This window comes from Desulfosporosinus acididurans (assembly GCF_001029285.1).
Classification (GTDB): Bacteria; Bacillota; Desulfitobacteriia; order Desulfitobacteriales; family Desulfitobacteriaceae; genus Desulfosporosinus; species Desulfosporosinus acididurans.
The window spans coordinates 57,672-284,232 of the sequence record NZ_LDZY01000007.1; the positions used below are offsets into that span (position 1 = coordinate 57,672).

243 protein-coding genes, 5 pseudogenes and 1 riboswitch (1 of these 249 running past the window's edge) are annotated in these 226,561 nt (G+C 41.3%); of the genes and pseudogenes, 214 read left to right on the top strand and 34 right to left on the bottom strand.

Annotation, left to right across the window (positions count from 1 at the left end; translation table 11 throughout):
• From DEAC_RS10970 to hypD, 7 genes are all read left to right on the top strand, one after another.
• Positions 1-497, top strand: the 3' portion of a protein-coding gene (locus DEAC_RS10970; RefSeq protein WP_047810117.1) for a branched-chain amino acid ABC transporter substrate-binding protein. The gene continues 664 nt to the left of window position 1, outside the view; only the last 497 of its 1,161 coding nucleotides appear in the window; its start codon lies off the left edge, out of view; it ends in the stop codon at positions 495-497.
• 104 nt (positions 498-601) lie between these two features.
• Positions 602-1,522, top strand: coding sequence for a branched-chain amino acid ABC transporter permease (locus DEAC_RS10975; protein WP_047810118.1), 921 nt, complete (start codon positions 602-604; stop codon positions 1,520-1,522).
• Between the two features lie 3 nt (positions 1,523-1,525).
• Positions 1,526-2,482, top strand: coding sequence for a branched-chain amino acid ABC transporter permease (locus DEAC_RS10980; protein ID WP_047810119.1), 957 nt, complete (start codon positions 1,526-1,528; stop codon positions 2,480-2,482).
• Between the two features lie 112 nt (positions 2,483-2,594).
• Complete coding sequence (locus tag DEAC_RS10985) at positions 2,595-3,365, top strand: ABC transporter ATP-binding protein (protein WP_047810306.1); 771 nt, start codon at positions 2,595-2,597, stop codon at positions 3,363-3,365.
• Entirely contained in the window at positions 3,362-4,078 is a 717-nt protein-coding gene (locus DEAC_RS10990; RefSeq protein WP_047810120.1) for an ABC transporter ATP-binding protein, read from the top strand. Before DEAC_RS10985 ends, DEAC_RS10990 begins: the two co-directional genes overlap by 4 nt.
• 173 nt (positions 4,079-4,251) lie before the next feature.
• Positions 4,252-5,157: a glycyl-radical enzyme activating protein gene (locus DEAC_RS10995; RefSeq protein WP_200903121.1), complete on the top strand. Its 906-nt coding sequence runs from the start codon at positions 4,252-4,254 to the stop codon at positions 5,155-5,157.
• 100 nt (positions 5,158-5,257) lie between these two features.
• Entirely contained in the window at positions 5,258-7,615 is a 2,358-nt protein-coding gene (hypD, locus tag DEAC_RS11000; protein WP_047810121.1) for a trans-4-hydroxy-L-proline dehydratase, read from the top strand.
• Between the two features lie 217 nt (positions 7,616-7,832).
• On the opposite strand, the gene DEAC_RS11005 is transcribed toward hypD, so the two are convergent.
• Positions 7,833-8,690, bottom strand: coding sequence for a methyl-accepting chemotaxis protein (locus DEAC_RS11005; RefSeq protein ID WP_047810122.1), 858 nt, complete (start codon positions 8,688-8,690; stop codon positions 7,833-7,835).
• A gap of 546 nt (positions 8,691-9,236) precedes the next feature.
• Between DEAC_RS11005 and DEAC_RS11010 the strand changes: the two genes are divergently transcribed.
• The 6 genes from DEAC_RS11010 to pruA all read left to right on the top strand — a co-directional run bounded on the left by DEAC_RS11010 (position 9,237) and on the right by pruA (position 14,329).
• The gene (locus DEAC_RS11010; protein ID WP_047810123.1) at positions 9,237-9,542 is read left to right on the top strand and encodes a (2Fe-2S)-binding protein; all 306 of its coding nucleotides are present in this window, start codon (positions 9,237-9,239) and stop codon (positions 9,540-9,542) included.
• Entirely contained in the window at positions 9,539-10,633 is a 1,095-nt protein-coding gene (locus tag DEAC_RS11015; RefSeq protein WP_047810124.1) for an NAD(P)/FAD-dependent oxidoreductase, read from the top strand. The genes DEAC_RS11010 and DEAC_RS11015 overlap by 4 nt, the downstream gene beginning before the upstream one ends.
• The gene (locus DEAC_RS11020; protein ID WP_047810125.1) at positions 10,627-11,130 is read left to right on the top strand and encodes a 4Fe-4S dicluster domain-containing protein; all 504 of its coding nucleotides are present in this window, start codon (positions 10,627-10,629) and stop codon (positions 11,128-11,130) included. Before DEAC_RS11015 ends, DEAC_RS11020 begins: the two co-directional genes overlap by 7 nt.
• Entirely contained in the window at positions 11,120-11,407 is a 288-nt protein-coding gene (locus DEAC_RS11025) for a (2Fe-2S)-binding protein (RefSeq protein WP_047810126.1), read from the top strand. Before DEAC_RS11020 ends, DEAC_RS11025 begins: the two co-directional genes overlap by 11 nt.
• Complete coding sequence (locus tag DEAC_RS11030) at positions 11,391-12,539, top strand: NAD(P)/FAD-dependent oxidoreductase (protein WP_047810127.1); 1,149 nt, start codon at positions 11,391-11,393, stop codon at positions 12,537-12,539. The genes DEAC_RS11025 and DEAC_RS11030 overlap by 17 nt, the downstream gene beginning before the upstream one ends.
• A 158-nt stretch (positions 12,540-12,697) precedes the next feature.
• Positions 12,698-14,329 (top strand): L-glutamate gamma-semialdehyde dehydrogenase, encoded by a 1,632-nt coding sequence (gene pruA / locus DEAC_RS11035; protein WP_047810128.1) that lies wholly within the window; start codon positions 12,698-12,700, stop codon positions 14,327-14,329.
• 199 nt (positions 14,330-14,528) lie between these two features.
• Here the strand turns inward: pruA and DEAC_RS11040 are convergent, their stop codons facing one another.
• A complete protein-coding gene (locus tag DEAC_RS11040) occupies positions 14,529-14,882 on the bottom strand; it encodes a CGGC domain-containing protein (protein ID WP_047810129.1) in 354 nt (117 codons plus the stop codon).
• 381 nt (positions 14,883-15,263) lie between these two features.
• Here DEAC_RS11040 and polC point away from each other — a divergent pair, with 381 nt between their 5' ends.
• Positions 15,264-19,607 (top strand): DNA polymerase III subunit alpha, encoded by a 4,344-nt coding sequence (gene polC / locus DEAC_RS11045; protein WP_047810130.1) that lies wholly within the window; start codon positions 15,264-15,266, stop codon positions 19,605-19,607.
• A 171-nt stretch (positions 19,608-19,778) separates the two neighbouring features.
• Here polC and DEAC_RS11050 read toward each other — a convergent pair whose 3' ends face one another.
• The gene (locus DEAC_RS11050) at positions 19,779-21,506 is read right to left on the bottom strand and encodes a sigma-54 interaction domain-containing protein (protein ID WP_047810131.1); all 1,728 of its coding nucleotides are present in this window, start codon (positions 21,504-21,506) and stop codon (positions 19,779-19,781) included.
• Between DEAC_RS11050 and DEAC_RS11055 the strand changes: the two genes are divergently transcribed.
• The 3 genes from DEAC_RS11055 to DEAC_RS11065 are packed head-to-tail and all read left to right on the top strand — an operon-like array spanning position 21,507 to position 23,339.
• A complete protein-coding gene (locus DEAC_RS11055; protein ID WP_047810132.1) occupies positions 21,507-21,728 on the top strand; it encodes a hypothetical protein in 222 nt (73 codons plus the stop codon). It abuts the gene before it with no gap.
• Positions 21,729-21,765: 37 nt separating this feature from the next.
• A complete protein-coding gene (locus DEAC_RS11060) occupies positions 21,766-22,836 on the top strand; it encodes a DUF2157 domain-containing protein (RefSeq protein ID WP_047810133.1) in 1,071 nt (356 codons plus the stop codon).
• Complete coding sequence (locus DEAC_RS11065; protein WP_047810134.1) at positions 22,833-23,339, top strand: GDYXXLXY domain-containing protein; 507 nt, start codon at positions 22,833-22,835, stop codon at positions 23,337-23,339. The genes DEAC_RS11060 and DEAC_RS11065 overlap by 4 nt, the downstream gene beginning before the upstream one ends.
• 212 nt (positions 23,340-23,551) lie before the next feature.
• Here the strand turns inward: DEAC_RS11065 and DEAC_RS11070 are convergent, their stop codons facing one another.
• The 3 genes from DEAC_RS11070 to DEAC_RS11080 form a co-directional block, all read right to left on the bottom strand.
• Entirely contained in the window at positions 23,552-25,165 is a 1,614-nt protein-coding gene (locus DEAC_RS11070; protein ID WP_047810135.1) for an ABC-F family ATP-binding cassette domain-containing protein, read from the bottom strand.
• 52 nt (positions 25,166-25,217) lie between these two features.
• Positions 25,218-25,487, bottom strand: a complete 270-nt coding sequence (locus DEAC_RS11075) for a hypothetical protein (RefSeq protein ID WP_047810136.1) — start codon at positions 25,485-25,487, stop codon at positions 25,218-25,220.
• Between the two features lie 74 nt (positions 25,488-25,561).
• Positions 25,562-26,947 (bottom strand): ATP-binding protein, encoded by a 1,386-nt coding sequence (locus DEAC_RS11080; RefSeq protein WP_047810137.1) that lies wholly within the window; start codon positions 26,945-26,947, stop codon positions 25,562-25,564.
• A gap of 239 nt (positions 26,948-27,186) precedes the next feature.
• On the opposite strand from DEAC_RS11080, the gene DEAC_RS11085 reads away from it, so the two are divergent.
• From DEAC_RS11085 to DEAC_RS11320, 50 genes are all read left to right on the top strand, one after another.
• Positions 27,187-29,007, top strand: coding sequence for a MutS family DNA mismatch repair protein (locus DEAC_RS11085; protein WP_242847131.1), 1,821 nt, complete (start codon positions 27,187-27,189; stop codon positions 29,005-29,007).
• Positions 29,008-29,187: 180 nt separating this feature from the next.
• Positions 29,188-31,236 (top strand): methyl-accepting chemotaxis protein, encoded by a 2,049-nt coding sequence (locus tag DEAC_RS11090; protein WP_047810308.1) that lies wholly within the window; start codon positions 29,188-29,190, stop codon positions 31,234-31,236.
• Between the two features lie 100 nt (positions 31,237-31,336).
• Positions 31,337-32,728, top strand: a complete 1,392-nt coding sequence (gene asnS / locus DEAC_RS11095; protein WP_047810139.1) for an asparagine--tRNA ligase — start codon at positions 31,337-31,339, stop codon at positions 32,726-32,728.
• Positions 32,729-32,870: 142 nt separating this feature from the next.
• On the top strand, positions 32,871-33,638 hold the full coding sequence (locus DEAC_RS11100) for a GntR family transcriptional regulator (RefSeq protein WP_427846263.1): 768 nt from the start codon (positions 32,871-32,873) through the stop codon (positions 33,636-33,638).
• Between the two features lie 19 nt (positions 33,639-33,657).
• Positions 33,658-34,311 carry a cobalamin B12-binding domain-containing protein gene (locus DEAC_RS11105; protein ID WP_047810140.1) on the top strand — a complete coding sequence of 218 codons (654 nt, stop codon included), beginning with the start codon at positions 33,658-33,660 and terminating at the stop codon, positions 34,309-34,311.
• Positions 34,312-34,669: 358 nt separating this feature from the next.
• Positions 34,670-35,842: a uroporphyrinogen decarboxylase family protein gene (locus DEAC_RS11110; protein ID WP_047810141.1), complete on the top strand. Its 1,173-nt coding sequence runs from the start codon at positions 34,670-34,672 to the stop codon at positions 35,840-35,842.
• Between the two features lie 62 nt (positions 35,843-35,904).
• On the top strand, positions 35,905-36,030 hold the full coding sequence (locus DEAC_RS24540; RefSeq protein WP_282434447.1) for a hypothetical protein: 126 nt from the start codon (positions 35,905-35,907) through the stop codon (positions 36,028-36,030).
• Positions 36,031-36,065: 35 nt separating this feature from the next.
• A complete protein-coding gene (locus DEAC_RS11115; protein ID WP_047810142.1) occupies positions 36,066-37,898 on the top strand; it encodes an ASKHA domain-containing protein in 1,833 nt (610 codons plus the stop codon).
• A gap of 436 nt (positions 37,899-38,334) precedes the next feature.
• Positions 38,335-40,596 carry a DNA helicase PcrA gene (gene pcrA / locus DEAC_RS11125; protein ID WP_047810144.1) on the top strand — a complete coding sequence of 754 codons (2,262 nt, stop codon included), beginning with the start codon at positions 38,335-38,337 and terminating at the stop codon, positions 40,594-40,596.
• 40 nt (positions 40,597-40,636) lie between these two features.
• Positions 40,637-41,569: a putative manganese-dependent inorganic diphosphatase gene (locus DEAC_RS11130; RefSeq protein ID WP_242847132.1), complete on the top strand. Its 933-nt coding sequence runs from the start codon at positions 40,637-40,639 to the stop codon at positions 41,567-41,569.
• A 176-nt stretch (positions 41,570-41,745) separates the two neighbouring features.
• On the top strand, positions 41,746-43,713 hold the full coding sequence (gene ligA / locus DEAC_RS11135; RefSeq protein WP_427846265.1) for an NAD-dependent DNA ligase LigA: 1,968 nt from the start codon (positions 41,746-41,748) through the stop codon (positions 43,711-43,713).
• A gap of 175 nt (positions 43,714-43,888) precedes the next feature.
• On the top strand, positions 43,889-44,179 hold the full coding sequence (gene gatC / locus DEAC_RS11140; RefSeq protein WP_047810147.1) for an Asp-tRNA(Asn)/Glu-tRNA(Gln) amidotransferase subunit GatC: 291 nt from the start codon (positions 43,889-43,891) through the stop codon (positions 44,177-44,179).
• Between the two features lie 19 nt (positions 44,180-44,198).
• Positions 44,199-45,677: an Asp-tRNA(Asn)/Glu-tRNA(Gln) amidotransferase subunit GatA gene (gene gatA, locus DEAC_RS11145; RefSeq protein ID WP_047810148.1), complete on the top strand. Its 1,479-nt coding sequence runs from the start codon at positions 44,199-44,201 to the stop codon at positions 45,675-45,677.
• Positions 45,664-47,115, top strand: a complete 1,452-nt coding sequence (gatB, locus tag DEAC_RS11150) for an Asp-tRNA(Asn)/Glu-tRNA(Gln) amidotransferase subunit GatB (protein WP_047810149.1) — start codon at positions 45,664-45,666, stop codon at positions 47,113-47,115. Before gatA ends, gatB begins: the two co-directional genes overlap by 14 nt.
• Before the next feature lie 556 nt (positions 47,116-47,671).
• Complete coding sequence (gene nifV, locus DEAC_RS11155; RefSeq protein WP_047810150.1) at positions 47,672-48,802, top strand: homocitrate synthase; 1,131 nt, start codon at positions 47,672-47,674, stop codon at positions 48,800-48,802.
• 82 nt (positions 48,803-48,884) lie between these two features.
• Positions 48,885-49,889, top strand: a complete 1,005-nt coding sequence (locus DEAC_RS11160; protein ID WP_047810151.1) for an isocitrate/isopropylmalate dehydrogenase family protein — start codon at positions 48,885-48,887, stop codon at positions 49,887-49,889.
• Positions 49,890-50,352: 463 nt separating this feature from the next.
• Positions 50,353-51,690 (top strand): acetyl-CoA hydrolase/transferase family protein, encoded by a 1,338-nt coding sequence (locus tag DEAC_RS11165; protein WP_047810152.1) that lies wholly within the window; start codon positions 50,353-50,355, stop codon positions 51,688-51,690.
• A 198-nt stretch (positions 51,691-51,888) separates the two neighbouring features.
• Positions 51,889-52,605, top strand: coding sequence for a CPBP family intramembrane glutamic endopeptidase (locus DEAC_RS11170; RefSeq protein WP_047810153.1), 717 nt, complete (start codon positions 51,889-51,891; stop codon positions 52,603-52,605).
• An 89-nt stretch (positions 52,606-52,694) separates the two neighbouring features.
• Complete coding sequence (locus DEAC_RS11175) at positions 52,695-53,468, top strand: ABC transporter ATP-binding protein (protein ID WP_047810154.1); 774 nt, start codon at positions 52,695-52,697, stop codon at positions 53,466-53,468.
• Between the two features lie 4 nt (positions 53,469-53,472).
• Positions 53,473-55,320, top strand: coding sequence for a putative ABC transporter permease subunit (locus DEAC_RS11180; RefSeq protein WP_047810155.1), 1,848 nt, complete (start codon positions 53,473-53,475; stop codon positions 55,318-55,320).
• Between the two features lie 20 nt (positions 55,321-55,340).
• On the top strand, positions 55,341-55,508 hold the full coding sequence (locus DEAC_RS23550; protein ID WP_161796440.1) for a hypothetical protein: 168 nt from the start codon (positions 55,341-55,343) through the stop codon (positions 55,506-55,508).
• Positions 55,505-56,887: a 23S rRNA (uracil(1939)-C(5))-methyltransferase RlmD gene (gene rlmD / locus DEAC_RS11185; protein ID WP_047810156.1), complete on the top strand. Its 1,383-nt coding sequence runs from the start codon at positions 55,505-55,507 to the stop codon at positions 56,885-56,887. Before DEAC_RS23550 ends, rlmD begins: the two co-directional genes overlap by 4 nt.
• Positions 56,888-56,919: 32 nt before the next feature.
• Positions 56,920-57,813 (top strand): RluA family pseudouridine synthase, encoded by an 894-nt coding sequence (locus DEAC_RS11190; RefSeq protein WP_242847133.1) that lies wholly within the window; start codon positions 56,920-56,922, stop codon positions 57,811-57,813.
• Between the two features lie 777 nt (positions 57,814-58,590).
• Entirely contained in the window at positions 58,591-59,475 is an 885-nt protein-coding gene (locus DEAC_RS11200) for a VOC family protein (protein WP_047810159.1), read from the top strand.
• Between the two features lie 301 nt (positions 59,476-59,776).
• Complete coding sequence (locus DEAC_RS11205; protein ID WP_083996126.1) at positions 59,777-60,880, top strand: recombinase family protein; 1,104 nt, start codon at positions 59,777-59,779, stop codon at positions 60,878-60,880.
• Between the two features lie 343 nt (positions 60,881-61,223).
• Positions 61,224-61,610 carry a MerR family transcriptional regulator gene (locus DEAC_RS11210; RefSeq protein WP_047810160.1) on the top strand — a complete coding sequence of 129 codons (387 nt, stop codon included), beginning with the start codon at positions 61,224-61,226 and terminating at the stop codon, positions 61,608-61,610.
• Between the two features lie 4 nt (positions 61,611-61,614).
• Entirely contained in the window at positions 61,615-62,151 is a 537-nt protein-coding gene (locus DEAC_RS11215) for a flavodoxin family protein (protein WP_047810161.1), read from the top strand.
• A 25-nt stretch (positions 62,152-62,176) separates the two neighbouring features.
• Positions 62,177-62,809 carry a flavodoxin family protein gene (locus tag DEAC_RS11220; RefSeq protein WP_047810311.1) on the top strand — a complete coding sequence of 211 codons (633 nt, stop codon included), beginning with the start codon at positions 62,177-62,179 and terminating at the stop codon, positions 62,807-62,809.
• A gap of 66 nt (positions 62,810-62,875) precedes the next feature.
• Positions 62,876-63,625 (top strand): carboxymuconolactone decarboxylase family protein, encoded by a 750-nt coding sequence (locus tag DEAC_RS11225; protein WP_047810162.1) that lies wholly within the window; start codon positions 62,876-62,878, stop codon positions 63,623-63,625.
• Positions 63,626-63,639: 14 nt separating this feature from the next.
• A complete protein-coding gene (locus DEAC_RS11230; protein ID WP_047810163.1) occupies positions 63,640-64,041 on the top strand; it encodes a cupin domain-containing protein in 402 nt (133 codons plus the stop codon).
• Positions 64,042-64,101: 60 nt separating this feature from the next.
• Positions 64,102-64,956, top strand: coding sequence for an SDR family oxidoreductase (locus tag DEAC_RS11235; RefSeq protein WP_047810164.1), 855 nt, complete (start codon positions 64,102-64,104; stop codon positions 64,954-64,956).
• A 125-nt stretch (positions 64,957-65,081) separates the two neighbouring features.
• Positions 65,082-66,185, top strand: a complete 1,104-nt coding sequence (locus tag DEAC_RS11240; RefSeq protein WP_047810165.1) for a DUF362 domain-containing protein — start codon at positions 65,082-65,084, stop codon at positions 66,183-66,185.
• A gap of 250 nt (positions 66,186-66,435) precedes the next feature.
• Entirely contained in the window at positions 66,436-67,698 is a 1,263-nt protein-coding gene (gene larC / locus DEAC_RS11245) for a nickel pincer cofactor biosynthesis protein LarC (RefSeq protein WP_047810166.1), read from the top strand.
• 44 nt (positions 67,699-67,742) lie between these two features.
• On the top strand, positions 67,743-68,489 hold the full coding sequence (larB, locus tag DEAC_RS11250) for a nickel pincer cofactor biosynthesis protein LarB (RefSeq protein ID WP_047810167.1): 747 nt from the start codon (positions 67,743-67,745) through the stop codon (positions 68,487-68,489).
• Between the two features lie 900 nt (positions 68,490-69,389).
• Entirely contained in the window at positions 69,390-71,210 is a 1,821-nt protein-coding gene (locus DEAC_RS11255) for a DUF6119 family protein (protein WP_047810168.1), read from the top strand.
• Positions 71,211-71,274: 64 nt separating this feature from the next.
• Entirely contained in the window at positions 71,275-72,063 is a 789-nt protein-coding gene (locus tag DEAC_RS11260) for a Shedu anti-phage system protein SduA domain-containing protein (protein ID WP_053006384.1), read from the top strand.
• A gap of 90 nt (positions 72,064-72,153) precedes the next feature.
• Positions 72,154-73,116: a restriction endonuclease gene (locus DEAC_RS11265; RefSeq protein WP_047810170.1), complete on the top strand. Its 963-nt coding sequence runs from the start codon at positions 72,154-72,156 to the stop codon at positions 73,114-73,116.
• Positions 73,106-73,264: a hypothetical protein gene (locus tag DEAC_RS23555; RefSeq protein WP_161796441.1), complete on the top strand. Its 159-nt coding sequence runs from the start codon at positions 73,106-73,108 to the stop codon at positions 73,262-73,264. Before DEAC_RS11265 ends, DEAC_RS23555 begins: the two co-directional genes overlap by 11 nt.
• A gap of 37 nt (positions 73,265-73,301) precedes the next feature.
• Entirely contained in the window at positions 73,302-73,715 is a 414-nt protein-coding gene (locus tag DEAC_RS11270; protein ID WP_047810171.1) for a GNAT family N-acetyltransferase, read from the top strand.
• 200 nt (positions 73,716-73,915) lie between these two features.
• Positions 73,916-74,218, top strand: coding sequence for a hypothetical protein (locus tag DEAC_RS24175; protein ID WP_242847134.1), 303 nt, complete (start codon positions 73,916-73,918; stop codon positions 74,216-74,218).
• Between the two features lie 39 nt (positions 74,219-74,257).
• Complete coding sequence (locus DEAC_RS24180; RefSeq protein ID WP_242847135.1) at positions 74,258-74,551, top strand: hypothetical protein; 294 nt, start codon at positions 74,258-74,260, stop codon at positions 74,549-74,551.
• A gap of 212 nt (positions 74,552-74,763) precedes the next feature.
• Entirely contained in the window at positions 74,764-75,279 is a 516-nt protein-coding gene (locus tag DEAC_RS11280) for a DUF1648 domain-containing protein (protein ID WP_047810172.1), read from the top strand.
• Between the two features lie 165 nt (positions 75,280-75,444).
• Complete coding sequence (locus DEAC_RS11285) at positions 75,445-76,161, top strand: MBL fold metallo-hydrolase (RefSeq protein ID WP_047810173.1); 717 nt, start codon at positions 75,445-75,447, stop codon at positions 76,159-76,161.
• A 382-nt stretch (positions 76,162-76,543) separates the two neighbouring features.
• Positions 76,544-77,746: a hypothetical protein gene (locus DEAC_RS11290; RefSeq protein ID WP_047810174.1), complete on the top strand. Its 1,203-nt coding sequence runs from the start codon at positions 76,544-76,546 to the stop codon at positions 77,744-77,746.
• Positions 77,747-78,055: 309 nt separating this feature from the next.
• On the top strand, positions 78,056-78,703 hold the full coding sequence (locus tag DEAC_RS11295; RefSeq protein WP_047810175.1) for an HNH endonuclease: 648 nt from the start codon (positions 78,056-78,058) through the stop codon (positions 78,701-78,703).
• Positions 78,704-78,813: 110 nt separating this feature from the next.
• Positions 78,814-80,472: a DNA methyltransferase gene (locus DEAC_RS11300; protein ID WP_047810176.1), complete on the top strand. Its 1,659-nt coding sequence runs from the start codon at positions 78,814-78,816 to the stop codon at positions 80,470-80,472.
• A gap of 421 nt (positions 80,473-80,893) precedes the next feature.
• The gene (locus DEAC_RS11305) at positions 80,894-81,262 is read left to right on the top strand and encodes a TfoX/Sxy family protein (protein ID WP_047810177.1); all 369 of its coding nucleotides are present in this window, start codon (positions 80,894-80,896) and stop codon (positions 81,260-81,262) included.
• Between the two features lie 122 nt (positions 81,263-81,384).
• Positions 81,385-81,846, top strand: a complete 462-nt coding sequence (locus tag DEAC_RS11310; protein WP_053006385.1) for a MarR family winged helix-turn-helix transcriptional regulator — start codon at positions 81,385-81,387, stop codon at positions 81,844-81,846.
• A 78-nt stretch (positions 81,847-81,924) separates the two neighbouring features.
• Positions 81,925-82,731 carry a methyl-accepting chemotaxis protein gene (locus tag DEAC_RS24545; protein WP_047810178.1) on the top strand — a complete coding sequence of 269 codons (807 nt, stop codon included), beginning with the start codon at positions 81,925-81,927 and terminating at the stop codon, positions 82,729-82,731.
• 171 nt (positions 82,732-82,902) lie between these two features.
• A riboswitch (cyclic di-GMP riboswitch) is annotated at positions 82,903-82,992 on the top strand.
• A 123-nt stretch (positions 82,993-83,115) separates the two neighbouring features.
• On the top strand, positions 83,116-83,451 hold the full coding sequence (locus tag DEAC_RS11320; protein WP_083996080.1) for an Hsp20/alpha crystallin family protein: 336 nt from the start codon (positions 83,116-83,118) through the stop codon (positions 83,449-83,451).
• Between the two features lie 309 nt (positions 83,452-83,760).
• On the opposite strand, the gene DEAC_RS11325 is transcribed toward DEAC_RS11320, so the two are convergent.
• Positions 83,761-84,105, bottom strand: coding sequence for a response regulator (locus DEAC_RS11325; RefSeq protein WP_242847136.1), 345 nt, complete (start codon positions 84,103-84,105; stop codon positions 83,761-83,763).
• A gap of 404 nt (positions 84,106-84,509) precedes the next feature.
• On the opposite strand from DEAC_RS11325, the gene DEAC_RS22695 reads away from it, so the two are divergent.
• Together DEAC_RS22695 and DEAC_RS23860 are read left to right on the top strand one after the other, a co-directional pair.
• Positions 84,510-84,668 carry an aspartyl-phosphate phosphatase Spo0E family protein gene (locus DEAC_RS22695; protein WP_083996082.1) on the top strand — a complete coding sequence of 53 codons (159 nt, stop codon included), beginning with the start codon at positions 84,510-84,512 and terminating at the stop codon, positions 84,666-84,668.
• Positions 84,669-84,735: 67 nt separating this feature from the next.
• Positions 84,736-84,876 carry a hypothetical protein gene (locus tag DEAC_RS23860; protein ID WP_200903122.1) on the top strand — a complete coding sequence of 47 codons (141 nt, stop codon included), beginning with the start codon at positions 84,736-84,738 and terminating at the stop codon, positions 84,874-84,876.
• Positions 84,877-85,088: 212 nt separating this feature from the next.
• Here DEAC_RS23860 and DEAC_RS11330 read toward each other — a convergent pair whose 3' ends face one another.
• The 3 genes from DEAC_RS11330 to DEAC_RS22210 form a co-directional block, all read right to left on the bottom strand.
• The gene (locus DEAC_RS11330) at positions 85,089-85,313 is read right to left on the bottom strand and encodes a hypothetical protein (protein ID WP_047810181.1); all 225 of its coding nucleotides are present in this window, start codon (positions 85,311-85,313) and stop codon (positions 85,089-85,091) included.
• Between the two features lie 170 nt (positions 85,314-85,483).
• Positions 85,484-85,924, bottom strand: a complete 441-nt coding sequence (locus DEAC_RS11335) for a hypothetical protein (RefSeq protein WP_047810182.1) — start codon at positions 85,922-85,924, stop codon at positions 85,484-85,486.
• Positions 85,925-85,930: 6 nt separating this feature from the next.
• A complete protein-coding gene (locus DEAC_RS22210; RefSeq protein WP_053006386.1) occupies positions 85,931-86,344 on the bottom strand; it encodes a helix-turn-helix domain-containing protein in 414 nt (137 codons plus the stop codon).
• A 275-nt stretch (positions 86,345-86,619) separates the two neighbouring features.
• On the opposite strand from DEAC_RS22210, the gene DEAC_RS11345 reads away from it, so the two are divergent.
• The 55 genes and pseudogenes from DEAC_RS11345 to DEAC_RS11600 all read left to right on the top strand — a co-directional run bounded on the left by DEAC_RS11345 (position 86,620) and on the right by DEAC_RS11600 (position 128,114).
• A complete protein-coding gene (locus tag DEAC_RS11345; protein WP_053006387.1) occupies positions 86,620-86,910 on the top strand; it encodes a DUF7768 domain-containing protein in 291 nt (96 codons plus the stop codon).
• Positions 86,911-86,949: 39 nt separating this feature from the next.
• The gene (locus DEAC_RS11350) at positions 86,950-87,180 is read left to right on the top strand and encodes a helix-turn-helix domain-containing protein (protein ID WP_047810183.1); all 231 of its coding nucleotides are present in this window, start codon (positions 86,950-86,952) and stop codon (positions 87,178-87,180) included.
• Positions 87,177-88,892: pseudogene (locus DEAC_RS11355) on the top strand (vitamin B12-dependent ribonucleotide reductase); the annotation flags it as partial. The gene DEAC_RS11350 and the pseudogene DEAC_RS11355, both read left to right, overlap by 4 nt.
• A gap of 185 nt (positions 88,893-89,077) precedes the next feature.
• A complete protein-coding gene (locus DEAC_RS11360; RefSeq protein ID WP_152671390.1) occupies positions 89,078-89,422 on the top strand; it encodes a hypothetical protein in 345 nt (114 codons plus the stop codon).
• The gene (locus DEAC_RS11365) at positions 89,422-90,558 is read left to right on the top strand and encodes a DUF2800 domain-containing protein (protein ID WP_047810185.1); all 1,137 of its coding nucleotides are present in this window, start codon (positions 89,422-89,424) and stop codon (positions 90,556-90,558) included. Before DEAC_RS11360 ends, DEAC_RS11365 begins: the two co-directional genes overlap by 1 nt.
• A 17-nt stretch (positions 90,559-90,575) precedes the next feature.
• A complete protein-coding gene (locus tag DEAC_RS11370; RefSeq protein WP_047810186.1) occupies positions 90,576-91,118 on the top strand; it encodes a DUF2815 family protein in 543 nt (180 codons plus the stop codon).
• A gap of 5 nt (positions 91,119-91,123) precedes the next feature.
• Positions 91,124-93,061, top strand: coding sequence for a DNA polymerase (locus DEAC_RS11375; protein WP_345788164.1), 1,938 nt, complete (start codon positions 91,124-91,126; stop codon positions 93,059-93,061).
• A 131-nt stretch (positions 93,062-93,192) separates the two neighbouring features.
• Positions 93,193-93,330: a hypothetical protein gene (locus tag DEAC_RS23560; protein ID WP_161796442.1), complete on the top strand. Its 138-nt coding sequence runs from the start codon at positions 93,193-93,195 to the stop codon at positions 93,328-93,330.
• Positions 93,331-93,343: 13 nt separating this feature from the next.
• Positions 93,344-94,096: a Rha family transcriptional regulator gene (locus DEAC_RS22215; RefSeq protein WP_053006388.1), complete on the top strand. Its 753-nt coding sequence runs from the start codon at positions 93,344-93,346 to the stop codon at positions 94,094-94,096.
• The gene (locus DEAC_RS11385) at positions 94,093-96,447 is read left to right on the top strand and encodes a virulence-associated E family protein (RefSeq protein WP_047810188.1); all 2,355 of its coding nucleotides are present in this window, start codon (positions 94,093-94,095) and stop codon (positions 96,445-96,447) included. Before DEAC_RS22215 ends, DEAC_RS11385 begins: the two co-directional genes overlap by 4 nt.
• A gap of 239 nt (positions 96,448-96,686) precedes the next feature.
• Positions 96,687-96,959: a VRR-NUC domain-containing protein gene (locus DEAC_RS11390; RefSeq protein ID WP_047810189.1), complete on the top strand. Its 273-nt coding sequence runs from the start codon at positions 96,687-96,689 to the stop codon at positions 96,957-96,959.
• On the top strand, positions 96,949-98,292 hold the full coding sequence (locus tag DEAC_RS11395) for a DEAD/DEAH box helicase (RefSeq protein ID WP_047810190.1): 1,344 nt from the start codon (positions 96,949-96,951) through the stop codon (positions 98,290-98,292). The genes DEAC_RS11390 and DEAC_RS11395 overlap by 11 nt, the downstream gene beginning before the upstream one ends.
• Before the next feature lie 171 nt (positions 98,293-98,463).
• Complete coding sequence (locus DEAC_RS11400; RefSeq protein WP_047810191.1) at positions 98,464-98,829, top strand: hypothetical protein; 366 nt, start codon at positions 98,464-98,466, stop codon at positions 98,827-98,829.
• A gap of 4 nt (positions 98,830-98,833) precedes the next feature.
• The gene (thyX, locus tag DEAC_RS11405; protein WP_047810192.1) at positions 98,834-99,487 is read left to right on the top strand and encodes an FAD-dependent thymidylate synthase; all 654 of its coding nucleotides are present in this window, start codon (positions 98,834-98,836) and stop codon (positions 99,485-99,487) included.
• Positions 99,484-99,774: a nucleotide modification associated domain-containing protein gene (locus DEAC_RS11410; protein WP_047810193.1), complete on the top strand. Its 291-nt coding sequence runs from the start codon at positions 99,484-99,486 to the stop codon at positions 99,772-99,774. The genes thyX and DEAC_RS11410 overlap by 4 nt, the downstream gene beginning before the upstream one ends.
• The gene (locus DEAC_RS11415) at positions 99,767-100,336 is read left to right on the top strand and encodes a hypothetical protein (protein WP_053006389.1); all 570 of its coding nucleotides are present in this window, start codon (positions 99,767-99,769) and stop codon (positions 100,334-100,336) included. The genes DEAC_RS11410 and DEAC_RS11415 overlap by 8 nt, the downstream gene beginning before the upstream one ends.
• A 157-nt stretch (positions 100,337-100,493) precedes the next feature.
• A complete protein-coding gene (locus DEAC_RS11420) occupies positions 100,494-100,682 on the top strand; it encodes a hypothetical protein (RefSeq protein WP_047810194.1) in 189 nt (62 codons plus the stop codon).
• Positions 100,683-100,782: 100 nt separating this feature from the next.
• Positions 100,783-101,262 (top strand): hypothetical protein, encoded by a 480-nt coding sequence (locus DEAC_RS11425; protein ID WP_053006390.1) that lies wholly within the window; start codon positions 100,783-100,785, stop codon positions 101,260-101,262.
• The gene (locus DEAC_RS11430; protein WP_242847137.1) at positions 101,228-102,481 is read left to right on the top strand and encodes a DNA modification methylase; all 1,254 of its coding nucleotides are present in this window, start codon (positions 101,228-101,230) and stop codon (positions 102,479-102,481) included. Before DEAC_RS11425 ends, DEAC_RS11430 begins: the two co-directional genes overlap by 35 nt.
• A 284-nt stretch (positions 102,482-102,765) precedes the next feature.
• Positions 102,766-103,290 (top strand): HNH endonuclease, encoded by a 525-nt coding sequence (locus DEAC_RS11435; protein ID WP_053006391.1) that lies wholly within the window; start codon positions 102,766-102,768, stop codon positions 103,288-103,290.
• A 23-nt stretch (positions 103,291-103,313) separates the two neighbouring features.
• A complete protein-coding gene (locus tag DEAC_RS11440; RefSeq protein ID WP_207642583.1) occupies positions 103,314-104,174 on the top strand; it encodes a hypothetical protein in 861 nt (286 codons plus the stop codon).
• A complete protein-coding gene (locus tag DEAC_RS11445) occupies positions 104,171-104,542 on the top strand; it encodes a zinc ribbon domain-containing protein (protein WP_047810196.1) in 372 nt (123 codons plus the stop codon). Before DEAC_RS11440 ends, DEAC_RS11445 begins: the two co-directional genes overlap by 4 nt.
• A 292-nt stretch (positions 104,543-104,834) precedes the next feature.
• Positions 104,835-105,062 carry a hypothetical protein gene (locus DEAC_RS11450; RefSeq protein WP_047810197.1) on the top strand — a complete coding sequence of 76 codons (228 nt, stop codon included), beginning with the start codon at positions 104,835-104,837 and terminating at the stop codon, positions 105,060-105,062.
• A 76-nt stretch (positions 105,063-105,138) separates the two neighbouring features.
• Positions 105,139-105,444: an HNH endonuclease gene (locus tag DEAC_RS11455; protein WP_047810320.1), complete on the top strand. Its 306-nt coding sequence runs from the start codon at positions 105,139-105,141 to the stop codon at positions 105,442-105,444.
• Positions 105,437-105,772, top strand: coding sequence for a hypothetical protein (locus tag DEAC_RS11460; protein WP_047810198.1), 336 nt, complete (start codon positions 105,437-105,439; stop codon positions 105,770-105,772). The genes DEAC_RS11455 and DEAC_RS11460 overlap by 8 nt, the downstream gene beginning before the upstream one ends.
• Before the next feature lie 8 nt (positions 105,773-105,780).
• A complete protein-coding gene (locus tag DEAC_RS11465; RefSeq protein ID WP_047810199.1) occupies positions 105,781-107,421 on the top strand; it encodes a terminase large subunit in 1,641 nt (546 codons plus the stop codon).
• A 16-nt stretch (positions 107,422-107,437) separates the two neighbouring features.
• Positions 107,438-108,748, top strand: coding sequence for a phage portal protein (locus DEAC_RS11470; RefSeq protein ID WP_161796444.1), 1,311 nt, complete (start codon positions 107,438-107,440; stop codon positions 108,746-108,748).
• A 76-nt stretch (positions 108,749-108,824) separates the two neighbouring features.
• Complete coding sequence (locus DEAC_RS11475; protein ID WP_053006394.1) at positions 108,825-109,607, top strand: HK97 family phage prohead protease; 783 nt, start codon at positions 108,825-108,827, stop codon at positions 109,605-109,607.
• Between the two features lie 41 nt (positions 109,608-109,648).
• A complete protein-coding gene (locus DEAC_RS11480; protein WP_047810201.1) occupies positions 109,649-110,938 on the top strand; it encodes a phage major capsid protein in 1,290 nt (429 codons plus the stop codon).
• Between the two features lie 15 nt (positions 110,939-110,953).
• Complete coding sequence (locus tag DEAC_RS11485) at positions 110,954-111,544, top strand: hypothetical protein (protein ID WP_047810202.1); 591 nt, start codon at positions 110,954-110,956, stop codon at positions 111,542-111,544.
• A 14-nt stretch (positions 111,545-111,558) separates the two neighbouring features.
• On the top strand, positions 111,559-111,855 hold the full coding sequence (locus DEAC_RS11490; protein ID WP_047810203.1) for a phage head-tail connector protein: 297 nt from the start codon (positions 111,559-111,561) through the stop codon (positions 111,853-111,855).
• Between the two features lie 8 nt (positions 111,856-111,863).
• On the top strand, positions 111,864-112,163 hold the full coding sequence (locus tag DEAC_RS11495) for a phage head closure protein (protein WP_161796445.1): 300 nt from the start codon (positions 111,864-111,866) through the stop codon (positions 112,161-112,163).
• 9 nt (positions 112,164-112,172) lie between these two features.
• Positions 112,173-112,613: an HK97-gp10 family putative phage morphogenesis protein gene (locus tag DEAC_RS22220; RefSeq protein WP_053006395.1), complete on the top strand. Its 441-nt coding sequence runs from the start codon at positions 112,173-112,175 to the stop codon at positions 112,611-112,613.
• 171 nt (positions 112,614-112,784) lie between these two features.
• Positions 112,785-113,168 (top strand): hypothetical protein, encoded by a 384-nt coding sequence (locus DEAC_RS11505; protein ID WP_047810205.1) that lies wholly within the window; start codon positions 112,785-112,787, stop codon positions 113,166-113,168.
• A gap of 15 nt (positions 113,169-113,183) precedes the next feature.
• Positions 113,184-113,909 (top strand): phage tail protein, encoded by a 726-nt coding sequence (locus DEAC_RS11510; RefSeq protein ID WP_047810206.1) that lies wholly within the window; start codon positions 113,184-113,186, stop codon positions 113,907-113,909.
• A gap of 51 nt (positions 113,910-113,960) precedes the next feature.
• Positions 113,961-114,293: a hypothetical protein gene (locus DEAC_RS11515; protein ID WP_047810207.1), complete on the top strand. Its 333-nt coding sequence runs from the start codon at positions 113,961-113,963 to the stop codon at positions 114,291-114,293.
• 95 nt (positions 114,294-114,388) lie between these two features.
• Positions 114,389-114,850, top strand: coding sequence for a hypothetical protein (locus tag DEAC_RS11520; protein ID WP_047810208.1), 462 nt, complete (start codon positions 114,389-114,391; stop codon positions 114,848-114,850).
• A 4-nt stretch (positions 114,851-114,854) separates the two neighbouring features.
• Positions 114,855-117,749: a hypothetical protein gene (locus DEAC_RS11525; RefSeq protein WP_047810209.1), complete on the top strand. Its 2,895-nt coding sequence runs from the start codon at positions 114,855-114,857 to the stop codon at positions 117,747-117,749.
• 11 nt (positions 117,750-117,760) lie between these two features.
• Entirely contained in the window at positions 117,761-118,126 is a 366-nt protein-coding gene (locus DEAC_RS11530) for a DUF6711 family protein (protein WP_047810210.1), read from the top strand.
• 96 nt (positions 118,127-118,222) lie between these two features.
• Positions 118,223-119,953 carry a hypothetical protein gene (locus DEAC_RS11535; protein WP_152671391.1) on the top strand — a complete coding sequence of 577 codons (1,731 nt, stop codon included), beginning with the start codon at positions 118,223-118,225 and terminating at the stop codon, positions 119,951-119,953.
• Between the two features lie 103 nt (positions 119,954-120,056).
• Positions 120,057-121,124, top strand: coding sequence for a hypothetical protein (locus DEAC_RS11540; RefSeq protein ID WP_152671392.1), 1,068 nt, complete (start codon positions 120,057-120,059; stop codon positions 121,122-121,124).
• A gap of 25 nt (positions 121,125-121,149) precedes the next feature.
• The gene (locus tag DEAC_RS11545) at positions 121,150-121,569 is read left to right on the top strand and encodes a phage tail fiber protein (RefSeq protein ID WP_047810213.1); all 420 of its coding nucleotides are present in this window, start codon (positions 121,150-121,152) and stop codon (positions 121,567-121,569) included.
• Between the two features lie 14 nt (positions 121,570-121,583).
• Positions 121,584-121,997, top strand: coding sequence for a hypothetical protein (locus DEAC_RS11550; RefSeq protein WP_047810214.1), 414 nt, complete (start codon positions 121,584-121,586; stop codon positions 121,995-121,997).
• A 19-nt stretch (positions 121,998-122,016) separates the two neighbouring features.
• The gene (locus DEAC_RS11555; RefSeq protein WP_047810215.1) at positions 122,017-122,619 is read left to right on the top strand and encodes a pyocin knob domain-containing protein; all 603 of its coding nucleotides are present in this window, start codon (positions 122,017-122,019) and stop codon (positions 122,617-122,619) included.
• A 20-nt stretch (positions 122,620-122,639) separates the two neighbouring features.
• A complete protein-coding gene (locus tag DEAC_RS11560) occupies positions 122,640-123,188 on the top strand; it encodes a hypothetical protein (RefSeq protein WP_047810216.1) in 549 nt (182 codons plus the stop codon).
• A gap of 1 nt (position 123,189) precedes the next feature.
• Positions 123,190-123,414, top strand: a complete 225-nt coding sequence (locus tag DEAC_RS11565; RefSeq protein WP_047810217.1) for a hypothetical protein — start codon at positions 123,190-123,192, stop codon at positions 123,412-123,414.
• Entirely contained in the window at positions 123,407-123,547 is a 141-nt protein-coding gene (locus DEAC_RS23565) for a hypothetical protein (protein WP_161796446.1), read from the top strand. Before DEAC_RS11565 ends, DEAC_RS23565 begins: the two co-directional genes overlap by 8 nt.
• A gap of 62 nt (positions 123,548-123,609) precedes the next feature.
• Positions 123,610-124,434, top strand: a complete 825-nt coding sequence (locus DEAC_RS11570; protein ID WP_053006396.1) for a radical SAM protein — start codon at positions 123,610-123,612, stop codon at positions 124,432-124,434.
• An 18-nt stretch (positions 124,435-124,452) separates the two neighbouring features.
• Positions 124,453-125,550 (top strand): hypothetical protein, encoded by a 1,098-nt coding sequence (locus DEAC_RS11575; protein ID WP_047810218.1) that lies wholly within the window; start codon positions 124,453-124,455, stop codon positions 125,548-125,550.
• A 40-nt stretch (positions 125,551-125,590) separates the two neighbouring features.
• Positions 125,591-125,836, top strand: a complete 246-nt coding sequence (locus tag DEAC_RS11580; RefSeq protein WP_047810219.1) for a hypothetical protein — start codon at positions 125,591-125,593, stop codon at positions 125,834-125,836.
• Between the two features lie 10 nt (positions 125,837-125,846).
• Positions 125,847-126,317: a hypothetical protein gene (locus DEAC_RS11585; RefSeq protein ID WP_047810220.1), complete on the top strand. Its 471-nt coding sequence runs from the start codon at positions 125,847-125,849 to the stop codon at positions 126,315-126,317.
• A 3-nt stretch (positions 126,318-126,320) separates the two neighbouring features.
• Complete coding sequence (locus DEAC_RS11590; RefSeq protein ID WP_053006397.1) at positions 126,321-127,100, top strand: peptidoglycan recognition protein family protein; 780 nt, start codon at positions 126,321-126,323, stop codon at positions 127,098-127,100.
• 18 nt (positions 127,101-127,118) lie between these two features.
• Positions 127,119-127,541: a hypothetical protein gene (locus tag DEAC_RS11595; RefSeq protein WP_047810221.1), complete on the top strand. Its 423-nt coding sequence runs from the start codon at positions 127,119-127,121 to the stop codon at positions 127,539-127,541.
• 161 nt (positions 127,542-127,702) lie between these two features.
• Positions 127,703-127,864, top strand: a complete 162-nt coding sequence (locus DEAC_RS23865) for a hypothetical protein (RefSeq protein WP_200903123.1) — start codon at positions 127,703-127,705, stop codon at positions 127,862-127,864.
• A gap of 1 nt (position 127,865) precedes the next feature.
• Positions 127,866-128,114, top strand: a complete 249-nt coding sequence (locus DEAC_RS11600; RefSeq protein ID WP_047810324.1) for a hypothetical protein — start codon at positions 127,866-127,868, stop codon at positions 128,112-128,114.
• A gap of 118 nt (positions 128,115-128,232) precedes the next feature.
• Here DEAC_RS11600 and DEAC_RS11605 read toward each other — a convergent pair whose 3' ends face one another.
• On the bottom strand, positions 128,233-128,673 hold the full coding sequence (locus DEAC_RS11605) for a hypothetical protein (RefSeq protein ID WP_047810222.1): 441 nt from the start codon (positions 128,671-128,673) through the stop codon (positions 128,233-128,235).
• 267 nt (positions 128,674-128,940) lie between these two features.
• Here DEAC_RS11605 and DEAC_RS11610 point away from each other — a divergent pair, with 267 nt between their 5' ends.
• Together DEAC_RS11610 and DEAC_RS11615 are read left to right on the top strand one after the other, a co-directional pair.
• A complete protein-coding gene (locus DEAC_RS11610; protein WP_047810223.1) occupies positions 128,941-130,551 on the top strand; it encodes a recombinase family protein in 1,611 nt (536 codons plus the stop codon).
• A gap of 13 nt (positions 130,552-130,564) precedes the next feature.
• Complete coding sequence (locus DEAC_RS11615; RefSeq protein ID WP_047810224.1) at positions 130,565-132,106, top strand: recombinase family protein; 1,542 nt, start codon at positions 130,565-130,567, stop codon at positions 132,104-132,106.
• Between the two features lie 22 nt (positions 132,107-132,128).
• On the opposite strand, the gene DEAC_RS11620 is transcribed toward DEAC_RS11615, so the two are convergent.
• Positions 132,129-133,016, bottom strand: coding sequence for a LysR family transcriptional regulator (locus DEAC_RS11620; protein ID WP_047810225.1), 888 nt, complete (start codon positions 133,014-133,016; stop codon positions 132,129-132,131).
• 97 nt (positions 133,017-133,113) lie between these two features.
• On the opposite strand from DEAC_RS11620, the gene selD reads away from it, so the two are divergent.
• The 20 genes and pseudogenes from selD (at position 133,114) to DEAC_RS22245 (ending at position 151,943) form a co-directional block, all read left to right on the top strand.
• Positions 133,114-134,142 (top strand): selenide, water dikinase SelD, encoded by a 1,029-nt coding sequence (gene selD, locus DEAC_RS11625; protein ID WP_083996092.1) that lies wholly within the window; start codon positions 133,114-133,116, stop codon positions 134,140-134,142.
• A 134-nt stretch (positions 134,143-134,276) separates the two neighbouring features.
• On the top strand, positions 134,277-134,474 hold the full coding sequence (locus DEAC_RS23570; RefSeq protein WP_161796447.1) for a hypothetical protein: 198 nt from the start codon (positions 134,277-134,279) through the stop codon (positions 134,472-134,474).
• 956 nt (positions 134,475-135,430) lie between these two features.
• A complete protein-coding gene (locus DEAC_RS11640) occupies positions 135,431-136,387 on the top strand; it encodes a sulfite exporter TauE/SafE family protein (RefSeq protein WP_047810228.1) in 957 nt (318 codons plus the stop codon).
• A gap of 381 nt (positions 136,388-136,768) precedes the next feature.
• Positions 136,769-137,020, top strand: a complete 252-nt coding sequence (locus tag DEAC_RS11645) for a hypothetical protein (protein ID WP_047810229.1) — start codon at positions 136,769-136,771, stop codon at positions 137,018-137,020.
• Between the two features lie 302 nt (positions 137,021-137,322).
• Positions 137,323-137,631: a J domain-containing protein gene (locus DEAC_RS22225; RefSeq protein ID WP_053006399.1), complete on the top strand. Its 309-nt coding sequence runs from the start codon at positions 137,323-137,325 to the stop codon at positions 137,629-137,631.
• Between the two features lie 348 nt (positions 137,632-137,979).
• Positions 137,980-139,164, top strand: coding sequence for a metal-binding double selenoprotein MbdU (gene mbdU, locus DEAC_RS24185; RefSeq protein ID WP_486598910.1), 1,185 nt, complete (start codon positions 137,980-137,982; stop codon positions 139,162-139,164).
• Positions 139,165-139,179: 15 nt separating this feature from the next.
• Entirely contained in the window at positions 139,180-139,353 is a 174-nt protein-coding gene (locus tag DEAC_RS24930) for a DUF2284 domain-containing protein (RefSeq protein ID WP_083996094.1), read from the top strand.
• A gap of 81 nt (positions 139,354-139,434) precedes the next feature.
• Positions 139,435-140,496, top strand: a complete 1,062-nt coding sequence (locus tag DEAC_RS11660) for a uroporphyrinogen decarboxylase/cobalamine-independent methonine synthase family protein (RefSeq protein ID WP_053006400.1) — start codon at positions 139,435-139,437, stop codon at positions 140,494-140,496.
• A gap of 181 nt (positions 140,497-140,677) precedes the next feature.
• Entirely contained in the window at positions 140,678-141,073 is a 396-nt protein-coding gene (locus DEAC_RS11665; protein WP_047810231.1) for a MerR family transcriptional regulator, read from the top strand.
• 33 nt (positions 141,074-141,106) lie between these two features.
• Positions 141,107-141,505 (top strand): annotated as a pseudogene (locus DEAC_RS11670) ((2Fe-2S)-binding protein); the annotation flags it as partial.
• A gap of 261 nt (positions 141,506-141,766) precedes the next feature.
• Positions 141,767-142,000 (top strand): CooT family nickel-binding protein, encoded by a 234-nt coding sequence (locus DEAC_RS11675; RefSeq protein ID WP_047810233.1) that lies wholly within the window; start codon positions 141,767-141,769, stop codon positions 141,998-142,000.
• Positions 142,001-142,014: 14 nt separating this feature from the next.
• The gene (locus DEAC_RS11680; RefSeq protein WP_047810234.1) at positions 142,015-143,034 is read left to right on the top strand and encodes a HoxN/HupN/NixA family nickel/cobalt transporter; all 1,020 of its coding nucleotides are present in this window, start codon (positions 142,015-142,017) and stop codon (positions 143,032-143,034) included.
• A gap of 1,812 nt (positions 143,035-144,846) precedes the next feature.
• The gene (locus tag DEAC_RS22230; protein ID WP_053006401.1) at positions 144,847-145,275 is read left to right on the top strand and encodes an HTH domain-containing protein; all 429 of its coding nucleotides are present in this window, start codon (positions 144,847-144,849) and stop codon (positions 145,273-145,275) included.
• A 369-nt stretch (positions 145,276-145,644) separates the two neighbouring features.
• A complete protein-coding gene (locus tag DEAC_RS11700; RefSeq protein WP_047810237.1) occupies positions 145,645-145,980 on the top strand; it encodes a DUF6054 family protein in 336 nt (111 codons plus the stop codon).
• A 682-nt stretch (positions 145,981-146,662) separates the two neighbouring features.
• Positions 146,663-147,277, top strand: a complete 615-nt coding sequence (locus DEAC_RS11705) for an SGNH/GDSL hydrolase family protein (RefSeq protein ID WP_047810238.1) — start codon at positions 146,663-146,665, stop codon at positions 147,275-147,277.
• Positions 147,278-147,572: 295 nt separating this feature from the next.
• Positions 147,573-148,127, top strand: a complete 555-nt coding sequence (locus DEAC_RS11710; protein ID WP_047810239.1) for a GNAT family N-acetyltransferase — start codon at positions 147,573-147,575, stop codon at positions 148,125-148,127.
• Between the two features lie 450 nt (positions 148,128-148,577).
• Positions 148,578-149,552, top strand: a complete 975-nt coding sequence (locus tag DEAC_RS22235; protein ID WP_053006402.1) for an ABC-three component system protein — start codon at positions 148,578-148,580, stop codon at positions 149,550-149,552.
• Complete coding sequence (locus DEAC_RS11725) at positions 149,549-150,040, top strand: ABC-three component system middle component 2 (protein ID WP_047810241.1); 492 nt, start codon at positions 149,549-149,551, stop codon at positions 150,038-150,040. The genes DEAC_RS22235 and DEAC_RS11725 overlap by 4 nt, the downstream gene beginning before the upstream one ends.
• Before the next feature lie 2 nt (positions 150,041-150,042).
• A complete protein-coding gene (locus DEAC_RS22240) occupies positions 150,043-150,369 on the top strand; it encodes an AAA family ATPase (protein ID WP_053006403.1) in 327 nt (108 codons plus the stop codon).
• Positions 150,327-151,943 (top strand): DNA recombination protein RecN, encoded by a 1,617-nt coding sequence (locus DEAC_RS22245; RefSeq protein WP_152671393.1) that lies wholly within the window; start codon positions 150,327-150,329, stop codon positions 151,941-151,943. Before DEAC_RS22240 ends, DEAC_RS22245 begins: the two co-directional genes overlap by 43 nt.
• A gap of 620 nt (positions 151,944-152,563) precedes the next feature.
• Here DEAC_RS22245 and DEAC_RS11740 read toward each other — a convergent pair.
• Positions 152,564-152,857 (bottom strand): transposase, encoded by a 294-nt coding sequence (locus DEAC_RS11740; protein WP_047810331.1) that lies wholly within the window; start codon positions 152,855-152,857, stop codon positions 152,564-152,566.
• Between the two features lie 178 nt (positions 152,858-153,035).
• On the opposite strand from DEAC_RS11740, the gene DEAC_RS11745 reads away from it, so the two are divergent.
• Both DEAC_RS11745 and DEAC_RS11750 read left to right on the top strand, forming a co-directional pair.
• Positions 153,036-154,427: a hypothetical protein gene (locus DEAC_RS11745; protein WP_047810242.1), complete on the top strand. Its 1,392-nt coding sequence runs from the start codon at positions 153,036-153,038 to the stop codon at positions 154,425-154,427.
• A 673-nt stretch (positions 154,428-155,100) separates the two neighbouring features.
• Positions 155,101-156,501: a DNA integrity scanning protein DisA nucleotide-binding domain protein gene (locus tag DEAC_RS11750; RefSeq protein ID WP_047810243.1), complete on the top strand. Its 1,401-nt coding sequence runs from the start codon at positions 155,101-155,103 to the stop codon at positions 156,499-156,501.
• Positions 156,502-157,180: 679 nt separating this feature from the next.
• On the opposite strand, the gene DEAC_RS23870 is transcribed toward DEAC_RS11750, so the two are convergent.
• Positions 157,181-158,011, bottom strand: coding sequence for a restriction endonuclease subunit S (locus tag DEAC_RS23870; protein ID WP_200903124.1), 831 nt, complete (start codon positions 158,009-158,011; stop codon positions 157,181-157,183).
• 110 nt (positions 158,012-158,121) lie between these two features.
• On the opposite strand from DEAC_RS23870, the gene DEAC_RS11760 reads away from it, so the two are divergent.
• From DEAC_RS11760 to DEAC_RS11800, 9 genes are all read left to right on the top strand, one after another.
• Complete coding sequence (locus DEAC_RS11760; RefSeq protein ID WP_047810244.1) at positions 158,122-159,339, top strand: transposase; 1,218 nt, start codon at positions 158,122-158,124, stop codon at positions 159,337-159,339.
• A gap of 952 nt (positions 159,340-160,291) precedes the next feature.
• Positions 160,292-160,903, top strand: coding sequence for a Crp/Fnr family transcriptional regulator (locus DEAC_RS11765; RefSeq protein WP_047810245.1), 612 nt, complete (start codon positions 160,292-160,294; stop codon positions 160,901-160,903).
• Between the two features lie 74 nt (positions 160,904-160,977).
• Positions 160,978-161,751: an SDR family NAD(P)-dependent oxidoreductase gene (locus DEAC_RS11770; protein ID WP_047810246.1), complete on the top strand. Its 774-nt coding sequence runs from the start codon at positions 160,978-160,980 to the stop codon at positions 161,749-161,751.
• 115 nt (positions 161,752-161,866) lie between these two features.
• Positions 161,867-162,232 (top strand): VOC family protein, encoded by a 366-nt coding sequence (locus tag DEAC_RS11775; RefSeq protein ID WP_047810247.1) that lies wholly within the window; start codon positions 161,867-161,869, stop codon positions 162,230-162,232.
• 317 nt (positions 162,233-162,549) lie between these two features.
• On the top strand, positions 162,550-164,169 hold the full coding sequence (locus DEAC_RS11780; RefSeq protein ID WP_161796449.1) for a recombinase family protein: 1,620 nt from the start codon (positions 162,550-162,552) through the stop codon (positions 164,167-164,169).
• Between the two features lie 13 nt (positions 164,170-164,182).
• Positions 164,183-165,739, top strand: coding sequence for a recombinase family protein (locus DEAC_RS11785; protein WP_047810248.1), 1,557 nt, complete (start codon positions 164,183-164,185; stop codon positions 165,737-165,739).
• 105 nt (positions 165,740-165,844) lie between these two features.
• Complete coding sequence (locus DEAC_RS11790) at positions 165,845-167,539, top strand: DUF262 domain-containing protein (protein WP_047810249.1); 1,695 nt, start codon at positions 165,845-165,847, stop codon at positions 167,537-167,539.
• 181 nt (positions 167,540-167,720) lie between these two features.
• On the top strand, positions 167,721-168,977 hold the full coding sequence (locus DEAC_RS11795) for a hypothetical protein (protein ID WP_047810250.1): 1,257 nt from the start codon (positions 167,721-167,723) through the stop codon (positions 168,975-168,977).
• Positions 168,978-169,365: 388 nt separating this feature from the next.
• Entirely contained in the window at positions 169,366-169,674 is a 309-nt protein-coding gene (locus tag DEAC_RS11800) for a hypothetical protein (RefSeq protein WP_200903125.1), read from the top strand.
• Positions 169,675-169,965: 291 nt separating this feature from the next.
• Here DEAC_RS11800 and DEAC_RS11805 read toward each other — a convergent pair whose 3' ends face one another.
• Entirely contained in the window at positions 169,966-171,144 is a 1,179-nt protein-coding gene (locus DEAC_RS11805; RefSeq protein ID WP_047810252.1) for a sensor histidine kinase, read from the bottom strand.
• Positions 171,145-171,420: 276 nt separating this feature from the next.
• Between DEAC_RS11805 and DEAC_RS11810 the strand changes: the two genes are divergently transcribed.
• The 4 genes and pseudogenes from DEAC_RS11810 (at position 171,421) to DEAC_RS22705 (ending at position 178,879) form a co-directional block, all read left to right on the top strand.
• The gene (locus tag DEAC_RS11810) at positions 171,421-172,128 is read left to right on the top strand and encodes a LytR/AlgR family response regulator transcription factor (protein WP_047810253.1); all 708 of its coding nucleotides are present in this window, start codon (positions 171,421-171,423) and stop codon (positions 172,126-172,128) included.
• A 353-nt stretch (positions 172,129-172,481) separates the two neighbouring features.
• Positions 172,482-174,098 carry an Ig-like domain-containing protein gene (locus tag DEAC_RS11815; protein ID WP_047810254.1) on the top strand — a complete coding sequence of 539 codons (1,617 nt, stop codon included), beginning with the start codon at positions 172,482-172,484 and terminating at the stop codon, positions 174,096-174,098.
• A 113-nt stretch (positions 174,099-174,211) separates the two neighbouring features.
• A pseudogene (locus DEAC_RS11820) lies at positions 174,212-175,150 on the top strand (cell wall-binding repeat-containing protein); the annotation flags it as partial.
• A 156-nt stretch (positions 175,151-175,306) separates the two neighbouring features.
• Positions 175,307-178,879: a cell wall-binding repeat-containing protein gene (locus DEAC_RS22705; RefSeq protein ID WP_083996106.1), complete on the top strand. Its 3,573-nt coding sequence runs from the start codon at positions 175,307-175,309 to the stop codon at positions 178,877-178,879.
• A 533-nt stretch (positions 178,880-179,412) separates the two neighbouring features.
• On the opposite strand, the gene DEAC_RS11835 is transcribed toward DEAC_RS22705, so the two are convergent.
• Complete coding sequence (locus tag DEAC_RS11835) at positions 179,413-179,967, bottom strand: helix-turn-helix domain-containing protein (protein ID WP_047810256.1); 555 nt, start codon at positions 179,965-179,967, stop codon at positions 179,413-179,415.
• A gap of 119 nt (positions 179,968-180,086) precedes the next feature.
• On the opposite strand from DEAC_RS11835, the gene DEAC_RS11840 reads away from it, so the two are divergent.
• The 5 genes and pseudogenes from DEAC_RS11840 to DEAC_RS24935 all read left to right on the top strand — a co-directional run.
• Positions 180,087-180,689 carry a LysE family transporter gene (locus DEAC_RS11840; protein ID WP_047810257.1) on the top strand — a complete coding sequence of 201 codons (603 nt, stop codon included), beginning with the start codon at positions 180,087-180,089 and terminating at the stop codon, positions 180,687-180,689.
• A gap of 202 nt (positions 180,690-180,891) precedes the next feature.
• On the top strand, positions 180,892-181,365 hold the full coding sequence (locus DEAC_RS11845; RefSeq protein WP_152671395.1) for a DUF2284 domain-containing protein: 474 nt from the start codon (positions 180,892-180,894) through the stop codon (positions 181,363-181,365).
• Positions 181,366-181,513: 148 nt separating this feature from the next.
• Entirely contained in the window at positions 181,514-181,690 is a 177-nt protein-coding gene (locus DEAC_RS23880) for a hypothetical protein (protein ID WP_200903126.1), read from the top strand.
• Between the two features lie 105 nt (positions 181,691-181,795).
• Complete coding sequence (locus tag DEAC_RS11850) at positions 181,796-182,683, top strand: recombinase family protein (RefSeq protein WP_047810258.1); 888 nt, start codon at positions 181,796-181,798, stop codon at positions 182,681-182,683.
• Between the two features lie 117 nt (positions 182,684-182,800).
• Positions 182,801-182,947, top strand: a pseudogene (locus tag DEAC_RS24935) (recombinase family protein); the annotation flags it as partial.
• 322 nt (positions 182,948-183,269) lie between these two features.
• On the opposite strand, the gene DEAC_RS11860 reads toward DEAC_RS24935, so the two are convergent.
• Complete coding sequence (locus tag DEAC_RS11860) at positions 183,270-183,875, bottom strand: TetR/AcrR family transcriptional regulator (RefSeq protein ID WP_047810260.1); 606 nt, start codon at positions 183,873-183,875, stop codon at positions 183,270-183,272.
• Positions 183,876-184,010: 135 nt separating this feature from the next.
• Here DEAC_RS11860 and DEAC_RS11865 point away from each other — a divergent pair, with 135 nt between their 5' ends.
• The 14 genes from DEAC_RS11865 (at position 184,011) to DEAC_RS23885 (ending at position 193,897) form a co-directional block, all read left to right on the top strand.
• Positions 184,011-184,985 (top strand): SDR family NAD(P)-dependent oxidoreductase, encoded by a 975-nt coding sequence (locus tag DEAC_RS11865; RefSeq protein ID WP_053006406.1) that lies wholly within the window; start codon positions 184,011-184,013, stop codon positions 184,983-184,985.
• Between the two features lie 654 nt (positions 184,986-185,639).
• On the top strand, positions 185,640-185,813 hold the full coding sequence (locus DEAC_RS23575; RefSeq protein ID WP_161796450.1) for a hypothetical protein: 174 nt from the start codon (positions 185,640-185,642) through the stop codon (positions 185,811-185,813).
• A 65-nt stretch (positions 185,814-185,878) separates the two neighbouring features.
• Positions 185,879-186,046 carry a nuclear transport factor 2 family protein gene (locus tag DEAC_RS24940; protein ID WP_486598911.1) on the top strand — a complete coding sequence of 56 codons (168 nt, stop codon included), beginning with the start codon at positions 185,879-185,881 and terminating at the stop codon, positions 186,044-186,046.
• 925 nt (positions 186,047-186,971) lie between these two features.
• Positions 186,972-187,136, top strand: coding sequence for a hypothetical protein (locus DEAC_RS23580; RefSeq protein WP_161796451.1), 165 nt, complete (start codon positions 186,972-186,974; stop codon positions 187,134-187,136).
• Positions 187,123-187,467 carry a TIGR04076 family protein gene (locus tag DEAC_RS11875; RefSeq protein WP_242847140.1) on the top strand — a complete coding sequence of 115 codons (345 nt, stop codon included), beginning with the start codon at positions 187,123-187,125 and terminating at the stop codon, positions 187,465-187,467. The genes DEAC_RS23580 and DEAC_RS11875 overlap by 14 nt, the downstream gene beginning before the upstream one ends.
• A 230-nt stretch (positions 187,468-187,697) precedes the next feature.
• Positions 187,698-188,027 (top strand): hypothetical protein, encoded by a 330-nt coding sequence (locus tag DEAC_RS11880; protein WP_047810263.1) that lies wholly within the window; start codon positions 187,698-187,700, stop codon positions 188,025-188,027.
• A 385-nt stretch (positions 188,028-188,412) separates the two neighbouring features.
• Positions 188,413-188,691, top strand: coding sequence for a hypothetical protein (locus DEAC_RS11885; protein WP_047810264.1), 279 nt, complete (start codon positions 188,413-188,415; stop codon positions 188,689-188,691).
• 1,197 nt (positions 188,692-189,888) lie between these two features.
• Positions 189,889-190,515, top strand: a complete 627-nt coding sequence (locus DEAC_RS11895) for a hypothetical protein (protein ID WP_242847141.1) — start codon at positions 189,889-189,891, stop codon at positions 190,513-190,515.
• Between the two features lie 546 nt (positions 190,516-191,061).
• Positions 191,062-191,328: a hypothetical protein gene (locus tag DEAC_RS24190; protein ID WP_242847142.1), complete on the top strand. Its 267-nt coding sequence runs from the start codon at positions 191,062-191,064 to the stop codon at positions 191,326-191,328.
• A gap of 27 nt (positions 191,329-191,355) precedes the next feature.
• Positions 191,356-191,616: a hypothetical protein gene (locus DEAC_RS11905; RefSeq protein WP_047810266.1), complete on the top strand. Its 261-nt coding sequence runs from the start codon at positions 191,356-191,358 to the stop codon at positions 191,614-191,616.
• A gap of 30 nt (positions 191,617-191,646) precedes the next feature.
• Positions 191,647-191,910 (top strand): hypothetical protein, encoded by a 264-nt coding sequence (locus tag DEAC_RS11910; protein ID WP_047810267.1) that lies wholly within the window; start codon positions 191,647-191,649, stop codon positions 191,908-191,910.
• Positions 191,911-192,366: 456 nt separating this feature from the next.
• On the top strand, positions 192,367-192,771 hold the full coding sequence (locus tag DEAC_RS11915) for a PaaI family thioesterase (RefSeq protein WP_047810268.1): 405 nt from the start codon (positions 192,367-192,369) through the stop codon (positions 192,769-192,771).
• A 151-nt stretch (positions 192,772-192,922) separates the two neighbouring features.
• Positions 192,923-193,252, top strand: a complete 330-nt coding sequence (locus DEAC_RS11920; RefSeq protein ID WP_047810269.1) for a TfoX/Sxy family protein — start codon at positions 192,923-192,925, stop codon at positions 193,250-193,252.
• 321 nt (positions 193,253-193,573) lie between these two features.
• Positions 193,574-193,897, top strand: a complete 324-nt coding sequence (locus DEAC_RS23885) for a hypothetical protein (RefSeq protein WP_053006407.1) — start codon at positions 193,574-193,576, stop codon at positions 193,895-193,897.
• A 269-nt stretch (positions 193,898-194,166) separates the two neighbouring features.
• Here the strand turns inward: DEAC_RS23885 and DEAC_RS11930 are convergent, their stop codons facing one another.
• Positions 194,167-194,400 carry a hypothetical protein gene (locus DEAC_RS11930; RefSeq protein WP_047810270.1) on the bottom strand — a complete coding sequence of 78 codons (234 nt, stop codon included), beginning with the start codon at positions 194,398-194,400 and terminating at the stop codon, positions 194,167-194,169.
• A 582-nt stretch (positions 194,401-194,982) separates the two neighbouring features.
• On the bottom strand, positions 194,983-195,378 hold the full coding sequence (locus DEAC_RS11935; protein WP_047810271.1) for a response regulator: 396 nt from the start codon (positions 195,376-195,378) through the stop codon (positions 194,983-194,985).
• A gap of 381 nt (positions 195,379-195,759) precedes the next feature.
• On the opposite strand from DEAC_RS11935, the gene DEAC_RS22720 reads away from it, so the two are divergent.
• The 9 genes from DEAC_RS22720 to DEAC_RS11970 all read left to right on the top strand — a co-directional run bounded on the left by DEAC_RS22720 (position 195,760) and on the right by DEAC_RS11970 (position 200,082).
• Complete coding sequence (locus tag DEAC_RS22720) at positions 195,760-195,918, top strand: aspartyl-phosphate phosphatase Spo0E family protein (protein WP_083996110.1); 159 nt, start codon at positions 195,760-195,762, stop codon at positions 195,916-195,918.
• Between the two features lie 66 nt (positions 195,919-195,984).
• Positions 195,985-196,125 (top strand): hypothetical protein, encoded by a 141-nt coding sequence (locus DEAC_RS23890; RefSeq protein WP_200903127.1) that lies wholly within the window; start codon positions 195,985-195,987, stop codon positions 196,123-196,125.
• A 266-nt stretch (positions 196,126-196,391) separates the two neighbouring features.
• Positions 196,392-196,979 carry an RNA polymerase sigma factor gene (locus DEAC_RS11940; protein ID WP_047810272.1) on the top strand — a complete coding sequence of 196 codons (588 nt, stop codon included), beginning with the start codon at positions 196,392-196,394 and terminating at the stop codon, positions 196,977-196,979.
• A gap of 24 nt (positions 196,980-197,003) precedes the next feature.
• Positions 197,004-197,222: a DUF1858 domain-containing protein gene (locus DEAC_RS11945; protein WP_047810273.1), complete on the top strand. Its 219-nt coding sequence runs from the start codon at positions 197,004-197,006 to the stop codon at positions 197,220-197,222.
• Between the two features lie 15 nt (positions 197,223-197,237).
• Positions 197,238-198,008 carry a 4,5-DOPA-extradiol-dioxygenase gene (gene ygiD, locus DEAC_RS11950; RefSeq protein ID WP_047810274.1) on the top strand — a complete coding sequence of 257 codons (771 nt, stop codon included), beginning with the start codon at positions 197,238-197,240 and terminating at the stop codon, positions 198,006-198,008.
• Between the two features lie 378 nt (positions 198,009-198,386).
• A complete protein-coding gene (locus DEAC_RS11955; RefSeq protein WP_014826371.1) occupies positions 198,387-198,824 on the top strand; it encodes a DoxX family protein in 438 nt (145 codons plus the stop codon).
• A gap of 12 nt (positions 198,825-198,836) precedes the next feature.
• Positions 198,837-199,229 (top strand): (2Fe-2S)-binding protein, encoded by a 393-nt coding sequence (locus tag DEAC_RS11960; protein ID WP_047810275.1) that lies wholly within the window; start codon positions 198,837-198,839, stop codon positions 199,227-199,229.
• Between the two features lie 57 nt (positions 199,230-199,286).
• The gene (locus tag DEAC_RS24680) at positions 199,287-199,796 is read left to right on the top strand and encodes a recombinase family protein (RefSeq protein ID WP_345788166.1); all 510 of its coding nucleotides are present in this window, start codon (positions 199,287-199,289) and stop codon (positions 199,794-199,796) included.
• A gap of 28 nt (positions 199,797-199,824) precedes the next feature.
• The gene (locus DEAC_RS11970; protein WP_152671396.1) at positions 199,825-200,082 is read left to right on the top strand and encodes a hypothetical protein; all 258 of its coding nucleotides are present in this window, start codon (positions 199,825-199,827) and stop codon (positions 200,080-200,082) included.
• 63 nt (positions 200,083-200,145) lie between these two features.
• On the opposite strand, the gene DEAC_RS11975 is transcribed toward DEAC_RS11970, so the two are convergent.
• Positions 200,146-200,715: a ferritin-like domain-containing protein gene (locus DEAC_RS11975; RefSeq protein ID WP_047810278.1), complete on the bottom strand. Its 570-nt coding sequence runs from the start codon at positions 200,713-200,715 to the stop codon at positions 200,146-200,148.
• 149 nt (positions 200,716-200,864) lie between these two features.
• Between DEAC_RS11975 and DEAC_RS24945 the strand changes: the two genes are divergently transcribed.
• From DEAC_RS24945 to DEAC_RS24955, 3 genes are read left to right on the top strand one after another with little or no spacing between them, the layout of a single operon-like run.
• Positions 200,865-200,993 carry a hypothetical protein gene (locus DEAC_RS24945; RefSeq protein WP_282434448.1) on the top strand — a complete coding sequence of 43 codons (129 nt, stop codon included), beginning with the start codon at positions 200,865-200,867 and terminating at the stop codon, positions 200,991-200,993.
• 30 nt (positions 200,994-201,023) lie between these two features.
• Entirely contained in the window at positions 201,024-201,344 is a 321-nt protein-coding gene (locus tag DEAC_RS24950) for a recombinase family protein (RefSeq protein WP_345788167.1), read from the top strand.
• The gene (locus DEAC_RS24955) at positions 201,341-202,150 is read left to right on the top strand and encodes a recombinase zinc beta ribbon domain-containing protein (protein ID WP_053006408.1); all 810 of its coding nucleotides are present in this window, start codon (positions 201,341-201,343) and stop codon (positions 202,148-202,150) included. The genes DEAC_RS24950 and DEAC_RS24955 overlap by 4 nt, the downstream gene beginning before the upstream one ends.
• A 338-nt stretch (positions 202,151-202,488) precedes the next feature.
• Here the strand turns inward: DEAC_RS24955 and DEAC_RS11985 are convergent, their stop codons facing one another.
• The 5 genes from DEAC_RS11985 to DEAC_RS12005 all read right to left on the bottom strand — a co-directional run bounded on the left by DEAC_RS11985 (position 202,489) and on the right by DEAC_RS12005 (position 206,588).
• Positions 202,489-203,565 carry a sensor histidine kinase gene (locus tag DEAC_RS11985; protein ID WP_083996114.1) on the bottom strand — a complete coding sequence of 359 codons (1,077 nt, stop codon included), beginning with the start codon at positions 203,563-203,565 and terminating at the stop codon, positions 202,489-202,491.
• Positions 203,558-204,250, bottom strand: coding sequence for a response regulator transcription factor (locus tag DEAC_RS11990; RefSeq protein ID WP_427846266.1), 693 nt, complete (start codon positions 204,248-204,250; stop codon positions 203,558-203,560). The genes DEAC_RS11985 and DEAC_RS11990 overlap by 8 nt, the downstream gene beginning before the upstream one ends.
• Positions 204,251-204,272: 22 nt before the next feature.
• Entirely contained in the window at positions 204,273-204,875 is a 603-nt protein-coding gene (locus DEAC_RS11995) for a DedA family protein (RefSeq protein WP_047810280.1), read from the bottom strand.
• 11 nt (positions 204,876-204,886) lie between these two features.
• Positions 204,887-205,468 (bottom strand): class I SAM-dependent methyltransferase, encoded by a 582-nt coding sequence (locus DEAC_RS12000; protein WP_047810281.1) that lies wholly within the window; start codon positions 205,466-205,468, stop codon positions 204,887-204,889.
• A gap of 490 nt (positions 205,469-205,958) precedes the next feature.
• The gene (locus DEAC_RS12005; RefSeq protein ID WP_053006409.1) at positions 205,959-206,588 is read right to left on the bottom strand and encodes a DDE-type integrase/transposase/recombinase; all 630 of its coding nucleotides are present in this window, start codon (positions 206,586-206,588) and stop codon (positions 205,959-205,961) included.
• A gap of 65 nt (positions 206,589-206,653) precedes the next feature.
• On the opposite strand from DEAC_RS12005, the gene DEAC_RS24555 reads away from it, so the two are divergent.
• Together DEAC_RS24555 and DEAC_RS12015 are read left to right on the top strand one after the other, a co-directional pair.
• Positions 206,654-206,875 (top strand): transglycosylase domain-containing protein, encoded by a 222-nt coding sequence (locus DEAC_RS24555; RefSeq protein ID WP_282434449.1) that lies wholly within the window; start codon positions 206,654-206,656, stop codon positions 206,873-206,875.
• Between the two features lie 448 nt (positions 206,876-207,323).
• On the top strand, positions 207,324-207,470 hold the full coding sequence (locus tag DEAC_RS12015) for an aspartyl-phosphate phosphatase Spo0E family protein (RefSeq protein ID WP_047810282.1): 147 nt from the start codon (positions 207,324-207,326) through the stop codon (positions 207,468-207,470).
• Positions 207,471-207,889: 419 nt separating this feature from the next.
• Here the strand turns inward: DEAC_RS12015 and DEAC_RS12020 are convergent, their stop codons facing one another.
• Together DEAC_RS12020 and DEAC_RS12025 are read right to left on the bottom strand one after the other, a co-directional pair.
• Positions 207,890-209,035, bottom strand: a complete 1,146-nt coding sequence (locus DEAC_RS12020) for a polysaccharide deacetylase family protein (RefSeq protein ID WP_242847143.1) — start codon at positions 209,033-209,035, stop codon at positions 207,890-207,892.
• 261 nt (positions 209,036-209,296) lie between these two features.
• On the bottom strand, positions 209,297-209,800 hold the full coding sequence (locus tag DEAC_RS12025) for a hypothetical protein (protein ID WP_047810284.1): 504 nt from the start codon (positions 209,798-209,800) through the stop codon (positions 209,297-209,299).
• 430 nt (positions 209,801-210,230) lie between these two features.
• Between DEAC_RS12025 and DEAC_RS12030 the strand changes: the two genes are divergently transcribed.
• The 4 genes from DEAC_RS12030 to DEAC_RS24210 all read left to right on the top strand — a co-directional run bounded on the left by DEAC_RS12030 (position 210,231) and on the right by DEAC_RS24210 (position 212,798).
• A complete protein-coding gene (locus DEAC_RS12030) occupies positions 210,231-210,455 on the top strand; it encodes a hypothetical protein (protein ID WP_047810285.1) in 225 nt (74 codons plus the stop codon).
• 70 nt (positions 210,456-210,525) lie between these two features.
• Positions 210,526-211,086 carry a DNA-3-methyladenine glycosylase I gene (locus tag DEAC_RS12035; RefSeq protein ID WP_047810286.1) on the top strand — a complete coding sequence of 187 codons (561 nt, stop codon included), beginning with the start codon at positions 210,526-210,528 and terminating at the stop codon, positions 211,084-211,086.
• 33 nt (positions 211,087-211,119) lie between these two features.
• Positions 211,120-211,446, top strand: coding sequence for a MazG-like protein (locus DEAC_RS12040; RefSeq protein WP_047810287.1), 327 nt, complete (start codon positions 211,120-211,122; stop codon positions 211,444-211,446).
• 179 nt (positions 211,447-211,625) lie between these two features.
• Entirely contained in the window at positions 211,626-212,798 is a 1,173-nt protein-coding gene (locus tag DEAC_RS24210) for a transposase (protein WP_242847144.1), read from the top strand.
• A gap of 226 nt (positions 212,799-213,024) precedes the next feature.
• Here the strand turns inward: DEAC_RS24210 and DEAC_RS12050 are convergent, their stop codons facing one another.
• Positions 213,025-213,555 (bottom strand): GNAT family N-acetyltransferase, encoded by a 531-nt coding sequence (locus DEAC_RS12050; protein WP_047810288.1) that lies wholly within the window; start codon positions 213,553-213,555, stop codon positions 213,025-213,027.
• A 156-nt stretch (positions 213,556-213,711) separates the two neighbouring features.
• Between DEAC_RS12050 and DEAC_RS23895 the strand changes: the two genes are divergently transcribed.
• On the top strand, positions 213,712-213,873 hold the full coding sequence (locus DEAC_RS23895; RefSeq protein WP_200903129.1) for a hypothetical protein: 162 nt from the start codon (positions 213,712-213,714) through the stop codon (positions 213,871-213,873).
• Positions 213,864-214,124 carry a hypothetical protein gene (locus tag DEAC_RS12055; RefSeq protein ID WP_345788165.1) on the top strand — a complete coding sequence of 87 codons (261 nt, stop codon included), beginning with the start codon at positions 213,864-213,866 and terminating at the stop codon, positions 214,122-214,124. The genes DEAC_RS23895 and DEAC_RS12055 overlap by 10 nt, the downstream gene beginning before the upstream one ends.
• A 106-nt stretch (positions 214,125-214,230) precedes the next feature.
• On the opposite strand, the gene DEAC_RS12060 is transcribed toward DEAC_RS12055, so the two are convergent.
• Positions 214,231-214,707: a hypothetical protein gene (locus tag DEAC_RS12060; RefSeq protein ID WP_047810289.1), complete on the bottom strand. Its 477-nt coding sequence runs from the start codon at positions 214,705-214,707 to the stop codon at positions 214,231-214,233.
• Between the two features lie 314 nt (positions 214,708-215,021).
• Positions 215,022-215,153 (bottom strand): hypothetical protein, encoded by a 132-nt coding sequence (locus tag DEAC_RS24560; RefSeq protein ID WP_282434450.1) that lies wholly within the window; start codon positions 215,151-215,153, stop codon positions 215,022-215,024.
• Positions 215,154-215,612: 459 nt separating this feature from the next.
• Here DEAC_RS24560 and DEAC_RS12065 point away from each other — a divergent pair, with 459 nt between their 5' ends.
• The 7 genes and pseudogenes from DEAC_RS12065 to DEAC_RS24570 all read left to right on the top strand — a co-directional run bounded on the left by DEAC_RS12065 (position 215,613) and on the right by DEAC_RS24570 (position 218,247).
• Positions 215,613-215,978: a hypothetical protein gene (locus DEAC_RS12065; protein WP_047810290.1), complete on the top strand. Its 366-nt coding sequence runs from the start codon at positions 215,613-215,615 to the stop codon at positions 215,976-215,978.
• 26 nt (positions 215,979-216,004) lie between these two features.
• The gene (locus DEAC_RS12070) at positions 216,005-216,421 is read left to right on the top strand and encodes a hypothetical protein (RefSeq protein ID WP_047810291.1); all 417 of its coding nucleotides are present in this window, start codon (positions 216,005-216,007) and stop codon (positions 216,419-216,421) included.
• Between the two features lie 44 nt (positions 216,422-216,465).
• On the top strand, positions 216,466-216,756 hold the full coding sequence (locus DEAC_RS12075; RefSeq protein ID WP_047810292.1) for a hypothetical protein: 291 nt from the start codon (positions 216,466-216,468) through the stop codon (positions 216,754-216,756).
• Between the two features lie 68 nt (positions 216,757-216,824).
• On the top strand, positions 216,825-217,274 hold the full coding sequence (locus DEAC_RS12080) for a hypothetical protein (protein WP_152671397.1): 450 nt from the start codon (positions 216,825-216,827) through the stop codon (positions 217,272-217,274).
• Positions 217,274-217,660: pseudogene (locus DEAC_RS23745) on the top strand (recombinase family protein); the annotation flags it as partial. The gene DEAC_RS12080 and the pseudogene DEAC_RS23745, both read left to right, overlap by 1 nt.
• Before the next feature lie 21 nt (positions 217,661-217,681).
• The gene (locus DEAC_RS24565; protein ID WP_282434452.1) at positions 217,682-217,858 is read left to right on the top strand and encodes a sulfatase-like hydrolase/transferase; all 177 of its coding nucleotides are present in this window, start codon (positions 217,682-217,684) and stop codon (positions 217,856-217,858) included.
• A 26-nt stretch (positions 217,859-217,884) separates the two neighbouring features.
• Complete coding sequence (locus tag DEAC_RS24570; RefSeq protein ID WP_282434453.1) at positions 217,885-218,247, top strand: sulfatase-like hydrolase/transferase; 363 nt, start codon at positions 217,885-217,887, stop codon at positions 218,245-218,247.
• A 49-nt stretch (positions 218,248-218,296) separates the two neighbouring features.
• On the opposite strand, the gene DEAC_RS22745 is transcribed toward DEAC_RS24570, so the two are convergent.
• A complete protein-coding gene (locus DEAC_RS22745; protein ID WP_083996118.1) occupies positions 218,297-218,671 on the bottom strand; it encodes a peptidoglycan-binding domain-containing protein in 375 nt (124 codons plus the stop codon).
• Positions 218,672-219,085: 414 nt separating this feature from the next.
• Here DEAC_RS22745 and DEAC_RS12100 point away from each other — a divergent pair, with 414 nt between their 5' ends.
• The 4 genes from DEAC_RS12100 (at position 219,086) to DEAC_RS22750 (ending at position 222,779) form a co-directional block, all read left to right on the top strand.
• A complete protein-coding gene (locus DEAC_RS12100) occupies positions 219,086-220,318 on the top strand; it encodes an efflux RND transporter periplasmic adaptor subunit (RefSeq protein ID WP_047810295.1) in 1,233 nt (410 codons plus the stop codon).
• 15 nt (positions 220,319-220,333) lie between these two features.
• Positions 220,334-221,077 (top strand): ABC transporter ATP-binding protein, encoded by a 744-nt coding sequence (locus DEAC_RS12105; RefSeq protein WP_047810296.1) that lies wholly within the window; start codon positions 220,334-220,336, stop codon positions 221,075-221,077.
• Positions 221,077-222,297, top strand: a complete 1,221-nt coding sequence (locus DEAC_RS12110) for an ABC transporter permease (protein ID WP_047810297.1) — start codon at positions 221,077-221,079, stop codon at positions 222,295-222,297. The genes DEAC_RS12105 and DEAC_RS12110 overlap by 1 nt, the downstream gene beginning before the upstream one ends.
• A 332-nt stretch (positions 222,298-222,629) precedes the next feature.
• Positions 222,630-222,779, top strand: a complete 150-nt coding sequence (locus DEAC_RS22750) for a transposase (RefSeq protein WP_282434454.1) — start codon at positions 222,630-222,632, stop codon at positions 222,777-222,779.
• 84 nt (positions 222,780-222,863) lie between these two features.
• Here the strand turns inward: DEAC_RS22750 and DEAC_RS12115 are convergent, their stop codons facing one another.
• A complete protein-coding gene (locus DEAC_RS12115; protein ID WP_047810298.1) occupies positions 222,864-223,619 on the bottom strand; it encodes a sulfite exporter TauE/SafE family protein in 756 nt (251 codons plus the stop codon).
• A gap of 238 nt (positions 223,620-223,857) precedes the next feature.
• Between DEAC_RS12115 and DEAC_RS12120 the strand changes: the two genes are divergently transcribed.
• Positions 223,858-224,154, top strand: a complete 297-nt coding sequence (locus tag DEAC_RS12120) for a hypothetical protein (protein WP_053006412.1) — start codon at positions 223,858-223,860, stop codon at positions 224,152-224,154.
• A gap of 168 nt (positions 224,155-224,322) precedes the next feature.
• On the opposite strand, the gene DEAC_RS12125 is transcribed toward DEAC_RS12120, so the two are convergent.
• Complete coding sequence (locus DEAC_RS12125) at positions 224,323-224,826, bottom strand: RrF2 family transcriptional regulator (RefSeq protein WP_047810299.1); 504 nt, start codon at positions 224,824-224,826, stop codon at positions 224,323-224,325.
• Between the two features lie 185 nt (positions 224,827-225,011).
• On the opposite strand from DEAC_RS12125, the gene DEAC_RS12130 reads away from it, so the two are divergent.
• Both DEAC_RS12130 and DEAC_RS22755 read left to right on the top strand, forming a co-directional pair.
• Entirely contained in the window at positions 225,012-225,383 is a 372-nt protein-coding gene (locus DEAC_RS12130) for a pyridoxamine 5'-phosphate oxidase family protein (protein ID WP_047810300.1), read from the top strand.
• Positions 225,384-225,405: 22 nt separating this feature from the next.
• The gene (locus DEAC_RS22755) at positions 225,406-225,582 is read left to right on the top strand and encodes a 4Fe-4S binding protein (RefSeq protein WP_083996120.1); all 177 of its coding nucleotides are present in this window, start codon (positions 225,406-225,408) and stop codon (positions 225,580-225,582) included.
• Positions 225,583-226,118: 536 nt separating this feature from the next.
• Here the strand turns inward: DEAC_RS22755 and DEAC_RS12135 are convergent.
• Positions 226,119-226,307 carry a hypothetical protein gene (locus DEAC_RS12135; RefSeq protein WP_047810301.1) on the bottom strand — a complete coding sequence of 63 codons (189 nt, stop codon included), beginning with the start codon at positions 226,305-226,307 and terminating at the stop codon, positions 226,119-226,121.
• Positions 226,308-226,561: the final 254 nt, after the last annotated feature.

Sequence of the window (226,561 nt, forward strand, 5' to 3'; positions counted from 1 at the left end):
ATTTTTCATCCTTAGTAACAAGTTTGAAATCTAAAAATACGGATTTGGTATTTTGGACTGCCTACTATGCAGACGGTGCCCTCTTAATTAAGCAATTGCGTCAAGGCGGTTATAAAGGAGCTATTGTTGTTGGTGACGGCAGCAGCGATCCTAAACTTATCCAGATGGCCGGAGCTGCCGGAGAAGGCACCTATGTACTGTCGCCTCCCGTTGCCGAATTCCTCCCGACGGCAAAACAGTTTGCCGATGCTTATAAAGCGAAATATGGTCAGACCCCCGGAGCTTATGCCCCGTTGGCTTATGACGGGATAAACTTGCTGGCAGATGCTATGAAACGAGCTGGAAATACTGATGGCAAGGCGATCATTAAGGCCTTGATCGAAACCAAGGATTTCCAGGGCTTGGCCGGCAAAGTAACCTTTGCTCCCAATAAGACGTTACAAGAGAGTAACTTTATCGTCTTGCAAATCAAGAACGGACAATTTGTTCTGCAATAAAAAAGTATAAAAATAACTGATGCTAAGGACGACCGGGTACTTTTTCCCAGTCGTCCTTAGACAATCTTTGTCTTTAGTTCAAAGAGGGTGAAGGGGTGCACGTTATGACAGATTTTTATATTATTATTCAACAACTTGTGAATGGATTAATTTTAGGTTCTTTTTATAGCCTTGTAGCTCTCGGTTATTCCATGGTTTACGGCATTATAAAACTTCTTAATTTTGCCCACGGGGATATTTATATGGTAGGGGCCTTTGTGGGATTTGGGGCTCTCGGTCTTTTTGGAAGTGTTTTGGGGATCGGTTGGTTAGGAATTACTGCCGCTTTGGTGATCAGTATGGTTCTTGTGGGATTCCTAGGAATAGTAATACATAGGGTTGCCTACCAGCCCCTCTTAAATAAAAATGCCCCACGTATGTCTCTCTTAATTACGGCGGTAGGTGTATCCTTTACCTTATTCAACGCCGTCATGGTTATGACGAGCGGGGAATATAAAGCCTTCACAACCAGTCTGAGCTATGACGGAATCAGTGTTGGGCCTCTGAATATAACCTATACTCAGATAATTATGGTGGTTGCGACGGCTGTTCTGATGCTTGGCTTATATTGGTTTATCAATCGCACTATGTATGGCAAAGCCATGCGCGCCATAGCCCTTGATCAGGATGCCTGCCGCCTGATGGGAATTAATGTCACTAAGACCATCAGCTTAACCTTTTTCGTCGGCTCAGCCTTGGCTGCTGCTGCCGGTGTCATGGCAGGAGTTTATTATGGAAGCATTCATTTTTACATGGGTTTTATCATTGGCTTAAAGGCATTTACCGCAGCAGTTATCGGCGGAATCGGCAGTATACCGGGAGCAATGCTCGGGGGCCTTATTTTAGGCCTTTTGGAAACGGCCGGAACGCAGCTTCCTTTTGTAGGATCTGCTTGGAAAGACGTTTTTACGTTTGGCATCTTAATCCTATTGCTGGTTACAAAACCGACCGGAATTTTGGGTAAAAGCGAGATTGAGAGGATGTAGCAGATGGTTAATTCTGTTGGTTTTAAAGATCGTGTGACTGAAACGATAAAGGGCAAAAAAACGCGTGTTTTATTCCTGTCCCTATTGGTTATAATCGTTGCCTTACTGCCTCTGGGTGTCAATAACTATATAGAAGAAGTTATGACGAATACGTTTTTCTATATTATTCTGGCTCTGGGATTAAACATCGTTATTGGTTATGCCGGCTTAGTTGACCTTGGCTATGCAGCCTTTTTTGCTGTAGGAGCCTATACAACGGGAATCCTTATGAGATACGGCCTGAACTTTTGGCTTACCATACCTATCGCCGTTATCTTTTGTGTTATAGCCGGGATTATCATCGGGGGACCGACCTTAAGACTGCGCAGCGATTACTTAGCTATCGTAACCTTGGGATTCGGGGAAATTACCCGTATCACCGCCCGCAACTTAAAGGTTACAGGCGGGGCAAGTGGTTTGGTAGGTATTCAACGGCCGACTATCTTTGGCCATAAGCTGTATCAAATTACTGATTTTTATTATACATTTTTCATCTTAGTAATTTTGGCGATTATCGTGTCTCTGCGCATCTATCATTCTCGTCTGGGACGAGCTTGGCAATATATTCGCGAAGATGAAGATGCTGCTGAAGCAATGGGCATTGATCCCGTAAAAACAAAACTCTATGCTTATATGATTGGAGCTGCTTTTGGCGGTGTGGCGGGTGCGTTTTTTGCAGTTAAGATGACCGCTATTTCACCGGAGACCTTTGCCTTTACTCAATCGGCGATGATTCTTCTGGCTGTAATCTTAGGAGGAATGGGTAAGATTCCCGGTGCGATTCTGGGAGCCGTATTCCTGGTTTTCTTCCCGGAGATATTTCGGGAAATTGGTCAGATGCGGATGCTCTTATTTGGTATTCTCCTGGTTATTATTATGGTATTTCGCCCACAAGGTCTTTGGCCGGAACGAAAAAGCTAGAGAGGCATTTGGGTTTCAATGAACTTAGAAGTTTAATGTTTTTTACCTTCCTTATAGAAACGTTGAGAAAGCGACTTGCATGTCCGGAACTTTAAAAAAAAGGATGAGTATAATGCCTATCTTAGAAGTGAAAAAGTTAACTCTTCGTTTTGGCGGGTTAACAGCAGTAAATAACCTTAGTTTCGATATGGATGAGAATTCAATTGTAAGTCTGATAGGACCCAATGGTGCAGGAAAAACGTCAGCGTTTAATTGTCTGACGGGTTTTTATAAAGGCAGTGAAGGCGATATCTTATTTCAAGGCCAAAGTATCTTTCGGCAGAAGCCGTATAAAATTACAAAATTGGGTATGGCGAGAACTTTTCAGAATTTGCGTTTATTCAAAGATATGACGGTTTTGGAAAATGTCATGTCCGGCATGCACAGCCGAACGTCTGCCGGTGTCCTGGGAGCTGTTTTAAGACTTCCCAGTCAGCGTCAGGAAGAAAAGAAAATTCGGCAGGTCAGTGAAGAGTGTCTTGACTTTGTAGGTATTTTAGATAAACAAGACCGTTTGGCCCGTAATTTGGCCTATGGTGACCAACGTCGTGTAGAGTGGGCCAGAGCTTTGGCTACTCATCCAAAACTTATTTTATTGGATGAACCGGCTGCCGGTCTCAACCATGATGAAAAAGACCAGTTAGTAGACTTAATACGACGCATTCAGAAGGATTTAGGTATCACAGTACTGTTGATAGAACATGATATGGGGCTGGTCATGAAAGTTTCGGAAAAAATTGTGGTCATTGACTATGGCCAGAAAATAGCTGAAGGATCTTCTGAAGAAGTCAAGAACAATCCCAAAGTTATCGAAGCCTACTTGGGTAAGGAGGATGAGGAATGAACGACTTAGCACTCGTCCTGCAAAATGTTGAAACGTTTTATGGGAAAATTCATGCTCTTAAAGGAGTAAGTCTGGAAGTGCCCAAGGGTAAGATCGTGACCCTGCTTGGCTCCAATGGTGCCGGAAAGACAACAACGTTAAAGACGATTTCCGGATTGATTCAAGCATCTGCAGGCAAAATCGAGTTTTATGGCCGGGATATAAGTAAAGAGAAAGCCCACAAGATTGTCAGCATGGGTTTAATCCATGTTCCCGAAGGACGGCGTATTTTCAAGGATTTAGCGGTTAAGGAAAATCTTGAACTAGGGGGATTTACCCTTAAAGATGAATCCTTGCGCCGTAAGCGAATTGAACACGTTTTTGAAATGTTTCCCCGTTTAAAAGATCGGCAAAAACAAATCGGAGGAACTCTCTCTGGTGGGGAACAGCAAATGTTAGCCATAGGCCGCGCTATGATGACTGACCCCAAGCTTCTTTTGTTAGACGAGCCTTCCATGGGATTGGCTCCTTTGATTGTTCAAGATATTATGCGGATTATTAAGCAGCTGAATTCTGAAGGAACTACAATCTTGCTTGTCGAGCAAAATGCTAAGATAGCCCTAAAATTAGCGGATTATGGCTATGTCTTAGAGACCGGTGAGCTGGTCATGGAAGGGGACAGTACCGAGCTCAGGCAAGATGAGAGAATAACAAAGGCTTATCTGGGAGAATAGAAGGATTATGGATGAAATCTCCTTTTTTTATTCGGGCGGCGGTGTTACTATTAGTGGGGGAGAGCAGCTTTCCTGCCTCCTTTGAGCGTATTTTGGAAGTTGTGCCTTGGATCATTCTTTGCAAGATGTGCTGCTGCCGGTGAGTTAATAGCAAGACAGACGGAGTGTTGAAGGTGACAGATGGTAAGATCATCAATATTATGAAATATTCTATTCATGATGGCCCAGGTATTCGAACGGCAGTTTTCTTTAAGGGCTGCCCTCTCAATTGTCTTTGGTGTCATAATCCGGAAAGTCAAAAGTATGACCAAGAGCTGTTCTATTGGCCGGATCGCTGTATCGGCTGCGGTCGGTGCCTGGAAAGTTGTTCCAGAGACGCAATTAGGCTGACGTCCGGTAAGCTGGAATATAAGCGCGCTCAGTGCAAGGTGTGCGGGGATTGCTGTAAAGTCTGTCATGCCGGAGCGAGAGAACTGGTGGCAAAAACTATGTCTGTTGGCCAGGTTATGGCTGAGATTGAAAAAGATTTGGTCTTTTATGATGAATCGGGAGGAGGGGCTACTTTTTCAGGAGGAGAAGCCTTGATGCAGCCTACCTTTCTAACAGAACTGCTTCAAGACTGTCAAAAGAAGGAGATAAACACAGCGGTAGAGACTTGCGGCTATGTTAAGTCTGAAATCCTCCAAACGATCAGCCCCTATGTTAATCTCTTTTTATACGATTTAAAACTCATGGATTCCCAGAGACACCAATACTACACCGGGGTGCCTAATGAACTTATTCTGGACAATCTGCGCTGGCTGACAGAGCACCATCCTAAGGTTCTTGTTCGTGTACCGATCACTCCCGGCTGTAATGATGATAAAGAAAACCTTCACCAACTTGGAGAATTCGTTGCCTCCTTGAAAAGAGTTCAAGAACTTCATTTGCTGCCCTATCACCGGGCTGGTGTGGATAAATACAAACGGTTGGGCCTGGAATATCAGCTGCCGGATATCCAGGCTCCTGAGAGTGAGCAGATGGAGCGGATCAAGGGCGAGCTGGAACAGTATGGCTTAAAGGTTAAAATCGGTGGTTAGTATTGCTGCTTATTCATCTAAAACATTATATTTAGTATTGATATATTGAGCATTAAATTAATAAAGTATCAAGAAGTTTCCGAGGGGAGGAGAGGCCGAAATGAATGAACGAGTAACCATGCTCAGGCAGCAGAGTTTAGAAACTGAAGCCTATATTTCTGCGGAAAGGGCGGAATTGATGACGGAATTTTATCGTCAAGCCGGCAATACCTCCGTGCCTGTCCGCAGAGCGTTGGCCTTTAAATACGTGCTGGAACGCAAAGAGATATGTCTCAATCCAGGAGAATTGATCGTAGGGGAGCGAGGACCTGCGCCTAAGGCGACTTATACGTATCCTGAACTTTGCTGTCACTCCCTTGAGGATTTGGATATTCTTGACTCACGACCCAAGATTTCTTTTAAAGTAAGTCAGGTGGTTCGTGATGCTTACGAACAGGAAATTATTCCTTACTGGCAAGGAAATTCCATGCGCGATCTAATTTTTCAGGAGATGTCCGAGAAATGGAAAGCGGCTTATGATTCGGGTATTTTCACGGAGTTTATGGAGCAGAGGGCACCGGGCCATACCGTTCTTGATGATAAAATCTATCGCTTCGGCTTTTTGGATTTTATTCAGAAAATTGACGATCACTTGGCAAGGCTGGATTATTTAAACGATGCAGAAGCGTATCAGAAGCAGGAAGAACTAAAAGCCATGAGGATCTGCGCTGAAGCAATCATTACATTTGCTGAGCGGTATGCCCAAAAGGCTAAGGAAATCGCTCAAACTGAAAAAGACCCGCTGCGCAAGGCGGAACTGGAAATCATTTCCGAAGTATGCTCCCATGTTCCTGCCCATGCCCCGGAAAATTTCTGGGAGGCTCTGCAGGCTTACTGGTTTGTGCATCTCGGTGTTATCCTGGAACTTAACACTTGGGATGCCTTTAATCCTGGAAGGCTGGATCAGCATTTATATCCTTTTTATAAGCAAGGGTTAGCTGATGGGACCTTGACCGAAGAAAAAGCTAAGGAACTTTTGCAGTGTTTTTGGGTTAAATTTAACAACCAGCCGGCACCGCCTAAAGTAGGGGTAACTGCAGCGGAAAGCGGAACGTATACGGATTTTGCCAATATCAACAGTGGCGGACTAAAAGCGGATGGCTCGGATGGGGTTAATGACGTCACTTACCTCGTTTTAGATGTCATCGATGAAATGCGCCTTTTGCAGCCCAGCTCTAATATTCAGCTAAGCAAAAAGAATCCTGATCGTTTTATCAGGAGAGCGGCTCGCATCATCCGCAAAGGCTGGGGTCAGCCTTCCGTCTTTAATGCCGACTCTGTGGTTGAAGAATTGCTGCGCCAGGGTAAATCCATTGAGGATGCCCGCCAGGGCGGTACCAGCGGCTGCGTTGAGACAGGAGCCTTTGGCAAAGAAAGTTATATCCTTACAGGCTATTTCAACTTGCCGAAAATTTTTGAACTGACTTTGAACAACGGGATTGATCTGCGGACAGGTCGGCAATTAGGTCTGGAAACCGGCGATCCAAATAACTTTAGCTCCTATGAAGAACTTTTTGAGGCCTTTAAAAAGCAGCTTCATTATTTTATTGACATTAAGGTTAAGGGAAGTAATATCATCGAGCGTCTTTATGCCGCCTACATGCCCTCGCCTTTTCTGTCTATACTCATCGACGATTGCATTCTTAAAGGCAAGGATTACAACGACGGTGGTGCTCGCTATAATACGAACTATATTCAGGGCGTTGGTCTGGGCAGCCTTACTGATACCTTGTCAGGCATTCGTTATCATGTTTATGAGCAAAAGGACTTGACCATGGAACAACTGCTGAAGGCTTTAGAGCAAAATTTTACGGGATACGAAGGAGTTCGTCAGCTGCTGCTGAACAAAACTCCCCATTTTGGCAATGACGATGACTATGCCGATGAAATAATGGTTGACATTTTCAACGCCTATTATAATGAAGTCAATGGGCGGCCAACGACGAAAGGCGGGGTTTATCGCATTAACATGCTGCCGACCACCTGTCACGTGTATTTCGGCTCGGTCATTGGTGCGACGGCTGATGGCCGCAGGGCTTGGGAACCGCTTTCTGAAGGGATTTCGCCCGTTCAAGGGTCTGATCGTTTAGGACCGACGGCGGTTATCAAATCCGCTTCGAAAATGGATCATGCCCGCACAGGAGGTACTTTGCTGAATCTGAAGTTTACTCCCCAGGTTGTCGAGGGGGATGAAGGACTTGAAAAATTAGTCCAGCTCGTTCGCTCCTACTTCAAATTAAGCGGTCACCACATTCAGTTTAATGTTGTCAGCGCTAAAACCCTGCGGGCAGCTCAGAAGGAACCGGAAAAGTACCGTGATCTCATCGTCCGTGTTGCCGGATACAGCGATTATTTCTGCGATCTCAGCGAAGCTCTGCAGGAGGAAATTATTGCCCGAACAGAGCATACAGCCTTATAAGATAAAAGGAAAAAAGCCCTTCCATTGATTCGATGAACTGAATCGAATTAATGGTAAGGGCTTTTGTTATCAACCACCGTTCTCTGCTTCGGTGGAGGGGAAGTTCATCCTTCAGCGCGATAGTATTTGTTAGGGGCTAGGCGCTTTCGGCGAAAGTGTCCACAGGACACTCTCGTCACCGAAGCCTTGATGTTCAGCTAAAGCTGGAACGAGTTTGCTATTTTTGAGCTAATTCTTCTTCAAACGTTGAAATCTGTGTAATCTGGGCAAGCCGCTTTGTAGTTGTGACTATCTCATCAGAGGTGGCTGCTATTTCCTCTGTTGCAGAAGCCTGGTTTTCAGCGGTAAGGCTTGTTTTACTGATTTGTTTGGCAATGGTGTCAATAGCGTTCTTTATTTCTTGGAGTGATCTTGATACCAATTCTGTGGATTCTTTACTTAGACCTGATAAAACTCCCATTTCTTTCGCTACCACGCTAAAACCTTTTCCTGCCTCACCTGCTCTGGCGGCCTCTATTGAGGCATTCAAGGCCAATAAATTAGATTGTGACGAGATAGTTTTGATTTTTTGGGTAATCCCATCTATTTCTGAAATTTTTTGCTGAGTTTTTTCGCTGAACTCCATGGTTTCCTTGATAAAAACAGCAAGTTCTTGAGATCCCGATGCAACTTCTCCCACACCCACATTTAGTTGTTCGAAAGATTCTAAGAGAAAGGTAACAATCTCCTCGATTTGGGTTTCAATTTCCATACTCTTGGAAACGGAGACTACGGCAACAACGTTTCCCTTTTCATCAAAAACTGGTGTGAGACATCCTTTGGCCGGAACCCCGAAATAACCTTTTGGCACTATTGAACGAACTTGTCTTTTGCTTTCTTTAAGATATTTGAAAGAGCCCCGGCTATCATTAAATGAATCTCCCGCCTTTAAGTTTGTTTTAAGGTTCTTGCCTTCTAAAACTGCTTTGAAAGTCATGGTTTCTAAATCATATACTAAAATTGTCATGTCATCTTGCATTACATCTAATAAGCTAGGCAAGGTTTCGATAAATGAATTAAGATCTTTTACATTCATGCTTAAAGACTCCCTATTCAATCTAGTATCGGATTCTCCTATAAATGAAATATAAAGCCTTAAGAATTACATTATTGATAGCGTGGGACTGTTGGTTGCTATTTCTCAGATTTCTCCTTTTCTAAATATCCCGAATTTTAAGTACAAATATATAATAGCATTATAAGATATCACATATTAGTTTACAATAACAAAATTTATTAGCTTTTTCGACTTTTTCTTGTCTTTATTTTGCGATGGCCAATTTTTTTCTTTCGTTTTCCAATGACGGTAAAGGCAAAGACAACTTTAACGAAACGGAACGATTATTAAACAATAGTGTTCAAGGTGTTTAAACATTTTGAACACTATTGAACAGAATATAAGATACGCGGAGTGTTATACATCAAATATAGGGGGCTTAGAACTAACTCTTTAGTTTAATTTCCATTCCAATCGAGACCGGTTTTTCCAAGATATACAGGTTCAACATTTGGCACAGAAATTGCAATTTAAAAACAAGTTCGATTTAAGTTCGTCAATTAGGAACTGAGGAGAGTGACGTCTGTGCGAATTAATGAGCATCCAATTTTGGATTTCCAGCGAGGAGATGAGATAACCTTTTTCTTCGACGGCCAGGAAATTAAAAGTTATGAAGGAGAAACCATAGCCGCTGCCCTCCATGCTGCAGGGGTTAGGGTCTTAGGTCATAGTCCGGAAAAGCATAGGCCAAGGGGCCTTTTCTGTGCCATCGGCAATTGTTCATCCTGCCTTATGATCGTTGATGGGGAACCGAATGTCAGGATTTGTGTAGAAAAGGTTAAACCGGGCATGCAGGTGGAGACGCAGCAAGGAAAGGGGTGCCTGCGTTGAAAGAGATAGAAGTTCTCATTATTGGCGGCGGACCGGCCGGTTTATGTGCTGCTGCAGCGGCTGCTGATTTAGGGGCAGGAATTCTGATTATTGAAAGAGACGACAAACTTGGCGGCCAATTAGTTAAACAGACCCATAAGTTCTTTGGCTCCCGCAAACAGTATGCCGGTGAGCGGGGCTATCAGATCGGAAATTTGCTGATTGAGCAGTGTTCCACTAAGGCAAAGGTTGAAGTTTGGTCAGGAACCACGGCTTTAGGAATTTATGAAGATGGTGTGGTTACCGCCGAAAAAGACGGTCAACACCTAAAAATAAAGCCGCAAAAGATTATCATTGCGACAGGCGCTTCGGAGAAAATGATAACCTTCCCCAATAACGATATGCCGGGAATTTACGGAGCCGGGGCGGTTCAAACGCTTATGAATGTCCATGGCATTGTCCCGGGGCAACGTGTACTTATGATCGGTGCCGGAAATATCGGACTTATTGTTTCTTATCAATTGCTGCAAGCTGGTGTCGATGTTGCCGCCATTATCGAGGCTGCACCAACGATTGGCGGATACTTAGTTCATGCTGCGAAGATCCGGCGCGCCGGTGTTCCGATTCTGACATCTCATACGATAAAAGAAGCCTACGGAGAAGAAAGTGTTGAGGGTGCAATCATCTGTCGATTGGATGAGAATTGGCGGCCTATTTCAGGGAGCGAACAAGACTTAAAAGTTGATGTAATATGTCTGGCGGTCGGTTTGAGCCCCTTAACCGAACTCTGTTTCCAAGCAGACTGTCAGATGCACTATGTTGCGGAACTTTCCGGACACGTGCCCTTAAGAAATGAATATTTGGAAACGACCCGTCCCGGTCTCTATGTAGCTGGGGATGTCAGCGGAGTCGAAGAAGCCAGCTCTGCTATGGTGGAAGGACGCTTGGCAGGAATAAGTGCTGCCTATAGCTTAGGTTACGGCAAAGATGCGGCTCTGAAACTTCAAGCTGAGGCATTGGTAGAGTTAAGTGAACTGCGGGCGGGACCGGCAGGCCAAAAGACGATGCAAGGACTTAAAAAACTGATGGGAAAGGGGGGAGCAGGGTGTTAAACAAAACTGGAATTCCCTCAACTGAAGATGTGAAGACTGTCACTCCATCTCAGGAGCGCTTGAAGAAAGGGCCGGTCGCCATTATCGAATGCTTTCAAAAGATTCCCTGCAATCCCTGTGCAGAAGCCTGTAAGCAGGGTGCCATCCTGCCGCTGCAGGATATTAACGACTTACCGAAGATGGACTTCGACAAATGCAACGGCTGTGGAGTCTGCCTCAGCCGTTGTCCGGGATTAGCCATTTTTGTAGTTGATGGTTCCTATAGTGCGGAGGAAGCTGTGGTGAGAATTCCCTATGAATATCTCCCGCTCCCTCAGGAAGAGGAGGAAGTCGTTGGGGTTGACCGGGCCGGAAAAGAACTGGGTACCTTTAAGGTGAAAAAGATTCAGTCCGGCGGCTCGAAAAATAAAACCTACACAGTGTGGCTGGCCGTGCCCCAAGAACTGGCCATGGAAGTGCGCGGTATTCGCAGGGGAGGGATTAGACATGCTGGATAAAGAGACCATCGTCTGTCGCTGTGAAGATATTACTTTAGAGGAAATACAAGCCTTGATTAAGCAAGGTTACCGGACTATTGATGAAATAAAGCGGGTCCTCCGTGCCGGAATGGGACCTTGTCAAGGACGGACTTGCCGGATGTTAATTGCTCAAGAACTGTCTAAGGCCTATGGAATTCCTGTTGCAGAAGTTCTGATGCCAACCTTTCGGCCGACTGTAAAACCTGTAAAACTGGGAACCTTTGCGGGGGGTGAATCACTTGCAGAAAACAGCTAACGTTGTCATTATCGGCGGCGGAATTACAGGCTGCGCCTTAGCTTATGAAATGGCCCTGCGGGGTGTCCAAGACATTGTCGTTATTGAAAAACAATACCTTGCTTCGGGAGCAACAGGACGCTGCGGTGCCGGAGTGCGGCAGCAATGGGGGACAGAAACCAATGCTATTCTTGCCCGGGACAGCGTAAAACGTTTCGAATCCATGAATGAAGAACTTGATTATGACATGGATATTGAATTTAAACAGGGCGGCTATCTAATGGTTGCCTATACTGAAAGTGAATGGGAACAGTATAAAAAAAATGTGGCTGTCCAGCATAGTCTGGGGATTTCCACTAAAATGATTACGCCTCAAGAAGCTCAGGAAATTGTACCTCATTTGAATATCAACAGTTTGGTCGGTGCGACCTTCTGTCAATCAGACGGTCATGCTAATCCTTTTCATGTGGTTGATGCCTATTATAAAGCAGGGCGGCGGCTCGGGGTCAACTATGAAACCTATACGACGGTTACTGGCATCAAACGGGAGAAGGGTAAAGTCACCGCCGTTCAGACGACGAAAGGGGAAATTAACACTTCCATCGTCATTAACGCCTGCGGATTTGCCGCCGGTACAATTTGTAAGATGGTCGGCTTTGATCTCCCGCTTTATCCGCAGCGGCACCAAGCACTGGTAACTGAGGCTGTCGAACCCTGCCAAGGTCCTATGGTCATTTCCTTACACCATCGTCTGTACTGTCAGCAGACGCCTCACGGCAGTTTTATTATGGGGGTGGGCGATCCCAACGAACCGAAAGATTTTAATATTCATTCCAGTTGGGAGTTCCTTGAGGACGTTGCCCGTCAAGCTATCACTGTTTTGCCTCTTTTAAAGAATCTCCGTGTCGTCCGGCAATGGTCGGGGCTTTATGATATGAGTCCGGATGCCAATCCGATTTTCGCTGAAATTCCTGACGCCCAAGGAATGTGGGTAGCCGCAGGATTCAGCGGCCATGGCTTCATGGTCGGTCCCCAGACAGCCGTTCTTTTGGCGCAGAAAATTCTCGGTCAAGAATGTTTTATGCCCATTGAAAAATTTGGTCTAGACCGTTTCCGCCGGGGAGAGTTATTGCTTGAGCCAGCCGTCGTCTAAAGTGGCCAGGATATAGTGCGATCCTCAAACAAGTGAAATCGTTCAGCTAAAGCCGAATATTGGGGCTTCAGATACCCACCCCCACTTATAGAAAAGGGGGTCTTAAAAACCGGATAAATTTATGACTTAAATGATTAATAACGAGGAGGAAAATCCAAATGAATAATGCTTATTTTGAACTCAAATTTCCTGAAAATGAACCTGTAAAAGGGTATATGCCGGGGTCCCCGGAACGTGCCGCTATCAAGGCAGAGCTTGAGCGGCAATTGGCAAACCCTGTTGAAGTGCCGATAATTATTGGCGGCAAGGAAATACGGACTGGAAATAAAGCCCCAATGATCTGCCCTCATGATCACCAAAAGGTCCTCGGTGAGTACCATGTTGCCGGAGAAAAAGAATTGCTCCTGGCTATTGAAGCTGCTGAGGCTGCGAGAGAAGAATGGGAAAATATGCCCTGGGAGCACAGAGCAACGATATTCTTAAAAGCTGCGGATCTGTTAACAGGAAAATATCGAGCTAAAGTGGCTGCTTCTTGCATGCTTGGCCAAAGCAAAAACCCCTTCCAAGCTGAAATTGATGCGATTTGCGAACTGGCAGATTTCCTGCGTTTTAATACCTACTACGCTCAAGAAATCTACAAGCAGCAGCCAATGAATACACCCGGTGTCTGGAATCGCGTTGAATATCGCGCTCTGGACGGCTTTGTAGCAGCAATTACTCCGTTTAATTTCACCTCAATTGGCGGCAATCTCTCGACTGCACCGACGATTGTTGGCAACACTGTTTTGTGGAAACCGTCATCAACGGCGGTTCTTTCCAACTATTACTTTATGCAAATCTTGATGGAAGCCGGTCTGCCTGCCGGGGTTATCAATTTTGTGCCTTGCAGGGGCACCGACTTTGGCAGGGTGGTGGTAAGTCATCCTAAGATGGCGGGCTTTCACTTTACCGGCTCTACCGCAGTATTCAACGGGATCTGGAACCAAGTTGGCAGTAATATCGCCAAGTATGTTTCTTATCCTCGTCTTGTTGGTGAAACGGGCGGCAAGGACTTTATCTTTGCGCATGAATCGGCGGATATCGAAGCTCTCACCTGTGCCATGGTTCTTGGGGCTTATGAATATCAAGGGCAGAAGTGCTCGGCAGCCTCTCGCGCTTACATTCCGGAGAGCCTTTGGAGCCAATTAAAAGGGCGACTTGAAGAGGAAATCGGCAAGATTAAGATGGGCGATGTCCGGGACTTTACCAATCTCATGAATGCGGTCATTGATCGTAGTTCCTTCTTGAATATTAAAAACTATCTTGATTATGCCAGAGAATCTCAGGATGCAGAGATCATCTTTGGCGGCGGCTGTGATGACAGCGTTGGTTACTTTGTTGAGCCGACGGTCATTTTAGCCAAGACTCCCAACTTTAAGACTATGGTGGAAGAAATCTTTGGACCGGTTATGACCGTTTATGTCTATCCCAATGACAAATTGGAAGAAACCCTGAAAGCCTGCGATACGGCAACGATCTATGGCTTGACGGGCGCTGTATTTGCTCAGGACAGAGCTGCGGTTATCAAGATTGCTAAAGCTTTGGACCATGCGGCCGGAAATTTCTATATTAATGACAAGCCGACTGGTGCTGTTGTCGGGCAGCAGCCCTTTGGCGGAAGCCGCGCCTCAGGCACGAATGATAAGGCGGGCAGCGCTATTAACTTATATCGCTGGATAAGCCAACGGGCTATCAAAGAGGCGATGGTTCCCCGTACCGTTGTTAATTATCCATATATGATGGAGGAATAAGATATTGTTCTTAGGCCTAATCTGACCATTCCTGAAGTTTTCGACGCTCACTCTCGAAGAGGAATGGGCTTTACGTATAACTAGCAAGATAGTAGTGTAGGGCTGGTAATGTGAGCAATGATGCTGACAGGAGTATAATAATACCTTTACTGATTTACGTGTAAGTATAAAAGACCCCGGCAAAGCCGGGGTCTAAGTATTAATAATTATGAGTGCCTAAGACGACAGGTTTACCAAATTTTGCTTCTAGTTTTGCTTTAATTCCGTCAAGATCGATTGGACAGCCGGCAGTAGTCTTTGCTTTTACAACACAGGTAGCAATATGAATGGCATCAATTTCGCGATCTAAATAATCTGACATTTCCATGACTAAACCAACTTTAGGCATCACTAGGCCGGGACAATCGCCGCAGCTGCTGTTGCCCACGATCTGAACCGAGTCATACTTGGCAAATTCACCCTCTTTTAGCTGAGCAGCTTTAAAACATTTTAAACAAGCTACACAACTAATATCACGAATTTTTGCACATGAAACAATTAAGATATTAGCCATTGATCTAATTCCTCCTTTCAAATAATGAGTAAGTATTCGGCAATAGGCCAAGTTATCCTTTATTTCCTCAAAATGTAATTTGCAATGTTTACCATAACTAAAGCGAAGGTTAAAGGCTACACCGGGGCTAATTCGTTGCTCTGGGAGCTTGGAGGACTACGGTCGTGGATTAGATAAGTTTTGGGCAGATCAGTTTTCGCAAGATAAAGAGGGCTTTGATAATGAAAAGAACAGTAAGAGCTGGTATAATAATTTGAAGTTAATAAAATTGCTTTATCAAAAATTCATCTATAAGTTCTTCGCTTAACTTTTTTAAAGAATATCTATGACCCATGTCATCTATTTCTTATTTTAAAACGTAGGAGAGATATAGGGAGTAGCATGAAAAGAATTAATGAAATTTTTAGCGATTATGAAGCAGAAGGCAACATAACTACTGCAGTTGTTGAAGCTGTTGTTTTAAACAAAAACTCAAAAATCCTGGAAATGAAACTCTGCTCCGATAAATATATCGACATTCGAGAGATTGAAGGAATTAATAAGTTTATCAAGAACAGATTGGCTTTAAATGATTCCATCATCACCATCGAGTATACGGAGGGAGCTGACAGAAAGCCCTTAGAAGAGGAGCTTAAAAATATTGTCTTGTCGTTGGCGGGCAAAAATCCGGTCTTAAAATCGGCTCTCAATAATAGCGATTATGAAATAACCCAAAACACGATCAATTTTAAGTTTAAAATTGGAATATCTTACTTATTAAAAGCCAAAGGTTACGATAAATTAATTCAGGACGCCGTAAAAAGCCTTTACGGCACTTCCTATCAAATAAATTTCCTTGATGACGTAAGCCTTGATGAATCAATGAGAGTGCAAGAAGATGCTTATGTTGAGGAAATGCTGCTGCTGCAGAAGGAAACTATGGCTGCGCCAAGCAATAATGCTCCGGTACCCCCTAAGGAAGGTCAAGGAAACAAGCGGGAAATAAAAACTGAGAGCGATGGAAAAAAAGAAAATTCTTCTTTGATATTAGGAAGAAACGCTAATATCAAGGAGTCGGTTATTAAAATCACTGATATTACACCTGATGAGGGAAAGATCGCTTTGGAGGGCGAACTGTCCAATATAGAGGCCAAGGAGTTAAGAAGCGGAAAAACTTTAATTTCTTTTGATTTGTATGACGGCTCAAGTTCCATGACCTGTAAAACCTTTCTTAAACCCGGCGAAGACGGCGAGGTATTATCCAGGCTTAAAAAGTCTAAGGGTGTCCGCTTATCCGGAAATGCCGGTTACAGCAAGTTTTCCGGGGAAGTCGAGCTTATTGCCAATACCATTGTTGAAACAGCGGGCAGGAAAAAGGCTAAGCGGCAGGACATGGCTGAGGTAAAGCGGGTCGAACTGCATATGCATACTCAGATGAGTCAAATGGATGCGATGACCAGTGCCACGGATTTAATTAAGCGAGCGATGAGCTGGGGCATGAAGTCCATCGCCATAACGGATCATGGAGTAGTTCAGTCTTTTCCTGAAGCGTATAAGCTCGTAGGCAGAGATAATCCTGATATGAAGATTATCTACGGAGTGGAGGCTTATCTGGCACCGGACAAAAGGCCTTCTGTCACTAATCCAAGGGGACAAAGCATTGATACAACGTATTGCGTGCTGGATCTGGAAACAACGGGTTTTTCGCCTGTGACGGAAAAAATTACCGAATTGGGGATTATGAAACTTCAGGCGGGAAAGGTTATCGATCAATTCAGCTGTTTTGTCAATCCTCAAAAGCCTATTCCGGCAAGAGTTGTCGAGGTTACCAACATAACCGATGATATGGTAAGGAATGCGGAAACTATTGAACAGGTTTTCCCCAAAATGTTGGAGTTTATTAAGGACAGCGTTTTGGTTGCTCATAATGCGGAATTTGATCTTGGCTTCTTAAAGCACAATGCGAACATTTTGGGCTATGAGTTCGATTACACCTATTTGGACACTTTGTCCTTGGCCAAAGAGGTTTTCCCTGATTTCAAAACGTATAAACTAGGGAGAATAGCTAAAAATCTGGGTATTAAGGTAGAGGTCGCTCATAGAGCCTTAGATGATGTAGATACTACTGTTAAGGTCTTTATGGTCATGCTGGAAAAGCTTAAGCAAAGGGGAGCGGAAACCCTAGAAGATATAGACCGGTATAGTCACGATGAAACAGCTGCCAAGGAAGCCTATAAGAAGCTTAAAACGTATCATGCCATAATCTTGGCTAAAGACTATGTTGGCCTAAAGAATTTATATAAGCTGGTCTCTTATTCGCATTTGGATTATTTTTACAAAAAACCCCGCATCCTCAAGAGCCTTTATAAACAATACTCCGAAGGTTTAATCCTTGGCAGTGCCTGCAGTGAAGGGGAGCTTTACCAGGCCATTTTGCTGGGGAAATCCGACGAAGAAATTGAAGCTATTGCTGAAGAGTACGATTATTTAGAGATTCAGCCTCTGGGCAATAATGATTATCTCGTCAGAACAGAACAGGTGCCGGACAAAGACTATTTAAAGGATATTAACAGAAGAATTGTGGCTTTGGGTGAAAAATTAAACAAGCCCGTCGTTGCGACAGGTGATGTTCACTTCATGGACCCCGAAGATGAGATATACCGGCGCATCTTGGAAGCAGGACAGGGCTTTAAGGATGCAGATAATCAGGCACCCTTATATTTAAAAACGACTGAGGAGATGCTTGAGGAATTTTCCTATTTAGGAACTGAAAAGGCCTATGAAGTGGTGGTTACCAACACCAATCTGATTTCTGAGATGTGTCAGCCCATCAGTCCGATTTCAGCGGAAAAATGCCCGCCGCATATTGAAGGCTGCGAGCAGACAATTAAGGATATTGCCTTTAGTAAGGCTCATGAGCTTTATGGCGATCCTTTGCCGGAGCTCGTCCAGATGCGGCTTGACAGGGAACTGGATTCTATTATCAAAAACGGGTTCTCAGTGATGTATATCATCGCGCAAAAGCTGGTGTGGAAATCAAATGAAGACGGCTATCTGGTTGGTTCCAGGGGTTCTGTTGGTTCGTCTGTGGTAGCCTATATGACCGGTATAACCGAGGTCAATGCCCTGCCGGCTCATTACAGGTGCCCTAAGTGCAAGTACTCGGACTTTTCCGATTATGGCTGCAAAATTGGTTTTGACTTGCCGGACAAGGTTTGTCCCAATTGCGGAGAGCCCTTGGCAAAGGATGGCATCGATATTCCCTTTGAAACCTTTTTGGGTTTTAATGGCGATAAGGAGCCGGATATTGATTTGAACTTCTCCGGAGAATATCAAGCCAAAGCTCACAAATATACGGAGGTTATTTTTGGTAAGGGTACAACATTTAAGGCCGGAACAATAGGTACGATTGCCGATAAGACGGCTTTTGGCTATGTGAAAAAATATTATGAGGAAAAGAGCCGCACTGTCAATAAAGCTGAAATTATCAGAATCTCCAAAGGATGTACGGGGATAAAAAGAACTACCGGACAGCACCCGGGCGGAATTATCGTTGTCCCCAAGGGGAGAGAAATTTTTGAGTTTTGCCCGGTACAGCATCCTGCAGACGATTCGAATTCGGACATCATCACAACCCATTTTGATTACCATTCTATTGACCAGAACCTGCTTAAGCTTGATATTTTGGGCCATGATGATCCGACGGTCATAAGAATGCTTCAAGACATCACCGGTGTCGATCCTCAAAGGATTCCTATGGATGATAAAGAAACCATGTCTATATACTCATCAACGGACGTTTTAGGGGTCACTCCGGAGCAGATCAATTCTAAGGTAGGAACCTTTGGGATCCCTGAATTTGGTACGAAGTTTGTAAGGGGAATGCTTTTAGATACAAGGCCAACTACCTTTGCGGATTTAATCTGTATATCAGGACTTTCCCATGGCACCGATGTCTGGCTGGGCAATGCCAAAGACTTAATTGATGCAGGAACGGTTACCTTAAGTGAAGCAGTGTGTACCAGAGATGATATTATGACTTACCTCATTAAGAAGGGGCTCCCGCCTAATACAGCCTTTAAAATCATGGAGCTGGTTCGAAAAGGTAAGGCACTCAAGGATCCTGAAAAATGGGCTGAATATGAAGCGTTGATGAGGGAACACGAAGTGCCGGAATGGTATATTGATTCCTGCCGCAAAATCAAATATATGTTTCCGAAAGCTCATGCTGCGGCTTATGTTATGATGGCCTTTAGGATTGCCTGGTTCAAAGTGCACATACCCAAGGCTTATTATGCAGCTTACTTTACCATTAGGGCAAAGGCCTTTGACGCTGAATTTATGATCTTTGGCAAAGAAAAGGTTAAGGCAAAGATGAAGGAAATTGAGATGCTGGGCAATCAGGCGACTCCTAAAGACAAAGATATGTACGATGATCTGGAACTGGTTTTGGAAATGTACGAAAGAGGTTTTAATTTCCTGCCTATTGATTTATATAAATCCCATGCTACGAAATTTCTGGTCGAGGAAGAGGGCTTAAGACCGCCCCTTAACAGTATATCCGGTATGGGAACTGTGGCGGCCGAAGGTATTTGTAACGCTGTTCAAGAAAAAGTTCTCAACTCTGTTGAGGACCTGAAAAAACGTGCTAAGATCGGGAATGCCGCTATTGATTTGCTCAGAGGATTTGGCTGTTTGCAAGGCCTTCCGGAAAGTGACCAATTAAGTCTTTTTGATGTCATCTGATAAAAACAGCCGATTTTTAGCATTGTAAAAATCGGCTGTTTTTAAAATTTCGTGGTTTGGAATGCTACCAATAATTTTAAGTTATGGGAACTGACTCTGAATTAGTAGAAGGCGTAAAAGTCTGACAATATTCTCGTCAGCATGAGAAAGCAAAGGGGATTTGGGAATTCATTACCCCAAATTGTACTGTTTTAGTTTATAATAAAGAGTTCCGCGAGAAATGCCGAGAAGTTTTGCCGCGGCTGTTTTGTTGCCACGGGTTCTCTCAAGCATGCTGCAGATAGTTTCTATTTCCTTAGCTCCATTATCTTGTTTATAATTGCTGAAGCTGATTGGAGAACGTATTGAGCCTGAGCCTATTGAGCCGGACAAGTGAAGGGGCTCAAGTTGAGACCGTTTAAGGGCCAAAGGCAAGTATTTTGTTTCAATGATGCCTTCATCAGCTAAAACTGCTAAGCGCTCGGCGACATTGTGAAGTTCTCGAACGTTGCCGGGCCAGTGATAGTTGAGAAAGGCGACGATGACGGCGGGATCGAGGGATGGCATCGGTCGGTTGTATTTGAGAGCGGATTCGTGCAGAAAGGTTTGAGCCAATTCAGGAATATCTTCAGTACGTTCTCTGAGGGGCGGCACTTCCAAGGTAATAACATTCAAACGATAATATAGGTCTTCGCGAAATTCACCCATTTGCATCATTTTTTCTAAATTACGGTTTGTGGCAGCAATAATGCGAGTATTGACAGTGATGGGCTCCGTTCCTCCTAAGCGATAAAAACAGCGATCCTGGAGAACACGCAGGAGTTTAACTTGGAGTCCCAGAGGCAATTCCCCAACTTCATCAAGAAAAAGAGTCCCTCCGTGAGCCAGCTCCAATTTGCCGGGTTTTCCTTTTCTTTCCGCTCCTGTAAAAGCTCCGCCGTGGTAGCCGAAAAGCTCGCTTTCGAAGAGTGCTGCGGGTATAGCACCACAATTAAGGGTTATTAAAGGTTTTTTAGAGCGGGGGCTGGACATATGAATTGCCTGGGCGAAAAGTTCTTTGCCGACACCGCTTTCCCCAGTGATCAGAACAGTTGCCTCACTTGAGGATATTTTGCGGGCAACAGATATTGTATGATGAATGGACCGCCCCTTGCCAATGATCCTGCTAAAAGGATCTTCAGGAGAGGGGATTTTTTTCTGAAGATCCCGCAGTTCGGAGCTTGTATTCGACAGTTTTTCGTTCAGCCGGACGATTTGAGTAACGTCCTGCTCGCATGATATGGCGCCAAGGATTGTTCCGTTATAGATGACAGGAGAAGCATTGATGAGCACATGGGTTCCCGGACGGGGACTATGGTAAGATTGGCGGACGGGGCGGCCCTCGTCTAAGATTTTTAAGGTTGCCAAGGTTTCTAGTTCGAAGAAGTCAGTAATATGTTTTCCCAGGATGTTTTCCTGGGGGATTGAATAGGTGTCTTGAGCCACTGAGTTCCAATGGCTTACGGTGCCCTCTTTGGTAACAACGGTGACCGCTTCATTGACAGTATCGAGCAGCGTTTCAAAAAATGAGTTTGTAATTTCACAATGTTTCAAAAGATTATGTATTAACTGGGCAGCTGAAATGACCCCTATAACACTTCCTGAGGGACCAAGCGTAACCACCGGACGCAAATCTTCAAGATGTTCGTCAAAGAAGGGAAGTGCTTTAGTTTCTAAGGCAGCAATGAGAGGCTTTTTCCAAGAAGAAGCATCTATATTGAGAGATCTTGAATCTCTAACAAGGACTTCAAAGGGTTGGCCGTTTTGTAGCAGAACAAGATGATGGGAATTAAGCAATTCGGAGGCCTGAGCAAGGGTTGGTTTAGAGTTGAGTATCTTAACATTTCGATCCATTAAGTCGGCAAGGAATAATGAGTTCAAATGTATCACTCCCTTGCTCTTAAACTATCATATAGAAAAGCCGTTGTCACTAAGGAGTATTTTCGTGTCAAACCATACGGAAAGTTTATGGGACAAAGAAAGGAAATTTTCCGTCAATTAAGAATAGGTATAGGTAACCAAAGTTTGAATAGAGAAATCAACGCTGAAACAGCCGCACTTGTTTTAAACGAGAAAATTAATCCTTTGCTAAAAAATGATTAACTTATTTTAAGAAGTAAGGGGGCTGAAAACGGTAACTATGAAGAGAGCGATTAATAAAACCAAGTTCTCCTTAATCAGCACTGAGTTAGACTATTATGGAAAGAACGGGTTGATCAGTGATCAGCAAAAGAAAGACATCCTGGAACTTTATGAAATTAAAGAAGGGCTTAATTTGATACGGACTGTAGTAACCATTGGCGCAATTCTGGTGGGACTAGGAATTTTAAGTTTCATTGCCAGTAACTGGGATGGACTCAATAACATAGCAAAGCTCAGTATTATATTCGGAACCTATTGCGCAGCAAATGCTGCGGGATATGCTGTAACAGATCATTATCCCAAGACAGGACGGAGTTTAATTTATCTGGGTACATTAGTCTACGGTGCCGGAATTTTCCTTATCGGTCAAATGTATAACTTTGGGGGGGATTTCTCCGGGGCCTTTCTCCTTTGGGCCGTAGGAGTTGTTCCCATGGCATTTCAGCTTAAGGATAAGTATTTAATGCTGTTTGCTAATCTGCTCTTCGGAATTTACTTAGCAGGGACGATTCAGCAGGGCGTTCCCTATATAGCCGTGATTGGTGTTCCTCTCTTGTATTTTGCCTTCAACTACCTTGGCAGATCAAAACTTCTTGTATTCTTTGCCAATGCAGTCACCTTGGAACTGATTTTGGTTCTTTCCTTGAGATTTAAACTGGAAGGGCTTTATATTGTTGCGATCTTCTTTGTGCTTGGCCTTTTAATGTATGGAGTTAACCATAGGCTGGAGCGGGGAATATTTAAAATGCAGGGCAATATTTTGCTGGGGATAAGCGGTGTTTGCTTGACAATTCCGGAGTTTTGGCGAGCTCTGATCCCTATGCAGTCAACCCGATTAGTAAGTATCATTTTTGCTCTGGCTTTTCTCGCCTTGCTCTTTGCGCAAATAAGAAAAGGCAGTTTAATAAGTTTGATTTTTGTCTGCGTTACAATTTTTAGGTATTACATCGATACCTTCGCTTATTTACCGAAATCCTTGTTTTTTATTGTCGGCGGTTTATTGCTTCTGGGGTTCGGCTATTACTTTGAACGAATGATGAAACGATCACAAGGGGGTATATTAGTATGACTAAAAAAAGAACCTTTCTTTTAGCAGCAGCAATCCCTCTCTTGATCCTTGCAGCAATGACGATAAGGCCAGAGGCAACGGTAGTTTTGGGAAAGGAAATTTTACTGCAAACTAAAGCAGTTGATCCGACGGATTTATTCCGAGGGGATTACGTCTCGATAAACTTGGCAATTTCAGAAATTCCAGAGTCCATGGCTCCCCACGCCTTGATGAACCTCAGAAAAAAGACCCTATATGTGAGCCTGAAGCCTGCAGGCAAGTTCTATGAAGTTGAGCGAGTCAGCGAAACAAAGCCTAAAGAAGGACTTTATCTGGCAGGAAAAATTAGAAATGATGTCTATACGCCCTCGGGTACATTTTATGTAGACTATTCTTTGGACAAGTATTTTGTGGAGCAAGGCAGCGGTAAAGATCTTCAGCAACGCTCCTATCAGGGAGGTTTAATAGGAAGGGTTAAGGTCTTCGGAGGATACGGAGTCTTGGTTGGACTGACTCCAAGTTAGCAGATTATCCCGCTGTATAGTTTTTTGATTAATCATGACTAACTTCCCTCCGATTTGCTCAAATTAACTATAGTTTGCTCAGAAGGAATTAATTTAATTTGCAGGTTATGGAATAAAAGAAAGGATGTTCAGATTTTGCTGAACAAGTTCACTAGAAAAAAGCCGTTGCTTTAGAAACTTCAGTTCATAAAGCAACGGCTCTCTTGATTATTTTAGTGATACATTGTTTCTAAAAGGGCTCGAACATCTTCATTTTCTAAATACTCATCAAAGGTCATTCTGCGATCGACAATTCCTTTGGGAGTTATTTCTATGATACGATTGGCTATCGTTTGCACAAACTGATGGTCTTGGGAGACAAAAAGAATGTTTCCGTCCAGATTTGTAAGGGAATTATTTAGAGCTGTTATCGATTCCATATCCAGGTGATTGGTCGGTTCGTCAAAGAGAAGAACGTTAGCGCCGCTAAGCATCATCTTGGCGAACATACAGCGGACCTTTTCTCCCCCGGAAAGAACCCGGGCTGATTTCAAAGACTCATCACCGGAGAAAAGCATTCTCCCTAAAAACCCGCGCACAAAGGATTCATCCTGATCGCGGGAAAATTGACGAAGCCAATCAACCAAATTAAGATCTGTATCAAAGTAAGCAGAGTTATCCTGAGGGAAATAGGCTTGAGTGGTTGTAATTCCCCAACTGAATTCACCGTTATCGGGAATTATTTCTCCCATTAACACCCTAAATAAGGCTGTTTTAGCTTGGCTGTTAGGGCCAACCAAAGCAATTTTATCGCCCTTGTTTATGATAAAAGAGAGGTTGTTAAGGACCTTTTCCCCGTCAATACTGACAGTTAAGTTATTCACGGACAAGATGTTGTTCCCTGCTTCGCGGTCAGGCGTAAAAGCAATGTAAGGATATTTGCGGGAGGAGGGTCTGATGTCTTCGAGAGTCAGTTTTTCAAGTTGCTTTTTACGCGAGGTGGCTTGTTTGGCTTTAGAGGCATTGGAACTAAAGCGTTGGATAAACTTTTGCAGTTCCTCAATCTTATCTTCTTTCTTTTTATTGGCCTCTTTCATTAACCGTAATGCTAATTGACTTGACTCGTACCAAAAATCATAATTCCCGACATAGAGCTGGATTTTCCCAAAATCAATGTCGGCAATATGAGTACAAACTTTGTTTAAGAAATGGCGGTCGTGGGAGACAACAATAACGGTATTTTCATAGTTATATAAGAAGTTTTCCAGCCAAGAAATTGACTGAAGATCTAAATGGTTTGTGGGCTCATCCAATAAGAGAATATTAGGATTGCCAAAGAGGGCTTGAGCGAGTAGAACGCGAACTTTTTCATTACCGCTCAGATCCTTCATTTTTTTGCTTTGCAGGTCTTTGGGAATTCCCAATCCCATCAGGAGTTCAGAAGCTTCAGACTCTGCCTGCCAGCCGTTAAGCTCAGCAAATTCCCCTTCTAAAACAGAAGCCCTTAATCCATCTTCTTCAGAAAAATCGGGTTTGGCATAGAGGGTATCTTTTTCTTCCATAATTTCGTAAAGTTTGGCATGTCCCATGATTACTGTCTTCAGCACGTCATACTCTTCGAATTGAAAGTGGTCCTGTTTTAAAACTCCAATTCGCTCGCCTGGGGTTAGGATAACTTCACCGCTCGAAGAGTCAAGTTCCCCGGAAAGTATTTTTAAAAAGGTAGATTTACCGGCTCCGTTGGCTCCGATCAAGCCGTAACAGTTTCCTGGCAAGAATTTAACATTCACATCTTCGAATAAGGCGCGTTTTCCGAATCTCAGGGTAATTCCGCTGGTACTAATCATTAAAAAATCGTTCCTTTATAAAGAATTTTGCTTAAAAACATATTATAACATGCTATTTTAATAAAATATAGCTAATAGCAATCTCCTTTAAGCCTAGGAATTTTGTTTTCAGCCGCAAGGGGATTGGGGAAAGCCCAGTTTCCTCCAATATTTTTCTTAAAATGAGAACGCCGGTCATCGTTTTGGGAAATCCGGCAGGATATTGACATCCTGTGGATACGGCGTTTCTTATTAATTGGCAGGCTTTATAAAATCCTCGCTGCTGTGTAAAATAACTTAAATTGGGGGTGGTATCAGCAAAGTTATTAAAATAGTCATCCATAAGTGACAGCTCCTTTATCGATTTATTACATTGTTTGTCACAGTACGAATGACTATGCATATATCGACATCGACTTAATGGCCGGCAAGTTCTCCTTCAATCCAGTCGACAAACTGTCTTGCGGTGCGCGCTGAACGTCCGTTATACCAAAGAGCCCATTGCAGAGCTTCTTTGTGTAATGTTGTCTGATCAATGGCCAAGTTTCGGTGGGAGGCAATTCCCTCGACAATCTTGAGGTATTGCTTTTGGTCCGGAGATGAGAACACAACATTGATGCCAAATCGATCAGCAAGGGATAACTTTTCCTGCATACTATCACCGGCGTGAACTTCTTCCTCACGATTACTGGATTGTAAGCCAGCTCTTTCGCTGAAATATTCTTTCACTAGATGGCGGCGGTTGGACGTTGCATAGATGAGGATATTGGAGGTTTTGCTTTCTAAGCCTCCTTCGAGAACAGCTTTGAGAGAGGTATAGTTTTCTTCGTTGTCTCCAAAAACCAGATCATCGACGAAAAGAATGAATTTTTGCGATCGGTTATGCAGAAGTCGAAGAATTTGGGGGAAATCAGCCAAAAAGGCTTTGGGGATTTCAATCATGCGCAGTCCCAGAGGATGATATTCATTGAGGATTGCTTTGACTGTTGAGGATTTGCCGGTTCCCCGGTCTCCATAGAGAAGCACGTTGTTGGCTGGATAGCCTTTAAGAAATTGCCTCGTGTTTTCCAGAACCCGGGAACGTTCATCATGGTAATCGACTAAGTCACGCAGGGTAATGGGGTCGGGTCTTTCAACGCATTTAAGGCTGCCGCGGCCTTCAGTTCTCTCCCAAATAAAGGCGATACTGCGGGCAAAGATACCGCACCCATACTGACGATGAAACTCTTTGAGGTCTTGCAGGCAATCGCCCCAGCAGGTGCTTGTAAGAAATTTTTCTTTTAAGGTACGTAAATGTTCGGGTTCGCGATTGACTAATAGGGTCGGAGAAAACTCCCAATCAGGCAGGATTTGCAGGAGCGATTCCGGGAAAGTGCCTGCGTCGTCTGGATAATTTCCTGTGTTGTTATTTTTATAGAGTTTTGCTATTTCGGCTTTTAAGGTTGTTGAATCAAGCTTGGCTATGGTTTCAAGGTTTTTCAAGTCACTGACAACTGCTTGATCAAGGGTATTTTCCGGCATTGACGGGTGCATCGCCTGGGCATTAAAGGAAAAAGAGTTTTCTGCAAAAATGAGTTGGTTAAGGATATGGTGAGAGAGGGAAAGCCCAGGGCACTTAGCAAGCTCGAAGTAAAAATCATTGTAATAATTAATAATGTCCCGTAATTGAAGATCCATCTTCTCCAAACCTGCAAGTAACTCTCTGAGTTTTCCAAGTACGGAGTCTTCCAAAAGGTTACGGTAAACGGAAAGGGAATCAAGGGCTAATAAAAATAAATTAGTGCTGCTGCAGCTTCTATTCATTGATGACTCCTCCAATAATGGCACCCTTAATCAATTACCCCCTTAGCCCGGGCAGGGATAAGGGGGCGAAGGGCAAATAATCACATTTAGTATAGCACTCCCCAAAAGAGAAAGAAAGAATGAGTGGATGAAGCAAAAGACAATCCTTCTTCCCAAAATGTGGTTATAAAGGGTGCAGTAGTGTATAATGCACTTAAATTGTTTCTGTAAATGGATAACGTAGTATGGGGGATTGCATTTTGAAAGAGGTCAAAAATCGATTAACTCCCGAAGTTAAGTATCAAAAACGAATAGCCTTTTATGGTCAAAGGCTGGAAATAATAACTCAACACGTCAATCGCCTCAGCAATTTTCGCCTTTTTACCTTTTTAGCCGGAGTGGTTTTAGCTCTAATCTTGTACCTCAATCAAAAACCGTTCTGGGCAAAGGGCATTGTTTTTATTACCTTAGCATGCTTCATAGCCTTGGTCATTTGGCATCAATCCTGGAAAAGGAAACAAAGGTATCTTCAAGTACTCCGCGAAAATTATGATCAAGCTTTAAAACGTATAACGGGGGAATGGAAATCGTTTACTGACCAAGGGCAAGACTTTGAAGATCCTGAGCACCCTTATGCCGATGATTTGGATATCTTTGGGACCAGCTCGCTGTATCAATGGATTTCAACAGCCAAGACTTACAGAGGCAGGGAAAAACTTAAGCTGGCTTTGACAGAGCTTCCGGAAAGCTGCGCGGCAATTCGCCAAAAGCAGGCTGCTATCCTGGAACTGGCTGGAACGATGGCTTGGAGACAGAGGTTTACGGCTGAAGCAATGTTGGCGAAGCGTCCGTTGACTTCACCTGGAACAATTATTAATTGGGCTAAAACCTATGATTCGACCTATCTTCGCCGGGAGATTCTCCTGGCAGCTCGGGCCCTCCCCTTAATAACCCTGACGTTTTTAATGTTATATTTCTGGAAGCAGACGGTATCCTTTTGGTACCCATTAATAGGGCTTATGTTTCAAGCAGGTATTCTTCTGCTGGGTAAGCAACGGGGAAAATCTCTGAATGCGGTTTATACCTTTAAAGAGGGCATTCGGATTTATGAGAAAATGTTAGAACGGTTTGAGAAGAGGTCCTTTAAGGCGGATTATCTGCAAAACCTGAAGAAGAGCTTACTTGATCGGGATGGACGGGCAGCTTTTGAACAGATCAGAGAACTTTCGCGTTTAGCTGATTTGATCGCCAATCGCGGAAATGCTATGTTCTTAGTCGTTAATGTTCTTACCCTCTGGGATCTGCAGTGTATGATTTCCTTGGAAGCATGGAAGGAAAAGTCAGGCCGTTCTTTTGAGGTATGGGTGGACACAATTGGAGAATTGGAAGCCCTCTGCAGCCTGGCTATAGCTGCCGCTGACCATCCGGAGTGGTGTTTGCCGGTATTAACTTCCGAAAAAACAGGCGTCAGGGCCTTAAAGATAGGTCACCCGCTTTTGGAGAATCCTGTCTGCAATGATTTGAGCATTAGCAATGAATCCGGGATTTTACTCATAACCGGCTCAAATATGTCGGGAAAAAGCACGTTGCTTAGAACGATAGGTATTAACTTGGTTATGGCTTATGCCGGAGTTCCCGTCTGTGCTCAGGAATTTGGCTGTTCTCTTTTTAGGCTGTTCAGTTGTATGCGAGTCCGTGACAATTTAGGGGAGAATGTCTCTTCTTTTTATGCGGAGTTGTTAAGAATAAAACAAATTGTTGAGGCCTCAAAACAGGATGCAGAAGTTTTCTTCCTCTTAGATGAGATCTTTAAAGGTACAAACTCTGAAGACCGTCACGCCGGGGCTAAAATCCTGATTCGGCAGCTAAGCAAAGCCGGGGCTATGGGGTTGGTATCTACTCATGATTTGGAATTGGGTGATTTAGAGCGTGAAAACCACCGAAAAATCCGCAATTATCATTTCCGGGAGTATTATAAAGATAATCAAATCCTTTTTGACTATAAGCTTCGGCCCGGAGTTTCAACGACCCGCAATGCCATGTATTTAATCAAAATGGCGGGAATTGATGGGGATGAATAAATCATAAATGAAATCCAGATGACATTTTTTATGTCATCTGGATTTCATTTATTTTAGCGAAAATATAGTAAAATTGTTCGACAATATCTGCGTTTATTTACATTAAAAATGCTTCTCCATCGCTAAACAACTCGAAACGATTATCTTTGAATTACAGGAGGAGGTTTATAAGTGGACATCATGAGCGAAAAAAGTGTTCAAAATGAGAAAAGAAAAGTAAGATTTCAACCTTCGATGTCAATCAAAACACGTGTAACTCTTTTAATAGGTGTCGTTATTGTTTTTGTTGTGGTCGTATTATCCGCGGCGAGTCTTTGGAACGCAGAGAAGATGCTTAATACGAGTGAGCTGCAAACAGAGAAACTGGCGGAACAGGGAATCCAGGAAGAATTCAGCAATCGCCTGGACCGCGCTAAATCCTCAGTGTTGTCACTGACTATGAACCCGGACGTAGCTAAGGCCTTGGCCGAGCGAGACAGGACTGCCCTCGCACAGTTGGTTCAGCCTGTTTTTCAAGAGGTGAAGAAGGAGGGTTTTAGTCAGCTTCAATTTCATCTTGCTCCGGCCATTTCCTTCTATCGAGCGCATTCTCCTAATAAATTCGGTGATGACCTTTCGAAAATTCGGCCGACAGTTGTGGCCGCCAATACAGATCATAAGCTTGTCGAAGGCCTGGAAGAAGGTGTTGAAGGCTACGGCTTTCGGGTAGTAGTTCCTGTAAAGTACCAGGATCAATGGGTGGGCAGTGCGGAATATGGCATGGATTTTGGCGATGATTTTTTAAAAACCCTGCAGACGAAGAACCCCGGAGAGTATTTCATTTACCTGCTTGATCCCTCGGCATCGTTAGTCAAAAGTGTGAAAACAAATGGAGGATTGCTGGCGGGTATTGGTAAAGACAATTACCCAGTCCCTGAGGATCGAGTCAAACAACTTGTTAATGGGCAATCTCAATTTGTGGTGAGTGAGGATGGACAGTCTAATATCCTGCTCATTCCGTTTAAGGATTATCAAGGTCAGGTGAAAGGATACATTAAAGCTGTTCTCTCGCGGGGAGCGGTGCTTCAACAATTAAAGGCTTTAATCCAGTGGGCTGTCTTCATCGGATTGCTGGTTCTTATCTTAGGCTTGGTTTCAGGTTACATATTTTCACGAAGTTTCACACGTCCGCTGATTGAATTAGCTCAAAATGCGGAAACCTTAGCGACCGGTGATTTAAGAACTGTTATTAAAGACGACTGGTTCGGAGAGTTAGGGACTCTGGCTCAGGCTATGAAAAAAATGGTTGGAAACACGAAGGATACGTGTCTTTCAATCAATAAAGCCTTAAGCCGTGTTGAAGAGTCGACTAAAGAAATTTCAGCGGCAACAGATCAAACATCTTCCGGAGTGGAACAAGTGGCCGAGAGTATCAATCAGGTTGCTGTTGGAGCTCAAAAGATTGCCCAAAGTACAAGCGAAATAGGAGAACAAAGTTTAGGAATTAATCAAAGTGTCGGATCATTGGCCGAACATATGGAGCGTATCTCACGCAGTAATGGTGTTGTAACAGAGCGTACACAGCGGGGAGAGGTAATGATGAAGGACTTAGCTGCAAAGATGAGTGTTTCAGCCTCTAAAGTGGAAGAAATTCAAACTGTAAGTCATAGTCTCAAAGATCAGACAGGGCAAATTCGCGGAATTACACAAATTATCTCCGGAATTTCTGATCAAACCAATCTCCTTGCTCTCAACGCTGCGATTGAGGCCGCTCGTGCCGGGGAAGCCGGGCGGGGATTCGCCGTTGTGGCTGAGGAGGTCCGAAAACTGGCAGAAGGATCACGGCAAAGTGCTGCCCAGATTGCAGAATTAATCGATCAAGTGACTGGAAACGTTGAGGTTTCAGCCCTCTCAACAGAAGAAGCATTCTCCCTGATCCAGGAACAAGTCGGTATTGGTAATCAGGCCTTACAACAGTTCATGGATATCTTTCAGGGGATGCGAGATGTTTCCGGCTTATTAGAGATCATGTCACAAGAGGTTCAGCAGGTTGTTCGAATGGGTGAAACAATAACACGCTCGATACAAGTGATTAGTGACATGTCTCAAGAAGATGCCGGAGCAGCAGAGGAAATTGCAGCTTCAACTGAAGAAATGAGTGCAACGGTTACTTCAATTCGTGATAGTGTTGAACAGTTGATTCGATTGATGGAAGACCTGAAAACTCAAAGCATGAGATTTGTTTATTAACGGTAATCCTATACGGCCATTTGAAGTTGGAATATCAATAAGGTATAATTGAGACTTAGGAAATTCGTAACTCTCACTGGGATTTTTGAGGAGGAAGACTATGCAAGCCGTTACCGTCAAACAAATTTTTCGAGAGACAGAAACGTTTCTCAATCAAAAGCTAGAGATCTCCGGATGGGTTCGAACAATTCGCACCTCCAAGGCATTCGGGTTCATTGAAATTAATGATGGTAGTTTTTTTGAAAATATTCAAGTTGTCTTTGACGAGAGCTTAGACAACTTTTTGGAAATTGGTAAGCAAACGATTAGTTCAGCGCTTCGTGTCCAGGGGACACTCGTTCCATCGCCGGGAGCAAAACAGCCTTTTGAATTAAAAGCCGAACATGTAGAGATTCTGGCTCTTGCGGGAGGGGATTATCCCTTACAAAAGAAGCGTCATTCTTTCGAATACTTGCGGACAATTGCTCACTTGCGTCCTAGAACAAATACTTTTGCTGCAGTTTTTCGAGTTCGTTCTGTGGTAGCTTATGCAATTCATAAGTTCTTTCAGGAGAAGGGCTTTGTTTATGTGCATACCCCTATCATTACGGGGAGCGATGCCGAAGGTGCCGGAGAAATGTTCAAGGTCACGGTTTTAGATCCGGCGAACCCTCCAAGGAATGACGCGGGAACTGTTAACTATGGTGAGGACTTTTTTGGGAAGGAAACGAGCTTAACAGTCAGCGGCCAGCTCAATGTGGAGACCTATTGTATGGCTTTTCGCAACGTCTATACTTTTGGCCCTACGTTTCGTGCTGAAAACTCTAATACGGCCAGACATGCCGCAGAGTTCTGGATGATTGAACCGGAGATTGCCTTTGCGGAACTCGCTGATAATATGAAACTGGCTGAAGAGATGATGAAATATATTATCCGCTATGCCTTAGATAATGCTCCTGAGGAAATGGCCTTTTTTAACAAATTTGTGGACAAAACACTCTTTGAACGTTTGGAAAATATCTTGAACTCCGATTTCGGCCATATTACCTATACTGAAGCTGTCAAACTCCTGGAAAAGGTAAATACTGAGTTTGAATATCCGGTGCACTGGGGAATAGACCTGCAAACAGAGCACGAACGTTACCTGACAGAAAAGATCTTCAAAAAACCTGTTTTTGTCTCTGATTATCCTAAGGACATTAAAGCGTTCTACATGCGTCTCAATGATGATAATAAGACTGTTGCGGCTATGGATCTCCTTGTTCCTGGAGTTGGAGAGATTATTGGCGGAAGCCAGCGGGAAGAGCGCCTCGAGGTTTTGGAAAACAGAATGAAAGAGTTTGGTTTAAAGGAAGAGGATTATTACTGGTACCTTGATCTGCGCAGGTATGGCGGTGTCAAACATGCGGGTTATGGTCTGGGTTTTGAACGGGTTATTATGTATTTATCGGGAATGTCAAATATTCGCGATGTCATTTCGTTCCCAAGAACTGCCAACATGTGTGAGTTTTAAGCCTTTTCGACGCTGCTAAATAGAGCAGCCGGCTAGGGTGAAGGAGGTTTCCTTCACCCTTTTATGATGATTGACACCCATATTTTAGCATGTTAAACTTAAAAAAATTCGCAATATAGCAGACAATTATAAGCAGGAATAGGTGTTTTGGGTGAGTCAAGAAGAAACAGTCATCGATAAAAATTCAGTTATCCCCATATACTACCAGCTTTTTAAGCTGCTTGAGGGACAGATTCGCCGAGGAGATTTAAAACCGGGAGAGTCATTACCGACAGAAAACGATATCGCTATGCGCTACGAAATAAGTCGAATGACAGTACGGAGGGCAATTTCTGAGCTGGTGGCAGCGGGCATGGTTTATGCTCAGCAGGGAAAAGGTACGTTTGTAGCGACTCCCAAACTGGATAATATCGTTTTTGAATTAAATGATTTTAGTCAAGAAGTGAAAAAAAGAGGCCTTAATTATAAAACAACTCTCTTGGAAGCTAAAATTGTCAGGGCAGACGAAACCCTTAAGGCAAGGTTTGAGATTCAGGGGGATGATAAAAGGTTTTTGTTTTTTCGGACGGTCCTTGCTGCTGAAAATGAACGGCTGTCTTATGAGGTAAAATACACAATCTATAGTAAAAGTAAACCGATCCTTGAATCAGAACTGAAAGACCCCAGTTTGCCGGGCCTAATAGCAGCGCATACGGAATATGTACCGATGAGTTCGAAGAAGGTTTTACAGGTTGCGTCTTGTACCCAAGAAGAAGCCTTAATTCTTGGAATCCCTCCTCAGGCCCCGGTTTTTCTGATTGAGCAGACAATTTATAATTCAGACCTTAAACCAGTGGGGTGGAGTAAAGCTGTTTACAGAGGAGATCGCTATAAACTAACCAGCTATGATGGCTGGTACAAAAAAGACTAGCTAATTGGGGGTCCATAAGGTGGAAGACGAACTACAAATAGCGATGGCAAATCTTGATGAAGAAAAGACGTTAAGGTTGGTAAACGAAAGAATTCAGGCCGGCTGCAGCGCTGTTGATATCATTGAGAGCTGCCGGCAGGGTGTGGAAATAGTCGGGGAAAAGTACAGTGACAGCGATTACTTTTTATCGGATCTTATCATGTCCGAAGAGATTCTTAAAGAAGTTATGAGAATTTTGGAACCGCATATCCCCGCCAAGGGCTCCAATAAGGGATTGCAACCGATCGTCATGGGTACCATTGAAGGCGATATTCATGATTTGGGTAAGAATATAATTATTTATCTTTTGCGTTCTTCCGGTTATGAAGTGACCGACTTGGGTGTTGATGTGACGCCCGAGAGATTTGTTCAGGCAGTGAGCGAAACAAAGGCCGCTATCTTAGGAATCAGTGTTTTGCTATCCTTTTGCGTAGGATCGATCAAAAAAGTTGTGGATCTGCTCATTGATGCAGGACTCAGAGATCAAGTGAAAGTTGTGGTCGGTGGATATCCGGTTAATCAGCAGGTCAAAGAATACACGGGGGCAGATTTTTACGCTAACGATGTAACAGAAGCCTTAAAGATCTACCGTAATGTTTTAGGAGTCGAAAAGGGTTCGGCCTCGCAATCATGAGACCGACCCCTTTTCTGTGTAATTCTTCCAAACGCTTAGTTGACCCTGTGAATGAGTTGTGATAATATTTCAACAAACTAACTGTTCTATACATTCCGAACAAAAATGATTACTCTGAAAATTGCCGAAAGGGTTAACTATAGGAGTATGTTATGAAACCATTAATATCCCTACTACAATGGTGCCAATACCGTTTTGTATGTAGGGTTAATCTATTTTGAACTAAATTTTGTATCTTCAACGGCAAAGCAGTCTTAAGGTCAATCGAGCGATTGGTGTTCAGCCGCTATTTCTTAAAGTATTTTAGGGCTTCTGATATGGACTCGGCTGTTTTTAAGAGGAAGGGGGATAAGAGACGATGAACGATAAGGGAACCCTTTATCAACAACGCTTAGATCGTTACATTACTGCTATGGATTGCGGACAACCGGATATGGTTCCCGTTGCCTTCGGTGTCGGGGAGTGGGTTGTCAAATATAAAGGAACGACCTTCGAGGAAATTTATTATGATCTTGATAAAAGTAACTCAATCGTCTCGGAAATGCTGCCGGGCTTAGATTTTGACATTTTTAAGGGCGGGCCATGTTTGTGGTGGCCGCCGATGTTTGATGCTATGGGTTCGAAATTGTATAAATTCCCTGGTATCGGTGTCGATGAAAACTCAACCTTTCAATACAATGAAGAAGAATATATGAAGGCCGATGATTATGATGAATTTACCGCCAGCCCGACGGAATGGCTGGTTAATCATTTTTTGCCTAACATAAGTACTGAACTAGCCAATCCGGGATCATATCGCTCAACGATCGCTCTCATCAAAGGGGCAGCCGCTTTTGCGATGTCCGGAAGCATAACGGCAGCTGCTTACGAAAAATGGACCAAAGAACAGGGAATCGTTGGGCAGGGAACCGGATTTACGAAAGCCCCTTTCGATACTCTGGGGGATGCTCTGAGAGGTATGAAAGGAATTCTTTTGGACCTGCACCGCCGTCCGGAGAAGGTATTAGCCGCTTGTGAGGCCATAATTCCCCATAACGTTAATTGTGGTTTGGCCGGTGCCGGAGCAGATACCCGGTTCCCCTGCTTTGCCCCTTTGCATCGCGGCGCATATCCTTTCCTTAATCCCCATCAATGGAAAACATTCTACTGGCCTTCCTTGAAGGCGACGATTGAAGGTTTGTGGGCCAAAGGCAAACGGATGTTATTTTATGCCGAAGGTGATTGGACTCCGTATCTAGAGAAAATTGCTGAATTACCTGAGCGAAGTATTATCTTTCAAATTGATACGACAGATGCCAAGAAAGCCAAAGAAATTTTGGGCGGCAGGTTCTGTCTGCAGGGTGGAGTCCCTACGACCCTGTTAACCTATGGAACTCCGGAAAAGGTTCGGGAGCAGGTAAAAAGATCTATGGACGAATTAGGCTGTGACGGTGGGTTTATTTTAGATTCCGGCGGGATCATCATGGGAGATGCTAAACAGGAAAATCTCATCGCCATGATCGAAGCTGCCCGGGAATTCGGCGTTTATTAGAAGATAGGAGGAAAATCCATGATAAGGACAAAACACTTATTAACCCCAAGCCGGGCGTTTGTGTGCCTTGGGAATTAAAACTTGAAGAACTTGGAGATTTTCCTGGAAATGAGGAAATTGTAAAAAAAGAATGGGAGAAATTAGATGATTTTGCCTACAATTTTATTTGGTTTTGGGTCCAACGTTAATCTAGATAAAAATAGTTCCTGAAGGAGTGACAGAGATGCTTGACATCAAGTTTTCGAACAAAGTTGTCCAAGTTGAGGCTGGAACAACCATTTTACAAGCAATTGGCTTAGCCGGGAGACAAGTTGAGAGCAACTGCGGAGGTAAAGGAACCTGCGGGAAATGTAAAGTTCAAGTCAAGACCGATACCCCTTATTCTCCCACGTTGGCTGAAAAGAAGTTTTTAACTGTTTCAGAATTGGAGGCCGGCTGGGTCCTGGCCTGCCAACATACTCTTACACAGAACGCAGTGCTTCATCTTGAAGAACAGAAAGACGTTTATCAGCGGAAGACGGATTTTGCCGAGCTGCAGCAAATTGCTTTGGGTCCCAGTATAACGAAGCATCCCCTTAAACTTTCGCGGCCGACGGTTGAGGATCAAATGTCCGATTGGGATCGCTTGGTTTCTTCTTTACCAGGAACGAAATCCATCTGTTTTAGCCGTTTCGCTGCGGCAACCTTGGCAAAAGTATTGCGCGATAGTGGCTTTCAGATTACCGCAGTGATGGATGGCAACAGACTGATAGCTGTAGAACCCCATGATACCTCAAGCCTAGGCTATGGTATCGCTGTTGACATCGGCACCACGACGGTAGTCGTCTACCTTTTGGATATAATTCAGGGTGTTGTCGTGGACAGCGCTGCCATGACAAATCCGCAGCAGATTTACGGAGCCGATGTTATCTCGCGTATAACCTACGCGGCGGGTGGTACTGAGAAATTGCAAGAAGTTCAAAGGAAAGTGATGGACGGACTTAATAAAATCATTGCTAAGCTGTGTCAGGAAAACAAAATTCCCCCAGAAGAAATCTATCAGGCTGTGGTTGTTGGCAACACAACAATGGCCCATCTGTTTTTAGGTATTGATCCCACCTATTTAGCTCCCGCCCCTTTTATCCCAGTTTTTCAGCAAATGGTTGATGTTGAAGCTCAAGAGCTAGGTCTTGATATCCTTGCTGCCGGGCGAGTCGTAGTCTTGCCGAATGTGGCTGGTTATGTGGGATCGGATACTGTGGGAGTTATGTTAGCGGCAGGAGCTGATCGTTTAGAGGGGGTCAGCCTCATTGTTGATATTGGAACAAGCGGCGAGATGGTCCTCAGCGGTAAGGGCAGGATTCTGACCTGTTCAACGGCAGCCGGGCCGGCCTTCGAAGGAGCGGAAATCCGCTATGGAATGCGGGCTGCAGAAGGTGCGATCGAAGGTGTAAACATAACTGCGGATGTGGAATTAAAGATTATCGGGGAAGGAAAAGCTCGGGGTATCTGCGGATCCGGTCTGATTGATGCCATCGCCGAAATGTTTAAGGCCGGGGTTATTACTTCTTCGGGACGTTATGCCAGTGAACCGGAAGAACTGGAACAATTGCCTCCGCGGGTACGCGAGAGATTGCGAAAAGGTGAACGGACGAACGAGTTTGTACTTGCTTGGGGATGCGATACGGCCAGCGGTGAGGATATTGTTCTTTCCCAAAAGGATATTCGAGCACTGCAATTGGCTAAAGGGGCAATCAGCGCGGGGATCACGCTTCTTGTCAGAGAAATGGGAATTACTCCTTTAGAGATTGACCGGGTGCTCCTGGCAGGGGCTTTTGGCAATTATATCAAGAAAGAAAGTGCTCTGGGAATCGGGTTATTGCCGCCATTGCCCTTGGAAAAAATTCATGCTATTGGCAATGCTGCCGGCGATGGAGCCAAAATGGCCTTGCTTTCCCTTGAGGAGCGAATACGGGCTGAGACAATGGCTAAACAGGCAGAGCATATTGAGCTTTCCAATAAGAAGGAATTCCAGGACGAATTTTTGAAAGGTCTCGCTTTTGAGGGGATTTTTTGATCGCAGCTTCAAAAGCTTGGTTCTTCTACATGCGGGGGTGGTTCCCATACCTTGCTTCAGCTGGAGTGGAGTCCATCCTTCAGTCCGATCTATCTCGAGAGAATCGAAAAAACTAGTAAGGTTAATGGAACAAAGTATGTCTCCATTAACCTTATTTATGTTACTTTGAGGGAATTTGCATGTAAGAATAGAGGGGATGAGCAATATATGGCTAAAAGACAGGAATATTCCAGTCAATTTTTCCAGCAAGGGACAATATGCTGCAAAATACTGGAATAAACGGTCCGCGATGAGGGTTTCATTATAACAATCATTACTGCTTGATATAGAAAAAAATTATAATGAGTCCTCTTAAGGAAACTGCCCTTTTGAAATCAAGCAACAGTCAGGAGAACAGTATGTTATAATATGTACAAGAAGTGAGGTGGAGTGGTTAATGTATCGGTTAGACGATTTGAATTCAGTACAAAGAGAAGCTGCTGAGCATCAGGAAGGGCCGCTTCTTATTCTGGCCGGTGCAGGATCAGGGAAGACTCGGGTGCTTACTTACCGAATTGCTCACTTAATTGCCCGGGGCATTGAACCGGGTGATATCTTAGCGATTACGTTTACGAATAAAGCAGCTAAAGAGATGCGGGATCGAGTGACTGCCCTCGTGGGCAGTGAGGGTCGGGGACTTTGGGTCAGCACCTTCCACTCAGCTTGTGTACGCATTCTGCGGCGGGATATTGAGCATATGCCCGGCTATACCCGGAATTTTGTCATCTATGATGCGGGGGATCAATTGGCCTTGATCAAAGGATGCTTGAAGGAAAAGAATCTGGATGAAAAGAAATTTTCTCCGCGCAGTGTCGCTGCAGTGATCAGCGATGCCAAAAATAAACTCCTCGACCCTGAAGGATTTGCCAGCCAGGCCAGTGATTATTTCCAGAGTAAAGTCGTTGATCTGTACCGGGATTATCAGAAAAAACTGCGGACGAATAATGCCCTTGATTTTGATGATATTATTATGCTTACCGTTAAGCTGTTCCGAGAAAATGAGAGGGTTTTGGACTATTATCAGGAGAAATTCCGCTATATTATGGTTGATGAATATCAGGATACGAATCATGCCCAATATGTGCTGGTAAAGCTGCTGGCCAGTCGCTATCGCAATCTCTGTGTGGTAGGGGATGATGACCAGTCCGTTTACCGATGGCGCGGGGCTGATATTCAAAATATCCTTGATTTTGAGCGGGATTATCCCGAAGCTAAAGTCATTAAGCTCGAACAGAATTATCGGTCTACTCAAAAAATTCTTGATGCTGCTAATGCTGTTGTCAGGAATAATGAAGGACGTAAGGAAAAATCTCTCTGGACAGAGAATTCGGAAGGGCAGCCTATCGTTTGTTATGTCAGCAATGATGAACGGGATGAAGCAAGATATGTGGTGGAACGGATTCAGCGTTTGCATGAACTGGAAGGTCGTCCCTACAGTGATTTTACAATTCTTTACCGTACGAATGCTCAATCTCGGATCTTGGAAGAACAGCTGATGAAAGCGGCTTTGCCCTACCGGATTTTTTCAGGCTTGAAATTTTATCAGCGCTTAGAGATTAAAGATATGCTGGCCTATTTGAGGGTTATCTATAACCCTTCAGACCAAGTCAGCTTTGCCCGGGTACTCAATGTTCCCAAAAGGGGCTTGGGAGAAAGTACCTTGGAGAAAATTTTGGAATATGCCACTGAGCAAGGGATGCCCATTCTTGATGCAATTCTGGAAGCAGATTATATTCCCGAATTAACGGCTCGGGCCAAGAAACCCTTACTGGCTTTTGCCCATTTAATGCAAGGGTTAGTTGAGTTTTCTAAAAATGCCACGGTGACTGACTTAGTTAAGGAAATTTTGAACAAGACTGGCTACCAAAGCATTCTTGAAGCAGATAATTCACCGGAGGCCGAAGCTCGTTTGGAAAACTTGTTGGAGCTTCTGTCCGTTACGACGGAGTTTGATGCCTTGGCTGCTCAAGCTGAGGCCGACGGAGAAGCAGAGCAGAGCCTCGGCGGAGTCAGCGGCTTTTTAGAACAAGTGTCTTTGGTTGCGGATATTGATGAGCTGGATCCAACGGAAGAATCCATTGCCCTAATGACGATGCACAGTGCCAAAGGTCTGGAATATCCTGTCGTTTTCGTCGTCGGTATGGAAGAGGGAATTTTTCCCAGCGGCCGGTCCTTTCTTGATCCCTCTGAATTGGAGGAAGAGAGGAGACTCTGTTATGTAGCTATCACACGGGCACGTGAAAAACTTTACTTGTGTAATTCAGAGATGCGTATGCTTTATGGCAAAACCCAATATAATCCACCTTCGCGGTTTTTAGAGGAGATTCCGTCAGAACTAATGACGGATATCGATCCACTCGATCCGCCTAAACTGCGTTCAAATACTTCACCCAAAGCATTTCAGAGACAGGAGGGCAAGCCGGATCGGAGAACCCCTTTGGGGTCTGGCACCTGGGAGAAGGATTTTGGCAGCCCGGTCGTCATTAAAGGAGGTGAGGCTCATCACGTAGGAGAAAAGGTTGAGCATGCAAAATTCGGACGAGGAATTATTGTCTCAATCAAGGGTGAAGGAAATCAAGCAGAATTGACAATTGTATTTGACGGTGGAATTGGAATTAGAAAACTCCTGGCGGAATATGCCAAACTAACGAAGCTCTAAATGCATTTGAAATTTTAATGAGAAAGGTTTAGGTGTTATAATGGATAAGATTTATATTGTTGGTCATAAAAACCCAGATACAGATTCAGTTTGCTCCGCAATTGCTTTAGCTCGTTTAAATGAACTTACCGGCGCTGAAAATTGTGTTCCTGCTACAGCAGGCAAAATCAATAAAGAGACTGAGTTTGTTCTCAACTATTATGGAGTTGCAGTTCCTGAAGTTTTAGGGTCTGTTGAAGCTAAACAAAAACTTATCCTTGTAGACCACAATGAATATGGTCAAGCTGTTGCAGGTGCAGATCAAGCTCAGCTTGTACAAATCGTTGACCACCACAAAGTTGGCGGATTCCAAACCGCTGAGCCTCTTTATGTACGGATCGAACCAGTTGGCTCTACCTGCTCCATTGTTGCTCAAGCCTACAAGGAAAAAGGTTTAGTGCCTGAAAAAGCTATCGCTGGTATCTTACTGTCTGCAATTCTTTCCGATACAGTTATTTTCAAATCCCCAACCTGCACTGAGTCGGATAAAGTTATTGCTGCTGAACTGGCAGCTATTGCCGGCGTTGATCCCAAAACCTTTGGTGTTGAAATGTTCAAAGCCGGTTCCAATATCGCTGAGCGTACCCCGCAAAGCATGATTGAAGAAGACTTCAAAGCCTTCACCATGGGATCCAACAAGATTGGTGTCGGTCAAGTCAGCTTAATGGGCATGGATGGATTTGAAGACGTACGGGCAAACTTAAATAAAGGACTTGAAGACTATCGTGTTGCTCAAGGCCTGCGTTATATCTGCTTAATGGTTACCGATATTTTAAGTGACTATACCGAATTGATCGTTAAAGGGGATAAGCCGGAAGAAGTTGCTAAAGCTTTCGGCAAAGAACTCGTAAATGGCAGCGTTGAGCTTCCAGGTGTTCTGTCCCGTAAAAAACAAGTTGTTCCGCCAATGACAACTTATTTTTCAGCGAACTAGTGAACTCGTTCAGCTAAAGCTGAACTTCGGGGCTTCAGATGGGGATTCTACCCCACCTGAAGTTTACGAAGGACCTACCCCCACTTATAGAAGTGGGGGCCTTAAAAATAGGATAAATATAAAGCAACATAATAAGGAGACGGGAGGAAATTTTGGTGCAGGATGAATTCGAGCGTATGAGATGGCTGAGGGAAGAGATAGAGGCTGCGAATAAGCAGTACTACCTGCTGGATCAACCCACCATGACTGATGCGGACTACGATGCCCTCATGCGCGAATTGCTGAGCCTAGAAGCGATACATCCGGACTGGGTTACTCCCGATTCTCCAACTATACGAGTCGGGGGAGAGGTTGCCAAAGAGTACTCTAAAGTACGTCATTTGGAACCTCTCCTTAGTTTAGATAATGCCTTTTCCGCAGAAGACCTGAGGGAGTTTGACCGCAGGGTGCGTCAAGTGACATCGTCTGTTGACTATGTGGTGGAACTTAAGATTGATGGTTTAACTGTTGCTCTTACCTACGAGAACGGTCTGCTGGCGGTGGGGGCAACTCGCGGTGATGGTGAAGTGGGTGAGGATATTACCGCCAATGTGAAGACGGTTAAATCTATCCCCTTGCGCTTAAAAGACGAGGTGCCAGGGCTAAGTGTCCGGGGAGAAGGATATATGCCTAAGGCCTCTTTTGCCCGTCTGAATCAGGAACGGGAGGAGGAAGGGCTGTCAACGTTCGCCAATCCCCGTAATGCAGCTGCTGGATCTCTGCGCCAATTAAACTCCAAAATAACGGCTCAGCGGAAGCTGGACTACTTTGCCTATCAGGTGTTAGGAGCAAATGAGCTAGGCTTACATAACCAAAGGGAAGTCCTTGCGTTTTTAAAAGAACAAGGGTTTGTTGTTAATCCGGAATATAAAATTTTTCAGACCATCGAAGAAGTTATTGCTTATTGTGAAAAAATGTCCTCGGAACGTCACGGGTTCTCTTATGATATCGATGGACTTGTTATTAAAGTAAATGACTTTGCTGTTCAACAAGAATTGGGCTTTACGGCCAAAAGTCCTCGTTCGGCAATTGCTTATAAATTTCCTGCCGAACAAGTAGAAACGGTTGTCGAAGATATTCTCATTCGTGTCGGCCGAACGGGAGTTTTAACGCCTACGGCAGTCCTGAGACCTGTTTTAGTAGCAGGGTCTACGGTGAGCCGGGCGACTCTTCATAATCTTGATAACATTCGCCAGAAAGATATTCGCATTGGTGATCATGTTCTGCTGCAAAAGGCCGGTGATGTCATCCCTGAAGTCGTAAGGATGCTGCCGGAGAAACGAACGGGAGAAGAAAGAATTTTTGTCATGCCGGAATATTGTCCGGAATGTCAGAGCCCTGTCCGCCAAGATGAAGGTGAAGTAGCCTATCGCTGTCAAAGTATCACCTGTCCGGCAAGGCAACGGGAGGGAATTATTCACTTTGTCTCTCGTGATGCCATGGCCATCGATGGTCTGGGGCCTGCGGTGATTCAACAGCTGCTCGACGCCAATCTGATATCCGATGCGGCAGATCTATATTCCTTAACCTTCGAAGAGCTCATCCCGCTTGAACGGATGGGCAAGAAATCGGCTGAAAACCTCTTAAAGGCCATTCAGGAAAGCAAGACCAGGGGCTTGGGGCCTTTGCTTTTCGCCCTGGGAATTCGTCATACGGGAGAAAAGGCAGGCAAAGTTCTGGCTCAGAGATTCGGGTCAATGGAGCAGCTTATGCATGCGTCTCTGGAAGAATTACAAGAAATCCCTGACATCGGTCCGACTATGGCAGAAAACCTCGTTTATTTTTTCAGTTTGGAGAGTACTAAACTCTTTATTGAAAAATTGAGCCGGGCCGGAGTTGATATGACGGCTGAAAAGGCATCAAAACCGCAAATTTTTGCCGGCAAAAGTATTGTTGTCACGGGTTCTTTAGAACGCTGGGACCGACGGGAGATTGAAAAAGTTATTGAAGATCACGGCGGTAAAGCAGCGAGCTCGGTGAGTAAAAAGACAGCTTTTGTTATAGCCGGGGAGAAAGCCGGTTCCAAGCTGACCAAAGCCCAAGAACTCGGAGTACAAGTATTATCAGAAGATCAGTTTGAGGTCTTGCTGAAACAGCAGGACTAGGGGATAAAAACGTTGAAGAAGAATGGAAAAGGAACCAGGGACGGTTCTTTGGGGCATCCTGGTGGGATGTCCCAAAGAACCGTCCTATTTGCATGTTTTGCATATGTTGCCCCAATCTTCCAGATTTGCTATTATAAATAGATAGCGAAAAAATAGTCAAAGGAAGGTGAATTTGATGGCAATTTCACGTGAAGACGTTATATATGTCGCCGGATTGGCACGTTTAGAGTTAAACGAACAAGAGATTCAAGACTATACCCAGCAGCTGAACTCAATTTTAGATTATGCTGCAATGCTGGAACACTTGGACACCGAAGGTGTTGTCCCTACGGCTCACGCTGTTCCTCTGCATAATGTGCTGCGGGAGGACGAAGTAAAACCTTCAATCAGCCACGATAAAACCTTAAGAAATGCCCCGGATGCCGAAGAAGGATTTTTTAGAGTTCCCAGAATTAGTCTCACATAGAAAGGAGGGGCTGGCATTCATGATATTTGAGAAATCCATAAGTGAGCTCCATGAGCTTCTTGCTCATAAAGAAGTTAGCGCTGCTGAATTAACGAACGCTTACCTAGAGCGAATTCGGGACTTAGATCAAGATTTGCAGGCGTATTTAACCGTCTTGGAAGAAGACGCTCAAAAGCTAGCCTCAGAGATTGACCAAAAGATCGCTCGGGGAGAAGAACTGGGGGCTTTAGAAGGAATCCCCATGGCTATGAAAGACAATATGTGTACGGAAGGCGTACGTACAACTTGTGCTTCCCAAATACTCCGAGAATTTTATCCGCCCTATGATGCTACGGTAACAACGCGCTTAAGGGATGCTGGAAGCATTCTTTTAGGTAAATTAAATATGGATGAGTTTGCCATGGGTTCTTCGACCGAGAATTCAGCCTATATGAAAACGCGCAATCCCTGGAATTTAGACTGCGTTCCTGGAGGTTCTTCCGGCGGCGCAGCGGTTTCCGTAGCAGCTGACTTAGCTGCCTTTTCCCTGGGGTCCGATACCGGGGGATCGATCCGTCAACCGGCAGCTTTTTGCGGCGTCGTTGGCTTGAAGCCAACCTACGGAGCCGTCTCCCGCTTTGGACTTATCGCCTATGCTTCCTCCCTTGATCAGATAGGACCTTTAACCAAAACCGTTCGGGATAATGCTTTGGTAATGAATGCGATTGCCGGGTATGATGCCATGGATTCCACGTCAGTTCGCTATGATAAGCCTGATTATACGAAATTCCTGATCAATGATATTAAAGGCCTGAAAATCGGCCTTCCCCGTGAATATTTCGGGGAAGGAATTGACCCGGAGGTCGCTAAAGGGATCCAAAAATGCGTCGAAACCCTGCGCGGTTTAGGGGCTGAAGTGAGCGAATGTTCTTTGCCCCACACAGAATATGCTATCCCGGCCTATTATTTGATCGCAACTGCCGAGGCCAGTTCCAACCTTGCCCGTTATGATGGAGTTCGCTATGGTTATCGGGCTGAAGCCAGTGATGTTTTAGGTATGTTCCGGAAGACTCGGGCGGAAGGATTCGGGCAGGAGGTTAAGCGCAGAATTATGCTGGGAACCTATGCCTTGAGTTCGGGTTATTATGATGCTTATTATCTCAAAGCCCAAAAAGTCCGGACCTTAATCAAACAAGACTTTGATCAGGCCTTTGAAAAATTTGATGTTTTGCTGGGCCCTGCGGCACCGACACCGGCCTTTAAATTTGGCGAAAAGTCCAATCCTTTAACTATGTATCTTTCGGACATTACAACGGTTCCAATTAATCTGGCAGGGATTCCGGCCATCTCAATTCCCGCAGGCTTCGTTAATGGCTTGCCGATCGGCATGCAATTGATGGGCAAACCCTTTAATGAAGGAACACTGTATCGTGTGGCTTATACTTTCGAGCAAACTACAAATTATCACACGTTAAAACCGAATCTTTCCGGGGAGGTGCTTGCGCGTGGTAGTCGCTGATCGCTATGAAATGGTATGTGGCTTAGAAGTTCACGTGGAACTTCAAACAAAAACGAAAATATTCTGCGGTTGTACAACGGAGTTTGGGGGAGAACAAAATACCCATGTCTGCCCTGTTTGTTTAGGGATGCCGGGGACGCTTCCGGTCTTAAACCGAGAAGTTGTCAATTATGCTATTCGAGCAGGCTTAGCTTTAAACTGTGAGATTGCCGATTTTTCCAAGTTTGACCGCAAGAATTACTATTATCCGGATTTGACAAAAAACTACCAGACATCCCAATTTGATCTGCCGATTTGTAAAAATGGCGGTTTGGAAATTGAAGTTGACGGAGTGAAAAAGTGGATAGGAATTACCCGCGCTCATATGGAAGAAGACGCCGGGAAACTTGTCCACAGCGGGGAAACCATCACAACTTCAGATGCCTCTTCCGTCGATTATAACCGTGCAGGAGTTCCTCTTTTGGAGATCGTTTCTGAACCTGACTTGCGCTCTATTCCGGAAGTTTTGGCCTATCTGGAACAATTGGTTCAGATTCTGGAGTACACAGGCGTTTCCGACTGCCGTATGGAACAAGGTTCGATCCGTTTCGATGTCAATGTTTCCTTAAGGCCCATTGGTTCAGAGGCCTTTGGAACCAGAACTGAGACTAAAAACCTTAATTCTTTCAGTTCCGTTCGACGCTGTATGGAATATGAAGTCGCTCGTCAGGCACGTGCCCTTGATGATGGAGAAGAAGTGATTCAGGAAACTCGGACTTGGGACGAAGGACGGGGAATTACCTTAGCTCTGCGTTCCAAAGAAGAGGCTCATGATTACCGCTATTTCCCCGAGCCTGATCTCGTGCCTATAGTCATAGACCGGCAATGGGTGGAAGAGATTCGCAAAACTTTGCCGGAACTCCCGCGGGAACGTCGGAACCGCTTGCAAGAGTTAGGGTTATCAGCTTATGATGCGGCAGTAGTCACTCAAACTAAAGCCATGGCCGATTATTTTGACCAGGGTTTAGCCCAAGGTGCAGAGGCCAAGAGCTTAGCGAATTGGGTTATGGGGGATTTGACACGATTGCTGAACAGCAATCAATGCCAAATTGTGGATTCGCCTGTTTCGGCCCAACAGTTGGTGGAATTGATTAAGCTCATTGATAAGGGAACCCTGAGCGGCAAAATTGCTAAATCCGTCTTAGAAGAAATGTATGCTTCCGGGAAGGATGCCGAACAGATCGTTAAGGAGAAAGGGCTTGCCCAAATTAGCGATGAAGGCGCGCTGCAGGGAATTATCGACGGGGTAATCGCTGCTAATCCCCAATCCGTCGAAGATTATCATGCAGGAAAAGAGCGGGCTATTGGTTTTTTAGTCGGTCAGATTATGAAAGCGACAAAAGGACAAGCGAATCCGGGCCTTGTCAATCAGCTGCTTAAAAAGAAACTGTCAGATTAATATGCATTAAAATAATATATTGATATCGGTTTATTGTGTTCTGCATACGATATCAAAAGGAGTTGGCCTATCATAATTTATAGTAGGTCAACTCCTTTTAACTTAACGATGAAGTGAACTCGTTCAGCTAAAGCTGAACATCGGGGCTTCAGATACAATAATGTCCAGTGGACATTATTGCCGAGCCGCCTTTCCCAATAGGAATACTTAGCGGCGAAGGAGGACTCTACCTCACCTGAAGTTAACAAGGGACCCACCTCCACTCATAGAAGTGGGGGTTTTAAAAACTGGATAAATCTTAAAAATTAAATCTCAAAAATTATGTCATATTTTATCTTAGATAAGATAATGATAAGGAAATAAGAAAAATAGGTAATTAAAAATAAAAAATATTGCAAAAAGTTAAATCTAAATTCTCTATCAATTAATTTGTAAAGTATACAATATACGCATTTTCTTCTTCTTCAAAGTTAAGAGGTATTATGCTAGTATAGAGAATAAATATTGATTACGTAATATAGCATATTTATAAGTTGAAGAAGAGGAGTGTGTCCAATTGAGACATTTAACGATTGTAGATACAACGTTACGGGATGGGGAGCAAACGGCGGGAGTCGTTTTTTCCAATCAAGAGAAATTGCGCATTGCTCGTTTACTCGATGAGGTTGGTGTGCATCAGATCGAAGCAGGGGTCGCTGTCATGGGAGGGGATGAAAAAAAAGCTATCAGTGAGATAACCAAACTTGGCTTGAAAGCAAGTATTATGGGTTGGAATCGAGCGGTGATCTCAGATATTGAAGCATCTCTTGCCTGCGGTGTTGATGCAGTGGCCATTTCAATTTCTACTTCGGATATTCACATTGAACATAAACTTAAGACGACTCGCGAAGATGTTCTCGAGCGTATGATTAAGGCGACAGAATTTGCCAAACGAGAAGGGGTGTATATTTCTGTCAATGCTGAAGATGCTTCTCGTTCCAGTATGGATTTCCTTGTCCAATTTGCTAAAGAAGCTAAAAAAGCGGGTGCAGATCGCCTGCGTTATTGCGATACTGTCGGAATCCTTGATCCCTTCACTACCTACGATAATATAAAAACGTTAATCGAAAAAACAGGAATCAATGTCGAAATGCATACTCACGATGATTTCGGTATGGCTACAGCCAATGCTTTAGCAGGCGTTAAGGCTGGCGCTTCTCATGTTGGAGTAACTGTCAACGGTTTAGGTGAACGAGCCGGTAATGCGGCTTTAGAGGAAGTGGTTATGGCACTTAAGTTCTTGCTGGACACCGATTTAAGCTTTGTTACCGAACGATTTGTTGAACTTTCTGAATATGTTGCCCGTGCTTCAGGCCGCATGCTTCCTCCTTGGAAATCTATCGTGGGAAGCAACATGTTTGCCCATGAATCAGGAATCCACGCTGATGGTGCCTTAAAGAATCCTAGAACTTACGAAGCGTTCAGTCCGGAAGATGTCGGTCTGGAACGTCAAATTGTTATTGGCAAACACTCCGGAACTGCTTCGATTAAAGCTAAATTTAAAGAATATGGCAAAGAAATTACTGAAGAAGAAGCCGTCGTAATGCTTGAAAAAGTACGTGCACTGGCAGTTGATATGAAACGTTCCTTGTTCGACAAAGAGCTGGTTTATATTTATGGGGATATGTTAAAACAAACAAAACAATAATCCTTAGACCAAGTTCAAAAGGCGGCAAGTAAGCCGCCTCTTTAGACGCTGGTTTTTCTTCAACAGAAGGGAGTATTATTCAATGACAGTTAAGGTAACATTGATTCCTGGTGATGGGATAGGACCTGAGGTTAGTGCGGCTACCCAGAAAGTTATTACGGCGAGTCAGGCACCCTTGGAATGGGAAGTCGTTGAAGCAGGAGAGGCTTGTATTGCCAAATATGGCACCCCTTTGCCGGAGCAAGTATTGGAGACAATTCGCCGCAATAAAGTTGCCATCAAGGGACCGATCACTACTCCCGTTGGCAAGGGATTTCGCAGTGTCAATGTATCCCTGCGGCAGCAGTTACAGCTTTTTGCCAATGTACGCCATTTGCGCAATCTGCCGAATGTAGCCTCAAAGTATCAAGATGTTGATATCGTAGTTGTCCGTGAAAATACTGAGGACCTCTATGCCGGAATTGAACATAAAGTTGGCAATCATGCCGCAGAGTCAATCAAAGTAATCACCCGCGAAGCATCTGAACGAATTGGCAGGTATGCCTTTGAACTTGCCCGGCGGGAAGGACGAAAACGGGTGACAATTGTCCATAAAGCCAATATCATGAAGTTAAGTGATGGACTTTTCCTGGAAAGTGTCCGGAATGTGGCTCGGGATTTTCCTGACATTGAATGTGAAGATCGGATTGTTGATGCTTTGTGCATGAACTTGGTACAAGTTCCTGAACAGTTCGATGTGCTGGTCCTGCCGAATTTGTACGGTGATATTGTATCTGACCTCGTCGCAGGCTTGGTTGGAGGTTTAGGAGTTGCTCCGGGAGCAAACATTGGAGAAATGGGAGCTGTTTTTGAAGCTGTTCATGGCAGTGCTCCTCAGATTGCCGGGCAAAATATTGCGAACCCTCTGGCGATGATTCTCTCAGGGGTTGAAATGCTCAAGTATCTGGGATTTGTTAAGGAAGCTCAGAGAGTTGAGAAAGGCATATACAATGTTTTAACCCATCGAGAGTATATTACTCCTGATTTAGGAGGAATGTCTGGAACTCAAGAAATGGCTCTGGCAATTGTTGAGAGTATGGAAGCATAAAAAGTATAATTATATGTCTGAATTTCTAAAATAGCGACCTAAAACGCCTTAATTTTAATATATAGTCTAAAGCATGACAAAATTCAACTTATTTAAAAGCAGGTTAAGCATTAAAAACTTTAACCTGCTTTTTAAATGAATGTCAATATTTCTACACATGTATCTATACGTAGACATTGCGTAAAAATGAAAGCTAGGTCGGCCTACAACAAGATATTAAAATATTTGCTGTCCACGAAAGTGGACAGCATTATCTGATAAATCGGAACTTTCAACTTGATATTTCCTGTTTAAAGGCTTGTTGTATACTAAACAAAAGATTCGGAATCCATTGAATAGTCATTGGCATGGAAATTGCAAAGATAATTCATTACTCTCCGAATTAACTAATTCTTGGACAGGTATATGCGGTACTTAGGGCTTTGTTCTGGGAGCGAGAGATTCATGGAATTAAGTAAGGGGGATGCAGCATTTGATTAGGGAAGAGTATCAGAAAAAATGTGTTTCAGCTGATGAAGCAGTAAAAGTGGTTCGAAGTGGAGATTGGGTGGAATTTGGGTGGGCTGCCAGCATGCCGACTCTGTTAGATGAAGCATTGGCACGACGCAAAGATGAACTTCATGACGTAAATATGCGTGGAGGTGTCATTTTAACTCCAATAGCTTGTGTTGAGAGTGACCCTACTGGAGAACATTTTACCTGGAATAGCTGGCATCTTGGCGGACGTGAACGAAAATGGGCTCAGAAAGGTTTAGCTTATTATATACCGCTTAAATATTCAGAAATGCCTCGCTGGATACGCGAAAACTTACAAACAGATGTTGTGGCTATTCAAGTAGCCCCGATGGATGAACATGGTTATTTCAGTTTTGGCGTGTCAATTTCACACTATGCTGCGGCGATTGAAAAAGCCCGTAATGTTATCGTTGAAGTAAACGAAGATATGCCTAAGGTTCATGGCGGTTATGATCACATGGTACATATTTCTAAAGTGGATTATGTTGTTGAAGGCGGCCACAGAGGTCTTCCGATCCTGCCCTCAGCTCCTGCCTCGGATATTGACCGACAGATCGCTTCTTATGTCCTGCCAGAAATTCATGATGGTGCATGCATCCAACTTGGTATTGGCGGAATGCCGAATGCTTTAGGCCAAATGATTGCCGAGTCAGATCTAAAGGATCTGGGGATTCACACGGAAATGCTGGTTGACGGTTTTGTAGATATGGTGAATGCGGGTAAGGTCACGGGAAAGTGTAAAAACTTAGACCGCGGCAGAATTGTTTATTCCTTTGCTGCGGGTACTCAGAAACTCTATGACTTCATGCGGGATAACCCGTCTTTAGCGGGCTACCCGGTTGACTATTCCAACATGCCTTTTATAGCCTCTCAGATCGATCGATTTGTTTCAATCAACAGTGCTTTGGAAATCGATCTTACTGGTCAAGTTTGTTCTGAATCCGCCGGATCAAGTATGATCAGCGGAGCTGGCGGACAGCTGGATTTTGTGGAAGCAGCTTACCATTCTAAAGGTGGCAAAAGCTTCATTTGCTTGCCTTCTACCTACAAAGATAAAGAAGGTAACATTCACTCCAGAATCAAAGGTACTATGACTTTGGGTTCTGTAATCACGGATACGAGACCAACGGTCCAATACGTCGTTACTGAGTATGGAAAGGTTAACTTGAAAGGACTATCTACTTGGCAGCGGGCAGAAGCACTGATTTCAATTGCACATCCTGATTTCAGAGAGGAACTTATAGAAGAGGCCAAGAAACTTAAAATTTGGCGAAAAAAAGCTTAGAATCACTAAGTGACCACTTATACTTTTAACCTTTGATTTACTTAAGGTTTACTATACAGAAACAGTACTGAAACATAAGAAGGGGGAGTTTCCTAATTTAGGACCCCTTCTTTTCTCATCTCTGGACATTAGAGCTGGGAACCCTTAGAATTGAAAAAGGTAGGGTTCAAGTATCATGAGATTGAGGTTGACAGCACTATGGCTAATAAAGTTAAAAAGAAAGACTCTCGAATACCTCCAAGACACCCAGTCTGGAACATCTGGCAAGGATTATTTTTGATAGCTCTAGTCACGCTTCTTGAATTTCCTCTTGGCTGGCTGGAGACCCCTAAGGATCTCGTTTCGCTACCTGGAGTGTTAAGATTCCTGGGAGTTGGCTTAGGAGATGTCTTTTTATACGTTACTGTTATTTTGGTCTTTATGCGCCTCATTCGTCGCCCCATTTCAGATTTGGGTTTTGTGAGAGCCAAGAAACGTTTTTTGCTTTTAGGATTAGGGGCGGGATTCTTTTTGTTTATCAGTATTGGTTTGTTGGGGAACGAATTGACCAAAATTTTAGGTATTCCTGCCCCACAGAGTTTTGCCATTGCTGTTAAGGGGGCGAGCCATCCTTGGGAATTCGCTCTCCTCATCTTATTGGGAGGAGTCATAGCACCAATTAAAGAAGAAATGCTCTTTCGTGGTTTAATTTTCCCGCCGCTGCGGGAAGCTCATGGTAAGGGCAGAGGAATAGTTCTCACAGGAATATTTTTTGCGATGTTACATTTTGACTTAATTCGGTTTTTACCTTTATTTCTTGGCGGGATTGTTCTTACATGGCTTTATGAACGCTCCTCTAGTATATGGCCATCTGTTGTAGCTCACGGGACATGGAATATTCTGATGGCTCTTGCCCTCTGGATTCAGCGTTATTAGCGATCATTCATTTTTGGGGATTAATTCCTTGGACAAATGTATAATACTAACTAGGGAGTTTTAGGCTTTTAAGAAGGAGAGCTGTAATTGTGGAATCTGTTTTAATTAAGACTCATGGATTGACGAAACGCTATGGGTCGGTATCTGTGGTAAAGGGGCTTGATTTAGAAGTTAAGAGCGGTGAAATATTCGGTTTCTTGGGGCCAAATGGGGCTGGGAAAACCACGACAATTAAAATGTTAACCGGTTTGCTGGATCCTAGTGAAGGAGAGGCCTTGATCTGTAACTATGATATTAGCAAACAGCCTGCTCAAGCTAAGTCATTAATGGCCTATGTGCCTGATCAGCCCAAATTATATGGTAAGCTTTCAGCGCGAGAATTCTTGCACCTCATTTCTGCCCTTTACAGAGTACCAAAGGATGTCGTGAAAGAGAGAGCAGAACAGCTGCTGAATTTGTTCGGACTTCAAGAACGAGCGGATGAGTTGCTGGAAGGTTATTCTCATAGCATGCGCCAAAAGGTGGTCTTGGCGTCAGCTCTTATCCATCAGCCAAAGGTAATTCTTCTCGATGAGCCTACTGTTGGTCTTGATCCGGGAAGTGCTCGTTTGCTCAAAGATGTTTTGCAGGAAATGGCTCGACAAGGAGCTGCTGTCTTTGTATCCACACATATACTGGAGATTGCCGAAAGAATGTGCCATCGCGTAGGCATTCTTAAAGATGGCTTACTGATTGCTCAGGGCAGCCCTGAAGAGCTGCGGCAGAAAGTAGGACGTGAAGGAGAAAGCCTGGAAGATATCTTCTTAGAGCTTACAGGCAGTCATGAAAATGCTGAATTGATTAAGAGTCTGGAGGAGGGCTAAAACAATGAAAATCCTATTGCCTCCGCCTTTGGAGAGTCCGCCGCAGGAACAATCATTTTGGCAAAATTTTATACTGCTGCTTAGAAATCAACTGCAAGTTAGTTGGAATAAACTGCGTCATAGGCCGGCAAGAGCCCTTATCGGCATGGGAGGGCTTTTAATAGGGGTAATTGCGATTGTCGTTTCCCTGGGAATTTACGCTTATGGGTCTTTAAGAACTCTGTCACCCGATACGGTCCAGGGTTTCCTCTCGATGTTATTTATGGTCGGCTTAGGGGGACAGATCTTTTTTGGTATTACAGGAGCCTTTGTTGCCCTTTATATGTCAGACGATCTTGAGCTTTTGTTTATGGCACCGGTACCTATCAAAGCTGTGTTTGCTGTTAAATCGGTAGTGATTATTGGCAGCAATTTTTTAACAGCTGTTTTGTTTGCCTTCTTACCCGGACTGTTTTACGGTTTGCTTTTTCAAGCAGGAGCCTCATTTTATATTCTGGTTTTGTTGGTCGGACTTGGTTTATGGGCAATGGGAACGGCGATCGCCGAATTGATTAATCTGTTGGTTATGCGTGTTATTCCGCCCCATCGCAGTAAGGAAGCAATCGGCTTCATAGGGGCTTTGGGAGGAATTATCATTGCCCTTAGTTTTCAGCTCCCCAATATGCTAATGAACAGTCGAAACAAATTCGATCTTGGCTCTTGGTTGGAACAGCAAAAACAAATGCTTAGTGTCATGAAATTTTTCCCCTGGGGTTGGGGTTCGTCGGCACTGGTTGCGGGTGTATCACAAAATTTCCTAGGAGGCTTAGGCTGGAGTCTGTTAATACTGTTGGTCGGAGTATTACTCTTCTTAATTGCCTTTAATCTCGTTGAGAAAGGATTCCGCAGAGGATTCATTTCCCTAAGTCAAGGGGAAAGGGGAAAACGGCGCAAGGCTCAGACAGAAGAGAGGGGGGTAAAACTGCAGAAGGCCCCTTCCCTTGCTATGCTTAAGCAAGACGTTGCAGCTCCAGCATCTCCCTGGTTAGGAATGTGGGCCGTAGCCAAAAAGGATCTGCTCTCTATGAAGCGTGATACCCGGGAGTGGTTCGGCTACTTAGTTCCTTTGATTATTATGCTTTTCTTTATTGGACAGTTTTTATTTTCGTCCGTCAAGACTTCACACAGCACATTAATGACCGTGCTAATCATGTATACCATTATGTTCAGTGGAAATATGGCGTTACAATCGTTTGGCCGTGAGGGAGAATCAGACTGGCTCTTAAACAGTGTACCTCTTGCCGGATGGCCGGTCGTATGGGGCAAGTTACTGGCTGCCATTTTACCTACTTTGGTGTTAATGGAAGTACTGTTAGTTGGGACTGCACTGGCTATAGGGGTTTCTAAGACCCTCATTGTTGCTTTGGCCGTGGGAGCGGTATTCCTCTCTTTAGGATCAAGTTCTATTGGGCTGTTTTATTCAATTAATAACTGCCGTTACAATCCCGATACCCCTCAACAAAGGATCGCCCCAGGCGCTTCCTTGTTTATGTACCTGATAAACTTATTCTTCATACTTTTATTAGCTGTGGGTTTAACCTATCTTTTTTTGCCGAGTGAGTTGGTTTCTGCTCTTAGAGACCTTCCGGCTGTAACCTATAAAGGAGGTTTACTGTCAGGGCTGATTTATGGGATCTATCTTCTTAGCCGCCCCCTCTTGTGGTCAACCGCTTGGCGGGTTTTTCTGGGAGTTATCGTTACGGGCGGAATATGGGCGGCCATGTTTTTTGGATTTATGGCGGCGACCGTTCGGCAGAGCCGGAAAGGTTTTCGAGTGGAAATTATTGCAGGCAGAAAGAAAAGAAGTCGATAGGATGAAGCAACCATCCATAGATGAATTCGCTCTTGCGGGCGAATCAACCTCCCTCTGGAATACCAACTCCAGTTTATGATTATGCGAAAGAGGAACGAGATATAGTTTTTGCAGAGAAAAGGTTATTGGACAGAATGGATACCTGGATTTACAATGAGCTGGAATACATTGGGGAGGAAGAAAGGTGAAATCAAAGTATCCGGTTAATGGGAAAGCCAATGCCATCGGTGTAATTGAATTGGAATGCCTTCGTCTTTCCTCGGACGGAATGGCTGTGGGATATTATGAGGGCAAAACTACCTTTGTGCCTGGCCTGCTGCCCGGGGAAATAGGCCAGGTTCAGATTGCGGAAGCAAAGAAAAACTGGCAGCGTGGAAAATTGCTAAAGATTTTAAAGAAATCTGTAGACCGGGTCAACCCTCCTTGCAGTGTTTACTCTGTTTGCGGCGGCTGCCAAGTGCAGCACCTTAAGTATGAGCAAACTTTAGTCTGGAAGAGACAGTGGGTGGCCGATGCTCTTGCCAGAATCGGTAAAATACAACTGGATAATGCTAAGATTCATCCTACTATTGGGATGGATTATCCCTGGCGCTATCGCAACAAAGCCCGGCTCCATTGGGGAGAACCGGGCATCATTGGTTATTATCAGGGAAAAAGTAAAGCGACGGTTCGGTTTAGTGACTGCCTTTTGATCAGTGAAAAAATGAATCGCTGGGTAGAGGAAGTGGAAAGGCTTCTGAGCAAACAGAACGAGAAATCCCTTTCCCGGCTGACCTCGCTTACCTTCAGGGAAAATTCTCAAGGAGAAGGAATGCTGATTTTGGATTCCATGGAAAATGTTTCTCTGAGGGAAAGGGATGATTTTTTATCAGATGCACAGAAGTCTGGGGTATCGTCCGAGCCCGACGAAGAAAGGAAAGGGACAGTACATAATGAAATTGGCTTAGGACTCCGCTGGATCTGGAGCATCAACAGTTCAGGAGAACCGGTGCGCATCGCAGGTCGGGGGAATTTCACCGAGAGCGTGTTGGAAGCTGAGTTCAAGATCTCTCCCTTGGCCTTCCTGCAAATCAATCCTGCTCAGACCCGCAGACTTTATCAAACGGTGTTGGATTGGGCAGAGCTTTCAGTTGAGAAAGTAGTCTGGGATCTTTACTGCGGAATCGGGACTATCACCTTGGCTTTAGCTGCAAAAGCCAAAAAGGTCTGGGGAATTGAAGAAAACCCCTACGCTGTGAAAGATGCCAAGGAAAATGCTAAGCATAACCGAATTGATAATGTAGAGTTCATTGCTGGAAAAGTGGAGGATACCTTCCGTCAAATCATCGACCAACCGGATATTGTAGTTCTCGATCCTCCCCGGGCCGGAGCCCACAAGAGCGTGTTAGAACGATTGTTGGAATTGAAGCCGGAGCAGATCATCTATGTCTCCTGTGATCCAGGGACATTGGCGCGGGATCTTGGGATATTGCAGAACGGGGGATACCAGGTGGCTGAGGTGCAACCAGTGGATATGTTTCCGTGGACGGTGCACGTTGAGAGCATCGTTCGCCTCTTGCTTTTTTGAGAAGAAAGTTGGTAAGCTAATTGGCACAAAGTGTGGATAACAAGAAAAGCAAAACAATAGCTGATAGAGTATTTGTGGTAACAGAGTGCAGCGGTTTATTGGATTTTTTAACACTTAAGTTAACTAATCAATCAAGAAATAACATAAAGTCTTTGCTCACACACAGACAGGTTAATGTGGATGGGCGTGTCGTTACGCAGCACGACTTTCCTCTGAAAGAGGAACAGACGGTACGGATAGTCCGTTCGGTAATTCGGGGGCAAAAAGAGAAAGATGTGCTGCAAATTTTATATGAGGATGCTGATTTGATCGTAATCAATAAGCCGGCTGGCTTGTTGGCTATAACTGATAATAAAAATGGGGTTTCCGCTTATCATTTGCTGACGGATTATGTGCGCCGGGCTAACCCGAAAGCCCGTATCTTTATTGTTCATCGTCTGGACCGGGATACCTCCGGGGTGCTGATGTTTGCCAAAAATGAAAAGTTGAAACTAGCGTTGCAAGATAATTGGGGCGGCCTTGTAACGCAACGGGGTTATGTGGCGATTGTGGAGGGACGACTAAAAGAAAAAAGCGGTAGAATTCGCTCCTGGCTTAAGGAAACAAAGACGCTGCTTGTGTATTCCAGCCCAAAGGTGGGGGACGGTTTGGAGGCCATTACGAATTATCAAGTGATCAATGAAACCCAAGACTATTCGCTGTTGAATATTCAACTGGAAACAGGTCGCAAGAATCAAATTCGAGTGCATATGAAAGAATTAGGGCATTCTGTCGTGGGCGATACCAAATATGGTGCTAGAACTAATCCTTTAAAGCGATTAGGGTTGCATGCGCACAAACTGGAATTTAGGCATCCTTTTGCTAATCAGTTGTTGTGCTTTGAAACAGAAGTACCGGAGAATTTTAAAGCGTTAATAAAGCTCTGACGAAATTGTGGCAGCATGCCAAGAATTACATACTGCCTTGGATAGATATCAAGGAATACTTACGAGGATAAAAGAGGAAAAATGATTAGATAAAATGGCCTCGGGTATTGTGCTGTAGGCTAAGAGAAACAAATTTTTCGAACATGTACCCGCGAACACACACCATGTTGAGAGCATCGTTCGCCTCGAAAGAAAACACAACGACTAAATATGGAAAAAGTCCAGTGGTGTAACCACTATATATAGCGGTTTTGGTAAAAAATTATGTGTTTCTCTGTACTGCAAGAGTAGTGTGGGGAAACATTTTTTTACAGTTTTGCGTCAGAATTATGAAACTCCGTTACTTTGAACCTTAGGAGTATGTCGGAAAATGCGAATTGAATTAAGAAATTATTTGGATAATAGATTAGAAGAACAATGGTAAAAGGAGGTTTGATGTTAATGAGTATATTTACAGAGCTAATAATCAGAGGGGTCCTCGTTATTGCGTTAAATGATAGTATTATACTTTACGTGGTTAAAAAGCGTTCTTCTCCAATAACTATTCCTTTAATTTTAGAAATAACTATAGTAACTAGTGTCGCATTAGTAATTAACATTTGGTATTGTCTTAAAAAGAATGGAATAATTTGAAATAAAACATTTAGAAATCATGGCAAGGCGCATTCTTCTGATAAACGTAACAAGTTGAGTTCCACTTGCCACATTTGTTACCAGTAGTTCCCATGCAATGAACTCCATAAAATCCAGTTAAGTAGTGTTAAGGAGGAGCTTGTTATGCAAAAAATTGTTCCGCATTTATGGTACGACACGGAGGCCAAAGAAGCGGCCCTGTTTTATACCAGTTTATTTGACCAATCGAAACTATTGGATGTAACAGTTATAGAAAACACCCCATCAGGTGACGCAGAAAGTGTAAGTTTTGAGTTAGCCGGACAGCAATTTAAGGCGATCAGTGCTGGCCCTTTCTTCAAATTCAACCCTTCTATTTCCTTGATGGTCGCTTGCTACTCAATAGAAGAGGTGAATACCAAGTGGAGAGCATTATCTGAAGGGGGAACGGAATTAATGCCATTGGGTGAATACCCCTTTAGTAAGCGGTATAGCTGGGTCCAGGACCGGTACGGTTTATCCTGGCAGTTGATGCTTACCGACCATGGCCAAAGTGTTCAAAAGATTACCTCCAACTTGCTTTTCTCAGATGAATCATGCGGGAAAGCTGAAGAAGCTGTAAGGTACTACACTGGGGTCTTTGGAAAATCGGAAATAGGGACAATCAGCAGATATAAAGAAGGAGAAGCAGAGTTACCAAAGGCAAAAATAAACTATGCTGCATTCAAACTGAACGGTATCGCTTTTTCTGCGATGGACAACGGCTTTGATGTGGATTATGGTTTTAATGAAGCATTTTCACTCATGATAAATTGTGAGGACCAGAAGGAGATTGATTACTTCTGGGACAAGCTCTCTGCCGTACCTGAAGCTGAACAATGCGGTTGGGTCAAGGACAAGTTTGGAGTATCGTGGCAAATTGTACCTGCGATAATGGATGAAATGATGAAATCTGGTGACAGAAAACGATTACAGCGGGTGACAGAGGCGTTCCTGAAAATGAAGAAATTTGATGTGGACGCTTTGCAAAAAGCTTATGAAGGGATTTAAGGTGTAACACTAAGACAACAGTTAGAATACCGGTTGACGTGTAAAATCAAAGGATTAACAATCGATAAGGAAAATGCAACTGGCCAATAGGTCAGTTGCAATTTAGTTTAGTAGAGATGTTCATTTTTGATTCAATCGTCTCTTTTCTAACTGATCCTAAACTGTAGCAGCATCCACGAATTACATACCGCCTTAGAACAAGGCCTCCGAAATTGTGGTTGGGTCTAGAAAACAGCATTTTTGGAACATGTACCCATGAACACACCAAGAAGAAAGTTCGAACTTGTCACAGATCACTAAGATGGGAATAAGTTACAGGTTTCAAGAGGGTAAGGTATTAGTTAACCACAATAAATTCCTCGGCTATACCAAGGATGATCAGGGTCAGTTAGTTATTGTGCCGGAAGAAGCTGAAGTGGTACGCCGGATATATCGAGAGTTTTTGAATGGTAAAAGCCCTTATAAAATTGCTGCAGATTTACAAAGGGATGGGATAATCACAGGGTCAGGTGGTTCGCGTTGGTATGATAGTACTGTGATTGGTATCCTTAAAAACGAAAAATATCAAGGCGATGCTCTACTTCAAAAAACCTATACGGTTGACTTTTTAAGTAAAAAGCGTGTAAATAACAATGGCCATGCTGCCCAATATTATGTTGAAGAGAGCCATCCGGCGATCATTTCCAAAGAAGAATTCGCTGCAGCGCAAGCAGAATTTCAAAGACGTTCAAATATGCGCGGGTACTCAAGAACAGGGAAAAGTGCTTATACCAGTGAGTATGCCTTTTCAGGGAAACTTTATTGCCAAAAGTGTGGCTCTAAGTTTAGAAGATCAGCCTGGGGCACGGGGAAAAATAAAAAGTACGTTTGGATATGCATAAACCATCAGATAAACGGAAACTCTGCATGTGATCAAAAGTCGGTCAAGGAGAAAGATTTGGAGAAGGCGTTTGTTAGAGCGATGAACTGGGTTATTAATAGAAAAGAAATCTATTTGGAAGAACTTTCAAGAGACATATACCATGGTCTTGAGCCGATAGCTGAAGAATATACAATGGAAGAGCTTTACGCCCGCCTGGAGAACTTGCAAGAGAAAATGAAGGGATTGGTAAAGCGGAGTATAAAGGCTGGAAATGTTGATGAGAATGGACATTCAGTTCTTGGCGCAGAAATAGAAAAAGTGCAAAACAGGATGAAAAAGCTTAAAGAACAAATAACTGAACGGTCAATGCGGCAAAAAAGGGTGGAAGAGTTCAGGGAATTTCTAGTGTTGCAGGAGGGTGGAATTGATAGGTTCGACGATGTATTATTTCGGAGGTTCGTTGATAGTGTGGAAGTGCAATCTATGGTTGAGGTAGCGTTTTTGTTTAAGGTTGGCGTTGAAGTGAGGGAGGTCCTTGGATAAATGAAAATACAGATCGAGTTATAGTAATTTTGATTAGCTTGCTTATTGGATATTAGTATTATAACAGATGAATAAATACTCATTAATCAAGTTAAATATTGAATAGTCCTTTTCTAATAGGAGTACGGTTAAATTTAATTGTATTCCTATAAAAAAATGCTTGACCTGGTGTTAACTCCAGATGATAGACTATGACACGTAGTCAATCTCTGTTTGACGTAACACCCCAGTTTCCCACTAGATAGGAAAAATAAATATAAGGTGAAAATGACTATGAGAATAATTGCTCGACCTGGTGTTAAATTCAGGTGATATGGTTGTAAAAACGAGGAGGTAGTCTCATATGACAATTACAGAAGTTAGTGAAAAATTCGATCTTACGCAGGATACACTTCGCTATTATGAACGCATCGGATTGATTCCTCATGTTAATCGAAACAAAAGCGGAATCAGAGATTATACGGAAGAAGATTGCAAGTGGGTCGAATTTATCAAATGTATGAGAAATGCCGGCCTTCCGATAGAAGCATTAATTGAGTATGTTGCGCTGTTTCAACAGGGAGATGAAACGATTGGGAGCAGAAAGGAACTTTTAACTGAACAGCGTAAGCAGCTAATTCGACGAATGGAGGATATGCAGAAAACACTGGAACGCTTGAATTACAAAATCGAGAGCTATGAACAGTCAGTGGTTAAAAAGGAAAAAGAGCTAAAAAGAGCGGAGGATTAGTTTAATGGCTAAAAAAGTATTGGTGCTTTCTGCCAGCCCGAGAAAAGGTGGAAATTCTGATCTGCTATGTGACCAGTTTATACTCGGTGCAAATGAAGCAGGACATCAGACAGAAAAGATTTTCTTGCGAGATAAAAAGATTGGTTACTGTACCGGCTGCGAGTCATGCTATGCCAGCCATAAGTGTATTCAGAATGATGACATGGCGGAAATTTTGGACAAAATGATTGACGCTGAAGTGATTGTGATGGCCACACCGGTTTACTTCTATACAATGAACGCTCAGATGAAAACTTTGATTGATAGAACGGTCCCTAAATATCAAGAAATTACTGGGAAGGAGTTCTATTTCATTGTAGCGGCCGCAGACAACAGTAAGCAGGCCATGGAACGGACGATTGATGGTTTTCGCGGGTTTACATTCTGTCTGAACGACGCTCAAGAAAAGGGTGTTATCTTCGGCATCGGAGCATGGCACAAGGGGGACATTAAGGGCAGCGAAGCTATGAAGCAGGCCTTTGAGATGGGAAAGAATGTATAAAATTCAAAACACAACGGAGGTAAATATGAAAGTATTATTAGTGAATGGAAGTCCCCATGAAAAAGGGTGTACCTTTACTGCCTTGGAAGAAGTGGCTAAGACGTTAAATGTAGAAGGGATTGAAACTGAAATTTTTCAGATCGGAACTAAGCCAATATCTGGATGTATTGCTTGTAAAACATGCGGGAAAACGGGGCATTGCGTATTTTCTGACAGAGTCAATGAGTTTCTCGCTATTGCGGGAGACGCCGACGGGTTTGTATTCGGTTCACCAGTACATTACGCCTCTGCAGGTGGTGCAATTACTTCATTTTTGGACCGTGCTTTTTATACTGATTTGCAATCTGGGAAACAAATTTTTTACCTGAAACCGGCAGCTGCTGTTGTTTCAGCCAGAAGGGCTGGGACGACCGCGACATTTGACCAGCTCAATAAATATTTCACTCTATCAGAAATGCCTGTAGTGTCATCAAGGTATTGGAACATGGTACATGGGCATACACCAGAGGACGTCAAAAAAGATTTAGAAGGCTTACAGATCATGCGCATATTAGGAAGGAATATGGCCTGGTTCTTAAAATGCAAAGAGGCGGGCATCAAAGCAGGTGTTCCGTTCCCCGAACGTGAAGAAAGGATCGCCACTAACTTTATTCGTTAATACACACTCCCTTATGAAATCCATTCGTTGAATTGTTAGAAAAGTAAGAGAGGGGAAGTGCGTTGTATGTCAATCACTGAAAAGGCAAATAAATATCACGAAAAAATGTTTCCCAGTTATGTGTCCAAATTTCTGGAGACCGACCCTGAATTCATTGAACGCTTCGACAACTTCGCTTTCGACGAGGTGGTAAACAACGACGATCTGGATGACCGTGCCCGGATGATGGCGATTCTAGCAACGCTTATGGGCTGCCAGGGAATTGACGAATACCAGACTATGCTGCCCGCAGCGCTGAATTTTGGTGTTACTCCCGTCGAAGCAAAAGAAATTGTCTATCAGGCAGTAGCCTACCTGGGAATTGGAAGGGTATTTCCTTTCCTGCACGCAACGAACGATGTGCTGACGGCGCGCGGTGTGGAGCTGCCGTTGCCGGGCCAAGCCACTACGACGGCAGAGAACCGTCTCGAAGCAGGGGTACAGGCCCAAGTGGACATCTTTGGCGAAGGTATGAAGGAATTTTGGAAGTCCGGTCCGGAAGAAAGCCGACATATCAATTATTGGCTGGCTGATAACTGTTTTGGCGACTATTACACACGCGGCGGCTTGAATTATCAGCAACGTGAAATGATTACCTTCTGTTTCCTCGCAGCGCAGGGTGGCTGTGAGCCGCAGCTTGTCAGCCATGCCGCCGCCAACATGAGGATTGGCAATAATAAGGCATTTCTCATCAAGGTTATTTCTCAATGTTTGCCGTATATCGGCTATCCCCGAAGCTTAAATGCACTAAGGTGTGTCAATGACGCCTGTAAATAAAGGAGGATCTTGCAATGAACAACGAAAGAAATGAGCTATTTAAGACGGGCGCTCCGCTGCCCGAAAGGTTTTCTAAATACTTTATCGGTCAGGCATATTTACAGCCGCTGACCGAAAAGGGCGGCCCTATTGCTAATGTGACCTTCGAGCCGGGCTGCCGTAATAACTGGCATATTCACCATAAAGGCGGACAGATTTTGCTCTGCACTGAGGGGCGAGGCTGGTATCAGGCATGGGGAGAAGAACCACAAGAACTGCATCCCGGCGACGTGGTTAACATCCCACCCGAGATCAAGCACTGGCACGGTGCGGCTAAAAACAGCTGGTTTGCCCATCTTGCTGTCGAAGTTCCGGCAGAGGGAGCTTCCAACGAATGGCTCGAAGCTGTATCTGATGAAGAATACAACAAACTTTAATGACTGATAAGAGAAACCTTTATTATCTTTGAAGAGTGCATTTAAAGGAGAATAAGTCGAATGAAAGAGGTTATGATTTGGACCGGTGCCGGTCAGATTGGTATGACTATTGCCCGAAGAATGGGCTTTGGTAAAAAGCTTGTTGTTGGCGATAAGAAGCTGGAGAATGCGCAAACTATTGCTAAAATTATGATCGATGCGGGATTTGACGTGGTTCCGATGGAGATGGATCTCTCATCCAGAGATTCCATTCGAAGCTTGATTGCGGAAGCACAGAAATATGGTGAAATCTCCATGTTAGTTAATGCTGCTGGTGTTTCCCCTAGCCAGGCACCGATTGAAGCGATTTTGAAGGTGGATTTGTACGGCACTGCTGTTCTGCTGGAGGAAGTAGGGAGGGTTATTAAAGACGGTGGTACTGGTGTAACGATTTCCAGCCAGTCCGGTCATAGGATGCCTGCACTTAGTGCGGAAATTGATGAACAACTGGCTTGCACTCCGACGGAAGATCTTCTGAAACTGGAAATACTTCAGCCGGAGAATATCAAAGATACCTTGCACGCCTATCAGATGGCGAAACGCTGCAACGAAAAGAGGGTTATGGCGGAATCTATTAAGTGGGGAGCCAGAGGTGCGCGAATCAATTCCATCTCTCCGGGGATCATCGTTACCCCGCTGGCCATTGATGAGTTTAATGGTCCCAGAGGTGATTTCTATAAAAATATGTTTGCAAAATGCCCGGCAGGCCGTCCGGGAACAGCGGATGAGGTAGCTAATGTGGCAGAACTACTGATGAGTCCCCAGGGAGCATTTATAACTGGGGCGGACTTCTTAATTGATGGCGGTGCAACAGCCTCCTATTTCTATGGCCCCTTAAAGCCACAAGCATCACAGACAAATGAGAGTCACATATGAGTGAAAATATCCCATCTCGCTGCTGATGTACCGGAGAAGGACCATCCGATGAGTGATTGGAAACAGCAAACGATGAAGATTTATTAAAATTTGAAAATATGAATCTATGTGAGAGGAGATAAAAAATGGCTAACAAAGTATATTTTGTAAATCTGAGGGCAAGATCCGACAAGGAAAATAAAATTAGCAAAATTAGAACTTTATTTGATCGTGCGGGTTTTAATGAGCTCATTCAAAAGAATGACCTTACAGCTATTAAATTGCATTTTGGTGAACGTGGTAGTGATGGCTTTATTAGTCCTCTTTTTGTGCGTCAAGTGGCGGATAAAATTAAGGAGAAGGGTGCAAAACCCTTTCTAACGGATACTAATACTCTCTACGGCGGAAGCCGACATAATTCGGTTGATCATTTAATGACTGCTCTGGAACATGGTTTTGATTATACGGTTACAGGTGCCCCAATTATTATAGCGGATGGACTACGCAGTGATAGCATTACCGAAGTAGAGATTAATAAAAAACATTTTAAGACAGTGAAGCTAGCTAAAGATATTGTTAATGCCGACAGCGTAATTGTATTAACTCACTTTAAGGGTCATGAAATGGGCGGCTATGGAGGAGCTATTAAAAATCTTGCCATGGGTGGTGCACCAGCGGTTGGTAAAAAGGAGCAGCATGGTACTAAGATTATAGTCGATGAAGATAAATGTATCGGCTGTGGTGAATGCAGTGAAGTTTGTCCTGAGCATGCAATTACTGTGAGTGAAAAAGCACAAGTCGACTGGGATAAATGCATCGGCTGCGGTGAGTGTCTAACTGTTTGTCCAGTAAAGGCCAACGGAATCGATTGGCAGACAGACTTAGAAGCTTTTCTTGAACGGATGGCTGAATACGGATATGGCCTTGCTAAAACACATGAAAACCGTATTGGTTATATAAACTTTCTCATTAATATCACTCCTGATTGTGATTGCGCATCCTGGAGTGACGCACCTATTGTACCCGATATCGGTTTTTTGGCCTCTACTGATCCTGTAGCTCTTGACCAGGCCAGCTATGATCTGGTTAATAAACAGCTTGGATTCTCTGACTCTCACCTTTCCTGCAATCATGAATCCGGTGCGGATAAGTTCAAAGGTTTGCGCTCCTATATAGATGGTACTATTCAAATGCGTCATGGTGAAGAAATCGGTATGGGCAGCCGAGATTATGAATTAATCGTCCTGTAGTTTGTTCTCAATCTAAGCAATCCCAAGGGCTCCTGCCGTAGAATTGTGGGAATAGGGTAGTCTCAAAAGTCATTATCCACAAAGTGTAAGGATTTAAAGATTCTCAAAGAACTGTTTAAATAAACACAAAAAAAACAGACATATTAGGGTGATATTCTAATATGTCTGTGGCTATTAAATAGATAAGAATTAGTCGTTATAGCCTAAAACTAAATGTTTAAGAGAATGAAAACTAGAACAGGAGAAGTAGATGAAAAAGGTATTATATTATGATTGTTTTTGTGGAATTAGTGGAGATATGAATTTAGGTGCCTTGCTGGATTTGGGAGTGAAGGAAGATTACTTAAGACACGAGTTATCTAAACTAAATTTGGATGATGAATACGAGCTGCAGGTGAAAAATGATAATAAAAAAGGGATAGCTGGAACTAGAGTGGATGTTGTATTGAAAAATGCTGCACATATTCAAAAAAATGAGCACCATCATCATAGCCATCAACATCAAGAAGCACCTACCTCCCATGAGTCTGACAATTACCATACTCATCATGCCCATAGAAATCTAAAGGATATTGAAAATATAATCATAAACAGCAGTCTGAATAATAGGGTAAAAGAGTTAAGCTTGGCCATCTTTATGAAGGTTGCAGAGGCTGAGGCAAAGGTTCACGGAAAGTCTTTACATGAAGTGCATTTCCATGAGGTTGGGGCTGTTGACTCTATTATTGATATTGTTGGAGCTGCAGTGTGTTTAGATTACCTGAACGTTGATAAAATTATAGCCTCGTCAGTTCAAGTAGGTGGAGGTTTTGTCAAATGTGCTCATGGAATTATTCCTGTTCCTGCTCCGGCAACTGTTGAGATTTTAAAGGATATTCCTGTGAAATCTGGCATAGTTCCTTTTGAAACAACGACGCCGACCGGGGCAGCTATACTGGCGGCAAATGTGGCTGCGTTTACAGATCATATGGACTTTTCAATAGAAAAGACCGGTTACGGGATAGGCCATAGTGAACTTGAGATTCCAAATGTTTTAAGGATATATCTCGGCTACGAAGATAAAGACGTAAAGCGAGTAGATCAATATATATTGGAAACCAATATTGATGATATGAACCCGGAACTCTATGGTTATATTGAAGAAAAACTTTTTGCACAAGGGGCTTTAGATGTATTTAAGACTGCAATTACCATGAAAAAGGGCAGGGCCGCCACAAAACTCAGTGTATTGGTTAATGAGGAGAAAGAGAAAAACGTTCTCGACATAATTTTTCGGGAAACCACTTCTATTGGTGTGAGAAAATATAAGGTCGAAAAAATTATGCTACCAAGGGATTTCGAAAAGGTCAGCACGCAGTACGGAAATGTAACTGTAAAAAATGCTTATTATCAAGGGGAAAAGGTTAAATATAAGCCAGAGTATGAGGACTGCAAAAGAATAGCAATTGAAAAAAATATACCCATTACCAGGGTATATCGAGAAGTATCTAAAATGATGGAAGATAATAATTAAGATAAATAATTAAATTGTCTCTCTAATATTTTAAGGAGGAAATGATGAATAAGGCCGATATAAGAAAACTTCTGCAAGAAGTGAAGAACAATGAAATAGAAGTCGAAGCAGCCTTGGAAAAAATTGAAGATTTACCTTATAAGGAATTGGGGTTTGCTAAGATCGATAATCATAGGGAAATAAGGGTCGGATATCCGGAAGTCATCTATTGTGAAGGAAAAACAGTTGAACAAGTAAAAAATATCATCGAATTTATGCTTACTAAGGAAAATAATATATTAGCGACTCGGGCTAATGAAAAGATGTACGAAGCTGTAAAAAATGTCTGTCCAGAGGCTAGATATAACCCTCTCGGAAGGACAATCACCATCAGGAAGAGAGAAGAACAGCTCACCGACAGTTATATTGCCATTGTTGCGGCAGGAACTTCTGATATGCCCGTAGTGGAGGAAGCAGCAGAAACAGCAATCCTTCTGGGCAATCGCGTGGAAAAAATAATGGATGTAGGAGTTGCTGGCATTCATAGACTTTTCTCTAAAATAGACATCATTCGGGGTGCAAAGGTCGTTATTGTAGTTGCAGGCATGGAAGGAGCTCTTGCCAGCGTTATCGGAGGACTTGTAGATAAACCCGTCATTGCCGTCCCCACGAGTGTTGGTTATGGGGCAAACTTTGGTGGCCTTGCGGCTTTGTTATCTATGCTGAATAGTTGTGCAAGCGGTGTTAGTGTCGTTAACATTGATAACGGCTTTGGTGCAGCTTATAGTGCAAGTATAATTAATAAATTATAAGAGAAATATGGCAATTTACATCTGTCGAATAGTATCCGGAGAGTGGTTTTGGAAAGTAGGAAGTGGCTCAACTGGATAGGTTTTGGGAATGTAGTTGCTGCATGTGATTGGTATTGTATGTTTGATCTCTTCAACAGCCAGTTTAACACTTTTGGGCGCTTTGGCTTTTTTGAATACACACTGGACTACGGCATGCTAAAACTATATTAAAAAAATTGTCAATAGATTTCTAAACCGACATTCCTCAGTCTCAATGTGTTTTCTATCGAGACACTTTACGACATTGTGCCCAGACGAGGCACGTTGAGTGCGTGGTAAGTTTGAAAACACTAACATTTTGAGAGTCGCTTGTACCAAGGGTTTCAGGGTTGGGAAATATATGTAATAGGCTAAAAATGTTAAGAATGTTTTAAGTCTGCGTGCATGGGAACATATTTAATGTAAAATGGCGATTTTACCTCATAATACTATCACAGTTCTGTCCCATAAACTCTTTACTCTTTGGCCTCTGCCTTAAGCTGGCGGGGGTCTTTTTTGTGTGCGATGGGAGACTGTCATGCACGGTGTGGAGCAGGGGAAAAGGTGGAGATAATATCAAAGCCTTACCTATTGCTATTGTCGTTCTTATTGATACACCTTGGAAAGGTTAAGAGTGTAAAATCGTCAATTAAGTTGATTTTGCATTCTTATTATTTTGGATATAAAGAAGCCCTCATTTCATGATGTCGGTTTAGTTTTATGTCATTATGGTACAGTTCACCATTTTTGTGTTAGCTATTTACAGGAAAGATGTTACCATTTGTTAGAAATTTATATTAAAACATTGTAGTAATGTGGAGGATTCCGCACTCCTTGGAAGAATTAAGTATAAAATGAGATTCTTTTTGGGAGGGCTGAAAAATGTCACCTAGCCAAAGAATACAGATAGCAGTATATAGAATTGAAAATACTTTATTTGATGGTATGAGTAATGGACAAATAGTAGAAATAATTGTTAGTACTTATAATAGTAAAGTCCCAGAGTATGAGTCTTTTTTAGAACAAGAATTGCGAGAGGGACTGGACCTTCAAGGTTTTAGTATGAAGGTCTATTATTCGGAAAAGAATAGAGTGCCTAAATGGCAGGGTTTTTTAAGACCAATTCTAAATGAAGATGTAGATCTACTTAGTGGTAGGAATAAAGATGTTTCTTTTGTGGCTTTTGTTTTTGATGAGAATAATCTATTTGCAGTAAGCGGCGGGCAAGGGAATTTTATAGTTCAAGATTATATAAATCAAAATTTTGGTATTGAAATTATTTCTCGAATTATTTCCGAAAACGCTAAAGTAATTAGGTCTTTGAATGAGAGAGGATTAACGGGCGCGGTATTGGCAAGTACGAAATACTTTCGATTTGACTACAAACTCGCGGATGACGACGAGTTTGGAAAGTTATATAAACAGATCCGTGCCGAACTAGACAATGAGATGAGCGAAAGGCTTGGCTTTTCTGCTGACGAGATTCGGAAACATGTGGGGTGTATTGCAAAGTCTACGTTCCAGATTAGTAAATCTATAGACTTTTCATCACTAATCAGAGTTTTAAAGAATATAGCAAGTTTATTAGAGCAAGAACCAAATTTTATTCTTAATAAAGTTAAAATTATTGCTCGAAGGGGTGAGATTAATAAGGCTTTGATTGAACAACTTGAAAATAGACTTTACGATATAGTCGTAAATAATTGGTACAATAGGAATCCTGAACTGGATTTTGATATTTGTCATCCCGAATATGAAGCGTTTTTTAATGCATCTGACTATAATTTGCTTCTTACAAACACAAAGACGCTATTGTGTGAAGAACCGTATGATGAACTGACGGACTTTAGTTTTGTTTTTGATGCGCTTGATAAACAGGGGTTCGATATAACCCAAGTAGTGGAAATTAGGGGTTTTTTGAAAAGGCTCAGGGTCAGAAGCTACGATTCTGAAGGAAATGTACTTACTGAAGCAACTTTAATCAAGCATCTACATGGAGAACTTCATCTTCATGATAAGATTTACTTCTTGATTGATGGCGAATGGTATGAGGTTGAAAACGATTTTATTGATAGACTTAACCGGGAATGTGAACAAGTTATTAATGAAAGCTTAGAAGGATTTTCCCTTGAACCTTGGTTAAACAATTATGGGGATGAAGATCAGTATAATCAGCAATATGTGGGGGAACCTGACTTTCTAGTTATGCACAAAATTTATCCTGACGGGTTTGAAATAGCAGATATCGTAAAATCTGAGGGAATTAATACATATCTAATACATGTGAAGAAAGGATTCAACAATTCAATGAGGGAGCTAGCTTCTCAGTTGGCTATATCTGCTAGGATAGTGCAAGAAGCTCAAATTAGTGGCGACTTTCAACAAATAATAAAAGTGTACGAAGGATTAGAGGAGAAGGTAAGAAGCGATGATCACTATTTTTCCCTGATTGGTAACCAAACTGAAAAGATTTCTAAGGACCAGTTTCTTAACCTATTTAAAGGTAAAAATATTATTTTCTGTCTTGCGTTTTATGATATTGCAAAAGTTGAAAGGGATATTGTTAACATAGATAGGTTTGATTCCAACATTGCAAAATTCTCTTTGATTGAGTTATACCGGCGGCTCAAATCGGCTGGTATAAAATTAAGAGTGATCCAAATCAGAAGAGAGAACCCATTGAAACAGGCAGCAAATTTATAAAATATAACGGGGAAGAGTTACTGTTTAATATTTTTCGTTTAATGTGTTTACGAGGTGAATGATAATGATGATTACAGATGCTGTGTTTCAAGAATTAACGGAAGAGGAATTAGAACTATATGAGGAATATAAGGTAAAAAGCTCAAAAATTCATCGTGCTGGATTAATATATAATTATCCTGATAAGGTCAGATTTTGTACTGAACTATTTCCCGGTAATTATCTGGATGAGAAGGTGTTAAAAAGAAGAGATGAATTAACCGAGATGTGCAATCAGTTTCTTTCATTATTGAACAATACACAAACAGGTGAAAGAGATATCTTGAACTTTATAAGAGATAGAAGAGCTTATCATTTGATAGGCTCAATTCAGAAGAAGAATTATAATTTTGGGCATCACGGCACTTGTGTTTTTCCCGAATTTCAGCTGGGTAGTTCGTATCAGGCAGATTATCTTATTCTAGGAAAAAATTCTGACGGATACCACTTTGTTTTTATTGAATTAGAAAGCCCTTATGGGAAAATTTCAATTGGTAGTGGGCATGAGGGAGAAGTCATTAGGAAAGGGATTAATCAAATTGATGATTGGGATAGATGGCTAGATGGAAACTTTTCGTCATTAGCGGAAATATTTGAAAAAAACAAACATCCACATTTTGATCTCCCAAAAGAATTTTATAAATTTGACAAAACTAGAGTTGAATTTGTTGTTATTGCTGGAAGACGTAAGGATTTTAATGAAAATTTGAGGTGGAAAAAAAGAAAACTTGCAGAGGATAAAAAGATAGTCTTGATGCACTATGATAATTTGTACGATTATGCTATTGAAGCAATTGGTGCAAATACATATTAATAGATATTGTGTTTAAAACAGCCTATCGAATTCCCCAAAAATTTTTTTATTAAGGTAAGCGAAATAAATTATCTTTTAGGAGTGAACGGGATGGGGGTACAGGAAATATTTCACTATCCACCGGAGCTAACAGCTTTACTTATAGATACTATCCCTCTATTATGTAGGTCGAAAAAAGATGTTTTACTTTTTTTTAAAGGGGCTGGTGTGCCAGACTTATTAATGAAAGATTATATTCAACTGGTTAACAACGACCGGGATAAAATATTTAAACATGAGATTGTAAGAGGAACATTAACCCGTTTAAATGAAAATAGGGATAAATTCATAAGGGAAAGAAGAGAAGTATTAAAACGCGTAGTTGAATTTGAGAATTATTCAGCTTGTTGGGAAGCTGATGTTTTAAAAGCTAAGGGTCTAGTCTCTGAGATCAGTAAACTTATCAATGTTAAGGATTCTTTCACAAGAATGAAAGATGTTGCTGAAAATGAAAGGATTGAAAGACAGAAGGAACATCAAAAGAAACTTATTGAAATTCAAAAACGAAAGCAAGAATTCGAAAAACTAAAAAGTAATTTTTATACATTATTTGGCGAAAAAAATCCTCATATTCGGGGAAAGAAATTGGAAAGTGCTTTAAATGAGTTATTCAGATATTATCAAATTCTTATAAAAGAAGCATTCACATTAAATGGAGAAAATAGTGAGGGAATCGTTGAACAAGTCGATGGAGTTATTGATATCGATGGACAAATTTATCTAGTAGAAATGAAATGGCTAAGCACTAATGTTGATATAAATGATGTTTCCAGACATTTGGTTAGATTATTCGGTCGTTCAAATACTAGTGGAATTTTTATTTCTGCAAGCGGATATACAGAAGCAGCTATCACTACTTGTGCTGACATATTAAACCAAAAGACAATAGTTTTATGTAAGCTCGAAGAAATAGTTAATATACTTGAAAATGAAGGTAACCTAAAAGATTTCTTCAAAGAAAAAATACGGGGAACTGTATTGTATAAAAAACCTTTGTATTCATGTGGGCAATAACCGCCTAGATAAAGCCAAGACAGCAGTTAAGTGCCGGGTGTTGCGTGTAGAGTTAGCGGAGGTTGTTGTTTTAGCCGAGCAAAGGGTAAAATTCCTCCGGCCCTGCAAGGTCAATTATTTACATGAAGTAATTGCTTTTGATGAATGAACTTAAGCATGTCAACTAAGGAGGTGATAGAATTAAAATGAAAATTGAGATTACTGATGAAATTAAAAAACAAGATGAAGATATTATTCTTCAAGGATTGTTAGAATATAACTTAGCGAGAATTGAAGATAAAAACCCAAAGGATTTGGGTTTTTATTTACAAGATGAAACAGGTAAAAAAATTGCTGGTCTAATTGGAAATACACATGGTAATTGGTTGTTTATAAAGTTTCTGTGGGTAAGTGAAGAATTAAGGAGACATAACATTGGAAGTAATATTTTAAATCAGGCGGAAAAAACAGCAGAAGAGCGTGGTTGCAAGTATTCATTTTTAGATACTTTTAGTTTTCAAGCACCTGAATTTTATAAAAAGCATGGATACAAGGAGGTGTTTGCATTAGAAAACTATCCTGTCACAGGAAAACGCTATTATTTTACTAAAACTCTTTAACAATAAAGATAAATTCCAAATTTGTAGAGTTGAAGCATTATAATTTTAACTTTAGTTGTGTCATATCTTTCTTATATTGTAGATTAAGGATTGATCTATCCATTGGGGTATTTTATGTATCTTAAAATAGATGATTTATCCGGGTCACAAGTTTCTGAATTAGTAAGATACAAATTTGTGAAAGGAAGAGGGTAATTAGGTTGAAAACATCGCCAATGCGAATTTCATTTCATACTCCAACCGATCATTACTGCGAGGATTTGATTCTTGTTGATGAGCAAATTTGTGAATTGTTAGCTAAGCGTAAAGAATTATCAAATAATAATCCAGGATTTCCGCATCAAGATTTGATCCCAGAATGGAGCCAAAAGTTCGGTCTTAATGAGGCTTGGCTACAAAGAATCTTTTCGGCATATATGATAGGCGAGGAACATTTTCTCCCCCCCCATAGAACCAACGAATTTCTTAAAATTTGTTCCAATATTGAAGTGTGTCGAAATTGAGGGTATGTCTTATGCAGTAACATATATGAAACAATATATATGAAACAATATACCAATGCAAGCATAGTGTGCGTTGAAACTGAAGTCAACACATCTGAACCATTTGTCAGGCTAGGCCATGCAAGCTTTGAATTGTTCATTTCTCCAGAATATCATAGTAGGCAAGATGGTGGGTGTGGGTCAAGAAGGGGTATGCAGCATTCTTTTGTAGTAACACCACCTTTACCTGATGATATTAGAGGTGTGGAATTTCAATTAACGGTTAAACCTTTTCATGAGAACCCCGAATATCAAGTGGTACATTTTAAAGAAACGACCGTAACGGTTAAGTAAGGAACACCATTACTGGCTCTCACTTCTCACCCCTTACCCACAAATCCCCATAAACCCCTGTCAACCTACCGAACTCATTCAATCCTGCAGGATGGATGTGCTAGGCTAGCGGATACGGGAAGGTGGGGGGGATGCGTCACATTATTGGGAGTTGAAAATATTTGTAAGTTCGGGCTATAGCCAAATAGTTTGCTTTAATAAAGGAGCAAGTTATGAATGAGAGTTCTTCGAAGGAAAAACGTCCGCGAATACAAATGCATCGTTCCTTACTGGAAAACATATTCGATATTGGAGCTATAATTGGAGTAGTAGCTTCATTAATTTATCCTGTAATTATATGGTCCTCATTACCAAGTAAAATTCCGGCTCATTACAATATTCAGGGTCAAGTTGATCGATGGGGGTCGAAAGGGGAAATATTCCTATTAGTTCCAGTGATCATTCTAATGTACATATTCCTAACAATAATTAATCGTTATCCACATAAGTTTAATTATCCATTTGCTATTACCGAGCAAAACGCAGAAATACAATATCAGATAGCCAGGTTAATGGTCCAATCTCTGAAGGCGGAAGTTATTTGGAATTTCGCTTATATTCAATGGAGAACTATTGAGGGTGCAATGGGTAAGGAGCTAGGTCTTGGAATAGGTTTCATCTTAATATCTATATTGCTACCGTTAGTTACTCTGATTTTCTACATTTGGCAGGCATTTAAGGCAAAATAGTGTGAGAACCCTAACACCTGATGCTGCGTGATGTCCTTACCTATCCAAAGGCGCTCAACGAACCAGAAAGCTGGAGCGATGCAAGTAGAGTATAATGTTGGAATTAGAATGAAAACGTAACACCGAATTTGCGTTCATAAGCTTTTACATAAGGAGGGTTTTTTTATGGAGTTAAGACAGCTTACTGATAGAGTGTTTTATAGTTTGCATAATAAAGAGGTTGATAGGCCTGTATTAGGATATATAAATGGGCGGAAATATTCATTAATGGTGGATTCGGGTAATTCAAAAAGGCATGTTCAATTATTCAATGAAGCTATAATTAATGAAGGTTTAAGAAAACCAGACTTTATCGCTATTACTCATTGGCACTGGGATCATAGTTTTGGTATGAATGCAATCGAAGGGATCACATTTGCTAACAAAAAAACGAATGAGAAATTAGCAGAAATAGCAAAGTGGAAATGGACCGATTCGGAAATGAAGAAGAGGTTAGAAACAAAGCTTGAGATTGAATTTGCGGATAGTAGTATTCGAAAAGAGTATCCAGTACTTTCGGAGATACTAGTAACGACTTCCGATATCTCTTACAATGGGACTATGGAAATTGATCTAGGAGGTATAGTTGCTGAATTACACCCTATTGTATCTCCACATAGTGAAGATTGTACTTGTATTTTTGTGCCTCAAGAAAGAGTGCTATTTATAGGCGATGCTGTGGGAGTGGATTATTACAATAATTGCTATTTGGATAAAAGTAAATTAAATTCTTTACTTATAGCAATAGAAGGGATCGACTTCGATATTTGCGTAATGGGACACGCTGATCCAGCAAGCAAATTGGATATTCTTAATATCATAGGTTCTCTACTGGACCGTTAGAAAATAATCTTAAGCAACCATATTTTCAGCACACACGAAAAATCCCACGCACAATCACCACCCCACTAACCTCAAGAATAAATAGCTACCCACTTAACATTGTTATAATGAACTTCCTTCAAACCTGCGAGAGCGGGGTTAAAAACTAAATAATCTAAACGGCTTTGCGAGGAATGTAATCCGGAGCGATAAAGTGCTTCGGATTTTTACTTATATTACTTATATAGGAAAAACGGTAGACGTTGATGCCTTTTCGTAACAATTTGTTCAGTTACAGTGATATAATAAATTTTGATGAGATATTAGACATGGATAGCTAATATGTTGGCTAGGACTTGCTGTCAAGAATGTAACCTTTAAACTATAGTAAGTGAGGTGTTATATGGAGACCAGAACCTATGAGCGTGAAAAACTTTACAAAGAAATTTGGGCTGAGCCCATGACTAAAGTTGCTAAACGATACGGGATTTCTGATGTAGCACTTCGAAAGAATTGTAAGAAGCTTAATATACCTACGCCTCCAAATGGATATTGGGCGAAGGTACAAGCCGGCCAAAAAACCAAGATACCACCTCTTCCTAAGTCAAAAGGTCCAGATAAAATTATTGTAGAAGAAAAACCCAATATTTCATCTAAGATAAAAAGATCTGAAATACTATTATTTTTATCTGAGGAACAAAAACAAACCGTTATGGAATTTGTATCAATTGTTACTGTTCCGGACATATTAACCAATCCGCATGAATTAATTAAAGATACGATACAGTATTTTAAATCGCGTAAGGAATCCACAAAACCTTCAACAAGCAGGGTTATGAATTTTTGTATTTCCAATGAGCAAAAAGATAGAGCATATAGAATCTTAAATACTCTGTTTGTTTCTCTTGAACATTTGGGCTATTCAGTTGAAATTAAAGCTCCGAATGCTCAACATTATCGGAATTACGAGCCGCGTTTATGTGACAATATAACGTATATTAATTTGGAACGAGATAGTGTTCCAATAAAATTCAGAGAGAAACAGTTAAAGATACAGCACGAGCCAACAAAAGAAGAAATAGCTAAGCAAAGGAAGGGTCCGTTCTATATTCCACCATATGATTATGTAAGTACAGGTATTTTTACATTTGAGATTGATGAGTATCATTGTAGACGAAAACGGTGGCATGATACTGATAATCGTAAAATTGAAAATCAAATAGGTGAAATAATAATTTGGCTAATGGAAGCTGTTCAGGTAGTTAAGACAAAGAGAGAAGAACATGAATTGGAAGCAAAAAGAAGGCTGGAAGAGGAACTCGAACGGAAAAAGTTAGAGAAGATTAGAAAACATGAGACAGAACTCGTTGAATTGTTGGAAAAACTCTCTTCTGATTCGGATAAGGCTGAGAAAATTCGAGGGTTTACCAAGCGAATCGAGTTAAAATGTCAGGAAATAACTGATCTGGAGAAGAGAAAGCAAGTTCAAAGCTTTATTAGATGGGCACGTGACAAAGCAGATTGGATTGATCCATTGATAGCGAAGGAAGACGAGATATTAGGGGGAGGAGAGTACTTATTTGACTTAATAGAATGGGAGGATTGAATTGTTTATGGCAGTAGGTCTCATTAGGTAATACATAAGTTCTTTTGATTCGCTATTTCTCAAGATTGAATGTAATTTAATAGTTTTTCCCCGTTTTCCAAAAGAAGGCCTTTTTCAGAGGTTGCAAAGTATACCACTGCCGGGATCGAAGAAGGCGTGTGTGTTGATACCGGTAGGGGCGTCATGGACCAAAATTCTTGCTAAACATGAAAATGAATTATCTTTCCCCCTAAAAGTCTAGATGAAGAATGACGATAGGTTGTATAAAATGTAAGCCTTTAGTATAATAAAGTACTAGAGGTGAAAATTGTGGAACATTTGGAATATGCTTCAATCAAAAAAGAACTTTATAATCAAAAGTCGATCAAAAAAAGAATAGAAGCCTTGTTTTTGAATAACATTGGGAAAATTATCACAAATAATCAATTAGTAGAGGTTGCAAAAGACCCAATAACAGGAAAGGAACCTGAGAATTGGCACCAACGATTATCCGAATTACGAACCGATGACGGTTATACTATATTGAGTCAAAGAGATAGAAATGATTTAAAGCTTGGGGAATATTTAATGTTATCGACCGAGAAAAGAGCAAAGATAAATAAAAGGGTCTACCCCTCAAAGGAGTGCTGGAAGAAGGTTTTACAAAGAGCAAATAATAGTTGTGAATGGTCAGAAGGTGGACAAATATGTGGCTTAAAAGATGGTGATGTGGATCCTATTGGTGGTGGAAAAGTTAAGCTAACGGCTGACCATCTACAACCGCATTCTTTTGGACAGAAGGTAGATGTCAATAATCCCGATGATTGGCAGGCACTTTGTGGTCGACACCAAGTAGTTAAGAAGAATTTTTGGGATAGTAAGACTGGTAAGCTAAATATTAAGGCTATTCTTCAGGCAATCCCAACAGAAGAAAAAGAAATTGCATATGAATTTTTAAGAGACTATTTTAACAAATAAAAACTTGTTGAAATGAGTTAAACAAAATCAAAATATAGTATATACTATGACGAGGAAAAACCTCGTCTTTTTTTTGGGGGGGGATTTACAATGATAAGGAGTGTAAATGAATGAAACCTATTGACTTACCTATAAGTCATATAATTGAGCCAGATACTTGGCCCAAAAGATATGATGTACATAAATATTGGGGTAAGAAGCCCTCCAATGTAATTTCCGAATATATTAATTACTTCACTGATGAAAATGATACTGTTTTAGATGTGTTTTCCGGATTTGGAGTTACGGTTATAGAAGCTGTGATTAATAATAGAGTCGGTATTGGCGTTGATATTAATCCAATATCGAAATATATTTGTAAATCGATGCTTAATCACATTGATTTACAGGAATTTAAAAATGAATATAAAAGGATGGAGATAGCTCTAAATAATGAGATGAAATGGTTGTATAGCACCACTTGCCCAAATTGCAATGAAGCTAGTAAAATAGTTTCAACTGTATGGGAAAATGATAAACCAGTTGAAATAAAATACTTGTGCGAACATTGTAAAACTAAAGGTATAAAATCCGTGGATAATTTAGATCTAATCACTATTGAGGAAATCAATAATACTAGAATAAAATACTGGTATCCGAATGACAAGATTTTTAAAGGCTGGGAAACAAAAAAGCTTGAGAGAGCGGGTATAGTGGATTTTAGTGATATATATACTAAAAGAAATCTTCATGCTTTGAGTGCCATATTCCATTATATTGCTAACATTGAGAATGAATCAATTAGAGAGGCATTTGTTGTTGTATTTACTTCAATGATAGCACAGGCATCAAAAATGATTGCTAACTATAAAGGAAACTCAGGAGGGCCATCGTGGAAAATTAATACTTACTGGTTACCAAAGAATTGGCAGGAATTAAATGCTTGGCATTACTTTGAGAATCGATATAAAAAAATGTTGAAAGGAAAAATTGAAACAAATGAGTTAGTCGGAGATAAAAAACATTATAACTTCATCTTAAAATCGTCTTGTAACCTTACAAATGAGATTAAGGATAATTCAATAGACTACATTTTTACTGACCCTCCTTACGGTGGTGAGGGAATTCAATACTTAGAGCTTAGTTTTATATGGAATTCCTGGTTAAGATATTTTGGGGAGAGGATTGACTGGGAAAATGAGGTTGTCTTTAATCCATATCGAGAAGGTAATTTTGATGAAATACATTATGAGACAAAGCTTACAGAAGTATTTAAGGAAGCATATAGAGTTCTAAAAGATGGGGCTTGGATGACAGTAACTTTCGCTAACAAAGATTTAAAGATCTGGAATTCAATAATAAGAGCTTTTAAAAATTCAGGGTTTAGACTTGTTAATATCATTCCTATGGAAGCTTCTGCCCCGAATATAACACAAATGTTACTAAAAGAAACACCGAAGACAGATTTGATAATTAACGTAAGGAAGACTAGCGAACCTACAGAAAAATCAAACATGGACTTTGATATTGCTCATAAAATAGAAGAAATAGCAGATGATTTCATTAACATGAATAATAAAGTGAGTTTAAATGTGCTTTTTGATAACTTGTTAATTAGGTGGTTTAGTATTAAATACTCTCATGAAAACAATGATGAGCAATTAATTGAATTTGATAAGAAAACAATAGAAAATTATATGAATTCTAACGAGAAATATGTACTTTACAATTGCAATGAAACGAATGAGTTAAGAAAAAAAGCTGACGTAGAATGGACGTTTAATAAATAACACTGAAACTGAATTGGTTTTTGTTATTTTTAAGAGAAGTGGAATTAATGAGATGCCCAGTCGCACTTCTTGACGTTGCCTTATCCTGCTGTAATTTTATTGATTTTTTTATACCCAGGATCCTTTAAATCGAGGTTAAAATACCTGATCTTGCTATGCCCAGCTTATTCTCTATAATTTGGGCGTACTCATCTGACATATTTCAGAGTACGGCTTTCCTATGGTTTTTAGCGAACCCCAGTAGTTCCCGACCCAGCCATTGGGCCAAATAATTAAATCATCTTCAGCTACAATCTCAGAAAAGCCCCGGAAATATAAATATGGTCTTTGAGGGGTTGCTCTCGATCTCGGATCTGTTATCTGAAACTCCTACACTAAAACATGGTGAGGGTCTGTTTAACTATAATACCGGAGGAACTCTATGCCAGTCAGCGAAAGCTTCAAAGATTATGCAGTAGACCAACTCGGAAAGTTGGGTTTTGTAACGGTCAAAAAGATGTTTGGCGGAGCGAGTATTTACTATGACGGTTTGATTTTCGGTTTACTTGCCGATGACGTCCTTTATTTTAAGGTGGATGACTCTAATAAGTCAGATTATATAATGGCAGGAATGAAACCATTCAAACCGTTTGATGACAAGCCCATGTTAATGCCATATTATGAGGTTCCTGTTGATATTTTGGAAAACAGAGAACAGTTAGCGGAATGGGCGATGAAATCTTTATTGGTGACTAGAAATAATCCCACAAAGCCTAAGAAGCGAAGACTTGCAAGTAATGGTAATAGCTAATATTCATAGGTGTGATCGCTAAATCCATTAAGACAAAATATTAAAAATATGTGACAAAATAGAGGAATTATTAAAATATTGTCGAAACATTTATGAGTCAAAAGATTTTTAAGGAGATCGAAATGTCTAGTGATCAGGAAAAATTAATATATGCATTTGAATTTTATCGTTTAATCAAACAAATAACACGCCAAATGGAAATCTATAGAGAGAAAGTAGCAAAGCTTGTTGGTTTATCAGGAGCGCAGCTTTACATTTTGTGGGAATTGCTTATTGATGGTTCATTAAGTTATTCTGACTTAGCTTATAGAAGTGGACTTGCCAAAAACACTCTTTCTTCCCTTGCTAAAACCTTATTGAAAAAGAAGCTTATAAGCCAAACCTCAAATCCTGACGATGGTAGAGTCACATATCTGGCCTTGACAGAAGCGGGTAAACAAATAATGGAACAAGTAATAGATTTTTCATTATCTATATCCCCGGAAGGTCTTAACTATCTTGAGAAGATTCTAAGCATTGATCATCAAGAAAACAAAGATATTCTTTCATATTTGAGACCTATTATCAGGAACGACTGGGGTTAATTTTTTAGTTTCATAGTTCGAAATGGATATAATTCAGAATGGAATCATTTTATATTAAGACTTTCGGGAGGGAGTTAATTGAAACTTGATTCGTATTTGGAAATTGCAGGAGAATTACAGGATCTCTTTGATGCCGAAACGGCTATAACACTGCTAGATTCAGAGAAGGTACTTGCGGCTTATCACGGACCGCGACTAAATTTAAAGCTAAATGCTGGCGATCGAATACCAGAAAATACTGTTTCAGAAGAAGCACTCCGTACAGGTAGTCGTGTAGTTAAGCGAATTTCCAAAGAGGTCTTAGGCATACCTTACGTAGGAATAGCTAATCCCATACGACAAAATGGAGTGATTGTTGGATGTATCACCGTTAGTATATCAACGGAGCATTATGATAACTTAGTTCAGGCAGGTCAGGAAATTCTTACAGCAGTAGAAGAAATTTCTTCAATTTCCGAAAACCTCACAGCTACTTCGGAAGAACTTGCAGCAACTACAAAAGCAATGAGCAATGAGACCGATCAAGTTACACACGAAGTAGAGCATACCAATAAAGTAACAGCTCAAATTAACAAAATTTCAGCTCAGAGTAACATTCTTGGTATCAACTCGTCGATTGAAGCGGCTCGTGCTGGAGAACATGGTAGAGGGTTTGCTGTGGTTGCAAATGAGATAAGGAAGTTATCTGAAACTACGAAAATTTCAACTCTCGAAATTGAATCAGATCTTACTAGAGTTCGGGTATCGGTTAATAATTTGATAGAATCAGTTAAGCAACTCAGTGAAGTTACAGAATCTCAGGCCAGCGCGGCAACAGAACTATCAAATGCTTTATCGCAAATTACGCAAATGGCTGAGAAGTTAGTCATGATGGGTAATGTCTAGCATAATTTTGTTAATCATTTTATGATCGACAGAGAGATTTTTCAAAATGGTAGGACAGTTATATACTTATCACAGAAAACCACCTTGAACGTCTTGACCTTTCCAGCTTAGGAAAATAAATGACAATTACTATTTAGTCCTAGCGCGCTCCTAAGATGATTCACTTCACCAACCGTAAATGGGCAAACCGCTTGAAAGAGTGGGATGCATAGCCATAGGGTCTAAATTTCTTAAATGGAACATGATAGCCTGGTTGCTATAGTATTAAGTCATAAATCGTATTAATAGGCACAATAACAAGTTTCGTAGAAACCAGAATAGTAAACTCTTCGGGAGTAAATTTATCATGGCAAAAATTTTATCAACGAGCCTTTCTTTTCCAGGATGACACAATACGACAACAATCTAAAGGTTGATATCAGAGACAACATCAACGAGTATATTCTGGAAGCAGACCTTCCTAACGTGAATAAGGAAAATTTAAATGTTTCGTTTGAAGATAATGTGTTAACAATCTCGGTAGAACAAGATAAACAAGTCAAGGAAGAGAAAGAAAACTATATCCGCCGAGAACGCTATCCGCAATCAATCTCTCGCAAATTCGTGTTTGATGGTATTAAAAGTGATGGTATCCAAGCCAAATATGAAAATGGTGTTTTGGTGGTGACTTTGCCTAAGAGAGTAGTTCAAGATACTAACCGAAAAATCGAAATTCAATAAAATAACAAGGATGAGTGCCCTTATGTAATGGGCGCTCGTCCTGATACATAAACGTTTAACTCCCGCTAAAAGCGGTTAACATAAATTCTTTTATGGCATTGCTTCTCCTCCATTTACCCTCCAAGTGAGGGGATATTTTTTTAGATCGTGTTAGAAGGAAGTTACGAAGCTCAGATTAACTATGTTCTGGAACCTCTGCCAATACCCCCAATAAATTGAAGAGCCACCCCACAGCAAGGGCGGCATAATAAGGATACATAAAAAGGTTCCGTTAATATGTGTTTTGTCAAAATGCTATCGGTAATCGTGTCATTTCAATAGGTCATCAACAACATCACTTAAATGTTCCAAATCAAACGGTTTATCCAACATGTAATCGATCTTGTGTTTACACGCTAGTTTATCCATTTCTTGCTTGTCAGCGTATGCAGACATTAAGATGACCTTCATCTTAGGATTGGAACTAAGTAATCTCGCCCGAAGCTCGATGCCGCTAATTCCCGGCATTCTGAGGTCCGATATTATTAGATCTGGTAACTGTTTTCTTGCCAATTCTAAGGCTTCAAGTCCCGAAGCAGCTGTGCCTACTTTGTAACCTTTAGAGGAAAAGAGGTCTTCTAAAAGTATTCGAATTCCCGGATTGTCATCAACCACTAGTAAAGAACACTGTTTCAAAAGGCATCCATCTCTCTTTCAAAAGATTTCTTAGATAGTCCTTATTGGGTGAGTTGTTTCTTTTCTAATCGGTACTATGATTTAGGGAATAAGTGGTGCATTTTACATAATGTTAAGAATATTCTTCGTAAGATTCTGAAATCCTTTCTCTTGAGAGAGGAAAAGATTCGGATTTGGGCTTTACAGAGATCTTTCGCATCAAAGGTTTCATGGGATGACATCAGTACAAAAACAATAAAATATTAATATTGCTTCATAATTTTTCCTAAATATGATAAGATGACAGATATTGTCGGATTCATTGATTCTAGTCAATACTTGGAATATAATAGCAATCGTGTTGAGATAATGTCCAAAAAATACCATTGGGAGTGAGACGATGAATGAGTGCTGTAGAAATACTGAAGTCTATTGAGATTTTAAGAGGAAAATTAAATACTTTGGGGTCAAATAAACCACTCGTCGACCCTGAAGTTGTTCAACTTAGCCAGAGGCTCGATTTATTATTAAATGTGTACTATAGCATGAGAGATGTTGCTTAAGTTGAGAATAGTTTTATAAAAGTTATCATACATACTTAATATGAACATGTTTTAGGGGGGGAGACTTATGGACGCACCTGAGCGAATAATCTTACTTCGTGATGCCGATAAATGCGAAATTAACCCTGAATTAATGGATGCAAGAAATAAGTTTACCGTAGGACAGTTAGAAAATGAATATTTTAAATGGTTGGATGAATTAATATAAAAGTGTGAACGGCGGCTTTAGTTAAAAACTAAGGTCGCTTTTTTGATGCAAACAATTTCCATAATTTTTAAGGTGCGATCTGTGATCATTGGAGGTTTTTGATTTTACATCATCGGGTGCATATCTGTTCTTTGCCTTCATGGCGTCAGTTAGATAGGCAGAAGATTACTGTATTTGGTAGTTAAAATATATTGGTAAATTGCTAGAGAAATCTAGGTTCTTTCTTTCCCCAATCGTTCTTGAACTATTCGCTCGGTAAGTGCTTTGAGTTCTTTTTTATGATCTTTCCAATATTTTCGTTTCCACACTACCTGATTACCATTTTCATCATAGCCAAGTCGTTTATAGGTGTCATAGAACATCCATGCCAGCCATAAAAAACAGATAAACCCCAGCAAAATAATTATGTTGTATATAAAGTCAAATACCGTTATCAAAGCTAATACCTTCTTTACATTTTGATAATTCTATTATTTACAGTAATACGAGTCCTTATATAGAGCAATAATTGTGCTGGTGTAAATTGATCTGCAAACTAAGGCAAGAGATTGCTCCCCGCTATATTGCTGTCAGCCGATATAAGCATCTACTGTTCGTCTTCAAGACATTAATAAACACTCCTTAATTTGCCATAGGGAAGGGTCACTATATCAGCGGTAATGATTCCTACTAGAGTAAAAACAATGAGAAGGAAAATGATCAGGTAAATAATATTTCTTGCAAATTTAGGATACTTTGGACGATTTCTTCTGTGGGGGAATAATTTGAGGTAAATAATACCGATATTTGAATCGAGTAACTCCGAATGTGTATGGGGGTTAGTAAATGTTTTATCCCCAATTTTCATCGCAGATAAGCCGCTGATCGTTTCATCATTATGATGTTGGAAAAAGAACCAGTAGTTAATGAAATTCATGATGATCATTCCTGCAAAAAAGAAACTTAAGGCCCCAATCCATTCTTTAGCCCTTAAAACTTCATGATACCCGTACATTTCTTCTAAGTAATGCCATCCCTGGTGAACTAAATTAGTAAAATTGGTCCACATTAAAAATCACTCCTCCCCGCGAATCTCCTCGATGTGTTTTTTATAAACGGTTGTTATTTCACGAAGGAGTTTATCGGACTGCTCATCGGTTATTTTTCCTTTCTTCCTTAATCGTCTTAATTCTGCCAAAGTATCTTGAAGATAAGGATGTTCCCGCATCTCTTGCCTAACGATCACTGGTATTTTACCGTATCTTTGGAACAAATCATTATCATTAACACCATAATAATTAGCAAATTCTTCTATAAGTTCGTCCGAAGGCATTCGAACGCCTTTTTCAATTTCCGATAGGTATGAAGAGCTTATACCTAACGCCTTACCCACAACTGGCTGAGTCAACCCCTTTTCGGTTCGAAGGGAAAGAAGATATTGACCAGTATCATATTGTCTAATGAGCTGCTGATGTTTCTCGTCCTCCAAGTTTTAAACTTCCCTTCTTTGGAAACTACTAAGTTGGAATCCATATTAACCACTATATACCTGCTGACATGTAAATAACTGTCTGCTATATTAATTCATGTCAGACGACTTAACAAGTTTGTTAATATAACCAACAACAGTATGAATTTTATTAACAAACTAGATAACCAATGGTATCCTACAAAGTTAGCGTTTCCAGTCTTAGACGATTTATGCAAATAGTCTCCTTGGCTTCACCGAGGGGACTATTTTGCTTCCTAAGGAGGTGAATATTTATGAAAATCGTCTATATTTGCTCAGCATGTAAAGGAGACAAAAATAAGAACCTTGCGAAGGTCCGAGGGTATAGTCTATTCGCAATAAAGCAGAACTGCATACCTATAGCGCCACATGTTTTTGATACTCCGCTTAATCCTGACACCCCCAAGGAGCAAAGCGTAAGGGACATCGAACTGATGAGTCTATGCCAAGAACTTTGGGCCTTTGGGAATGAATTGTCAGATGGCATGAAGACTGAGATTAAGGCTGCAGAACATTTAGGTATTCCAGTTATGTATTTTCACTAGCTAGTAAAAAAAGCAATTACAAAAGGGGGTGAACAAATAATGAATCTAAGCAAAGAAAAAATAACAGATCTCATTCAGCAAAAGGGAATCTCCCAAAATGAACTTGCACGTCTTATGAATGTCGCTCAGGGTTCTTTGTCCAATGCACTATCTGGGCGTCGATCAGCTGGCCGCAAGATTTTATCTGGACTATTGAGCATTTTCCCTAAGGAGACTGCCGCAAGTTTGACCATCATGGAGAGAATTAACAAAAGGAGAGAACCTATTTGAACGTAAAATTAACCCCCAATTCAAGACTCGTTCTTGAAAAGCGTTATCTGAAAAAGGACCAGGACAAGCTATTGGAAACTCCGGAAGACATGTTTTATCGAGTAGCCCAAGTGGTTGCTGGCGTTGAAGAAAGGTATGGGAAACGAAACACAGAAATTCAGTCACTCACTAAAGCGTTCTATAACCTCATGGCCAATCTGGAGTTCATGCCGAATTCGCCAACACTCATGAATGCTGGACGCGATCTGGGTCAACTCAGTGCATGTTTCGTATTACCCGTTGAAGACAGTATGGAAGGCATCTTTGATGCCATAAAAAATGCCGCCATCATTCATAAATCTGGCGGCGGGACAGGATTTAGTTTCTCTAGGCTTCGACCTAAAAACAGCACGGTTCGGTCCACAGGTGGTGTTGCATCAGGCCCTGTTTCTTTTATGAAAGTCTTTAATGCAGCAACCGAAGCCGTCAAGCAAGGTGGTACACGGCGCGGAGCCAATTTAGGGTTACTCAGAGTAGATCACCCAGATATCTTAGAGTTTATAGCCTGCAAAGAAAACAATCACGAAATGACTAATTTCAATATATCCGTAGGAATCACAAGGGAGTTTATGCGGGCACTTCAAGAGGACAAGCCCTACCATCTCCGAGAACCGCACACCGGGTCCGTTGTAGCACAGCTATCAGCATCAGAGGTCTTTGACAAAATGATGGAACATGCTTGGCTCAACGGAGAACCCGGTGTTGTTTTTTTAGATGCTATGAACGATGGTAATCCAACCCCCAATGTCGGTGAAATCGAGACCTGTAATCCATGCGGCGAGCAGCCGTTATTACCCAATGAAGCCTGTAATCTTGGTTCTATCAACTTAAAGCTTATGGTCACGAAAGAGGGCGATGGGGTTGGCATTGATTGGGAGCGACTTCGTCGTGTCACGAGATTAGCGGTTCACTTCCTAGATAATGTTATTGATGCAAACCAATATCCTTTACCGGATATTGAAAAAACAACCAAGGCTAATCGCAAGATTGGACTCGGTGTCATGGGGTTTGCAGATATGCTCACAATCCTTAAACTATCCTATGCATCCGAAGAAGCCGTACAGGTAGCCAAGAAAATCATGAGTTTTATTCAAGAAGAAGCACGCAAGGAATCGGAACGACTCGCGGCTGAACGAGGAGTGTTCCCAAATTATGTAGGTTCCATTTACGAGGGAGTACGGAAGCTGCGCAATGCTACGTTGACCACGATTGCCCCAACCGGAACCATTTCCATGATCTGCGGCGTTTCCAGCGGAGTGGAACCCTTGTTTGCCGTAGCTTATACCAAGACGGTGATGGATGGGACAAGCCTTATTGAAGTCAATCCAACGTTTGAAAATTTAGCGAAGGACTATGGCTTTTACTCTGAGGAGTTAATGCAAAACGTCGTAAAGCAGGGTACTGTGCGTGGGTTGAATGACGTTCCTAATTGGGTACAGAAAATCTTTATCACTGCTCAGGAAATCGATCCGGAGTGGCATGTCAAGATTCAGGCAGCGTTTCAAACGTTCACAGATAATGCCGTTTCCAAGACGATTAACTTCCCGCACACAGCGACGAAAGAAGAAATTGCCAAAGCTTACCTTCTGGCCTATGAACTTGGCTGCAAAGGACTGACGGTTTACCGGGACGGCAGCCGAGAGGAACAAGTGGTTACGACAGGAACCACAAAAGCCAAGTTGACCCATTGCCCCGAGTGCGGTGCAGAGTTAAACCACGAAAGTGGCTGTGTAAATTGCCCCAACTGTGCCTATTCCCTTTGCCATATTTCATGAAGTGATGAAAGCCTTGAAAGGGGTGATGCCGGATGTAAAAAAGTGGGTGTTTTATCCAAATTGATGTATGCGAAGGGAAGGAGATGCCATTGACGTCACTGCTTGAACCAGTAATCAAAGAACTAAGCACTGTGATCCAAGAGCTAACCATAGTGCTTAGGAGAGTCACAGAGAGTTTAGACCATAAAAAAAGTGAGGTTGTTGCAAAACAAACCCCACACATTGAAAAATTAAGCAACCCAATTATACCACCCCAGTCTCAAAAAGTCACCGCTGAACAAGTTCGTGAGCTTTTAACGACTAAACGGGCTGAGGGCAAAATGGAACCCATGCTAAAACTGATGCAGACAAAGTACAGTGCTACCAAGTTTTCAGAGCTGGATAAGGAAAAGTATGCCGAATTTTTAAGGGATGCGGAGGATATTTAATGCCTAGTACTCACGCTCTTTTATCGGCGTCAAGCTCTCACCGCTGGCTTAACTGCACGCCTTCAGCAAGGATTGAAGAAGCCTTAGAAAATAGGAGCAGTTTTTATGCGAATGAAGGAACGGCGGCTCATGCTCTCAGTGAGCATAAGCTCCGGGAATTTCTCAAACTCCCCACTCAAAGACCCACCAGTGACTTTGATTCAACGGAACTAAATTATTATACAGACCGGTATGTTGAGCATGTTTGTGAGCTTATATCGGAGGCCTACACTCGGTGTAACGATCCACGGGTGCTGATCGAACAGCGCTTGGACTATTCCCACGTTGTCCCCCAGGGCTTCGGTACCGGTGACACGGTGATTGTCTCGGATCAAATCCTGGATGTCCTTGATCTGAAGTATGGGATGGTTCGGGTGTCCGCTGAGGATAACCCTCAACTTAAACTATACGCCCTGGGTGCTTTGGACATGTACGGGTTTTTCTATGACGTTCAAACCGTAAGACTGACGATTTGCCAGCCCCGACTCGACTCAATTTCCGTCTTTGAGCTTAGTGTCGCCGAACTGACCCAGTGGGCCGAAATCGAACTGAAACCAAAAGCCGATCTCGCCTTTCGGGGAGAAGGGGAGTTTGCCGCAGGAGGGCACTGCCGGTTTTGCCGGGCCAGGGCTACCTGTCGGGCTAGGGCAGAGAAGAACTTGGAACTGGCGAAAATGGATTTCAAAGCACCGGCCATGCTGAGTGATGAAGAGATCGCTGAGATCTTGACTAAGGCGGAAGACCTAGCAGCCTGGGCGAAAGATGTCTGGGTCTATGCTGAAAAAGAAGCGATCAGCCATGACAAGCAGTGGACAGGCTATAAGCTCGTCGAAGGCACCCGTAAACGGAAGTACACCAACGAGGGAAAAATTGCTGAAGTGGTACTCGCGACCGGCCAGTATAACGAGTCACAGATTTATACCAAAAACCTCATCAGTCTGACGGCCATGGAACAACTTCTTGGCAAAAAGACGTTTGCAGAAGTGCTGGATGGCCTATGGGAAAAGCCGCCGGGAAAGCCCAAACTGGTGCCGAAGAGTCATAAGAAACCGGAGTGGAACCGTAACCAACAAGCGAAAAAAGACTTTGAAGATTGATGGAGGAGATGTTTATAATGGCGAATACCACAACGAGTATATGTACAGGAAAAGTACGGATGTCCTATGTTCATGTTTGGCAGCCCAAGAGCATCAATGGCAGTGATGCCAAGTATTCAGTGAGCCTGATTATCCCTAAAACGGATAAGGAAACCTTAAATAAAATTAAAGCCGCCATCGATGCAGCCAAGCAAGAAGGACTCTCTAAGTTTGGCGGCAAGATCCCCGCTAACTTAAAAACACCGCTGCGTGATGGGGATATGGATCGCCCGGATGATGAAGCCTATGTCAACAGCTATTTTATCAATGCCAATAGTGCGACCAAACCGGGAGTTGTCGATCGGAACCGTCAACCCATCTTTGATACAACCGAGTTTTACAGCGGCTGCTATGGCCGGGTCACTCTGAATTTCTATGCGTATAACAGCAACGGCAACCGTGGGATTGCCTGTGGTCTGCAAAACATTCAAAAGCTGGCGGACGGAGAGCCGCTCGGTGGTCGCCGACGAGCTGAAGATGACTTCGATGTCTGGGAAGACGACGACGATTTCCTGAGCTAATGATGATGAACGTTTTATCAATCGATCTAGAAACTTACTCCAGTGTGGATCTGAAGAAAGCAGGGGTGTACGCCTACACCTCTGCCCCCGACTTCGAAATTCTGCTCTTTGCCTATGCCTGGAATGATGAACCGGTGCAGCTTGCGGACTTAGCCAGCAGGGAAGAGCTTCCTCCGAAAATCCTATCAGCCTTAACCGATGACGGCATCATCAAAAGCGCCTTTAATGCAGCGTTCGAACGCACCTGTTTATCGGTCTATCTAAAACAGGCACTTTCACCCAAATCTTGGCGCTGTACGGCAGTGCAATCGGCGATGTTGGCTCTGCCTCTTCACCTCGCAGGAGTCGCGCAAGTGCTGGGACTTCCTGAACAAAAGATGGATGAAGGCAAGCGACTGATTAAATATTTTTGTACGCCCTGTAAACCTACCAAAACCAACGGAGGGAGAACCCGAAACTTATCCTGTCATGCACCGGACAAATGGGCCACCTTCAAAGAGTACTGCAAACAAGATGTTGAGGTTGAACGGGCGATCCGCCGAAAGATTGAGAACTACCCAATCTCTGACAGCGAGCAGACACTATGGATGCTCGATCAAGCCATTAACGACCGGGGGATTTTGATCGATATTACGCTCGTCAATCACTGTATTCAATGTGACCGACAGTACCGGAGCAGCCTGTTTGCGGAAGCGAAAGCCTTAACGGGTCTGGAGAATCCCAACAGTGTGGCCCAGCTTAAAGACTGGTTTCTGGGCAATGGATTGGAGATTGAGAGTTTATCCCAAAAAGTAGTCAAGGAAATGGCCGGAACCACGGACGGAGATATTCAAAGGCTCCTTGAGCTTCGTCAAGAAATGTCTAAAACCTCGATTAAAAAATACCTGGCCATGAAACGGGCGCTCTGTCCAGATCATCGAGTTCGAGGCTTACTGCAGTTTTATGGGGCTAATCGGACCGGGCGCTGGGCAGGAAGGCTCGTGCAAATCCACAATTTACCGCAAAACCACTTGCCGGATTTAGAGGCTGCGCGAGAGATTGTAAAAGAGGGAGACTTTGAGTTTCTTGAATGGCTTTATGAATCCGTACCCGGTGTTTTATCGGAGCTCATTCGGACCGCCTTTATCCCAGCACCCGGTCATCGATTTCTCGTGGCGGACTTCTCGGCTATTGAAGCAAGGGTCATCGCCTGGCTGGCGGGAGAAACCTGGCGGCTGGACGTCTTTAAAACCCATGGGAAAATTTATGAAGCCTCAGCCAGTCAGATGTTTAAAGTGCCCATCGAGAGTATTACCAAAACCTCACCGCTTCGGCAGAAAGGGAAGATCGCAGAACTGGCCCTTGGCTATGGCGGCGGGGTCGGGGCGCTCACCAATATGGGAGCGCTGGAGATGGGCTTAAGCGAAGAGGAGCTAAAACCCCTCGTTGATGCCTGGAGAGCCGCTAACCCGAAGATTGTAAACCTATGGTGGGAGATTGACCGCGCAGCGATGAAAGCCGTAAGGGACCGTGTACCTCAGAGTGTCGGAAAACTTAAATTCCTGTATAGCAAAGGAATGCTGTTTATAACCTTGCCGTCAGGCCGCAGATTAGCTTATGTCAAACCAAGGATGGCAACGAACCAATTTGGCCGTGATGGGCTGACGTATGAAGGTATCGGAACCAATAAGCAGTGGTGCCGCATTGACACCTACGGCCCGAAGCTCGTTGAAAATATTGTTCAGGCAACGTCTCGTGATTGCTTAGCCGAAGCCATGCTCAGGGTCGAAAAGAAAGGATATAAGATCGTCGCACACGTTCATGACGAGCTGATTATCGAAGCTCCCGAGGATTTTGGCTCCCTTAAAGAGGTATGTGACATCATGGGTGAGTCGATAAGCTGGGCTGAAGGACTCCCGCTCAGGGCTGATGGTTTTGAAACGAAGTTTTACAAGAAAGAATAATACCTCTCAGGGGTACTGACAAATTCCATGGGGGTATATGAAAAAGTTTATAGAGAGTCAACCGGTATGATGTTAGCCCTGCTATTTCCGTGCCCGGTGTCTTTGCTATGCCCAAAAACAGGAGGTAAAGAATGCGCAGCCGACAAAAGCAAAGAGAACTCAAGAAAGAGGAAAAGCTTGAAGCCAAGAATGTCTACGGTCATCGTGATTTAACACCGTTTAATGCGGTTACAAGATTAAGGGGCGAAACAAAATTACTACTGAAATAAAGGAGAATAAATTATGAGTCATCTTACAGTGACCAACCAAGATGGCGTATTGGTGGTTGACAGCCGAGATGCAGCTCAGATGCTCGTGAAAAGGCACTCTGATTTGCTGGAAAAGATCGATGGTTATATTCGATATTTGGAGAACGGAGAACTCCGTTCTCAAGATTTCTTTATTGAAAGCGCCTACTCAACCAGCGGAAATAACCGACGATATAAGCATTATTTTCTGACTCGCAAGGGCTGTGAACTTGTGGCCAACAAAATGACCGGCGAAAAAGGGGTCCTGTTTACAGCCGCCTATGTGACCAAGTTTAATGACATGGAAAAAGCTCTCTTGAATTCTCATCAACAAATCCTTAATGAAGCCAAACGAATGCGCTCAGAGGCCATGCTCCTGAACGCCAAAACTAAGCAAACCAGAATTATTACAGATTTGGCCATCAAGTTTCAGGAGCATTTATCACCTGAGTCCGTTCAATCTCTGTTAGCCGGTGTGTCGGCCTATCTTTTTGGTTCACCTCTTCTGCCCATGCCGGAAATAGAGAAAACCTATACAGCTTCCCAGATTGCTGAAGATGCGGGAGTGAGCCGGTTTATCATTGGTAAATTGGCGCATACGCATGGACTGAAAAAGCGGGAATTTGGCTTATGGGTGCTCAATACGATTCCCTCTCTTGGGAAACAATTGCCGCATTTTCGGTATAACGAAAAAGGCAAGTCGAAGCTCTTAGAACTGATGGAACAAGAGGGAGCTGTTAAACCATGAATCTAAGGTACGATGGTGCGTTCACCTTAGCCACAGGAAACAGCCGTAAAGAGCAAGAGTGGAAAAACCGGGAAATGACCTGGTCGGATTTTTTAAGGAAGGTCAGCAGCACCTATCGGACGAGTGAAACGATGGCAGAATACTTCAAAATGCCGAAAGCCAAGCAAGATGATCTGAAAGATGTGGGAGGTTTTGTCGGGGGATCACTACGGGAGGGCAGGCGTAAGAGCGAGTTTGTTGAGTATCGGAGTCTGCTGACCTTAGACACGGACTATGCTTCCGTCAATTTCTGGGAAGCTTTAACGGTCCTTGACGATTATGCTTGCTGCATTTATAGTACCCGCAAACATCGGCCTGAAGCCCCAAGGCTTCGGCTTGTGATTCCCCTGAAGCGAAACGTTTCTCCGGAAGAGTATCAGGCGGTTGCCCGAAAAATAGCCGAAAGTATTGGCATCGAAATGTTCGATGATACAACCTATGAACCGGCCCGGCTGATGTATTGGCCGAGCACCAGCAGTGATGGAGAGTTCGTATTCAAACATCAAGACGGGCCTTGGCTTAATCCAGACGACATTTTAGCCAGTTACACCGATTGGCGGAACACCACTTCTTGGCCAGTATCATCTCGCAAGAAGGAAGCGATCACTAAAACAGTTGCTAAGAAACAGGTGGACCCCACGACGAAAGAAGGCATCGTGGGGTCCTTTTGCCGGGCCTATTCCATGGCCGAGGCCATCGAGGAATTCCTACCGGATGTCTATACTCCTTGCGATGGAAGTGACCGCTACACTTTCACAGGTGGCTCCACCTTTGGAGGATTGGTTACCTATGATGATTTATTCGCCTACAGTCATCATGCCACCGACCCGGCGGGCGGTAAATTATGTAACGCCTTTGATTTAGTGCGTTTGCATAGGTTTGGTGAGCTGGACCAAGAGGCAGAGGATGGAACACCGGTCGCTAAGCTACCTTCCTTCAAAGCCATGCAGACTCTTGCCATCAATGATAAGACGGTTAAACGGCAGCTGATGGATGAGAAACTGGCGGCGGCGAGTGAAGAGTTTAAGGCTGCCGAAGAGAACTGGGCTGAGCAGCTGGACTATAAAAAGGATGGAACCTTAAAAACAACCATCGATAATATTGTCTTAATTATGGAAAATGATCCAGGGCTTCGTAAGACAGCAGGTTACAACGAATTTGCCCACCGCAATGAACTATTAAAGGATTTACCCTGGCGCGAGATCAAACATGGAGCGTTATGGTCGGACAAAGATGACGCTGCGTTAAGGTATTACCTGGAGCATGTCTATGATGTAAGCCATGTGAGTAAGACTATGGATGCCTTATCGGTGGTGGTTGAGCACAACCGGTTTCATCCCGTGAAGGAATATCTGAGCGGACTCGTTTGGGATGGCGTGAAGCGTCTGGATACATTGCTGATTAAGTATTTTAATGCCGAAAACAGCGAATACACGCGAGCCGTCACCCGAAAAGCGATGACGGCTGCCGTGGCTCGGATCTTTACTCCAGGCTGCAAGTTTGATTATATGCTGCTTTTGGTTGGGAAGCAGGGCCTTGGCAAAAGCTATTTTTTAAAAACACTGGGTGGAAAATGGTTTTCGGACAGCCTGACGACTGTCGTTGGGAAGGAAGCCTATGAACAATTGCAGGGTGTCTGGCTAATTGAAGTGGGAGAATTATCGGCGGCAAAGAAAGCGGATATCGATGCCCTGAAGCACTTTATTTCCAAGCAGGAAGATATCTTCCGGGAAGCTTATGGCCGCCGGACAGGAATCTACCCGCGCCAATGCATCTTCGTAGGGACAACGAATGATATCGAGCCTTTGCGTGATAAAACAGGAGGCCGACGTTTCTGGCCCGTTAATGTCGGTAAGGGAAATCAGAGTTTGTGGGAGGGAATTCCTGTTGACCAGATCTGGGCAGAAGCCGTTGAGTGTTTTAAGGCAGGAGAGAAATTATTCCTTCCCCCTGAACTTGAGAAAATGGCCATGCAGATTCAGTCCGAGTATACCGAGGAAAGTGATAAAGCAGGAATGGTCTATCAATACCTGGATACACTTCTGCCTGAGAGTTGGGAGGCTATGGATTTAAGCACAAGACGGCTCTTCCTTTCCGGTGATTTTACCTCGGGTGAAGGAACGCTCAGACGAACGAAAGTGTGTGCTATGGCAGTCTGGTGTGAATGCTTTGGCGGCGATCCCAAGCAGCTTTCCTATGCGCAGGCACGGGAGATACGCAGTATTTTGGAAAATGCTGAAGGTTGGAAACGATATCCTGGTAAATTAAACTTCTCAATTTTTGGCCGGCAGCGAGCCTTTCATAGAGATTAGTTCCTACGATGGGGAACAGATCTTTGTTTTGTTCCCCAATCCTGTTCCTCCCTCAAATCAGCCACAGATAAGGAGTTAAGGGTAATTGGTACAGAGGGAACAGGTTATTTTATATAGAGTTAAAACAATAATTATGTAATACGCGCGAGGCGCGTATACGCATACACGTATATAGAGTATATAGAAAAACCTGTCTGTCCCGTTCCCCTGTTCCCTCACGAACAGAATTGAGGTCAATCATGTTAGAAAAGACCATAGAAATGACCTTATGTAAATTAGTCAGAGCTAAAGGAGGTCTGGCTTTAAAATTTGTTTCGCCAGGTACTGTTGGAGTGCCGGACAGACTCATCCTTTTGCCCGATGGCAGAATTAATTTTGTTGAATTGAAAGCTCCTGGCAAAAAGCCTTCAGCCAAGCAGGTCAAAATGGCAGAAGTTCTAGCCAGACTCGGACATCCGGTGAGAATCATTGACAGCATGGAAGGTGTTAAGGAGTTTATAAATGAGATATAGTCCCCATGACTATCAGGCATTTGCCCTACAACAGATTCTTGATAAACCTGCCTGTGCTCTTTTTCTTGATCTCGGTATGGGTAAGACGGTAATTACTCTAAGTGCCATCAATCAGCTTAAACCTCAAAAGGCTCTAGTCATTGCACCACTGCGGGTGGCCGAAGATACTTGGAGCAAGGAATGTGAAAAATGGGATCATTTAAAGTCTTTAAGAATCGCTAAAGTCTTAGGTTCAGAGAAGAAGAGACTAGCAGCTCTTAAATCGATCGCTGAACTGTATGTTATTAATCGGGAGAATGTGTCGTGGCTTGTAACCTATTATGGTCGAAAATGGCCCTTTGATATGGTGGTCATTGATGAGTTGTCGAGCTTCAAATCCGCCAGGGCCAACCGCTTTAAAGCCCTGCGTAAAGTTCGTCCCCTGATTAAACGCATAGTTGGGTTAACAGGCACACCAAGCCCTAACGGACTCCTTGACCTCTGGCCTCAGATCTATTTGCTGGATCGGGGTGAACGATTGGGTAAAACGCTGGGTGGCTATAGGGACCGATACTTTATCCCGGATAAGCGAAATCAGGAGGTTATCTTTTCCTGGAAACTAAGGCCGCGAGCCGAAGAGGCGATCTACGAAAAGCTCTCGGATATTTGTGTCAGTATGAAGGCCCAGGATTATTTAACCATGCCGGAGAGAATTGACAATATTGTACAGGTTGAGATGTCCGCCCAAGAGATGGCTCTTTACAAAAGGCTTGAAAAAGATATGCTTTTACCCTTTGCAGAGGGTGATATTGATGCTGCGAACGCAGCCGCCTTATCTAATAAACTCCTGCAATTGGCGGGCGGCGCTGTTTATGATGAAAATGGTGGGGTGAGACTGATCCATCGGCGTAAACTGGATGCCCTGGAGGATCTGTGGGAAGGTGCGAACGGGAAACCAATTCTGGTGTTTTATTCCTATAAGCATGATAAAACAAGGCTCATAGACTTCTTTAAAACGGTAAAGCCAAGAGAGTTAAAAACCTCTCAAGACATCACCGATTGGAATGAGGGCAAGATTGAGGTTGCCCTTGCCCATCCCGCTTCTGCCGGTCATGGTCTTAATCTTCAAGCCGGAGGGCATATCATCATATGGTTTGGGCTTACCTGGAGCTTAGAACTTTACCAACAAGCCAACGGTCGGCTTTATCGGCAGGGGCAGCAGGAAACTGTGGTTATTCACCACATTATTACTGCTGGAACCGTTGATGAGCAAGTAGTTGCTGCATTAAACCGTAAGGAAACTGGACAAACGGCCCTGTTGGATGCGGTGAAAGCGCGGCTTGGTGCGATCTGAATTAATAACCCGATATGAGTCTAATGGTTGATCCCATCATGATGGGCAAGAAAAGCATCCAACCAACAATTTGATCTAAATCCATACAAAGCTAATCCTCCTTACCTGAATTTAGCTTTGTATGACCAGACCTGAGGAAACTATTTCTAGTTTAAGAGGAGGCAGTAAGGGATGAAAAAGACATCATTCTTATTTGTTGAAGAATTGCAGAGAGCCAACAGGATCTATGGGCCAAGCTTTGCTTCCCCGCACGAAGGGTATGCAATTATGCGTGAGGAGTTAGAGGAACTATGGGAGGAGATTAAGAAGAAACGTCCGGACAAGCTACGGATGATGGAGGAAGCCATTCAAGTTGGAGCCATGGCCATGAAGTTCATTCAATCCCTAGACCATTGGTCTTGGTTGGGGCTCAAGATGAGTGCTCAAGAACTTAAATGCCTACAGTGCAGGTATCGAGTGATCACCTCAGATATCCTCGCAGATTTGGAAAGTGATCCCTGTTTGACTTGTAATAAACTAAACCAGTGGAAGGAATAACACGATGAAACTTATTAAACCAGAAGCTCATATTGAAAATCAAGATTGGACAAGCCTCCTACAACGTCTTGAAACAAAAGGTCGTGTGTGCTATAAGAGCGAGTGGCGAATGACCGATGACTCAGCAGAGCCATTTATAAAATTCCTCATCCAAAGAGGCCATCTCTCTGTACTGGAGCATGCTTCAGTATCGGTGAAGTTCACGGTAGATCGTGGGGTATCTCATGAGATTGTTCGACACAGAATCGGGGCTTACTCTCAGGAAAGTACCCGTTTTTGCAACTACGAAGAGGATGATATCACCCTTATTGAACCGTTTTTCTTTGCGGGTGGTTATCTAAAATGGAGCGCCTGGGAAAGGGCTTGTTCTGAGGCTGAGTCCATGTATCAACGACTTCTAGACTCCGGTGCAACGGCTCAGGAAGCTCGCTCGGTTTTGCCAAACAGTCTGAAGACGGAGTTATGGGCCACTTATAACCTTAGAGTGTGGCGACATTTCTTGGAACTACGTGCTGCTAAAACAGCACATCCGCAAATGCGGCAAGTAGCAATTCCGCTACTTTTGAAATTTAAAGAATTAATGCCGGTCATATTTGACGGAATTCCTTATGACACAGCATTTCCAATTAAACATTATGCTGAGGTGATTATCGTATGAATGAGTTTCTGGAAATTCTCACACCCGTAGCAGAACTTCTGAAGAGAAAGAATACCGACTATGGCAACAATTATTGCGAAACTCGAAGAGAGTTTGGCCCAACAGCTCTTCTGCTCAGATTAAATGACAAGTTTGGGAGACTTAAGACTCTAACAAAGCAACAGGCTCAAGTCAAGGATGAATCCATTGAGGACACGTTAAAGGACATTATAGGGTATTGCACCTTGGAACTAAGATATCTTCGAGACGAGAAAACCTGTGGATTAACTTGTGGATGGTATGTGTAAAAGCTGTGGAAAAGTTGTGGAAAAGTGTGTCGAAGCCTTATTACCAGTAAGGACAGCGAAGGGCGTGGCAGGAATGGAAACAAGGAAAAAAGTAGAAAGACTCTTCAAGTACTATCCCGAAGCTAAGCAAAACTTGGAAATACTGAAGTTTCAAATCGGAAGTTACGCTGGGGCCGATGAAGACGAGGTGATCGAATCGTTGACTTACACAGTCCCAGAAGGAGAACGGGTTTCTAACAGTAATATTTCCGATAAGTCTTCAAGGATCGCGCTGATCTATAAAGATATAGCTGATCATGAAAGCCAGGAACAATTGCAGGATATGCTAAAAAGGTATTATCTACAAAAAAATGAACTGGATGTATTCGAGTATAGCATTAAACTATTGGAACCGAGACTTTCAAGGATCATTACCGATATTGTCATTAACAAAATGACCTGGATGGAAGTCTCTGAAAAGTATTATGTCTCGGTAAATACCGTTGCGGAATGGCGAAAAAAGGCTATAAGACAACTAACAAAGATGCTCGAATCAAGTTTATTGTTCAATAGGGTTGTATAAACATCACTGAAAGTACACTGAAATACCTGAGTAATATGGTATTAACCCTTGATTGTGGATCGTTTGTCAAGGTTGTAAAATTCTATTGTGGGAAAAAAGATAAGATATTAAAGCTCTTGGGTAAAAACCCAGGGGCTTTTTTGTTGAGGTGAAACGATTGAAACGATGTCAATTTTATAAACCCATCGAGCAAAATGCTGCGGAAAAATGTCCGAACTGCAAACGGTGGGATGGTAAGCGATGTAAGGATGAACAACAAATCAGGGAAGCTTATCTTGATTCTGAAGAATATAAGTATTTTGATCGTATGATGCGTGGAAACAGAGGTATCAGCGGCCCCTTGTAAAATGTGCTCTCCTCTCTATTTATATAAAAAGATGCGGCATTCATGGTGTCGCATCTTATTTTTTACTTATTTTTCCGAGCCTATAAGAAAGGTGATTGTTATGGTTAAGAGTCGATGGCCAGAAGTTAAAGCCAGATTGTCTGAAATCGAGCAATGGATTAAAGATGGTTTAACAGAGGAACAGGTATGTACTAATTTAGGTATTGGTGTCAGTACATTTTCAGAGTACAAAGTACGCCATGAGGAGCTGAGAGAGCTCTTAAAAAAGAGCAGACAAGTTTTGGTAACTCAAATAGAGAATGCCCTGGTAAAAAGAGCTCTTGGTTTTTCTTATGAGGAAACCAAAATTTCGATCCGGCAAATGGATGGCCGAGAGGTTAAATTTACAGAAAAAACAACGAAGTATCAGCCACCCGATGTTGCAGCCTGTTCACTGCTCTTGAAAAACAAGGCCAGAGATCAGGGATGGAGTGATAATCCTCAGAAGTTAGCCCTTGAACGAGAAATCTTTGAGCACAGAAAACGGATTGAGGAGGCTCAAGTCTTTGGCGATAGCGACGATGAAGTACCAAATCCATGAAATGAATGTGACGGATATTATTCCGTACAAAAATAATCCTAGAAATAATGAGCTCGCTGTGAAAAGAGTTGCTGAATCCATTCGAGAATTTGGGTTTAAAGTTCCGATTGTCTTGGATAAAAACTATGAAATCGTAGCTGGTCATACTAGACTAAAAGCTGCTCTTGAGTTGGGTCTAAAGACAGTACCTTGTATTATCGCAAATGATCTGACGGATGCGCAGATCAAAGCGTTTCGACTGGCGGATAATAAGACCGCAGAATTGGCTGAATGGAATCTGGAAATGTTGAACATTGAATTGGAGGAACTCAACAAGCTAGAGCTTAATTTTTCAATGGCCGACTTTGGGTTTGATTTAGAAAGCATGGACGAACAGGAAACGAAAGAAACAACAGAGGATGATTTTGATGCCGATAAAGCCGTGGCAGAGATTGAAACTCCGATCAGTCAGCGGGGAGATGTTTGGCAGTTGGGAAAGCATCGACTGATGTGCGGTGATTCAACATCAAGTGAAGATATGGCTAAACTGATGGACGGGCAGGAGTGTGACCTGGTTTTGACCGATCCTCCCTATAACGTTGACTACCAAGGGGCTACCAAAGACAAGTTAAAAATCCAAAATGACAAGATGGATGACGATAAGTTCCTTGCATTTCTAACCGATGCGTTTACCCGTATGTATGAGCATTCGAAAAAGGGTGCAGCTATTTATGTGTTCCATGCGGATAGTGAGGGCTACAATTTCAGAGCTGCTTTCAAACACGCGGGCTATACTTTGCGTCAATGCTTGGTTTGGGCAAAGAATTCTATGGTGCTAGGGCGACAAGATTACCAATGGAAGCACGAGCCCGTTCTCTATGGTTGGAAAGACGGAGCAAGCCATCATTGGTATTCCGATCGTAAACAAACAACGGTCGTAGAATTTGATAAACCGCATAGAAATAGTACTCATCCGACAATTAAGCCGCTCGGTTTGGTTGGATATTTTATCGGTAATTCCAGCAAGACAGGAGATATTGTCTTAGATCCCTTTGGGGGTAGTGGTAGCACAATCATTTCATGTGAGCAAACAGGGCGAATTGGTTACTCTGCGGAGCTTGATCCAAAATATGTTGATGTTATTGTCAAGAGATATATCGAGCATAAAGGCGGGAGCGATGATGTTTATCTGATTCGTAATGGTGAGAAGGAGGTCTGGAAAGATATAAAACAAGCATAACTTAGGAGAGCGCAAACCGGATATGTCCGGCTGAACGCTTTTTTTTTTATTTCATAATAAATGTAGGAAGTGATCATCTGCGAGATTTAAGAGATCAAAAATTTGGAAACCTGACAGTAAAAGCGGAGGTTGGTCGCGATAAAGGTGGTCGTGTTCTTTGGTTATGTCTATGTGACTGTGGCAGAGATCATATTGCCAGAGGAACTGCGTTAACGTCGGAAAATACAAAGACATGTGGTAAATGTAACTCGGTAACTTATAGATTATCAGAAGACGGTGACCACATGGTGATGACATTTTCGAATGGAACAGAGCTTCTGATTGATTCTGAGGATGAGAAAAAAGTAAGATCGTACAACTGGTTTCTAAATGAGAAAGGTTATGCATGGGCTAAGATCAATGGACAGCGAATTAGACTCCATCGGTTCCTCATAAATGCTCCAGCCGATCGCCAGGTGGATCATATCAATAATATAAAACTTGATAATCGAAAATCTAATCTAAGGCTTGCAACCAATAAAGAAAATAGACGAAACGAAGGACTTCGGAAAAATAACAGTACTGGGGCTAAAGGTGTAAATTTTGATAAGCGTCGTAAAAAATATAGGGCGTATATTACAGTTGATGGTAGACATATTCATCTTGGATACTATTCGACAATAGAAGAAGCATCCATTGCATACGATCACTCCGCAGAGCAATATTTCGGCGAATTCGCTCGCCCAAATAATCTAACACCAAAGACACCTGATTCGGTGTCATTTTTAGTTTCCGGCAAAGAAAAAGAACTTGCATTATCGGCCCGGTAGAGTGATGAATGTACACAACTTAATTGAAAGGTTGTGTACGCGTTATGCAAAAAGATTGTTTCACATACTCGTTTAAGGGCACAGGATTAGAACGCAAACAAATCATTACAGTGATTGCGAACGAATTTATCGAGGATGTTGAGTATCAAGGAGCTCCAACCTTCGCTTATCGGACAACCAGTGGTTGGACGATTGACCGTGATAGCGTTATTACTTCGCCAGAACTACTCCTTGATTATAAGGACAACCTACGGAAAGTGCTCACTGCCTTGAAAACTGCAGGAGCAACAGCCGAAGGAGACGGAACGGTTACACTATCACTCGACGGATACAATGGAAATACCCTGAGAAACGCAATAAATCTTATTTGGTGTAAGCAAAGTTTACTGAAGAAATCCTTTGATCGCCGGTCAGATATTGTTCCAGAAAGTCTTGTCAGCGCAATCAACGCAGTGCCTATTGAAACGCTTGAGGAGTTTGCCGAGGTTGTTAACAACGGTATTGACCAAGGAACCATTGTTGGCGACAGCAACATGGACTTTGACTTGGCAGACCAAACGGTGAGTTTTAGCTTTATGAATGCCACCTTGGAGTTTGAAGCTCTAGCCTTCATAACCTTTTGTCAAAAACTCAGTGAGCAAGCGAAACAACAGAAGTTTAGCTCAACAAAGCAAAAGGAAGCCGTCAATGGCAAATATGCCATGCGCTGCTTCCTTTTAAAATTGGGATTTATCGGTGGTCAATATGCAAAAGAGAGAAAATGCCTTCTTGATCGACTGGACGGTAACGCCGCCTTTCGAACGATTGAGGCTCAACAGGCAGCCGAAGCAAAACGCAGAGCGAAGTCTTCCAACGCTCCCGTTGAAGGGAGTGAGAACGCATGAAACGAACGGATATTGCCGGATACGCTTGCCCGGTCTGTGATACCGCCAATCCAATCTCCGTAAACTATTGTTCGCATTGCGGTCACTGGTTATTGGATACGGTTGAAGAACCCATTCCTTTGAACAAGAAGGAATTTAAGAAGCGAACGAAACACCATGCCAATATCTTCTTCAGACTTGGTCTGGCACAGGTATGGATTGCACTGTTACTACTCTTTGAACTGCTCATGAAATCTCAGGCATGGTTTGATGGCTTAGTGATTGTCTACTTTATCTTTACGGCGATAACCAACTTGAAGGCAGGCAAACTCGTTAAGCAGCAACAAGCGCATCCGAGTAGCAGCGAAACAAAGACCAATCTTAGTTGAGTTAAACATTTGATCATCAAAAAGAGGAACTTCTTTCAAGAGAGGTTCCTTTTTTGCTGCTTAAGCAACCCCCCCGGTCTTACTTTTTGCCGCCAGCCGTGCTGCCGTGTGCCTGACAAGCGTAGAACCCAGCGGCATTTTTTGAGTAAAAAAAGGCCAATGTTTTAGAAAAAATACAAACTACTTTCTTAACAGTCAAGGTTAAAAAAGTAAATATAAGGTTAAAATCCACTTGCTATTTTATCCGCTCTGAGCAATGAATGTAGTACCCCAAACGAAAGGAGGCAAACGCATGGTAGAGGATAAGTTTCTGACCCAGGAGAGATGTTCACGTTGCGGTAGCCCATTGAACATCCGCACCATGAGCCGAATGAACGAAGACATTTTATGTCTAGACTGCGCGGAAGCTGAAAAAGACCATCCACGCTATCGGGAAGCTGCCGAAGCTGAACTCGAACAAGTCAAAGCCGGTAACTACAATTACCCTGGTTTGTTTGTCGATAAGAAATATCCGTTTTGAGGATAACTTATTATTGCTTATCTAATATCATCATGCAGGAACTTCGCAAGAGGTTCCTTTTTCGTTGGGGGGCCTTATGAGCACAGGTATCTTAAGAACGTTTTACGCCAGCACCGCATGGAAGAAATGCCGCGATGCTTTTTTTAATGCCAAATTTGGTCTCTGCGAAGACTGCGCTTCACCCGGTCAAATCGTTCACCACATCAAACCGATTACCGCCAGCGATGTTAGAAATAATCCTGCTCAGTGTTATGGCTGGGACAATCTGAAACTATTATGCCGGGTCTGTCATGAAAAGCACCACAACAAACGGAGCGACGGACTGAGCTTTGATGCCAATGGGGATATCGTCTTTGCAAAGGGGGCAGACCAGCATGGATAAAGAAGCTCGATCCGGTCAAATTCAAGCAGAACTCTTAGAAATGTTTAAGAACCTGCCCGCCGAACCAATGAAATTCGTTTATCCATTGATCCAGCGATTAGCCTTTATGCAGACAACATTGGAAGAATTAGAAGACGACATTAAGGCCAAGGGCACGTTTGAACTGACAAAAACTAGACCTCGCAAGTTTCGCGAGAGACCCGTGGTAAAAACCTACAATGCCATGATTAAAAACTATACGACCACCATGAAACAATTGCTCGACCGTCTTCCGGGTGAGAAAGCCGATGAGGCTGAAGATGAACTGCTGGCGTTCCTTCGGAAATAGGGTGGGGCATGGAAAATTATATCTTAGACTACTACACCAAGATCCAATCCGGTGAGGTTGTGGTCTGCCATAACATCCGGAAATTGTATGAGAAAATCGTCCACGATCTTAACACCCCCGGTGAGTATCACTTCGATCTTGACAAAGCGACACGACCCATTGAGTTTGTGGAGCGTTTCTGTAAACAAAGTAAAGGCAAGTGGATTGGGAAAATTTTTGTACTGGACCTTTGGCAGAAGGCGATGCTCCAGGTCATCTTTGGGTTTGTTGATCATGAGGGAAACCGGAAATACAACGAGGTCTTTACCCTTGTAGGTCGTAAGAATGGGAAGAGCTCCCTGCTTGCGGCTATTGGTTTATATATGCTCATTGCTGACAATGAGGGTGGCAGCGAAGTCTATTCAGTCGCTTCCAAGAGAGATCAGGCTAAAATTATCTTTTCTGAAACGCTCAACATGGTAGGGCAATCGAACAAGCTGGGCCGTCATCTAAAAAAACGCCGCACAGACATTTATTTCCCGGCAGCCTTCGGTAAGTTTGAACCGCTCTCCAGTGATAGTAACAGCTTGGATGGACTCAACACCCACTTTTGTATTGTTGACGAAATCCATGCCATCAAAGACCGAAACCTTTATGACGTGATGAAGCAGAGCATGGCAGCCAGACGGCAACCGTTGCTCTGGTGCATTACCACCGCCGGTTTTGTCCGGGAGAATATCTTTGACGCCCAGTATAAATACGCCAAAGACGTTGTCGATGGAACGGTTAACGACAAACGTTTTGTGGCGTTTTTATATGAGCTTGACCCACAGGATGATTTCAGGGATGAGTCGACTTGGCAGAAAGCCAACCCAGGACTCGGAACCATCAAAGACCTGAATTTTTTAAGCGATAATGTTAAGCGTTCGAAGTCCGACCCGGCCTTTAAGGCCACGGTGATTACTAAGGATTTTAATATTGTTGGGACAACCTCTGAAGCCTTTCTGGATTATAGCGAGATCCGTAATGAGGAAACGTTTAGCCTGGAGGAGATCAGAGATTCTTACTGCATTGGTGGAGTCGACTTATCCAGCACAACAGACTTAACTTCGGCGACCATTTTGGTTCCGAAGCCCGGTGGGAAGTTCCTTTGCCACCAAAGGTATTGGATGCCGCAAGCGACGTTTGACAAAGCGGACCATTCCAAGCAGGTTGTATATCGAGCGTGGGTGGAACGAGGGTTACTGGAATTGACACCGGGAAACCGGATTGACTACACCTATATTACTCAGTGGTTCTGCCGAATGAAGGATGATTACAGACTGTACTTTCAATCCATTGGGTTCGATAATTGGAATTCAACGTACTGGGTCAAGGAAATGGAACAAAATGGATTTAATGGATTAATGGAGGTCGTCATCCAAGGAGCTAGGACGTTAAGTCATCCCTTAAAAAACTTAGGCGCGGATCTGGCGATGAAAAAGATCAACTATAACAAGAATCCCATCTTGGAATATTGCCTCTGCAATCTTGGAGTTATCTATGATAGGAACAATAACATCACGCCGGTTAAAACGGCTTCACGTGGATTTATAGACGGCGCGATGAGTCTTTTAGATAGTTTCGTTGTGTATGAAAACCATAAAGAATTACTGGATAGCTTAATCTAGAAGGTGGTGATGAGACTTGCCCAGTTTCCGGTCCATGTTCGGTTCTATTTTTGGAAAGGCAAAGAAGAACCCACAGAACTTAAAGTTCTTTAAACTCTTAAATGGGTATATCCCAACGGTTTCCAATACGACCAATAGTGAGGCCTATTATAATTATTTGTTTCGTGCTTGTCTCCGGGCCATCGCTACCCACGTAGCCAAGGCGGATATAAAACACATTCGGTATGTGGGCGGCGACACCATTCCTCAAGACAGCGATATTGCCAATATACTCAGTGGCCAGCCGAATCCGTTCATGAACTCTACGGAGTTCATTTTTAAATTGGCCACGAATTTACTCATCCATAATAACGCGTTTGTTTATATAAAACAGGATGAAAAGGGTAATATCCAAGGCTTCTATCCCCTCAATTCCAGCTTTGTAACGTATATGGAATCCAGCGAAACCGGGATGGATGACACAGGGAACCTCTTTGTGAAGTTTAATTTCCGGGGAGGTCAAGAAGTTATCGCTCCGTTTGAACAAATCATTCATGTAAAACGCGATTATTTTGAGTCCGATCTTATGGGAAGTTACAACGATAATGCCCTATATCCCCTTCTCCAACTGACCAACACGGTACACAACGGGATCATCAACGCCGTGGCAAATGGACCAGCCAATATTCGTGGAGCCCTTCATTTTCAGGGTACATTAAAAACCGCTGACTTAATCGCCAAGCGGGATGAAATCTTGGGTAAGTTTTTTGACCTGCAGAATAATTCAGGAATCATATTCACGGATTCGCAAACGGGTGAATTCAAGCCTTTCGAAAACAAAGCGATTCTTCTGGATGCTGCGCAGATGGAAATCATTGAAGAGCAGGTCTTTGGGTATTTCAATTTAAACAAAAATATTGTGTTCTCAAATTATACCGAAGTGCAGTTTGATGGTTTCTATAATAGCGTTGTTGCTCCAATTCTTAAACAGTTTTCGGAAGCGTTCACCTATAAAGTTTTTACAGCCCGCGAAAGAGGGTACGGCAACCGGATTATATTTACCTCTAACAAACTGGCCCATGTGAGTGATGCCACCAAAAGCCAGATGTGTCAGTATGCTGCTCCACTTGGAATTTTCACCCAGAATGAACTACGGGAGTTGTTCGGTTTAGCGCCTATGCCCGGAGGAGAACGGCGCGTGGAAAGTCTCAACTTTGTCAATGTGGATGTCAAAGATGAGTACCAGTTAACCATGGCTAAGGGCACGACACAACCTAGCAACAACGAAACCCAACCGAAGGAGGCTGTGCCTAGTGAGGCATCACCGGGAAACAGTGAGCAGGCCTAAAGAACAGTTCCGATCCCGCTGGCCTCGGCCTCCCAATAACATCATTAACTCAACCAAAACACGGGAGGTGATAGGAATGAAAAAGAGCACAATGGATGAATCGGAGAGTACTGACATGATGCTCGAAGAAAATCAACGTTTCCGGAAAGGCGATGTTGAATATCGCTCAATGGAACTGCGGGCCAGCCTTATTGATCCACCCGAAGGTCAGTCGGTCCTGAAAGTATTGGAAGGCAGAGCGATTGTCTTTAATAAAGCAACACCACTCTTTCAGGATGACGATGGGACCACGTATTATGAGCAAATCCATCAGGATGCTTTAAAGGGTGTCGACCTATCCAATGTTGTACTGAAGTACAATCACTCCGAACATGTCCCGCCTTTAGCCAGTACCAAAGCCGGAACCTTAGATTTGAGAGTGGATAACCAAGGGCTTAACGTGACAGCCAGAATGGCCAACACCACTCAAGCCAACGATATTCACGAATTGGTACGATCGGGGCATCTAGATAAGATGTCCTTTGCTTTTACAGTGGCTAATGATGCTTACGATACCAAAACCAGAACTCGAACTATTTTCAAGTTTGATAAGATGTATGACGTTTCGGTCGTCGATTTCCCAGCCTATGAAGAAACATCGGTCTCCGCCCGTAATTATGTTCAGGCTCAGCAAGAATTAAGGCGTAGAGAACAAGAACAATTAGAACAAACGAGACTGGAACAAGAGCGACAGGAGCAGGAGCGCAGAGCACAGGAAGCCGAACTTCAGCGCCAACAGCAAGTGGAGGAACGGAAAAAGCAGGAGCAAGAAGCCTACGAAAAACAATTGAAACGGTTACGTTTAAAGACACTCCTTTAAAGGGTGTCTTTTTATTTTCCCCAATAGAAAGGATGAACTAAATGTACAAACGCCTCAAAGAAATTGAAAGCCGTAAAGCCGAGATCCGGGGACTCATCGAATCCGGTGACGATTTGGATGCTCAAGCGATCTCCGAGGAATTGGAAAGCTTAAGTCAAGAAGAGAGAGGAATCCTGGATAAAATAGAACTCCTGCAAAAAGCCCAGTCCGGCCAAATTCCAGACTTAAAGCCCGTTGAGGAGCGAACCTTCAGTGGTCATGGCGGTCTGTCTCCGGCAGAATACCAGATGTATGAAGCCAGAAAGTCCAGAGATTATCGTCACGCCTTCTTCAAAATGCTGCAATGCGGTAAAGGTTCCTTATCAACGGAGGAGCGCGGCATCCTACAATCCGGGAATGCCATCGGTAACGGCAGGAATCTTGCCGAACTTCGTTTTACTTCGGATACCTCCAGTGCCGGGGCAGCGATTCCTCAAATCACCTTAGATACCGTCATCCAAAAGATGCTTATCACGTCGGCCGTCTATCCGTTTATCTCTAAGTACAACCTGAAGGGCAATCTCAAAGTGCCCGTTGAAAACGTCTTTGGTGATGCGGCCTGGACGGCAGAGGGAACGGTGGCTGATCCCGGCAATGATAGCCTGGGTGGATTGCTTTTGTCGGCTTATGACTTGATAAAGACGGTAAAAGTATCGCGCGTGGTAGAGCAGCTTTCGGTAGATGCTTTCGAAGCCTATATTGTGGACAAGCTGTTCCGAAAAATTATGGTGTCAATTGAAAACGCGGTCTTAAACGGCATCGGACCCACCGCCAATCAGCCTACAGGAATTCTTAACGCTGTTACCTGGGGAGCAAACAATAGCCTCGCCTATGGCAAAGATCTAACCAAACTGACCTATGATACCTTTACAGCCTTAAAAGCGAAGCTGGTTGCCCCTTATCATCCGGGTGCTTACTGGGTCATGAACACCAACACGTTGTATTCAGGGGTTTGCGCCATCAAAGATGCCCTGGGACGACCCATCTTCCTGGAGAATCCGCAGTGGGGACTGACCACTGACAGTAACGGCGGAAACCAAACGGATTACAGCAAATCGGCCATTGTCGGACGAATCCTGGGCAACCCAGTGATTATGTCTCCCTATATCCCTGATGGGAGTATTCTTTTTGGAGACCTCCGGTTTTATCACTTTAACTTGTCGGTTGACGTTTTGATCGAGAAATCCTATGAATATGGCTTTGCCTCAAACGATGTTTGGTATAAAGGCTGGTTGTTGGCAGATGGCGGGATCTCCCAGCAGGAAGCTTTCGTACTCGGTAAACTCGGTTAATAGGGGAGGTAACACATGTCGATAGCAGCTATGAATCCTTTTATGGGTGAACTGATTCAAACCTCGGCACCTGGGATTACTTGTTCCTGGGGCCAAACTGCAGTCTATAAGCAGTCCCCGGCAGCTCCAAGTAATACAGCGGTGCTTGCTTTAACAACGCTGACCGCACAGATTCAGACGATCACATCAGGAATCACTAATCCGGATGTGGCGCGCAATCTTATCGTTAAGGGTGCCATCTCCGCATCCACCGGGAATGTCGTAATCAAAGGCACAGACCTTGGGGGAAATAGTATCACGGAAACCATCGCCTTGAGTGGGACCTCAGCGGTTGCTGGGCTGAAAGCGTTTGCTGCGGTAACAGAGATTGACCTACCGGTCTCCGCCGGTTCCGGAGATGGAGTGAGTGTTGGAGTGGGCTCAAGTTTAGGGCTGCCCTATTTATTAACAGAAAATACCGTGCTGATGGCCTTTAACAATGGGGTTAAGGAAGCAACTGCCCCGACGGTTATTCCCGATCCGGTGAATATCTGCAATAATACCATAACGTTAGCAAGTCCATTGGCAGGAAACCCTGTTTCAGTTTATATCATCATTCCGGGGTAAGGGAGGACTATCCCATGGCTATCTTGGATGATGTTCGTTCCTACCTGAGAATCGATGCCACGGATACGTCCTTCGATGGGGAAATAGAGGATCTGATCAGTGCCGTTCAAAGCGAACTTACCGACCTGGGAATTAATCCTGCGTTGGTAAGTTCGGCTACTGATCCGCTGATCAAAAAGGCCATTACCACCTATTGCAAGGCTAACTTTGGTTATGACACAGATAATGCTGAAGCCTTTCAAAGTGCTTATGAAAAGCTAAAAATCTACCTCATGAATTCCGGGACGTATCAGGCGGTGAGCAGTGTATGAACTTTGATATGCGCAGTTCCATTACACTCCAGGCTCGACCGACTGGTCAGAATCCGATTGGTGGTACACTTCCGTTGGTGGACGTCGCCACCTTTCGGGCGGCCTATGTGCCGAACAATGGTCGAATGTATCCCGGAGCAGGTCAGATTCATACAGAAACAGACTGTGAATTTCGGATGCGGTATAGTCCACTTCCCCAACCGGGGATGTATGTACGGTTTAACAACAACACCTATTATATCCAAACCGTCGATGATGAAGGCGGCCTGCATCGGGAGCTTCGGATCATCTGCAAGTTAGAAAAGTAGGTGGCGGAAATGTCAGAATCAACGATTGAAGGCCTTGATGAACTGATGGCTAAATTTAAGCAACTGGAGGATGTCCCGCAGACTGTTGTAACGAGTGCCGCTAAAACTGGGGCAACCATGGCCCTGAAGTTTGCCCAAGCGAATCTTCAGCCCAGAAACGGATCCTTTTTAGGCCGCCAGGGCAAAACCGAACAGCACCAAGGCGGAGATCTCATGAAGGCTCTGAAACTAAAGGCAGAGCGATCGTCCAAAGGCAAAAAGGTCTACAAAATCACCACAACATGGTACGCGCAATTTGCCGACTTAGGTTTTACAACAAGAAATGGTAAGAAGATTGAAGGCAGTCACTTTCTTAAGTATGCGTTGACAGAGCATTACGACGAAATAAAGAATGCCATCCTTGAAGAACTCTCCAAAGGCATTGATAAGGCAGTTCTAAATAAGATCTAAAAAATGGTGGAAGAAGTCTCCTATTGCCGCGGGTATGTATTCCCTAAACACCATATCTCTTTGGTGCCACATAAGAACTTCTTCCTTAGATAATAGTATTCCTTGATTGAACATTTGTGATAAACCATTAGCGTGGTGATTAATATCCTTGAAGACGGTTTGTACTCTCTCATGAAAGCGAGTATCCCAGACTTTCAGTCCGGCAGTGATTATAACATGTACTATATTGCTGTCCTTGATCCCGTTCCAACACCGTATTGCGTCTTTCGCCGCTATAAGCGTGAGCCGGAGATGGATTTAAGTTCAAGCTATAAAATGCTTATCAGCAGTTACATGGTTGAACTTTATCACGATGATTCCTGGGCGCTCCTCGATTTACAAAAACGCATGCGCCATCTCCTAGAAACCTTGCCACTGTCGACAGTAGGCGGTGTTTTTGTTCAGAGTTTAGAAGTCCAGGACGATTTTCACACCATGCCGCCTCTGCTGCAGGAAGTAAGAACTCGAGTGTTCCAGGGAGTCTTAGATTTCGAAATCACTCACCAGCCCGAGTAAGAAAGGAGCGATGTCATGAGCAATGTCGCGAGTGGTATCGGTGCCAAATTAACGGTTGGAGCCACGGCTATCGGCACGATTACCAAGATCACCAGTCCCCAGATGAAACGAACATCCATTGACGTAACCACGTTGTCCAGTCCGAATGGTTTTAAACAATTCATTGCCGGACTCGCTGATCCCGGAAAGTTCACGGTAGAAGGCTTCTTTGACACCTCAGATTCCGGCCAAAATTTACTCTACAACAAGTTCGTAAGCAGCACCATCGACACCTATACGATCACCTTTCCTTCGATTACCGGAGCGAGTTGGACGGCCAGTTGCTTTATTGACGAGCTAGACCTGGCTGCCAACGTTGACATGACGAAACCGTTAGATTTTAAAGCATCATTTCAGGTCTCCGGTCAGCCGAGTATTGGAACCACGATGACTTCCGGGCTGACTGGTTTAACCCTAACCGGAACCAGTGGCACCCTGTCACCGACCTTTGCGAATGGGACAACTTCCTATGCCTATACGTTTACAACATCAACCGCTATTACAGTCACACCGAATGGTTCCACCCAACAGCAATATACCTTGTATGTTGATGGGGTAAGCCAAGGAACGTTCAACACTGGCTCTGTTTCACCGACAATTGCCTATGCAACGGCAGGAACAACTCATAAACTTGATTTGGTCGTTTCAAACTCAGGATTTACTCCTGTAACGTATAGCATTATTGCGGTTCGAACGTCGTAGTTTAATTAATTTTTTCTTCCTATTATATAGGGCATTAATGGAGGTAAAAGAATGTTACCTGTTATCTATAAATTAGACCAAGACCGAACCCTTAAACTGGGGTTCCGAGGGATAGCTCGCTTAGAAAAAGTCTTTGGAGCCAACGTGGACAAATGGAATCTCAAAGAACTTTCTTTTGAACAAATTGCAGAAATTCTGGCCGAGGCACTGCGCCGTGAGATACCAGATATTACTGCCGATAAGGTAATGGACCTGGTTGATGACTACAGCGACATTAATACGGCGATAAAAAAGACCTTTGAATGTATTAATGAGACTTTCGGAAAAAACGAGGAAACGGCGGTGGAGAAATCTCAGACAACACCGCCGGAGGTCGTGAACTAGAGTGGGATTGGGATGAGGTTTATAAAGATGCCATCCGGGCTGGGATTCGTTCGAGTGAGTTCTGGGAGTTAACACCTGCCGAGTACAACCTCATCATGGAAGGCTATAAGGAACAACAACAAGAAACTATGTATCATGATTTGAGAAACGCTTATTATACCGGTTGTTTTGCCCAGGTTGAAAAACCGAAGGAACTCTACGATAAAATTATTGAAAGCATCGAGTCCAAGCCGCAAAGTGGGGAAGAGATGTTTCATTTTCTTAAATCCATGGTATCTGGGAATGGGAATACCCAAGCATATCCTTTTGATTCTCAGTTTACGATACCACTGAAGCTCACGCCAGCCTTTGACGTGGGTGTTTTTAGTTATATATATTCCATGGATGAGGATAGTTTGGAGCTTTGTCTTCCCGATGTTTCATTATCTTTGAACGGTGAATTATTAAAGCCAGCCAATGGTATCTATCATCTTAAGCCAGGACTAGTAAAAATCAACTATGGCGGCCAAGTCTACACCATCATGCTCGTAAAAACCAGTAGCCGGGGAGGGAGGTAGAAAAATGGGAAACACTGTTGGTAACATTATTGCCCGTATTGGAGCCGACTCCTCTCAACTTTCTGAGGAATGTAAAAAGGCGAGCAATACGATTCTCACCTTCAAGGACGAATCCCTGGCTGCACTCAAATCTTTCGGCCTTCCGCATATCAGCAGCACAAATCTGGTGGAAGCGATTCAGTCGGGTCAACGGGTTGTCGTTAACTTTTCCCAAGAAGCCGGAGAATCCTTGGCCCAGTTCCAACAACGTGTTCGAACCGTCTTTGAAGAGGCGGGCATCGATATTACCGAGTACGAGAGGGTTCTGGAAAACGCCAATCAAGTTCATGCAGAATTTGCCAAAGGAGCCGTCAAGAACTTTCAGGCTGTAGCCAATGCAGCCGAAGAAGTGAACAATAAAGCCGAGGAAATCAGGGAATCCCTGGGCCAATCGTTTACCGGAATCACAGCGAATATTGGTGCCTTTAAAGATTCTGTCGTTAAGGCTTTTCAGACGCTGGGTGATGACAGCGCAACGGCTGGGGAGAAGTTCGGAGCCGTAAGTAATGCTGTGGTCGATGGCTTTGGTTTAATGACCGGAGCCGTTGAAGTCTTTCTGGCGGTAGAGCTTATTAAAAAAATCGGCGAATGGATTGATGAGTTAAAAGATCTTGCTGCCGAAACTCAGGATGTCGAGCAGCGCTTTGCTGCTTCCTTAGGACCAATGGAAGATAAAGCTAACGAGTTTGCTGAAAGCTTAAGTAAATCCTATGGCATTTTGGATACCACGATCAAAGATCAAATGTCTAAGGAATATATGAACACCCGGATGTTGGGCTTTGATCCCAATCAAGCCGAAGAGATGTCTGAGCATCTGACGCAATTATCCTATGATCTAGGCAAACTGCGTGGGGAAGATCCCTCCCAAGTGTTTCAAAGTTTGCAGACAGGCATGGAAGGACAAACCAGAGGGTTACAGTCCCTGGGCATTCGCATCACAACAACGGATCTAAAGAACCGGGCCTTGAGTGAAGGACTCATTAAACAAGGTCAGACGATGACCGATGCCCAAACGTCTTTGATGGCCTACCAGGAAATCATGGAAAAAACCCAGGGTATCATGGGCTATTACAAAACTACCGCCGATGATATTTCCACCCAACAAACGAAGCTCAATGCCGGTTGGCAGGCCATGAAGGAAAAGCTGGCTGAGGATTTGACGCCCGCCTTCACCGGTTTGCTCCGAGTCCTTAATTTTGTAGCTTCCGGTTTTGAAGACTTCGTCGGGTTAATGGGTACAGCGATTCAGTATATTTCCCTGTTTGCTGAGGATGCTTATTCTGCGGTTCACGACATCCTCTCATTAAATTTTGGACAAATAAATGCTGATTGGACTAATAATTATAATTCTATTTTTAACAGTACCGAAGCCGCCAAGCAGTATGGTGATGCCTTAAACGATGCCATGAATGCGACGAATGGTCAGGACCAGGCTCAGAAGAATTTAAACAAATCGGTGAATGCAAATACGATGAGCTTTGACCAGCTCCACAATATCACCAATGCCGGAACCGGTGCGGCTTTAGCTCAGGCCGATGCTGTGAACAACCTGGCGAATGCCTTGGGCAATCTTAAGAACAACACGGATCTCAGTAATGTAACCAACAACTCATCAAAAGGTGTTGTTATTCCTGTTTCCTTTAAGGTTCCACCGTTTCCGCCCATAGCACCACCTCCTGCGGTGAATGTTCAGCTCGGCCTAATCAATAATTTAGAGCCAGCTCTTTCTCAGGCCGAGAATGCCGTTAAAACCTTTAATCCAGCGACGGTCCTGATTCCCCTCGGCATCAAAAATAATTTAGAACCGTCTTATTCTCAGGCGGAATCAAAACTCCGGGGATTTTCACCGGCTTATGTCAATGTTCCGATTTCAGTCATAGGCCAGGCCGCCTTTGTTTCAGCTCTGGACTATCTGGAGAATCAACTGAATGTTTGGCGATTGCAAACCTCGACGCTGTTCACCCAGGTCCAGAACATTATATCCTCCTGGGAGGTCAATGCCGCGACAACCTTTGCAAAGGCTCAGACGGTCATTTCTACCTGGACAACCCAGACAGACAACAGAATCACTCAGTGGGCTTCTGCACTATCGAGTAAGTTTTCCGGAGCCTATAACGATGTCATATCTGTGACCAATCAATGGGCCAGATTGGTTGGTGATGGGGTATCGTCAATGGTGGCAACGGCTGGAACGGCAATAAGCACATTTGCTAATAACCTCCATAACGATATGAACAATGCGTTTAATGCAACGGAGCAGATGGCGGTGTCTTGGGCTAACGCATTGGGACAAACTATAACGGCTGCGGTGAATCAGGCCGTAGGAGAAATGAGTCAATTGTCAGCCATGGCGGGACAGGCAATACCCAATCTACGAATGACAGCCTGGCAAAATGTGTCCGGGGCCTATCAAGCGGTGGCTAGTTGGGCAGAAGATAACAAATCATGGCTCGTACCTTTGGGTGCTGCAGCAGCCGGTGTCGGTTTGACCATCGCTACAGGCGGGACCGATTTGGTTGCCGGTGGAATGGCTGCAGCAGGTTCAGCTTTGGCAGGTATTGGGGCCGCCATTCCGGCGATGGCTTCTGGGGGGATTGTTACAGCACCACAATTGGCCATGATTGGGGAAGCCGGACCGGAGGCGGTCATTCCGTTAGAAAAATTGGGGAGCTTGATGGGTTCCAGTAACTCAGGAAGTGCCGGAGGGAATGGCCAAAACAGTGGAGCTCAACCCATTCAGGTTACTATTCAGTTAGATGGTCGTACTCTGGCGAGGACACTTTATTCTTATAACGTTAATGAGAATGACCGAATTGGCACCATGATTGGCTATAATTCCAGTTACAATCTTCCCAAGTAGGAAGTGAAACTATGGCGAATACATTAACTGTCAATGGGACGGCGTTGCCGGAACCGCAAAAAATCACCAATAATCTCTATATGATTGGAGATTCAAAACGAAATGCAGCCGGGACCATGAACCTCCAATATATTGCCAATAAACGAAAATATAACATTCAGTGGGGGACCATGAGCGCATCCCAATTAACCACGGTCATTTCCCAACTTAAATCATCGACCCCTCAGTTTTCTCTCACGGTTCTGGATCCTGGTTTAGCGGGTGGCAGCTATACCGGGACTTTTTATGCCGGTGATTTGGCCTATGATGATGTGAAGATTGATTCGTTCGGTAACGTGGTGTTTAACAATATTAAGATTGATTTAATCGAGTGTTAAAAGGGGAGGGCTTTACCCATGCTGAACGTCAGCCAGAAGTTCCATGATCATATAACGAAATTTCCGAGGGCCATTTCATCGATGGTGGAATTTGATATGGTGGACGTGACGGCACAGGGTAATTGCACAGCAAGCTCAAACTCTGTTGAGGCCGTGGGGGCGGTTTCACAGGTCGCCGATGGGATGACTCAACCGGTCAGAAAATACATGAGCGAGGAGCAGAATTATTTGCGCCTCGACGGTAGTTTCTTTACACCGCCAAAGAACACTGATTTGGACACTAGTGATTCGATAGGTTGGTGGAGTTCGATGGTATCGGATGCTTCGGCTAAGTTTCCTGCGTCAAGGCCACAGCTCACGCTCACGTTTTCGGAACCCTTCACAAGTCCTGGGTTGACCTTCATTTTTTCACCGTTGACCGGGGACTATTGCGCGGAGGTTCATATCGTTACAACCGACGACGGAAATAATGTCAATAGTTACTTTGCTTTTCCCGATGCTCCGTCATACTTTTGGAGTCAACAGTTGAATAATATTACTCAGCTCGATATAACATTTTATTCCACGAATTATCCTTACCGAAGGGTGAGGGTTGCCGAGATTCTTTTTGGTGAACAGTTCCTATGGTCCGGTGACAATATTTTCGATTTAGATGTTCTGGAGGAATTTGACCCTCTGGTTAATAGTGCGCCCCCCAAAGAGGCTAGGGCTACTGTTGCCAACAACCTAAATAATTTTAATATCTATTTTCATAACCTGCAGAAAAAACAGGTCATGAAACCCTATCTTACGCTCTATTATGATGACGGTTCTTTTGAGACGGTCCCTTTGGGAACCTACTATCTTTATAACTGGCGAAACGATCAGAACTTCATCTCATCCACACTTTATGCTCGAGACCTTCTAGACCTACTCTCCGGAACCATCTTTTATAAGTACACGTATTCCGGGGACCCGGTTTCCCTTTATGATTTGGCGATTTCAATCATTGAAGATTTCAAGTCTCAAACGAGATTAAATGTCGAGTATGTGATGGATACTGCGTTGCAATCCATTACCACCACCGGGGTTCTTTCGGCCTTGAATCATCACGATGCTTTGATGTATGTCGCTCAGGCCGGTTTGGCTGTTCTCTATGTGGACAGATACAATGTGATGCGGATTACCCAATCCAAAAGTCAGGCACCGCTCACCCCAATGCCGTACACCGGCGAGCTAGCGTTGGACATGCAGGAAACTTATCCAAAAGTAGCCATACAAGACCCCTATAATTACTTCACCATCAATGTTTACTCCAATTCCCTGAGTACAAATACAGACACACTCTACACCGGGGCCGTGGCTGTTGATGGCGATTTAAGTATTTGGGTTAAGTATGCAAACCCTGCGAGTTCATCCTCATGTTCATGTTCGGTGGAAGGGGCCACCTTATTAAGCGTGGATTATTACACCGATTCAGCGTATGTGACGATCAATGGCTCCGAGAATGCCACAATAACCATCACGGGCAATTCTGTGAGCAGCTCGGTTCTGCAATCGGTCCTGAATATTTCGGGTTCTCAACCCTTGAATGAGGTCGATTTGGATAACCCCTTGATTACTTCTCCGGCGATGGCCGCTGCCGTATTAAATTGGTACGCGTCCGAGTGTGGAAACGTCTATTTATATGAAGTGGAAAGCTGGATGGACCCCAGCATGGAGTGTGGGGACGTTATCTTTTGGGATTCTCAATACGCCACAGAAACGAAACAGGCCAAGATTATCCGTCAGGAATTTCGCTTTGATGGCACCTTATCCGGTACGATCAATGGTAAGGGGTGGCCCTAGTGGATTGTCGGTCCACTATAATTCCGGTTTTCTTTTATCAAATAGTTCCTTTAGGAGCACCAGTTCATCTATCGGACTCATGGCATCTGGCTTAATCGGTTCCATGAGTGATTTAAGTAATTATGGATTTAATCTTTTCATCAGTGTTTCCGGCCTGCTTTCCTCCGAGAGTCATCTTTTAAACTCCAGTGTAACGCTTACTTTGTATAAGTTGGGTAATTTGCACTCATCAAGCTCAGTCACCAATCTTGGTTATAATCTCAAGGTCAATGTTGCCGGTGGGGTCCAGTCCTCATCATCCTTACTGAATTCTGGCGCGGTTCTTTATGTTCATACTTCCGGTTATCTTGATTCCTCTAGTTCCTTGAGCGATAACGGTTTATATTTGTACGAAGATAAGACCGGGTCCTTTGACTCTTATTCCTTTGTTTCAAATAATGGGTTGACGTTATTCGTAGATAAGAGTGGTAACATTGGCTCGACGAGTTCACTTTCGGATTCCGGCGAAACCATGACCTTATTTAAATCCGGCGCGATCAGCGCCCAGGGTTTGCTCACGAATGCTGGTTTATCTCTTACTGTTTATAAATCCAGCTCAGTCCTGTCAACCGGTGCTTTGACTAACAGTGGTTTGTCGCTGCTACTCAACGCAGCAAGTTCTGTTTCTTCAGCCGGCATTGTTTCAAGTAATGGACTCCATTTATATCTCTATAAATCGGGCGTTATCTCATCGGGCAGCTCTGCTTTCGTTAATGGGTTAACGCTTTATTTATATAACTATGGTTCAGTTATGTCCAGGAGTTCACTTTCCAATAATGGCTTAACTAGTTACGTTCATGGTTTAAGTTCCATTAGCTCACGGAGTGGATTATCCAATACTGGCTTGACAGTTATGGCTCATGTTTCCGGTTTAATTGGCTCTCAAGGAACGGTTTCTAATCATGGCCTTAAGAAGATCGATCACGTTTCCGGCCCAGTTCTTTCGGTGAGCATTATGTCTAATAATTCAATGAGAGTTATCCTTCATAAATCCGGGACCATTAGTGATATAAGCTCATTGACGAACTCTGGAGTCACGATCATCATTCCCGTGGTCCTCACGAACGCCGACGAAGAGCTTTATGTCGGTCAGAACTTCAACGTTGCCGGTATGACCTGGTGGCGGAACTAATGATCAGAAGGAAGGAAGATTCTTAATGCCATTCACCTATTATGTTGACAATGCCCTGATTCAGCTCTTATTTAATGGTACGACGTTCACCGCATTGTCGAATGTTTACATCGGGCTTTCTACGACCACGCCTTCCCAAACCAAAGGCTCCACGACGCCTTATTGGAACTTCACCGAACCTTCCGGGAACGCTTATGCTCGGGTCCAGGTCGGAGCAACCACGGCCAATTTTCCGGCTCCGACAACTGGTTCGACTTCAAATAATGTAACCATTAGCTTTCCCCAGGCCACCGGTTCTTGGGGAACCGTTACCTACTTTGGAATCTTCGATGCGTCAACCGGGGGCAACCTTTTGGGTTACGGTGCTCTCAATACTTCCCAAACCATCATATCGGGAAACGTATTGACCTTCTCTGCAAATCAAATCACACTTTCTAATAACTAAGGTGGTGGGATTGGATGTCTTGGCAAACTCCAAAAACTGATTGGAAACCCACGGATTATTTTAACTATACGGATTTTAATCGAATTGAGGGAAACGTCGAGGAGATTGCTTCTCTTCTTTTCATTTGTGGGTTCAGTCTTTCCCTGGTCATCGTGACCACTCGTGACTATTCGACGATTGATTTTTATGACTCTCTTAATCGGATTGAGTCTAATGTTCAGGCTCTTGTTGATTGTTACGGTGTGGCTCCGGCCAATTGGATAGAACCAAAGACGGACTGGACTTTTGATGTTCCTTTTTCCAATGTTGACACCAATCGTATGGAATCCAATCTTAACGGTCTTTACCAACTGGTGAAGTCATCCGTTATTGAATACCCTATGTGCGGTCAATCCCTGAGTATATGCGGATTGGGCTGGTACAACTGATGGAGGAGATTGAGGTAATATGGCTTTAAGTTATACCAAGACGGGGTGGCAGGACCGGTTATCTTCTAACCCTGGACAATTCACAGCCACCGGCACAGTTCCGGGAACCATCACCCTTCAATTAAACGATAACCCGACTCAAACTGGGACACCGGTTACGGCGGCGGCCATGAATAATATTGAAAATGGTGTTTCTCAAGTTACAACCGAAGTAAACAACCATGAAGCAAACCATTCTAATCCCCACGCCGTGACACCGGGACAGATTGGTGCGGCTCCGAGTGGGTATGGCTTTGGAGATGCTGACACACCATCAATTTCTGATATGAACAGTCCTAAATCAAATTCAGTCCAGTGGTTCGGTAATACAACACCGAATATTCCCGAGGCGACCTGGGGGCATGTTTCATCCTTTAGTCCGGACGGTGGGAGTAATATCACTCAGATGGTTTTGACGACCACGACGAACCGTGTCTGGATGAGAACAAAAGTGAACGGAACATGGGGTGGCTGGATTGCGGTTCAAACGGCAAACACTCCACCTGTTCTGACGAACTCAACCAGTGGTGTTCAATATTATCTTAAATACGACAGTGGCGGTTTGTATTTGCAACAAGTTTGATCGTTGGGAGGTATGAATACGTGGCAAGTGGGGATATCATCAGACTCGGCGGGACAAAATGGAATCCACTTCGAGCATCGGGGCAGGGCATAACACCGACTTCAAGTTCAGTCAGTCTGCAGCAAATTCTTAGCGTTACCGGAGCCGGGTATGTTGATTATATTCAATTCAATAATGGCGGCACTCAGTACCAAGTGATCGTTGACGGCAGCATCATTTATTGGGCTTCAGCCTATCCAACAGTGCTTACAACCACAAATCATATTGTAAATTACGAAACGGTGTATTCCAGTCCTAATACCTATTATTATATCGATACGGTTTCTTGGACTGGCGGGCAACGAATACAAACCGGCGAAACCACAAGTTATGGATACAGCTCGTCGTTTGCTAGTGCTACGTTCTCGAGCTCTTACCAAAGTTCAGGGGGGCCAATCGCTTATTTGACACAGCCTATTTATTTTAATTCAAGTCTGGTCATAAATGGTCAAGGGTATTATAAGGTGGGCAGATGTTGCCCGTCTAAAGCATATCCCGCGCTTGCCTATGTAGAGGGAGGGTTATATTAACATGAACGGATATAAAGAAACCCAAGACGGTGATTATATCGTCAGAACCTATGACAATGGAGCACAGATTCGCAGTTTAGCTCCGGACGGCAAGGAACCAGGAATTATACAAATCCCTGATACGATCCCGAAGAACAACACGTCGGATGATTTGACAACGTTAATGACTGCGGTTGCTGATTTATATTCCGCTTTAGTCGCTGCGGGGGTGATAAAGAATGGTTGATTTGTTTGTCAGACTGATCATCTTACAAATTAAAACATTTGCTGAGGTGCCGTCCATTTTGCAAACCGATGTTCACAATGAGCTTCAAAAGCAAGGTTACGGTGATGATGGAAACCTTCTTAAAAAAGCGTAACTATACCGAGGACGGGGTTATTCTTAGAACTTCGCCTTTTATTTTTGGGGAGGATAAAATTGATGGCCTTTGATACCTTCACAATTATCCTGAGTAATTATTGTAATCTTCGTTGCCCATTTTGCCTTCAGGCAGCTTCCGTCGCTGATGACGAGGTTTCCGCAGTAGACCTGATTAAATTTCTTTCTAAGTATCCGCTTCGGACATTGAAATTAACAGGCGGGGAGACTTTATCTGGGCCGGTTTTTCCTAAAACAAAATTGCTCTATGATTATGGGATTTCCAGAGGTGCAAGTATTCAGGTGAATACAAATGGGACCTTTGCGTTTAACGATAACCCCGACAAAGATTTACTAATGTTTCAGGTGAGCCTGGATGGTTTAAAGACCAAGCATGATTCTATTCGTGGCAAAGGGGTATTTGATAAGGCCATTAAGTTCATAAAAACCCAGCAAAAGCGCGGTTACAAACTAAAAATAATGAACGTCATAACGCCGGAAACAACAACCGGTGAATTAGGGGAGTTCGTAGATTATTGCCTGAGTACATTGAACATCCGGCCACACTTTCAGTTTGCCGCTCCTGTGGGGAGAGCAGTCGGTTTGAGACATGCTTTCGATCTAGAACGGATAAATTCCACGGTTGAATTTCTAATCGATAAAGGCTGCGATGAAACCACACGGCGTATTGCCTTTGTCGGTGATTGCTCGATTCCCCAGGGAAGGTCGAGTAATTTAGGAATTGATCATCACGGCAATCTCATTTCATGCCCCATCCTTCAAGACTACAAAATCGGAACCATTTACGAGGACTTGTCCGATTCAAAAATTCGCCAGAGGTTTGCTCGCTCCAAGGTCTCAAGATGCACATGCACATTCCCCCAATAAAAGGAGAGATTAGACGTTATGACCTTTGCGAGTTTTGGCTTGAATCTGGATCTGTTTTCTGCTTTGTTTTTTAATGTGCTTGTCATGCTTTCCTTAACTACAATGATATTAGGGCTTCAAAAAACCGGAGGGTTGGTCTATTTAACCAAACCGTTTGATAGGTTCAAAACGTCGCGTTCTCAAGCCATCGCCTGGTTCGTTTTATCGGTGGTTTTTTCCGGCCTCACGACGAACTTGATTTTAGCCAATATCCTTATTCCAATGGCTGTTGTTTATGCCAAAGAGCGAACTATGGATCCGGTGGAGTTGAACCTCGCGGTCCTATTAGGAATCCTGGCGGGTACAGAATTTTTTCCTTATGGCGGCGGGGATACGATCATCGAGAACACGTTAATCAGTCATGATCTCCATCGACCTTTAGGACTTCTTACCTGGGGCCAGATGATGTGGGTACCGACCATTTTGGCCTGTTTGATAACCGGCTTGTGGCTGGCCTATAAGGTTGTTAACAATAAAACACTCACGGAATTCAAGACCGAGGTTCGCGGATCCGCAGCGATGTTGATGGAATTCATGTTATTGATTGCCGGTGTTTATTTAACGTTTCGCACGAAGCTTCAGGGATATGTGGTTCTCGTCGCGTTCCTTTCGGCCCTTGTATCCAGGCTCCCCGCAGCCAAACTTAAAACACTGCCATTCAAAGCAATTATTTATTGGTCCTTGAGTTTGATCCTGGGGAAGATCCTGAGTGTTCTTTTAAAAACCCATGTTCATTTCACAATTCCAAGCAATGTTTACTCCTTCGGGGGTATTTTCTTATTTATAGCGGTTGTCTTCATGATTTCTAATTTCCTGACGAGAAGTGCTTTATCGTCAATGATCATGCCTTTGGTTTTGGCGAGTGCGGTCCCGGATAAACTTTGGTTATCGGCTTTGGCGATTAAAAGTTTTTCTCTGGGGTATCTGTTGATATTCTCTGACTCAGCCAATGTCGTTTCAGTCGGTTATGGGCTAAGGCAATCAAAACTATTGAGAATCGGTTTGCCGATTGCCCTGATGCAGATGGCGGCCTATATCCTATATTTCTATTTTACAAAGACAGTTTTGACACCTTAATCCAGGGTGCCATTTTTTTAGCCGGGGGGAGGGCCTAAAAATGCAAGAGCAAGATTTTGCGGATTTAGCCACCAGAATCGCAATATTGGAAACGAAAGGAGAGGCGCAAGAATCAAGGCTGAATTCTTTGGAGATTGACGTTGGCAAAAAGTTTGACCGGCTCGAGGCCAAATTGGACCAGCTCATCGACTCAAGCCAGGGGAGACCGACCTGGACGATTACCTTATCTCTTTCCGCTTTAATGACTATAGCAACGAGCCTTATTGTCTATCTTGTTTCGCGTTAGGAGGTTTTTTATGGTAACTGCTCACGAAATTAAACGAACCCTGACCGAGGTCGTCATTGACCCATCTCATGCAGAAAGAACTGAATCGGCAGAGTTCCGAAGGTCGAAAGCCCGTCTGAAAGAAGACGGGCATTTTAAATGCTTTATTTGCGGAACTTCGGAGGATATTCAGGTCCACCATCTTGCTGAATACTGTTTCGCGACCCTTGTGGATTTCGACAAGTTGAAACAATTTTGTGAGGAATTTGACCCCTATGGGTATGGAAAATTGCTCAAAAATAAGCCTATGAGTGATATCGGAGACGTCCGGAACTGCCTGGCGATCTGCCGTCAACATCACATTGAAAAAGGGACTGGGGTGCATGAAACAACGTTTCCGATCTGGTTAATTCAAAAGTTAGCAAAGACGAATGAAGACCCGGTGCCTCAGGATGGTAAGAAGCCTGAAGTTGTGCTCAAAGAACTTGAAGAAAGGAGTTAACTTATGAGCTATCCAATCGAACAAAACTTTATCCCTGGTCTACCGAAAGAGCCCTACAATGACGGCGTTGGAAACTATGTTGGTGTTATTGGTCATTCGACGGCCAATAATGGAGACTCCGCTGATGGTGAGCGAAACTATGAGGTAACTACTTGGCAGAACGCGTTCGTTCACGCCTTTGTAGATGACCGGAAAATCCTCCAAGTCGCTGACTTCAACTATCTCTGTTATGGTGCTGGGCATTCTGCAAACCATTTAGGGTATGTCCAAGTAGAATTGTGCCAAACTACTGATCCGGTTAAGTTCCAAGCTGCTTACGAGAAGTATGTTTGGTTGCTGGCAAAGCTCCTATATAATAGGAAGCTTTCTGTTGTGGATGGGATAACTTTGATGTCTCATGCTCAAGTTTCAGCTAAGTGGCATGAGACAACACACCAAGACCCAATAGAATATCTGGCAAGCCACGGAAAAACATGGGCTGATTTGGTCGCTGATGTTACGGCTCAATACAAATTGATGGAGGAGGAAGATAGCGTGTTAAACGTTGCAGTTTTATTATTTACGAAGGACGATTTCTGGAGTGGGAATGATGTGGCGGTGAAGAATGGAAACTGCGCCTTGTTTATTAGAACAGCTAACCAGTCTGTTCCGGCTGAGGCCAAAAGTGCCAAACAATTAATCGTTGTGGGAGGCCCGAGTACGGGGCATCCGAACGAAGTGCTCTTGTCAGGTAAGGATAAATATGCCACAGCTGCGGCGGTTGCCAAGTATTTAGGACAATAAAAAAGGGGGGCATTATTAATGTTAAGCTTTATCCTTGCGTCAAAAGTTCTCGTTACCCTTGAAACTGTACTCAGTCTAATTCTGGCGGATTTCATTTTTGGAGTGTTGCTTTCGCTTAGAAACAGCAATTTTAGTTTCAGTAAGCTGCCTCAATTTGTTGAAACGAGCTTGGTGCCCTATATTGGTGGCCTTTTGGTGTTAGCTATCTTTTCCAATGTGAACGCTGAACTTGGGACGTTATTTTTTACTATTGCCGCCACAATTAGTGCGAAGTTCTTGGCTGATATTCTGACTAAAGCAGGGCAATTGTTTAATGGGCTTCAGATTCAAAGTCCGATCACAGTTGGCCAGCCACAGAAAAGTTTATCTATAAATACTGCGACAGATAAGCCTGGAGATGGTGCTTCAACTTCCGCGACGGAAACTACTTCAACCATATAAGTTACGCAATGATTCATTGTACATCAACCCTCATCAATTTTTTGTCGGTGAGGGTTGATATAATTTTATGTAAGAAATTATTGATCTAAGAAAAGAGAATTGATATAATTGGAACATAAGTTCGATAATAAACCAAATATATGTACTAAGAGGCGATAAAAATGAGAGATGTCTGTGCCGAGTGTAATAGGAAATCCTATTGTACGGAACCCTGTGAAGAATGGTTAATTGCCCATGATCAATGTCCTGTGTGCCGGAACAAACTGTTACATATCGGAGGATGCACCGAATGTATTACGGGTGATTGGGCGAAGTGTGGTTAACATGAAAGTCGTTATGGCTCCTATAGAAATGATTGCATGGTTCGATATCCCCGGTACACCGCGTCCGATACGCTTTCGACATGATGGCAATGTGGTTAAGGTTGAGATGATTAAAAGAATATCTGAAGAGAAACTTGCTGGAAATCGTACGAAAATTTATGAGTGCCAAAGCGAGATTCATGGGCAAATGAGAGTTTTTGAACTCAAATATGAGCTGAATACCTGTAAGTGGTTCTTGTGGAAGATATAATGGATCTAAGATTTGATGTTCGATAAGTGGGAGTTTAGCGAAACACTTTGCAATGACATTGAATACTTCTGTATCAATAGCTACTATTTTTTAGTTTAAAACACCATTTTATATTAAATTAAGAATTTGGTTTTCCGAATAGATATCGCTTAATCAGATAGCCTCTAACAAGACCCGCAATTGCTGCAGCTGATGCTTGTGAATAGTTTCCAGATGCATTTTGAATCATATATTCATTTCTCATAAAGGTTCCGAAAACAATAAAAAGTATAGCCTCAGCAAACATGCTAATAAAAACTGCTTTAATTAAGTAATGATCGATTCCGACGAATTTAGGGGTGTAATACAAGAACAGTCCTAATATTGCGCTGTATCCTATGTGAGATAAAACTCCTAGTGCAAGGCTACCTTCCCTTATAAACATCATGCTTGTTGCCTTTGGAGCAGATATTGTAGTGAAACGAAAGTAAATCATTATTTCAGAGAATATTCCCGCAGGTATAGCACCGATTATTGATAGGAACATAGCAATCAAAGGTTTGTCAAATTTTACTTCCACCACATTAACTCCTTCATCGTTTTTGCTATTATCATTTCTCCTCAAGTATTTTCTATACACAAATTGAAAATAGTTCGGTTAAAGACTAGAGTAAGAATAACTATTAAATTACCTTCGCAAAAGACCCATTTAACAAAACTCTTATTAAATATTGACTTGCAATACCCACCATACAAGAGCTAACATGTCCTACGACTAGCAATCGCAGGACATTTTTTTACCACCAATATGTTCCCACAACCCTTGCTGAGGAAGGAGACGAGCCACATGAAAAAAATACGCACCATTGAGAAAGCCCCAATCTTCAATAAACCTCTCCAAAAACTCAGAGTTTGCGCTTACGTTCGCGTTTCGACCAATCAAGCTGAGCAGCAAGAAAGCTTTTTTGCTCAAGTCCAGCATTACACTTCTTATATAAATAGCAATCCAGAATGGAGCTTTACAGGCATTTATAGTGATCAAGGTATATCCGGTAAGAACGCAGCAAAACGACCAGAGTTTATGAGGATGGTTCAGGATGCCGAGAATAAGAAGTTTGACCTGATTATTACTAAATCAATTAGTCGCTTCGCTAGGAATACGACCGATTGTTTGGAAACCGTCCGTAAACTTAAACTACTTGGGATTGCCGTTCACTTCGAGAAGGAGGCTATTAACACTTTAACTGCCGAAAGTGAGCTTATGTTATCCATTCTAAGCTCAGTCGCCGAGGAAGAATTAGCTTCCATCTCACAAAACATGCATTGGAGTAACCAACGGCGTTTTAAGAAAGGGAAGTTCTCGGTCACCACCAAACGGTTTCTAGGTTATGACAAACACAAAAATGGACAACTCGTGATTAATGAAGAGCAAGCCGCCATAGTGAGACGAATTTTCAAAGACTATCTTTCAGGTCTGGGTGCTTTTCGAATCGCCAGAGGTCTTGAAGCCGACGAGATCATAAATATCTCAGGAAATGTTAAATGGGCTGAATCAAGCATTCTAGATATCCTGAAGAACGAGAAGTACTGCGGTGACGCTCGCCTTCAAAAAACCATTACAACGGCCTTATATAATAGGAAGAGAAATTACGGCGAAGCCCCAATGTACTATGTGAAGGATAGTCACCCAGCCATAATTAGCAGAGATGATTTTGAAAAAGTTCAGGAATTGATGGGGGCACGGGCTAAAGCGAAGGGGAATAAAGAGGGCGACCGCGAGAAATACACAAATCGATATGCTTTAACTGGAACCATTGTTTGCGGCAATTGTGGGAATACATTTAAAAGGCATATAGATAATTGTGGTACGGTTGCGGAGTCGGTTTGTTGGATTTGCAACACCTATATAATAGGAAGAAAAAATTCTTGTGGGGTCGGGAGGATTAAAGAAGAGACCATTAAAGGCTTGTTTGTGAAAGTGTTTAACCAGCTTTATAGTAATCAGGCCAAGTTGCTAGGGGATTATAAAGCAAGGTTGGAAATGGAAAAGTTAACTGAGTTAGATAATGAGCGCATCGCGAAGTTAGATGAGGAAATTGAGAAACTCATCAAACAAGAACGGGCGCTCTTTTTAATTGAAGAAAAGGGATATGCAGACCATAATGTAGTTAAAACTGAACACGAGGAATTAGTTAAAACATTGACCCAGCTTCAAACGGAACGATCGGATAGGATGGCTGAAATTAATAAGCGAGATAATCGAATGGTAAGAACTCTAGAACTTGAAGCTGTGCTTGAGGCGCAGGGAGGAAACCTCACAGAATTCAGCGACGATTTGTACCGGAATATGGTTGAAAAAATAGTAGTCAAGGAACGAACTAAATTAATATTTCACTTAAAAAATGGCCTTGTTTTCGAGGAAACTTACGCCTTGAAGCGAGGTCACGATATTTTCTAAGGAGGTTTTATTAATGGCAACAGTAACAGTCATTCCAGCAAAACCGATGCAAGAATTGAAAGGTTTAGAGGCTACAGCAAAACTAAGAGTTTGCGCTTACGCACGGGTTTCCACGGATAATGAAGAGCAATTATCCAGTTATCAGGCGCAGGTTGAGCATTACACCTCATATATTCAGAACAATCCAGCTTGGGAATTTGTTGAGATTTTCTCGGATGAAGGAATTAGCGGCACGAACACTAAGAAACGTGAGGGCTTCAACCGCATGATTGATGAGTGTATGGCAGGTAAGATTGACATGGTCATTACCAAGTCAATTAGCAGATTTGCTCGGAACACTCTGGATACATTGAAGTATGTACGTCAGTTAAAAGAAAAGGGAGTCGCTATTTTCTTTGAAAATGAGGTCGTTAATACGTTAGATTCCAAGGGAGAATTTCTAATAACTTTGCTCGGAAGCCTGGCACAAGAAGAGAGTTCCAATTTGTCTCAGATTACGAAGATGGGAATTAGTTACAGGTTCCAAGAGGGTAAGGTTTTAGTTAACCACAATAAATTCCTTGGGTACACCAAGGATGAACAGGGCCAGTTAGTTATTGTTCCAGAAGAAGCCGAGGTAGTGCAGCGGATTTATCGGGAGTTCTTGGATGGCAAAAGTCCATATAAAATTGCCAGCAATCTTCAAAAGGATGGGTTAATCACTGGGGCAGGCGGTACAAAGTGGTATGACAGTACGGTCATTGGAATACTCAAGAATGTGAAATATATGGGCGATGCACTGCTCCAGAAAACCTACACGACAGATTTTTTAACAAAAAAGCGTGTGAAAAATACTGGACATGCTGCCCAGTATTATGTCGAGGATAGCCATGAAGCTATTATTTCTAAGGAAGAGTTTGCTGCTGTTCAGATGGAATTTGAAAGACGAACGAATATGCGTGGGTATTCCAAGAGTGGGAAGAGCAAGTTCACAAGTGATTATGCTTTTTCCGGGAAGTTGTTCTGTGAGAATTGTGGTTCTAAATTTAGGCGTACCAAATGGGGAAAGGGTAAGAATGAGCAGATTGTCTGGATATGTATTAATCATCAAACGGGTGGAAATGAAGCTTGTGATATGAAGACTATCAAAGAAAAAGCTTTGGAACAGGCTTTTGTTCGGGTTATGAACAGAATCATAATTAAGAGAGAAGCTTATTTAGTAGAAGAGATTAGTTGTGAGGAGAGTGATTATGAGGATATCGATGCCAAGATAGCGGAACTTCAACAAGAGTTGATGAATGTGGTGCGGAATAATCAGGAATATTCATGTTTAACTAATGAGATTGAAAGGTTGCAGGTGCATAGGCAGAGGTTGAAAAGTGATGAGACCGAGAAGGCGTGGAGGGATAGGATGAGAGAAGAGTTCAAGGCCTATCTGGATGCTAGGGACGGCAGTCTGCTGGATAAGTTTGATGGGGATTTGTTCCGAAAGCTGGTGGAGAAGGTTAGAGTAGAGTCGATGGTGGAGGTGGAGTTTGTATTGAAGGCTGGGATAGAGGTTAGAGAAGTGCTGTGACAAATGCAAGACTTATTCGAGATTACTGGTATTTCCTAATAAAGTTCATAAAGGCAAGCAAGGTAGGACAGTAGTGTTGATCTTTGGCTGTTATTAGATAAACCCAGCAGGGCAAAGTAGTTTCATCACCCTTAACTTTCTGTAGCATCTTGAATGCTAGTTCTTCTTCAACAACTCGTGAGGGCAGAAATGCTATCCCGATACCAGACATAACAAACCGCTTGATCACTTCAGCATCGGGAATTTCCATAAACAACTTTGTGGTAATGCCCTGTCCTGAAAGATGTTCTTTGATGTTATGATCGGACGAACATTTTTCCCATATGATCAAAGGGTACTTAGAAAACAAAGTATTCATGGGGAGACCATCATCACTGGTAGGGCAGACTAGAATAAGATCGTCTTGGGCGAATCTTTCTATGTGGACGTTATCGGCTTCCACAGGGCCAAGCAATAGGGCCAGATCCAGTTCTCCTTCTTCAACGGAGCGAGCTATCTGTAAATCGTTATCTATTGTTAGAGACACTTTAATGTTGGGAAAGCGGGAGTAAAACTCTTTAAGAATAGAAGGCAGCAAATAGCTTCCCACAATTGAGCTAGCTCCCAGGCGTACTTCCCCGCGCTCTAAATCATGGAATTGGTCCATCGCTCTACTTGCCTGTTGAGCAAGGATCATAATTCGATCGGCATAGTCATAAAGAGAACGGCCGGCATCAGTGAGAATCACCTGGCGGCCTCGCTGGGAAAATAAATCGAGTCCTAGACTCTTCTCCAAGGAGGCTATTTGCCTTGATACTGCAGGTTGGCTTAAATTAAGCTCTTCCCCGGCCTTGGAATAACTTAAATGCCTGGCAACGGAGTGAAAGAACCTAAGTTGGTTAAGAATTAAATCGGTCAGCTGAACCACCACCTATAATGAATATGCATACAACATATGCAAACTATTCATTTGTATTATAATACTTGTCATGATAATCTGTAAATACAAAGGAGGCAATGACACTAATATGCCAAAAGTAAGCCTTACATCGTATTCTCCCGGTTCCGGCTGAGCTTGTAAAATAGGTCCGGCGGACCTAATGGAAGTGTTGTCGAGTTTACCCAAGGTGGTTGATCCCAAGGTTTTGGCAGGTCGAGACGAAAATGCTGCGGTTTATAAAATAAGCGATGAACTGGCTGTTGTTCAGACTGTCGATTATATTACACCAGTGGTTGACGATCCGTACCAATTTGGAATGATTGCAGCTGCTAATTCTATCAGCGATATTTATGCCATGGGAGTCAAACCTGCCTTTGCCTTAAATATAGTGGGTTATCCCAATCAGACACTGCCCTTAAGTATTTTAGAACAAATTTTAAAGGGTGGAGCTGATAAATCTTCAGAAGCGGGAATATCGATTATCGGTGGTCATTCTGTGACCGACCATGCTCCAAAATATGGACTGGTGGTAACTGGTTTCGCTCATCCCGAAAAGCTCATTACTAAGAAGGGTGCGAAGCCGGGGGATGCCTTGGTGTTGACCAAACCACTGGGTATTGGTGTCATCACCACTGGTATTGACCGCCGCCTAACCACGCCTGCGATGGAAATAGCTGTTATAGAGGAGATGTACCGCCTGAACAGGGATGCTTCAGAAGCTATGGTTGAAGTTGGTGTCTCGGCCTGTACCGACGTAACTGGCTTTGGTTTATTAGGTCATTTGTCCGAGATGCTCTCCTCAAGTGGTGTCGGAGCGAAGATTTACAACTCTGATGTCCCTTTGATCACCGGTGCTATAGAAATGGCCGAAGCTGGGGCCTTTTCTGGAGGGGCGCATAACAACTTTCGCTATATGAGGGACAAGGTGACATGGGAGAATTCAATTTCGAAAGAAATGCGAATGATTCTTTGCGATCCACAAACTTCTGGCGGGCTCTTAATAGCTGTTGATCCTCAAAAGTTAGATACATTCTTGAACACACTTGGGCAGAAAAATGTAGATGCTCGTGAGATCGGAACGATAACAAAGGAAAAAACGTTTCGAGTGTTAGAGTAGAGAAGAACATTACGAAAAGAAAAAAACCAATGAAATTATATATCTTATGAATGTAAACGGGGGAATTATAAATGGTTATCATTAAAGTGTACTCAAACAGTCCCGCAGGCCTTCGCTGAAGCCGTCTCTTGCAAATGGCCCGTGCGGTCAGCGAAAAGTTTGAGCCTGATGTGAAAGTCGATGTCATTTACAAAGGCACCGTGGACATTGTCCTTAATAACGAGGAGGTTATCAGCCCTCCCAACCTTTATGTTGATGATGTAGAACTTGGAAAAGAGGCTACCCAGGATCAACTGGAAACGGTTGTCGCACGGAAGCTGGGGAAAAAATAAGCGTTTTTGTTGCACCGCCATTTTTTATAGACAGGGGGGCTCTATGAATTGAAATTATGAATGGGATGAGTATAGTGGGTATCAAATAATAGCTAGAAATATTCTTGGAGCTCCAGATAAAGCTGATATGAAAATGATTCGGTATACCTATGCTCCAAATGTTAATGTAGAGATTATTTATTAAAGTGATTTGCCTGACATACCTACTCTACCAAATATAGCAGTGGATGACAGGGTACTAGGTAAAGAAGTTACAGCGGAAAAATTAGAAGAAGCCATTAAAGATTTATTACTTGAATCAATTTCATAAATGGTTTTTTTGATGAAGCAACTACTATATATAGTGGTGGTGATTTTATTTTCAGCTATATATGGTACTGTCAAGTCGGTTTTTAGGCATTATGAAATTGATTCACTTGACTGAGAATTATATATTTGAAAAGTTCCAAATCATTTTGTTATGGAATTTGCTCTCAAAGAATGAATGAAATTTATCCTGATAGTGGGGAATTTATATGGTCACTTGGTTTGAAATTTTCGATAAGTTATTACACCCTCACCGTAAAAAACAGGAAAAATTAATGTCCAGAATGATAGAATACAGGGAATTATCGTCTATAGCGTTGGAAAATGAAAACCAGGGCATGTACTCTTTGTTACAGAGGGAATTGAACGAGATGTTCTGCGAATATCTAACCTGGTCTTTTTTGGACGGAATCGGTTTTCTAATTCCTCACGTCCTAATCATGGGATTAATTAGTATCTGGTGGCCGTACTTTGCTCTGCCATTTAAACTTCCCGTAATTGACAATCACGCTTACGTGATTGTCTGGTATCCACTTATAATAATCATTTATTATGTAGGTCACCGGTTACTGCGTAGAAATACTGGGTCAATGTTCAAGCTTACCTGATGACAAGTTAAGATCGGATGAGATTATTGGAGGTGTACACGTATGTTCTTTCATGTAGCGGGAGTTACCGTCAATCCTATTGTTATTATCATCTGGATGGCTTTTGTCGGTTTTGTATTTTCTACCATTGGTGCCGCCGGCGGAATTTTGGCGGGGGTAGGTCACATCACTATCTTCGGAATGAAAAAAGCCAATACTATTAAACCTATGAACCAGATTCTAACTTTAATCAGCCCAATCATTTCTACGCCCTTATATTTACGTGAAAGACGATTGGTGGTCCCGGCAGCTGTAAGTTTAGGTTTAGGCGGCATCATTGGGGCGTTGCTTGGTTCTTGGTTTTCTACCAATTTCCTGAAAGAGATGTCAGCCTATCAACCGATCTTTGGCTTAATTACGTTTGTAATTGCCGGGCGTATGTGGTATGAAATGACCCCAGGATTCCGGGAAAAACAACAGAAAGTAAAAAAAGCAACCAAAGCTTTTGAAGAAAAGGTCAAAGAACTAAAGGCTGCCGGCAAAATGAATGAGATCAAGGAAATCGGCGTTCAATTTAGTGAAATGGGAATAAACAACACCTTTACATTTGCCGGAGAATCCTTTCGTTACAATGTCTTTGCCCCCTTTATTGCCGGAGTGGTTGTTGCAATTATCTCAGCAGCTCTGGGTGTGGGCGGCGGCTTCCTTTTGGTGCCGTTCCTGAGCAGTGCTCTTGGTTTCCCAATGTTCATCGTTGCAGGTACTTCTACTATGTCTATCGTAATTTCTTCTCTGACAAGTATCAGTAACTATCTACGCATGGGAAGTCAATTAGATTTACCTATGGTGGGTTTCGAACTAGTTGGCATTCTGATTGGTTCTTACTTGGGACCAGTCCTTTCCAAACATATTAAAGGCATTTACCTGAAAGGCTTTCTGGCCGTGGTGCTTACTTATATTGGAATTGGCTATGTCTTTGGCCCGATGATTCAGCATGCTTTTGGGTTTTGGATTATTTAATGACGGATATACTAAGAATCTTGTCCAAGTATCATTAGTCAAATGATATTTAAATTTAAAAGGGAGGGCTATTTATGGTAACTATCAAGGTTTTTTCTAATCGTCCTTCTGGAAAAACCTGAACTCGGCTTATCAGTCTAGCCGGTACGGTTAGGGATGCCTACGCTCCAAATGTTAATGTAGAGATTATTTGTAAAGGTGATTTATCTGACATGCCTACTCCACCTAATATATCGGTGAATGACAAGGTGCTAGGTAAAGAAGTTACAACGGAAAAATTAGAGGAAGCCGTTAGAGATTTATTATTTGATTGAAATTATATATTTGAAAGTTCCAAACTATTTTGTTATATAATTTGCTCATAAAGAAGGGAGGACTTCTGTGGGGTTCAGCATAGCAGAACAGTTTAACCTACTGGATTCATTAACTCCTATGAGAATAGACATTTTAATAAGAATATCCTTAAATCCTGGGTTATCTAATGATATAAGACTAATTGCTCTAAGTTTGTTAATTTACAATAATGCTGTAGATTTCTCCCTTTTAGAAGATATCCTATTACAAATGAAGATGACAGAGGATTTAGATACACTTTATGAGCAACTTAAGCTAACTATGGATGCTCATATCTAACTTTTTTATTCGCTCGCGGAGTTTTTTTAATGGTCTCCACAATAACAATACTCATATAGTCTCAGCTCACCAGCATATGGATGGATAGCGGTTTTGTGTAACTGACGTGATGCATGAAGCTACCGCAAAAAACCTTTCTCAGAGATGTGGAGGGTTTTGGCCTAAGGTTATTCAGGCTTCTTGTCAATTCCGAAAGACGGAATGATGCCAAAATAAAGCTAGTTACTTAAGCACATGACAGGGGTGAAGTTGGTATCATATCAGGTGCTGAAAAGTGTTATTTTGGAAGTTGGAGTTTTAGTATGAGTACAGAGTCTATTGAGAAAAAGGCACGAAAAATACTGGGGGTGCCAGATGACGCTGATGTGAAAATGATCCGGCAAGCGTACAGGGAATTGGCTAAAAAGTACCACCCCGATATCAATCCGAATGATAGAAGTTTACCAAAAAGATTTATTCTAATTACAGAGGCTTATGAAATTCTCAGCAGTGGAAAGAATGCCGGGAGACATAGTGGCTTGTCCGCAACAGATGATATTGAAAATAGACCACCTTTTGGTGAGAAACTTTACTGGGATTGGTGGAAGGAAAGATTTGGGAATTTATTCTAACAAAACCTTGTTGTCTGTATTTTTACAAGTTTGAGTGACATTGTAAAACTAACTTTTGTTTTTGTTAAAGTTCAGCTTTGTATAAAAGATGAAATTTGTCAATGGCAAATAGGGATCACTTTGAAATCGAAAATCTCTCAATTTTACATATCAAGCACTAAGGGCAAAACAATCAATTCGTCCCAAATTACCCGAATGGGTAGGTATGATCGAAGTGGAATGGGCTTAAAGAGCGAATCTTTAAAAGTGCAATCAAGGATTTAAGTTAGAAAAGGGCAGAATGTATTAGAAATCAGCTCGTGTTAATAAAGATTACGCTAACTTAAATAATGGGAGAGGATTTTTATTATGTCAGATCTTAATAATGTAACTATTTCTAGTTCCAGTGATTGCTGAGGCAGTTCATCAGGTGCTGGTCAGCACAATGAATCTCAAACGGAGAACTGCCAAATTTGCGGAGGTTCATTAGAATACTTCAATTCGGGTCGGGAACTAGTTTGCGTTCAATGTGGCAAAACCGAAATCGCCAACATTTTCTGTCCTAATGGGCACTATGTATGCGATGAATGTCATGGGAAAGGCCTCTTTGGTGGTGTCAAAGAATATGTTTTGACCAGTAACTCGGCAAACCCTTTTGAAATAGCCGAGTATCTAATGGCTCAAAATAACATACCCATGCTTGGTTGTGAAAATGCTTGGATAGCAGCAGGAGCTTTGATGGCAGCACTCAAGAACGAAGGAACGATTGGGGTAACCAATGAACAAATTGTTGAAGCCTTGAATCGAGCCAAGAGACAAGCCATCGGAGGTTATTGCGGGCTGACAGGGGTATGTGGAATTGTTCCAGCTATTGGGGCCTGTTTTAGTGTTATTTTAGGTGCGGCTTGTCCTAAAGATCAAGAAACGGCAATGACCATGAAAGTCGCCGCAAGAATTGTTGACAAGATTGCTGACGAAACCGGTCCCTGTTGCTGTAAGAACTTTGTGAGAAACGCTTTGAGTGAAGCTGTTATTTTTGTTAAAGAGTATTTTAATGTTTCTTTGCCTTCACCCAGTAAATCAATGATATGTACTTACAGTTCACGTCACCCTCATGGATGCAGAGAGTCTAAATGTTCCTATTTCGAGAGGAACGAGACACCTCAAAATCTTAAGATGGAGATGTCGGAGAAGGCTATTTTGAACTTAAGTCTAAATAAATATGATGATCTTGTACGTAAAGCTGCTGAACTAGGAATTGAAGAAGCAAAGATAATAGATACCAGCACTATATCGGTGGCCGAATGGGCACAATGGAAATGTCAATATGGCTGTGCTTTTTACGATAAAGGTGCTTTTCATCCACCCCTGGCACCAAAAGCTGAAGAGACAAAACGGGTCCTTCAAGAATACGAGAAGGCGTTCCTATTAACGGGTCCTAACGGACCTGAGCTTTCCAGACAGGCCATTAAACTTGAGCATGCAGCCTATTCGCTGGGATATTATAAGGCATTTTCGTTACTCGCCCTTCCTTTTGGTGGGGCTCCTACATGACAAAAGGATAGTAATGTGACTCAGGCTGAGTCACCCGTTTCACCAAAAAAGGATCAAGAGGTTAGACCTTTGATGGAAGCCTGCGGAATAGATGTGTTTAAGACGGCCAGAAATAATGGTTTTAACATTGATACTAAAAAGGAAACGTACGGCAAGTGGAATTACTTTGCCCTCGTGTTACTTGAATAATCACAGGAAACAAGGTAGTTTAACTGGGGCATCCTAATGGGGTGCTCTTCTTAATAAACAAAGTTGGGAAGGTGGAAACACTTGATACCTCCGTTTATCGCAACAGGCATTGGCAGCTTACCAAATACCGACCCAGTTGAGGCAGTTCAAATGGTGAAACAGTTCTTCCCAGACATGCCTCATTGGCCACAGCTACCGAGTAATAATCCTGCCGAAGGGTTAATAGGCCAATATATTGCTCCACTAGTCCGTCTCGGTTTGGTGGATAAAGAATCCGGCAGTGTACCCTTCTTCACTCGGCAATCCGATTGGTTAGATCGTCTCACGGAGTTTTACGACTTGTATCTGAGAATTTCCGAAGGTGACCACGAAGCATTAGATTTCTTTGGCTTTCCTCGTGAATATGCCAAAGGATTTTGGACATTCATCGATGAGTTGTCTAACGGTGATTTTACTCAAGCTAAATTTATTAAAGGTCAGGTTACATGGCCAATCACTCTGGGCCTACAACTCACCGACCAAAATAGAAGGTCGTCGTACTATGATGAGGAACTCCGGGATATCGTTGTGAAAACCATAGCCTTGCAAGCTGAGTGGCAAGTTAAAACCTTAAGCAAATTCAGCAAACCGGTCGTAATTTTCATCGATGAACCAGGACTTTATGGTTACGGGCAATCTACCCATATAACTCTCAATAAACAGGAAATCGTTGATGAACTTAACACTATTGCAGATATGATTCATTCAGCCGGTGGTACTGCAGGGATACATGTATGTGCCAGTACCGATTGGGGAATGCTGCTTGAATCTAGGATTGATATCCTAAACTTCGATGCTTTTGAGTACTTCTCAACCTTATCCCTGTATCCCGATCAAATACAGCATTTCCTGCAAAGAGAGGGAGTTTTGGCCTGGGGAATCGTTCCGACGTCCGAAAAGGTTTTGGCTTATGATGTGGATCAATTGACCCAATTGCTTAACAGTCAGATTGAGACGTTGGTTGGCAAGGGGGTAGACAGGGATGCTCTGCGTAAACAGATTATGATTACTCCAAGCTGTGGAGTGGGTACTCTCACCCCAGATACCGCTGAAAAAGTTTACAGTGTGACTAAAGAATTATCTGTCAAATATCATCTGGTTTGAGTGTAAGAATGATAAATCGTTTCGGGGTACTAACTATCAGTGAAATGCCGGTCGAAGTTGTGGTCTTCGACCGGTCCTTTTTATTATTACGCTCTTTAATTTTTTAACTTAAAAAGAGGTAAAATAGATCTTGACTCTGTACCTAACTATAGACTTTATAATAGTCCTAGGGAGGTGACCAATGAAGGGCTTGAAAATAGGTCAAGTGGCAAAAGAAGCCTGTGTCAATATAGAAACGATTAGATACTATGAAAGATTAAAATTAATTTCTGAACCGGAACGAACAGAATCCGGTTATCGGTTTTTTTCTCCTGAGGTAGTTCAGCGAATTAGGTTCATTAAACGCTCGAAGGATTTGGGTTTTACTCTTGCAGAAATTCAAAAATTACTTGCTTTGACTGAGAGCGTAGGAAACACATGTGATGAAGTTAAGGAATTTGCAACCCTGAAACTGAATGAGATAGAGCTTAAAATACGGGACTTGCAAAAAATCCAAAGCGTTATGCAAGACTTGTTGGGCAAATGCGCCGAAGGACAAAACAGTGTTTGTCCAATCATAAAAAGGTTACAGGAATAAGTGACTAATTCCTGGGTTAAAAGGAGTGTTATCATGCTAATTGGGCTATCAAATAATTCAAAAGTTATTCCCTCATGTCCTGTTTGTGGCGGGATCGGCCAAAAAGTGCGTCAAGTAACAGTTGAACATCAGGTAAAACCGGATGTAGAGGTTGAAGAAGAACAATTATTCCTGTGTAGAACCTCTGAATGTGAAGTTGCCTATTATTCTGAAGATGGAAAGAAAACAATTCTTCAAGATCAATTGATCAACAAGATCTGGTTTAAGAATGTCCCACCCCCGGTTCCCATTTGCTACTGTGCCAATGTTACCGAGGAGGAAATTCTGCATCATGTGGCAGTCGCACAATGTTGCTCTACGTTAGAAGATATAAAGAGACATACTGGGGCCAATACCGGATGTGAATGCGCCACGAAAAACCCTGCCGGTGCCTGATGTTCAGCTGTTGTGCAATCGGTGATTGCCAAAGGTCTTGAGATGAGAAGAACAATCTAAAGCTGTGTATTTTAAAAAATTAAGAAAATTGTTTTTTATTAAAGGTATTTTAAAATTAATGTCGAATATTTGAACATATAGAAATACGTAAAGGAATTTAAGGAAAATTTAATTTTAAATAACATTAGACCATGGAGGTCAGCCTGGGTAAAACAGGAACGATTCTCCACGGTCTTTTTACGTTAGGAGGGAAAAAGGATGTGTGAAACCAATGTCTATATCAGAACAGGGGACGACCAAGAAGAATTGTTTCTTGAACAAGTCGACATAATTGAACCTTCTGAAGCAGGGCTACGGTTAGTCGATATCTTTGGCAAGCAAAGATTTATTAACGCAAGAATTAAGGATATGAATCTACTTAACCACCGAATTGTTTTGGAGAAATTACAGACCATCGCTGCTAAAAAGTGTATAAATGGTTCAAAGGTTTGAGGGGGAGTAAGTATATGAAAAATACAACTGCAACAACTGTCATTAACCGTCCAAAATGGCTACGTTACGGTGGAGCTGTTCTTGGAATACACCTTTTAGGCCTGTCTCTTTTATTCCCGGCAATAAGAGACTATCCGCAATTGATAGGGATTGCCTTGTTAGCTTATACATTAGGATTACGTCATGCTTTTGATGCTGACCATATAGCGGCTATTGATAACACTGTGCGAAAAATGATGCAGCAGAAGCAAGAACCAACGGGGGTAGGCTTCTTTTTCTCGATCGGTCACTCTTCAGTCGTTTTTATAATGGCATTGGTGACTGCTTTTTCAATGGCTTGGGCCAAGGACAATATCCCACAGCTTCAAACCATTGGTGGCCTAATTGGAACAGCAGTCTCAGGAGGGTTCCTTCTATTGATTGGACTATTTAACCTATATATCTGGTTTGATATTTATCGATTGTTCATAAAAATGCATAGAGGGGAAATGGATGAAGGGAATTTGGAGCAACTCCTTTTAAACCGTGGCTTTATATCTCGGTTTTTTGGACCTCTGTACCGATTTATTAGTAAAAGTTGGCATGTATATCCGCTTGGATTTCTCTTTGGCTTAGGATTTGATACAGCATCGGAAGTAGCTTTGCTGGCCATTTCTGCTAATGCCGCTAGTCAAGCAATGCCTTTCACCACGATTTTATCGTTACCGATTTTATTTGCTGCCGGCATGAGCCTAATGGATACCGTCGACGGGGTTTTTATGACGACTGCCTATAACTGGGCCTTCTCTACACCGCTTAGAAAGGTTTATTACAATTTATCTGTGACCGGTATATCGGTTGTAGCTGCCTTGCTTATTGGGTTAATCGAATTAGCCCAAATTATGATTCCGAAACTAGGACTTACAGGTGGAATCTGGAGATGGATACAGAATCTTAATTTTGGTGGGATTGGTTATATACTGGTTGGGCTTTTCGTATTAGCGTGGGGAGTCTCGTTCCTATTTTGGAAGGTATTAAGGTTGGAGAATGCCTAAAAGAGCACTGATTTTAAAGGAGCTTCGGTTTGTGACGGATTAGGCGCGGAAGAAAATATCTTTGCTTATCAAATATACATTGGCTGTTAACTACTTTCGAAGACGTCGTTATAGGACTTCATGTGTTTTCAAAGCCGACAAATCGCACACCCGAGGCACGTCGAGACCGTGTCGGTTCTGAAAACACTAACATTTTGAAAGTCGCTTGTAGCAAGGGTTTCGTGGATGGGATATTTTTGAAATAGGCCAAAAATGTTAAGAATGTGTTAAGGGTGCGTTCATGGGAACATGTTAGAAGTAAAAATAGAGTTAACTTAGTAAAATATTCCAATAAAAGCTGGGCACATCTTTGAAATGGCAAATCCCTCTTCACAATAGTGGAAAGGGATTTTCGTGTTTTATTACAAATTTCCCCTTACTTCTCAGGGGAGGTGTGAGATATTTAGATTGCTTGTATTAAAGAGAAGAAATGATCTAAGGGGTATAGAAAATTGGTTAAGACAACTAACGCAATAAGAGATTTTGTTTCATCGTTGTTTTTAGTTATTATATGTACATCCTTACTATCACCATTTATTTTGGTCTCGTATACATTAATTAAGTTTATTTCCGGGTTATTATTTAAAAATATTTTAGCTGCAAATTATATTTCTTTATTAATTTCTTTGATCATTTTTGCGAATATACCCAATAACACCATTGGTAAATTATCACCGATAATTGAACGGTACGTAGAAACCAATTCCAGTTACTATTCGCCTAAGCATAAAGGTTCTGTTACTATTCTTCTTATGATTTTATTCAAGGTAGCACGTTTAAAATCACGCTTAAAGATAAGTATCTATGCTATTTCTCTTATTTTGGTTTTGATCACGAATCTTCAAGAATGTGGCGTGTATTTAATATCAAGAAGGAGTGAAATGAATGGTTCTAAATAATATAAAAGCTTTTTTACTGCATTTAGGCTTAGACGTCATGGTACTGTTCTTTTTTTCCCCTATAATGGGCAAGTTTTTTTCTTCGTCCACAGTGGTACCAAGATTATTTGGGCTATTATCCGTAGTGTTATGTATTTGCCTAGGATTGTTATTAACTCCAAAAGGTACAAAATATAAGAACTTTTTATCCTGTATATTACCAGCTATTATTGGGTTTTTGGTATGGCTTTATTGTTATGTCAATTGGCCGGACAGTTTTAATAGCAACGATCCATCAGGATGGCGACTGGTGTATGCTTACTACACATGTGACTCAAATTGGATGGTTGGTTTCTTGGACAATACCGGCCGCCTATTTTATAATGCAAACTTAGCACCCCTTTTCTCATTTATACCGTCTTTCTTGTTATTTATTGGTTTAGAATTAAAGGCTAGAATTATCAAAAGGTGATGTAATTTATGATAATTCGGTTGTCTACTTTACGGAACCTTTTTTATAAGACTCTAATCGCACGGATCTTCGCTATGACCCATTTTCCGAACTTCGCCAAAGGCTAATAATGTGGATCGCCGATAAATCTGCGTTAAGGCGTAAAAAAGAATATAGTGCATTAAGATCACCCCTAGCCTTTGTATCCAGCATTATCAACCTGGGTACTACAAATCTTTCTCGCCACCATTACTTAGCTAACCCTCAACCCCAAATACCCGCAATGAAAAAAACCCCCAGCCCCCCGTCAACCACCGAACTCCTTAAATCCCGCAGGATGGGATGTGGTTGCCTGGTGGATACTGGGGAAGGTGGAGGGGCAGTCTGATTAGGCGGTATTGCTCGTTTGTAGGATTTAAGTTTGAAATTTCGAGAGGTGAAAAAATGTCAGAGATGATTAAGCTTAAGAATAATATAGGGTTTAATGAATTAGAAGAAAAATTGAGAACATTGACGGACGATTTCGGAATGAGCACAGAATGCCTATCGAATTTGTTGGGAGTAAAAAATGATGGACATAAGTTTGAAATACCAACAGGCTATGAATTGCATTCTTTTCTGTTCTCACTGCTAATGTTAGACAATATTGTAAATGAAGAACCAGATTTTAAATTCAAAGCATTTTTAGAAGTGCTTATTGAAGTGCATAAGATAAGTGCTAATACTATTGCAAGATTTGCTAAAATTAAAGAGCAGGATGTTCTAGATTTTATTAATGACACTAACACAGTACCAATTGAGATAAAGTATAGACTTGCATCTGTCATTATGACATTAAGATTTATATTCAAAGCAGTTGAGCCAAAAATATAAATTCAGGGAGAGATACTGCTCAATATTCTGATGTTATGCATTAGAATGGAACTCCAGTCCTGTTCCGAACAGTGCAACCCGCCAAGCTGGTGTTCAAGTTATAGGATAAATACCCCCCACCCATGAAAAACCAAATAATCTAAACGGCTTTGCGGGAATGTAATCCAGGGCGTGTTGCTCTGGATTTATACAATTTGTCGAGGTACGGTGGTATAATTAGGAAAGAAGAGCGGTTAGAACTGGCCCGTACACCAATTCCGTCAGTTGGCGGACAGCTCAACGTGGCAATGTTCCGGACAATATGATCGATAGTTATTTGGAGGGAAAGCTGGATGGGTATAGCGGCTCAATATGAGGGATGGGATAATAATGGCTAAGTATGAAAAAACGATTACTGGTCAATTTGAGGAAGTGGTTAACCATTTGCAAGAGGATATTGGAAATAGTGGATTAACTATGAATTTAGTCGATGAGAGCAATTACATTTCTGGAAATACAAATATAGCCGTTCGGGTTTACGATAAATATTTTATGAGAAATGGAAACAGAGCGAGTTTAAGCCTCACCGTAGTGGGACATGGCGATAATATTTTTATTTCTGCGATTGGTGCTGGTGGAGGGAAAGGTGTTCTTTTTAACTTCAGTCTAGGTGCGGAAGAAGATATGGTGGCCATAGTGCAAGAGAGCATTGAACGAATGGAATAATTTCTTCTATATTTATAGAAGGCCATTTTCAATTCAGATCCTAGCCATTTAGCCGCACCCGCTACCCTCACCCCCAAATCCGCATAAACCCAGTCAACCCACCGAACTCATTCAATCCCGCAGGATGGGATGTGGTTGTCTGGGGGATATTGGGAATGTGGAGGGATATGGAGCGGGGAATTGGTCATATGAATACGGATGATTAACATTATCACTAATGTGGAGAGTGATTAGAAGATGAAGATACAATTAAAGATTGCCGTAATCGTCGTATTGGTAGTATCAACCTTGTTCGTTACTATTTGGATATATATTCAACCCCCGAAGATTGACAAAAATTCTGCAAATAAAATTAATGATTATATGCATGAACATAATATGCCAGCACCAACTAAGGAATAAATATTCTGGGTATTCTGGACACCTAATCAATAACAAATACATCGTATCTCGCCCCAGCTATAAATCCCAGCCTCAGTCAAACCACCGAACTCCTTCAATCCCGCAGGATGTGGATGGACTTGGATATTGAATATTTGGACTGGAAAGGTGGAGGAATGAGTTTATGGAGTGTTATGGTTACGAAGAGTATTTTAAAGGAAGATGAGATACGAAGGTCGGATTGGGGAAAAAGGCTAAACATAGAAACTAAGTTAATTGACTGAGTAGCAAGGTGAAATATATGGAAAAGAGAAGAGTATGTGTCCTTGGCGATAGCATCTCGATACACTACAGCCCATTTTTGGAAAAGATAATAAGCAGTAGGTTTAAGTATCAACAAAAGTGCCAGGTTATTGAAGCTCTCAAGGATTTGGATAAGCCAAATGGGGCTAATGCGGGTGACAGTAATATGGTCCTGGAGTATTTAAGAGATGAAGAGAAAAAAGGTGTATGTTACGACATATTGCTCGTGAATTGTGGTTTACATGATATAAGGGTAGATCGTAACACTAATCAAATTCAAACTGAGAAAGAGCATTATGAGGAGAATTTAAAACAAATTTGTGAAGTTGCCTTGAAAATGTCACAAAGAATGTTTTGGATTACGACTACCCCAGTTATTGATATAATCCATAACCGTAGATCTGAAGGATTTCTAAGGTATGGCAAAGATGTTGAACTCTATAACAATTTGGCACATAAAATAATGGACAATTATCAAATACCAATTATTGATTTATTTTCATTTACTAGCAGCCTAGGAAACAATATTTATTATGATCATGTACACTTTACAGAAGAAGTAAGGGCATTACAAGCAGCTTTTATTACTGGATGCTTATTTAGTATTGGATAAAACAGCTGATTACTTCTAGCCCACCCTCACCCCCAAATCCCCATATACCCCCAGTTCGCCAATCAAACCCACCGAACTCCTTCAATCCCGTAGGAGGGGATGAACTTAGCCAGTGGATAATAAAAGTCCTTGGCGAACAGGAAAGCCGTGAGGGATGCGTTGGGTGACAACTAACAGAGCGTTTTTGGACGCTCTGTTTACTTCTTTATTGAAGGAAACGGAGGATAATCGTGGAACTACTAAGAAGGATGGACACTAAAATTTGAGATAGCATAATAGAAGGTGATACATTATTTTGCTTAATCATATCGGTACACAAACCATCATAACACAAAGACTAATTCTCCGAAAATTTGAAATAGCTGACACCCAAAGCGTATTTGAAACATGGATGAGTGATCCAGAAGTTCAAAATAATTACGGTGAGAATGCGTGTGAAACCATTTCTGAAACTCAACAGATATTAGAAAAATGGATCAGCTCGTATGACAGTAACGAGTTTTACAGATGGTCAATAATTCTAAAAGAAACAAATAGAAATATAGGGCAAATTGCGTTCTATCTTATGGACAGTAAAAATCAGAGAGCCGATGTGGAATATTGCATAGGACAATCTTTCTGGGGTAATGGGTATGCGTCAGAAGCCTTAAAAGCCCTAATAGAATATGCTTTCAGAAATGTTGGTATCAATCGAGTACAGGCGTTTCATAGAAGCAAAAATATTTTATCGGGCAAAGTACTGCAAAAATCCGGGATGAAATACGAAGGGACTTTAAGGCAATATTTAATCCACAAAGATGAATTTGATGACTGCATTATGTATGCTATTATCAGGGATGATTGGTTGTAGTTGGAACCTACTCCCCGTATAGCAAATTACCTGCTGTTGCGCACCAGCTACCCCTAAACCCAAAATCCCCACCAATGTGATAAAATCCACAGCCACCAGTCAACCACCGGGCTCCTTCAATCCTGCAGGATGAGATGTGCTTACCTAGTGGATACCCTGGGGAAGGTGGGGATACGGGAAACCGGATCGGGTGGTGGTATAAACAACTTTATATCAGCTTATAAATTGCCGTGGCGCGATGGGCGCTTCGGCTCTTTTAATTTTGATGGTAAGATTTGCAGGGATTTAAGGGATTTTGTGGAATTAGAATCACAAGATGGTTCCTTATTTGATAAGTTAAAGAGCCGAAAGCAAAGCATATCCTGAAGAGGTACGATTCGGTTGCTTTTTTATTACTGATTTTGTGATGGACATCAACAAAATTACCCAGAATGCATGGGAGAGATTAGAGTGCAAAGAGATTTTAGGTACCTTCGTGACAAGTATGGTGAAGCTGGAGCAAGGGATATATTTGAAAAAATATGTATTAAACTATTTCAGTCAAAGTTTGAAAATACTTATGGTGTACGTGTTACTCAGGGTGATGGCGGCATAGATGTTTTCGTAGGAGATTTTGATGAAGAGATTAATGTTTATCAGTGTAAATATTTTATTGATGGAGTGGGAAATTCCCAGAAGGAACAAATAAGAGATTCTTTCAAAACTGTAGTAGAATCAGATGCTTATAAAGCTAAGTCTTGGTATTTATGTTTGCCTTGCATTCTTTCTGTGGAAGAGCAGAAGTGGTGGTCAACGTGGAAAACTCGTTCTTCAAGTTCTTTTGGTATTTCGATTATGCTATATGATGGAAGTTACTTAATTACTGAACTAATAAAGGCCGACTTGTACGACCGTGAGTTTGATGAAGATATCCGAAATATGCTAAAAGAAGTATTAGAATATATTAATTTTGAGAGACAGCGTATCTACGATGAAATTATATACTCCATCAATGATTTTGAAGACGTGGATTATGATGAGTGTATTTTTATTAAAAAAATTGAAAGTGCAAAAATCACGGACACAGGTAGCTGTAAGAATGAGTTTTTCAATGCTGAAATTTCGAAAAGCATCTTAGAAAGTAAGGGCGATGAGACGGAGCTAAGAGTTTATAGGCAGCTTAAGATGAAGATTCAAAGTATATGGAACACACAATATCGTTTATATGCAAACGAAAGTGATGGCAACAAATTACTTGCTCAGACTTACATGCGAATTGAGGATAGTGATACTACCACTCTTGAATCTTTGAATGAGATAAATCTACTGGCTAAAAAAGGAATCCTTCACCAACTAGCGGATGAATGTACCGTTGGTTGGATAAAGAACTATGGTAAGAAGCTGGAGGAGTATCTACTTCGTGAGAAGGAGGGTGAGCAACATTGAGTATTTTTTACAATGTCTCCTTAGATACTTTTATTATTGACTCGATCCGAATTCTTGTTCTTATCTTGGCTTTTGAAGATAAACACGGGTTTAAACTAACTGATAATAAAATTAAGCTCTATGATTACTATTTGAAATTCCCCGCAACCATGTTGAGTGGCGAAGATCTAAACTCAATCGTTAGACAAAATTTTGACGAATACTATGCTTTCTTTCATTGGAAACCAGACCTAATTCAATATAGGAAAGTAATAAATTATCTTGTGTCAAAAGACCTAATTGCTGTTGAAATAAAAGATAACGATAAATGCTACGCAATTACTAGTAGAGGGGTCGAACTAGTAAGTTCATTGAAAAGCAAATACAAGAACAGGTTGGTTAAATTTGCTACGCATGTTCAAAAGAAAATCTCAAAGATATCGGATAAAAAGATAGAAGAGGATATTCTTCAGAAAACAAATCTGCTCAAACGGGTACTGGAGGTGTAGCAATGAAACCCAGGTTCGTGTTATTGAAACTAACCCTTGTTGGTAATAGAAAGAATTACATAGTCAAATTTAAGGATGGGTTGAACTATATCTCGGGTCCAACTTCAACAGGAAAAACGTCCATTCTTGAAATGATTGATTATGCACTTGGTTCTAAGGGGCATAAAGATTATATTGAAATTGGCGCAAACTCTACTGATGTTGAGTTGGAATTAAAGATCGGTTTGGAGCAGTACAAAATAAGAAGAAAGCTCTTTAATTTTAAAGCACCAATTATCTTAGAACAATGGGATGGGGAAAAAATATTTACAGATTCTTCAATCGACTAGAGATCGATTCACCAAGCAATAACAATTCATTATCTGCTTTTTTAGTTGAGAAACTTGGTTTAGCTGACTTGAAAATAAGTAATCAAAGCTTTAGTTTTCGAGACTTATTTAAATATTCTTATTTAAAGCAAACTGAAATAGATAATGAAGACATAATGGATGAACAAGAATGGGCAAAGAACCTTAAGAGAAAGGCAACTTTTGAGATTATATTTAATATCTATGATGAACTGCTGGCAGGTTTAAAATCTAATTTGAAAGACAAGGAAGAGGAACTTAAAGAGTATAAAATAAAATTTATTGGGATTAAAGATTTTCTCACTAATACTGAAATTGTTGATATAGAAAAGTACCAGGAACAAAAGAAGAAAATGGAAACTGAATTGAATGAACAACGAAAGGTGCTCGCTAGTATAAAGGCCGATAAAGGTATTAAAACCAATTTATCATCGAGCCTACAAAGTAAAATTGTTAAGCTTAAAACAGAGTTAGGGTTATTAGGGGAAACAAAACACGATCAAAGGCAGTTCATTAGTAAGCTTCGACTTCTTGTTAATCAGTATCAAAGTGAAATTGATAAGAAGGAAATGGCACTTGAGGGCTACCAGGCTCTTAATAAATATGAATATATAGTTTGCCCAAACTGCCTGAAACCTGTTAATAGACCAGATTCTGTTGAGAGTTGTTGTCTTTGTGGTAGTGAAAAAGATGATTATGAAATTAGCGAGTTACTTGTTATTAAAAAAGAAGTAAGGTCACTGAAACTTAAAATAGCAGAACTTAGAAAGTTTATTAATACAGAAGAAATCAAGTACGATGAAATTCTAAAAAAAGAGAAACTTTTAAAACTGGAATTGCTAGATGCCGAACTCGAGATTCAGCACCTTTATAAGGATTACGTTAACCCGCATATCGAACAGATTGAGCAACTGAATTATGAGATTGGTAAAAAGAATCGGGTTCTCTTAGAGCTTGATCAAAGTTTATCGATGCTGGATGAGCTTCAACGGCTAGAACTGGTGATAAAAAGTAAAGAAGAATCGATCGCAAATCTTAAAGATAGGATTAAATCTACTGAATTAAATGCGATAGATAAGCAGGATGTAATTAGACAGTTATCAAATAAATTTTATGATATCTTAAGTGCTTTCAACTTCCCAAAACTTGATACAGCGTTTATTGAGGGAAAAACCTATTTGCCCTATGTGCGAAATCGTTTATACCGAAGTTTGGGTAGTCTAGCTGGTGTTACATTAATAACCATGGCATATTATTTGGCGATCCTACTAGAAGCTTGTGTTGAAAATCGTAATCATCTTAATCTGCTGATAATTGATTCACCAAGAAAAAACCTTGGAGCTAAAGCTGAACAAGAGGAATTTAAAGATGAAGAGATATTTAACTCAATAATAAGATATTTTGTTACACTAGAGGAAACTCTAGGGGACAAGATACAACTAATTGTGGTAAATAATGGTTACCCTGATTTCTTACTTAAGAAGTTTATTATAGAAGAATTTGATGGTGATGGGAAAAAGGGATTACCTTATGGTTTGATTGACGATGCAATATAAATCCAACGAATTTGGAAGTTATATTACTAAAACATGTTGGTTAATAGTATGGGGGTTGTTGATTTCTGGAAAATTTAAAATAGTAAATTTATGTTAGGGTTAATGTGTCAGAGGTAAAGACTGAAAGGCTATCCTAGAATGTAAAAATAGAGGTAGGGGTAAAAATAGTGCTAGCAAGGAAAATTCGTAATAATGTTGATGGCTAATAAACGTACTGATTAAGTCAGACCTCCAATGCTAGGGGAAAACTTAATAATCCCCACCTGCGATAGCGGGGTTAAAACCCAAATATTTAAACGGCTTTGCGAATCCAGGGCGTGTTGCTCTGGATTTTTACTTATATAGGTAAATAAGGGAGACCTTGAACAACAATTCAACAATTTGCTTAGGCACGGTGGGAAAATTTGGAATAAACGGGAGGTATTGAGCGGTTTGGTGTTGTTAGCGGAGTAACAGGCCGGACCCCAATCCCCTCAGTCAGCGAACAACTTAACGCAGCAATATGATGGCGGGGGGATGGTATTTAGTTACGATGGGTGCAGGGTTGGTAAGGAGAAGTAGAAGAGACCAGGGCTAGATCCATCCCCAACTTGAAGCGGTGTTGTAGATAAATTCGTATTTTACTTCCTGTTCTTTACGAAGTATGCTGTGGCTTTTTTTAGGATTTCAACCTCTTCTTCAAGTTCTTTGATACGTCGCTGAGCTTTCTTTAACTCGGCTTCATCTGGCTTCATGTTTCCTGAACCAGGAAAAGTGTTATCGGGATCGGTCTTAAATTGCTCTGCCCACTTGTAGATTGTATTAACGTGTAATCCCAGTTCTTTGGATAAACTGGAGGCTGTTCTTCGACCATCCAAATAGATTTGAGCGATCTCTTTTTTAAATTCCGAATCATAATTCTTTTTTTTTTTCATCATGACCATATTATACTAGTCATTCTTGGTGTCCATAAAAGCCATTACAGCGCATTGTATATAAAAGTAATTAATGTATGTTATTAATTACATTCCTATGATAATATATTTAATGAAAATTATTACAAATATTAAAAGGTAAAATCGGATATTTGGATTCTCATAGGCGGTGTTAATTTTGTATCAAACAGTTAGGAAATGGCTTAAAAATAACTTCTTACGGGTTAAAAAATGGGCTTATAGAATTCTCATTATTATTGCAGTTATAGTTTCAAATACTATATTGAATATCGGTTCAGTAAGGTATTATCCAGATTTATTAAATTTTATAATGCAACCTTTAGAAAACTTAAAATATGATATAGATAATTACAGGTATACATTAAGTACAATAATCCAAGGTATTTCTACCATATATGCTTTAGTTATTAGTAGTTCTCTAATATTCATGCAGATGTATCGAGATAATACTTCCATTAAAAGTTATGAATTATTTCCTAAAAAGAAGTTATATTGTTTTATGATTTTCACTCCAGTTATTATATGTGTAGATATATTTTTACTGATGACATTACCACATGAAATCGCCGGATATTATAATATTCTAAATTTAATGATTATTTTTAATGCAATTGTTTTTATTTTCACAGGATTATTCATTATCTCCTTCATAAACTGGTTAAATCCAGAGCGATTAATAAAGGATATCCTTATCAAGGCACAAAAAACCAAAAACATAGAAGAATTAAGAAAGCTAATAACAAGTCTTACTGAAATAATTATTAGTTCCTTAAAAGCAGGGGCTATTAATATTGCCATGTATGCTTTACAAGAGACGTATCCTATTTTAATTGATTTATCTAATAAAAACGGTTTAAGATACGCTGGGAATAAGGAAAGTGAATCTGATCATCCATTATGCATATTGGTCGATTCAATTTCAAAAATAATCTTAACAATTGGTGAAGAAATCAAAAATAATGATTATAATGAATTGATATTTCAGATAATAACAGATTCTTTTATATGTTATTATAATTCATCTAACTCATCGCTTCTCCAATGGAAACATCTCGGTGAAAGCATAAGAAAGTCAGTTAGTATTGTTTTGAAAGAATATATAGAAAGAAGGTTATATAAACAAGTTAAGAAATTCCTCAAGTCAATAATAGAACCATTGTTGAAATCAAGTTCTAAAAATGTAAATTTAACTTTATCTATAATTAACGATATATTACTTTTGATTTATGAAATCCCTAAAGCTGAATTTGTACTAATATTATTAAATCAATCTAAACTATCATTAAATGAAATCGAATATGAAAATAAATTCAATGATGAAAATGATGGTCAAATAAATTTCAATAACATTAAAAACATTATTGTTCCAGAGGTAATAGGTTTAATAGAGAGTCATCTTCAATTATTTGAAAACGAGTCAAAAGATGAAATCGAGAAGATCAAAGATCTTATAAATGAGTTAAAATCGATGATAGATATGGATAGTAGGAGAAGACAGCAAGGGGAAACTTCTGGGCCTGAGGTCGATGTCAACCTGGGAGTAGGTTAATGACTAACGGCTATCGTACTAGCGAATTGAGATATTGAATAGTGGTGGCATTAAGACTGTGAAAGAAATTTTTGAAGCAAGTGACGAAAAATTCTATCATTGAGAGATATTGGGGATTGGTACCGTCAAGAGTTTTTCGCAAATCTTCTCAGCTTGGTATGATAAAATACTCCCATTGACCCATTAGCTGACTTGACATGGGGGTGAGGATGCTACCCTGAATCTCTTAGGGATGGGGCTTACCCAATAGGAATACTTCCTATGAGCCACAGCCCTCGACCCATCGAAGCATCCGAGCAGGGTCCAATGTCAAGTTTAGCCCTAGATAATCCCGTTTTCCTTCAATTCGAAATTTTTTATCTACTGCCCTCTCTTCCGAGACAGGTGTACTCAAATTCCGTGGCAACTGCTCAGATTATCCGAGATGACTGCACGCAGTCAGCGAAATATTCATATTTTTAAGAAATGTGCCTGTGGATAAGACCTGGAACCCGTATGAATAAAGGAACCTATATTTTTACAGGCGCCTAAACCGGGGGAAAAATGTCGAAGCCGAGCTATAATTACCGAAGGAATTATTAAGTTTTTGTGGAAAGATCTTAAGGGAAGAATTGCAGAAATGGGTCGCTATGAGGACTTTATTGGCGAAAAACTAAAACGGAAGTGAAGAGAAATGTTTGCTTTTGATTCTGAAATTATCGAACGAAGAAACAGGCAGCATACTGAAATCAAGGAAAAAATCCAAAAAGAATTTAAAAAAATATCCAAGGATAATCTGTTTAGTAAATCAATTTTAGGAATTTATACGATTGATATTTACCTTTATCAAGACAAAGGTTCAGAACCTGAATTTTATATTTACCCCGAACATGATTTGTCACCAAAAGTAGATAATAAAATCTTGAATAGATTAAATACACAATTCATTCATGACATTAAAGACGAAAGGATTACATTGGAAATTTCAAGTTTAATAACAAATACTTTTAAGGATCTTGGCCCAACTTCAGAGTATTGGTGTAGTAATTCGGAAATATATACGGATATGCTAAAAATCAAAGATCTTTTGCACTCACATTATCATTTTGCGTTAATTGAATTTAATAAAAATAAATACAAAGACAATTTGTTTTTTAATGGTAAAATTCATCCATTTATAGAATGTATTAAGTACAAGTGGATACATAATTGGCAAGAAAATAATTATGATGAGATTTTTCGCCGTTCAGCTAGAAATGCTAATAATTTCTTATACGCTTGCTTTGATCATATAAATATAATATCTACTTTTAAATATGAAGGTTCATTTAATTGTGGTAAATTGCTATTTATCAAAGAAAATATTGAAGATACTCTAAAACCAGACAAAAATGATGAAATGTTTGAACTAATAAAACCTGTAAAGCTAAATGACTATAAAAATATCAGGAAACTTTTACAAATGTGCAAACAAGATTACTTTTTAGTCCTTGATGAAAATTATGAAGCACATTATTTTTGTAAGATACCAGTACTTCAAGATGAACATATTTCAGTTGAGTTTTCGAGTTACTTTAGTTGGAGGGTTCTAATAGGCGGAAAAGAGTTAATTTCATGTTCAAATATGCAAGCATTTTTACCTAGCAGGAATGAAAATGATAATGACTTACTACAAAAAATAGAGTCTACGTTTGTAAATGAACAAGTAGATACAAGTTTAATTATGGAAATGGTAAATAATATTAAACAACAAAAGAAGGGTTCCATGCTGGTTGTGGCAAACAATGCAAAAGAGGAGGCTAACCGTTTAAGCACGTCGGCAATAACTATTAGACCGCAAAGGATGAATGCAGCATTAGTTAATTGTATCTCCGAAATTGATGGAGCAATACTTACTAATTCTAATGGAGAGTGTTATGCCATTGGTGTTATTTTAGATGGCCAGGCAAGTGAAAAAGGTGATCCTGCAAGGGGAGCTAGATACAACTCAGCTTTACGTTATGCACATTTACAAAGGAGCAAGCATGAAAAGTGCCTTATATTTGTTATTTCTGAGGATAAATATTTCGATGTTATATCTTCTACAGATTTATAAGTCTGTGAGTGTCAAGGAGTTGTAATTTTGCTGAGGTATTTTGTAGCTCAACAAGAAAATCAACTGTCACAAATATATCTGAAGAATTGTCTACTGTATTCCGTCAAATCCCACCGGAGCGTTTTATGCGTTTGCGGTGTGGTGGATAACTGTGTGGGCTACGTTCTAAATTAACCATAACTTTCCTAATGTTTTTTAAACCTAACTTGGTTATAATGAACTTCCTTAAACCTGCGAAGATTTGATTTTTATATGAAATTTCGGGAATTTGATAAACTTACTGATTATGTCAGGCCTCCAAGCAAGGGGAAGACTAAAGGTAGATGAAAATGCCCACCTGTGAGAGCAGGGTTAGAACCAAATAATCTAAACGGCTTTGCAGGAATGTAATCCAGGGCGTGTTGCTCTGGATTTTTACTTATAGCGCGTCGCACACCGATTAACTAGAGGGGTGTGTAGGCCCACTCGTCTCCGATACAAGATCGATACGCCAACCATCGTACGACGGTTTAAGGATAAAAGATGTTGGGTGTCTATTCGAGAAAAAAGACTTCGACACAGCAGAAAGCCCGATATTACGGGACCTTTTCGGCACTGTACCAAAGCCTTTTGTGTTTAGTTGGTATTTAAATTTGTAGAACGATGCGAAACAACACACCACGCTGTACAACAATGGATTTCACTTCAGTTTCTCACACAAAGGGAGAATTTCTTCCAGCTTGGCAACAATACGTTTTTGCTCAGCGAGGGGCGGGAGCGGGACAGGTAGCATGCGGATTGCCTTCAATGACACGTTCTTTATCGTTGTCTGGGTTGCTTTGCTTACTGCATAGTCAAGGAAAAACTGACTACTTAATAGAATGTGAATATATTCCTTGTACATGAGCTTAATTAAAGCTATGTAGCAAGCACTTTTCCCAAGAATCACTGGTTCGTCATTATAATACGCAATGTTACCTATGGTACCGTTAATTGAGATCAAAACGGTTGTGAGCGTCAGAGGTTTTCTATATTTCTCATACTCGTCAAACCCAACTCTTTGAGTGTCAGCTTTTAAAATAATTTTTCCGTTATCGAGATTGTTGCCGTTAATAAAATAGTAATTTCCAGTGGAATCAAAATTCGGGGTTCCATGAATACCATCACCAATATTCTCCGTGAGATCCTTCAATCGCACCCAAATCCAGGTATCGGGAATATCAAACAATTTTTCGTCCTCTGCTATCTCCGGCAGAGCATTTTCTTTTTTAATTGTTCCAGCTTTGATGAGCCGCTGTTTTTCGGCTCGAATCTGCTGATACAGTTCCTCGCCTGTGCCTTCCTCGGGGCGCTGCTCGATCAGCTTTCCTTGAATTGCCATTTGTAGGATGGATTTCTTCATATCGGTCGGGAAACGCTTGTTGAAGTCCTCAAGCTTGCTCCACGCTTTTTCATAGCGGTCAATGTATGGCAACAGCTCTTCGATTTTAGCAACAATGCGCATCTGTTCCAGCAGTTTAGCCTCTAGCACAATTAAACCATTGATCTCACTGGTAATATTACAGATTTCAGAAGTGTATCAAATTCGGACTTTTTCTCTCTCTTGCTTCCTGCTAAAATCAGATTGGAAGAGAGGATGAAATGCGAAAGAACTACTTTGTAAAATTGGTAAACTACATGAAGAATGTTTATCAGATTGATCGTGGTCTGAATAAACTGTCTGACGGAAGAGTTAACCCGACTTACAGCACGGGTCAAGTAATTTCACCTGTACTTTTTGGCTTCTTACTTAGGATAAAAAGCTTTAATGAACTAAATTTCATGATAAAGAATCATGAGTTTAGTAAACTGTTTCCCCGAGGAACTAAGCTGCCGCAAATTGATGCCATTAGAGATACGCTGAAGGTCCTAGACCTCGAAGGGCTAAAACAAGTTAATCAAAACGTCGTAAAAACAGCCGTTGAGAATAAAGTTTTCGACAATGGAACGATTGATGGAAATACCGTGGTCGCAATCGATGGCACAAAATTCTTCGGTAGTAATAAGAAAAACTGTCCAGAATGCTTGAAAAATACCAAAGGCAATAAGATCCATAGTTTCCATAGTGGCGCTGTCATATCAATAGTAGGTAAAGGTCCCAAACTGGTGATTGGCTTTGAAATGTACAGGCCCGGAGAAGATTCTGAATCAAAGGATGAGGGTGAGCTGAACGTTGCGAAAAGGCTGCTTTCAAGCACCATGAAGAGCCATAAGAACTTAATGGATGTTGTTGTTTATGATGCTCTCGCCTGTAATTCCGTTTGGATTAACCACTGTAGAAATCTTGGTATCGATACCATTGTCAGGGCAAAAAACAATCATAATAATAGTTTGCGGTTCGTCAAAAAGAAGACGAACAAGTTAGACTCAGTCGATGTTTGGGAAGATGAAAGAGGATTTGAGAAAGTTGAAGTTTATGAGTCAATATTTACGATGGACAATGTTAAGCAACCGTTACGTTTTGTAAAATTTGCAATGAAACATAAGGACAAGAAGCGCACACAGATTAAGATCGTAACGACATGTAAGGATATGGCGCTTAAGACCTTGTTCAAAATAATTAGAGCACGTTGGGATATAGAGAACTCAATCTTTAACAACCTGAAAAGTGAATGTGGTTTAGAGCATTGTTTTGTGCACGGTGGGAATGCCGTAGAAGCAGTGCTCAATTTGATCTTTATTGCATCGAATATTACACAGCTATTTTTGGTAAGGCGACTGAGAAACCAATTGACAACTCAACGAGAAATGGTAAGGCTTTTATTAAAAGGCCTATATCTAATGAAGTATAAAGAAGAACTGGTTTTTAGCAGCTCATAAAGATTAGGCAATTAAAAATGAAGTGTAATTTTGGGGTAAGGGGAGATGTATCCTCTGTATAGTTAAATTAAGTAAATAATGTAGATATAATACATACTAAGAGAATTCTTTAATTAAGAACGGTTGGAATCCTACAAAAGCTAAATTGCTGATAAATAATAGGATAAGGGATCACTTTTGGCAATGTATGATAACATCTTAGAAAAGCTTGTTTTAAAGGTCATAGGATCACCTCCTAATATTTGTTTTATGGTTACCGTAATATGGGATATTATACGGTTTAATTATTGTGGCGGCCTTTTAATTCAATTTAAATTATATGGCTTATTGATATAGAGAGTCCTCACAGGACGAACACCCAGTTTCATACCAGTAGTTTTCTAGATGTCAACATTCTAGAGAATCAAAGCAATATGGAGAATTTAGAAGATGATCGTTCGTCTAAGAAACGCTCAAAAGGCTAGAATAGAAAACGCCAAAATTGGCACTCATGCCTGAATTTGGCGTTTTTTGAGTAGTGGATGTACTTGAAACTTGTCATAGTAGCCATTATCGGACTCATCATAAGTGGTAAATATGGTCAATTTTTATAGAGTTAATGTAATATGGTACATGACAACTGATTACGTGTTCTGGCATTGCCTGTCAGAAGGAAATTAGGGTGAATATGGGGAATTAGGTTTGGTGAACTTAGCAATGTTGGTTATAGGACCTAAGGAGTAAACTTAAAGGTGAATTTCCTTGAAATAGCTGGTATAGCAATGGACCTGGACGAAGATATTATTGTAAGAACTAGGGAATCTGGATTTTCAATTGAGGTAATCATTCAATCCCTTCGATTACGCACAGATATATAGGGAAAATGCTAGATGACCTCGATGGCGTTTACTTGAATTTAAATTTATAAAATGTAATGTAAGATTATCACTATTTTAAGAACGGGGAGAATAATTTGATAGATTATGAAAAAAAAGCTTTGGAAGAATTCTTAAAAGAAAAGATTTTTTATAGTATTAACAATATTGATGAAAATATTTTGATAGAACTTTTGAATTTATTTGTTAAAAGGGAATATAGTCACAACGAAATGCTTGTCAAAGCCGGAGATAAATGGGATAAAGTTTTCTTTATCCATAAAGGTATTATTAGACTTTTTTATACGAATTTAGAAGGGCAGGATTATAATAAGGGTTTCTTCTGGGAGAACCAATTGTTATGGCCGATTGCTCCTTCGGCCCGTAAGAATAATAGTCTCTTCAACGTATCTGCTTTAGAAACTGTTACAGTATCAGTTTGCAATTTTTCATCTTTTTATTCCTGGTTAACTCGTCATGGTTATTGGGAAAAGTTTGCTTTACCTTATGTTGAATTATTTGTAGAGGATAAGTTCCGTAGAGAATATGAATTTCTTTCAAATTCGGCGACAGAGAGGTTTAGACATTTCTGCACTGAATATTCCGACCTTGTCGGAAGAATACCTGATTACCATCTGGCTTCGTATCTTGGCGTTACCAATGTTACCCTATCAAGAATAAAAAAATCCATTGATTTTAACCTATGTTAATGAGAGCTTTTTATCCGTATTTTATACTACCTACTAGAGAAGAAAATTTATGATAATTTTAGGAGGTAGGTAGTATGAATTTGTTAATCAACAAAACAGCTATTATAACAGGAGGAAGTGATGGAATTGGTTTTGCAACTGCTACAGCTTTTGCCGAGCAAGGAGCAAATCTGATTCTTATTGGAAGAGATAAAGAAAAATTGGGTCATAAGGAAAAATTATTAAAACAATATGATGTAACTGTTCACACTCTTGCGGCGGATATTAGTAACAAAGACTCTATCTCTGAGATTGTCGAACAAGTTCGTTCAAAAAATATTAAAATTAACATTATTGTAAATAATGCTGGTATCGCTCGGTTTATCCCTTTTTCGAGTACGGATATCCAGGCATTGGATTATCACCTAAATTTGAATGTGAAAGCTCCTTATTTACTGACGCAAGCTTTCCTACATGATCTAATTGATTCTCAGGGAAATGTGATTAATATTTCATCTTATTTTTCCAAAAGGATGCTGCCGGATAGACCATCGACAGCATATTCCATGACAAAAGGGGCTATAGAATCTTTCACCAAAGCCCTTGCATTTGAATTAGGCCCGCAGGGCGTTCGGGTTAATGCGATTGCACCCGGTACTGTTGCTACGCCTCAAGTTGAGAGTAATATGGAACGGCTCGATAATGAAGCAAAAAACCGTTTCAACGCAATGATTACCTCCATTTATCCGTTGCAAACAATCGGGGAGCCGAAAGACATAGCAGATATGGCAGTTTTTCTTGCATCAGAACAGGCAAAATGGATTACGGGAGGGATTTTTCCAGTTGACGGAGGTCTTACAACAAACTAAAAGCTGTTTCCGTCGTTGTTAGCCCAGAGTAGTTTGCTTTTTTAAGAATTTTTATAGCACTGGAAATGGAATATAGCAGTTAAATTAAATGAGATAAGCGGTAAGGAGTGGAATTATGAAATTTTGCTGGTGCACAATTGCGGTTCAGAATATGGAAGAATCGTTAAAGTTTTATCAAGAAATTGTAGAGCTTTCAATTAGCAGACGATTTACTGTGGAGCCAGGAGTCGAGATTTCTTTTTTAGGTGACGGAGAAACAAAAGTTGAACTTATTTGCGGTCCAAGCTATAAAGTAAAGAATGATAATATTGAGGGTATTTCTTTAGGTTTTGAAGTTAAAGCAGTTGATGAAAAGATTAAATTTATAAAAGAAAAAGGACTGGAAGTAGACAGTGGACCTTTTCAACCTAATCCCAATATCAAATTTTTCTATGTTAAGGACCCCAATGGTGTCAGTATACAGTTTGTAGAAAACATGTAACTTTAGCTAAGTACAAAGCACTTTCTGTTGAGGGTGTTTTTTATGTGAAACATGGCATAGTTGCATATAATAATGATGGATAATATCGGCTTATCTGCTGATACTATCCTTAAATTTCTTAACTTAATCTAAAAATTATCGGATTTAATATTAGACAAGCTTTGGTTTGCTAAAGACCCATTTAACAAAACTCTTATTAAATATTGACTTGCAATAGACACCATACAAGAGCTATCATGTCCTACACCGGATAACCATCGGGCGTAGGATATTTTTTTACTCCCAATATGTTCCCACAAGCCTTGCTAATGAAGGAGATGAGTAACATAAAGAAAATACGTACCATTGAGAAAGCGCCAGTCTTCAATGAGCCTTTCAAAAAGCTTAGAGTATGTGCTTACGTTCGTGTTTCAACCAATCAAGCCGAGCAGCAAGAAAGCTTTTTTGCTCAAGTCCAGCATTACACTTCTTATATAAATAGCAATCCAGAATGGACCTTTTCAAGCATTTATAGTGACCATGGTATATCCGGTAAGAACGCAGCAAGACGACCAGAGTTTATGAGGATGGTTCAGGATGCTGAGAATAAGAAGTTTGACCTGATTATTACTAAATCAATATCACGCTTCGCTAGGAATACAGCTGATTGTTTGGAAACTGTCCGTAAACTTAAACTTCTTGGGATTGCTGTCCAGTTTGAAAAGGAACAAATCAATACTTTAACAACCGAAAGCGAACTAATGCTTAGCATTCTGAGCTCAGTAGCCGAAGAAGAACTTGCCTCCATTTCCCAAAACATGCATTGGAGTAATCAACGCCGGTTTAAGAAAGGTAAGTTTTCAGTTAACACAAAACGCTTCCTTGGCTATGATAAAGACCGAGAGGGAGATCTAATAATAAACGAGGATCAAGCCGCCATTGTCAGGAGAATCTTTAAAAATTATCTTTCCGGTCTGGGTGCTTCCCGAATAGCTAAGGGACTTGAAGCTGATGAAATTAATAATATCTCCGGGAGGGTTAAATGGGCCGAATCAAGCATCCGCGATATTTTGAAAAATGAGAAGTATGCCGGAGACGCACGCCTGCAAAAAACCATAACAACGGCCCTATATAATAGGAAGAGAAATTCTGGCGAAGCCCCAATGTACTATGTGAAAGATAGTCACCCAGCTATTATTAGCCGAGAGGATTTTGAGAAAGTCCAGGAATTGATGAAGGCACGGGCCAAATCAAAAGGCAATATTGAGGGTAATCGAGAGAAATACACAAATCGATATGCTTTAACAGGAACTATTATCTGCAGCAATTGTGGAAATACATTTAAAAGGCATATAGATAATTGCGGGACGGTAGCGGAGTCAGTTTGCTGGATTTGCAGCACATATATAATAGGAAGGAAAAATTCTTGTGGGGTAGGGAGGATTAAGGAAGACACGATTAAAGGATTGTTTGTAAAGATTTTTAACCAGCTTTATAACCAACGAGCCAAGCTGCTAGGAGATTATAAGGCAAAGATGGAACGAGAAAAGTTAACTGAGTTAGATAATGAGCGCATCGCGAAGTTGGATGAGAAAATTGAGAAACTCATCAAACAAGAACGGGCGCTCTTTTTAATAGAAGAAAAAGGTTATGCAGACCACAATCTAGTTAAATCAGAACACGAAGAACTGGTTAAAACCTTAACCCAACTTCAAACAGAACGATCCGATTGGATGGCTGAAATCAACAAGAGAGATAACAGAGTAGCCAGAACTTTGGAGCTTGAAACCATACTAGAGGTACAGGGAAGGAACATCACAGAATTCAGCGATGACCTATACGGTAAGTTAGTCGAGAAAATAGTAGTCAAGGAACGAACCAAATTAATATTGCAATTAAAAAATGGCCTTGCTTTCGAGGAAACTTACACCTTGAAGCGAGGACACGATATTTTCTAAGGGGGCTTTTATAATGGCAACAGTAACAGTAATTCCGGCAAAACCAATGCAAGAGTTGAAAGGTTTAGAGGCTACAGCCAAACTTAGATTATGTGCTTATGCCCGGGTTTCAACTGATAACGAAGAGCAATTATCCAGCTATCAGGCGCAGGTCGAACATTATACTTCTTATATTCAGAACAATCCAGCTTGGGAATTCGTTGAAATTTTCTCTGACGAAGGAATCAGTGGCACGAATACTAAGAAACGAGAGGGTTTCAATCGCATGATTGACGAATGTATGGCCGGGAAGATTGATATGGTGATTACCAAATCCATCAGTCGATTCGCTCGGAATACTCTCGACACTTTGAAATATGTACGACAACTCAAGGAGAAGGGCGTTGCTATTTTCTTCGAAAAAGAGAGTGTCAATACGCTCGATAGTAAGGGAGAATTTCTGATTACTTTGCTCGGAAGCTTGGCCCAAGAAGAGAGTTCCAATTTGTCTCAGATAACTAAGATGGGTATAAGTTACAGATTTCAAGAAGGTAAGGTCTTGGTCAACCATAATAAATTCCTCGGGTACACCAAGGATGAACAGGGCCAGTTAATTATAGCACCCGAGGAAGCTGAGACAGTTCGCCGGATTTATCGAGAGTTTTTGGATGGCAAAAGCCCCTATAAAATAGCCAGTAATTTTCAAAAAAATGGAGTAATCACAGGTGCAGGCGGTACAAAGTGGTATGATAGCACGGTGATTGGTATATTGAAAAATGAAAAGTACATGGGCGATGCGCTGCTCCAAAAAACCTACACGGTCGATTTCTTGTCAAAGAAGCGTGTGAAAAATACTGGACATGCTGCCCAGTATTATGTCGAGGATAGCCATGAAGCTATTGTTTCTAAGGAAGAGTTTGCTGCGGTGCAGGCGGAATTTGAGAGGCGGGCAAATATGCGGGGGTATTCTAAGACAGGAAAGAGTTCTTTTACCAGCGAATACCCCTTCTCAGGTAAACTTTTTTGCCAAAACTGCGGATCAAAATTCAGTCGCCAAACATGGGGGAGTGGTAAAAATAAAAAGTACTTGTGGCGGTGTATTAACCGGGAAATCAATGGAGTGGAATCTTGTGGAATGAAATCAATTAGGGAGAAGGATTTAGAGAAAGCCTTCGTACGAGCAATGAACAAAGTCATTAGTGGGAAGGAGGCATTTTTGATTGAGGAAACCGGTGATTGTGTGGGTGGGACTGAGGAAATTGATGCCAAGTTGGAAGAACTCCAGCAAAAGTTGATGAGTGTGGTAAGAAATTTGGGAACCGATAATGAAGAATATGCAAGAGTGGTACACGAGATTGAAATTATGAGGGGTCGTAGGGTTGGCTTGAAGAATGCTGAAGCAGAGGGAGGATGGCGGAAGAGTAAGGTGGAGAAATTCAAGGATTATCTAGATGCTAGGAATGGCGAGCCACTGGATAAGTTTGATGGAGATTTGTTTAGAAGGTTGATTGAGAAGGTTAAGGTTTTGTCGATAGTCGAGGTGGTGTTTATGTTTAAAGTGGGTGTGGAGGTTAGAGAGGTATTGGAATAATAAATAGCTTTTAAAATTAAAGTGACAGAAGGAATTTGACAGAGGATATTATCACTTTTAGTAGAATTATATGTAAGTAATTGTTAGATAGAGGAGAGAACAATCGTGGTGAATGCAATTGAAGCAAAGGAAATTGTTCTAAAGGATCTTTTTGATTCAAAATTTTTGTTTAATATACCGGGATATCAGCGACCATTTTCTTGGGAAGAAGACAATTTTAATCAATTATTTGATGATTTATATGAAGCCCTGGAAAATGAAGAAGAGGCGTATTTTCTTGGGAGCATTATTATGCAGACGAAATCACTAGAATCAGACGATAGTGGTTTTTATGACGTTGTTGATGGACAACAAAGACTGACTACGTTAACAATTTTAATGGCAACGATGAGGGACCTATCAAGTTCTCAATCTGCTAAGCGTGTTCTTCATAGTAAAATTTATCAGGAGCCTAATGAATATGAAAACAAGTCGGAAAACGTTCGCTTAAAAGTACGTGATAAAGATAAACAGTTTTTTAAAGAGCATGTTTTAGAGATGGGTGGAACAAAGCGTTCAATAGAAGGAATTAAACTTACAGACTCTCAAAAAAAGGTTGTTAATGCAATTGAAGTATTTTCTAAAAAATTCCAGATTGATAAAGAGAATATTGACCAAGAATTATTAGATGAATTTATTAAGTTTTTACTCAATAAAACAGTTTTAGTTTATGTAAAGACTAGTGATTTGACGTCGGCATTTAGACTATTTTCTGTTCTAAATGCTAGAGGCTTGGAGTTAACAACGTCTGATTTACTTAAGAGTGAAAATCTTTCAGTTATCGTTGAACGGGAACGAGAATATTATCAGAGAGTCTGGGAGACTATCGAGGACGAACTTGGCCGTGATGAATTAGATAAATTGATTGGATTTATTAGAACGATTTTTATTAAAGAAAAGGCACGAAAATCAATATATGAAGAGTATATTGAAATGATATACAATAAAAATAGGAGTATTAAAGGAAAAGGATTTATCGAACATCTAAATCGTGTGGCTAATGTATACAAGGATAAAGTATTAAACGCGGAGATATGTCACCAGCAAGATAGTGTTATGTTTTTTAACCTTATGACTTTGATGCGTGATCATTTGAAAATTTCCGAATGGATTCCACCTTTCATTGCATTTGCATTAAAATTTCCTCAAGAAAACTATTTTCTTCCATTCTTAAAGCAACTTGAGAAAAAAGTTGTAACTAATTGGGTTAGAGGTCTAACACCAACTGAACGTATAGTTGAAATGAATAAAGCACTACAGATAATAGAACAAAATACAAATGCTGTTGAAATAATAAATCATCCAAATTTTAATGTAAAAAATATAAAAAAGGAATTGGAAGTTACATTTACAGATAATTACTTCTATCAAAGGAATTTTTGTAAATACATATTGCTTAGACTTGATATTTTTTTATCAGAAAACTCGAATATTAAGAAGTCATATGCAGGTACTATTAGTATTGAACATGTGCTTCCACAAAACCCCACTCAAGGAGGCGAGTGGGAGCACAAGTTTAATAGTGATCAACGTGAGGTATACACTAACAGAATTGGCAATTTAGTCTTACTAAGTAGAAAGAAAAACTCTTCTGCAAATAATAGACCTTTTAATGAAAAGAAGATATCGTATTATCAAAAAGGGATAACAGATTTTGATTTGACAAAAGAAATCCTAAGCTATAATGATTGGACCCCTTTGACTATTGATAAAAGACAAAATGAATGTATCCAACGCTTAAAATCGATTTGGGTTGACTAAGGTTTAATACCAATACTTAAAGTTAAGGGCTTGGGGTGATAACAATGTTATCTATTGAAGAGTACATTGCACGGCGAAAGAAAGAGGATCACCTAAATGAATTCGATTTGAGTTCACGCAACGAATTGATAGGAGCTGAAAACTTAAGGTGGCTTAGCGAACATTTCAGGAGGGTATTAGTGTGTCGCTTTTGCAAGTTAAATATATATATTTAAGGAAAAATATCAGTACGAGTAGTGAAGATATCGATAAAGTTGTTTACCAGGCTCCATTTGAAGGAATGTTTAAGGTGTTATTTTCTAACGTTACAGATTGTTCCTTCAGCATTGATATGGGTAAAAAACTTTATTTCGTAAAATACAAATACTCGTGTAACAGAAATGGTGACACAGCCTATTTATCTATAGAGATAGAGGGGACTCCATTTCAATGTGCAAGAGTGTTAAATGAGGTGAACAATTTACTGACGAAGGGATCACATAGAAAGGATTACAATATTATACTTTCGTTTGACGGCATATCTTTATACTTTTGCAACAAAATTTATCCTAAGTTTAATTTGTTTGAGCGAAAAATTAGAGAGTTAATCTTTAGCATTCTAGTCAAAACTTTTGGCGCAAAATGGTATGATTCAACTATTTCAAATGAATTGAAGGAAGAAATGGCAACAAAAGGGCTGAAAAAGCAAAGCGATTTGATTGAAAGAGCACTATATGAAATGACGATTTTCCAGCTCGAGACCTATCTTTTTGCCCCATATAGGGAAGTTGACAGTAATACTGTTATAGACAACGATTTGAGTCAAGCAGAGATTAACAAAAAAACCAAGGAAGAGATTATTAAAATTTTGGATAAATGTCGTCCTAGGTGCTTGTGGGAAAGATTCTTTGAAGGTAGTATTCAAATATCCAATTTACAAACAAACTTAGAAGCGATTAGATTCTACCGAAATTGCGTAGCACATAGTAAATACTTTTATAAAGGAGACTATGATAATTGCAATCGGTTAATAAATAGGCTGTTAAGACAAATAGACAGAGCTATTCATGACATTGAAGTAAGGAGATTTAACAAAATTGATATAGATGAAAGTTTAAGTGTGTTCTCGGGGGCAACGGCGTTATTTTATAAAGAGATTCTTGAAAATATGACACCTGCTATAAAGGAAATTACCAAGAATATTTCTAAGATACAACTAAATCTACATAAAATCACATTTGATACTCCGAAGATAGATCCTAAAATTATATTTCGACTTAGTCAGCTTTCGACTTCAATCAAAATAGATCCCGAGGTACATGCTAAATTAATTTCTACGATCAGTTTACCTAATGTAAAGCTCAATATAGATACTCAGAGCGTATTAGAAGCCAGTGATGCATTAAATAAAATGATAATAAATAAAATTGATGATAACTTTATTCAAGAACAAGAGTAGAGCATCATGCCGGGAAACCTTTTTGTGGTCATTCAATAAATTGCTTAAGTGTGACAGCTATGAACTTTATATTTCAGGCTGATCATTGGTAGGTTGGAGAGATATTTCAACCGAAAACATTGTTGTAGAAAGTAATCTAAACTTTACGGTAAAATCCAATGTAGAATATTTTGGTTCAAATATAAGTAGTTGCAACAATGTGTTTTCTACCGAGCCGATTTGGCAACTCCGGGCACGTTGAGACCGTGGTAAGTTTGAAAACACCTACATTTTGAAAGCCGCCTGTGGCAAGGGTTTCGAGGTTGGGATATTTTTGAAATAGGCTAAAAATGTCAAGAATGTGTCAAGACTGCGTCCAAGGGAACATATTTAATGTAATATGCTGTTTTTGAGCATAAAAGATTCACAATTTTGTCCCATGAACCCTATTTTCTTGGCCTCTGCCTTAGCTGGCGGGGGTCTTTTTTCAATTTTCAATAATTTAAAAGAATGTGGTTTAGAACATTGTTTTGTACACGGCGGAAAGGCAGTAGAAGCCGTACTTCATTTAATATTTATTGCATCAAATATCATGCAGCTGTTCTTAGTAAGGCGACTGAGAAACTATTTCACAACTCAACGAGAAATGGTAAGGCTTTTATTGAAAGGGCTATATCTTCTGAAGTATAGAACTGAATTAGTTTTTAGCAGCTCATAGAAAATGCGCAATTGAATAGGAATCTGAAATTGTGGGGTAAGGGGAGACGTATCCTCAGTAGAGTTAAATTAAGTAAATAGTGTAGATATAATACATACAAAGCGAATTCTTCAATTATGATCGGTTGGAATCATAAAAAAGCTAAATTGCTGGCTAGGTCTTAAATATTGAAAAATACAGACTAAAGCTCGCACAGCGAATTTAGCCTGTATTTTTGATTGATAGTTTTTTTGGCCTTTTGATAAGAGCTTTGAAATCTCAGACCAGTGATCCAACAGGAGCTTTTCCTGGCTAAGACGCAGGAATTTCTCCGGGTTCCTCCCCGTCTTCGCTGTCGCACATAACGGCGCAAAAGGTAAAGCAGTTGTCACCAAACTCTGTGCTCATGCTGCCGCGGTGGCGTTCCACGACGCTGAGGACATTTTGCAGGCCTATGCCTCCAACAGCCCCCTTGCTGGACACCAGACTGAGATGCCCGCTCCCTGCGGTGTCGCAGGCGTTTTTTATGCGCAGAATTAATCTGTCCCCGTCCCGTCTGCCCCGGATATCAATATACCGCTTAGGGTATAGGGGACTGTGCGGCGATATCCGCTGGCAAGCCTCAATGGCATTTTCGATGCAGTTGCCCAGAACCGTGCACAGATCGTACCGGTTGATGCCGATATTCTCCGGCAGCTCCATATCCACTGACACGGATATGTTTCGTTGCTCTGCCCGCTCGATGTATCCGGACAATATAGCGTTGGCGGCAGAATTTTGGCAGAAGCACCGGGAAACGGTGGCATCGCACTTTTCAATCAGTTCGTATGCATACCGCAGCAGTTCGGCGAACTCTCCGTTTTTGCCCAGGGAGGCGATGGTCACAAGGTGGTGACGGGTATCGTGCATCATGCTGCGCTGTTGGATGGTGTTGCTTTCCAGCTGGGCATAATACCGCTTCTGCAGCAGAACCATCTGCTCGGTGGAGGCCAGCCGGCTCTCGATCAAGGTGCGGTTATATATCGCCTCGATTTGCCTGAACAATAGGTAATAGGTAAAAATGATCATGGCTTCAAAGAGCAGCATATAGATTACTTTATCGACGGCAGCGCCTGCTTCGATTGGGCTAAAAAGCACGGAGAAAACGACAAATGCCAGCACCGGATAGAGGGCAAAGATATGGTTGTTGCGGGCCAGCATTGCCAGGTACTTGCGTACAAAGTCCCGGGCGGAGAAAATGTACAGTTGCAATAGAATCAGACAGGAAATAAAATAGAGAATATACCGCGCGACCAGCCCCTCGTTATATCCCAGCGACAGCAGCCCCGCAATGTCTCCGCAGAGCGTGGAGACGAAGGTGGCTATCTGCCAGGTGGCAAAGTACACGAACAGTTTTTTCGCCACAGAGCCGGAATATAGATAAAGGAAACAAAGAACTTGGAGGGTAATCAAAAGATAGTAGTACAGGGTGTTCTCTACGCCCAGATACATAAGCAGTCTCCAACCACTGCATACCGTCACTGTGGACATCAGCCAGCATGTAATTTGGATGAGGAGAGGACGGCGTGTTTCCAAGGTCTGATAAAAACAAATCAATTGTGCTGTCAAGGTGATAATGGGTATAACGGGATAGTAAAGCCACTGCCACTGCAAATTCTGCCACCTGCTTTTTTGTTTGTGGAATTTATATTATGATAATCATATATCCTAAGCGCAGGCAGAGCAAGCCGTAGATAACACAATTCATTGTCAAAGGGGAGAACGGATATGTTTACCGTTGCTGTGTGCGACGACGAGTACGACCAGCGCAGGCGCATCATCGAGATATTGTCCACGGTGGCGGCATCCCCTTTGCAAATCAGCGAATACGCCAGCGGCGAGGAGCTGTTGGACGCCATACGCTGCGGGCACGGCGCCAATATTTACTTCCTGGATGTATTTATGGGAGTGGCCGACGGTGTGGAGGTTGCCAGGGAAATAAGGGAGTTAGACAGGAACTGCGTCATCGTCTTTGCTACCAACTCCCGGGATCATGCTGTGGATGGGTATGGCGTACATGCTTTGCAATATCTGCTCAAGCCTTTGGACGAGAAAAACGTGGCCGGAGCGCTGGCGCTGGCGCTGGAACACCTGTCCTCTCAAAAAGACAGGTTCATCTCCCTGGTCAACAAACAGGGTGTGTACCGCATAAGCTATGACGATATTCTGTATGTGGAGAGCACAGCCCGGGTAGCCGCCATTCATACCCGGCAGGAGGAAGCATTTTGCTTTTATATCCGGCTGGATGAGTTGGAGCAGCGGCTGGATGATAAACGGTTCTACCGCTGTCATAAAAGTTTTATAGTTAATTTGGATCATGTCTATGCGGTGTCTAAGGGCGTCATGATGATGGCGGGCGGGAGCAATATCCCGGTCAGCGTCAAGATCAGCGAGGCAAGGAGCTGTTTTGCCTCCCACCTGGCGAATCGGATTTAATGCCGCCTCTTTGTAAGCAAGCACGATAGAGATAAGCAGTCCCACAAAAAGCCCGGGTAGAAAATACCCGGGCTTTTTGTGGGCTTTTTTACATTTCCCCGTCAGTTTTTGACATCGACAGGCACAAACGTCCGTGAAATTCTATAATAGGTGTAAAATAAACGCGGAGGTGACATAATTCGCGCAAGGGCGGATGAGATAACCATAAATGTGTAGAGCGTAAATATGCAGAACAGATAGAAGGGAGAGCTTCAGCTTGAATCAACACATTGGCCGAAAATTTTTAATAATAATATTATCCCTCCTTATTAATATTATCCCTCCTGATGATAGTTTATACGGGCGTCAGCCCGGTGTTTGCCCATGAGGAAGCTCCGCCGTTCCCAGTAATATCCGCAGCAAACGGCAGTGCGAACACAGAACCTTATTTATCTTTAGAAATGGATGACAGCCCGGTGACAACCACGCCGTCGGCAATCACGGCAGGGCAGACTCCGGTCGGGAATCCCAGCCTGACGATGATGCCCTTGACCAAACCGGTGTGGGACGGCACACCTCTTACTGCCGACCCTGATTATTCTTACAGCGGGGGCACCGGCGCGGATGAAGAAAACGCTTACCTGATTGCTGACAGCTACGATCTGGCCATGCTGGCGGCCAACGTCAAAGCAGACGGCAGCTACAGCCAAGGCAAATTCTTTAAGCTGACGGCGGACATAGACTTAAACCCGGGTGTCACCTTGACCGCTGCGAGTACCACAGCCAAGCGATGGACCCCCATTGGCAAAAGCTATGGCTACGAGTTCACAGGCACCTTTGATGGGGGTGGGCATCATGTTAAAGGTGTGTATATTAATAATCCCAGTACACCTTTCCAAGGTCTGTTCGGCTTTATTAAGGATGCCGTGGTACAAAACCTGGGCGTGACCGACAGCTTTATTAAAGGAAGTGAAAGTGTAGGTGGCGTGGTAGGTCAAACCTATGATATGGGCAGCAGCGCCAACAATACCACAACCGCCGCCCAGGTACCGGTGACACGGCAGACCCTGAGCAACCAGCAGAGCTGGGACACCATCGCATTAGATTTCAGCCATGCTGCGACGGCGGTTACTACCGCCACCCAAACTAATGCCAGCTTCATCCAGGTCGAAGATCCGGGAGCCGTTGCCCAAGTTCAGCTCACCGTACCGGATACGGTGGTCTCAAGCGTAACCAGCGCCGCTTTAGGCCTGAACCTGACGAGCCCCATCGGCGGAGTCCAAATCTCAGCCGCAACCTTGCAAGCGGCTTCCCCGAGAGGAACAAATTTGGTGGCAACCGTAACTCCTGTTATCGACTCGGTTCAAACAAATCAAATCCAAGGCGCGGTCTTTACCGCAATCCAGTCGTCCGGCTCAGGTGGATTGTCTGGTTCGAATCCAACAGCAGTTATAGGCCAATCGGTGAATATTGAAACCAACTTAAACACCTCTGAGTTGGCACAAGACAGCACTCCGGCCGTCCAGATCCTGGTGCCTTTGACCGGACTGACACCTCCGAGTGATCCAGCCCAATTCGGCGAATGGAAAAATTCTCTGGGTGTGTATATTCAGCACAGTGATGGCTCGACAGAGTATTTGACAGTGCAAAACAACCAATGCACGATTCAATATGATAGCAGCGGCAATCCCTCGGCATTAATGGTTTCAGTTAAGAGCTTCAGTATCTTCACCCCGTTTGTCTCTTATGTCCCGGTCAGCGGCATCAGCGTCACACCGACAACACTGGCTCTGACAGCCGGGGGAAGTGCTGGAACACTGACAGCCAGTATCAACCCCAGCAACGCTTCGAATCAAAGTGTTACTTGGACGAGCAGCAACCCAAGCATTGCCAGTGTCAGCGGCAGCGGACTTACAGCCACCGTTACCCCAATCTCAGCAGGTATGGAACCATTACTGTCACCAGTGCCGACAATCCTGATAGCAGTGTAAGCTGTGTTGTGGCCGTCAGCACGGGCAGCTATTCATCCGGCGGAGGCGGCGGAAATAGAACCGATGATGGAGGGACAGGTGTCACCACTTCAACGACACCCACAACAACGCCAATAGTCAGCAGTGTACAAAGATTGTATGGTCAAAACCCAGTTGATACTGCTCTGGCCATTGCCAAGGCAGAATACTCCAACAAATTGAGCAATGTGGTCTTAGCCACTGCCGACAACTATCCGGATGCTTTAGCCGGAAGTGTTTTGGCTTATAAACTCAATGCCCCGATCCTCTTGGTCGGCAGCTCAGAAGCCGATCAAGCAAAAGTCCTGGATTACATGAAGTCAAACCTTGATCCGTCAGGAAACGTTTATATTCTGGGCGGTACTGCGGTGGTCAGCACTGATACTGATATGGAAGCTAAAGTCAAAGCGGAAGGATTCAGTCAGATCACGAGACTGGGCGGAACAGACCTCTATGATACCTGCAGTAAAATCACCGATCAACTACAGGTCAAGAGCGGAACCCCAATTGTCTTGGCCTATGGCGGAAACTACCCGGACGCTCTATCCATCAGCAGTATTGCAGCGGAAAATCAATACCCCATCCTTTTGGTTCAAAATGACGGCATCAGTGATGTCATCAAGAATGAAATAGCCACAATTAAACCGAGTAAGGTCTTTATCATCGGAGGAGACGGGGTCATCAGCTCAGCGGTGGAAAGTCAGGTTGAGCAAATCACTTCCTTAGATAAGAGCAACATTATCAGAATTGCCGGTCAGGACCGTTACGCTACCTCTTTAGCGGTTGCCCAATACTTCAACTTAGCCGGGCAAAGCATCTGCGTTGCTACCGGCAATAACTTCCCGGATGCCTTAGCCGGCAGCGTCTATGCAGCGAATCACAATACCTCGATTATTCTGGCTGACGGAAGTTTGTCGGATCAGGTTATGGATTATTTGAAGAATAAAAAGCTGACCGGAGCGACGATATTCGGTGGTGAGTCTGTGGTAAGCAAGGGCATTGAACAGCAGCTGGGTCAGTTGATAGGAGACTAGGGAAATATTCGAGACAATTTGGTAGACATGTCAGGAATAGGCGGTTCCTCGGGTAACTTACCTGCCTAAAAGGGACTGAGTACTTATGCTCATCAATCCGTAACGTCGAGGAGTTATGAAAAATTTGAGCTTTAAAATAGAAAGGAGTGGATAGCTTTGCATTTCTCCAAAGATAATCCTTTACAAAAATTTATTTCGATTTTACTGTTCGCGTTGTTTTTTCAGTTCTGTATCTTGGCCATGCCGGCCTGGGCGGCAGTATCCCCAACCATAACTGCCCAGCCGGCGGCTCAGGCGGCCGAAGTAGGCCAGTCAGCGAGCTTCAGTGTTACGGCAGTAGGGACAGGAACCTTAAGCTACCAGTGGCAGAAAAACGGAGTTCCCATAAGCGGATCGACAGGAGCGACCTTGAATATCCCCGATGTCCAGGGGGTTAATTCGGGAAGCTATTCCGCAGTGGTCAGCGATTCAGCGGGTAATAGTGTGACAAGTAATGCGGCAACCTTGACGGTAATAGATATTACTTCCTTGAGTTCTATCACAGCTTCTAGCATCGCGGTAGACAGCAGCGGAAAGATCTATGTTGTAGACACTGGTACTGGTACTAACACCATCAAGAGAATGGATGCCGACGGAACAAACATCGTCACCCTGGGCTCGGGTATTGTTAGTCCTGTTGCCATCGCGGTAGACGGCAGCGGAAAGATCTATGTTGCAGATGCTGGTACTAACACCATCAAGAGAATGGATGCCGACGGAACAAACATCGTCACCCTAGCCTCGGGTTTTTCCATAGACTCGGGTGTTGCCAACCCTTGTAGCGTGGCGGTAGACAGCAGCGGAAAGATCTATGTAGAAGTCGCCGGTGATGGCACCATCAAGAGAATGGATGCTGACGGAACGAACATCGTCACCTTAGTTTCGGGCTTTTATAATATTGCGGGCGTAGCAGTAGACAGCAACGGGAGGATCTACTTTTTAGACAAGAATGATAACACCATCAAGAGAACGAATGCTGACGGAACAAACATCGTTACCCTAGCCTCGGGTTTTTCCATGCCTATTGGCATCGCGCTAGACAGCAGCGGGAGGATCTACGTTGCAGACCCTTTTAATAACGCCATCTTGAGAATGGATGCCGACGGAACAAACATCGTCACCTTAGGCTCTGGCTATAGTATTCCCTATGGCGTCGCGGTGGACAGCAGTGGGAACATCTACGTTGCAGATAATTCTGCTATTAAGAAAATACAGACAATCTATGGTGTGACTTACAATAGCAATGGAAGCGACGGAGGTAGTGTACCTACTGATGTCAAGAATTATGTTTACGGACAAAATGTAACGGTTTTAGGTAATACAGGAAATCTCGTGAAAACTGGTTACACCTTTGCTGGGTGGAGTACAGCTACAACTGGCAGTGCCATAAGTTATCAATCAGGGGACACATTCACTATGGGGGAAGACACTGTCACACTGTATGCCCAGTGGAACCCAGTCAAAACCCTTGTGAACATCACAACCCCGGCAGCGATCACCGGCGTGGCCAACGGCACAGCCAAAACAGCGTCTGCGCTGGGACTGCCAAGCACAGTAACAATGGTGACGGATCGTGGAAATGTGCAGGCAAACGTGATCTGGAACGTAGATTCCTGCGCCTATGCCCCATCGTCAACCACTGCGCAGGCTTTCACCATCAGCGGCACAGTAACTTTACCGGCAGGCGTGGTAAATACGAATAACGTCCCGCTGACCACCAGTATTAGTGTATCGGTCAATGCGGTCCAGACTTCAGCCTATGCTCTGACCATCACAGCCGGCAGCGGCGGAACCATTACGGAAGGCAGCAGCGGCAACTATGCAGCGGGAGATATCATCAGCCTTGCGGCTACAGCGGATAGCAATTATAGCTTTAACGGCTGGACATCCTCCAACGGGGGAACTTTTGCCGACTCAAACAGAGCAGCGACTACCTTCACCATGCCCGCGGGAGCAACTACCCTCACGGCGGCCTTTACCTATAACGGAGCTAGCGGCGGCAGCGGCAGCGGCGGAAGCAGCGGAAGTTCGTCGGGCGGCAGCAGCGTATCGAGCGGAGGAACGACGGTTACCGGCAGTGTTGTGGACGGAACAACTGGTGCTAATGTTTCCAATTTGACAGGAACTGTAACGACCGACAGCAACGGAAATTACACTGTGTCTCTGCCGGCAGCCCAAACTGTAACTCTCCAACAGCCGGATGGAACCGTAAGTCCTTTAAGCGATCTGACAAAAGTAAGCTATGTATCAGCAGGAGGTTCGTCAATAAGCGTTTCTGCGGATGGAACGGTCGATTTTAGCAGCTTGGTCAAAGGAACGGACAATCAATATAAGATCACCTATGATTTAGGCAATGGTCAAACTGTTACACTGGGAACCTTGGAAGTCACGGTTTCAAGCAGTGGGACCGTAAGTTTAAAATGCACCTTAATTGACCCCTATGGAATCATCACGGATGCGGCAACGGGTAAGCCTATTGCCGGAGCAAAGGTAACGCTGTATTATGCTGACACGGAACGTAACAAGACCAACGGCAAAACACCGGACACGGTCGTAACCTTGCCGGGCATTGATGGAATTAAACCCAATAACAATCAGAATCCGCAGACCAGCGATGCATTGGGTGCCTATGGCTTTATGGTCTTCCCTAACACAGATTATTATATCGCAGCCTCCAAAGACGGCTATGAAACGTATACCAGTCCGACCATATCCGTAGGTCAAGAACTTGTCCACTGGGATTTTAAAATGAGTACCCCTGTCACCGGAGTCCGTCGTCTGGCGGGACAAAGCCAGGTGGATACCGCCTTGGCGATCGCCAAAGCAAACTATACCGGAACGCTGTCCAATGTGGTCTTAGCGACTGCCGACAACTATCCGGACGCCTTAGCCGGAAGTGTTCTGGCTTACAAACTGAATGCCCCGATTCTCTTGGTCGGCAGCTCAGAAGCCGATCAAGAGAAAGTCTTAGACTATCTGAAGGCGAATCTCGCTCCGACAGAGAATGTCTATATCCTGGGCGGTACAGCCGTGGTCAGCGCTGATATGGAAGATCAAATCAAAGCTGAAGGCTTCAGTCAGATCACGAGACTGGGCGGAACAGACCTCTATGATACCTGCAGTAAAATCGCCGATCAACTACAGGTCAAGAGCGGAACCCCAATTGTCCTGGCCTATGGCGGAAACTACCCGGACGCTCTATCCATCAGCAGTATTGCAGCGGAAAACCAGTACCCCATCCTTTTGGTTCAAAAAGACGGCATCAGTGATGTCATCAAGAGTGAAATAGCCACAATTAAACCGAGTAAGGTCTTTATCATCGGAGGAGAAGGGGTCATCAGCTCAGCGGTGGAAAGTCAGGTTGAGCAAATCACTTCCTTAGATAAGAGCAATATTATAAGAATTGCCGGTCAGGACCGTTACGCTACCTCTTTAGCGGTTACCCAATACTTCAACTTAGCCGGGCAAAGCATCTGCGTTGCCACCGGCAACAACTTCCCGGATGCCTTAGCCGGCAGTGTCTATGCAGCGAATCACAATACCTCGATTATTCTGGCTGACGGAAGTCTTTCCGATCAAGTCGTGAATTATCTGAAAGGCAAGAAACTGACCGGAGCGACTATCTTTGGGGGAGAAACTGTCGTCAGTCAAGGGATTGAACAACAGCTTGGACAGTTGATCGGGAACTAGGAGAGCTTAAGTTTAAACACCCCATGTGATTGAAGATTTCAAGTCACATGGGGTGTTTTCTTATTTTGTGTGTTTCTAAACCGACAAATTCCACTGACCGGGCACGTTGAGACGATCGTTCGCCTCACTAGAAAACACAACCACAAGATATAGTACAAAAGATTAACACCACATACTACATGTGGTGTTTTCTATCGAGGCGTTGGCATGTACACACCGCATTGAGACGGTAGTTCGGCTCGATAGAAAACACAACGCTAAATATAGCGTAGATCCAGTGGTATAGCCACTATATGTAGTGGTTTATGGCAATAAATCATGTGTTTCCCTATGATGCAGGAGTAGTGTGGGGAAACATTATTTTTATGTTTTTTGTACAGAAATGTGTTCCGGCTCTTCTTCCTGAGATAATTTGGTTTGGTAGTCGAGGGTGTTGCAAATGTACATAACTGGAAGTATAAAAAATATTATTAAGGTGTAAGTTTGTAGGATTAGTGGAAGTTAGTTTTTGCTGGTCTTGGATTTATAACATCCTATTGTGGATAGTAAATAACCATACATAATGTGCAGACTTCACTACCCGAATTTTTGTAACTATGTGGACTATCAGCCTTAAATCGTATTGAATTGCCTGTAGTTACTACGAAATTATCATTATTTACACTTATGATAACCTCACCTGAAAATACAGTAATAAATTCTTGAGTACCATGAGGGTGTGCTTCTGCATCCAGATGACCCCCACCATCAATCTCAAGCGAGTACATCTCGAATCTTCGTTCACTATCAAAAGGAAATACCGGGAAATTCCTAAATTTTCCGTTATCTTCAATAAGTGGTTGTATTTCGGTTTTATCAATACACTCAATATCTGCTTCTGGTCTGCTCATTAACTGGGTAAAGGATATTTTAAGACCATTGGAAATTTTCCATACCGTTGATACTGTGGGGTTTACCTCGCCCCTTTCAATTTGACCAAGCATACTTTTGCTAACACCCGAAAGCCTTGATACATTATCAAGGCTTAATTTTCTCTCTTCACGAAGTCTTTTTAAGTTTTCGGCGATAACATAATTCAATTTATCCAAAATATTATCCCACCGTCCATTGACAATATAGTGCACATTTAATATTATTATATTGCACATGTGCTGTATAAAAATCATATTGTATATTATATCATACAAAATAGAGAGAGGGGAGTCATATGCCGAATTTTACTGCTTTTTTATCGTATGTAGTTATAACAACCTTTACCCCGGGACCAAATAATATAATGTCCATGTCAAACGCCAGTCGTTACGGATTTAAAAAAAGTATATTTTTTAATATTGGTATTTTCTTTGGTTTCTTTACAATTATTGCTCTTTGTAGCACTTTCAGTGTAACACTTTTCCGTCTTTTGCCCTCTATAAAACCAATTATGGCTTTCATCGGAGCTGTTTATATTCTTTGGCTTGCGTGGAAGACATATAAAAGTGACCATCACAGTGAGGGTAATAGTGATAGCAACGACAAAAAGAAAACAAACACTTTCCAAGCTGGATTTCTTCTTCAGTTTGTAAATCCGAAGGTTATCCTTTACGGAATTACAACCGTTTCAACTTTTATTGTGCCTTACTACAGGTCAGTGGTTGTACTAGCAATATTTTCAGCAATTCTCGCTTCCGTTGGGTTTATAGCTACTTGTTGCTGGTCACTATTTGGTTCTGTATTTCAAAAACTTCTTGTTCAAAACCAAAAGATTATCAATATTGTTATGGCATTACTACTTTTATATTGTGCTATTTCATTGTTCCTTGAAACGTAAATTGATTTTCGTTTTTCTAAGAATACAAGATTTCTATCACGCAAATACCGATTAGTTTATATTATATTTATATTCTGTCGCATTGGTTGAATAATTGAAGGTTAGGCAAAAATCATTGGGTATGTTAATTAATCATTTATATTAATAGGAGGTAGGTACGATGGAAAAAATGATGTTGTTATAAAAAAAATGTATATAGAAATTGCTACAAAGTTTTGGTTCAGATAGTATTAAATCCATTGATACAAAATCAATTGTGACTGCTCCTTGGACAATCTATAAATGCCAATTTGGTTGTGGACGCTATGGAAAAAGTTGGTGTTGCCCGCCAAAATCCCCAAGTTATAAACAGACTCAAGAAATAATTGATTGTTACAATATGGCTATTCTTTTTAGATGTCATGAAATGTCTTTAGTAACAGATATTGCTGTGAAGATTGCCAAAGAAATATTTCTCGACGGCTATTACAAGGCTATTGCCTTTGGTAGTGGTCCATGTTTACGTTGTAAAGAATGCAATACACAATGGTGCAATTTTCCCGACAAAATAGCTCCTGCCATGGAAGCTTGCGGAATAGATGTTTATCAAACGGTAAGGAATAATGGCTACGAAATTTCAACCTTGAGAGGGAAGGACGAAGTTCAAAATCATTTTGGACTAATACTTATAGAATAAATTCGGAAAAAATTGCTTATATCTGCATATTTGAAATAACTCCCATTATTCTTAGCTTGTACCATTATTTACCTAACAACTAACTTCAGAAAATGTTAACAACTGGAAGTTAACAGCGACCAGTAAGGATGTTTTTGGTGTTAGATATATGCTTTCCCGAGGATTAAGACCTGCCTTTTTGCAAAAAGCTTTGAGAGTGTACTTCGGCGGGAAAACTATACCGTGGGCTATTCCGTTTGGAGAAAGCGAAGTAAATATCATGCTTAATCAAGCAATGAATGTGCCAAATTGGTATAACAATATGCAGAACCCGGTTTCAACTTAGTATGCCAAATAATGACCAATAGCCGTTTATCTGTTAAGCTTAAATCCTATTATTTAGGAGGTATCCAGTACGTCAGAAAACAAAAAAGTTCATTTCATACCACCGATGCCACCTAAGCATGCAAATCGTGTAGGGATTTATGCCCGGGTCAGTACGAACAGTGCAGAGCAATTACAAAGTCTAACTGCCCAGGTATCACACTTCACAAGAGTAACAGCAGCTAATAAAAAATGGTTATTGGTAGATGTGTACATAGATATTGCTTCAAGCAAGACAGGATCTTCTCGTAGAGAGTTTACACGAATGCTTGAAGATTGCCGATCTCATAATCTGGAAATCATACTTACGAAGAGCATCAGTCGGTTTGGACGGGATACTGTAGAGATTCTTGATGCATTGAATCAATTGAAGCTTCTCGGAGTTCGTGTCATATTTGAGCAAGAAGAATTGGATACCGCAGATGCGGATAGTGACTTGATGATTTCTATAATAGAATCAATTGCTCAAGCAGAGAATGAATCACGCAGTGATAATATTATGTGGGGAATTAGACAACATGCGGCAAACGGCACTTCAAAACTGTATAACAGAAAGTGCTATGGGTATGTGAATGCAAAGGATGGCAGCCTGATTATTAAAGATGAAGAGGCGAAAAATGTAAAGTTGATTTTCAATATGTATCTTCAAGGTAAGAGTGTAATAGGCATTGTATCCGAATTACAGCGACTGGGAATAAAGTCTCCTACCGGAAAAGAAAAATGGTGTAAGCGGACAATCGATGTAATGCTCAGTAATGAAAAGTATACAGGAAATGTCAGGCTATTAGATGATGGAAAGCACGCTGCACACTATCTGGCAAAAGATAACAATCCGGCTATTATAACTAAGGAAACATTTCAAGCGGTGCAGATTGAAAAACAGCATCGAAGTAATGTCACAAAGGGCGAAGATGGAAGTCGGAGAAAAAGCAAAAAATACAGTTCGAAGCAGTGAAAAATCAAAATAGCCTAATCGAAAATTTTTTATCGAGAGGTTAGGGAGGGCTTCAAACCAGCCTAAACACAGCATTTTTACTGCGTTTTGCAAAAATGTGAAATAGCCTAAAAATTTCAAGAAGAGAGTTCTAATTTATCTCAGATCACCAAGATGGGAATAAGTTATAGGTTTCAAGAGGGTAAAATCTTGGTCAACCATAACAAATTCCTCGGGTACACCAAAGACGAGCAGGGGCAGTTAGTTATAGTCCCAGACAGCAGTTTAGCTTCTACCACAATTAAACCATTGATCTCACTGGTAATATTACAGATTTCAGAAGTGTATCAAATTCGGACTTTTTCTCTCTCTTGCTTCCTGCTAAAATCAGATTGGAAGAGAGGATGAAATGCGAAAGAACTACTTTGTAAAATTGGTAAACTACATGAAGAATGTTTATCAGATTGATCGTGGTCTGGATAAACTGTCTGACGGAAGAGTTAACCCGACTTACAGCACGGTTCTTATGGCGCATAAAACTGTTAATGTGTTTTCAAACCCGACATTTTGGCAACTCGCGGCAGGTCGAGCATTACACTTCTTACATTCAGAACAACCCAGATTGGGAATTCGGTGGGATTTTAAATATCAAATCCAAAAATGAATTTATCAAACCAGTTGGATCATCAAATCCTTTTTCAGATTCTAGATGTCCGGCAGAATTGAGTTCAACAAGACCAATAATAAATGCAGATCCCATTGCGGTTAATTGTTTGGCTGATTTACTTACAGTGAGTTTTTGTTCATGAGCTTTTTCCAAACATTTATAGATGATTCTAAATAATTCAAAAGCCGAAATATGTAGATTGGCATATTGACTTTTGTCCCATTGCTTTATGAACATTAATTGATAATGTTCATAATTTTTTATACCAAAATCATAAAAAGTATATAACATTTCAGAAACAAGTTTTCGGGGATCGTCAATTTCTCCGAATAATTCACGAAGACGATTTATTAGCACATCAAAATTTTCAGTCACAATTGCAGCAAGCAAATCATCTTTATTTTTAAAATGCCTATAAACTGCACTTCTGGATAGATTCATTTCTTTTCCAAGATCACGCATACTGACTGAATCAATGCCGTTGGCGTCAATCATTTGTCTTGTGACATCAAGCAGCTTTTGTTTTGTATCATTACCACTTTCCATATTAACCTCATTTCTGTCTTTATTCTTTATTCATTTTACTATTACGTGTTGACACTGTCAACGCTTTGGGGTATACTTATTTACGTTGACAGTGTCAACGATCGGCATGTTAATTCAGTTAAATGGAGTGAAATCATGTTAACAGAAATGAATTCAAGTAAAAAAACGATTATTATAACCGGCGGAAACTCAGGATTGGGCTACGCATGCGCCAAAAACATTGCCAAAGCCCATAAAAATAATCATGTCATACTCGCTTGCCGTAATGCAGCTAAAGCAAACGAAGCGGTAAATTCACTAATCAGGGAAACTAAAAATAGCAACATAACATCTTTGGAACTTGACCTTGAATCATTAGAATCCGTAAGAGGCTTTGTAACGAAATTTTTGAATTCCGATTATCCACCCCTATATGCTCTGGTTTGTAACGCAGGGTTAATTATGGTTGATAAAACTTATTACACCAAAGATGGCTTTGAAAGCACCTTTGGGATAAATCATCTCGGACATTTTCTATTAACCAATATGCTGCTCGGAAAAATGACCAATTCTGGCCGAATAATCTTTGTCAGCAGCGGAACTCATGACCCCGCGCAAAAGACTATCGTCGCTCCACCCGTATATGAGAACGCCAGATTGCTCGCCTATCCAAAGGAAATGAGTCAAAATGAAAGTATGAATATTGTTGGCCAACGTCGATATTCCACGTCTAAATTATGCAATATATATTGCACTTATGAGCTCAATGAAAGAATAACAAAAGAAACAAATAAAAGCCTTACAGTCAACGCTTTTAATCCGGGACAGATGCCGGGCACAGGATTTTCCCGCACCTTTCCGCCTTTAATGAAGCTCTTGCTCAAACATATCCTTCCTGTATTGTTATCGTTTAATAAAAATGCCACAACGGCCGAAACATCAGGAAATGCACTAGCATCACTTGTATTGAATCCTGAACTGAACGAAACTACAGGGAAATATTTCGACGGTACAAAGGAAATTAAATCATCGGAGCTTTCCTATAACAAGGAAAATATGAAGGATTTGTGGAGGACAAGTGTTGAATTGACAAAACTGAACGAAACAGAAACAATATTAAGCTTAGATTAAGAATCAACAACGCTGGGTGAAATCTGACCATGTGATCAATTATATACCGGCGTTAACAAAAGAACACCAAAGATGTTATTGAACGTAGAAATGCCCACCACTATGTAAAGAAGTTGGTTAGATTTATGTATCATGGCCAGCATCTTGCGTACCATACATTAACACAGCAGTTTAGCCTCTACCATAGTTATACCATTGACCTCACTGGTAATATTACAGATTTCAGAAGTGTATCAAATTCGGACTTTTTCTCTCTCTTGCTTCCTGCTAAAATCAGATTGGAAGAGAGGATGAAATGCGAAAGAACTACTTTGTAAAATTGGTAAAATACATGAAGTGAAGAATGTTTATCAGATAGATCATGGTTTGAATCAATTATCTGACGGAAGAGTTGACCCTACTTATTGCACGGGTCAAGTTATTCTGCCTGTGCTAATTAGTTTTTTGCTGTATGGATAGCGCATTGCAGGAGATAAAAGATAATGGTGGAATTAGAACGTTATGTAACTGGCGATAAAACCCAGCCACCCGTCAAGCCACCAAACTCCTTCAATCCCGCAGGATGGGATGTGGTTGCCTGGTGAATAGGGGAAGTGGTGGGGATGCATCATATGAGATCTAATAATTCACTTTCTAGGGATTGGAGAATAAGAAATGTTGGATAAAATTGAAGATGATGAACTGAATAATTTTATTAAAGAGTATGATAAGTGCTTTCTTGAAAGAAATATAGAAAAATTGAAATCGTTTTATCCTGAAGATAATAGTGAATTAGTATATTTTGATAATCATAAAAATAATGATACATATTCCGTAGATGAGCATTAAAATTATTGAATGAATTTTTTCGAAATGGTAAAAAAACAGAATCAGGTACTGTTGAAGAATTAACAATGGAAAATATTCATTATTTTAAAACAGAAAGTGCTGCTTGTGTTTGTTTTTATGCAAGGTATAAGAGTTTTCCCAAACCAGCAGTAAGAACGACAATATATTTGGAAAGAAATAGAGGGAAGTGGAAGATGAAGCATGTACATTGTTCATTCGAGCCGGAAAAATAGTATGTAAAGCAGCTTCCAATTATTCTAATCTAACCTACCAATTTCTCACCGCGCCACCCACACCCAAGCTAACCTCAAGAAGAAATAACCGCCTAGCTGGTGTTCGAGTTGTAGGCTAAAATCCCCCCACCTGCGAAAAACCAAATAATATAAACGGCTTTGCGAATCCAGGGCGTGTTGCTCTGGATTTTTACAATTTGTCGAGGTACAGTGGTATAATTAGGAAAGAGAGCGGTAAGAACTAGCCTGGACGCCAATTCCGTCAATTGGCGGACAAATCAAAGCGGCAATATTCCGCTCAGGATAGCGGGGATATTTTTTAGTCGGGAAATTCCTCGTACCGAAGTGGTTGATCTAGTTAATTATCTAAAAGATAAATCGCTTAATATTCCGGCTTTTATAATATGTAAGGATCTTTTATTTGATAAATCACCAAAGATGATTGATAAATATTTTGAGGCACATTTTAATAGGTTTCCTAAAGGCCCTATTTTACTTTAAATTTAAATTATACTAACACTATTTAACTGTATTCCACCTAATTTTGCATAATCAGTTCAACAGAGTCAGAGTCAACGGCCCAACATATTTTTTTGGATACTTAATTCACCTCGTCTGTAGCGCCCCGCTAAGCTCAATAAGAAATAGCCGCCATATTATAAAGTTAATAAAGATAGGATGAAAATCCCACCCACGAAAAACCAAATAATCTAAACAGCTTTGCAAATCCAGGACGTGTAGCTCTGGATTTTTAAATGGAGCAACAATTTGTCGGAGTACAGTGGTATTATTAGGAATTAGAACTGACCCGGACCTCAATTTCGTCAATTGGCGGACAACTTAAAGGGGCAATATTTCGTCCAGGATAGCGGGGGTAGTTATTTATCCGGAGAGCGTTGGATGGACAAAGTAACCCAAACAGCCAATGCTGCGGGATGTCCTTACCTATCCAAAGGCGCTCACCGAACCGGAAAGCTGGAGGGATGAGGGGATGGGTCACTTGAGAGTGTTTAAACCGACAAGTTTGGAAGGTTGGTTTAGTTTGACTGATGGAATACGTGTTGAAGACAGAATCCATGAAAGAGGTTAAAGAGATGGGAGCAACAAAATATTATGATGTAAAAATTTCGGTTCTCAAAAAACTCGATGTTGGCGATATCCATGAAAAGTACGCTTCAGAGGGAGTTCCAACAAAGTGTTCAAAATATAAAGAAGGACAAGAGTTCATAACAAAAAATTGTAATAAACCTGAAGGATTTTGTAGTTGGGCTTGGGCAGGGATTCAAGACAAGGTTGTTTATTTAGCATTAGGGCATGATTATCCTTGGGTTAGGCAGAAAGGAACTGAAATATTCTGTTGTGCCGATGGACTTCATCCAGTACTTTATAAATTAGAGAGAATAGAAGGAACCGAGTCATAACTTTCCTGATGCCACTGTAAGTCACTTGCACCACTTCCGCCCGTATCCCGCTACCAACAAGCCCAAATACCCGCCATGTTATAAACCCCAAGCCACTAGTCAACCCACCGGACTCCTTCAATCCCGCAGGATGGGATGTGGTTGCCTGGTGGATAGGGGAAGGTGTGGGGATGCGGCACATGATGCGGAGCTGCGTGGAGGGGAAATAAAGATACGCGGAGGGGCATACTTTGAAAAGAAAACTCGTTGTTGCGGTCATTACGTTTATTACTGTTTGCTTTGTTTTTACATGGGATGTTGCATCCCAGGCTCACTCTACACCACAGATGGCAATAAGAACGTATTTGTTTCTATCGGAGCATCCAATTAGTGCTTTGACCACAGGAATTGTAGTGAATCAATTTCAAACTGAATTAGACAGAAATAGTCTGGAATTACAAAACGCAAAAATTTATTCGCTAACGAGACCCCCGATCGATACATCAGGAAACCATTTAATTAATGTAAAAGTAACAAAAAAGGGTTCTCTGTATTATGCACGATATTACGGTGAAGCTTAATATCATGTTTAGCTAAGTTGTAATATCATTAAATCAGCGGTATTCCACGGAACATTATCGCCTCCAACACACCGCTCTTCCCGCTATCTCTCGCCCCCAAATCCCCATAAAACCCTAGCTCACCTGTCAAACCACCGAACTCCTTCAATCCCGCAGGATGGGATGTCCTTGTCTGGTGGATACGGGAAGGTGGTGGGATGAGGGAGTGTATTGGCCTCACCGGAGCGTTTTAGAATTTCCGGTTTATTGTATTCGAGGCTTACAAAAGTAAAAGGAATATTCCGGAAAATGGAGAAGTATAGAGGTAACTAAGTCTTACTTAATTTTCATGTTTTAATAGTCATGAATGAGTAAAAGTAGACATTGGTATGGAGGGGGAAACACTATGGATGAGAAACGAATTTTCACAATTGGGCTGAAACTGGTTGGCGCTATGAATATCATAAGCGGCTTAGTCAACTTTATTAGCTTCATTCCGGTTATAATTAATGTTTTAGGTGGTCCCATGCCAAGCCGAGTAGTTGCAATGCCAAACCAAATTGTTATAAATCTTATCCAAATGATTGGTCCGATATTTCAAATTGTGGCCGGTACATATTTGCTAAAAGACGGACAAGCTGTTGTGAATTTTGCCTATAAAATTAAGTCAAAGCTAGATGAATAGATTGAATGCAGCAGCATATTACACTGCAGGCTTCTTGCGTCACACAAACCCTCAACCCCAAACACCCATAACCCCCAGCCACCCGTCAACCCACCGAGACTCTTTCAATCCTGCAGGATGGGATGCGCTTCCTTGCTGGATACCGGGAAAGGCGGGTGGGGGATAGGTTGGTGTAAGGGGGTAGTGGGTAACTAGCTGTGTGAATTAATACTAATCTGGACTCCAAAGCGAAATTGAAGGAGGTAGTATCGATGTTCCTTTTCCCAGCTTTTATATCCCCGTTAGAATTTGGAATTATATCACCGATTGTTGTAATTCCCGTAGCATTAATAATAGTGGTAGTCTGGTACGTTCGTAAGCTAAACAGTATTGATAAAACTTTAAAGGAAATCTTGAAAGTCATAACTAGCAGACAATCATAGCAATCAAAAGATACTCGGATTGATCACAGATCACAATTTCTCAACTCTTGCCACCTGTACCGTCTGCTACCCCTCACCCCCAAGTCTCGGCCAATAAATCGCAGCGACCAGTCAACTACCGGATCTCCTTCAATCCCGCAGGATGGATGTCTTACCTAGTGGATAACTGACTGGGAGGCTGGAGGGATGCGTGGGATAGGGGAGTTTTAGTAACTAACGGAGCGTTTTCGGGCGCTCTTATTGTGTTCTTATTGCAGGAAATGGAGGATAATGGTGGAAATAATACTAAGAATAATGATCAAATTGCCGCCAGGAGCTACTAGGAGGTGTGATGGTGGAAGTTTGGCACATTATTTGGGTTGCTTCTGATTGCTTTTGGTTTGGTGATTACATTTCTCTCATCCCAGGGCTGGTATATTGATTGGCTCAAAGAAAGATTACCTATGGAAAGAAGAAGGCTTATTCGAGGTGAACGAATCTCTGGTATTTGCCTTATCTTTATTGGGATGCTTCAAACCGTAAAGGCATTAATATATTAAAATGTTAACGTAGTTGAGAGAACCGAGAGGTGGGTTTGATTATGGATCAATTAACGTCCTGTAAGACTTGCACAAGAGAAATGCACAGTCTGCCAAAGTATGTCCTCATTGTGGGGCCAAGCTAAAGCTAACTCTAATTGAAAAATAGTACTTTTTATTTTTGTCAGCTATGTTGCTATGATATTGATGGGCATTATTGGAATGAAATGGTCAAAATGAAAGAGGGGGTAACAAAATTGACAAGAACATCGTCGCCAATGCGAATTTCATTTCATCCTCCAACCGATCATTACTGCGAGGATTTGATTCTTGTTGATGAGCAAATTTGTGAATTGTTAGCTAAGCGTAAAGAATTATCAAATAATAATCCAGGATTTCCGCATCAGGATTTGATCTCAGACTGGAGCCAAAAGTTCGGTCTTAATGAGGCTTGGCTACAAAGGATCTTTTCGGCATATATGATAGGCGAGGAGCATTTTCTACCCCTCATAGAACCGACTGGGTTTTTGAAATTCGTTCCAATTTTAAAATCAGTGGCAATTGACAACATGTCGTATGCAGTGACATATATGAAACAATACACCAATGCCAGCATAGTGTGTGTCGAAACTGAGGTCAATACATCGGAACCATTTGTTAGGTTAGGACATGCTAGCTTTGAATTGTTCATTTCACCTGAATATCATTGTAGGCAAGATGGTGGGTGTGGGTCAAGAAGGGGGATGCAGCATTCTTTTGTAGTAACACCATCTTTACCTGATGATATTAGTGGTGTGGAATTTCAATTAACGGTTAAACCTTTTCATGAGAACCTCGAATATCAAGTGGTACATTTTAAAGAAACAACCGTTACGATTAAGTAAGGAACACCATTACCGGTTCTTTCTGTACTCCCAGCACTCGTCCCTAGCTACCCTCAACCCCAAATACCCATAAACCCCAGCCACCAGCCAACCTACCTGACTCCTTCAATCCCGCAGGATGGATGTGCTTAGCTATCGGATAACCGAACCGGAAAGTTGGAGGGGATGGTCACATAAGTATTGTGGAAACTAACGGAGCGTTTTTAGGCGCTCTTTTTACATTCTTATTGCAGGAAACAAAGGATAATAGTGGAATTAGATAAATATGGATTGTGCCGTGAATTATTGAGGGGGATATTTCTTGAATTGTCTGCACCAAGATGGACCAACCATAAATAAAGATTCAGTTTCATTTAATTCTAGTTGGGAATAAAGCTGTTGTAGTAAGGGCTGATTTAAATGAGCCACTAGGTTTTATAAAGGATGAGTTTTTAGATGTTATTTTATCCTCATTGACGCTTCATTATCTTAAAAATTGGAATAAGCGAATTTAATAGAATCCTAAAAAAGACTGGAGAACTTATTTTCTCTGTTCATCATCCTTTCATGGATTTTACGGTGTTTAACAGAGACAATTACTTTACAACTGAATTATTGGATGATGAATGGGATACCAATTGCGGAAAAGTGAAAGTACAATTTTATAGACGGCCATTAAGCAAGATTGTGTCATCAGTTATTGATGCAGGATTTATAATAGAAAAACTACTCGAGCCAATGCCAATTGAACAATTCAAGATTGCTCAGCCTAATATATATGATAGATTAACAAAGAAGCCTCAATTCTTGTTCATAAGAGCAAGAAAGCAATAAGTTTTGTAAAAATGGGATGGTGACATAATGTCGGATTTTATTGAAGGATTAAAAAAAGGTGCTAAAGCTATAAAAGAGTCATTTGGGCCAAGTCGGTATGAGGTTGCAAATATCAAAGTAATATGCCCTCATTGTAAAAATGACATTTTTGAAGATGGTTCTGCACAATTGAATACTGCTGGAGCGACCTTTCTAAATCTTGATTGGCTGAACAAATCAGCTACTATACTTATATGTACTAACTGTGGATTGATTCAATGGTTTATGGAGTCTCCAGAGAAGATTTAATGATCGTCATCTCATTGGAGGTTAGCTTTAATGGATAAATTCATTCATAAGTGGGAAAGAAAGCGTCTGAAAGGGCCAATTAAGCATGTATTCCTATATTGCATTGCAATTTCGGTTGGAGGTCTATTTGGCGGAATAATCGGAACAGCACTTGGTCATGGAGATGTCCATAAGTTTCTTGCTAACTCATCATTTGGCGTTGCTTTTCTTTTTTTATGGGGATTAGGACTAGGTGTATTTAATTGGAAGAGAAATGAAAGGAAGTACAAAAGCTTAATTGAGAGAAATCAATAGGAACTTACAGTAGATTCGATTTTCCAACTTCTCTAAAAGTAAAGTGAAAATGCCCACCTGCGAGAGCGGGGTTAAAAACCAAATAATCTAAACGACTTTGCAAATCCAGGGCGTGTTGCTCTGGGTTTTTACAATTTGTAGAGGTACGGTGGTATAATTAGGAAAAGAGAGCGGTTAGGACTGGCCCGGACGCCAATTTCGTACACTCCCCGATCCTCAATCTTAAATACCCAGTATTTTACAAAACCTAGCCGCTGGTTATCTGACGAACTCTTTAAATCCCGCAGGATGGGATGTCCTTACCTATCCAAAGGCGCTCAGAGAACTGGGGAGGTGAGGGGATGGGTTATAGAGGAGTGTTAGGTGTTGGGAACCAGATGGTAATCGGGCTAGCGGGATGATTCAGTTAGCATGAGATATCTCCTAGAAATAAGCAACATATTTACAGGAGGACATATGAGCAAAAATATTATGAAGTACCTAGAAAATGATAGGTTTGCTGCTTTAGCAGGAATTAAACTAGTCGAAGTAAAGCCCGGATATGCAAAAGCCAACATGAAAATCACGGATGATCACTTAAACGCTGTTAATATTGTCCAAGGAGGAGCGATATTTACTTTGGCAGATTTTGCATTTGCTGCGGCATCTAATTCATATGGACAAGTATCACTTGGGATAAATGCTAATATATCGTTTTTTCGACCTCCTAAAGGAAATATACTTATTGCCGAAGCTAAAGAACTTTCATCAAGTAAGAAAATCGGAAATTATAATGTTGACATATTGGATGAAGATGGAGAAATTATTGCTAGATTTAATGGTATTGTATATAAAAAGAAGGATGAGATTAAAATTGATTAGAAAAATCTGTATCACCCAGTCACACTCTCTACCTTACCGCCTCAGCTAAGCTCAAGAAGAAATAGCGCCGAGATAAAGGCTAGCTAGTGGTCAAGCGGCGGAGTGTTTGATGCGGGGACTTTTTAGTTATAATGCCAGGGGGTGAAATATTTTGGCAACTAGTTTAGACTATATTGTTTATGTCTGCGAACAGATTTCGAATGTGGGCTCGATCAGATATAAGAAAATGTTTGGAGAGTATATGGTTTATGTAAATGAGAAACCATTACTTCTGGTCTGTGACAATACAGTTTTTGTGAAAATGCTTGACCCTATCAGTGAAAAGATGAAAGATGCCGAGAAGGGTTTTCCATATGATGGATCAAAGGAGCATTATATATTGGACATAGATAATTCCGAATTTAGTAAAGAGATCATAACAATATTAGAACCGCTAATTTCGCTTCCAAAGCCTAAGAAGAAAAAGAAGGATAATCTATGACACAGAAATACAGCAGTTTAGCCTCTAGCACTATTAGACCATTTATCTCATTGGTAATATTACAGATTTCAGAAGTGTATCAAATTCGGACTTTTTCTCTCTCTTGCTTCCTGCTAAAATCAGATTGGAAGAGAGGATGAAATGCGAAAGAACTACTTTGTAAAATTAGTAAACTACATGAAGAATGTTTATCAGATAGATCATGGTTTGAATCAATTATCTGACGGAAGAGTTAACCCCACTTATTGCACGGGTTAAGTTATTCTGCCTGTGCTTTTTGGCTTCTTACTAAGGATAAAAAGTTTTAATGAACTAAATTTCATGATAAAGAATCATGAGTTCACTAAACTGTTTCCCCGGGGAACTAAGTTGCCGCAAATTGATGCGATCAGAGATACGCTGAAGGTCCTAGATCTCGAAGGACTAAAACAAGTCAATCAAAACGTCGTAAAAACAGCCGTTGAGAATAAAGTTTTCGACAATGGAACGATTGATGGATATACTGTTGCTGCGATTGATGGAACAAAGTTTTTTGGGAGCAATAAGAAAAGTTGTCCAGAATGCTTGAAAAATACCAAAGGCAATAAGATCCATAGCTTCCATAGTGGCGCTGTCATATCAACAGTAGGTAAAAAGATGAACTGATTTTTAGCAGCTCATAAAGATTAGGCAATTAAAAATGAAGTGTAATTTTGGGTAAGGGGAGACGTATTCTTATTATAGTTAAATTAAGTAAATACTGTAGATACAATACATACTAAGCGAATTCTTCAATTAAGATTGGTTGGAATCATACAAAAGCTAAATTGCTGGTCATAATGCTATTATAGGTAACTTCTATTAACGCTAATAGAATGAAAATTAGAGTCGTGATGAAGCATAGAGTTACGTCACGACTCTGATACTTCAAAAATTTAAAAGAAGAGTCGGTTATAACCTAAATTTCCACCATAACCACCATAACCTTGGCCCGGATCAACAACAACGTTTGTTGTCATAGGCTGATAAACATGTTGAGGAACATTCACAACATTATAGCGATTAACATTTACAACAGGATGAATAACTGGAACCACGCGCGGCGTATAATAGTTTCGCACACAATACTGCGGTGGGCAGCAAATTGGAGTTCCTACACAGCCATACATCTAAAAAATCACCTCCAAATATTCTTATTTATGGGGATTAATTCTCAAGGGCTTCTGTTCTCATCACTTAGAATAAATAATTACAGGCTACTAACCTGAATGATGGCCGATCTAGTATACCTTTAAAAAATAACGCCTAAAGCAATAAGAATTAAAATTGCAATAGCGATAATCCCTACACCAACTCCAGTACTGGTACCACCACATGCTCCGCCCATACCATAACCCATTCCGTACATTAGTTTTCCTCCTTTCTTAAGGTCAATACAATATATGTTGCAAAGATGGGAAGTGACATAATTTTCCAATATAACAAGCTGCTATAAACCTTGAGGTTTTAAATGGTTGCGGCACCCCTTTGACAAACCGCTCAACCACTGCCAATACATAATAGTCATGCATTAAGGTGGGGAAAAAAGCATTGCTGCTTTATAATAGAAGGATAAAAAATGTCAGCCTAATCTGGCGGGCAATCAGATATTATGTATACTTTTTAAGATCATAACGATAATCATGTCAAAAGCCGCCCCACAGCAAGGGCGGCTTTAACAGATATCACATCTTAAGATAAATCGGGTCGTTTTATTTTGCCAAAATACTAACGGTACTCGTCTTATTCAATAGGTCATCAACAACACCGCTTAAATGTTCCAAATCAAACGGTTTATCTAACATGTAATCGATTATGTAATGACGAGCTAATTCATCCATTTCTTGTTTGTCCGCGTATGCAGACATCAAAATCACTTTCATATTTGGATTGAAACTAAGTAACCTCTCACGAAGCTCGATGCCGCTAATTCCCGGCATTCTGAGGTCCGATATTATTAGATCTGGTAACTGTTTTTTTGCCAATTCTAAGGCTTCAAGTCCCGAAGCAGCTGTGCCTACTTTGTAACCTTTAGAGGAAAAGAGGTCTTCTAAAAGTATTCGAATTCCCGGATTGTCATCAACCACTAGTAAAGAACTCTGTTTCAACAGGCATCCATCTCTCTTTCAAAAGATTTTTTAGATAGTCCTTATTGGAGTTGTTTCTTTTCTAATCGGTACTATGATTTAGGGAATAAGTGGCACATTTTACATAATGTTAAGAATATTCTTCGTAAGATTCTGAAATCCTTTCTCTTGAGAGAGGAAAAGATTCGGATTTAGGCTTTACAGGGATCTTTCGCATCAAAGGTTTTATGTAATGCTTTTCAGTACAAAAACAATTAAAATTTTAATATCGTTTCATAATTTTTCTTAAATATGATAAGATGACAGATATTGTCGGATTCATTGATTCTAATCAACACCCGGAATATAATAGCAATTGTGTTAAGATAATGTCTAAATCTACCATTTGGAGTGAGACGATGAATGAGTGCTGTAGAAATACTGAAGTCTATTGAGATTTTACGAGGAAAATTAAATACTTTGGGGTCGAGTAAACCACTTGTCGACCCTGAAGTTATTCAACTTAGCCAGAGGCTCGATTTATTATTAAATGTATACTATAGCATGAGAGATGTTGCTTAAGTTGAGAATAGTTTTATAAAAGGTATCATACATAGTTCATATGAGCATATTTTAGGGGGGAGACATATGGACGCACCTGAGCGAATAATCTTACTTCGTGATGCCGATAAATGCGAAATTAACCCTGAATTAATGGATGCAAGAAATAAGTTTACCGTAGGACAGTTAGAAAATGAGTATTTTCAATGGTTGTATGAATTAATATAAAAAAGTAAAGCGACCTTCAAGTGCTAAGGTCGCTTTTTTGGTTTTTTACTGCAAAGACCTTTCTAATTCTTCTAAGCCGCGGTCCCGGATAAACTTTGGTTATCGGCTTTGGGGCGATTAAAAATTTTCACTATCTATTTCAAATCGATTTCGTCTTAATTCATGAAATCAATTTTAAAGGAAGCAATGTGGCACTAATGACGATCATTAAAAAAGGAGATGATATCAAAGAATGATTGTCAAGAATATTAAAGGAGAGACCGACAATGATTATCCGTGAAAACTTATATGGACTAAATGATCTAGACAATGAAGCCTCTCTTGAAACGATTATTAAGGATAATGAACCTAAAATTATAAACTTAATATATGGAATGACCGGGGATTATCATATCGCCCAGGACTTGGCCCAGGAAACATTTATAAAGGCATTCCAGTCAAGGCAATTGTTCAAAGGCCAGTCTAAAATCTCGACATGGCTATACCGTATAGCCGTTAATACAACAATTGACTACCAACGCAAGCGATCTGGTCGTAAAGAAAATCCGGCTGAAGAACTTGAAACAAAACTAGACGAAACTCAAGACCCGGATCAAAAGTGTCAAAAAACAGCGATGAGAAAGATGCTGTTTAAGGCGATTTCACAGCTACCAAATGAACAACGTGAGGTGTACACTTTAAAGGAAATCAATGGATGCTCTACTAAAGAGGTGGCAGAAATCCTTAACATTTCAGTTGAATTGGCGAAGTGGCGGCTGCACAGAGCCCGGATGCTCCTTCGCAAGTCTTTAACTCAAGGTAATGGCTATGAGAATATGGGCTCGTTTAAATTGACTACTGCTGGAATAGAATAAATTATCCATTAGGAGGAAAATTCAATGATTACAGGTCAAATGAAAATTACAGATATCGTGGAAAAGTATCCGCAGTCCGTCGAAGTCTTTTTAAAACATGGCCTGCATTGTTTCGGATGCATGGCTTCCCGGTTTGAGAATCTTGAGCAAGGTGCAAGGGCTCATGGTATTGATGTAGCAAAGCTGCTTGAGGATCTCAATAAAGTGGTTGAACAGGATTATGGTTTGGTAAGAAAAGTTTAAAACGAGGTGTTGACTATGAATAAGATGCCTGTTGTGTTTGTTGGGCACGGTTCCCCGATGAACGCGATTGAGGATAACCAGTTTACACGGAATTGGGTCGAAATTTCCAAACAAATTCCAATACCTGAAGCAATTTTAGCGATATCCGGCCATTGGGTGACGGATGGAACTCGCATCAATGATGATCCCCATCCGGAAATAGTTCATGACATGTACGGTTTCCCTAGAGAACTATATGAGGTTGATTACCGGCCAAAAGGGGCACCGGAATTAGCCCATTTTACAAAAGATTTGATTTTGGGAAATGGGCTAATTGATAATAGCTGGGGCATTGATCATGGAATATGGTCCATCTTGAAAATCATGTATCCCGAAGCGGATATCCCTGTTTATCACATGAGCGTCAGCAGGAATGAGAATCCCGACTATCACTTTAATTTGGGTAACGAACTAAAACCCCTACGAGACAAAGGGATATTGATTTTCGCTAGTGGCAATGTGGTTCATAACCTTGCACATATTAAATGGGATATGAAAGGCGGTTATGACTGGGCCGTTGAATTTGATGATTTTATCAAAGGAACAATATTCGAAAAGAAATATCGAGGTGTCATCGATTACCGGCTGGCGGGGGTGTCTGCCAAACTATCGGTACCCACATCAGAGCATCTTGATCCGCTGTTTTATATATTGGGTGCTGCGGATGAACATGATCAGCTCTCTATATACAATGATTCCTGTACCATGGGTTCACTATCTATGACAAGTTATCTGCTTAAGGAATGAATAGATTAACGACTATGAATCAATCACCTCTTGCTAAAGAATTAATTTCTGTAGCAGGAGGTTTGTTTTATCCGTTAATGATACAAGTATCATGACTGAGCGAGAAGACTAACCCAACTTTCGTTATTCTAGCTAAAATTTGGAGTAAAAAAATATTTCAACCAAATTCCAATTAACTCCGAAAAGATTACGTTTTCTTACTCCTTAACAACTGGATTCTCAAAGTAGCCTGCCTAGCCGCATCGCCTAGCTATAAAATTAACAAATACTTTTTTTATAACTCCCCTATCCTTTTAAAAATCTTTTCGTCTTAATATATGAAAGTAGGTTGGCGCCACCTATTATTTAAAAAACGTTAGTTTTGGAAGGAGATTAAAAATGAAAAATAAAATATTCGCTACAGTTGAGTCCAATAGTTTCTTAATTTTGCGTCTTGCATTGGGAATTATCTTTTTCGCTCATGGAGCTCAAAAACTCCTGGGTTGGTTTGGCGGTTACGGGTGGACAGGCACTATCGGTTTCTTTTCTTCATTGGGTATTCCCGCTGCATTAGGCGGTTTAGCCATATTAACTGAGTTCTTTGGCGGGATCGCAATTATTCTTGGCTTTTTAACTCGTCCGGCTGCACTTGGGCTTGCCATTGTCAATTTGGTAGCCATAGCAAAAGTCCACGGGGCTAATGGCTTCTTCTTAAATGGCCCCACTAATTCCGGTATTGAATACGTTTTTGCATTGTTCATGATTTCCCTCTTCTTGCTAATTAAGGGTGCAGGATTACTATCAATTGATAATGCCATTTCAAAGAAACTAAAATAACGGAGGATGAAAATGTTAAAATCACTCATTTCAAAAATATTTTCTAAAGAACAAAGCCAAGTAGTATGTGGCTGTATGAAAGTCACTGATCTGGACATTAAGAAAGCGATCAAGAATGGGGCGAGTTCCTTTGAAGAGGTTCAAGCCTTAACGAAAGTCGGAACAGGTTGCGGAAACTGTGTTGAGGGTAATAAAGTTTTAGTCAATGAGTTATTGTTGAAAAAGAAAATCGCTGAAAACCAAATTGTATGCGGCTGTATGAAAGTCACTGCCCAAGATATCGTAAATGCGATCAAGAATGGCGCCAAATCCTTTGAAGAGGTTCAAACCGTAACAAAGGTCGGAACCGGTTGCGGAAATTGCCTAGAAAGCAATAAAGCATTGGTAGCATTACTATTAAAATGATTAAAGATTTCTTACAGTATAGATCAAAAGGATCCTTTTTAGAAGTTTGACCTTATCATAACAAAGTTCATCAGCCGTTTTGCACGCAACGTTCAAGATTGTTTGGAAACTATCCGTAAACTTAAACTTCTTGGGATTGCTGTCCGGTTCGAAAAAGAGGCGATAGATACCCTAACAACCGAAAGCGAACTCATGTTTAGCATTCTAAGTTCCGTTGCCGAGGAAGAACTGGCCTCGATTTCTCAAAACATGCATTGGAGTAATCAACGAAGAGCAAGCTGCCATAGTGAGACGAATTATACAATAGGAAGGAAAAATTCTTGTGGAGTAGGGAGGATTAAAGAAGATACGATTAAAGGATTGTTTATCAGAGTGTTTAACCGGCTTTACACTGATCGAGCCAAATTGTTAGGAGATTATAAGGCAAAATTGGAACGAGAAAAGTTAACTGAGTTAGATAATGAGCGCATCGCGAAGTTAGATGAGGAAATTGAGAAACTCATCAAACAGGAACGGGCGCTCTTTTTATATAGAAGAAAAAGGTTACGCAGACCACAATCTTGTTAAAACTGAACACGATGTACTGGTTAAAACCTTGACCCAACTTCAAGCAGAACGATCCGATTGGATGTCGAAAGTCAATAAACGAGACACTCGCTTGGCTAGAACCTTAGAACTCGAAGCCGTACTTGAGGCTCAGGGGGACAAGCTTACAGAGTTTAACGATGATTTATATAGGAAGTTAGTCGAAAAGATAGTGGTCAAAGAACGAACTAAATTAATATTCCAATTTAAAAATGGCCTTGCTTTCGAGGAAACGTATACCTTGAAGCGAGGCCACGACATTTTCTAGGGAGGTTTTTGTAAATGGCAACAGTAACAGTATACCTGAATAATTGAAGCTGAATAGATTTGATCATCGAATATCAGTTGTTTTCCCGGAATACTCAGAGCCACAATATTTTTGAAGGGCTTTACTAAAGAGACAAATATGAACCTTTTCGTCCAATATGATTCGCTGAAGTATTGCTTGCACATGAAAATCCTCAATGCAGCGAATGTGTTTTTGGTATTCTTCTATTGCTTTATATTCAGCATCAATGTCTGATTTCAATTGATCACATAGATTTGTTCCATAATAAATGAATTTTCCAGACCAAAAATTCCCTTGAAGTGAACTTTTGGAACCCCTTATAACCGGATTTCCCCCAAGGTTAATTATTGTATCTGCAAGTATTTCCATGTGAAGCATTTCGGCAATTGAAACGTTTTTTAGTAAATCCCCAAGCTCCTTATCAATTTGGCTAAATAAAAAATGATGATAAAGATATTGACTAATGGCAGAAAATTCACTAACTATACCCGCATAGTCATCCATTAATATTTCAACATATCTAAGATTAGGCCTAAGAACTTTCACTTCAGGGTAGGGAGATGGGTCAGAGTATTCCCCTCTTTTATGTCTTTCATAATTAGTTTCGCTCATCACATTGCCCTCCAAGAAAAAATTATTATATTTATATGTTATGAAAATATTGGTAGGAGGTACATGTTTCTTAGTAACTACTTCAATTTATAAACTGCTTTAGCTTTGATAATCTCACGGTCACAATATTTTCTAAGGGGGATTTTATAATGGCAACAGTAACAGTAATTCCAGCAAAACCAATGCAAGAATTGAAAGGTCTTGAGGCCACGGCAAAACTCAGAGTTTGTGCTTATGCTCGGGTTTCAACAGATAATGAAGAGCAATTATCCAGCTAGCAGGCGCAGGTTGAACATTACACCTCTTACATCCAGAATAATCCGGCTTGGGAATTCGTTGAAATTTTCTCTGACGAAGGAATCAGTGGCACGAATACTAAGAAACGAGAGGGTTTCAATCGCATGATTGACGAATGTATGGCAGGCAGGATTGACATGGTTATTACCAAATCAATTAGCAGATTTGCCCGTAATACCCTTGATACTTTGAAGTATGTACGGCAACTTAAGGAGAAAGGAGTAGCGATTTTTTTCGAAAAAGAATCTGTGAACACTTTGGATTCTAAAGGGGAATTTCTAATAACTTTGCTTGGAAGCCTGGCCCAAGAAAGTGGTACGACAGTACGGTGATTGGAATACTCAAAAATGTGAAATATATGGGTGATGCACTACTCCAAAAAACCTACACTGTTGATTTTCTAACAAAAAAGCGTGTGATAAATACCGGCCATGCAGCCCAGTATTATGTTGAGGATAGTCATGAAGCTATTGTTTCTAAGGAAGAGTTTGCTGCGGTGCAGGCGGAATTTGAAAGACGGTCAAACTTGCGGGGGTATTCCAAGACTGGGAAGAGTAAGTTCACGAGTGATTATGCTTTTTCCGGTAAGTTGTTCTGCGGAAATTGCGGTTCAAAATTCAGGCGCAGTAGATGGGGAAGTGGTAAGAATCTGCAGATTGTTTGGATATGTATAAACCATCAAACTGGCGGTGGCTGTGAAATGAAGGCCGTTAAGGAGAAAGCTTTGGAACAGGCGTTTGTGCGGGCTATGAACAGAATCATTGCTAATAAAGGGGCCTATATAATAGAAGAAACTAGTGGCCCGGAGTTTGACTTCGAGGCTATTGATGCCAAGATAGCAGAACTTCAGCAAGAGCTGATGAATGCGGTGCGGAATAATCAGGAGTATTCGACTGCTGAAATTGAAAGGTTGCAGGCGAGTAAGCAGAGGCTGAAGAATGATGAAGCTGAGAGGGTGTGGAGGAATAGAATTGTTGGGGAGTTCAAGGCTTATCTAGCGGCTAGGGACGGCAAGCTGCTGGATAAGTTTGATAGGGACTTGTTTAGGAAGTTAGTTGAGAAGGTTAGAGTGGAGTCGATAGTTGAGGTGGAATTTGTTTTTAAGGTGGGGGTTGTGGGTAGGGAGATATTAAATTAGATTTGTTGGTATCATTGAAAACCATAATTTCGGTATACAGTACTAAGGAGTAATTTCAGATATTATCATTATATTGGTTCTTTTAAAGAAATATTTAATTAACGGCTTGTTGTTGCACTTATATTAATAGTGCATAGCCCCTATATCATTAAGGTACTAGGGGCTAACCTTCAAAGGTTTGTCGACTGTTTTTTTGTTTGCTGGTTTGTTGCTTCGTTTTCCTTATATGGTACCAGGTAGAAATAACTAACACTACTGTAAAAAAGGTAACACTTGCTTCTTTCGTAACTAAGAATTCCAGCTCATAACCCCCTCCAAAAGCTGATTAAACTCATCTGTTAACTTAACGGCTGCCAAACATTAAAGCTAAGGGTTTCATTTTGAGTTTCCGCCCAAATAGAGCCGCCATGCAGCTCAACAATACTTTTTGCAATAGCAAGGCCTAAACCTGTACCGCCAGTTTCTTTAGACCTGGATTTTTCAAGTCTATAAAACCGATCAAACAGATGGGCTAAGCTTTCAGAGTCGATGGAATTTGCTCTGTTCGTTATGGTCATTTTTACTCCGTTGTTCTCCGCGCAAAGGCTTACAGAGACATTCCCAGGTTTAAGGCTGTATTTGAGTGCATTCCCCAATAAATTTCCTATAACTCTTACATATATTTCAGGGTCGATTTTTACAAAGTATTTATCATTGGGGATAGACGTCTGTAAATTTAGACGGTCTTTGTCAAACAGAGGCCCATAGTCCAGTACGATTTGCCGAACAATATCGTTCAGACATAATCTTTTATAATTTAGATTGATATCCTTTCCCTGAAGCTTGGTGTACTCAAACAGGTTTTCAATTAAGTCTTCAAGCATTTCGGTTCGACCAAAAGCAATGTTTATATAAGTTTCAAGTTCTTCTAAAGTTTTATACTGTTTATCCTTTAGCAATTGAAGATACCCTTTGATTGATGTTAACGGAGTTCGTAAATCATGGGAAACGTCACAAATCAGTTCACTTTTACTATTTTCAATTTCTCTTTCGTAATCAAATTTTGACTTCAACTCTTGAGACATTATGTTAATATTTAGGCAAAGGTCTGAAATTTCATCATTACCTCGTATTTCGATCTTTGAACCAAACCCTTCATGGGTAATATCCTTAACTTGTTGAGAGATATATTTAAGGTATTTGATTTTTCTGTTAATAATAAGAAAAAAGGTAAAGGCAAAGATACCAACGCTGATAACAAATACTGTTACAAAGATGGCAATAATAAAGATAGGACTCCTGTGTTCTATATCTAAAACAACATTAATCCTCGATACACAATTTAAAGCCATCCCTAAAACTACCAATGAAACAAAAAAGCTTATTATAATTGCCAAAAACAATTGCAGACTAATTTTAATTCGTAATTTACTCAATTTTATATCCGACTCCCCAAACGTTTTTAATATATCTGGGCTTCCGAGGATTATCCTCAATTTTCTCACGGATATTTCGAATATGAACCATGACGGTATTCTCGGATTCCATCATAGGTTCCTTCCATATACTTTCAAAAATCCGTTCACTACTAAAGACCATTCCCTTATGACGGGCAAGCAGCTCTAAAATAGCAAATTCTTTAGGAGTAAGTTTAACGTCTTTCTTATTAAGTATGACTTGATGAGTTGACGTCTTGATTTTTAAATTTCCGATATCGATTTCATCATCGTTGGCAGCGTCTGTGGGTTCATTAGAGTGGCTAAAACGAAGGTAACGCCTTAACTGAGACTTCACTCTGGCAACCAGCTCCAGGGGATTAAAGGGTTTTGTCATATAATCATCAGCCCCAACGCTGAGTCCATGAATTTTATGCATATCCTCAGTCTTTGCAGATAACATAATAATCGGTACTTGGTTTTTCTCACGAATTTTTAGACACGCTTGAATCCCATCAAGTTTGGGCATCATGACATCCAGTATTATAAGGTGTACATTATTATTAGAAAGGACATCCAGAGCTTCCAAGCCATCTCCGGCTTTTAGGACTTGAAAACTTTCATTCTTTAGGTAGATTTCAATGAGATTGCGTATCTCGGTATCATCATCAATCACTAAAATCATGGGTTGTTCCATGGTAAACCTCCTAAACAGTTGGGCTTGGTTTTGCATAATGATACAAGCGTAAGACTAGGAAAACTACAGCTAATATGCCAAGTGTATACCAGCCATACTTTTCGACTAGAATACTAAGCTGTTCAATATAATTTCCAAATAGCCTTCCCAGGAAGAAATAGATTAAGGTCCATATTAAGCCTGTTGAATAAGAATATAATGCATATTTAGGATAAGGCATTTTGCCGATTCCTACAAGGTACGGCATCAGATGGCGAACTACCGGCAAAAAGTAGCTAATAACCAGAGCATACTTTCCGAATTTATTCAGTATAGCTTGGGATTTAACAAGATAGCTCCCGGTTGATTGTTTATTCTTTATTACTCGATCAAGAATTTTTACACCAATACGATTTCCTAGGAAATATCCTACAGATAAACCTGATACAACTCCCATATAGGTAAGAATAAACGCTGGGATCGGGTGAAGTAAGCCAAGTGTAGTTACCAATCCGCCCGTCATCACGATAGCTTCATCAGGAATGGGCATTCCAACAATCCCCAACCATAATGCAAAGAATAAGGCTAAATAGCCGTAGTGCACAATTAAATTGAGTAATATATCATAATGCATCTCACTTCCTCCTACTTACGACAGACGTAGACGAAGGCTGGCGGGATATTAAGTGGTACAAAGGAGATCTCAACCTGTGAGAAATTATTCATTAGCATTGTTTTCATCTGCAGAGAATATTGGAACGTAACAAAGATTCCGTTTGGTTTTAAAGAGTTTATAACACCATCAATGATACGTTTTCGAACAGATGCTTCAAATAACGTGAAGGGCAATCCTGAAACAACGGCATCAAGTGAACCTATTTCAGCCGCTTGGAGCTGTTCGGATAAGGCTAGTGCATCTTCGAAATACATCATTTCAGGGTAACAAGTCTTCAGTTTGCACCGCATTTCATGGTCTTTTTCGAACACAGCAGCTTTACAATCCGGATGCTTAAATGAGTCAATATATTTTGTGAATACACCCGTACCTGCACCTAACTCTGCAATAGACCTTATACTTCTCCAATCGAGAGGTTCGAGCATTTTTGCAGCAAGAAACTTTGAACTAGGTGTAACACTCCCTATTTGGAATGGGGATTCTATAAACTTCCTTAGGAAAAATAACTTGTTCGCTGAATTTAAGGCGAGATTGGAATTTTTAATAGACATGTATACACTTCCCTTCGTCGAAATCTATCATACTTGATAAAAATAAAGACTTAGGGAGGGAAAAACTAAAGACTTTCTGAAGTTTTTCACTTGTCATTATGCAGGAAAATAAAACCCTAACGTGACTAGCAAAGGGCATTTAAACTGAACTGCAGTTTGAATGCCCTTTTTGATAAGGTGTTACTTGGAATGAATTCTCCCTTGTTTAATATTTAAGTATAATGTACTTCTCAGCAGGAATGCCGGAATAAAAAAGTAAGGATTTATTAGACATTACAACATTTTTTTTGCTCTAGGATTTTTTTAGGTTGTTGTATGGGAATGAGTAAAAATAGTTAAAAGTAACTGCTAGGAGTCTAATCGCTGATCACTTGGTGAATTCCTTCAAATGTTGTGCATTGAGAAATGTCAATTTCATCTTTCATGTGACCGTAAAAGGATTCCTGCGGAGCGTTATCCCAACAATTTGCCTTTCGGGACATAGACTGCCTCAGTTCACTGCCTTTATCAGTTGGATAAACTTTATACTTGTGTAGTGTGACCCTTGATCCGAATTAATCAGGGTCTCAGCTGTCAAAGAGATACCATAATTCTTGACGAGCTGGTTCACAGTTTCCAGAACAAAATCAATTTCGAGAGATTCACTCAGTACCCAAGCGAGCAACTCTTTTGTACAGGCGTCAATGATAGTAGACATATAGCACCGTGGCGCCTTTCCATTAATTATGTAGGTAATATCCGTCAGCAGAACAGCGCGGGGGCCGTGTGTTTCAAATTCCCGGTTCAGCAGGTTGGGAGCCACATTGTTGGTTTTCAGTGCTTTGGCCATTCTCTGGTACGGATTTGCTTTGCGAATAGGACAGAAAAGTCGATATTTGTTCATCAAACGTCGGATTTTCTTAATGTTCATGTGCACCGGAGGAGCCATATGAAGAAGCCGCATGTAAATACCGCGGGCTCCCTTATTGTAACCACGAAATCGGTAAGCTTCCACAATTATTAGGAAATCCTTTTGGTCTTGTTCTTCACGTTGTCGTCTGAGGTCTTTCGTTTCAAGGTAATGGTAGTATCCGGACCGCGAAACACCAGCAGCAGCGCATAGCCAGGCAATATTCAGCAAATTGTTGTCTCACTGAGTCATCTCGCGAGGTATTTGCTAACAAGGTATTATGAATCAATTGTTGTGTGATCGGTATCTACGCAATTGGACTCTATGACACGATGAGTAAGCAAGAAACATTTGCCTTCTACGCCAATGTCATTTACTTCGGTCATGGGGCTAACGGATTGTATCAAGCAGCAGAGAAATACTTTGGAAGAACTCCGTCAGAATTGAACGCAGGAGACTCTAAATCATTTCCGCAAAAGTTCCTCGAAAGAATTAACCATGCTTGCAGGTATTCCTAATGCCCCAAGTGTTTATGATCCATATCATAACCTGACACTCGCTCGGCAACGGCAACGTATTGTCGTGCAGTGTATGGTCGATAATGGAGTCATTAACAAATCACAGGCTGAGCAGATTCTTAGTGAACCTTTAGAATTGAAGGGGTCTATTTCATCCTCTGGAAAAGCAAATCTAATTCTAATTTAGGTTTTAATGTTTGTGATTGTAAACTGAGTTCCATGCGTGGTGATTTTTCACAGATGTTTAATTGAATTTTCATATATATTTCACGTAAACTTAAATAATATCGGTTACTCTATTAAGCATAAGGCAATGACCACCAAATCAGATTGAAAGAGATGGTTTATTATGAGATTGATCATCACATTGTTATCATGTGGCTTTTTGTTCACCCTATTGAGGAGCTTCGCAATTTCTGATAAAAGCTAAAGAAAGAGTGATATTATTATGGAATTAGAAAAACGAATTGAAAAACTGAGATTGCAAATGATAAAAGCTGCAGCAGATAAAGACCTAAAGGATCCAAGAGTGATTAAAGTTAGTGATAAGCTGGACAGATTGATCAACGAATTTTATGCTAAACGAACGGCCTAAGGGTATGGGCAGGGCTACATATCTGAACCTCAGACATGGTTTAGCAGCCGTTCTCTTCTTAAGTCGGACGATATTTATTATTCCAATACGAACCCAATTGAATCTAATAATTCGGATTCATCCAAAACCTAATAAACTGGATAAGTTTCTTCCCCTCCGCTGTATGGATACTTCCTTTACCATGGCATTCTTTACAAAGATATATGTGCTGAGTGTAAACGACAATTCTATTGTATGTATCCATGTGAAAGCTGGTTAATTGAAAATGATAAATGCCCGGTTTGCGGGAATAAGCTTATCCATGTTGCGGGATGCACGGAGTGTATAACGGGTGATTGGTCAAAATGTGGGTAATTTTTAGACGGACTGAACCCCGGTGTTTTTCATGACACCGGGGACCATATTTTATAAAGTCTTGTTTATGCTCCCCAAGTGTCAGGGTTTTCAGGAGTATTAGAGGCTCCGGGAGTGTTAGAGGTTCCGGAAGTGTTAGAGGTTCCGGAAGTGTTAGAGGTTCCGGGAGTATTAGAGGCTCCGGGAGTATTAGAGGTTCCGGAAGTGTTAGAAGTTCCGGGAGTATTAGAGGCTCCGGGAGTATTAGAGGTTCCGGAAGTGTTAGAAGTTCTAGGAGTACCAGCGGTTCCAGGAGTTTTAGGATTTCCGGAAGTAGTGGTACTGGTTTCGGTAGACGTTGTTGGTATGGGTTTGGGGATAGGAATTGGTGCTTTTATCCAACTTATTGTTAAAGGCTCTCCAGTTAATGCCTGGGTTAAATCAGCTATACCTAAATTCTGTTTCTGAATGATGTTCAATAGCTTCATAAGTTCCTGATCCAGTCCAGGAACCCAATGTAAAAGTATAATATCTCCTGCCTTAAGACCCAGACCGCTTCTAGTAGTAAATCTGGAGTTTTCCATTTCTGCATCCCACATTACGATATATTTAATTCCAGAATCATGGGCTGCTTGTCCGACTTCAGAATTGAAATCTCCGTAAGGTGGCCGTAACTCATTAGGTGGCGAACCGAACTGGCTTAAATAATCTATAGGTTGAGAGATCTGATTTTTTTGATCTGTAGGTGACAAATGCGTCAAATAAGGGTGGTTAACAGTATGGTCTTCGATGTGTCCACCAGCCTTTATAAATTTAAGCCAAAAGTCAGGATGTTTCTGAGCAGCCTGTTCTATAAGAAAAGTAGTAATGGGTAGATGGTATTGTTGCATTAACTTTATAACTTCTTCGTTTGGATACCAACCGTCATCAATAGTGATATAGACTACGGGCTGTTTCTCCGGAAGTTCATACACCACTTTGATTGGGCCGGCGGAGGTTCTCGTGGGATTTAGTTGATCCAATGATTCGGAACGATTGTTATTTAAAGTTGCATTGGCAGATGACGGGGGCTTATTAGGTTTTTTAAGTGAATTAGAATTAAAATAATAATTTTTTACGAAAACTGTAGTGGAAATAACGAGCACTAAAATAAAAAGACCTAGGATTTTACCAAAATGTGATCTTAGAGGACTAGCTTTGCCGTACATCATTAAAGCTGTTTCTCCTTCCATAAAATTCCATAATTAGTAATTCGATAAATAAGCTAAATCTCCTCTAGAATTATCCAATATTAAATTAAGGAGCTTTAGCCAATTGTTCGAATGGACAGATGCGGATCTAAGTAAAATTATGTGGTTCAAAAAATGTTTAGTTATTTTAAACCACATATGTACTAAGGCGTGAATTAAATGAATGGATGTATATACTAAGAAAAAAAGTTACCTTCCAAAAGTAGAGTCAATTGGAGGATAACTTTTTAACTACCTATTATTTTAAGATTTTGATTCTTTTGCAAGAGTACTACCATTTGAGCCTTCGATAGTAACGATACCACTAAATTTAGGCCAACCTAGAACGGCGTTGGCTATAGCAGTTGCAACTTTCTTGTCAGTGTGAAGACTAGTATTAATTGTGACACTCTTACCATTAACTGCTATTCGAGAGATGTATTTATACCAAGATTTTTCGTGAGATCCTATTCCATAATTTGTTTTCAAATACGTCTTAAGTTCATTAGTAAGTTCTGTGCTTGTTTCGGATTTATTAGCTGTGGATTTAGAACTAGTTTTTGCTAATTTAGATCCCTTGGAAGTTGTAGTAGATGATTGCTCGGTTGTTGGTGTCATCGTAGAAAGAGTTGCTTGGGCATTGTCTGGGGCTTGTTTTTGAGTTGATGAAAGCATTTTACTATTACATCCTGTTGTCGTTAAGGTAATAATCGTGATCCCGGCTGCTATAGATATAATCGTTTTTAACTTGCGTTTATTCATTTTCATTTTGGCTCCTCTCATTATTTGTACAAGTAATAAATTTATATGAGGGCTTGTAAGAATAATGACCTATTTTCATACGATTAAGTGATTAATTAATAGCAAATAATGATTTGACCTTGATTAAAGGTTGACTTTTTATCCTCAAACGAAACCTAACATCCCTCAAGGATTTGTCGATGAGGGATGTTAGGCTTGTAGTATTGATATTTTATCTAAATGTGGTTATAATAGAACATTTGTTCAATAAACAACCAAATATATGTACTAAGAGGCAATAAAAATGAGAGATGTCTGTGCTGAGTGTAATAGGAAAATCCTATTGTACGGAACCCTGTGAAGAATGGCTAATTGCCCACGATCAATGCCCTGTATGCCACAACAAACTCATACATATCGGTGGATGTACTGAGTGCATCACAGGTGATTGGGCGAAGTGTGGTTGATATGGTTTGATATTCCTGGAACACCGCGTCCAATTCACTTTAGGCATGACGGCAATGTTGTGAAGGTTGAAATGATAAAAAGAATATCTGAAGAGAAGATTGCTGGTAATCGAATGAAGGTCTATGAACGTCAGAGCGAGGTACATGGGTTGATGAAGCAATTTCAGCTAAAGTATGAATTGAATACCTGCAAGTGGTTTTTGTATAAGATTTAGCGCTAGGATTTTGGGGCGCCAAAACTATATCAAAAATGAACATTTGTAGGATGACTGGGAGGGACTTTTTATGAGTGCATGTTTATGGCCTGGAAAAAATCAATTGATGAAGGAGTATCATGACAATGAGTGGTGTGTTCCAAGTCATGATGATTCATATATATTTGAAATGCTTATATTAGAAGGTGCTCAATCAGGATTATCATGGAATATAGTACTTTCCAAAAGAGAAGATTATCAAAGAGCTTTCCACAATTTTGATATCACCTATTGCTCAATGCTGAGCGACGAAAAACTCGAAGGTATCAAAGATCAATATAATGTTATTAAACATCTATCGAAACTAAAAGCTGTAAGAAGCAATGCCAAAGAAGTTATCAAAATCCAATCGGAATTTGGAAGTTTTTCGAATTTTTTGTGGCGTTACGTTGATTTTAAACCAGTGATAAATCATTGGGAATCTGATGGAGATATTCCTGCTCAGACTACTCTCTCAGAACAAATCAGTAAAGATTTAAAACAACGAAATTTTAAATTCGTGGGTCCAGTAATAATATACTCATTTATGCAAGCAATAGGCATGGTTGATGATCATATAAGAACATGCCCTCACCATTTTAAGAACCGATAAAACTTAAATAATATATAGGGGAAAAGGAATAACATGAAAGATATGAACTTAAGTGAAGTTGTTGAACGTTCTGTTCAAATAAGAAAGCACTATCACAATTTGGAAAAGCAGTACCATGAAAAGGAATGGTCAGTCGAAGAAGATGCACTAGCTTTTCTAACAGATGCTGGATTGGTCGGTCGTTTGACAATGTCTCAACAGGGGCGTTGGCTGACAAATGGGAAAACTGTACCTGAACTGGAATATAAGCTCGGCGAATGTATATGGTGGATAATTATTTTGGCTGAACGCATGGATATTAAAATTAGTGATGCAATGGAAAAATTCTTATCCAAAAAGGAAAAACTTTTACAGGATTAAGTTAATAAGTAAGCGATAATTTTTGTGAATATATGTCCACCTAGAACGCAGCAGTTTAGCCTCTAGCACAATTAAACCATTGATCTCACTGGTAATATTACAGATTTCAGAAGTGTATCAAATTCGGACTTTTTCTCTCTCTTGCTTCCTGCTAAAATCAGATTGGAAGAGAGGATGAAATGCGAAAGAACGACTTTGTAAAATTAGTAAACTACATGAAGAATGTTTATCAGATAGATCATGGTTTGAATCAATTATCTGACGGAAGAGTTAAGCCCACTTATTGCACGGGTCAAGTTATTCTGCCTGTGCTTTTAGGTTTTTTGCTTAGAATAAAAAGCTTTAACGAGCTGAATTTTATGATAAAGAATCATGAGTTTAGTAAACTATTTCCCCGAAGAACTAAGCTGCCGCAAATTGATGCCATTAGAGATACGCTGAAGGTCCTAGATCTCGAAGGACTAAAACAAGTCAATCAAAACATCGTAAAAACAGCTGTTGAGAATAAAGTTTTCGACAATGGAACGATTGATGGAACAAAGTTTTTTGGGAGCAATAAGAAAAGTTGTCCAGAATGCTTGAAAAATATCAAAGGCAATAAGATCCATAGTTTCCATAGTGGCGCTGTCATATCAACAGTGGGTAAAGGTTCCAAACTGGTGATTGGCTTTGAAATGTACAGGCCCGGAGAAGATTCTGCTTCAAAGGATGAGGGTGAGCTGAACGTTGCGAAAAGGTTGCTTTCAAGCACCATGAAGAGCCAAAAAAGATTAATGGATGTTGTCGTTTATGATGCCCTTGCCTGTAATTCAGTTTGGATTAACCACTGCAAAAACCTCGGCATTGATACCATAGTCCGAGCAAAAAATAATAATAATAATAAGAGTTTGCGGTCAGCAAGAAAGAAGACAAATAAGTCGAAGACAGTTGGTGTTTGGGAAGATGAAAAGGGATTCGAGAAAGTAGAAGTTTACGAGTCAACATTTACCATGGACAATGTTGATCAACCGTTACGTTTTGTAAAATTTACAATGCAACATAAGGACAAGAAGCGTACACAACTTATGATAGTGACGACCTCTATGGATATGGCCCATAAAACTTTGTTCAAAATCATTAGAGCGCGTTGGGATATAGAGAACTCAATCTTTAACAACCTTAAGAGTGAATATGGCTTAGAGCATTGTTTTGTGCGCGGCGGGAATGCCGTAGAAGCAGTGCTCAATTTAATCTTTATTGCATCAAATCTATCTCATGCAGTTATTTTTGGTGAGGCGACTGAGAAACCATTTCACAACTCAACGAGAAATGGTAAGGCTTTTATTAAAAGGACTATATCTGCTGAAGTCTAATGCCGAAACAGTTTTTAGTAGTTCATAGAGAAATAATAGTAAATAAGAAAGCTAATTTTGGGGTAGGGGAAGGTGTAGCCTCCGTGCAGTTAAATTAAGTAAATAATGTTGATATAATACATAATGAGTCAATTCCTTAGCAATGATCGGTAGAAATCAAATGGAAGCTAAATTGCTCCTGATGAACTAGTAAGTTATTTCTCCGATTTGTAGATGTGGATGTTTACTATCGATTGTAGCGCCCTTGATAACCTGGAAAACTGCTTAATTCACCATTTGTAAGAAGTCTAAACCCCATCTTAATCCAGAATGAACGGGCCTCGGTAAGGGAACCGAGAATAATATACCTAAACCCAAAATCGCTTGCAAAATCTTTTAGCCAATTAATACAATAAGTTCCGATCCCTCTTCGTCTAAGTTGCAAAGGCAATGTTAATCGATCAACGTAAATTCCCTGTTCTGAATTACAGAAATGAAAGCAAAATTGAGTAAATTCTTCCTGCGTTAGATCTTCTAAATTTACCTCATGAGGGTTATAATTTATTACTTGAAATTGAAGTTTATGGTTTATGCTTAAGAAGTCTATTAAAATTTCTGCTCTGATCCGGAAGCTCTCATAAGGAAAAATCCTGTAGAGCTCTCTTGGCACAGGTGTTTGTATTTCATGAACAAATATTCCAGTATCATTTAATTTATTAGGATAGCATGATAAAATCACTCCCTTTCGCATGAATAAAACTTTTGTTTGGTATAGCATATGTATCTAAAATGGAATTATCAACCCTCTTCAATTTTTTGTCGATGAGGGTTGATATAATTTTATGTAAGAAATGTTGATGTAAAAAAAGAGAACTGAACAATGGGAACGTAAGTTCTATATACAACCAAATATATGTACTGAGAGGCAATAAAAATGAAAGATGTCTGCGCTGAGTGTAATAGGAAATCCTATTGTACGGAACCCTGTGAAGAATGGTTAATTGTCCATGATCAATGCCCTGTATGCCACAACAAACTAATACATATCGGAGGATGCACCGAATGTATTACGGGTGATTGGGCGAAGTGTGGCTAGAGATGAAAGGCGTTATGGCTCCTATCGAAATGATCGCATGGTTTGATATCCCCGGTACATCGCGTCCGATTCGCTTTCGGCATGAAGGCAACGTTATTAAAGTTGAGATAATTATAAGAATATCTGAAGAGAAAATTGCCGGAAACCGAATGAGGATTTATGATTGTCAGAGTGAGATCCATGGGCTAATGAAACAATTTCAATTGAAGTATGAGCTAAATACGTGTAAGTGGTTCTTGTGGAAGATATAAATGGATCTAAGATTTGATGTTCGATAAGTGGGAGTTTAGTGAACCAATTAACCTTATTAGTTTAATTCTAAGAGTTGGGTTGTACTCTGGAACGGAATGTTATTTTTTAAATAGGGTTCCTTATAAGAGAGCTTGTTTTGACGAATACCCAGGTAATAGTTGTCCACCAAAACAAAAAAGTAAGATAAGCAAAGTATGGATAATACCAGGGTTTAAAATCAAATAAGCCTACATTATGAACCAAGTAACCATATCCAACACTGAAAACCGCAAATCCTAAAACATAAGCATATTGAAATAACTTTTGTAACGGTAAAAAACGGAGAAAGATCATAACGGTTAAAATCCAACTGGGAGGAGAAAGTAAATTTTCTCCTAAAACATTAAAAATGCCAGCATTTTTAAAGCATATAATGTGTAGTACATTCTGAAATAAGCCAACTACTACTACATCACCAAATCCTCCAAAAAGCACACCGTAAATAAAGTAGTTTTTTAAATCTTTCTGGGGGATGGTTAGAATTACGATTATGAAAGCTATTAATATATACGATGGATAAAATAATGTAGACAGATAAAACACAACCTTTGCTCTTTTCTGTTGATAGTTTGATACTAGTAAGATTTTTTATGCATAAACATAAGTTTAACCCCTACGTAAATTACTATTCTTCATTTGAGTTTCCAGAACAAAAGTAGGGGTAACTTACCTTCGCTAAAGACCCATTTAACGAAACTCTTATTAAATATTGACTTGCAATACACACCATACAGAGCTATCATGTCCTACAACCCTGGTGTAACCATCGGGCGATGTTATTCGTTATAGTTTAATCATGGGAAATGTTAAGTGATGATGATTAAGAGCTACCCGTCGGATAGCTCTTTTAGTTTCAACTATTCTAGGGATTCATTTTTTGATTCTGCTTGATTTTCGTTTTCTTCCATAGAATACGATAAATAATAAGATAAGGGATCACTTTTGGCAATGTATGATAACATCTTAGAAAAGCTTGTTATAAAGGTCATAGGATCACCTCCTAATAGTTGTTTTATGGTTACCGTAATATGGAATATTATACGGTTAAGTTTAATTATTGTGGCGGCCTTTTAATTCAATTTAAATTATATGGCTTATTGCCAAAGACAGTCCTCCCAGGACGAACACCCAGCTTCATACCAGTAGTTTTCTAGATGTCAACATTATAGAGAATCAAAGCAATATGGAGAATTTAGAAGATGATCGTTCGTCTAAGAAACGCTCAAAAGGCTAGATTAGAAAACGCCAAAATTGGCACTCATGCCTGAATTTGGCGTTTTTTGAGTAGTGGATGTACCTGAAACTTGTCATAGCGCCCATTATAGGACACATCCTATAGAGGTAAATACTTGCCGTAATGCGAATACTTATTAATGAACGTTTGTAGGAAATGGTGAAGTAAAGATTATTTAACAAAAGAAATAAATCAGAATTTGAGGTGAAATACTCTGGACAACTATACAAGAGAAGAATTAGAAAAAGCTCTAAAAATTGTTTTTTCAATTATTAGTAGATGTGAAAAAACGCAGCCAAAATTTCTGGAAGGCACCTCTCAGCACTCACTCCTTAAGAATAGGATAAAAGCAATGTATATTTCAAAATCATTAATAACTGATGAAAATGTTTTGGACAAGTATACAAAAGATGAATTGATAGAAGCACTGCGACCCGTGTCTTCAATTATCAGCAAATGCGAAAAAGCACAGCAAAAATTTGCGGAGGGTACCTCTCATCACACTCGCTTTAAGAGCATGATAAAAGCTATGGATATTTCAAGATCATTGATAAAAGATGAAATTCGTAAAAGAGGTTGAAAAAGAATGACCTGGAGGTAGGAAGTATGAATGATATTACAAAAAATTTAATTGATGCAGGCTTAGTTGGTGCTGAAGTAAGAAGTGCCTTAGAAGAATTAAAAGAGGATGATATGTACTCCCTTGACCGTGATTATGATTGCAGCATAGATTCTGATGAGCCAGTTTATCATAATCCAGAGTATAATGTGCCATTGGATATTTACTACATTCCCGAAGCGTTGGAATATCACTTTGATAAACTAAAATGGGAATTAGGCAGAAAAGTAGGGGGAGAACCTTTGTCTCCTGAGGGCATTGAGAAAGAGGACATTGAAGAGGCAGAAATGGTTTTTTCTAGACTCCGAACTAAAGCCTTTGAAAAAAAGAAACGGATACGTGAACAGGAAATTATCGATGAACTTGTAAAGTTATTACCGTTATACAACATTAAAAGCAATTGAACTTTTGGGGGTAATTGAATGGAAGAGGATGCTGTCTCTATGCCATGATGGTAAAAAGATTATTAACCGGAGGAACCCCAGACGAAGCTTATCAATATGTTCAGAGAACTGCCCATGAGCTCTTTAAAGAGACAATAATGAATGATGAGTTAATTCATTACGATCGTATTCTAAATGGTATACTGCCGCAGCTTCAAGAGGACGAGATTAGCTCGAGTGGATATGTAGTTCACACGTATATTACACAAAGTGTTTTCTATGGAGGCAAACAAAGGCATATAGATAATTGCGGGACGGTAGCGGAGTCGGTTTGCTGGATTTGCAACACCATATAATAGGAAGAAAAATTTCGTGTGATGTTGGGAGGATTAAAGAAGAGACAATTAAATGCCTGTTTGTAAGGATGTTTAACCAGCTTTATAGTAACCGGGCCAAGATGCTAGAAGAGTATAAGGTTCGACTTGAACGAGAAAAGTTAACTGACTTAGATAATGAGCGCATCGCGAAGTTAGATGAGGAAATTGGGAAACTTATTAAACAAGAACGGGCGCTATTTTTAATAGAAGAAAAGGGCTATGCAGACCACAATTTGGTGAAAGCTGAACACGAAAATCTCGTGGTCAGATTAACTGGGCTTCAAACGGAACGATCTGATTGGATGGCTGAAACCATACTTGAGGCCCAATGTGGTAACCTCACAGAATTTAACGATGATTTGTATCGGAAGATAGTCGAAAAAATAGTGGTCAAAGAGCGAACCAAATTAATATTCCAATTAAAAAATGGCCTTGCTTTTGAGGAAACATACACCTTGAAGCGAGGCCACGATATTTTTAGGGAGGTTTTTTTATAATGGCAACAGTAACAGTGATTCCAGCAAAATCGATGCAAGAGTTAAAGGGTTTAGAGGCTACCGCAAAACTTAGAGTTTGTGCTTATGCTCGGGTTTCAACAGATAATGAGGAACAAATTTCCAGCTATCAGGCGCAGGTTGAGCATTACACCTCTTATATCCAGAACAATCCAGCTTGGGAATTTGTAGATATTTTCTCGGACGAAGGAATCAGCGGTACGAACACCAAGAAACGTGAGGGTTTCAATCGCATGATAGAGGAATGTATGGCTGGCAAGATCGATATGGTGATTACCAAGTCAATTAGTAGATTTGCTCGCAATACTCTCGACACTTTGAAATATGTACGTCAACTCAAGGAGAAGGGAGTGGCTATTTATTTGGATGTAATTCCCTATGCTCAATATATGATCAGGCCGATCGAGGCACTACCGAGCATACTCCACAGACAAGGGTATGCTACTTCAGCCATTCACACTTATGACAACTGGTTTTATAATCGAAACAATGTGTATAAAGAAATGGGCTTTGATAAATTTATCAGTAAGGAGTTCTTTGACAGGCCTGAATACAAAGGACAATAATTCGAGATACAGAGCTAACTCAGAAAATTCTTGACGAAGTCAAAGAAACTCAGAAACCAGATTTTTTTTATGCTATTTCCATGGAGAACCACGGTCCTTATTCCAGTGTTGAGAATCCTCAAAACACCATTAAGGTTAAGGACAGTCATTTAAGCCCAGATTCTCAGGCCTTGCTGAATAATTCCTGTAATACAATTGCAGATGTTGATCAATCGCTCAAGCAACTCATTGAGGGTTTAAAACAGATAAAACAACCGACAGAAGTAATTTTTATGGTGATCACCTTCCAATGTTGGGGGACAACTATAGCGTCTATCGAGAAGCGGGATTTATTAAAGGTGATAACTCGTATCAAGATTATTTTACGCTGCACAGTGTTCCCTTTGTAACCTGGAATAACTTTTCGACGACCAAACTAAACCTGAGGCTGTCGGCCAACTATATGGGAACGTTCGCTTTACAACTTGCCCGGAAATCTGGAAGCCCCATGACAGATTTTCTTTCAGCATAAGCGTTGGTCAAGGCTTCACTTGTGTTTGCTCCAACGATGCCATCGACACTTAAAGAGTTTGCTCTTTGAAAATCAACAACTCCCGCTTTGGTTTTTGCACCGAAGATACCGTCAGGACTACCAACATTATCACCCAGGTAGTTCAGTTCGGTTTGCACCTGAGTGACCTCAGGGCCAGTCGAGTCGACTTCTAATAAGTATTGCCTGTGGATGCTTGTGCAGTTTGAGCGAAGCCGAAAACGAAAAAGGTTGCAAGAAATAATAGGGCCGACAAACTCCTTTTCATAAAGCAACTCCTTCATATTTAGTTCGAAACTTGTATGTGATTAGTTTCATTATATATAAGAAGAATGGACAAACTATAAAGGAAATGTATCCTTAACATTAATATTTTTATAAGAAATTGTTAAAGAAGGATAGGATTCAATCATTAAAAAATGCAATTCTATTTCTTGAAACTTAACAAAGATATGTGTCAAAACTGGACTTTGCTTAAAAATATAATGAAAATAAATTAATTGTGAGTTTATTAAATTTAAACTATAAACATTTAATTGTAAATAGAAACTGATGACAATTTTTCCAGTAAATCAAATAATGTTTGGTTATTAAATTCATAATTTCTTCACACATTCCTGTTTTGGTTGTGTTAATATTGCACTTGTCGTTGAAAATACTTCGAAAAAATCTCAGTAAAAAACAGGAGTGTGCAAGTTATGAAAAGAAGACGAATTGATTGGGTTATCTCAGGTGTCCTAATTGTAGCTGTAGCACTAGTTGGTGGAAATATACTCTATAACACCCAAAATGCTAAAGCAGATACACCAAGTTATATTACAGGAACAGTAAGAATGGGTACTGTCGAGAAATCAGTCAGTGCATCAGGAACGATTCAACCGCTCAATCAATACGATTTATCTTCAGGCAGCGGAGGGAAAATTACCGAGATTGATGTTAAAGTCGGCGATTCGGTGAAGGCCGGTCAACAATTAGCGAAGCTTGATCCAAGTCAGGCTCAAGAACAGCTCGACACAGCGCAAGCAAACCTAATCCAAGCCCAAGCAAAAGTTGATCAAGCCGGATCCAACAGCGCTAATCTAGAAGCTGCTCAGCTTCAACTTTCTTCAGCCCAAATCGCTTATGATTCCGCAGAGACTGCTCTTGCGGATACTATTATCAAGGCACCTGCCGCTGGCATAATTACCGCTGTCAATGGTCAGGTTGGCTCAGGTTCATCAAGTGGAACTTCATCAAGTAGTCAATCCTCTTCAAATAGTACAGGAAGCCAAGGAAACAGCGCTTTGATCTCTATGATAGGTACTTCTGACACGATGCAAGTGGTCGTTCCTGTCAATCAAGTGGACATTGGCAAAGTCAGTGTCGGGCAAGCGGCCAATATCACCTTGGATGCCTATCAGGGACAGACTTTTTCAGGAAAAGTGACTCAAGTGAGCCCAACGGGCACATCGCAAAGCGGTGTAACCACCTTCAACGTAACGATTAATGTTACCAATAAAGATAATGAAATGAAATCTGGAATGAGTGCTAACGTAACGATCATTATTGCTCAAAAACAAAACGTTCTCACGATACCAAGTTCGGCAGTTCATACCAAGGGTTCTAATGAAACCGTTTCCTTGCTGAAAACTGGTTCCACGGTACCGGTTACTCAAACCATCCAAACTGGGTTAGACGATGGCAAGAATGTCGAAGTTGTTCAAGGACTCCAAGCGGGCGATAAAATCGTGCTAGGAATCCGAAGCACGAGCTCGCCAACGAAATCCCAAACCTCACAATCGGGGAATTCCCTAAATAAAGCCTTAGGCGGAAGCACTGGCAATTTCGGCGGCTACGGCGGAGGCATGGGAGGCTATGGCGGCGGTGCCGGAGGAGGCCGAGGAGGATATTCAGGCGGCAATGGCGGTTCATCGAGCAGAACTCAAGGTTAGAAAGCAGGTGATTGAATGATTATCCTTAAAGATATATTAAAAATTTATAAAACGGGAGATGTCGAACTAAGAGCACTGTCGGGGATTAATTTAAAGATAGAGGACGGAGAATTTGTGGCCATCATGGGGCCCTCCGGTTCCGGTAAATCGACGATGATGAACATTCTCGGTTGTTTAGATACCGTGACCTCGGGAGAGTATTTGTTAGATGACTTAAATATCAACCATGCCCGTGAGGATGAACTAGCCGAAATTCGCAATCAAAAGATCGGCTTCGTTTTCCAGAGCTTTAACCTTTTATCCCGAACGACGGCGTTAGAAAATGTTGAATTGCCCATGCTTTATAACGGGATTGGTGCTCGGGAAAGACGGATCAGAGCCACCAATGCTCTGACTGCAGTAGGACTCTCTTCACGGCTTCACCATAAGCCCAATGAATTGTCCGGGGGGCAACAGCAGAGGGTTGCTATTGCCCGCTCCCTTGTGAATAATCCTGTAATTTTAATGGCGGATGAACCGACTGGAAATCTTGACAGCAAATCAAGTATAGAGGTTATGAATATCTTTCAGCAATTGAATACTCTGGGAATTACCATAGTCCTGGTTACTCACGAACCGGATATAGCTCAATACAGCAAGCGGATTATTCATTTCAAAGATGGCTCTATTGATCGGGATGAGATTGTTAAAAATAGAAGTATCGCCGAAGGCGAACCTTTAAATTTGAACATTAATTGGCGATCGGAGGTGGCCAGCTGATGAATTTTCTGGAAAATATCAGGATTGCATTGCGTGGCCTGAGATCGAATAAACTTCGTTCAGTTCTTACGATGTTGGGAATCATCATTGGAGTGGGTGCCGTGATTATTATGGTCTCCATTGGTCAAGGCGCCAAGGCATCGGTAGCAGGTCAGATCCAAGGATTGGGGTCGAATTTACTCATTGTAACACCGGGTCAGTCCAACACAGCTGGCGTCAAAGGCGGCATGGGAAGTTTAAACAATATGACCATGGATGATGTCAATGCCATTAAAAGCAGCGCTGATGCCGTGGCAAGTGTTGCCCCCACAACCAGTAAACAGGCACAGGTGGTTTATGGAAGTGAGAACACGAGCACACAGGTTGTAGGAACAACCCCTTCCTATGCAGATGTCCGTAATCAGCAAGCAAGTATTGGACGATTCTTTACCGATCAAGAAAACCAAGATAATGCTCAGGTAGCAGTGATTGGTACGACGGTAGTACAAGATTTAACGGGTAATCCCAATACCAACATGGTTGGACAAACCATTAATATAAATCAAGTCCCTTTCCAAGTCATTGGAATCTTGCAAAGCAAAGGGTCGAGCGGAGCGAGCAATAATGATGACCAAATTGTGGTGCCGATCTCTTCGGCTGAGACAAGGCTCATCGGCTCAGATAGTATTCGCACAATTTATGTAGAAGCAAAAAGCTCTGATTTAATGGATACGGCTAGCGGCGAGATTACCCAAATTTTGCGCCAACAGCATGGCCTGAGCTTCAACGCAACCAATGACTTTACGGTAACGAGTCAAACGGATATCTTGTCAACCGCCGAAGGTGTATCCCAATCCTTGACTCTCTTACTCAGTGGAGTTGCGGCAATTTCCCTCTTAGTCGGGGGAATAGGAATCATGAACATCATGTTGGTTTCTGTGACAGAGCGAACGCGCGAAATAGGAATTCGCAAAGCCATCGGTGCCAAACGAAAAACGATTATGCTTCAGTTCTTAATAGAAGCGGTGATTATAAGTATGCTCGGCGGTGTTCTAGGAATTCTGTTTGGATCCGGAGGTTCATCCTTACTCAACAAATTTGCGGGAATAACAACTCAAATCTCAACATCTCCGATCATTATGGCCTTTGCTTTCTCGTTTGCTATTGGGATAATTTTCGGAGTATTTCCTGCTCGAAAGGCTGCAAAATTACACCCAATTGATGCTCTGCGTTATGAATAGCTAAGAAGCGAAAGTGGAAACGATTGATAATATATCATGGACTAAGAAATAAGAATTAAGAATTAAGAATTAAGAATTAAGAATCCCTCTGTACGTGATGGACAGAAAAGTACATCTAACGTGCAGGGGGATTGGTTATCGGCTAGAAAAATCTTTGCAGCCAAGTATCTCTTGTTTAAGAATACCTATCCATAGGTTTACCAATAATACGGCAGTTCCTATTACCATTCGTACGATAGTTCTGGCTGGTCTATGAACTATTCGAATTTAAGGAAAAGCAACTGGCAAGAGTGTCCAAATTAAACCACAGATCTTAAAAGTTATACAAAATCATTAGAGCGCGTTGGGATATAGAGAACTCAATCTTTAACAACCTTAAGAGTGAATATGGCTTAGAGCATTGTTTTGTGCGTGGTGGGAATGCCGTAGAAGCAGTGCTCAATTTAATCTTTATTGCATCAAATCTCGTGCAGTTAAATTAAGTAAATAATGTTGATATAATACATAATGAGTCAATTCCTTAGCAATGATCGGTAGAAATCAAGTGGAAGCTAAATTGCTCATCATTAAGAAATAAAGGATTTTACTAGTAGTACTGTTCCTAATGCTGTAATAAGGAAAAACACGTATCGTTGAAATTTGGCCGTAGGAATATGTCGATGAATCATCGTACCAACTATAGTTGCTGCAAGTATTGCTGGTAAAGAGAGTCCAAAAAGAGTAAACACGTCGCTAGTCCAAAATCCACCGATACCTTGTCCAGCAACAATTAGGGCCCCTGATATGAAAAAATAGGCCTGCATAGTACTCCGAAATTTATCAGGGTGCCATTTACGCAATGAACCGTAGATTGCCACTGGTACACCATTGAAGTTGTATGCACTGCCAAATACGCCGGAGAAAAAACCAAATAATAGGCCCCACCGGCTATGAATTTTCATAGACAATGTATTCTGTAGTGCAACTCGACTTTGGCGAATAGAGTAAATTCCGTAAGTGATAAGCACAGCACCAAGCAAGCCAGTGATGGCTTTCACCGGGACGAAGGTTACCATAAAAAGCCCAACTGGAATGCCAACAAGAGCAGCAAAAACAAGCGGGAGTAGCGATGTAGTGTCAATATGACGCCAGCCTGTAATAACTGCAAGCAAGGCGGCTGTTAGCCCGACAAACCCCATTAAGGATACGGCGGTGTGTAGACTAATTGGAAGTAGAGTGAGTAATGGCATACTTATAACTGCTTCACCAAAACCAAAAGTTGTTCTCGTTAAAGCACCAAGGAAGACTACGGAAATTACCGCTAATATGAGTAAAATAGACATGTAACCCCTCAATCTTAATATTCTTTAATCTATTTTACTCTATTTATTCAAAACAAGTAAATAATCAGAAATAAACATCTTCTAGAAAATATCTCCTCGCCCACTAACACCCCAGCTACCTCCAGAAGAAATAGCCGCCGTAATAAAGCCCAGTTACCAGTCAACCTACCGGACTCCTTCAATCCTGCAGGATGGATGTGGTTGCCTGGTGGGATAGGTCATAAGGGAGTTGTAGGTAATGGGCAAAGCACAAAAGGCACAAATCGGAGGCTTATATTTTATGACAACAACGGTTGATTATCAGAACCATATTATACAATTCAAGATTATAACTGGCCCAGATAGACTTGAAGAAGTCAAACAACTTTTTTTAGAGTATTCTCAATCGCTCACTATAGATCTTACTTTCCAAGACTTCGAAACAGAATTCAACACTTTACCGGGAAAGTATGGTCCCCCTAATGGAGTTTTAATATTAGCTTTAGTTGATGGTAGAGAAGCAGGGTGTATTGCCCTTCGCAAGATTTATACATGAAATTTGGATTTCACGATATTGAGCCTTACGTTTATAATCCAATTAAAGGGACTAGATTTATGGATTCCGGGGAAAGGACATGTTTGGTTAATGATATATCGTAGGCAGTATAAGAAAAATGTGAACTAACTTTGTTCCGAGTTAGCCATGGTATAGGTCACCTTATCACTACTTCCTTGCATTATTAAACCATTCAATTGTTGCATGTTTCATTTCCTTCGGAAGTATTTTGTTATATACCTCATCATATAGCCAGGCCAATGTCTTATTACTTAAATATTTTCTCATTTCCTCTTCTGCTTCTGACATTACAACTTTTATCAAACAAGGACATTTGGTATATGTATCTGGTAAATTGTCTTTGTCTAATAATATATTATTTTGTCGAATTTCTGCACACTGAAAAAATGGTTCACTTCCTTCTACTGCTTCAACAACATCCCAAAATGTTATTTCTTCTGCATTACGAGCTAGTGCATAACCACCTTTTACACCTGGTATAGATTTTATAATTCCTGACTTACTTAATTTTGCATATACTTTTGATAAATAAGTTTCCGAGATACCTTGAAATGTCGCTAAATCCCTTATTCCCACAGATTTACCTTCTTCTGCGTTTACCATGTATAATAAGCAATGTATTGCATATTCTACTCCTACTGAAAATTTCATTTTTCGTACTCCTTTGATATATTATCTTTTCCTTTATTGATAATAACCTCTCATACAGCATTAAATATATACTCTTTTATAAAATATTTCTATTGACAAAAAGGGAATAAAATTATACTCTCTTTATGGACAATATTTATCGACGATAGTTGCTATCCATATTTTTGAGAAAGAGGGATTATGAAATGTTTACAGAAAAATTTTTTGAAGTTCTAAATCATGAAGGTGTAGTTTCTATTGTAACCTGTTCAAATAATGAAGCTCATATCTCTAATACATGGAACAGTTATTTAATTATTGTAGAAGGAAATAAAATTTTAATTCCTGCAGCTGCTATGATTAAAACAGAAGAAAATATTAATGCTAACCCTAAAGTTAAATTGACTCTTGGTAGTAAGGAAGTAATGGGCTACAAATATATGGGAACTGGATTTTCACTTGAAGGAACTGCCAAATTCCTAAAAGATGGAGATAACTTTAAGATGATGAAAGAAAAGTGTCCATTCCTTACAAGAACATTAGAAGTTACAGTTACTTCTTGTAAACAAACATTATAATTTTTTTGATGAGAAGAGAATTATGCCTAGAAAAATTAATAAATTAGATTGTGTAGGTTGTGGAACTTGCCAACGAGTATGCATTATTGGATGTATCACAGAAGAGAAAGATAGAAAGAGAACAATCAAGGAATCTGGTTGTGTTGACTGCGGTGCATGTCAACTTGCTTGTCCTAAAAAATGCATTTCAAGTAATTAACTAAAAAGATATGAATTTAAAGAGAGGTAGCTAGATTATATTGTCTTAATTAGCTTTTACAAGGTCTAGAATTAATTCTAGATCTTATTTTTTATATAAAATAACATATCTTATAGGACTATAGTGAATAATAAGCTACAAGTATGCAATAATACTATTCCATGAAATCCATTCTTCAAACTATATTCTATATGCCTCTTGAAATAACCTTTTCAGAGTCAAGTTTCCTATAATTCACATGTAATATACGCAATCCATTTATTCCCATTATCTTACTTCGCAGACCCAAGATGGTGGTCTCAACCAAAGGAAGGTAGAAATGTGGTGGCACACTAGCTCTATGAGAATCGTTACTGTTGCTTAAGGGGGATAGTGTTAGTGACGCCGTATAGTGTCCGTTAATTGACGGTATATTTTGTCGTAGATTAGATGAGATATTAGTCGGTCAGTCTGTCCGTCAGTCCGTCAGTCATTGGTATTTTGTTGTCATACAACAAAGGGAGAACTTCTCAGTTCTCTCTTTGTGTTCTTTTAAGCTATTTAGCCTTTTTGTGGGGCAACGATATCAAATCAAAGAAGATTCTAGTGCCTTCAACATCAAACTTTGCGACCATTGTCGCGACGGCAAGATTTATTAGGGCATTCTGAGTCATTCCAAAGGATATGGCCATTTTATTAAGTCCGTCTTTGACAGTCTCTGGTAGTTCAATCGACTGTCTTGGCAAATTTTTTCCCTCCTCATTTTGATTCACAGTATTATCCGAATTGCATCTGAATAACACCATAATGAATCCGTTGTAAGACTATCTTTTACTTAGATAGCTTTTCTTTGCAGTATTGGCCAGAATGTCGGCCCTTCCCTCTTTTAACTTTTCTTCAAATACTTTTCTAAACCAGGCAACCCTGATTTTTGGTGGGCGGGTACTGGTTAAATTTATCGTTCACTTTGCAAACAGCTTCAATTATTTCGCGTTCCTCA

What these genes read in the sequence shown, in the direction of transcription:
- DEAC_RS10975 (WP_047810118.1), top strand. Translation starts at nt 602, where the DNA reads ATGACAGATTTTTATATTATTATTCAACAACTTGTGAATGGATTAATT.
- DEAC_RS10980 (WP_047810119.1), top strand. Translation starts at nt 1,526, where the DNA reads ATGGTTAATTCTGTTGGTTTTAAAGATCGTGTGACTGAAACGATAAAG.
- DEAC_RS10985 (WP_047810306.1), top strand. Translation starts at nt 2,595, where the DNA reads ATGCCTATCTTAGAAGTGAAAAAGTTAACTCTTCGTTTTGGCGGGTTA.
- DEAC_RS10990 (WP_047810120.1), top strand. Translation starts at nt 3,362, where the DNA reads ATGAACGACTTAGCACTCGTCCTGCAAAATGTTGAAACGTTTTATGGG.
- hypD (WP_047810121.1), top strand. Translation starts at nt 5,258, where the DNA reads ATGAATGAACGAGTAACCATGCTCAGGCAGCAGAGTTTAGAAACTGAA.
- DEAC_RS11005 (WP_047810122.1), bottom strand. Translation starts at nt 8,690, where the DNA reads ATGAATGTAAAAGATCTTAATTCATTTATCGAAACCTTGCCTAGCTTA.
- DEAC_RS11025 (WP_047810126.1), top strand. Translation starts at nt 11,120, where the DNA reads ATGCTGGATAAAGAGACCATCGTCTGTCGCTGTGAAGATATTACTTTA.
- pruA (WP_047810128.1), top strand. Translation starts at nt 12,698, where the DNA reads ATGAATAATGCTTATTTTGAACTCAAATTTCCTGAAAATGAACCTGTA.
- DEAC_RS11040 (WP_047810129.1), bottom strand. Translation starts at nt 14,882, where the DNA reads ATGGCTAATATCTTAATTGTTTCATGTGCAAAAATTCGTGATATTAGT.
- polC (WP_047810130.1), top strand. Translation starts at nt 15,264, where the DNA reads ATGAAAAGAATTAATGAAATTTTTAGCGATTATGAAGCAGAAGGCAAC.
- DEAC_RS11055 (WP_047810132.1), top strand. Translation starts at nt 21,507, where the DNA reads ATGTATCACTCCCTTGCTCTTAAACTATCATATAGAAAAGCCGTTGTC.
- DEAC_RS11060 (WP_047810133.1), top strand. Translation starts at nt 21,766, where the DNA reads ATGAAGAGAGCGATTAATAAAACCAAGTTCTCCTTAATCAGCACTGAG.
- DEAC_RS11065 (WP_047810134.1), top strand. Translation starts at nt 22,833, where the DNA reads ATGACTAAAAAAAGAACCTTTCTTTTAGCAGCAGCAATCCCTCTCTTG.
- DEAC_RS11070 (WP_047810135.1), bottom strand. Translation starts at nt 25,165, where the DNA reads ATGATTAGTACCAGCGGAATTACCCTGAGATTCGGAAAACGCGCCTTA.
- DEAC_RS11075 (WP_047810136.1), bottom strand. Translation starts at nt 25,487, where the DNA reads ATGGATGACTATTTTAATAACTTTGCTGATACCACCCCCAATTTAAGT.
- DEAC_RS11080 (WP_047810137.1), bottom strand. Translation starts at nt 26,947, where the DNA reads ATGAATAGAAGCTGCAGCAGCACTAATTTATTTTTATTAGCCCTTGAT.
- DEAC_RS11090 (WP_047810308.1), top strand. Translation starts at nt 29,188, where the DNA reads ATGAGCGAAAAAAGTGTTCAAAATGAGAAAAGAAAAGTAAGATTTCAA.
- asnS (WP_047810139.1), top strand. Translation starts at nt 31,337, where the DNA reads ATGCAAGCCGTTACCGTCAAACAAATTTTTCGAGAGACAGAAACGTTT.
- DEAC_RS11110 (WP_047810141.1), top strand. Translation starts at nt 34,670, where the DNA reads ATGAACGATAAGGGAACCCTTTATCAACAACGCTTAGATCGTTACATT.
- DEAC_RS11115 (WP_047810142.1), top strand. Translation starts at nt 36,066, where the DNA reads ATGCTTGACATCAAGTTTTCGAACAAAGTTGTCCAAGTTGAGGCTGGA.
- pcrA (WP_047810144.1), top strand. Translation starts at nt 38,335, where the DNA reads ATGTATCGGTTAGACGATTTGAATTCAGTACAAAGAGAAGCTGCTGAG.
- DEAC_RS11130 (WP_242847132.1), top strand. Translation starts at nt 40,637, where the DNA reads ATGGATAAGATTTATATTGTTGGTCATAAAAACCCAGATACAGATTCA.
- ligA (WP_427846265.1), top strand. Translation starts at nt 41,746, where the DNA reads ATGAGATGGCTGAGGGAAGAGATAGAGGCTGCGAATAAGCAGTACTAC.
- gatC (WP_047810147.1), top strand. Translation starts at nt 43,889, where the DNA reads ATGGCAATTTCACGTGAAGACGTTATATATGTCGCCGGATTGGCACGT.
- gatA (WP_047810148.1), top strand. Translation starts at nt 44,199, where the DNA reads ATGATATTTGAGAAATCCATAAGTGAGCTCCATGAGCTTCTTGCTCAT.
- DEAC_RS11160 (WP_047810151.1), top strand. Translation starts at nt 48,885, where the DNA reads ATGACAGTTAAGGTAACATTGATTCCTGGTGATGGGATAGGACCTGAG.
- DEAC_RS11165 (WP_047810152.1), top strand. Translation starts at nt 50,353, where the DNA reads ATGCAGCATTTGATTAGGGAAGAGTATCAGAAAAAATGTGTTTCAGCT.
- DEAC_RS11170 (WP_047810153.1), top strand. Translation starts at nt 51,889, where the DNA reads ATGGCTAATAAAGTTAAAAAGAAAGACTCTCGAATACCTCCAAGACAC.
- DEAC_RS11180 (WP_047810155.1), top strand. Translation starts at nt 53,473, where the DNA reads ATGAAAATCCTATTGCCTCCGCCTTTGGAGAGTCCGCCGCAGGAACAA.
- DEAC_RS23550 (WP_161796440.1), top strand. Translation starts at nt 55,341, where the DNA reads ATGAATTCGCTCTTGCGGGCGAATCAACCTCCCTCTGGAATACCAACT.
- DEAC_RS11200 (WP_047810159.1), top strand. Translation starts at nt 58,591, where the DNA reads ATGCAAAAAATTGTTCCGCATTTATGGTACGACACGGAGGCCAAAGAA.
- DEAC_RS11205 (WP_083996126.1), top strand. Translation starts at nt 59,777, where the DNA reads ATGGGAATAAGTTACAGGTTTCAAGAGGGTAAGGTATTAGTTAACCAC.
- DEAC_RS11210 (WP_047810160.1), top strand. Translation starts at nt 61,224, where the DNA reads ATGACAATTACAGAAGTTAGTGAAAAATTCGATCTTACGCAGGATACA.
- DEAC_RS11215 (WP_047810161.1), top strand. Translation starts at nt 61,615, where the DNA reads ATGGCTAAAAAAGTATTGGTGCTTTCTGCCAGCCCGAGAAAAGGTGGA.
- DEAC_RS11220 (WP_047810311.1), top strand. Translation starts at nt 62,177, where the DNA reads ATGAAAGTATTATTAGTGAATGGAAGTCCCCATGAAAAAGGGTGTACC.
- DEAC_RS11225 (WP_047810162.1), top strand. Translation starts at nt 62,876, where the DNA reads ATGTCAATCACTGAAAAGGCAAATAAATATCACGAAAAAATGTTTCCC.
- DEAC_RS11230 (WP_047810163.1), top strand. Translation starts at nt 63,640, where the DNA reads ATGAACAACGAAAGAAATGAGCTATTTAAGACGGGCGCTCCGCTGCCC.
- DEAC_RS11235 (WP_047810164.1), top strand. Translation starts at nt 64,102, where the DNA reads ATGAAAGAGGTTATGATTTGGACCGGTGCCGGTCAGATTGGTATGACT.
- DEAC_RS11240 (WP_047810165.1), top strand. Translation starts at nt 65,082, where the DNA reads ATGGCTAACAAAGTATATTTTGTAAATCTGAGGGCAAGATCCGACAAG.
- larC (WP_047810166.1), top strand. Translation starts at nt 66,436, where the DNA reads ATGAAAAAGGTATTATATTATGATTGTTTTTGTGGAATTAGTGGAGAT.
- larB (WP_047810167.1), top strand. Translation starts at nt 67,743, where the DNA reads ATGAATAAGGCCGATATAAGAAAACTTCTGCAAGAAGTGAAGAACAAT.
- DEAC_RS11255 (WP_047810168.1), top strand. Translation starts at nt 69,390, where the DNA reads ATGTCACCTAGCCAAAGAATACAGATAGCAGTATATAGAATTGAAAAT.
- DEAC_RS11260 (WP_053006384.1), top strand. Translation starts at nt 71,275, where the DNA reads ATGATGATTACAGATGCTGTGTTTCAAGAATTAACGGAAGAGGAATTA.
- DEAC_RS11265 (WP_047810170.1), top strand. Translation starts at nt 72,154, where the DNA reads ATGGGGGTACAGGAAATATTTCACTATCCACCGGAGCTAACAGCTTTA.
- DEAC_RS11270 (WP_047810171.1), top strand. Translation starts at nt 73,302, where the DNA reads ATGAAAATTGAGATTACTGATGAAATTAAAAAACAAGATGAAGATATT.
- DEAC_RS24180 (WP_242847135.1), top strand. Translation starts at nt 74,258, where the DNA reads ATGAAACAATATACCAATGCAAGCATAGTGTGCGTTGAAACTGAAGTC.
- DEAC_RS11280 (WP_047810172.1), top strand. Translation starts at nt 74,764, where the DNA reads ATGAATGAGAGTTCTTCGAAGGAAAAACGTCCGCGAATACAAATGCAT.
- DEAC_RS11285 (WP_047810173.1), top strand. Translation starts at nt 75,445, where the DNA reads ATGGAGTTAAGACAGCTTACTGATAGAGTGTTTTATAGTTTGCATAAT.
- DEAC_RS11290 (WP_047810174.1), top strand. Translation starts at nt 76,544, where the DNA reads ATGGAGACCAGAACCTATGAGCGTGAAAAACTTTACAAAGAAATTTGG.
- DEAC_RS11300 (WP_047810176.1), top strand. Translation starts at nt 78,814, where the DNA reads ATGAAACCTATTGACTTACCTATAAGTCATATAATTGAGCCAGATACT.
- DEAC_RS11305 (WP_047810177.1), top strand. Translation starts at nt 80,894, where the DNA reads ATGCCAGTCAGCGAAAGCTTCAAAGATTATGCAGTAGACCAACTCGGA.
- DEAC_RS11310 (WP_053006385.1), top strand. Translation starts at nt 81,385, where the DNA reads ATGTCTAGTGATCAGGAAAAATTAATATATGCATTTGAATTTTATCGT.
- DEAC_RS11320 (WP_083996080.1), top strand. Translation starts at nt 83,116, where the DNA reads ATGACACAATACGACAACAATCTAAAGGTTGATATCAGAGACAACATC.
- DEAC_RS22695 (WP_083996082.1), top strand. Translation starts at nt 84,510, where the DNA reads ATGAGTGCTGTAGAAATACTGAAGTCTATTGAGATTTTAAGAGGAAAA.
- DEAC_RS23860 (WP_200903122.1), top strand. Translation starts at nt 84,736, where the DNA reads ATGGACGCACCTGAGCGAATAATCTTACTTCGTGATGCCGATAAATGC.
- DEAC_RS11335 (WP_047810182.1), bottom strand. Translation starts at nt 85,924, where the DNA reads ATGTGGACCAATTTTACTAATTTAGTTCACCAGGGATGGCATTACTTA.
- DEAC_RS11345 (WP_053006387.1), top strand. Translation starts at nt 86,620, where the DNA reads ATGAAAATCGTCTATATTTGCTCAGCATGTAAAGGAGACAAAAATAAG.
- DEAC_RS11350 (WP_047810183.1), top strand. Translation starts at nt 86,950, where the DNA reads ATGAATCTAAGCAAAGAAAAAATAACAGATCTCATTCAGCAAAAGGGA.
- DEAC_RS11360 (WP_152671390.1), top strand. Translation starts at nt 89,078, where the DNA reads ATGCCATTGACGTCACTGCTTGAACCAGTAATCAAAGAACTAAGCACT.
- DEAC_RS11365 (WP_047810185.1), top strand. Translation starts at nt 89,422, where the DNA reads ATGCCTAGTACTCACGCTCTTTTATCGGCGTCAAGCTCTCACCGCTGG.
- DEAC_RS11370 (WP_047810186.1), top strand. Translation starts at nt 90,576, where the DNA reads ATGGCGAATACCACAACGAGTATATGTACAGGAAAAGTACGGATGTCC.
- DEAC_RS11375 (WP_345788164.1), top strand. Translation starts at nt 91,124, where the DNA reads ATGAACGTTTTATCAATCGATCTAGAAACTTACTCCAGTGTGGATCTG.
- DEAC_RS23560 (WP_161796442.1), top strand. Translation starts at nt 93,193, where the DNA reads ATGCGCAGCCGACAAAAGCAAAGAGAACTCAAGAAAGAGGAAAAGCTT.
- DEAC_RS22215 (WP_053006388.1), top strand. Translation starts at nt 93,344, where the DNA reads ATGAGTCATCTTACAGTGACCAACCAAGATGGCGTATTGGTGGTTGAC.
- DEAC_RS11385 (WP_047810188.1), top strand. Translation starts at nt 94,093, where the DNA reads ATGAATCTAAGGTACGATGGTGCGTTCACCTTAGCCACAGGAAACAGC.
- DEAC_RS11390 (WP_047810189.1), top strand. Translation starts at nt 96,687, where the DNA reads ATGTTAGAAAAGACCATAGAAATGACCTTATGTAAATTAGTCAGAGCT.
- DEAC_RS11395 (WP_047810190.1), top strand. Translation starts at nt 96,949, where the DNA reads ATGAGATATAGTCCCCATGACTATCAGGCATTTGCCCTACAACAGATT.
- DEAC_RS11400 (WP_047810191.1), top strand. Translation starts at nt 98,464, where the DNA reads ATGAAAAAGACATCATTCTTATTTGTTGAAGAATTGCAGAGAGCCAAC.
- thyX (WP_047810192.1), top strand. Translation starts at nt 98,834, where the DNA reads ATGAAACTTATTAAACCAGAAGCTCATATTGAAAATCAAGATTGGACA.
- DEAC_RS11410 (WP_047810193.1), top strand. Translation starts at nt 99,484, where the DNA reads ATGAATGAGTTTCTGGAAATTCTCACACCCGTAGCAGAACTTCTGAAG.
- DEAC_RS11415 (WP_053006389.1), top strand. Translation starts at nt 99,767, where the DNA reads ATGTGTAAAAGCTGTGGAAAAGTTGTGGAAAAGTGTGTCGAAGCCTTA.
- DEAC_RS11425 (WP_053006390.1), top strand. Translation starts at nt 100,783, where the DNA reads ATGGTTAAGAGTCGATGGCCAGAAGTTAAAGCCAGATTGTCTGAAATC.
- DEAC_RS11435 (WP_053006391.1), top strand. Translation starts at nt 102,766, where the DNA reads ATGGTGATGACATTTTCGAATGGAACAGAGCTTCTGATTGATTCTGAG.
- DEAC_RS11445 (WP_047810196.1), top strand. Translation starts at nt 104,171, where the DNA reads ATGAAACGAACGGATATTGCCGGATACGCTTGCCCGGTCTGTGATACC.
- DEAC_RS11450 (WP_047810197.1), top strand. Translation starts at nt 104,835, where the DNA reads ATGGTAGAGGATAAGTTTCTGACCCAGGAGAGATGTTCACGTTGCGGT.
- DEAC_RS11455 (WP_047810320.1), top strand. Translation starts at nt 105,139, where the DNA reads ATGAGCACAGGTATCTTAAGAACGTTTTACGCCAGCACCGCATGGAAG.
- DEAC_RS11460 (WP_047810198.1), top strand. Translation starts at nt 105,437, where the DNA reads ATGGATAAAGAAGCTCGATCCGGTCAAATTCAAGCAGAACTCTTAGAA.
- DEAC_RS11465 (WP_047810199.1), top strand. Translation starts at nt 105,781, where the DNA reads ATGGAAAATTATATCTTAGACTACTACACCAAGATCCAATCCGGTGAG.
- DEAC_RS11475 (WP_053006394.1), top strand. Translation starts at nt 108,825, where the DNA reads ATGAAAAAGAGCACAATGGATGAATCGGAGAGTACTGACATGATGCTC.
- DEAC_RS11480 (WP_047810201.1), top strand. Translation starts at nt 109,649, where the DNA reads ATGTACAAACGCCTCAAAGAAATTGAAAGCCGTAAAGCCGAGATCCGG.
- DEAC_RS11485 (WP_047810202.1), top strand. Translation starts at nt 110,954, where the DNA reads ATGTCGATAGCAGCTATGAATCCTTTTATGGGTGAACTGATTCAAACC.
- DEAC_RS11490 (WP_047810203.1), top strand. Translation starts at nt 111,559, where the DNA reads ATGGCTATCTTGGATGATGTTCGTTCCTACCTGAGAATCGATGCCACG.
- DEAC_RS11495 (WP_161796445.1), top strand. Translation starts at nt 111,864, where the DNA reads ATGCGCAGTTCCATTACACTCCAGGCTCGACCGACTGGTCAGAATCCG.
- DEAC_RS22220 (WP_053006395.1), top strand. Translation starts at nt 112,173, where the DNA reads ATGTCAGAATCAACGATTGAAGGCCTTGATGAACTGATGGCTAAATTT.
- DEAC_RS11505 (WP_047810205.1), top strand. Translation starts at nt 112,785, where the DNA reads ATGAAAGCGAGTATCCCAGACTTTCAGTCCGGCAGTGATTATAACATG.
- DEAC_RS11510 (WP_047810206.1), top strand. Translation starts at nt 113,184, where the DNA reads ATGAGCAATGTCGCGAGTGGTATCGGTGCCAAATTAACGGTTGGAGCC.
- DEAC_RS11515 (WP_047810207.1), top strand. Translation starts at nt 113,961, where the DNA reads ATGTTACCTGTTATCTATAAATTAGACCAAGACCGAACCCTTAAACTG.
- DEAC_RS11520 (WP_047810208.1), top strand. Translation starts at nt 114,389, where the DNA reads ATGGAAGGCTATAAGGAACAACAACAAGAAACTATGTATCATGATTTG.
- DEAC_RS11525 (WP_047810209.1), top strand. Translation starts at nt 114,855, where the DNA reads ATGGGAAACACTGTTGGTAACATTATTGCCCGTATTGGAGCCGACTCC.
- DEAC_RS11530 (WP_047810210.1), top strand. Translation starts at nt 117,761, where the DNA reads ATGGCGAATACATTAACTGTCAATGGGACGGCGTTGCCGGAACCGCAA.
- DEAC_RS11535 (WP_152671391.1), top strand. Translation starts at nt 118,223, where the DNA reads ATGGTGGACGTGACGGCACAGGGTAATTGCACAGCAAGCTCAAACTCT.
- DEAC_RS11540 (WP_152671392.1), top strand. Translation starts at nt 120,057, where the DNA reads ATGAGTGATTTAAGTAATTATGGATTTAATCTTTTCATCAGTGTTTCC.
- DEAC_RS11545 (WP_047810213.1), top strand. Translation starts at nt 121,150, where the DNA reads ATGCCATTCACCTATTATGTTGACAATGCCCTGATTCAGCTCTTATTT.
- DEAC_RS11550 (WP_047810214.1), top strand. Translation starts at nt 121,584, where the DNA reads ATGTCTTGGCAAACTCCAAAAACTGATTGGAAACCCACGGATTATTTT.
- DEAC_RS11555 (WP_047810215.1), top strand. Translation starts at nt 122,017, where the DNA reads ATGGCTTTAAGTTATACCAAGACGGGGTGGCAGGACCGGTTATCTTCT.
- DEAC_RS11565 (WP_047810217.1), top strand. Translation starts at nt 123,190, where the DNA reads ATGAACGGATATAAAGAAACCCAAGACGGTGATTATATCGTCAGAACC.
- DEAC_RS23565 (WP_161796446.1), top strand. Translation starts at nt 123,407, where the DNA reads ATGGTTGATTTGTTTGTCAGACTGATCATCTTACAAATTAAAACATTT.
- DEAC_RS11570 (WP_053006396.1), top strand. Translation starts at nt 123,610, where the DNA reads ATGGCCTTTGATACCTTCACAATTATCCTGAGTAATTATTGTAATCTT.
- DEAC_RS11575 (WP_047810218.1), top strand. Translation starts at nt 124,453, where the DNA reads ATGACCTTTGCGAGTTTTGGCTTGAATCTGGATCTGTTTTCTGCTTTG.
- DEAC_RS11580 (WP_047810219.1), top strand. Translation starts at nt 125,591, where the DNA reads ATGCAAGAGCAAGATTTTGCGGATTTAGCCACCAGAATCGCAATATTG.
- DEAC_RS11585 (WP_047810220.1), top strand. Translation starts at nt 125,847, where the DNA reads ATGGTAACTGCTCACGAAATTAAACGAACCCTGACCGAGGTCGTCATT.
- DEAC_RS11590 (WP_053006397.1), top strand. Translation starts at nt 126,321, where the DNA reads ATGAGCTATCCAATCGAACAAAACTTTATCCCTGGTCTACCGAAAGAG.
- DEAC_RS11595 (WP_047810221.1), top strand. Translation starts at nt 127,119, where the DNA reads ATGTTAAGCTTTATCCTTGCGTCAAAAGTTCTCGTTACCCTTGAAACT.
- DEAC_RS23865 (WP_200903123.1), top strand. Translation starts at nt 127,703, where the DNA reads ATGAGAGATGTCTGTGCCGAGTGTAATAGGAAATCCTATTGTACGGAA.
- DEAC_RS11600 (WP_047810324.1), top strand. Translation starts at nt 127,866, where the DNA reads ATGAAAGTCGTTATGGCTCCTATAGAAATGATTGCATGGTTCGATATC.
- DEAC_RS11610 (WP_047810223.1), top strand. Translation starts at nt 128,941, where the DNA reads ATGAAAAAAATACGCACCATTGAGAAAGCCCCAATCTTCAATAAACCT.
- DEAC_RS11615 (WP_047810224.1), top strand. Translation starts at nt 130,565, where the DNA reads ATGGCAACAGTAACAGTCATTCCAGCAAAACCGATGCAAGAATTGAAA.
- DEAC_RS23570 (WP_161796447.1), top strand. Translation starts at nt 134,277, where the DNA reads ATGGCCCGTGCGGTCAGCGAAAAGTTTGAGCCTGATGTGAAAGTCGAT.
- DEAC_RS11640 (WP_047810228.1), top strand. Translation starts at nt 135,431, where the DNA reads ATGTTCTTTCATGTAGCGGGAGTTACCGTCAATCCTATTGTTATTATC.
- DEAC_RS22225 (WP_053006399.1), top strand. Translation starts at nt 137,323, where the DNA reads ATGAGTACAGAGTCTATTGAGAAAAAGGCACGAAAAATACTGGGGGTG.
- DEAC_RS11665 (WP_047810231.1), top strand. Translation starts at nt 140,678, where the DNA reads ATGAAGGGCTTGAAAATAGGTCAAGTGGCAAAAGAAGCCTGTGTCAAT.
- DEAC_RS11675 (WP_047810233.1), top strand. Translation starts at nt 141,767, where the DNA reads ATGTGTGAAACCAATGTCTATATCAGAACAGGGGACGACCAAGAAGAA.
- DEAC_RS11680 (WP_047810234.1), top strand. Translation starts at nt 142,015, where the DNA reads ATGAAAAATACAACTGCAACAACTGTCATTAACCGTCCAAAATGGCTA.
- DEAC_RS22230 (WP_053006401.1), top strand. Translation starts at nt 144,847, where the DNA reads ATGTCAGAGATGATTAAGCTTAAGAATAATATAGGGTTTAATGAATTA.
- DEAC_RS11700 (WP_047810237.1), top strand. Translation starts at nt 145,645, where the DNA reads ATGGCTAAGTATGAAAAAACGATTACTGGTCAATTTGAGGAAGTGGTT.
- DEAC_RS11705 (WP_047810238.1), top strand. Translation starts at nt 146,663, where the DNA reads ATGGAAAAGAGAAGAGTATGTGTCCTTGGCGATAGCATCTCGATACAC.
- DEAC_RS22240 (WP_053006403.1), top strand. Translation starts at nt 150,043, where the DNA reads ATGAAACCCAGGTTCGTGTTATTGAAACTAACCCTTGTTGGTAATAGA.
- DEAC_RS22245 (WP_152671393.1), top strand. Translation starts at nt 150,327, where the DNA reads ATGGGATGGGGAAAAAATATTTACAGATTCTTCAATCGACTAGAGATC.
- DEAC_RS11740 (WP_047810331.1), bottom strand. Translation starts at nt 152,857, where the DNA reads ATGAAAAAAAAAAAGAATTATGATTCGGAATTTAAAAAAGAGATCGCT.
- DEAC_RS11750 (WP_047810243.1), top strand. Translation starts at nt 155,101, where the DNA reads ATGTTTGCTTTTGATTCTGAAATTATCGAACGAAGAAACAGGCAGCAT.
- DEAC_RS11760 (WP_047810244.1), top strand. Translation starts at nt 158,122, where the DNA reads ATGCGAAAGAACTACTTTGTAAAATTGGTAAACTACATGAAGAATGTT.
- DEAC_RS11770 (WP_047810246.1), top strand. Translation starts at nt 160,978, where the DNA reads ATGAATTTGTTAATCAACAAAACAGCTATTATAACAGGAGGAAGTGAT.
- DEAC_RS11775 (WP_047810247.1), top strand. Translation starts at nt 161,867, where the DNA reads ATGAAATTTTGCTGGTGCACAATTGCGGTTCAGAATATGGAAGAATCG.
- DEAC_RS11780 (WP_161796449.1), top strand. Translation starts at nt 162,550, where the DNA reads ATGAGTAACATAAAGAAAATACGTACCATTGAGAAAGCGCCAGTCTTC.
- DEAC_RS11785 (WP_047810248.1), top strand. Translation starts at nt 164,183, where the DNA reads ATGGCAACAGTAACAGTAATTCCGGCAAAACCAATGCAAGAGTTGAAA.
- DEAC_RS11805 (WP_047810252.1), bottom strand. Translation starts at nt 171,144, where the DNA reads ATGTATCTGGGCGTAGAGAACACCCTGTACTACTATCTTTTGATTACC.
- DEAC_RS11810 (WP_047810253.1), top strand. Translation starts at nt 171,421, where the DNA reads ATGTTTACCGTTGCTGTGTGCGACGACGAGTACGACCAGCGCAGGCGC.
- DEAC_RS11840 (WP_047810257.1), top strand. Translation starts at nt 180,087, where the DNA reads ATGCCGAATTTTACTGCTTTTTTATCGTATGTAGTTATAACAACCTTT.
- DEAC_RS23880 (WP_200903126.1), top strand. Translation starts at nt 181,514, where the DNA reads ATGCTTTCCCGAGGATTAAGACCTGCCTTTTTGCAAAAAGCTTTGAGA.
- DEAC_RS11850 (WP_047810258.1), top strand. Translation starts at nt 181,796, where the DNA reads ATGCCACCTAAGCATGCAAATCGTGTAGGGATTTATGCCCGGGTCAGT.
- DEAC_RS11860 (WP_047810260.1), bottom strand. Translation starts at nt 183,875, where the DNA reads ATGGAAAGTGGTAATGATACAAAACAAAAGCTGCTTGATGTCACAAGA.
- DEAC_RS11865 (WP_053006406.1), top strand. Translation starts at nt 184,011, where the DNA reads ATGTTAACAGAAATGAATTCAAGTAAAAAAACGATTATTATAACCGGC.
- DEAC_RS23575 (WP_161796450.1), top strand. Translation starts at nt 185,640, where the DNA reads ATGTTGGATAAAATTGAAGATGATGAACTGAATAATTTTATTAAAGAG.
- DEAC_RS24940 (WP_486598911.1), top strand. Translation starts at nt 185,879, where the DNA reads ATGGAAAATATTCATTATTTTAAAACAGAAAGTGCTGCTTGTGTTTGT.
- DEAC_RS23580 (WP_161796451.1), top strand. Translation starts at nt 186,972, where the DNA reads ATGCTGCGGGATGTCCTTACCTATCCAAAGGCGCTCACCGAACCGGAA.
- DEAC_RS11875 (WP_242847140.1), top strand. Translation starts at nt 187,123, where the DNA reads ATGAAAGAGGTTAAAGAGATGGGAGCAACAAAATATTATGATGTAAAA.
- DEAC_RS11885 (WP_047810264.1), top strand. Translation starts at nt 188,413, where the DNA reads ATGGATGAGAAACGAATTTTCACAATTGGGCTGAAACTGGTTGGCGCT.
- DEAC_RS24190 (WP_242847142.1), top strand. Translation starts at nt 191,062, where the DNA reads ATGGATTTTACGGTGTTTAACAGAGACAATTACTTTACAACTGAATTA.
- DEAC_RS11905 (WP_047810266.1), top strand. Translation starts at nt 191,356, where the DNA reads ATGTCGGATTTTATTGAAGGATTAAAAAAAGGTGCTAAAGCTATAAAA.
- DEAC_RS11910 (WP_047810267.1), top strand. Translation starts at nt 191,647, where the DNA reads ATGGATAAATTCATTCATAAGTGGGAAAGAAAGCGTCTGAAAGGGCCA.
- DEAC_RS11915 (WP_047810268.1), top strand. Translation starts at nt 192,367, where the DNA reads ATGAGCAAAAATATTATGAAGTACCTAGAAAATGATAGGTTTGCTGCT.
- DEAC_RS23885 (WP_053006407.1), top strand. Translation starts at nt 193,574, where the DNA reads ATGATAAAGAATCATGAGTTCACTAAACTGTTTCCCCGGGGAACTAAG.
- DEAC_RS11930 (WP_047810270.1), bottom strand. Translation starts at nt 194,400, where the DNA reads ATGTATGGCTGTGTAGGAACTCCAATTTGCTGCCCACCGCAGTATTGT.
- DEAC_RS22720 (WP_083996110.1), top strand. Translation starts at nt 195,760, where the DNA reads ATGAGTGCTGTAGAAATACTGAAGTCTATTGAGATTTTACGAGGAAAA.
- DEAC_RS23890 (WP_200903127.1), top strand. Translation starts at nt 195,985, where the DNA reads ATGGACGCACCTGAGCGAATAATCTTACTTCGTGATGCCGATAAATGC.
- DEAC_RS11940 (WP_047810272.1), top strand. Translation starts at nt 196,392, where the DNA reads ATGATTATCCGTGAAAACTTATATGGACTAAATGATCTAGACAATGAA.
- DEAC_RS11945 (WP_047810273.1), top strand. Translation starts at nt 197,004, where the DNA reads ATGATTACAGGTCAAATGAAAATTACAGATATCGTGGAAAAGTATCCG.
- ygiD (WP_047810274.1), top strand. Translation starts at nt 197,238, where the DNA reads ATGAATAAGATGCCTGTTGTGTTTGTTGGGCACGGTTCCCCGATGAAC.
- DEAC_RS11955 (WP_014826371.1), top strand. Translation starts at nt 198,387, where the DNA reads ATGAAAAATAAAATATTCGCTACAGTTGAGTCCAATAGTTTCTTAATT.
- DEAC_RS11960 (WP_047810275.1), top strand. Translation starts at nt 198,837, where the DNA reads ATGTTAAAATCACTCATTTCAAAAATATTTTCTAAAGAACAAAGCCAA.
- DEAC_RS11975 (WP_047810278.1), bottom strand. Translation starts at nt 200,715, where the DNA reads ATGAGCGAAACTAATTATGAAAGACATAAAAGAGGGGAATACTCTGAC.
- DEAC_RS24945 (WP_282434448.1), top strand. Translation starts at nt 200,865, where the DNA reads ATGGCAACAGTAACAGTAATTCCAGCAAAACCAATGCAAGAATTGAAA.
- DEAC_RS11990 (WP_427846266.1), bottom strand. Translation starts at nt 204,250, where the DNA reads ATGATTTTAGTGATTGATGATGATACCGAGATACGCAATCTCATTGAA.
- DEAC_RS11995 (WP_047810280.1), bottom strand. Translation starts at nt 204,875, where the DNA reads ATGCATTATGATATATTACTCAATTTAATTGTGCACTACGGCTATTTA.
- DEAC_RS12000 (WP_047810281.1), bottom strand. Translation starts at nt 205,468, where the DNA reads ATGTCTATTAAAAATTCCAATCTCGCCTTAAATTCAGCGAACAAGTTA.
- DEAC_RS12015 (WP_047810282.1), top strand. Translation starts at nt 207,324, where the DNA reads ATGGAATTAGAAAAACGAATTGAAAAACTGAGATTGCAAATGATAAAA.
- DEAC_RS12020 (WP_242847143.1), bottom strand. Translation starts at nt 209,035, where the DNA reads ATGGAAGGAGAAACAGCTTTAATGATGTACGGCAAAGCTAGTCCTCTA.
- DEAC_RS12025 (WP_047810284.1), bottom strand. Translation starts at nt 209,800, where the DNA reads ATGAAAATGAATAAACGCAAGTTAAAAACGATTATATCTATAGCAGCC.
- DEAC_RS12035 (WP_047810286.1), top strand. Translation starts at nt 210,526, where the DNA reads ATGAGTGCATGTTTATGGCCTGGAAAAAATCAATTGATGAAGGAGTAT.
- DEAC_RS12040 (WP_047810287.1), top strand. Translation starts at nt 211,120, where the DNA reads ATGAAAGATATGAACTTAAGTGAAGTTGTTGAACGTTCTGTTCAAATA.
- DEAC_RS24210 (WP_242847144.1), top strand. Translation starts at nt 211,626, where the DNA reads ATGCGAAAGAACGACTTTGTAAAATTAGTAAACTACATGAAGAATGTT.
- DEAC_RS12050 (WP_047810288.1), bottom strand. Translation starts at nt 213,555, where the DNA reads ATGCTATACCAAACAAAAGTTTTATTCATGCGAAAGGGAGTGATTTTA.
- DEAC_RS23895 (WP_200903129.1), top strand. Translation starts at nt 213,712, where the DNA reads ATGAAAGATGTCTGCGCTGAGTGTAATAGGAAATCCTATTGTACGGAA.
- DEAC_RS24560 (WP_282434450.1), bottom strand. Translation starts at nt 215,153, where the DNA reads ATGACCTTTATAACAAGCTTTTCTAAGATGTTATCATACATTGCCAAA.
- DEAC_RS12070 (WP_047810291.1), top strand. Translation starts at nt 216,005, where the DNA reads ATGAATGATATTACAAAAAATTTAATTGATGCAGGCTTAGTTGGTGCT.
- DEAC_RS12075 (WP_047810292.1), top strand. Translation starts at nt 216,466, where the DNA reads ATGATGGTAAAAAGATTATTAACCGGAGGAACCCCAGACGAAGCTTAT.
- DEAC_RS12080 (WP_152671397.1), top strand. Translation starts at nt 216,825, where the DNA reads ATGTTTAACCAGCTTTATAGTAACCGGGCCAAGATGCTAGAAGAGTAT.
- DEAC_RS24565 (WP_282434452.1), top strand. Translation starts at nt 217,682, where the DNA reads ATGATCAGGCCGATCGAGGCACTACCGAGCATACTCCACAGACAAGGG.
- DEAC_RS22745 (WP_083996118.1), bottom strand. Translation starts at nt 218,671, where the DNA reads ATGAAGGAGTTGCTTTATGAAAAGGAGTTTGTCGGCCCTATTATTTCT.
- DEAC_RS12100 (WP_047810295.1), top strand. Translation starts at nt 219,086, where the DNA reads ATGAAAAGAAGACGAATTGATTGGGTTATCTCAGGTGTCCTAATTGTA.
- DEAC_RS12105 (WP_047810296.1), top strand. Translation starts at nt 220,334, where the DNA reads ATGATTATCCTTAAAGATATATTAAAAATTTATAAAACGGGAGATGTC.
- DEAC_RS12110 (WP_047810297.1), top strand. Translation starts at nt 221,077, where the DNA reads ATGAATTTTCTGGAAAATATCAGGATTGCATTGCGTGGCCTGAGATCG.
- DEAC_RS12115 (WP_047810298.1), bottom strand. Translation starts at nt 223,619, where the DNA reads ATGTCTATTTTACTCATATTAGCGGTAATTTCCGTAGTCTTCCTTGGT.
- DEAC_RS12120 (WP_053006412.1), top strand. Translation starts at nt 223,858, where the DNA reads ATGGGCAAAGCACAAAAGGCACAAATCGGAGGCTTATATTTTATGACA.
- DEAC_RS12125 (WP_047810299.1), bottom strand. Translation starts at nt 224,826, where the DNA reads ATGAAATTTTCAGTAGGAGTAGAATATGCAATACATTGCTTATTATAC.
- DEAC_RS12130 (WP_047810300.1), top strand. Translation starts at nt 225,012, where the DNA reads ATGTTTACAGAAAAATTTTTTGAAGTTCTAAATCATGAAGGTGTAGTT.
- DEAC_RS22755 (WP_083996120.1), top strand. Translation starts at nt 225,406, where the DNA reads ATGCCTAGAAAAATTAATAAATTAGATTGTGTAGGTTGTGGAACTTGC.